The organism is Methylomonas sp. 2F7, from assembly GCF_057126975.1.
The window spans coordinates 2,247,013-2,477,698 of the sequence record NZ_CP195203.1 but is presented as its reverse complement, the minus strand read 5'-3'; the positions used below and the strand labels follow the sequence as shown (position 1 = coordinate 2,477,698).

Annotated in this window: 181 protein-coding genes, 1 tRNA gene, 6 pseudogenes and 1 other annotated feature (2 of these 189 running past the window's edge); of the genes and pseudogenes, 110 read left to right on the top strand and 78 right to left on the bottom strand. The window is 50.9% G+C overall.

What is annotated here, in order from left to right:
* From uca to ACR64Q_RS11105, 3 genes are all read left to right on the top strand, one after another.
* Window positions 1-525 carry the 3' portion of an urea carboxylase gene (gene uca / locus ACR64Q_RS11115; RefSeq protein ID WP_313734740.1) on the top strand. Its footprint begins 3,084 nt before the window's first position, so only the last 525 of its 3,609 coding nucleotides appear in the window; its start codon lies off the left edge, out of view; it ends in the stop codon at window positions 523-525.
* Window positions 522-2,330: an allophanate hydrolase gene (gene atzF, locus ACR64Q_RS11110; RefSeq protein ID WP_313734738.1), complete on the top strand. Its 1,809-nt coding sequence runs from the start codon at window positions 522-524 to the stop codon at window positions 2,328-2,330. The genes uca and atzF overlap by 4 nt, the downstream gene beginning before the upstream one ends.
* A gap of 120 nt (window positions 2,331-2,450) precedes the next feature.
* Window positions 2,451-3,752 carry a porin gene (locus tag ACR64Q_RS11105; protein ID WP_026600914.1) on the top strand — a complete coding sequence of 434 codons (1,302 nt, stop codon included), beginning with the start codon at window positions 2,451-2,453 and terminating at the stop codon, window positions 3,750-3,752.
* Window positions 3,753-3,928: 176 nt separating this feature from the next.
* Here the strand turns inward: ACR64Q_RS11105 and ACR64Q_RS11100 are convergent, their stop codons facing one another.
* The 7 genes from ACR64Q_RS11100 to ACR64Q_RS11070 form a co-directional block, all read right to left on the bottom strand.
* Window positions 3,929-4,639, bottom strand: coding sequence for a rhomboid family intramembrane serine protease (locus tag ACR64Q_RS11100; protein WP_026600913.1), 711 nt, complete (start codon window positions 4,637-4,639; stop codon window positions 3,929-3,931).
* Window positions 4,636-5,043 carry a hypothetical protein gene (locus ACR64Q_RS11095; RefSeq protein ID WP_026600912.1) on the bottom strand — a complete coding sequence of 136 codons (408 nt, stop codon included), beginning with the start codon at window positions 5,041-5,043 and terminating at the stop codon, window positions 4,636-4,638. The genes ACR64Q_RS11100 and ACR64Q_RS11095 overlap by 4 nt, the downstream gene beginning before the upstream one ends.
* 315 nt (window positions 5,044-5,358) lie before the next feature.
* Window positions 5,359-6,840 (bottom strand): efflux transporter outer membrane subunit, encoded by a 1,482-nt coding sequence (locus ACR64Q_RS11090; protein WP_313734734.1) that lies wholly within the window; start codon window positions 6,838-6,840, stop codon window positions 5,359-5,361.
* Window positions 6,841-6,854: 14 nt separating this feature from the next.
* Window positions 6,855-9,980, bottom strand: a complete 3,126-nt coding sequence (locus tag ACR64Q_RS11085) for an efflux RND transporter permease subunit (protein ID WP_313734732.1) — start codon at window positions 9,978-9,980, stop codon at window positions 6,855-6,857.
* Window positions 9,977-13,117 (bottom strand): MdtB/MuxB family multidrug efflux RND transporter permease subunit, encoded by a 3,141-nt coding sequence (locus tag ACR64Q_RS11080; protein WP_313734731.1) that lies wholly within the window; start codon window positions 13,115-13,117, stop codon window positions 9,977-9,979. The genes ACR64Q_RS11085 and ACR64Q_RS11080 overlap by 4 nt, the downstream gene beginning before the upstream one ends.
* A 3-nt stretch (window positions 13,118-13,120) precedes the next feature.
* A complete protein-coding gene (locus ACR64Q_RS11075; protein WP_313734730.1) occupies window positions 13,121-14,389 on the bottom strand; it encodes an MdtA/MuxA family multidrug efflux RND transporter periplasmic adaptor subunit in 1,269 nt (422 codons plus the stop codon).
* A 249-nt stretch (window positions 14,390-14,638) separates the two neighbouring features.
* On the bottom strand, window positions 14,639-16,111 hold the full coding sequence (locus tag ACR64Q_RS11070; protein WP_313734729.1) for an MBL fold metallo-hydrolase: 1,473 nt from the start codon (window positions 16,109-16,111) through the stop codon (window positions 14,639-14,641).
* Between the two features lie 504 nt (window positions 16,112-16,615).
* On the opposite strand from ACR64Q_RS11070, the gene ACR64Q_RS11065 reads away from it, so the two are divergent.
* The 7 genes from ACR64Q_RS11065 (at window position 16,616) to ACR64Q_RS11035 (ending at window position 23,275) form a co-directional block, all read left to right on the top strand.
* Complete coding sequence (locus ACR64Q_RS11065) at window positions 16,616-17,887, top strand: OmpP1/FadL family transporter (RefSeq protein WP_313734728.1); 1,272 nt, start codon at window positions 16,616-16,618, stop codon at window positions 17,885-17,887.
* 130 nt (window positions 17,888-18,017) lie between these two features.
* A complete protein-coding gene (locus ACR64Q_RS11060; RefSeq protein ID WP_313734726.1) occupies window positions 18,018-19,118 on the top strand; it encodes a pyridoxal phosphate-dependent aminotransferase in 1,101 nt (366 codons plus the stop codon).
* A gap of 201 nt (window positions 19,119-19,319) precedes the next feature.
* Window positions 19,320-19,976, top strand: coding sequence for a GTP cyclohydrolase II (gene ribA, locus ACR64Q_RS11055; RefSeq protein ID WP_313734724.1), 657 nt, complete (start codon window positions 19,320-19,322; stop codon window positions 19,974-19,976).
* Window positions 19,954-20,670, top strand: a complete 717-nt coding sequence (locus ACR64Q_RS11050; protein WP_313734722.1) for a RibD family protein — start codon at window positions 19,954-19,956, stop codon at window positions 20,668-20,670. Before ribA ends, ACR64Q_RS11050 begins: the two co-directional genes overlap by 23 nt.
* Complete coding sequence (locus tag ACR64Q_RS11045) at window positions 20,631-21,707, top strand: zinc-dependent alcohol dehydrogenase (RefSeq protein WP_483823326.1); 1,077 nt, start codon at window positions 20,631-20,633, stop codon at window positions 21,705-21,707. Before ACR64Q_RS11050 ends, ACR64Q_RS11045 begins: the two co-directional genes overlap by 40 nt.
* 76 nt (window positions 21,708-21,783) lie before the next feature.
* Window positions 21,784-22,161, top strand: a complete 378-nt coding sequence (locus ACR64Q_RS11040; protein ID WP_313734718.1) for a 6-pyruvoyl trahydropterin synthase family protein — start codon at window positions 21,784-21,786, stop codon at window positions 22,159-22,161.
* 13 nt (window positions 22,162-22,174) lie between these two features.
* On the top strand, window positions 22,175-23,275 hold the full coding sequence (locus tag ACR64Q_RS11035; protein WP_313734716.1) for a glycosyltransferase family 4 protein: 1,101 nt from the start codon (window positions 22,175-22,177) through the stop codon (window positions 23,273-23,275).
* A 4-nt stretch (window positions 23,276-23,279) separates the two neighbouring features.
* Here the strand turns inward: ACR64Q_RS11035 and ACR64Q_RS11030 are convergent, their stop codons facing one another.
* Complete coding sequence (locus ACR64Q_RS11030; RefSeq protein ID WP_313734715.1) at window positions 23,280-23,477, bottom strand: DUF6316 family protein; 198 nt, start codon at window positions 23,475-23,477, stop codon at window positions 23,280-23,282.
* A 54-nt stretch (window positions 23,478-23,531) separates the two neighbouring features.
* On the opposite strand from ACR64Q_RS11030, the gene ACR64Q_RS11025 reads away from it, so the two are divergent.
* The 3 genes from ACR64Q_RS11025 (at window position 23,532) to ACR64Q_RS11015 (ending at window position 25,582) form a co-directional block, all read left to right on the top strand.
* Window positions 23,532-23,756: a hypothetical protein gene (locus tag ACR64Q_RS11025; protein ID WP_313734714.1), complete on the top strand. Its 225-nt coding sequence runs from the start codon at window positions 23,532-23,534 to the stop codon at window positions 23,754-23,756.
* Between the two features lie 88 nt (window positions 23,757-23,844).
* Window positions 23,845-24,375, top strand: a complete 531-nt coding sequence (locus ACR64Q_RS11020; RefSeq protein WP_026600898.1) for an REP-associated tyrosine transposase — start codon at window positions 23,845-23,847, stop codon at window positions 24,373-24,375.
* 313 nt (window positions 24,376-24,688) lie between these two features.
* Window positions 24,689-25,582, top strand: a complete 894-nt coding sequence (locus ACR64Q_RS11015) for a DUF7946 domain-containing protein (RefSeq protein WP_313734713.1) — start codon at window positions 24,689-24,691, stop codon at window positions 25,580-25,582.
* Window positions 25,583-25,720: 138 nt separating this feature from the next.
* Here ACR64Q_RS11015 and ACR64Q_RS11010 read toward each other — a convergent pair whose 3' ends face one another.
* The 3 genes from ACR64Q_RS11010 to ACR64Q_RS11000 all read right to left on the bottom strand — a co-directional run bounded on the left by ACR64Q_RS11010 (window position 25,721) and on the right by ACR64Q_RS11000 (window position 28,698).
* Complete coding sequence (locus tag ACR64Q_RS11010) at window positions 25,721-26,410, bottom strand: hypothetical protein (protein ID WP_026600896.1); 690 nt, start codon at window positions 26,408-26,410, stop codon at window positions 25,721-25,723.
* A 186-nt stretch (window positions 26,411-26,596) separates the two neighbouring features.
* Window positions 26,597-27,580: a lysylphosphatidylglycerol synthase transmembrane domain-containing protein gene (locus ACR64Q_RS11005; protein ID WP_026600895.1), complete on the bottom strand. Its 984-nt coding sequence runs from the start codon at window positions 27,578-27,580 to the stop codon at window positions 26,597-26,599.
* Window positions 27,580-28,698 carry a CDP-alcohol phosphatidyltransferase family protein gene (locus ACR64Q_RS11000; protein WP_026600894.1) on the bottom strand — a complete coding sequence of 373 codons (1,119 nt, stop codon included), beginning with the start codon at window positions 28,696-28,698 and terminating at the stop codon, window positions 27,580-27,582. Before ACR64Q_RS11000 ends, ACR64Q_RS11005 begins: the two co-directional genes overlap by 1 nt.
* A gap of 251 nt (window positions 28,699-28,949) precedes the next feature.
* On the opposite strand from ACR64Q_RS11000, the gene ACR64Q_RS10995 reads away from it, so the two are divergent.
* The 10 genes and pseudogenes from ACR64Q_RS10995 to ACR64Q_RS10950 form a co-directional block, all read left to right on the top strand.
* Window positions 28,950-29,903, top strand: coding sequence for an IS110 family RNA-guided transposase (locus ACR64Q_RS10995; RefSeq protein ID WP_483823325.1), 954 nt, complete (start codon window positions 28,950-28,952; stop codon window positions 29,901-29,903).
* A 283-nt stretch (window positions 29,904-30,186) separates the two neighbouring features.
* Window positions 30,187-31,704 carry a sulfatase-like hydrolase/transferase gene (locus ACR64Q_RS10990; RefSeq protein ID WP_231499579.1) on the top strand — a complete coding sequence of 506 codons (1,518 nt, stop codon included), beginning with the start codon at window positions 30,187-30,189 and terminating at the stop codon, window positions 31,702-31,704.
* 382 nt (window positions 31,705-32,086) lie between these two features.
* Complete coding sequence (locus tag ACR64Q_RS10985; protein ID WP_313734711.1) at window positions 32,087-39,877, top strand: SpvB/TcaC N-terminal domain-containing protein; 7,791 nt, start codon at window positions 32,087-32,089, stop codon at window positions 39,875-39,877.
* Window positions 39,878-40,063: 186 nt separating this feature from the next.
* The gene (locus tag ACR64Q_RS10980; RefSeq protein WP_026600889.1) at window positions 40,064-40,651 is read left to right on the top strand and encodes an REP-associated tyrosine transposase; all 588 of its coding nucleotides are present in this window, start codon (window positions 40,064-40,066) and stop codon (window positions 40,649-40,651) included.
* Window positions 40,652-40,656: 5 nt separating this feature from the next.
* Window positions 40,657-41,547: a glycoside hydrolase family 75 protein gene (locus ACR64Q_RS10975; RefSeq protein ID WP_313734709.1), complete on the top strand. Its 891-nt coding sequence runs from the start codon at window positions 40,657-40,659 to the stop codon at window positions 41,545-41,547.
* A 175-nt stretch (window positions 41,548-41,722) separates the two neighbouring features.
* Window positions 41,723-42,682: an encapsulin gene (locus ACR64Q_RS10970; RefSeq protein WP_026600886.1), complete on the top strand. Its 960-nt coding sequence runs from the start codon at window positions 41,723-41,725 to the stop codon at window positions 42,680-42,682.
* Between the two features lie 18 nt (window positions 42,683-42,700).
* Entirely contained in the window at window positions 42,701-50,287 is a 7,587-nt protein-coding gene (locus ACR64Q_RS10965; RefSeq protein ID WP_313734706.1) for a neuraminidase-like domain-containing protein, read from the top strand.
* On the top strand, window positions 50,284-53,601 hold the full coding sequence (locus ACR64Q_RS10960; protein ID WP_313734704.1) for a Tc toxin subunit A-related protein: 3,318 nt from the start codon (window positions 50,284-50,286) through the stop codon (window positions 53,599-53,601). Before ACR64Q_RS10965 ends, ACR64Q_RS10960 begins: the two co-directional genes overlap by 4 nt.
* Window positions 53,602-54,371: 770 nt before the next feature.
* Window positions 54,372-54,533: a DUF1566 domain-containing protein gene (locus tag ACR64Q_RS10955; protein WP_231499577.1), complete on the top strand. Its 162-nt coding sequence runs from the start codon at window positions 54,372-54,374 to the stop codon at window positions 54,531-54,533.
* Window positions 54,534-54,628: 95 nt separating this feature from the next.
* Window positions 54,629-54,775 (top strand): annotated as a pseudogene (locus ACR64Q_RS10950) (transposase); the annotation flags it as partial.
* 276 nt (window positions 54,776-55,051) lie between these two features.
* Here ACR64Q_RS10950 and fae read toward each other — a convergent pair.
* Both fae and smbP read right to left on the bottom strand, forming a co-directional pair.
* The gene (gene fae, locus ACR64Q_RS10945) at window positions 55,052-55,567 is read right to left on the bottom strand and encodes a formaldehyde-activating enzyme (protein ID WP_313734701.1); all 516 of its coding nucleotides are present in this window, start codon (window positions 55,565-55,567) and stop codon (window positions 55,052-55,054) included.
* Between the two features lie 137 nt (window positions 55,568-55,704).
* Window positions 55,705-56,040 (bottom strand): small metal-binding protein SmbP, encoded by a 336-nt coding sequence (smbP, locus tag ACR64Q_RS10940; protein WP_313734699.1) that lies wholly within the window; start codon window positions 56,038-56,040, stop codon window positions 55,705-55,707.
* Between the two features lie 243 nt (window positions 56,041-56,283).
* Here smbP and istA point away from each other — a divergent pair, with 243 nt between their 5' ends.
* The 6 genes from istA to ACR64Q_RS10910 all read left to right on the top strand — a co-directional run bounded on the left by istA (window position 56,284) and on the right by ACR64Q_RS10910 (window position 63,416).
* The gene (istA, locus tag ACR64Q_RS10935) at window positions 56,284-57,759 is read left to right on the top strand and encodes an IS21 family transposase (RefSeq protein WP_409521147.1); all 1,476 of its coding nucleotides are present in this window, start codon (window positions 56,284-56,286) and stop codon (window positions 57,757-57,759) included.
* The gene (istB, locus tag ACR64Q_RS10930) at window positions 57,752-58,489 is read left to right on the top strand and encodes an IS21-like element helper ATPase IstB (RefSeq protein WP_313732341.1); all 738 of its coding nucleotides are present in this window, start codon (window positions 57,752-57,754) and stop codon (window positions 58,487-58,489) included. Before istA ends, istB begins: the two co-directional genes overlap by 8 nt.
* Window positions 58,490-58,951: 462 nt before the next feature.
* Window positions 58,952-59,425, top strand: a complete 474-nt coding sequence (locus ACR64Q_RS10925) for a (2Fe-2S)-binding protein (protein WP_313734697.1) — start codon at window positions 58,952-58,954, stop codon at window positions 59,423-59,425.
* Window positions 59,422-61,674 (top strand): xanthine dehydrogenase family protein molybdopterin-binding subunit, encoded by a 2,253-nt coding sequence (locus ACR64Q_RS10920; protein WP_313734696.1) that lies wholly within the window; start codon window positions 59,422-59,424, stop codon window positions 61,672-61,674. The genes ACR64Q_RS10925 and ACR64Q_RS10920 overlap by 4 nt, the downstream gene beginning before the upstream one ends.
* Window positions 61,675-61,717: 43 nt before the next feature.
* Window positions 61,718-62,836, top strand: coding sequence for an XdhC family protein (locus tag ACR64Q_RS10915; RefSeq protein ID WP_313734695.1), 1,119 nt, complete (start codon window positions 61,718-61,720; stop codon window positions 62,834-62,836).
* A complete protein-coding gene (locus ACR64Q_RS10910; RefSeq protein WP_313734694.1) occupies window positions 62,820-63,416 on the top strand; it encodes a nucleotidyltransferase family protein in 597 nt (198 codons plus the stop codon). The genes ACR64Q_RS10915 and ACR64Q_RS10910 overlap by 17 nt, the downstream gene beginning before the upstream one ends.
* Here the strand turns inward: ACR64Q_RS10910 and ACR64Q_RS10905 are convergent.
* The 4 genes from ACR64Q_RS10905 to ACR64Q_RS10890 form a co-directional block, all read right to left on the bottom strand.
* On the bottom strand, window positions 63,399-63,776 hold the full coding sequence (locus ACR64Q_RS10905; protein ID WP_313734692.1) for a cytochrome-c oxidase: 378 nt from the start codon (window positions 63,774-63,776) through the stop codon (window positions 63,399-63,401). The genes ACR64Q_RS10910 and ACR64Q_RS10905 overlap by 18 nt on opposite strands.
* 147 nt (window positions 63,777-63,923) lie before the next feature.
* The gene (locus tag ACR64Q_RS10900) at window positions 63,924-65,267 is read right to left on the bottom strand and encodes a GAF domain-containing protein (protein ID WP_313734691.1); all 1,344 of its coding nucleotides are present in this window, start codon (window positions 65,265-65,267) and stop codon (window positions 63,924-63,926) included.
* On the bottom strand, window positions 65,264-65,755 hold the full coding sequence (locus tag ACR64Q_RS10895; RefSeq protein WP_313734689.1) for a hypothetical protein: 492 nt from the start codon (window positions 65,753-65,755) through the stop codon (window positions 65,264-65,266). Before ACR64Q_RS10895 ends, ACR64Q_RS10900 begins: the two co-directional genes overlap by 4 nt.
* Window positions 65,756-65,894: 139 nt before the next feature.
* The gene (locus ACR64Q_RS10890) at window positions 65,895-66,326 is read right to left on the bottom strand and encodes a desulfoferrodoxin family protein (RefSeq protein ID WP_026600872.1); all 432 of its coding nucleotides are present in this window, start codon (window positions 66,324-66,326) and stop codon (window positions 65,895-65,897) included.
* Window positions 66,327-66,799: 473 nt separating this feature from the next.
* Between ACR64Q_RS10890 and ACR64Q_RS10885 the strand changes: the two genes are divergently transcribed.
* From ACR64Q_RS10885 to ACR64Q_RS10835, 11 genes are all read left to right on the top strand, one after another.
* Window positions 66,800-67,456: a thiopurine S-methyltransferase gene (locus tag ACR64Q_RS10885; protein ID WP_026146760.1), complete on the top strand. Its 657-nt coding sequence runs from the start codon at window positions 66,800-66,802 to the stop codon at window positions 67,454-67,456.
* 552 nt (window positions 67,457-68,008) lie between these two features.
* Window positions 68,009-68,248, top strand: a complete 240-nt coding sequence (gene cydP, locus ACR64Q_RS10880) for a cytochrome oxidase putative small subunit CydP (protein WP_313734686.1) — start codon at window positions 68,009-68,011, stop codon at window positions 68,246-68,248.
* Window positions 68,238-69,794 (top strand): cytochrome ubiquinol oxidase subunit I, encoded by a 1,557-nt coding sequence (locus ACR64Q_RS10875; protein ID WP_313734685.1) that lies wholly within the window; start codon window positions 68,238-68,240, stop codon window positions 69,792-69,794. Before cydP ends, ACR64Q_RS10875 begins: the two co-directional genes overlap by 11 nt.
* 24 nt (window positions 69,795-69,818) lie before the next feature.
* A complete protein-coding gene (cydB, locus tag ACR64Q_RS10870) occupies window positions 69,819-70,958 on the top strand; it encodes a cytochrome d ubiquinol oxidase subunit II (protein ID WP_313734683.1) in 1,140 nt (379 codons plus the stop codon).
* Between the two features lie 11 nt (window positions 70,959-70,969).
* A complete protein-coding gene (cydX, locus tag ACR64Q_RS10865) occupies window positions 70,970-71,122 on the top strand; it encodes a cytochrome bd-I oxidase subunit CydX (protein WP_313734682.1) in 153 nt (50 codons plus the stop codon).
* Entirely contained in the window at window positions 71,122-71,334 is a 213-nt protein-coding gene (locus ACR64Q_RS10860) for a YgaP family membrane protein (protein ID WP_313734680.1), read from the top strand. Before cydX ends, ACR64Q_RS10860 begins: the two co-directional genes overlap by 1 nt.
* A gap of 42 nt (window positions 71,335-71,376) precedes the next feature.
* On the top strand, window positions 71,377-72,648 hold the full coding sequence (locus ACR64Q_RS10855) for an NAD(P)/FAD-dependent oxidoreductase (RefSeq protein ID WP_313734679.1): 1,272 nt from the start codon (window positions 71,377-71,379) through the stop codon (window positions 72,646-72,648).
* A 123-nt stretch (window positions 72,649-72,771) separates the two neighbouring features.
* On the top strand, window positions 72,772-74,109 hold the full coding sequence (locus ACR64Q_RS10850; protein WP_313734678.1) for a TolC family protein: 1,338 nt from the start codon (window positions 72,772-72,774) through the stop codon (window positions 74,107-74,109).
* 7 nt (window positions 74,110-74,116) lie between these two features.
* Window positions 74,117-75,217 carry an efflux RND transporter periplasmic adaptor subunit gene (locus ACR64Q_RS10845; RefSeq protein ID WP_313734677.1) on the top strand — a complete coding sequence of 367 codons (1,101 nt, stop codon included), beginning with the start codon at window positions 74,117-74,119 and terminating at the stop codon, window positions 75,215-75,217.
* Window positions 75,214-78,489 carry an efflux RND transporter permease subunit gene (locus ACR64Q_RS10840; protein ID WP_313734675.1) on the top strand — a complete coding sequence of 1,092 codons (3,276 nt, stop codon included), beginning with the start codon at window positions 75,214-75,216 and terminating at the stop codon, window positions 78,487-78,489. The genes ACR64Q_RS10845 and ACR64Q_RS10840 overlap by 4 nt, the downstream gene beginning before the upstream one ends.
* A 98-nt stretch (window positions 78,490-78,587) precedes the next feature.
* Window positions 78,588-78,986, top strand: a complete 399-nt coding sequence (locus ACR64Q_RS10835) for a cupin domain-containing protein (protein WP_313734674.1) — start codon at window positions 78,588-78,590, stop codon at window positions 78,984-78,986.
* A gap of 584 nt (window positions 78,987-79,570) precedes the next feature.
* Here ACR64Q_RS10835 and ACR64Q_RS10830 read toward each other — a convergent pair.
* The 3 genes and pseudogenes from ACR64Q_RS10830 to ACR64Q_RS10820 all read right to left on the bottom strand — a co-directional run bounded on the left by ACR64Q_RS10830 (window position 79,571) and on the right by ACR64Q_RS10820 (window position 82,823).
* Window positions 79,571-81,010, bottom strand: a complete 1,440-nt coding sequence (locus ACR64Q_RS10830; protein ID WP_313734672.1) for a hypothetical protein — start codon at window positions 81,008-81,010, stop codon at window positions 79,571-79,573.
* A pseudogene (locus tag ACR64Q_RS10825) lies at window positions 81,007-81,592 on the bottom strand (REP-associated tyrosine transposase). The gene ACR64Q_RS10830 and the pseudogene ACR64Q_RS10825 overlap by 4 nt, the downstream one beginning before the upstream one ends.
* Before the next feature lie 355 nt (window positions 81,593-81,947).
* The gene (locus ACR64Q_RS10820) at window positions 81,948-82,823 is read right to left on the bottom strand and encodes a helix-turn-helix domain-containing protein (RefSeq protein WP_313734671.1); all 876 of its coding nucleotides are present in this window, start codon (window positions 82,821-82,823) and stop codon (window positions 81,948-81,950) included.
* A gap of 344 nt (window positions 82,824-83,167) precedes the next feature.
* On the opposite strand from ACR64Q_RS10820, the gene ACR64Q_RS10815 reads away from it, so the two are divergent.
* From ACR64Q_RS10815 to ACR64Q_RS10780, 8 genes are all read left to right on the top strand, one after another.
* Window positions 83,168-83,887 carry a response regulator transcription factor gene (locus tag ACR64Q_RS10815; protein WP_313734670.1) on the top strand — a complete coding sequence of 240 codons (720 nt, stop codon included), beginning with the start codon at window positions 83,168-83,170 and terminating at the stop codon, window positions 83,885-83,887.
* A gap of 73 nt (window positions 83,888-83,960) precedes the next feature.
* On the top strand, window positions 83,961-85,337 hold the full coding sequence (locus ACR64Q_RS10810) for a diguanylate cyclase (protein WP_483823324.1): 1,377 nt from the start codon (window positions 83,961-83,963) through the stop codon (window positions 85,335-85,337).
* Window positions 85,334-86,542 carry a methyl-accepting chemotaxis protein gene (locus ACR64Q_RS10805; RefSeq protein ID WP_313734668.1) on the top strand — a complete coding sequence of 403 codons (1,209 nt, stop codon included), beginning with the start codon at window positions 85,334-85,336 and terminating at the stop codon, window positions 86,540-86,542. The genes ACR64Q_RS10810 and ACR64Q_RS10805 overlap by 4 nt, the downstream gene beginning before the upstream one ends.
* A gap of 151 nt (window positions 86,543-86,693) precedes the next feature.
* Window positions 86,694-90,191, top strand: coding sequence for an exodeoxyribonuclease V subunit gamma (recC, locus tag ACR64Q_RS10800; RefSeq protein ID WP_313734667.1), 3,498 nt, complete (start codon window positions 86,694-86,696; stop codon window positions 90,189-90,191).
* Complete coding sequence (gene recB, locus ACR64Q_RS10795) at window positions 90,188-93,859, top strand: exodeoxyribonuclease V subunit beta (RefSeq protein ID WP_313734666.1); 3,672 nt, start codon at window positions 90,188-90,190, stop codon at window positions 93,857-93,859. The genes recC and recB overlap by 4 nt, the downstream gene beginning before the upstream one ends.
* Complete coding sequence (gene recD, locus ACR64Q_RS10790) at window positions 93,856-95,847, top strand: exodeoxyribonuclease V subunit alpha (RefSeq protein WP_313734665.1); 1,992 nt, start codon at window positions 93,856-93,858, stop codon at window positions 95,845-95,847. Before recB ends, recD begins: the two co-directional genes overlap by 4 nt.
* Before the next feature lie 314 nt (window positions 95,848-96,161).
* Entirely contained in the window at window positions 96,162-96,926 is a 765-nt protein-coding gene (locus ACR64Q_RS10785) for a hypothetical protein (protein ID WP_026600852.1), read from the top strand.
* Window positions 96,916-98,193 (top strand): PDDEXK family nuclease, encoded by a 1,278-nt coding sequence (locus tag ACR64Q_RS10780; RefSeq protein ID WP_026600851.1) that lies wholly within the window; start codon window positions 96,916-96,918, stop codon window positions 98,191-98,193. The genes ACR64Q_RS10785 and ACR64Q_RS10780 overlap by 11 nt, the downstream gene beginning before the upstream one ends.
* 644 nt (window positions 98,194-98,837) lie before the next feature.
* Here ACR64Q_RS10780 and ACR64Q_RS10775 read toward each other — a convergent pair.
* The 6 genes and pseudogenes from ACR64Q_RS10775 to ACR64Q_RS10750 all read right to left on the bottom strand — a co-directional run bounded on the left by ACR64Q_RS10775 (window position 98,838) and on the right by ACR64Q_RS10750 (window position 104,139).
* Window positions 98,838-100,067 (bottom strand): IS256 family transposase, encoded by a 1,230-nt coding sequence (locus ACR64Q_RS10775; RefSeq protein WP_026600850.1) that lies wholly within the window; start codon window positions 100,065-100,067, stop codon window positions 98,838-98,840.
* Between the two features lie 388 nt (window positions 100,068-100,455).
* Complete coding sequence (locus tag ACR64Q_RS10770) at window positions 100,456-101,775, bottom strand: TolC family outer membrane protein (protein ID WP_026600849.1); 1,320 nt, start codon at window positions 101,773-101,775, stop codon at window positions 100,456-100,458.
* Window positions 101,776-102,026: 251 nt separating this feature from the next.
* Entirely contained in the window at window positions 102,027-102,263 is a 237-nt protein-coding gene (locus ACR64Q_RS10765; RefSeq protein ID WP_442919028.1) for a transposase, read from the bottom strand.
* A gap of 65 nt (window positions 102,264-102,328) precedes the next feature.
* Window positions 102,329-102,436, bottom strand: a pseudogene (locus ACR64Q_RS10760) (transposase); the annotation flags it as partial.
* Between the two features lie 130 nt (window positions 102,437-102,566).
* Complete coding sequence (locus tag ACR64Q_RS10755) at window positions 102,567-103,796, bottom strand: IS256 family transposase (protein ID WP_026600850.1); 1,230 nt, start codon at window positions 103,794-103,796, stop codon at window positions 102,567-102,569.
* Window positions 103,797-103,866: 70 nt separating this feature from the next.
* Window positions 103,867-104,139: a hypothetical protein gene (locus ACR64Q_RS10750; protein WP_026600847.1), complete on the bottom strand. Its 273-nt coding sequence runs from the start codon at window positions 104,137-104,139 to the stop codon at window positions 103,867-103,869.
* 574 nt (window positions 104,140-104,713) lie between these two features.
* Here ACR64Q_RS10750 and ACR64Q_RS10745 point away from each other — a divergent pair.
* Together ACR64Q_RS10745 and ACR64Q_RS10740 are read left to right on the top strand one after the other, a co-directional pair.
* Complete coding sequence (locus ACR64Q_RS10745) at window positions 104,714-106,381, top strand: DUF4301 family protein (protein WP_313734663.1); 1,668 nt, start codon at window positions 104,714-104,716, stop codon at window positions 106,379-106,381.
* A gap of 17 nt (window positions 106,382-106,398) precedes the next feature.
* Window positions 106,399-106,644 (top strand): annotated as a pseudogene (locus tag ACR64Q_RS10740) (UTP--glucose-1-phosphate uridylyltransferase); the annotation flags it as partial.
* A gap of 24 nt (window positions 106,645-106,668) precedes the next feature.
* Here the strand turns inward: ACR64Q_RS10740 and ACR64Q_RS10735 are convergent.
* The 4 genes from ACR64Q_RS10735 to dksA are packed head-to-tail and all read right to left on the bottom strand — an operon-like array spanning window position 106,669 to window position 110,855.
* Window positions 106,669-107,559 (bottom strand): DMT family transporter, encoded by an 891-nt coding sequence (locus ACR64Q_RS10735; RefSeq protein WP_313734662.1) that lies wholly within the window; start codon window positions 107,557-107,559, stop codon window positions 106,669-106,671.
* 1 nt (window position 107,560) lies between these two features.
* Window positions 107,561-109,501, bottom strand: coding sequence for an acetate--CoA ligase (gene acs, locus ACR64Q_RS10730; protein WP_026600843.1), 1,941 nt, complete (start codon window positions 109,499-109,501; stop codon window positions 107,561-107,563).
* Window positions 109,502-109,527: 26 nt separating this feature from the next.
* Window positions 109,528-110,400, bottom strand: a complete 873-nt coding sequence (gene gluQRS, locus ACR64Q_RS10725; RefSeq protein ID WP_313735075.1) for a tRNA glutamyl-Q(34) synthetase GluQRS — start codon at window positions 110,398-110,400, stop codon at window positions 109,528-109,530.
* Between the two features lie 23 nt (window positions 110,401-110,423).
* The gene (gene dksA, locus ACR64Q_RS10720; protein WP_020481282.1) at window positions 110,424-110,855 is read right to left on the bottom strand and encodes an RNA polymerase-binding protein DksA; all 432 of its coding nucleotides are present in this window, start codon (window positions 110,853-110,855) and stop codon (window positions 110,424-110,426) included.
* 110 nt (window positions 110,856-110,965) lie between these two features.
* Here dksA and ACR64Q_RS10715 point away from each other — a divergent pair, with 110 nt between their 5' ends.
* From ACR64Q_RS10715 to ACR64Q_RS10705, 3 genes are read left to right on the top strand one after another with little or no spacing between them, the layout of a single operon-like run.
* Window positions 110,966-112,129: a pyridoxal phosphate-dependent aminotransferase gene (locus ACR64Q_RS10715; RefSeq protein ID WP_036275581.1), complete on the top strand. Its 1,164-nt coding sequence runs from the start codon at window positions 110,966-110,968 to the stop codon at window positions 112,127-112,129.
* On the top strand, window positions 112,120-112,443 hold the full coding sequence (locus ACR64Q_RS10710) for a rhodanese-like domain-containing protein (protein ID WP_026600840.1): 324 nt from the start codon (window positions 112,120-112,122) through the stop codon (window positions 112,441-112,443). Before ACR64Q_RS10715 ends, ACR64Q_RS10710 begins: the two co-directional genes overlap by 10 nt.
* A gap of 15 nt (window positions 112,444-112,458) precedes the next feature.
* Window positions 112,459-113,187 carry a DUF3581 domain-containing protein gene (locus ACR64Q_RS10705; RefSeq protein WP_026600839.1) on the top strand — a complete coding sequence of 243 codons (729 nt, stop codon included), beginning with the start codon at window positions 112,459-112,461 and terminating at the stop codon, window positions 113,185-113,187.
* Window positions 113,188-113,283: 96 nt separating this feature from the next.
* Here ACR64Q_RS10705 and moeA read toward each other — a convergent pair whose 3' ends face one another.
* Together moeA and mobB are read right to left on the bottom strand one after the other, a co-directional pair.
* Window positions 113,284-114,540 carry a molybdopterin molybdotransferase MoeA gene (gene moeA, locus ACR64Q_RS10700; protein ID WP_026600838.1) on the bottom strand — a complete coding sequence of 419 codons (1,257 nt, stop codon included), beginning with the start codon at window positions 114,538-114,540 and terminating at the stop codon, window positions 113,284-113,286.
* A complete protein-coding gene (mobB, locus tag ACR64Q_RS10695; RefSeq protein ID WP_026600837.1) occupies window positions 114,533-115,057 on the bottom strand; it encodes a molybdopterin-guanine dinucleotide biosynthesis protein B in 525 nt (174 codons plus the stop codon). Before mobB ends, moeA begins: the two co-directional genes overlap by 8 nt.
* Before the next feature lie 77 nt (window positions 115,058-115,134).
* Here mobB and ACR64Q_RS10690 point away from each other — a divergent pair, with 77 nt between their 5' ends.
* Together ACR64Q_RS10690 and rpoS are read left to right on the top strand one after the other, a co-directional pair.
* Entirely contained in the window at window positions 115,135-115,626 is a 492-nt protein-coding gene (locus ACR64Q_RS10690; RefSeq protein ID WP_036275579.1) for a DnaJ domain-containing protein, read from the top strand.
* Window positions 115,627-116,111: 485 nt separating this feature from the next.
* Complete coding sequence (rpoS, locus tag ACR64Q_RS10685) at window positions 116,112-117,092, top strand: RNA polymerase sigma factor RpoS (RefSeq protein WP_020481275.1); 981 nt, start codon at window positions 116,112-116,114, stop codon at window positions 117,090-117,092.
* A 79-nt stretch (window positions 117,093-117,171) separates the two neighbouring features.
* Here the strand turns inward: rpoS and ACR64Q_RS10680 are convergent, their stop codons facing one another.
* Complete coding sequence (locus ACR64Q_RS10680; protein WP_026600835.1) at window positions 117,172-118,407, bottom strand: hypothetical protein; 1,236 nt, start codon at window positions 118,405-118,407, stop codon at window positions 117,172-117,174.
* Window positions 118,401-119,903, bottom strand: a complete 1,503-nt coding sequence (gene ppx / locus ACR64Q_RS10675) for an exopolyphosphatase (RefSeq protein ID WP_026600834.1) — start codon at window positions 119,901-119,903, stop codon at window positions 118,401-118,403. Before ppx ends, ACR64Q_RS10680 begins: the two co-directional genes overlap by 7 nt.
* A 118-nt stretch (window positions 119,904-120,021) precedes the next feature.
* Here ppx and ACR64Q_RS10670 point away from each other — a divergent pair, with 118 nt between their 5' ends.
* Both ACR64Q_RS10670 and ACR64Q_RS10665 read left to right on the top strand, forming a co-directional pair.
* Window positions 120,022-120,927, top strand: coding sequence for an ABC transporter ATP-binding protein (locus ACR64Q_RS10670; protein WP_026600833.1), 906 nt, complete (start codon window positions 120,022-120,024; stop codon window positions 120,925-120,927).
* Window positions 120,924-121,688 (top strand): ABC transporter permease, encoded by a 765-nt coding sequence (locus tag ACR64Q_RS10665; RefSeq protein WP_026600832.1) that lies wholly within the window; start codon window positions 120,924-120,926, stop codon window positions 121,686-121,688. Before ACR64Q_RS10670 ends, ACR64Q_RS10665 begins: the two co-directional genes overlap by 4 nt.
* A 4-nt stretch (window positions 121,689-121,692) precedes the next feature.
* Here ACR64Q_RS10665 and ACR64Q_RS10660 read toward each other — a convergent pair whose 3' ends face one another.
* The 3 genes from ACR64Q_RS10660 to fliK all read right to left on the bottom strand — a co-directional run bounded on the left by ACR64Q_RS10660 (window position 121,693) and on the right by fliK (window position 125,152).
* Window positions 121,693-122,427 (bottom strand): helix-turn-helix domain-containing protein, encoded by a 735-nt coding sequence (locus ACR64Q_RS10660; protein ID WP_036275577.1) that lies wholly within the window; start codon window positions 122,425-122,427, stop codon window positions 121,693-121,695.
* Window positions 122,428-122,489: 62 nt separating this feature from the next.
* Window positions 122,490-123,494 carry a class 1 fructose-bisphosphatase gene (locus ACR64Q_RS10655; protein WP_026600830.1) on the bottom strand — a complete coding sequence of 335 codons (1,005 nt, stop codon included), beginning with the start codon at window positions 123,492-123,494 and terminating at the stop codon, window positions 122,490-122,492.
* Between the two features lie 152 nt (window positions 123,495-123,646).
* A complete protein-coding gene (gene fliK, locus ACR64Q_RS10650) occupies window positions 123,647-125,152 on the bottom strand; it encodes a flagellar hook-length control protein FliK (protein ID WP_313734659.1) in 1,506 nt (501 codons plus the stop codon).
* A gap of 288 nt (window positions 125,153-125,440) precedes the next feature.
* On the opposite strand from fliK, the gene ACR64Q_RS10645 reads away from it, so the two are divergent.
* Window positions 125,441-127,375, top strand: a complete 1,935-nt coding sequence (locus ACR64Q_RS10645) for a hypothetical protein (RefSeq protein ID WP_313734657.1) — start codon at window positions 125,441-125,443, stop codon at window positions 127,373-127,375.
* 698 nt (window positions 127,376-128,073) lie between these two features.
* On the opposite strand, the gene ACR64Q_RS10640 is transcribed toward ACR64Q_RS10645, so the two are convergent.
* Together ACR64Q_RS10640 and tmpT are read right to left on the bottom strand one after the other, a co-directional pair.
* A complete protein-coding gene (locus tag ACR64Q_RS10640; RefSeq protein WP_313734656.1) occupies window positions 128,074-128,877 on the bottom strand; it encodes a sulfite exporter TauE/SafE family protein in 804 nt (267 codons plus the stop codon).
* An 11-nt stretch (window positions 128,878-128,888) separates the two neighbouring features.
* On the bottom strand, window positions 128,889-129,533 hold the full coding sequence (tmpT, locus tag ACR64Q_RS10635) for a thiopurine S-methyltransferase (protein ID WP_313734655.1): 645 nt from the start codon (window positions 129,531-129,533) through the stop codon (window positions 128,889-128,891).
* 136 nt (window positions 129,534-129,669) lie between these two features.
* On the opposite strand from tmpT, the gene ACR64Q_RS10630 reads away from it, so the two are divergent.
* The 3 genes from ACR64Q_RS10630 to ACR64Q_RS10620 all read left to right on the top strand — a co-directional run bounded on the left by ACR64Q_RS10630 (window position 129,670) and on the right by ACR64Q_RS10620 (window position 131,262).
* Window positions 129,670-130,086: a helix-turn-helix domain-containing protein gene (locus ACR64Q_RS10630; RefSeq protein WP_313734654.1), complete on the top strand. Its 417-nt coding sequence runs from the start codon at window positions 129,670-129,672 to the stop codon at window positions 130,084-130,086.
* Window positions 130,087-130,247: 161 nt separating this feature from the next.
* Window positions 130,248-130,799, top strand: coding sequence for a cysteine hydrolase family protein (locus ACR64Q_RS10625; RefSeq protein WP_313734653.1), 552 nt, complete (start codon window positions 130,248-130,250; stop codon window positions 130,797-130,799).
* A gap of 25 nt (window positions 130,800-130,824) precedes the next feature.
* Window positions 130,825-131,262 carry an SRPBCC domain-containing protein gene (locus tag ACR64Q_RS10620; RefSeq protein WP_313734652.1) on the top strand — a complete coding sequence of 146 codons (438 nt, stop codon included), beginning with the start codon at window positions 130,825-130,827 and terminating at the stop codon, window positions 131,260-131,262.
* 32 nt (window positions 131,263-131,294) lie between these two features.
* On the opposite strand, the gene ACR64Q_RS10615 is transcribed toward ACR64Q_RS10620, so the two are convergent.
* The gene (locus tag ACR64Q_RS10615) at window positions 131,295-132,203 is read right to left on the bottom strand and encodes a LysR family transcriptional regulator (RefSeq protein WP_483823323.1); all 909 of its coding nucleotides are present in this window, start codon (window positions 132,201-132,203) and stop codon (window positions 131,295-131,297) included.
* Between the two features lie 109 nt (window positions 132,204-132,312).
* Here ACR64Q_RS10615 and ACR64Q_RS10610 point away from each other — a divergent pair, with 109 nt between their 5' ends.
* The 5 genes from ACR64Q_RS10610 (at window position 132,313) to cueR (ending at window position 137,580) form a co-directional block, all read left to right on the top strand.
* The gene (locus ACR64Q_RS10610) at window positions 132,313-132,741 is read left to right on the top strand and encodes a VOC family protein (RefSeq protein WP_313734648.1); all 429 of its coding nucleotides are present in this window, start codon (window positions 132,313-132,315) and stop codon (window positions 132,739-132,741) included.
* 6 nt (window positions 132,742-132,747) lie between these two features.
* Window positions 132,748-133,623 carry an EamA family transporter gene (locus ACR64Q_RS10605; protein ID WP_313734646.1) on the top strand — a complete coding sequence of 292 codons (876 nt, stop codon included), beginning with the start codon at window positions 132,748-132,750 and terminating at the stop codon, window positions 133,621-133,623.
* A gap of 315 nt (window positions 133,624-133,938) precedes the next feature.
* A complete protein-coding gene (locus tag ACR64Q_RS10600) occupies window positions 133,939-134,763 on the top strand; it encodes a class I SAM-dependent methyltransferase (RefSeq protein ID WP_313734645.1) in 825 nt (274 codons plus the stop codon).
* A gap of 132 nt (window positions 134,764-134,895) precedes the next feature.
* Window positions 134,896-137,109: a heavy metal translocating P-type ATPase gene (locus tag ACR64Q_RS10595; RefSeq protein WP_313734644.1), complete on the top strand. Its 2,214-nt coding sequence runs from the start codon at window positions 134,896-134,898 to the stop codon at window positions 137,107-137,109.
* A 69-nt stretch (window positions 137,110-137,178) separates the two neighbouring features.
* The gene (gene cueR / locus ACR64Q_RS10590; RefSeq protein ID WP_026600816.1) at window positions 137,179-137,580 is read left to right on the top strand and encodes a Cu(I)-responsive transcriptional regulator; all 402 of its coding nucleotides are present in this window, start codon (window positions 137,179-137,181) and stop codon (window positions 137,578-137,580) included.
* Window positions 137,581-137,882: 302 nt separating this feature from the next.
* Here the strand turns inward: cueR and ACR64Q_RS10585 are convergent.
* Window positions 137,883-139,032: pseudogene (locus ACR64Q_RS10585) on the bottom strand (IS3 family transposase).
* A gap of 499 nt (window positions 139,033-139,531) precedes the next feature.
* Here ACR64Q_RS10585 and ACR64Q_RS10580 point away from each other — a divergent pair.
* The 6 genes from ACR64Q_RS10580 to ACR64Q_RS10555 all read left to right on the top strand — a co-directional run bounded on the left by ACR64Q_RS10580 (window position 139,532) and on the right by ACR64Q_RS10555 (window position 148,941).
* A complete protein-coding gene (locus tag ACR64Q_RS10580; RefSeq protein ID WP_313734642.1) occupies window positions 139,532-141,298 on the top strand; it encodes a ShlB/FhaC/HecB family hemolysin secretion/activation protein in 1,767 nt (588 codons plus the stop codon).
* A 111-nt stretch (window positions 141,299-141,409) separates the two neighbouring features.
* Window positions 141,410-143,653, top strand: a complete 2,244-nt coding sequence (locus ACR64Q_RS10575) for a CHAT domain-containing protein (RefSeq protein ID WP_197026926.1) — start codon at window positions 141,410-141,412, stop codon at window positions 143,651-143,653.
* Window positions 143,650-146,589 carry a two-partner secretion domain-containing protein gene (locus ACR64Q_RS10570; RefSeq protein WP_313734640.1) on the top strand — a complete coding sequence of 980 codons (2,940 nt, stop codon included), beginning with the start codon at window positions 143,650-143,652 and terminating at the stop codon, window positions 146,587-146,589. Before ACR64Q_RS10575 ends, ACR64Q_RS10570 begins: the two co-directional genes overlap by 4 nt.
* Window positions 146,590-146,716: 127 nt before the next feature.
* Window positions 146,717-147,676 (top strand): hypothetical protein, encoded by a 960-nt coding sequence (locus ACR64Q_RS10565; RefSeq protein ID WP_026600809.1) that lies wholly within the window; start codon window positions 146,717-146,719, stop codon window positions 147,674-147,676.
* A gap of 96 nt (window positions 147,677-147,772) precedes the next feature.
* Window positions 147,773-148,336, top strand: a complete 564-nt coding sequence (locus ACR64Q_RS10560; RefSeq protein WP_313734639.1) for a hypothetical protein — start codon at window positions 147,773-147,775, stop codon at window positions 148,334-148,336.
* A 53-nt stretch (window positions 148,337-148,389) separates the two neighbouring features.
* The gene (locus ACR64Q_RS10555) at window positions 148,390-148,941 is read left to right on the top strand and encodes an OmpA family protein (protein WP_313734637.1); all 552 of its coding nucleotides are present in this window, start codon (window positions 148,390-148,392) and stop codon (window positions 148,939-148,941) included.
* Window positions 148,942-148,947: 6 nt separating this feature from the next.
* Here ACR64Q_RS10555 and ACR64Q_RS10550 read toward each other — a convergent pair whose 3' ends face one another.
* From ACR64Q_RS10550 to ACR64Q_RS10540, 3 genes are all read right to left on the bottom strand, one after another.
* Window positions 148,948-150,399 carry a serine/threonine-protein kinase gene (locus ACR64Q_RS10550; protein ID WP_026600806.1) on the bottom strand — a complete coding sequence of 484 codons (1,452 nt, stop codon included), beginning with the start codon at window positions 150,397-150,399 and terminating at the stop codon, window positions 148,948-148,950.
* A 610-nt stretch (window positions 150,400-151,009) separates the two neighbouring features.
* A complete protein-coding gene (locus tag ACR64Q_RS10545; RefSeq protein WP_020481260.1) occupies window positions 151,010-151,591 on the bottom strand; it encodes an ANTAR domain-containing response regulator in 582 nt (193 codons plus the stop codon).
* A gap of 2 nt (window positions 151,592-151,593) precedes the next feature.
* Window positions 151,594-153,072: an MFS transporter gene (locus ACR64Q_RS10540; protein WP_313734634.1), complete on the bottom strand. Its 1,479-nt coding sequence runs from the start codon at window positions 153,070-153,072 to the stop codon at window positions 151,594-151,596.
* 431 nt (window positions 153,073-153,503) lie between these two features.
* On the opposite strand from ACR64Q_RS10540, the gene nirB reads away from it, so the two are divergent.
* Genes nirB through ACR64Q_RS10525 form a run of 3 tightly spaced genes read left to right on the top strand, consistent with a single transcriptional unit; the run spans window position 153,504 to window position 157,345 of the window.
* A complete protein-coding gene (gene nirB / locus ACR64Q_RS10535; RefSeq protein ID WP_313734633.1) occupies window positions 153,504-156,044 on the top strand; it encodes a nitrite reductase large subunit NirB in 2,541 nt (846 codons plus the stop codon).
* On the top strand, window positions 156,044-156,424 hold the full coding sequence (gene nirD, locus ACR64Q_RS10530) for a nitrite reductase small subunit NirD (RefSeq protein WP_020481256.1): 381 nt from the start codon (window positions 156,044-156,046) through the stop codon (window positions 156,422-156,424). The genes nirB and nirD overlap by 1 nt, the downstream gene beginning before the upstream one ends.
* Before the next feature lie 3 nt (window positions 156,425-156,427).
* On the top strand, window positions 156,428-157,345 hold the full coding sequence (locus ACR64Q_RS10525; RefSeq protein WP_313734632.1) for a PhzF family phenazine biosynthesis protein: 918 nt from the start codon (window positions 156,428-156,430) through the stop codon (window positions 157,343-157,345).
* Between the two features lie 3 nt (window positions 157,346-157,348).
* Here ACR64Q_RS10525 and ACR64Q_RS10520 read toward each other — a convergent pair whose 3' ends face one another.
* From ACR64Q_RS10520 to ACR64Q_RS10500, 5 genes are all read right to left on the bottom strand, one after another.
* Window positions 157,349-157,864 (bottom strand): metal-dependent hydrolase, encoded by a 516-nt coding sequence (locus ACR64Q_RS10520; protein WP_313734630.1) that lies wholly within the window; start codon window positions 157,862-157,864, stop codon window positions 157,349-157,351.
* 61 nt (window positions 157,865-157,925) lie between these two features.
* A complete protein-coding gene (gene creD, locus ACR64Q_RS10515) occupies window positions 157,926-159,290 on the bottom strand; it encodes a cell envelope integrity protein CreD (RefSeq protein WP_313734628.1) in 1,365 nt (454 codons plus the stop codon).
* A 160-nt stretch (window positions 159,291-159,450) separates the two neighbouring features.
* Window positions 159,451-160,698, bottom strand: coding sequence for a hypothetical protein (locus ACR64Q_RS10510; RefSeq protein WP_313734626.1), 1,248 nt, complete (start codon window positions 160,696-160,698; stop codon window positions 159,451-159,453).
* 207 nt (window positions 160,699-160,905) lie between these two features.
* Window positions 160,906-161,253 carry a hypothetical protein gene (locus tag ACR64Q_RS10505; protein WP_020481251.1) on the bottom strand — a complete coding sequence of 116 codons (348 nt, stop codon included), beginning with the start codon at window positions 161,251-161,253 and terminating at the stop codon, window positions 160,906-160,908.
* A 126-nt stretch (window positions 161,254-161,379) separates the two neighbouring features.
* Complete coding sequence (locus ACR64Q_RS10500) at window positions 161,380-162,258, bottom strand: HDOD domain-containing protein (RefSeq protein ID WP_313734624.1); 879 nt, start codon at window positions 162,256-162,258, stop codon at window positions 161,380-161,382.
* A gap of 88 nt (window positions 162,259-162,346) precedes the next feature.
* Here ACR64Q_RS10500 and prmB point away from each other — a divergent pair, with 88 nt between their 5' ends.
* From prmB to ACR64Q_RS10450, 10 genes are all read left to right on the top strand, one after another.
* A complete protein-coding gene (gene prmB / locus ACR64Q_RS10495; RefSeq protein ID WP_313734623.1) occupies window positions 162,347-163,276 on the top strand; it encodes a 50S ribosomal protein L3 N(5)-glutamine methyltransferase in 930 nt (309 codons plus the stop codon).
* A gap of 2 nt (window positions 163,277-163,278) precedes the next feature.
* Entirely contained in the window at window positions 163,279-164,367 is a 1,089-nt protein-coding gene (gene aroC, locus ACR64Q_RS10490) for a chorismate synthase (protein ID WP_313734622.1), read from the top strand.
* The gene (locus ACR64Q_RS10485; RefSeq protein WP_313734621.1) at window positions 164,368-165,522 is read left to right on the top strand and encodes an MFS transporter; all 1,155 of its coding nucleotides are present in this window, start codon (window positions 164,368-164,370) and stop codon (window positions 165,520-165,522) included.
* A gap of 34 nt (window positions 165,523-165,556) precedes the next feature.
* Window positions 165,557-166,171, top strand: a complete 615-nt coding sequence (locus ACR64Q_RS10480; protein WP_020481246.1) for a MotA/TolQ/ExbB proton channel family protein — start codon at window positions 165,557-165,559, stop codon at window positions 166,169-166,171.
* A complete protein-coding gene (locus tag ACR64Q_RS10475; protein ID WP_313734618.1) occupies window positions 166,171-166,605 on the top strand; it encodes an ExbD/TolR family protein in 435 nt (144 codons plus the stop codon). Before ACR64Q_RS10480 ends, ACR64Q_RS10475 begins: the two co-directional genes overlap by 1 nt.
* A 44-nt stretch (window positions 166,606-166,649) precedes the next feature.
* On the top strand, window positions 166,650-167,603 hold the full coding sequence (lpxK, locus tag ACR64Q_RS10470) for a tetraacyldisaccharide 4'-kinase (protein ID WP_409521213.1): 954 nt from the start codon (window positions 166,650-166,652) through the stop codon (window positions 167,601-167,603).
* The gene (locus tag ACR64Q_RS10465; RefSeq protein ID WP_020481243.1) at window positions 167,596-167,787 is read left to right on the top strand and encodes a Trm112 family protein; all 192 of its coding nucleotides are present in this window, start codon (window positions 167,596-167,598) and stop codon (window positions 167,785-167,787) included. The genes lpxK and ACR64Q_RS10465 overlap by 8 nt, the downstream gene beginning before the upstream one ends.
* Window positions 167,784-168,551 (top strand): 3-deoxy-manno-octulosonate cytidylyltransferase, encoded by a 768-nt coding sequence (gene kdsB, locus ACR64Q_RS10460; RefSeq protein WP_313734615.1) that lies wholly within the window; start codon window positions 167,784-167,786, stop codon window positions 168,549-168,551. The genes ACR64Q_RS10465 and kdsB overlap by 4 nt, the downstream gene beginning before the upstream one ends.
* Before the next feature lie 78 nt (window positions 168,552-168,629).
* The gene (locus tag ACR64Q_RS10455) at window positions 168,630-169,220 is read left to right on the top strand and encodes a hypothetical protein (RefSeq protein ID WP_313734613.1); all 591 of its coding nucleotides are present in this window, start codon (window positions 168,630-168,632) and stop codon (window positions 169,218-169,220) included.
* 716 nt (window positions 169,221-169,936) lie between these two features.
* A complete protein-coding gene (locus ACR64Q_RS10450; protein WP_313734612.1) occupies window positions 169,937-170,410 on the top strand; it encodes a GNAT family N-acetyltransferase in 474 nt (157 codons plus the stop codon).
* On the opposite strand, the gene ACR64Q_RS10445 is transcribed toward ACR64Q_RS10450, so the two are convergent.
* Window positions 170,407-170,871, bottom strand: a complete 465-nt coding sequence (locus tag ACR64Q_RS10445) for an EVE domain-containing protein (protein ID WP_313734610.1) — start codon at window positions 170,869-170,871, stop codon at window positions 170,407-170,409. The genes ACR64Q_RS10450 and ACR64Q_RS10445 overlap by 4 nt on opposite strands.
* 415 nt (window positions 170,872-171,286) lie before the next feature.
* On the opposite strand from ACR64Q_RS10445, the gene ACR64Q_RS10440 reads away from it, so the two are divergent.
* Window positions 171,287-175,102, top strand: coding sequence for a DUF1631 family protein (locus tag ACR64Q_RS10440; protein ID WP_313734608.1), 3,816 nt, complete (start codon window positions 171,287-171,289; stop codon window positions 175,100-175,102).
* A 28-nt stretch (window positions 175,103-175,130) separates the two neighbouring features.
* On the opposite strand, the gene dnaQ is transcribed toward ACR64Q_RS10440, so the two are convergent.
* Together dnaQ and ppk1 are read right to left on the bottom strand one after the other, a co-directional pair.
* Entirely contained in the window at window positions 175,131-175,850 is a 720-nt protein-coding gene (gene dnaQ, locus ACR64Q_RS10435) for a DNA polymerase III subunit epsilon (protein ID WP_313734607.1), read from the bottom strand.
* A gap of 8 nt (window positions 175,851-175,858) precedes the next feature.
* Window positions 175,859-177,928 (bottom strand): polyphosphate kinase 1, encoded by a 2,070-nt coding sequence (gene ppk1 / locus ACR64Q_RS10430; RefSeq protein ID WP_313734606.1) that lies wholly within the window; start codon window positions 177,926-177,928, stop codon window positions 175,859-175,861.
* A gap of 126 nt (window positions 177,929-178,054) precedes the next feature.
* Between ppk1 and cysM the strand changes: the two genes are divergently transcribed.
* Genes cysM through truA form a run of 4 tightly spaced genes read left to right on the top strand, consistent with a single transcriptional unit; the run spans window position 178,055 to window position 181,658 of the window.
* On the top strand, window positions 178,055-178,945 hold the full coding sequence (gene cysM / locus ACR64Q_RS10425; protein ID WP_313734605.1) for a cysteine synthase CysM: 891 nt from the start codon (window positions 178,055-178,057) through the stop codon (window positions 178,943-178,945).
* A 57-nt stretch (window positions 178,946-179,002) separates the two neighbouring features.
* On the top strand, window positions 179,003-180,325 hold the full coding sequence (gene rlmD / locus ACR64Q_RS10420) for a 23S rRNA (uracil(1939)-C(5))-methyltransferase RlmD (protein ID WP_313734604.1): 1,323 nt from the start codon (window positions 179,003-179,005) through the stop codon (window positions 180,323-180,325).
* Window positions 180,326-180,341: 16 nt separating this feature from the next.
* Window positions 180,342-180,842: a L,D-transpeptidase family protein gene (locus ACR64Q_RS10415; protein ID WP_313734603.1), complete on the top strand. Its 501-nt coding sequence runs from the start codon at window positions 180,342-180,344 to the stop codon at window positions 180,840-180,842.
* 12 nt (window positions 180,843-180,854) lie between these two features.
* Window positions 180,855-181,658, top strand: coding sequence for a tRNA pseudouridine(38-40) synthase TruA (gene truA, locus ACR64Q_RS10410; protein ID WP_313734602.1), 804 nt, complete (start codon window positions 180,855-180,857; stop codon window positions 181,656-181,658).
* A 544-nt stretch (window positions 181,659-182,202) separates the two neighbouring features.
* Here the strand turns inward: truA and ACR64Q_RS10405 are convergent.
* Together ACR64Q_RS10405 and ACR64Q_RS10400 are read right to left on the bottom strand one after the other, a co-directional pair.
* Complete coding sequence (locus tag ACR64Q_RS10405; protein ID WP_026600850.1) at window positions 182,203-183,432, bottom strand: IS256 family transposase; 1,230 nt, start codon at window positions 183,430-183,432, stop codon at window positions 182,203-182,205.
* A 327-nt stretch (window positions 183,433-183,759) separates the two neighbouring features.
* Window positions 183,760-184,236, bottom strand: coding sequence for a hypothetical protein (locus ACR64Q_RS10400; RefSeq protein ID WP_313734600.1), 477 nt, complete (start codon window positions 184,234-184,236; stop codon window positions 183,760-183,762).
* A 524-nt stretch (window positions 184,237-184,760) separates the two neighbouring features.
* On the opposite strand from ACR64Q_RS10400, the gene ACR64Q_RS10395 reads away from it, so the two are divergent.
* On the top strand, window positions 184,761-188,696 hold the full coding sequence (locus ACR64Q_RS10395; protein ID WP_483823322.1) for a HEAT repeat domain-containing protein: 3,936 nt from the start codon (window positions 184,761-184,763) through the stop codon (window positions 188,694-188,696).
* A 160-nt stretch (window positions 188,697-188,856) separates the two neighbouring features.
* On the opposite strand, the gene ACR64Q_RS10390 is transcribed toward ACR64Q_RS10395, so the two are convergent.
* Window positions 188,857-190,146, bottom strand: a complete 1,290-nt coding sequence (locus ACR64Q_RS10390) for an AMP-binding protein (protein WP_313734596.1) — start codon at window positions 190,144-190,146, stop codon at window positions 188,857-188,859.
* Window positions 190,147-190,420: 274 nt separating this feature from the next.
* Between ACR64Q_RS10390 and ACR64Q_RS10385 the strand changes: the two genes are divergently transcribed.
* The 13 genes from ACR64Q_RS10385 (at window position 190,421) to ACR64Q_RS10325 (ending at window position 200,302) form a co-directional block, all read left to right on the top strand.
* Window positions 190,421-191,647: an NAD(P)/FAD-dependent oxidoreductase gene (locus tag ACR64Q_RS10385; RefSeq protein WP_313734595.1), complete on the top strand. Its 1,227-nt coding sequence runs from the start codon at window positions 190,421-190,423 to the stop codon at window positions 191,645-191,647.
* 31 nt (window positions 191,648-191,678) lie between these two features.
* Entirely contained in the window at window positions 191,679-192,827 is a 1,149-nt protein-coding gene (locus tag ACR64Q_RS10380; RefSeq protein ID WP_313734594.1) for a beta-ketoacyl-ACP synthase, read from the top strand.
* Window positions 192,799-193,290: a hotdog family protein gene (locus ACR64Q_RS10375; protein WP_313734593.1), complete on the top strand. Its 492-nt coding sequence runs from the start codon at window positions 192,799-192,801 to the stop codon at window positions 193,288-193,290. Before ACR64Q_RS10380 ends, ACR64Q_RS10375 begins: the two co-directional genes overlap by 29 nt.
* Complete coding sequence (gene fabG, locus ACR64Q_RS10370) at window positions 193,287-194,015, top strand: 3-oxoacyl-ACP reductase FabG (protein WP_313734592.1); 729 nt, start codon at window positions 193,287-193,289, stop codon at window positions 194,013-194,015. Before ACR64Q_RS10375 ends, fabG begins: the two co-directional genes overlap by 4 nt.
* A complete protein-coding gene (locus tag ACR64Q_RS10365) occupies window positions 194,009-195,244 on the top strand; it encodes a beta-ketoacyl-ACP synthase (RefSeq protein ID WP_409521173.1) in 1,236 nt (411 codons plus the stop codon). The genes fabG and ACR64Q_RS10365 overlap by 7 nt, the downstream gene beginning before the upstream one ends.
* Before the next feature lies 1 nt (window position 195,245).
* Entirely contained in the window at window positions 195,246-196,001 is a 756-nt protein-coding gene (locus ACR64Q_RS10360; RefSeq protein WP_313734591.1) for a beta-ketoacyl synthase chain length factor, read from the top strand.
* 207 nt (window positions 196,002-196,208) lie between these two features.
* Window positions 196,209-196,457: an acyl carrier protein gene (locus ACR64Q_RS10355; RefSeq protein ID WP_020481223.1), complete on the top strand. Its 249-nt coding sequence runs from the start codon at window positions 196,209-196,211 to the stop codon at window positions 196,455-196,457.
* Window positions 196,458-196,463: 6 nt separating this feature from the next.
* On the top strand, window positions 196,464-197,111 hold the full coding sequence (locus ACR64Q_RS10350; RefSeq protein WP_313734589.1) for a COG4648 family protein: 648 nt from the start codon (window positions 196,464-196,466) through the stop codon (window positions 197,109-197,111).
* A gap of 2 nt (window positions 197,112-197,113) precedes the next feature.
* Window positions 197,114-197,491 carry an ApeI family dehydratase gene (locus ACR64Q_RS10345; protein WP_313734588.1) on the top strand — a complete coding sequence of 126 codons (378 nt, stop codon included), beginning with the start codon at window positions 197,114-197,116 and terminating at the stop codon, window positions 197,489-197,491.
* Entirely contained in the window at window positions 197,475-198,218 is a 744-nt protein-coding gene (locus tag ACR64Q_RS10340) for a glycosyltransferase family 2 protein (protein WP_026600764.1), read from the top strand. The genes ACR64Q_RS10345 and ACR64Q_RS10340 overlap by 17 nt, the downstream gene beginning before the upstream one ends.
* A complete protein-coding gene (locus ACR64Q_RS10335; protein ID WP_313734587.1) occupies window positions 198,215-199,192 on the top strand; it encodes a lysophospholipid acyltransferase family protein in 978 nt (325 codons plus the stop codon). Before ACR64Q_RS10340 ends, ACR64Q_RS10335 begins: the two co-directional genes overlap by 4 nt.
* Before the next feature lie 2 nt (window positions 199,193-199,194).
* Window positions 199,195-199,611, top strand: a complete 417-nt coding sequence (locus tag ACR64Q_RS10330) for an acyl-CoA thioesterase (protein ID WP_409521172.1) — start codon at window positions 199,195-199,197, stop codon at window positions 199,609-199,611.
* 124 nt (window positions 199,612-199,735) lie between these two features.
* Window positions 199,736-200,302, top strand: a complete 567-nt coding sequence (locus ACR64Q_RS10325; RefSeq protein WP_313734586.1) for a hypothetical protein — start codon at window positions 199,736-199,738, stop codon at window positions 200,300-200,302.
* Between the two features lie 81 nt (window positions 200,303-200,383).
* Here ACR64Q_RS10325 and ACR64Q_RS10320 read toward each other — a convergent pair whose 3' ends face one another.
* The 8 genes from ACR64Q_RS10320 to ACR64Q_RS10285 all read right to left on the bottom strand — a co-directional run bounded on the left by ACR64Q_RS10320 (window position 200,384) and on the right by ACR64Q_RS10285 (window position 209,412).
* Complete coding sequence (locus ACR64Q_RS10320) at window positions 200,384-200,893, bottom strand: DUF2628 domain-containing protein (protein ID WP_313734585.1); 510 nt, start codon at window positions 200,891-200,893, stop codon at window positions 200,384-200,386.
* A 37-nt stretch (window positions 200,894-200,930) separates the two neighbouring features.
* The gene (locus tag ACR64Q_RS10315) at window positions 200,931-201,308 is read right to left on the bottom strand and encodes a rhodanese-like domain-containing protein (RefSeq protein ID WP_313734584.1); all 378 of its coding nucleotides are present in this window, start codon (window positions 201,306-201,308) and stop codon (window positions 200,931-200,933) included.
* A gap of 30 nt (window positions 201,309-201,338) precedes the next feature.
* Complete coding sequence (locus tag ACR64Q_RS10310) at window positions 201,339-202,169, bottom strand: polysaccharide deacetylase family protein (protein ID WP_313734583.1); 831 nt, start codon at window positions 202,167-202,169, stop codon at window positions 201,339-201,341.
* Window positions 202,166-203,284 (bottom strand): acyl-CoA dehydrogenase family protein, encoded by a 1,119-nt coding sequence (locus ACR64Q_RS10305; protein WP_313734581.1) that lies wholly within the window; start codon window positions 203,282-203,284, stop codon window positions 202,166-202,168. The genes ACR64Q_RS10310 and ACR64Q_RS10305 overlap by 4 nt, the downstream gene beginning before the upstream one ends.
* A 528-nt stretch (window positions 203,285-203,812) precedes the next feature.
* Window positions 203,813-205,174, bottom strand: coding sequence for a transposase (locus ACR64Q_RS10300; RefSeq protein ID WP_313733591.1), 1,362 nt, complete (start codon window positions 205,172-205,174; stop codon window positions 203,813-203,815).
* 250 nt (window positions 205,175-205,424) lie between these two features.
* Window positions 205,425-207,263, bottom strand: coding sequence for an AAA family ATPase (locus tag ACR64Q_RS10295; RefSeq protein ID WP_313734580.1), 1,839 nt, complete (start codon window positions 207,261-207,263; stop codon window positions 205,425-205,427).
* 466 nt (window positions 207,264-207,729) lie between these two features.
* Window positions 207,730-208,958, bottom strand: a protein-coding gene (locus tag ACR64Q_RS10290) for an IS3 family transposase (RefSeq protein ID WP_313732336.1) whose coding sequence is annotated in 2 segments (ribosomal slippage) — window positions 207,730-208,667 and window positions 208,667-208,958 — 1,230 coding nt in all. Because the reading frame shifts where the segments join, the coding sequence is not laid out codon by codon here.
* Window positions 208,558-208,674: a sequence feature (AL1L pseudoknot), on the bottom strand. Its footprint overlaps the gene before it by 117 nt.
* A complete protein-coding gene (locus ACR64Q_RS10285; protein WP_313734579.1) occupies window positions 208,879-209,412 on the bottom strand; it encodes a hypothetical protein in 534 nt (177 codons plus the stop codon). The genes ACR64Q_RS10290 and ACR64Q_RS10285 overlap by 80 nt, the downstream gene beginning before the upstream one ends.
* 288 nt (window positions 209,413-209,700) lie before the next feature.
* Between ACR64Q_RS10285 and ACR64Q_RS10280 the strand changes: the two genes are divergently transcribed.
* Together ACR64Q_RS10280 and ACR64Q_RS10275 are read left to right on the top strand one after the other, a co-directional pair.
* A complete protein-coding gene (locus ACR64Q_RS10280) occupies window positions 209,701-209,934 on the top strand; it encodes a helix-turn-helix transcriptional regulator (protein WP_020481210.1) in 234 nt (77 codons plus the stop codon).
* Entirely contained in the window at window positions 209,931-211,193 is a 1,263-nt protein-coding gene (locus ACR64Q_RS10275) for a type II toxin-antitoxin system HipA family toxin (protein WP_313734578.1), read from the top strand. Before ACR64Q_RS10280 ends, ACR64Q_RS10275 begins: the two co-directional genes overlap by 4 nt.
* A 420-nt stretch (window positions 211,194-211,613) precedes the next feature.
* Here the strand turns inward: ACR64Q_RS10275 and ACR64Q_RS10270 are convergent.
* The 3 genes from ACR64Q_RS10270 to sbcB all read right to left on the bottom strand — a co-directional run bounded on the left by ACR64Q_RS10270 (window position 211,614) and on the right by sbcB (window position 214,543).
* A tRNA-Leu gene (locus ACR64Q_RS10270) sits at window positions 211,614-211,700 on the bottom strand.
* A 117-nt stretch (window positions 211,701-211,817) separates the two neighbouring features.
* The gene (locus ACR64Q_RS10265; RefSeq protein WP_020481208.1) at window positions 211,818-212,999 is read right to left on the bottom strand and encodes a pyridoxal phosphate-dependent aminotransferase; all 1,182 of its coding nucleotides are present in this window, start codon (window positions 212,997-212,999) and stop codon (window positions 211,818-211,820) included.
* Between the two features lie 104 nt (window positions 213,000-213,103).
* A complete protein-coding gene (sbcB, locus tag ACR64Q_RS10260) occupies window positions 213,104-214,543 on the bottom strand; it encodes an exodeoxyribonuclease I (protein ID WP_313734576.1) in 1,440 nt (479 codons plus the stop codon).
* A gap of 127 nt (window positions 214,544-214,670) precedes the next feature.
* On the opposite strand from sbcB, the gene ACR64Q_RS10255 reads away from it, so the two are divergent.
* The 3 genes from ACR64Q_RS10255 (at window position 214,671) to ACR64Q_RS10245 (ending at window position 216,647) form a co-directional block, all read left to right on the top strand.
* Window positions 214,671-215,264 (top strand): SRPBCC family protein, encoded by a 594-nt coding sequence (locus tag ACR64Q_RS10255; protein WP_026600750.1) that lies wholly within the window; start codon window positions 214,671-214,673, stop codon window positions 215,262-215,264.
* A gap of 88 nt (window positions 215,265-215,352) precedes the next feature.
* Window positions 215,353-216,285 (top strand): YVTN family beta-propeller repeat protein, encoded by a 933-nt coding sequence (locus ACR64Q_RS10250; RefSeq protein WP_483823321.1) that lies wholly within the window; start codon window positions 215,353-215,355, stop codon window positions 216,283-216,285.
* A gap of 71 nt (window positions 216,286-216,356) precedes the next feature.
* On the top strand, window positions 216,357-216,647 hold the full coding sequence (locus ACR64Q_RS10245; RefSeq protein ID WP_020481204.1) for a hypothetical protein: 291 nt from the start codon (window positions 216,357-216,359) through the stop codon (window positions 216,645-216,647).
* 39 nt (window positions 216,648-216,686) lie between these two features.
* Here the strand turns inward: ACR64Q_RS10245 and ACR64Q_RS10240 are convergent, their stop codons facing one another.
* The 3 genes from ACR64Q_RS10240 to ACR64Q_RS10230 are packed head-to-tail and all read right to left on the bottom strand — an operon-like array spanning window position 216,687 to window position 219,450.
* Window positions 216,687-216,908 (bottom strand): FeoC-like transcriptional regulator, encoded by a 222-nt coding sequence (locus tag ACR64Q_RS10240; RefSeq protein ID WP_020481203.1) that lies wholly within the window; start codon window positions 216,906-216,908, stop codon window positions 216,687-216,689.
* On the bottom strand, window positions 216,905-219,220 hold the full coding sequence (feoB, locus tag ACR64Q_RS10235) for a Fe(2+) transporter permease subunit FeoB (protein WP_313734574.1): 2,316 nt from the start codon (window positions 219,218-219,220) through the stop codon (window positions 216,905-216,907). The genes ACR64Q_RS10240 and feoB overlap by 4 nt, the downstream gene beginning before the upstream one ends.
* Window positions 219,217-219,450: a FeoA family protein gene (locus ACR64Q_RS10230; protein WP_020481201.1), complete on the bottom strand. Its 234-nt coding sequence runs from the start codon at window positions 219,448-219,450 to the stop codon at window positions 219,217-219,219. The genes feoB and ACR64Q_RS10230 overlap by 4 nt, the downstream gene beginning before the upstream one ends.
* 233 nt (window positions 219,451-219,683) lie before the next feature.
* Between ACR64Q_RS10230 and ACR64Q_RS10225 the strand changes: the two are divergent.
* Window positions 219,684-220,056: pseudogene (locus ACR64Q_RS10225) on the top strand (phosphoketolase family protein); the annotation flags it as partial.
* Here ACR64Q_RS10225 and ACR64Q_RS10220 read toward each other — a convergent pair.
* The 9 genes from ACR64Q_RS10220 to ACR64Q_RS10180 all read right to left on the bottom strand — a co-directional run.
* On the bottom strand, window positions 220,053-221,408 hold the full coding sequence (locus ACR64Q_RS10220) for a DUF4129 domain-containing protein (protein ID WP_313734573.1): 1,356 nt from the start codon (window positions 221,406-221,408) through the stop codon (window positions 220,053-220,055). The pseudogene ACR64Q_RS10225 and the gene ACR64Q_RS10220 sit on opposite strands and share 4 nt — an antisense overlap.
* Window positions 221,405-222,661 (bottom strand): DUF58 domain-containing protein, encoded by a 1,257-nt coding sequence (locus tag ACR64Q_RS10215; RefSeq protein ID WP_313734572.1) that lies wholly within the window; start codon window positions 222,659-222,661, stop codon window positions 221,405-221,407. Before ACR64Q_RS10215 ends, ACR64Q_RS10220 begins: the two co-directional genes overlap by 4 nt.
* A gap of 13 nt (window positions 222,662-222,674) precedes the next feature.
* Window positions 222,675-223,601 carry an AAA family ATPase gene (locus tag ACR64Q_RS10210; protein WP_026600743.1) on the bottom strand — a complete coding sequence of 309 codons (927 nt, stop codon included), beginning with the start codon at window positions 223,599-223,601 and terminating at the stop codon, window positions 222,675-222,677.
* A gap of 83 nt (window positions 223,602-223,684) precedes the next feature.
* Window positions 223,685-224,530 carry a S26 family signal peptidase gene (locus ACR64Q_RS10205; protein WP_313734570.1) on the bottom strand — a complete coding sequence of 282 codons (846 nt, stop codon included), beginning with the start codon at window positions 224,528-224,530 and terminating at the stop codon, window positions 223,685-223,687.
* Between the two features lie 228 nt (window positions 224,531-224,758).
* On the bottom strand, window positions 224,759-225,964 hold the full coding sequence (locus tag ACR64Q_RS10200) for an NAD(P)/FAD-dependent oxidoreductase (RefSeq protein WP_313734569.1): 1,206 nt from the start codon (window positions 225,962-225,964) through the stop codon (window positions 224,759-224,761).
* Window positions 225,965-225,981: 17 nt separating this feature from the next.
* The gene (gene bamE, locus ACR64Q_RS10195) at window positions 225,982-226,392 is read right to left on the bottom strand and encodes an outer membrane protein assembly factor BamE domain-containing protein (protein ID WP_026600740.1); all 411 of its coding nucleotides are present in this window, start codon (window positions 226,390-226,392) and stop codon (window positions 225,982-225,984) included.
* A gap of 93 nt (window positions 226,393-226,485) precedes the next feature.
* Window positions 226,486-227,235: a beta-ketoacyl synthase chain length factor gene (locus ACR64Q_RS10190; protein ID WP_313734567.1), complete on the bottom strand. Its 750-nt coding sequence runs from the start codon at window positions 227,233-227,235 to the stop codon at window positions 226,486-226,488.
* Entirely contained in the window at window positions 227,235-228,437 is a 1,203-nt protein-coding gene (locus ACR64Q_RS10185) for a beta-ketoacyl-ACP synthase (RefSeq protein ID WP_313734566.1), read from the bottom strand. The genes ACR64Q_RS10190 and ACR64Q_RS10185 overlap by 1 nt, the downstream gene beginning before the upstream one ends.
* A protein-coding gene (locus tag ACR64Q_RS10180) for an MMPL family transporter (RefSeq protein WP_313734565.1) crosses the window boundary here: on the bottom strand, window positions 228,437-230,686 show its 3' portion. It continues 81 nt past the right edge of the window; the window shows 2,250 of its 2,331 coding nt (coding positions 82-2,331); its start codon lies beyond the right edge, outside the window — the gene reads right to left on this strand; its stop codon occupies window positions 228,437-228,439. Before ACR64Q_RS10180 ends, ACR64Q_RS10185 begins: the two co-directional genes overlap by 1 nt.

Here is a 230,686-nt window from a genome sequence, read left to right as displayed (position 1 = left end):
CTGCGCTTTTTCGACCAAATTCGGTTTTATCCGGTATCCGCCGAGGAATTGCTGCGTTACCGACAAGATGTGCTCAGCGGCAAGCTCAAGCTGGATATTCGCGAGGAAACCTTCAGCCTGCGCCAATACAACGACTTTCTGCGCGAACACGCCGACGAGATTGCCGAATGCAAAAGCCGCCAACAAGCGGCCTTCGACGCAGAACGCGAACGCTGGGAGCAAGCCGGCCAGGTTTATGCCGACGACCAGACCGTCGCGGCGGCGGCCATCGATACCGAATTAGACTTGCCGCCCGGCGCCCGGGCCGTGGCCAGCCATATCGCCGGCAATGTCTGGCAGGTATTGGTTCAGGCCGGCGATAGCGTCAGGAAAGGCGACGCCTTGGTGGTGGTCGAATCGATGAAAATGGAGTTTCCGGTGCCGGCGCCGGAAGACGGCACGGTCTGGAAAGTATTTTGCAACGAAGGCGCCCAGATCAGCGCCGGCCAAGATTTGCTGGTGCTGCAGGCCGGGGAGGACGCATGACGGCTTGGACCGAATTGCCCGAGGTACTGAGCATCGCTAGCCTCAGCCAAGCTTACCGGGATGGAGAATTGACGCCGGCGTCGTTGGTGGACATGCTCTGGCAACGCCTGGAATCCGCGCCGGCGCGCGGCGTCTGGATCAGCCGTTTATCGCTGCCGCAGATGCGGGCTTATGCTGCGGCGTTGGCGGACAAATCGCCGGACGACTTGCCCTTGTACGGCATTCCGTTTGCGATCAAGGACAACATCGATCTGGCCAGTCTACCCACTACCGCAGGCTGTCCGGCTTACGCCTACCAGCCGCAGCAATCGGCTTTTGTGGTGCGGCAATTGATCGCCGCCGGGGCGATTCCGGTCGGCAAGACCAATCTGGACCAGTTCGCGACCGGTTTGGTCGGAACCCGCTCGCCGTATGGTGTGTGCCAAAACAGTTTCGATTCGGCTTACATCGCCGGCGGTTCCAGCTCGGGTTCGGCGGTCGCGGTAGCGACGGGGTTGGCCAGCTTTGCACTGGGCACCGACACCGCCGGTTCCGGCCGGGTACCGGCGGCGTTCAATAATCTGGTCGGCGTCAAGCCGACGCGGGGCTTGTTAAGCACTTCCGGCGTGGTGCCGGCTTGCCGCAGCCTGGATTGCGTATCGATCTTCACGTTGACGGCCGCCGACGCGGAACGGGTAATACGGGTCGCCAACGTTTACGACGATGCGGATGCTTACAACCGTCCCGACCAACCCTTGCCTGTGCCGCCAGGCTTCGCCGGCTGCTTCCGTTTCGGTGTACCTAAGCCGGAGCAACTGCAATTTTTCGGCGATGCTGCCGCCAGCGAATTATTCGCCGAGGCGGTTGCGGAACTAGTCCGGCAAGGCGGCAGCGCCGTCGAAGTGGACATCCAGCCCTTGCTGGACGCCGCCAGCCTGCTTTACGCCGGGCCTTGGCTGGCCGAGCGCTATTTGGTTGCCGGCGAGCTGTTGCAAAACTCCCCGGAAGCGCTATTCCCGGTTACCCGCGCCATTTTGGCCAACGGCGCGGACTTGTCGGCGGCCGATGCCTGGCAAGCATTTTACCGGTTGCAGGAATTGAAGGTGCGAAGCGATGCGATCTGGCGGCAAATTGATGTACTGGTCACGCCGACCACCGGCACCATCTACCGGATCGCGGCAGTCGAAGACAATCCGCTCGAATTGAACAGTCGATTAGGTTATTACACCAATTTCATGAACCTGCTCGACCTAAGCGCCATTGCGCTGCCGGCTGGTTTTCGCGCCAATGGCCTGCCGTTCGGCATCACCTTGTGCGCGCCGGCCTTTGCCGACCGGGCCTTGCTGGCTTTGGCGAAACGGCGCGAGCAATTGGCGCCGCATGCGCTGGGCGTCTCCGCAACCTTAAGCTCCGAATTACCCGACGCGAGCACTGAAGACACCTTCGGCTTCATCCGGGTCGCGGTGTGCGGCGCGCATCTGTCCGGCCTGCCGCTAAACCATCTTTTGACCGGCCGCGGCGGCGTCTTACTGCAACGCACGCACACCGCCTCGACCTACCGGCTATATGCGTTGCCGGACGGCAAGCGGCCCGGTATGGTCCGCGCCGAACCCGGCGCGGCAATTGCCGTCGAGGTCTGGGCCTTACCGGTCAGCCGTTACGGCGAATTCGTCGCCGAAATACCGCCGCCGTTGGGTATAGGCAGCGTGCAATTGCAGGACGGCACTAGCGTGCAGGGCTTCGTCTGCGAAACGGCCGCCGTGGGTGAGGCACTGGACATTACCGATTACGGCGGCTGGCGCGCCTATCTTGCCCGTCCCGACTAAACGGCTGCCGGCCGCGATCTGACTTTCCGCAACCTTAGCTATTTAAGCCGGATTTTCCGGCTGGCGGGCGCGCTTGCGTCCGAAAAACTTCGACGATTCATTTTTCGACAGGAGAACACCATGCCACACTCATCTTTACGAATCCGCGAATGGCTGTACGCCGCACCGTTATTGTTGGCGATGTCGCCATTGCCGGCCGAGGAACGCGCCGGTTTGTTAAATGGCTTATCCATGATCAACGATTTGCCCTGGATGAAAGCAGCCGGCTTGCGCGTCCATAGTTGGGCCGATGCCGGTATTGTTTACAACGCCAACGACCCCGGCGACGGTTACAACGGCACCGTGGTGTTTGCCGACCGGGCCAACGAATTCAATTTGCACCAGTTCGGCGGCGAATTGATCCGCGACGTCGATACCGGCGGCGACCATTGGGACGTCGGCGGCAAACTGACGCTGATGTACGGCAGCGACGCCCGTTTTAATACTATCAATCCCTACGGCGGCGGCCATTGGGATAACCGATTAATTGGTTCCGACGAGCGCTTTTACAAACTGGCGATCCCAAATGCCTATTTGGATATTTTTACGCCGATAGGCAAGGGCCTGACCACGCGTATTGGCCGGTTTTATACGATCATGGGTTACGAGACCGGCTTGTCGCCGGACAATTTTTTCTACACTCACCCCTATACCTTCCAGTACGGCGAGCCGTTTACCCATTTCGGCATGACCACGACTTATCCGGTCCATAAAAATCTCAGCGTGACACTGGGCGCGGTGACCGGTGGCCACACCAAACTAAACGGTGTACTGGACGGCAACGGCGCCTGGGACGGTTTCGACAAAAACATGGAAAACTGGAATTTTCTGGGCGGCGCAACCTGGACCAGCGACGATGCAGCAACCTCGTTTACCGCGACGCTGATTACCGGCGACGTCAACAGCAACAACAATCTACGCGAATTTCAGCGCCAGACCGGCATCAACAAGCGCGATAACCGCACCTTTTACAGTCTGGTATTCCAGCATAACTTTGCCGAACGCTGGCATTACGTGTTGCAGCACGACCACGGTATCGAACAACAACACCCGCTGAACAACTTCGCCGACGCCGAATGGTACGGCATCCATTCCCAATTGAAATACGACCTGTCGGATACGGTGGGCGTGGGCCTGCGCGGCGAATGGTTTAGGGATGACGACGGCGTCCGGGTGGGCCAAATGTGCCCGAGTTGTGCGGTACTGGCGACTGGGCCTGCCAATTACTATGCGGCGACAGTCGGCCTAAACTGGAAACCGGCGAAATGGTTGATGTTTAGACCTGAAGCCCGCTACGACTGGTCGCAAGGCGTCGATGCTTACGACGAACGCAATAAGGACAGCCAATTTATCTTTGGTGCCGATGTGGTTGTTACCTTTTAGGGGCTGTTGCCGTTTTTCAATCAACAGCTAATCAAATCATGCCGCGACGGTTGTTTACGGACGAATACCGGAATAAATTCAAAGCCATCCTGTTATTAACCCGGCCCTTAAATACCGTTCGCCCTGGGCTTAGGCGAGCTCAGTCCGAACGGAATGCCCGAGATAAATAGGGCCGGTCAATAGTTTGGCAAAGGCTTGTCGGCCGTTTTTCTAGGTCTAAAACGGCAGTAAACGATAGCCCCCAGCGCACCCAGGGCATGACCGTAATGATCGATTTTAAATTGCAGTTGACCGTTTGCTTTATATTCCATGCTGTTTCCGAAGGACAAAACCACCAAAAACACGCCACAGATAAGTACCGCATACAGCCACTCTTTGATGCTCAGACCCTCCTGGTCGGTGAAGTAAGCGGCAGCTAAACCGAATACGCCGCCGGAAATACCGCAGATCGCAATAGGCTCGGCATAGAACAGGATTGAGGGGATAGAGGACAAGCCGGCTACCAGCAACACCATTAAAAATCGGCCCGAGCCGACTTGCCGTTCGTACGCCGCAGCGATGCCCAGGCCGGCTACATTGGTCAGCACATGCGGAAAGTTAATGTGGATAAATAAATGCGTGATGGCTTGCAGCGGCCATAAAATCGCCGCTGCCGAAATATTGTTCAATGCAAATAAACGATAAAGCCGCTGATCGATCTCATTAAAGCCAAAGTCGCTGGTAACTAGAAAAATACTAAAAAGCAACAAACCGGAAAACAACGCCGCTTTAATTTGCTTAAAGTTTTCCAAGAAAGTCAGCGGGGCGTCTTTCAGGCTGCTCGGCGATGGTCTGTAAAACAGCAGCAGCGCGGTATAGGCTGCCGTCACAATAAAAAACAAGATCATTTAACGACGGCAATGTGTTGTTGAATATGTTTTTGCGTGGCTTCGTCAAGCTTGGCTACTTTTTCCACGCCTTTTAGCTGCGCTTTAATGTAGATATTTCGGCCGTTATTAAATGTAAATTTCATCGGCCTTTGCAGCATGCCCTTGCCGATTTTCACGGTGGCAATTTCATTGAAGGCAAAAAAGTCGTCGCTTGCAAATTTCCCCAATAAGTTTAAACGGTGAAAATGGATGCCTTTTTGAGTAACGGCAATGAAATATTGCTTCATGCTCAATACAGCCAGAGGGCCGATGATAAAAAACAACCAAAGTTTGAAAGGTTGCTGGGCGATGAAAAATCCGACTAGAGAATCTCCCGGCATTAAATTTTTCAGAATATGTGCCTTCGCCGCTTCTTTGTTCATTAAGATTCCTTATGGTCAATTATTTAATAGTGGCGTGAATTCAACTGATGCCCGCCTTGGCCGGTTGTTGAAAGCTTAACGGCTAAACCGAACTGCCGATAAATGTAGACCAACCACGAAGGGTGTCAACGGATGGGGGTGTTTGGATTAAGGTGGTGCGGGGGGATAAGCAGGTTTTTATCCCCCTTTAGAATTAACTTCTTGAGTCGGCAGGCAGAGATTTACCAAGCAAAACAGCCTTTGTAGGTTTACCCCGCCATTGTTGCAACTGCAAGTAGTGTGCAATGGTGGTCTTGCGTCTGATCTTCCCTGCGATTATTCCACCAGCGGCAAAATCAAATAATCCGTCCATTTTCGGTCGCCGTCGGCTTCGTCTTCGGTGGGCACCAGGGTTTCGTTCCAGCCGCCACCGAGAGCTTTTACCAGCATCACAGAAGCCGACAAACGTTGCCCCAACAATTGCGTAGCAGTTTGTTGATTGGCTAGAGCGGCGGTTTGTGCAGTCATCACGTTTATATAACTCACGGTACCAGCCTGGTACTGGTTATTGGTTAGCGCCAAGGCCTGTTTGGCCGCCGCCACGGCTTTGTCCTGCACCTGAGTTTCTTCCTCCAGTATCCGCAATGCGGCCAGGTTGTCTTCCACTTCCTGAAAGCCGGTAAGTACCGTTTGTCGATATCCGGCGACAGTAGCGTCGTAGGCGTCTATCGCCTGTTTATACTGGGCATTTTTGGCCCCGCCATCGAACAAGGTCAACGCCAGTCCGGCCGGCCCCAAGGACCAATAACGCCGTGCCATCGTAAACAAGGTGTCGGCGGTCGGCGACTGAAAACCGTTGGTCGAGGCCAGATTCAGCGTCGGAAAATAAGCGGCTTTGGCGACGCCGATCTGCGCATTCGCAGCGGCAATTTTGCGTTCGGCGGCGGCGATGTCCGGGCGGCGCTCCAGCAGTTCAGACGGTAGGCTGACCGGAATGCCCGGCGGCTGTGCGTCCAGAGGCGCGGGTGCCAACGCCAGTTCCGCCGGCGATTTGCCTATCAGTACCGCGATGGCATGTTCTAGCTTGGCACGCTGCACGCCCAGATCGATAGATTGGGCACGCACGGTTTCCAATTGAGTTTCCGCTTGCACCACATCGGCTTTGGCCACCACACCGACCGCATAGCGGTTTTTGGTAATCTCCAGGGTTTTCGCAAACGCCGTCACCGTTTCGTCTAAAAAGGCTTTCTGGGCGTCCAGGGTTTTCATTTGAAAGTAACTGTCCGCCAACGCCGATTGGCTGGACAGAATCAAGGCATGCAAGGTCGCGGCGCTGGCCTGCGCATTGCTGGTATTGGCTTCCACTTGGCGGCGTACGCTGCCCCATAAATCCGGCTCCCAGGCCACGCCGACCGCCTGAGCGAACAGGTTGCGCACCCCGCCCACCGCGACATTCTGGCCGGTGGCAGCGCGGAAGCGGTTGAAGGTGCCGGTCAGCGTCGCCACCGGGAGTAAGGACGATTGCACAGACTGCACTAGATGCTGGGCTTGCCGGTATTGGGCTTCGGCCTGGATGATGGACTGGTTGGCGGCGGCGACCTGTTCTTCCAGTTCGTTCAGTTTGGGGTCGTTAAAAATCTCCCACCATTTGCCGGGCAAGCCGGTATCGCGCGGCTGTGCCTGTTTCCAGCCTTTCACTTCCTTAAATTCCTCGGATATATTGGCTTGCGGGCGCACATAATCCGGGCCTACCGTACAGGCAGCCAACGGCAAGGTCAGTAAGGAAGCAAGCAACGGTGGGTTTATTCGTAAACGCATGACAATCGGTTTAGTTAGATGGAATGTGGCGCTGGGCTGGCGGCGCGGTTGGAAAAGCGGCCGTGCATCCACAGCCGGAACCGGTCGAGATACAAATAAACGACCGGCGTCGTGTACAAAGTTAACAGCTGGCTGAAAATCAGGCCGCCCACGATGGAAATCCCCAAAGGCTGGCGCAATTCGGCGCCGTAACCGCTACCTAAGGCCAGCGGTAATGCGCCGAACAGAGCGGCCAGCGTGGTCATCAGTATGGGTCTGAAGCGCAGCATGCAGGCTTGAAAGATCGCTTCCCGCGAATCCAAACCGCGCTCGCGCTCAGCCAGCAGTGCAAAGTCTATCATCATGATCGCATTTTTCTTGACGATGCCGATCAGCAAAATCACCCCGATCAGCGCAATGATGCTGAACTCCTTTTCGCAAGCCATCAAGGCCAGCAAGGCGCCGACGCCGGCCGAGGGCAGGGTGGACAGAATCGTCAATGGATGTATCAAGCTTTCGTAAAGTACGCCCAGCACGATGTAAATACTGATCAGCGCGGCCAAGACCAGCCAGGGTTGACTGCGCAAGGCTTCCTGAAACGCCTTACCCGAACCTTGAAAGCTGCCGGTGATGGCGGCCGGCAAGCCTATGTCGCGTAAGGCCTGGTTGATAGCGGCATCGGCAGTGGACATCGATATGCCGGGCTTTAAATTAAACGATAATTCGGTCACCGCAAACTGGCCTTGGTGATGAACCGACAACGGTGCGTTGCTGGGTGCAAAGCCGGCCAGCGCCGACAGAGGTACTTGCTTGGGCTGTGCCGGCGTGCCGTCGGAGCCGGCCCTGCCCGGTGCGCTGATATAGAGTTGTTTCAGGCTATCCGGTGATTGCCAGTATTGCGGCGCCAGTTCCATCACCACCCGGTATTGGTTCAACGGATTGTAAATCACCGACACCTGACGCTGCCCGAAGGCGCTGTTCAGGCTGTTGTCGATCAAGGCCTGACTGACGCCGTAACGCGCGGCCAGATCGCGGTTGACGGTCAGGCCGATTTGTTCGCCCTTGTCCTGTTGACTGGTGCTGACGTCGCTCAATTCCGGCAACCGAGCCAGCGCGGCTTGTACCTTGGGTGTCCACGCTCGCAATAAATCAAGGTCGTCGGCCTGCAGGGTGTAATCCAGCATGCCGAACGACATGCGTCCGCCTATGCGCAGTTCCTGGGCCGGAAACATATGCAAACTGGCGCCGGGAACCCGGCCTGCGGCCTTGCGCAAGCGCTCCATTACCACCTCGACGCCGTCGCGTTGTTCGTGCGGAATTAAAGTAATGAAAATCCGCGCGCTGTTACTGCTTTGCGAACTGCCGGCAAAGCCGGCGACATTGGCGACCGCTGGGTCTTTTTGCAAAATCTCGGAGATTTGCGCGAACTGTTTTTGCAGGGTTTGGAACGAGGTGTTTTGATCGGTTTGAATCTCGCCCAGTAAACGGCCGCCGTCTTGGGTTGGGAAGAAGCCCTTATCAATAGCGCCGTATAAGTAAATGTTTAAAGCAATGGTCGCCAGCAACAAGCTCAGCATGATGCGGCCATGGCGCAAGGCCCAGCCCAGGCTGATCCGGTAGATGTTTTGTATCCAATCGAAAGCTGCGCCTATGCCGTGATAGACGGCGCCGTGTTCCTTGGCTTCCTTACCCAGCCAGCGGGCGCACAGCATCGGGGTGGTGGTCAACGAGATCACCAGTGAGACCAGTACCGCCGCCGACAAGGTTACAGCGAATTCCCGAAATAGACGGCCCGGCACGCCGCCCATTAACAAAATCGGCAGGAACACCGCTACCAGCGACACGCTCATTGCCAGTACGGTAAATCCCACTTCCTTGGCAGCCAATAGCGCGGCGCGAAACGGTGCCACGCCCTCTTCGATGTGCCGGTTAGTGTTTTCCACCACCACAATCGCGTCGTCCACCACAAAGCCGGTGGAGATGGTCAAGGCCATCAACGTCAGGTTGTTGATACTAAATCCGCAGAAGTACATCACCGCACATGAACCCAGCAGGGAGGCCGGCACCGCGACGATGGGTACCGCCGCCGAGCGCGGGTTACGCAGGAACACCAGCACCACCAGAATCACCAACACCACCGCGACGAACAGGCCATGTTCGACTTCTGTAATCGAGGCACGGATGGATAAGGATCTGTCCACGACTACCGAAAGTTCGATATTGCTGGGCAAGGCCGCCCGCAACTGTGGCAGCACGGCCAATACCTGATCGACGGTCTGAATGACGTTGGCCAACGGTTGCTTGCGGATGATCAACAGCACCGAAGGTTTGCCGTTCTTTGAGCCGGTATTGCGCAAATCCTCCACCGAATCGATCGCTTCGCCCAAGTCGGCAATCGTCACCGGCGCGCCGTTGCGATACGCGACGATCAGCGGCAAATATTCCTCGGCCTTGCGGGCCTGGTCGTTCGCTTGAATCTGCCAGCGGGTGTTGGCGCTTTCCAATACGCCTTTGGGCCGGGTGACATTGGTTTGGGCGATGGTGTTGCGCACATCTTCCAAGCCAATGCCGTATTTGCTCAGGGCGTTGGGGTTCAGTTCCACGCGCACCGCGGGCAATGCCGCGCCGCCGATCTGCACTTGACCTATACCGGGGATTTGCGAAATTTTTTGTAGCAAAATCGTCGAGGCGGAGTCGTACATCTGGCCACGCGTGAAACTGTCCGAGGTCAGTGCCAGAATAAGTATTGGAGAATCCGACGGATTGTCGCGCCGATAACTGGGCCGGTTGGGCATAGTGCTGGGCAGCATACTGGCGGCGGCGTTGATTGCGGCCTGCACGTCGCGGCAGGCGCCGTCGATGTCGCGGTTTAAATCAAATTGCAATGTAATCTGCGTAGAGCCTTGGGAACTGCTGGAGGTCATTTCCGTAACCCCGGCGATTCGGCCTAGCGCACGTTCCAGCGGCGTGGCGACCGTCGCGGCCATCGTCTCGGCGCTGGCACCGGGTATCTGCGCCTGCACCGATACGGTTGGAAAGTCCACTTGCGGCAGCGAGGAGATAGGCAGATTCAAAAACGCCAGCACGCCGCATAAGGCAATGGCTATGGTCAATAAGGTAGTGGCGACCGGGCGGCGGATGAATAATTCGGACAGGTTCATGGTTGGCTTGGGTCCTTTGCCGCTTGTTCCACTTGATTCAGCCCCAGACCGGCGTTAACCCGCCGCGCCAACCTGTCCATGGTCAGATAAATCACCGGCGTGGTGTACAGCGTCAACAATTGGCTAAGCAGTAAGCCGCCGACCATCGTGATACCCAGCGGATGGCGCAACTCGGAGCCGACGCCGCTACCCAACATCAACGGCAAGGCACCCAATAGCGCGGCCAAGGTGGTCATCAAAATCGGCCGAAAGCGTAACAAGCAAGCCTGAAAAATGGCCTGCTCGGGCGGCAGATGTTGCTTGCGTTCCGCTTCCAGCGCAAAGTCTATCATCATGATCGCGTTCTTTTTGACGATGCCGATCAACAAAATAATGCCGATGATGCCGATGATGCCCAGGTCGCCGCCGGAGACTTGCAAAGCCAATAACGCGCCGACACCGGCCGAGGGCAGAGTGGACAGGATCGTGATCGGGTGGATATAGCTTTCATAGAGCACGCCCAGCACGATATACACGGTAACAATCGCCGCCAGGATCAGCCACAGCGTGTTGCCCAGCGAGGCCTTGAAGGCTTGCGCGGCGCCCTGGTATTCGCTGCGGATGGCTAACGGCAATTCGATCTCGTTTTTGGCGGCATCGACAGCTGCGACCGCATCGCCCAGCGCATAGCCGGGAGCCAGATTGAACGAGACGGTCGTCACCGGGAATTGATCCAGATGGCTGATCGCCAGCGTGGTCGGCCGTTCCGAGAGTTCGGCGATGGCCGACAACGGCACTTGCGTGCCGTTGGTGGAAGGTATGTGCAATTCGTTCAAGGCTTGCGGGCCGGTCTGCTCGGCCGGATCGACTTCCAATACCACCCTGTACTGATTGGCCTGCGTGAAGATGGTTGATACCAGACGTTGGCCGTAAGCGCTGTATAAGGCGTTATCGATTGCCGCCGTGCTGACGCCCAGGCGGCTGGCGGTGGCGCGGTCGATCTTCACAAACACCTGGCGGCCCTGGTCTTGCACGTCGCTGACTACATCGGCGAATTCCGGCCGACCTTCCAAGGCGTTTACCAGCTTGCCGGTCCAGCGGTTCAAATCGTCGATGTCGGCGCCTTCCAGGGTAAATTGGTATTGGGTGCGGCTGACCCGGTTTTCCATCGTTAAATCCTGCACCGGTTGCAGGTATAACACGGTGCCGGGCGATTCCGCCAAACGGGTTTTCAAGCGGGCGATAATCTCGTTAGCCGGCGGTCGCTGGTCGTGCGGTTTTAAATTGATCAAAAACCGGCCGCTATTGGGCGTGGCGTTGACGCCATCGACGCCGATGAATGAGGACAGGCTGTCCACGGCTGGATCTTCCAATATCAGCTTGGCCAGTTTTTGCTGTTGCTCGGCCATCGCCGGAAACGACACAGTTTGCGGCGCTTCGGAAAAGCCCTGAATGATGCCGGTGTCCTGGCTGGGGAAAAAGCCTTTCGGTATCCAGACGTACATCGCCGCGGTTAATGCCACGGTGACGAAAAACACCAGCAAGGTCGCCGCTTGCCGTTGCATTACCCAACTTAGGCTGCGGCCGTAGGTCTTGATCAACCGGCCGAACCAGTCGTCGCCGATTTCGTCTTCGCTATGGTTGCCGGTGCCGGGGCGCAGCAGTTTGGCGCACATCATCGGCGTCAGGGTCAACGACACCACCGCTGAAATCAAGATCGCTACCGCCAGCGTAATCGCAAATTCCCTAAACAGCCGGCCTACAACATCGGACATGAACAGCAGCGGAATCAATACCGCCACCAGCGAAAAAGTCAGCGAGATAATGGTAAAGCCGATCTGCGCCGAACCTTTCAATGCTGCTTGCAAGGGTGTTTCGCCGCGCTCGATATAGCGGGAGATGTTTTCGATGACGACGATGGCATCGTCCACCACGAAGCCGGTGGCGATGGTCAACGCCATCAGGGTTAAATTGTTGATGCTGAAATCGGCCAGATACATCGCCGCAAAGGTGCCCACTAAAGACAGCGGCACCGCAACCCCGGGGATGATGGTGGCTGGGATATTGCGCAGAAACAGGAAGATCACCATCACTACCAGCGCCACGGCCAGCAATAGCTCGAATTGCACATCGTGCACCGAGGCGCGAATGGTTACGGTACGGTCGGTTAAGGGCGTGACTTCTATGCCGGGCGGCAGCGAGGCTTGCAGTTTGGGCAGCAATTCCTGAATCCTATCCACCACCTCGATCACATTGGCGCCGGGTTGGCGCTGGATGTTGATGATGACGGCTGCATTGTCGTTGGCCCAGGCGGCTAGGCGCACGTTCTCGGCGCTGTCCACAACTTCGGCGACGTCCGCCAGTTTGACCGGCGCGGCGTTTTTGTAAGCCACCACCAGCTCGCGGTATTCGGCTGGCGAACGCAATTGATCGTTGCTGTCTATCGTCGCGGCGCGAGTTGGGCCGTTGATTGAGCCTTTGGGTTGATTGACGTTGGCGGCGGCAATCGCGCTGCGCACGTCTTCCAGGCTGATGCCGTATGCGGCCAGCGCTTTGTGATTTGCCTGAATCCGTACCGCTGGGCGCTGACCGCCGCTGATGCTGACCATGCCGACGCCGGGTAATTGGGCGATTTTTTGCGCCAGACGGGTATCGACCAGATCCTCTACCTTAAATAAGGGCAGCGATTTGGCGCTGACCGCCAGCGTCATGATCGGTGTGTCGGCCGGATTGACCTTGCTGTAAAGCGGCGCTTGCGGCAAATCGTCGGGTAGGAAGTTGGCGGCGGCGTTGATCGCGGCCTGCACGGTTTGCTCGGCAACGTCCAGATCCAAGTGCAAGTTAAACTGCAAGGTGATCACCGACGCGCCACCGGAACTGGTGGATCTCATTTGAGTCAAGCCCGGCATTTGTCCGAACTGCCGTTCCAGCGGCGCGGTGACGATGGAGGTCATCACTTCCGGGCTGGCGCCGGGATACAGGGTGGTGACCTGGATGGTTGGATAATCGACCTGCGGCAGCGCCGAGACCGGTAACAGCCGATAGGCCAGTATGCCGACCAACAACAAAGCCACCATCAACAGGGAGGTGGCTACGGGCCGTAGGATGAATAGGCGCGAAGGATTGAAGCCGGCCTTGCCCGGATCGCTAAGACTCATGACTTATCCGCGCCGCCTACGTTTGCCGGGTTCGTCTTCCGGCTTGGGATGCAATTCCGGTTTGGCGGCGACCGCTTGTCCGTCTTTCTCGGCCACATCCACCACGCCGCCGTCCTTGACCCGGTCTATGCCGGTGAGGATGAGTTGTTCGCCGGGGGCCAGGTTGTTTTGGATAGCCACCTTTTCGCCTTCGCTGGGGCCGGGTTCGACGCGGCGCAAATGGGCAATATTTTCGGCATCGACCACGTACACAAACGCGCCCTGGGTATCGTGTTGCAAGGCGCTGCTGGGTATCTGCGTGACGCCGTGCAAGGTATCCAGATGCATGCGCACGTTAACAAATTGATTAGCAAACAGGGTTTGCTCCTGATTGTCGAATTGCGCCTTTAGTTTGATGGTGCCGGTGGTCGGGTCGATCTGATTGTCCAGCGCGGTAAGCTTGCCTTCCGCCAGCTTCAGCTTGCCGCCTCGGTCGTAGGCCTCTATTTTAATAGCCTGACCGTCGCGATAGCGCTTTACTACCTCCGGCAATTTATCTTCCGGCAAGGTGAACACCACGCTGATCGGCTGTAATTGGGTGATTACCACCAAACCGTTGGCGTCGTTGGCGCGAACGATATTGCCTTGGTCGATCTGCCTTAGACCGGCGCGACCCGAGATCGGCGCGGTCAGCTTGGCGTAACCGATTTGCAACTTGGCGCTATCGACCAAGGCCTGATCCATTTCCACGTTGCCTTGATATTGCTTGACCTGCGACGCCTGGGTGACGGTTTGCTGGGCGGCGATGGAATCTTGAGCCAGCAAGGTTTCATAACGGGCATGATCCAGTTCGGCGTTTTTTAACAGTGCCTGGTCGCGCAGCAACTGGCCTTGGGCTTGTTGTAACTGCACCTGAAACGGCCGCGGGTCGATTTCTGCCAGCAGATCGCCAGCCTTGACCATTTGCCCTTCGCTGAACGCCACTTTCACCAGTTCGCCGTCCACTCGCGGCTTGACGGTCACGGTACGTAGTGCGGTGACGGTGCCCAGTGCATTCAGATAGACCGGAAAATCCCCGCTGCTAGCGGATTGGATGGCGACGACGGCCGGCGAGTCTTGCTGCTCGAAAAAGCGCCGGCCCTTGCCGCCGCGCTCCGCTTTAGCGTCCGGGGCGGCTTCTCTGTGATGAAAATAAACGCCGGTCCCGGCCAGGCTCACGGCTAATATCGCGCCGGTCCACAGCCAGGGCCGGCGCTTGCTCGACGACGGTATGTCGGAAATTTGTTGGTTCATACTTGGATGCGTTTAGGTAAGGTTTGCGAACGGATGGTATGGATGCCGGCCAGCGTAAGTCCTGGGCCTGTTCGGGGACTCACTCGGCCTGTGAGTTAAGGTGTCGACAAGCAATAACACCCGTGGCTTTAAATTCATCTCTGCCGGGAATAAGCGAATTTCCGACGCTGTTTCAGCGATTCAGCGTCGGAGAATTGCGAGCGGTCAGTCATTAGCCGCCGGAATGCAAGATACCTGGAATGGCTGGATTTATTTTGCCACTCTAGTTAGGCCAACCGCCGCTCGTAAATCCGCAAGGGTTACCACGCGCGGGCCATGCAATGCAGCTATTTGGCCAACATCCAATTTAAGCTTTTGAATGGTTTCATACAGGTTTAGTGAATAAGGATTCACCGAGGTGGGCGCTGGGGCGTTGGTGGCTTGCGGAGTATAAGCATCCGCTTCTATCAATATCTTTTCTTTGGGCAAATACACCGCGACAAAGGCGTCGTTATGGCTGTTGCCAGTCAAGGAATGAATCTCGATGTTACGTTTGCCATCAGAAATTACTTGCTTACCGGCAAAGTTAATGAAGCTTGGGGATTTTTTGGACTTCTCCAGATTATCTGGGCGAATGCTGTGGGGAGCAGACCAAATTTTTTCGTAATAGGCTTGATTGGGCTCATGGGTGACGATCGTGGCCCCTGTATCGACAAAGGTGCGCAACCCGCCGCTGTGATCAAAATGTGCATGGGTGTTAATCACATACTTGATCGGCTTATTGGGGATGGTTTCCTTCAGTTTTTCGATCAGAGCAAGTGAGCGCTCTTCGTTCTGCGGCGCCTCTACCAAGACAATATGGTTAACTTGTTCGATGGCCACGCTATGGTGCGTACCACCAGTCAAATAATAAACGCCATCGGCCATTTTATTGGCCGCAACGATGATGTTTGGTTTCTTGGCGGCCTCTGCGGGTACCGCGATGTCTACTGTCGGGTTGGCGTTTACCGTTGTGACGTTCAAATCCAATACCGGATAGCCGCCTTGCAGACGCACGATATGGCTGGGAAATACGCCACCGTCAAATACCTTGTAGTCGCTGTATTGAGTTTCTACCAAGGTATCGCCCAATACCGGGTTGTCAATCCAGGTTTTAACATTGGTCAATTGATGGTTGGCGTTCAGAGTGCCCTGGTAGCGATATTTGCCGTCCAAGGTAAAGGACACTTCGGTGTCGTTGCCTTTTTCTTCGATTGTGGCCTGATGGGTCTGCGCAGCTCTTAAAAATCCTTGTGGCGTGGCCCATATTTCCGCGGCGCGCTCTTCTGTTGTTGTCGGTTGCGAGGTGATGGTGGGAGTTGCGCTGCTGGCGCCTGCGGCAGGCGGGGCAACATTCCAGGCATACGGACCGCTGACGTACTGATCAGACTTCTGCTCGGTTGGTTGTGGCCGATTGCGTCCCGGCTCTATCTCTTGCAAGCGACTAATTTGCACGCGGGCGCTGGCGGTTTCGTAATTGATGTCGGCCGTGTAGTTTTTCAGCGCAAAGGGCGGCCAGGGTAAATCGGGACTCGGCGCTTGTCCGAACTGATACCAGCGGCCTGTTCCGCTAAATTGAATGCTTTTGACCTGGGTGGCACCGGTGGCGTCGCTGGCTAAATTGAGGCTATTTTGATGTAGCGAACTGCAACCGGCGATGATAAACGCTGTTAAACCAGCCGTTCGGTATAGCAATTTGTGCATGTTAACTCCTGTCGATTTGAAATAGATTCTGCCAAAGTGGGATTCGGTGTCGGTCAAGCTATGATTTATTTGATCAACACACGTTTTGCCCAAAGATTCTTGATCCATGCCGTTTTTCGATCAGTAGGCTCATAAGCAAGTAAATGACGATCATCGATGAGCTACTTGATCGTGGTTATTGGTCAATTGAGCAAATGTCGTGCCGCTTATTTTCAATCCTTAAAATTCATAAGGATCTGCTTGTGGGGGGGGCTGGAATCGACGGGCGATTGCTGCTGAGCTAGCAATGTTTGTTGTTCAGATGTTTGTGTAGAGGCAGGCCAAGACCTAAGTATTTGCGATGTGGGGTGTTAGCTAAACATGCGAAATTACGGGCTCGGCGGTTTGGGTGGGGCTTGTCGTCGTTATGCTAATTTCTGAAATACACATCGAAATATATCGTTTTTAAAGAGAGTCTAGCGCTGTATAGAATTTTCCTAAGCTTTTCACTGAGGGAAACCTTGTATGCCGTTCTCAAAAATTTCACTAGCTTTGTTGGGTTCCGTTACCGCGTTGGCGGCATACGCGCCTGCCGCGAATGCCACCAACGGCTATTTTGCGCACAGCTACGGCGCCAGGAGCAAAGCCTTGGCGGGGGCGAGTACAGCTTTTGCGCAGGATGCGATTGTTTCAGCGATCAATCCAGCCGGTCTGGCGTATGTCGGCGATCGTCTGGATTTGGAGCTTGAATTATTCAGTCCGCATCGCGAGTATCGCGTTAATGGCGGCGGCATGTTAGCGACCGGGTCGGTCGAAAGCGACAGCGAGTATTTCCCGGTGCCGACCTTGGGTTGGAGTTACAAATTAGACGCTGAGCAAACCCTCGGTTTGGCCATGTACGGCAATGGCGGCATGAACACCGATTACAAGCCACTGGTCAACGGCAATGGCTTGTTTACCGGCGCTAACGGTACCTTCGGCGCAGGCCGCACCGGTATCGATATGGCCCAGGCCTTTATCGTAGGCACCTACGCGCATTCGTTTGCCAAAGGCCGATATGCGTTGGGAATTTCGCCGATATTCGCGGCGCAGACTTTCAAGGCAAGAGGTTTGAGTACATTCGGTCAGTTCGGTTTTTCCAGTGAACCGGATCATTTATCGGATCAGGGGCGCGATTATTCTTTCGGCGCCGGTTTTCGGATAGGCGGTTTGGCTGAGTTGCTGCCAGGGCTGCGGCTGGGTGCGTCTTACAAAAGCCGCATCTACATGTCCAAGTTTGAACGCTATTCGGGCTTATTTGCCCAGGGCGGTGGTTTCGATATTCCGGACAGCTTTAATGTCGGTTTGTCCTGGGACGTTACCAAGGCGCTGACCACCAACTTTGATGTCGAGCATATCCGCTACAGCGAGATTAAATCGGTCGGCAATACCTTCCAGGGCAATTTGCTGGGGCACGCCGATGGCCGAGGTTTTGGCTGGAACGACATGACGATTTATAAAGCCGGGGTGCAATGGCAGCAAAGCCAGGATTGGATTTGGCGCGGCGGCCTAAGTTACGGGCAGCAACCCATAGAAGGCTCCGAGGTGCTGTTCAATATTCTGGCGCCTGGGGTGCAGGAATGGCACTTGACCGGCGGCTTAAGTCACGCGCTTAGCAAACAAGACGAACTCAGTTTTGCTTTCATGTATTCGCCGCAGAAAACCATCACCGGCCCCAATCCATTGAGTCCGGGACAATCAATCGATTTGTCGATGAGCCAGTTCTCCTTGCAATTCGGCTGGTCGCGGCGCTTTTAACTTATTCAGGGCGCTCCTCCCTTCAAGCGCCGATAAGGCGCTTCTTTTTTACTGACTTTTACAAAATTTGCCGATGACTTTTCCCGCTGCTAAACGAATCGCCAACTTATAGCCATCCGATATCCGTTTAATGACCCGCGAATGCGAACGCGTTGGCGGAATTAACCTGGGGCAGGGGCTGGGCGATTTGCCGGCTCCGGCGCTGGTACGCGACGGTGCTATCAAGGCTATTCAAGACGGCCTAAATACCTATACGCCTTCCGAAGGCGTGCCGCCATTACGGCAGGCGATTGCCGCCAAACTGAAGCGAGACAATGGTCTGGAAGTCGATGCGGATAGCCAGATTGTGATTAGCGGAGGTACGACGGGTGCATTCGCAGCCACCTTAACGGCGCTATTGAATCCGGGCGATGGCATTTTGCTGATGGAGCCTTACTACGGCTACCATCTGAATACGATTTTGCTCAACGGCCTGGAACCGCAATTTTTAACCTTGACGCCACCAACTTTCGCCCTCGACGAAGCAGAGTTGCGTGCCGCCTTAAAACCCAACACCCGGGCAATCGTGGTCTGCACGCCCAGCAATCCCAGCGGGAAGCTATTCAGTGCCGCCGAGTTGGCAATCATCGAGCGAGTGGCTGAACAGCATAATCTGTTGGTGATTTCCGATGAAATATACGAATACATCACCTATGACGGCGTGCCGCATATTTCCCCGGCCAGCGTCGGCAATCTGGCCAAGCGTACCGTCAGTATCATGGGCTTTTCCAAAACATTTAGTATTACCGGTTGGCGCCTGGGCTATGCGGTCGCCGAACCGGGATTGGCGCAGGCTATTAATCTGGTTAACGACCTGCTCTACGTGTGCGCGCCGTCGCCTTTGCAATATGGCGCAGCGGCGGGCTTGCAGGCGCCGCCGGACTATTTCCAGCAGTTGCGAGCACAGTATCAACGCAAGCGCGACATAATTTGCGCTGGCCTGCAGGATGCAGGGTTGACGCCGCTGGTGCCGCAAGGTGCTTACTACGTATTAGCCGACATCGCCCATTTAGGTTGTCCCACAGCCAAGGCCGCAGCATTAGCTATTTTGGAACAGACCGGTGTAGCCAGCATTCCGGGCAGTTCGTTTTATCAAAGCGCCGCCGGCGAGGGGTTGATTCGGTTTTGCTTCGCTAAGGATGACGCTACCTTGCATGAAGCGGTTAAGCGCTTGAGTAACTTCCACCCTTGATTAACTTGCTAAAGGCTTTCAACCAAAATATTGCCTGGCTTTTGCTTACTGTAAGTTGTTTAAACAACAGGCAGTCAACAATTGCTGCGCGTGAGGCAGCAGTAGGTCTTCGGCAAAAAATCTAAATACTTGGCTAAACAAAGGCTTGAGAGCTGGCACATAAATTGAGTTACGAAAGGAATTAAGCATTCATAAAACACCATGTCCAAACCTACCGTTTCCCGACTCGCCAGCACCCGTATCCCCACGGCGTATGGCGACTTTCAACTCTGCTATTACAGCAATACCCTGGATAACAAAGAGCATCTGGCCTTTGTGATGGGCAATGTCACCGATGCAGAAAATGTAATGGTGCGCATTCATTCAGAGTGTTTTACCGGCGATGTGCTGGGCTCCAGACGTTGCGACTGCGGTGAACAGCTGGACCGCTCGCTGCAATTGATCGCCAGCCAAGGCACTGGCGTTTTAGTGTACCTACGACAGGAAGGCCGTGGCATCGGTTTATTGCAAAAACTGCGCGCCTACAACCTACAAGACCAGGGCTACGACACGGTGGACGCCAATCTGTTGTTGGGCCACGGCGCCGACGAGAGAGACTATTCATTGGCGGCCCGCATTCTCGAAGAACTGGGTGTCCATTCGATACGCCTGATGACCAACAATCCCGCAAAGATTCATGCTCTCGAAAGCGAAGGTATCCGCGTCAACGCCCGTTTTCCGTTGGAAGCCACAATCAATTCGGACAACGAAGGCTATCTGCTCACGAAAGTTCGACGCATGGACCACTTATTAAAAGTCAAACCCGCCGCTGCTAGGGTAAGCGTGAGAACCGCGCATGATTGTGAACCAGCAGATTGAGCGCTGGCTGACCGCCCAAACCGCGTTTTTCGAATCAGCAGAACGGCCATTTGTTACGCTGAGTTATGCGCAAAGCTGGGATGGCAGCATCACTACTCGCGCCGGCGAAACTCTTGGCTTGAGCGGCTCTGAATCGCGGCGTTTAACCCACCAACTCCGCAGTCTGCACGACGGCATCCTGGTCGGTATCGGCACGGTGCTGACCGACGATCCGCAACTGACGGTGAGAGAATGCCGGGGCAAAAACCCGCAACCCATCGTCTTGGATAGCTGCTTACGCACACCGCCGACCGCTCGCCTGTGCCAACGCACCGACAAAGAGTGTTGGCTGTTAACCTGTTTAAAACCCGATGTCGAATTTGACGGCAACGCCGAAATCATCACCTTAGAGGGTGATGACGATGGGCGTGTTGATCTGTCGGCAGCCCTGCAACGACTTTGGGAAAAAGGCATCCGGACGCTGATGGTGGAGGGAGGCAGTCAGGTCATCACCGCATTTTTAAAAGCCCAGCTGGCCGATGCATTGGTATTGACCATTGCGCCGACTTTGGTCGGCGGATACAAGGGCGTCGGCAATCTGGATTTGGGCTGTAAAAGCCAGTTGCCGCAGATTCGTCCGCTGCATTCGCAGATGCTGGGACAGGATTTGATCATGTGGGGCAATCTGCATTATCGGGAGCCAGCTTTAGCGTGAAAGCCCATCAGCTTTGGTTTACCAGGCCCGGAGAAGTTGAAATCCGCGAGAACAACTCGCCGCCGCTGGAACCGGGGCAAATTCTGGTGAAGAGTGATTGCTCCGCAATCAGCGCCGGTACGGAAATGCTGGTTTACCGGGGTCAATTGCCCACGGATATCACGTTGGACGCCTCGCTGCCGACCTTACAGCAACAAACCGCTTATCCCTTGCAATATGGTTATGCTTGTGTCGGCCACGTCGAACAAATCGGCGCTGGCGTCGATGCTACTTGGTTAGATAAGCGCGTGTTTTCGTTTCAGCCACACGCTAGCCATTTTATCGCTGCACCCGATCACCTGATTGCTGTGCCGGAGGATATCGAAGCGGAAGCGGCGGTATTTTTAGCCAACATGGAAACGGCTGTTAATCTGGTGCTGGACGGTAGTCCGGCTCTAGGGGAAAAAGTCGCAGTGTTGGGGCAGGGCATCGTTGGCTTGTTGTTATCCAGTGTATTGGCCCGTTTTCCGTTGGCGAAGTTGCTGGCTGTGGATGACATCAGTAAACGTCGTAATTACGCTGAATGGTTGGGTGTACATCGAAGTTTTGATCCGAAGTCTGATGACCAAATAGCCGATTTGAAAGACGCCTTAAAATTGCCCGTGGAACTATCGGCAACCCCGAACTCCGGTGCGGATCTGATCTACGAAGTCAGCGGAGCGCCGGAAGCTTTGAATCTGGCTATCGACTTGTGCAGCTACTCCGGTCGTATTGTGGTCGGCAGCTGGTATGGCAACAAGTCCGCGCCAGTGCAATTAGGTGGTGTGGCCCATCGCAATCGAATCAAATTCATCAGCAGTCAGGTCAGTAGCATTGCGCCGGAATTGTCTGGACGTTGGGATAAAGCCCGCCGCTTCCAGCAGGCTTGGCAGATGATTCGACGGGTGAAGCCGCAAGCGCTGATCAGTCATCGCATGCCAATTGACCAAGCAGCAGACATTTACAAGCGGCTGGATCAGGAACCGCAGCAAGTCTTGCAAGCCATATTTACTTATTAAAACTCCAACGCTATTTACTTCCCCTATTTTTTCAAACAGGGGAGTAGTCACCAAAGAACCCAAGGAAAAAAATAATATGTACAGCGTAGCCGTCAGTCGAGATTTCATCGCCAACCATTACTTAATCGGCGGCGACTGGGGCACTGAAAATCAGCCCCACTCCCACCATTACATCGCGGAAGTACGCATCGACGGCGAGCAACTGGATCAGCACGGTTATCTGGTGGACATCGTCGCCATCGAAGCGGCTTTGAATGACATCGTGGCGGATTTTCGTGATCAAATGCTCAACGATAAGCCGGAGTTTGCCGGCTTAAACCCCAGCATCGAGCACTTTAGCCGCATCATCTGCGAAAAAATCGTCGCCGCCGTTAATCCACCGGGAACAGGCAGGTTGCGGGTAAAACTCTGGGAAAACGCGACGTGCTGGGCAGCTTACCGCTTGGCTTTCTAATCCGGTAAGCACCGTGCATGTAGTCTTGCTGGTCATTGGCGACATGAATAGCGTCAGCGGCGGCTATCTGTATAACCGCAAGCTGGTGTCTTACCTGCGAAGCCGAGGTGATCAGGTCAGCATCATCAGTCTGCCGCCGCACAATTATTGGTGGTTGTTGGCCGAGAATATTGTCGGCGATTTATTGGAAAACATCGCCGCTGCCAAGCCGGATATTCTGATTCAGGATGCCATGGTTCATCCAGCCGTGTTTTATTTGAATAGGCGCATCAGCAAGCAGCTCGGCATTCCGCTAATTGCCCTGGTGCACCTGCTGGCTAGCATAGACCAAGCTCCTTGGCACAGCGCCTGGCTTTACCGGATTGTTGAACGCCGTTATTTGCAAACGGTGGACGGCATCATCGCCAACAGCCAGACCACCCTAACTCAAATCCGTCAGCTGTTGGCCGGTGCGTTACCGCCACACTGCATCGCAGTGCCCGCCGGTGACAATTTTGCCGATAGCAACATAGACCCGGCAGCCGTTTTGAAGCGCGCGCTGGAGCCCGGACCGCTGAGAATATTGCTGGTGGGTAATGTCATCCGCCGCAAGGGCTTGCATGTCTTGCTGAAAGCCCTTAGCCAATTGCCTGTAAAGGACTACCAACTCAGCGTGGCCGGACGGCTGAATATGGAACCCTGCTATGTCGCGCAAATTAAAACCCTGATTCGAGATGCTGGATTAAACCAAAGCGCGTCCTTGCTCGGTCCCGTGCAAGGTGAAGCGTTAGCCGATTTATATCGGCAACATCATCTATTAGTCATGCCGTCCGCTTACGAAAGTTACGGCATTGTCTATGTGGAAGCCCAGCAATTTGGCTTGCCGGCGATCGGCACAAGGTCTGGCGCTGCGTGGGAGATTATTCGTGAGGGGGAAAACGGCTATTTGATCGAACCTGAAAGTCATGGCGCCTTAGCCAATTTACTGCACACCCTGCATCAGAATCGTCATCTACTGGCGCAATTAGGCGCCAATGCACTGCATGCATACGCCGCCCAGCCAAAATGGGAGACAAGTTGCGCCGACATCCGCGCTTTTTTATCCGATCAAGTCAGGGCCGGGCAAAGTCGATAAACGCTCAGCCGTTCGCCAACAGCCGCGTGCGCCGGCTGGCAAGTCCCTGTCGGGCGCAGCCATCGATGTAATGATGCAGCGCCACCTGGGCATTGGTTTTAGAGGAAAACGGCCCTCTCCGGCCTTCCCGAGTCAAAAAGTACCAGGCGGGCAGCCCGGTACCAGGATTAACCACGGACAAAAATCGTTCGGTACGAAACATAGTATTTTCTTTGTAAACTCTTGATATAAGAAAACTCCTACCATTATTTATGCCATGTTTTTTAGCCCTGCCAAGACTGACTTTAATACTCCAGATTGGCAAATAATTGTTGCTGGGGATACTGATACTGTTGATTGGGTGTTTGGAAAACAAAGTGTCATGGTTTTAAGTCATTTGATGGGTTTCGCTTTGCTCTACCCATCCTACGGTCCTGGTACTGTTGCTTGGGTGCTTGGAAAACAAAGTTTTGTCATTTCAAGACATGACTCACTGGGTTAGGCTTGGTCTAAACTCAATGGGCTTTGTAGGATGGGTAGAGCAAAGCGAAACCCATCGCTAACTTCAAACTTACCCCGAAAAAAGATAAATGACCGAATACCGTCGCCATCGAGTCCAAGGTGGCACTTACTTTTTTACGGTAAATCTGGCCGATAGAAGCCAAACACTACTGACGGAGCATATTGAGATTTTGCGAGAATCCTTCCGTACTGTTAAGCAAAAGCATCCATTTACAGTGGAAGCAATTGTAGTATTGCCGGAACATCTGCATGCCATTTGGACCCTACCTGAGGGTGACGATGATTTCAGTTTACGTTGGCGACAAATAAAATCAGAATTTTCCAGGCATATTGAAATTGGTGAGAAAATTTCCCATAGCCGTATTCGTAAAAATGAAAGAGGAATATGGCAAAGACGATTTTGGGAACACCGAATAAAAGACGAGAATGACTTTGCCAGACATGTGGATTACATTCATTTCAATCCAGTAAAACATGGTCATGTCACAACCGCTGCGGATTGGCCTTATTCATCGTTTCATCGATATGTTAAGCGAGGGATTATTCCCGCTAATTGGGGCGGAGTGGCGGGATTGGAAAATGATTTAAACTTGGGATAATGGTGGTTATGGGTTTATTTGATGGGTTTCGCGTTGCTCTACCCATCCTACGGTCCAGTTGCTTGGATGTTTGCAAAACAAAGTTTCGTGGTTTTATAGTGTGTCTAGTTCGAATAGGCTTTTTTGTTAAACTGGGTTTGTTTTCGTAGGATGGGTAGAGCGTCAGCGAAACCCATCACTATCCTCAAGCCATTTCCGTTTTATTCCATGCGGGCGACACACTATTTTGACTTACGATACGCACTACTCTATATTCTGGATCATTTTGTTCAGTTAGAACATTAATCATTATTATCAGAGCTTGGAAAGCAAAATGCATCATGATCCTCAAAAAAATATTCAATTTACATTGTCTTTCGAAGGTAACGACTCTGATCGAAACTTAATTGATTATTACGATGTAGCCCAGGCTTTGACGGGCTTTCAAAGGTCGATCGCTCTTACTACCCACTTGGTTCTTAATAGCGAAATTATTACACAGGCTCCTTCATTGAAGGGGGCAAAAATATATGCCTTTCCTGCTGAGCAAGGAAGTTGGAAATCCACTGCAGTTATCTCTTTTATTGGTATGGGCATTTATAATGTAGCAACGCTGGAAAACAACTCTCCTCTTGGGCATATTGTTTACTCACTATACGATTATGTCGTTTCAGAATCGCTTGGAGTTCATGTCGATTACAACAAATCTCTTGGTCAGTTATATGAAGAGGCAAAAAAATATAATATAAAAGTAAAGCCAGTAACACAAAGTCAAGCAGACTCCCTTCTTGAAAAGTGTTCTACAGCAATTGGGGAAATGCACAGACCAATTTATAAGAACAAAACTGCAGAATCTGCAAACATTTACTGCACTTTGCCTGACCGACCAAAACTCCAAATTAATACAAAGCTCACTTTAGAAAGTTATGATTTTCTATTCGAAACTAGAATCACAGAAGTTCCCGAACAATTCTTCGGCAGAGTTTCTAGTTATAACAGCAACACCTACAAAGGACGGGTTTTTATTCCTGAATTTGGACGGCCGGTAGTATTTGAATTGAATCAACATGCCAGAAATCAAAAATCAATATCTCTAATCACATCAAGCCTTAGTGCAAATGCTGTAAACGATTATGCTGACAGTAATAGCTCTATTAAAATATCTGCATTCCGTAATACTAGCCGCTCAGGACATCTTAAAAGTTTGATTATTATTACCGTAGGCTAGCTCAGTTGTATTTTGAGCAGAGCCGCTGAGCCGAACGGAGTGAAGCGTATCACTCGCGAACGATGGGCTTCCTTTCGTCAGCCCATCCAATAAGCTACACGGTGCACACGCTAATCGTGCCCACCCTCTCAAACCAACCTAATCCGCCGCAAAGCAATAAAAATAGCCCGCGCCGCCGGTGCTGACCAGGTTTTCCTGGCTGCAGCCTTTGCTGTCGTGGGTGGAGTTCCAGGAGACATTGCCGCCGGTGGCGCCGCGGTTGGTGCGGTCGGAGTGACCGACACGAACGCTGCCTTCACCACTGCTGGTGTAGTTTTTACAGGTGTGGTCGGCGGCATCGGTGTAGGCGCGACCGTCTGGTTTTGTACCTGTGATCAGGTCGTGTTGGTTTGGTGTGGCGCCCACGCCGTTGATTTGCGCGCCTTTTTCGGTGAGGTTTGTGGTGCGGTGTACGTTGTTACCCAACTGGCCCAGTTCCACGGTGTCGCCGTGTAGATGGGCGACATCATTGGCGACAATCGCGCCGTTGGCGTTAGCCCAAGGCCCGTTACCGATCCGGTCGCGGGCGTTGACGGCGGGTTGGTCGGCGGTGGCCTGGGTGCTCAAATAAGCGCGCCAGGTACGGTTGCCGGCTCCGGCATCAGTCGCCAGTTTTTGGCAATGCGCATCGGCGCCCGCCAAGCCGCCAAGATCAGCACCCTTGCCAGAACCGACACTGGTGACAAAAAAGCCTAACGGTGGCTTAGGGGCGTCGCTGGGGGCCTGTTGAGCGAGGGCTGCGTTAGCGCTCAGAATGAGCAGGCCGGCAACAAAGCTAGTTTTTTTCATGCATTTTCTCTCTAGTTATGGGTTATCAAAACGGATACCTTGAGCAAGGTTCCCGTCCCTAAAACTGCACTAATCGTGCCGTATTTATTCACCAGGAAATGCCGTCGTTGAGCAGCATGAATGCGTGCGAGCTGTTGCGATACAGACAGAGCTTGCTGATACCCTGCCTTTAGATAAGCACTTGCGCTACCTACTTGCCTGTAACAAGCGCAAGCAACCCAGGCCGCCTATGAGAATAATGGCATCGCGTAAGCGCATTAAGGCAATCAAGCCAATCGCCGCATCAGCCGGCAAACTCAAGTATTGAAACGCCCAAAACAGCGCCGCCTCCAAGGACCCAATCCCGCCCGGCAACGGTAATAAAAAAGACAGGCGCATGGCCACCAAAATGACCAGGAACGTAGACATATCCAAGGCAAGATCGAATACGCCGAGCAGTAGCCATAACTCCAATAGCAAACCAGCCCACCCGCACAGAGAGAGTAGAAAGGCTTTGCATAGTGCGGCCTTACCTGAAGCGACGGTTGCCTTTAAGTCGCTACCCAAGTGGTGCCAATGCGTTTCTATGTGTTGCAAGCGCGGATGATGCTGCCAGCGCCGGGCCAGGCGGTTTAGCCAGGCTAATACCCGTTCCGGCCGCTTTAAAATAAACCAGCCGAACAACGATAAAGCCAGCAAGATACCGGCAAGTACCAGCAGGATTTCCCGCCAGTTGGTGACAGCGCCGACCGGCGAAGCCAGCAACAAAAGCACCGCCAGGACCAGGATACTGAAGTTGATCCAAAGCTCGTAAAACCTATCCAGACCCAATGTCAGCAACGCGCCGTGCAGCGGCAGATGGCAGCGCTTGTGCAGCCAGAAAATCTGCAGTGGCTCGCCGCCGAATTGCGGGCCGGGCGTGATGAAACTGACGGCTTGGCCGGCTTGGCGAATCATCAGTAACTGACCAACACCGACCGGTAATTTCAGCACGTTACTCAACACCCACCAACGCTGGGCAGCGAGCAAAATAATGGCGAGATTCAGCCCTATCCAGGCCAGCCATTGGTTGAAAGAAAGTGTGCCAATGGTCAGGGTGATAGTGGCGAGCGGCAATTGGCTAAGCACCGCGCCAACCATCAGTAACGCTGGCACCCACAACAAAATTGGCAGCGCTCTATGCCAGGTCATCAGGCCCCGTCATAGCGTTGAATCCATGCGTCACCCCATGACCATAGGCTATAGTGGCCAGTGCCCAGCAACAAAATCCAGCTGGCAGTAAAAATCACCAGGTAAGAGCCAACTGGATGGCTAGCGGGCGGATAATGCCAGCCAAACCATATCAGCACGCTCAGCGCTCCTAAGCGTCCGGCCAAGCCAAGCACAACAAGGCTTGCGACCAGCAACAAACCATATGCCGTGACATTGCCTGCCGGATCGTTGGCATCCGCTATCAGCAAAAACAGCAGCAAGGCTAACAAGACACGCAAGCCCGGCTGAAAATACTGTTCGCTCCATTCTGCCAAGCGCCCATAAGCCAGCGGCGTTAACCCACCGCAAACCACCCACCAGTCCGTCGCAAACCCGAACAGCACCGGTAGCATGAAGGCAATACCGGCGATAACGGACAACTCAGGATCAAGTAGCGGCCAAAGCGCCACCGCGACGAAAGCCATTTGAAAGCCCGCCAAGGTGCGACGCAGCGGATTTTCCGGCAAGGGGTGTAGCGGCAAACCCCCTAAACAACGGCGTTGCAAGCCCCAGCGGTACACATAATAAGCCGCGCTTAACAGCAGATAAGAGAACTGCAATTTGCCCAAACCGATCGCCAATAGCGGCGCAATCACCAGTCCCAGCGCGTCGAAGCTAATGTCCAATTCATTGCCAAGCAAGCTTACCTGTCCGCTACGGCGCGCGGCGAACCCGTCCAAACGGTCCAGGATAGCAGCGAGGGTATAGCACAAGGCCGGTAGCCACATAGTCGCGGTGAGCGTTTGCGGCATAAACAAAAAGCCGCCGGTCAGCGCTATGCAACCGCCGCGCAAGATGGTTATACGATTTCCCCAGCCTAAAGTAACGTAGAGCGGTGCCTCTGCTTTGGCACGATTCAATGCTAAGCGCTGCCACACGCAACGGCAGACATAAGCCCAAATCAGACTCGCCAAAATCATCCATTGGCCAGCGAGCATCCAGTTCTCCTCAAGACCGAAAAAACCAAAGCCGATCAGCAGCACACCGACGCCCAATATGGCGATGGTGCGCACTTCGTGTTGCAGTAAATTTAAGGCGGTGTTTTCGGTTGCTTGCATGTTTTTCAATTACTGAATCAGATCATTCGACAAGCTTGTATGGTAAAGGTTAAGAGAATCGGGGAGACTTTGGTTGTCGGGATGGAGGGACATCGACAAGCATCTGCTAAGACAGACCTCACTGAGAAATCATCCCATCGCGTCTTCCAGAGTCGATGAAGAATCTAGCGGTTAGGCCGCCGATTTGTGCACAAGCTTACTCGGCAGACGCACCACCCCGACTCTCTTATTTTTCAACAGGTGGAGGACGTATGACAAGCGAAATGTTGATCGGTATCGATGTAGCAAAAGATGAACTGGTGATAGATTCAGAGCAGGGTTTGTTGACGCTTGCCAATACGGCAGAGGCCATCAATGCCTGGCTGAAGACGTTACCGACCGGGAGTTATATTGGCCTGGAAGCCACCAGCGATTATCATCAACTCATGGCAGAGCAAGCGGTATTGATGGGCATGGTCGTCTATGTGCTGAACCCACGGGATATGCGCCATTATGCCCTGGGTTTGGGCAGACGGGGCAAGACGGATCGAGTGGGCGCCCAAATGATCCGGCGATTTATCACCGCTGAACGGGGTCATTTACGTCCCTATCAACCTGCTTCGGCGATGCAGCACCAAGTGACTTTACTGCAACGGCGCCGTGCGACGGTCGTCAAGCATCGTCAAGCTCTGCAAAAAGCCTTGCGAAGCGTGAAGGAACTTGAAGCGCCACTCATTGATACCGTGGCCGCCTTGGACGGATTGCTCAAGCATATCGATCAGCAACTGGATGACTTATTAACTTTGCAGCCTGCACTGAAAGCCGAGGCCCGACGTCTTGAGAGCATACCGGGTATTGGCCGGCAAACCTCAACACAGCTGGCTGTCTTGTTTGATCGGGTCCCGTTAAGCCGCAGCGATGCCGTAGTAGCCTTTGTCGGGCTGGATCCCCGAGCCTGTGACTCAGGCCAAAAGCGGGGCCGCCGACGCGTATCCAAACGGGGACCGGGTGAACTGAGACGGCTGTTATACAACTGCGCCCAGGCAGCCGTCAAAACGGCTGTGTGGAAACCCTATTACCAAGAGTTAAGAGCCAGAGAGTTCTCGGCAACTCAGGCGCTGGTGATTATCGCCAGAAAATTATTACGCATCGCATTCTCGCTTTGGCAACAAGCCGATGCCCGATTTGACCCTCAGAAAATTGCTTGCCTCAACAATGCAGCTTGACGAAAACCATAGAATCTCCAGCAGAAGCCATGCCAGTTTGGCGTTGTTTTTGCTTTCAAGCATTTTCAATCTCAAACAATAATCCTGACTTTTCACTAAACATGCCCGTCTCCATAAACTCAAGTTCTCTTTCTCGACACCTGTTTTGCCGCCCAGACCTAAACGCGTCGCAGTGGGAGTCTAAATGCTAGGTGATCACAAGGTTTTTAATCATCAGCGGACAGCTCACTTTGCAACCGGTATCAATAGCTGCGCCTTACTTTATGTAATGGTGGCTTTACTTATGCCCAATCGCCTCAGCGCGATTACCCCCGCGGCTTTTGCTTACTTACCGTTGGAAGCGATAGTGCTCGGCCTGGCCTTATTGGTCCGGGGCAGGGGAGCCGTATTGATTCGCTGGCTTGCCGTCGGCCTGCTCGGCACCGGGATCATCATGAAATTGGCCGACATCGCGGCATATCAGGTTTTCGATCGGCCATTCAACCCGGTGCTAGATTCCCGCTTTCCAGCAGACGGCATGCATTTGCTGCAAGGGGCCATCGGTAAAAGCGGCGCAATCGTTGTTGCTGGTTTGATAGTTGCGCTATTGATTGGGATCTTTTTGCTGACGAATACGCTCCTGCGTCGGGTGCAGAGGCTGCTGCAGGGTTCGGCGAGAATCAGTGGGTTTGTCTTATGCGCTAGTCTATTAGTTTGGAGTACTTGCGTTTTTTCTGGCTGGCCTTATGCCGGCAAGCCGTTTTACGATCTACTGGCCCAGCACGTTGCCAGCATCCGGACCGGCATGGCCGATTTGGAAAGTTTCAACAATGTCGTTGATAGCGATCCTTATGCCGCCGTGCCGGACAGCGCATTGTTCGAGAAGCTGAAGGGCAAGGATGTGCTGGTGGTGTTTGTCGAATCGTATGGCCGAACGGTGCTCGACAAAGCCGATTATGCTGCCCATATTCGTCCGCTGTTACAGCAAAGCAGCGCCGCTTTGGCCGCAAGCGGCTTAACCGCTCGCAGTGCTTATCTAAGTTCGCCGACTTACGGCGGTATCAGCTGGCTGGCGCATGGCACCCTGATGTCCGGTTTATGGATCAATAGTCAGACCCGCTACGACCGCTTGGTAATGAGCCAGCGCCCATCGTTGAATCGCCTGTTCCAACGGGCCGGCTGGCGCACCGTGGCGGTACAGCCAGCGCATACGATGGATTGGCCGCAAGGTGAGTATTTTGGTTACGATCGCATCTATGCGGCTCAAGACCTGAGCTACAAAGGCCAAACCTTCAACTGGATCACCATGCCCGACCAATACACACTATCGTCCCTGCAAGCCTTGGAGCGCAAACCCGGTGCCCGGCAACCATTGATGGCCGAATTGGCCTTGATCTCGTCGCACGCGCCTTGGACACCGTTGCCGGAATTAGTGGATTGGGACCAGGTTGGCGACGGCAGTGTTTTCAATCAAGCCCGAGTTGGCGATACCCCGGAAGAAGTCTGGCAAAACACCGAGCGCATCCGCGAGCAATATCGCAAATCCATCGAATATGCGCTGGCGAATATCGTCTCTTACGCCATTACCTACGGCGACGATAATCTGGTGATTCTGGTGTTGGGCGACCACCAACCGGCGCCGTTCGTTACTGGTGAATCGGATAGTCACGACGTGCTGGTGCATTTGATCAGCCGCGACTCCAAGTTGATGGCTGCGGTAGATGCTTGGCATTGGACAGACGGCATGCTGCCAGCCGACAATGCGCCCGTGTTGGGTATGGATAAGTTACGGGAGCGCTTTATCAGGGCGTTTTCGCAGTAAATATTGATGTTCGTTTAATAGTCTTGGCTGCGCGTTCGCGTAGTGCTAAATACGCCCGGATAGGATCTATGAAGGTCTAACAGATTATGGAGGTTGAAAGTAAAAAAACGACCCAAAAGAGCCGGTCGCGTTTCTCCAAAGCGGCCAGTCAGCCAAATCCAGATTCTGCGACGGGAGGTCTACAAAGCCGCCGTTGGCGACCTCACCCAACCGGCCATTAGCCGACATTCCACTTAGCCAAGACCAGTCATTCAAATCTGCAAAAGCAGCCATTCAGTAAGAATGAAAACGTAACATCAAGACTGAGTAGAATTAATCTGGACGTTATCATAGAAATTTGATAAAAAGAGTTTAAGCAACATTTATCGTCATTGAGGGATAGATGGAAGAGCAACAAGGCAATAATAACAATAAGCCTTCAGAGAAGAGTTCTTCTGCTGCGCCTACGATTTCCTTGCCCAAAGGTGGTGGCGCAATTCGCGGCATGGGTGAGAAGTTTACCGCCAATCCGGTCACCGGCGGCGGTTCAATGAGTGTTCCGATTGCTACATCTCCTGGTCGTTCAGGCTTTGGTCCTCAACTTTCTCTATCCTACGATTCCGGTGCAGGCAACGGTCCTTTCGGGCTTGGATGGAGTCTCGCACTTCCCTCTATTACCCGCAAAACAGATAAAGGCCTTCCGCGTTATTGTGACGATACCGAGTCTGACGTCTTTATACTCTCGGGAGCGGAAGATCTGGTTCCTGAGCTTCAAGCCGATGGCACGCATTTCGTAAATATAGAGTCTGATCCCACTTATTCCATCTTTAGATACCGCCCCCGAATTGAAGGGCTTTTTGCACGAATAGAACGTTGGACTAATAAATCCGATCCAACAGATACGTTTTGGCGATCCATCAGCAAAGACAATATTGTCACTTTTTACGGTAGGACCGACGAGTCTCGTATTTTCGATCCACAAGTTAAATCAAATCAGCAAGCGCGAATTTTCACATGGTTAATTTGCGAGTCCTACGATGATAAAGGCAACGGAATTTTATACAGGTACCAGAAAGAAGATGGTCGGGGAATTGATGCTTCGCAAGCCCATGAACTAAACCGTGGTGAAGTGGACGATCAGAGCCGCACTGTTAATAGATATCTTAAAAAGATTCTTTACGGCAATCGCAAAACATTTCTGGATGAAAACGGACAATGCCCGCTATTTCCTAAGGATGAAATTAGGGAAAATGCCGATTGGATGTTCGAAGCCATCTTCGACTACGAGGAAGGCCACTATCAAGCCTTCTCCACAGACAATGAAGCTCACGAGTTCGTTGTTGCTTCGATAAATAGTTCTGAAGCATGGCCAGCCAGATTAGACCCATTTTCGTCCTACCGGTCAGGTTTTGAAGTTCGAACCTACCGGATATGCCGACGGGTATTGATGTTTCATCATTTCCCTGATGAATTAGGGATCGCCGATTGCCTAATACGCTCCACCACATTCACTTACAAACAAAATCCAGTCGCCTCAGTTATGACGGAAGTCACTCAATCGGCATACCGTCGTCAAGGCACATCCGACATACCGAATCGCTACCTCAGAAAGTCGCTTCCTTCACTCACCTTTACCTACAGCTCGGTTCCAGACGAAGCATCAATTGCCGAACACCCAGTTCAAGCGATAGACAACCCATGTCTTGAGAATTTACCCTTCGGGCTTGATGGGTCCCAATACCAATGGGTTGATTTGGATGGTGAAGGCCTTTCCGGCATACTGACCGAACAGGCAGGAGCTTGGTACTACAAACGAAACCTTAGCCCTATTCATCAGGAAACTGGCGAGAATGGTCAGCCACAGATCAAAGCCTGCTTCGCTCCGATAGAGCTAGTAGCCTCCAAGCCATCGTTGTCATTGGCAAGCGGCGCCCAATTAATGGATTTAGCTGGCGACGGTCAGGTAGATGTTGTTGAAATGGAGGGACCGGTCAAAGGCTTTTATGAGCGAACTGAGGGTGCCGACTGGGAAAGCTTTCGTCCATTCAGCTCATGGCCCAATATCAATACTCGTGACCCCAATCTCCGCTTCATTGATCTTGATGGTGACGGTCATGCCGACATTCTGGTCACTGAAGATCATGCGTTCACATGGTATCCATCGCTCGCGGAAGACGGTTTTGGGCCAGCACAACAGGTAACGAACTCATTTGACGAAGAAAAAAGCCCTCATCTAGTTTTTGCTGACGACACCCATTCCATCTTTGTGGCTGATTTATCCGGCGATGGGCTTGCTGATTTGGTGCGTATTCGCAATGGCGAAGTGTGTTACTGGCCCAACCTCGGCTACGGGTTATTCGGCCCCAAAGTGACTATGGACGCGTCGCCCTGTTTCGATCATTGCGACCAATTCGACCCACGGCGGATTCGACTAGCTGATATTGATGGCACTGGCCCCACGGACATCCTCTACCTGCACAAAGACGGCGTCCACGTGTACTTCAACCAGTCCGGCAACCGCTGGAGCAATGCTGTCGAATTGCCGCAACTCCCGGCCATCGAAAACCTGTCTTCCGTTCAGGCAATGGATTTGCTTGGCAACGGTACTGCCTGCCTGGTCTGGTCATCGCCGCTGCCCGCAAATGCCCGCCAGCCCATGCGCTACATCGATTTGATGGGCGGCCAAAAGCCACATCTGCTCATCAAATCCGAAAACAACCTGGGCGCCGAAACCCGCGTCCACTACGCACCATCTACCAAGTTCTACCTCCTGGACAAAATGGAAGGCCGGCCCTGGATTAGCAAGCTGCCATTTCCGGTACACGTGGTCGAAAAGGTCGAGACCTACGACCACATCAGCCGTAACCGCTTTGTCACGCGCTATGCCTATCACCACGGCTATTTCGATGGGGCGGAACGTGAGTTCCGTGGCTTTGGCATGGTCGAGCAGTGGGATACGGAAGAATTTGCCGCTCTCTCCCAAGCCGGTACGCTGAATCAAACCACAAATCTGGCCGAAGACTCCCACGTTCCACCGGTTTTAACAAAAACCTGGTTTCACACCGGCATTTATTTGGGGCGCGATCGCGTTTCGAATTTCTTCGCCGGCCTCCTCGATAGCGTCGATAAAGGTGAATATTACCGGACACCCGGACTATCCGACGGCGAAGCCAAGGCCCTATTACTGGATGACACGATCCTGCCGGAAGACCTGACGCTGGAAGAAGAACGCGAGGCCTGCCGTTCGCTCAAAGGCGCCATGTTGCGGCAGGAAGTCTACGCCCTGGACGGCACAGAAAAGCAGATTCATCCCTACACCATCACCGAACAGAATTTCACCATCGAATGCCTACAGCATCGGCGAAGCAACCGCCATGGCGTTTTTTTCACCCATCCGCGGGAAGCACTCAGCTATCACTACGAACGCAACCCCAAAGATCCCAGAATCAGCCACTCCCTCACACTCGAAGTCGACAAATTTGGCAACGTCCTCAAGTCGGTGGCGATCGGATATGGCCGCAAATCATCGGATTTGACGGAAACCTTCGATAAGGAGCGTCAGACCACGACGCTGGTGACCTATACGGAAAACAGAGTCACCCAAAACATCGATGAACCCGACAGCTATCGCACGTCGCTTCCTTGTGAGGTGCGCACTTACGAGCTGACGGGTTACAAACCCAAGGACGAAAACAACGGCCGCTTCACCCTCACTGACTTCGTCACCGAGACGCCAGAGGGACTCAAGCACCGCTTCGATGAGGAAACGAGCTACGAATTGCTTCCCGGCGCAGGCCGGCAGCGCCGGCTCATCGAACACGTCAGAACGCTCTATCGCAAGGATGACCTATCCGCGCTTCTGCCGCTGGGTTCCATCTCGGCCAAAGCCTTACCCGGCGAAAGCTACAAGCTAGCGTTTACGCCAGGCTTGTTGCAACAGGTCTATCAACGCGGCCAGGAAAATTTGCTGCCCAACGCTAACGAAGTGCTGATCAGTCAGGGCGGCGATGGTGGCGGATATGTCAGCAGCCAAATGCTGCGTTCTCAGAGTGTGTTCCCAGCAGCAAACGATGCCAACGCCACCCGCAGCGACAGCGACAGCAATTGGTGGATACCGGCAGGGCGAGTCTTTTTTCATCCCAATGCAGACGTCGCCAAACCCGCCAACACAGCCGCGCAGGAACGGGCCGAAGCACAACGGCATTTCTATTCCCCAAGGAAATTCGCCGATCCTTTCGGCCAAGGGGCTATAGCAAGCTATGACAAACACGATCTTCTGGTCGTCGAAACCCACGACGCCGTCGGCAATACCGTAGCTGCCCACCACGACTATCGCGTTTTGCAGCCGGATTTAATCGTCGATCCCAACGGCAACCGTTCTCAAGCTGCCTTCGATACGCTCGGTATGGTGGTGGGTACTGCCGTGATGGGTAAGACCAATGAAACCGTTGGCGACAACTTAACCGGCTTCGAAGCAGATCTGACAGATGAACAGATCAACAACTTTCACGACGCCACCGATCCTCACGATCCAGCTTCTAACCTGTTAAAAGGAGCGACGACGCGCATCCTTTACGATCTCCATCGCTTCCAGAAAACCCGCGAGGCCCATCCCGACGATCCTTCGCAATGGCTGCCGGTCTATGCCGCCACCCTAGCCCGCGAGACCCACGCCAGTGACCCGCTGCCGCAAAGGGGGCTCAAGATTCAAATCAGCTTCAGCTATTCCGACGGCTTTGGTCGCGAGATTCAGAAGAAAATCCAGGCCGAACCAGGCCCGTTGATCGATAGCGGCCCGGTCGTCAGTCCGCGTTGGGTGGGCAGCGGCTGGACAGTCTTTAACAATAAGGGCAAACCTGTTCGTCAGTACGAACCCTTCTTCAGCCAGCTTCCGGAACAGCGCCATCATTTCGAATTCGGCGTCAAGGTCGGCGTCAGCCCGATTCTGTTCTACGACCCGCTGGAACGCGTGGTCGCCACCCTGCATCCCAACCACACCTACGAAAAGGTCGTTTTCGATCCCTGGCAGCAGACCACTTTTGATGTCAACGATACCTTAGCCGCCAACGGCAGCGAAACCGGCGATCCCCGCACCGATGCGGATATCCAGGGCTATGTGCAGCCTTACTTCGCCACCCAGCCGAATACCTGGAAAACCTGGCATCAGCAGCGTATCGGCGATGAGAGGGGTGCCGAGGAGCGCCGTGCGGCGGAACAAGCATCCCAACACGCAAACACACCCACCGTGGCCCATTTCGATACCTTGGGCAGACCCTTCCTGACCGTGGTCCATAACCGTTACCAGCGCAACGGCGCGATCAAGGATGAAAAATACGCTACCCGCGTCGTCCTGGATATCGAAGGCAACCAGCGCAAGGTGCGCGATGCCATCGTGCAGGCGGACGACAAGCTCGGCCGTATCGTCATGCAATATGACTACGACCTGCTTGGCAACCGCATCCACCAGGCGAGCTTGGAGGCGGGCGAGCGCTGGATGCTGAACGATGTCACCGGCAAGCCTATCCGCGCCTGGAACAGCCGCCGCTACAACTTCCGCACTAAATACGATGCTCTGCGCCGCCCCGTCAAATCCTTTGTGCAAGGGGGCGATCATCCCGAAGAGCAGCCCCCCCGGACCTATTTCAGCCAACCGCTGCTATTCGAAAAAACGGTCTACGGCGACGATGCCGGTAGTGGCCTGAGTGAAACGCAACGCACGCAAGCCAACCAGCGCGGCAAAGTCCATAAACACTTCGACACCGCCGGGGTCGTGACCAATGAAAGCTACGACTTCAAAGGCAATTTGCTGCGCAGCAGCCGTCAATTCGCCAGCGACTACCAGAACACACCAAACTGGTCGTTCAATCCGGCCCTGGAATCCGAAATTTTCGTTAGCAGCACCCGCTTCGATGCGTTGAACCGACCCGTCGAAATGCTGTCGCCGCACACCAGCCAGATACCGCCGAGCACTCTCCGTCCGGTTTACAACGAAGCCAATCTGTTGAATGAAATTCGCGTCAACCTGCGCGGCGCAGCGCAAGCCACCGTATTTGTCAGCAATATCGACTACAACGCCAAGGGCCAGCGCACGCGCATCGATTACGGCAATGGAGCGCAAACTACTTACGACTACGACGAACAAACCTTCCGCTTGACCCGCTTGCACACCACGCGCACGCCTGGCCAAAGCGGCATGGCTTCGCAGATTTTCGAAGACCCGGCGGTGGTGCAGGACTTGCATTACACCTACGACCCCGCCGGCAACATCACCCAGATCAACGATCGGGCGCTGAAAACCGTTTTCCACGCCAACCAAAAAGTGGAAGCGGAATGCCGTTACCGCTACGACGCGCTGTATCGTTTGCTCGAAGCCAGCGGACGAGAACACATCGGCCAATCGGCATTTCAGTTCACCCCGGTCAACGGCAATTACCGCGACTATCCCTTCGTGGGCGCGGCGCAAACCAACGACCTGCAAGCCCTACGCAACTATACCGAGCTTTACGAATACGATGCGGTCGGCAATTTCGAGCGGATGATTCACCAGGCAGTGAATGGCGGCTGGACTCGCGTTTACGAATACGACCAAGCTAGTTTTATCGAAGACGGCGTTCATATCAAACCGCGCAAAGCCAGCAATCAGTTAAGCCTGACTACGGTGCAAACCAGCGGCGGTCAGCCTATTAAGGAACCTTATAGCTACGATGCCCACGGCAATATGAGCTCGATGTCGCATCTGTCGAAGATGCAATGGGATTTCAAGGATCAGTTGAGCGCCAGTGCAAAACAGGTGGTCAACGGCGTCAATGCGGAAACGACTTTTTATGTGTATGACGCAGGCGGGCAGCGGGTACGCAAAATTACTGCTCTAGCCAATGGCTCGCGCAAGAATGAGCGTTTATACCTGGGTGGATTTGAAATCTATCGGGAATATGGCGGTAATGGAGCGAATGTAATTCTGGAGCGCGAGACGCAGCATGTGATGGATGACAAGCAGCGCATTGCGCTGGTAGAGACACAGACAGTGGGCAATGGAGAGGTTATAGGAAATTCAGTTTTAGTTCTTCGTTATCAGCTTAATAACCATCTTGGTTCAGCATCCCTGGAAATGGATCGCAATGGAGGTTTGATTTCGTATGAGGAATATTTGCCTTATGGCTCTACTTCTTATCAGGCGGGTCGAACTCCTGCAGAGTTGAGTTTGAAGCGGTATCGGTATACCGGAAAGGAACGGGATGAGGAGACTGGGTTTAGTTATCATGGGGCAAGGTATTATGCGGTTTGGTTGGGGAGGTGGGCGAATTGCGACCCGGGCGGAAACAAAGATGGCGCAAATCTCTTTTTATATTGCGGAAATAACTCGATTAGTTATTTAGATAGAAATGGTAAAGAAAAAACACATGCTGATCAGAAAAAAAAGAATCAAGATGCGGGTACAAAAAAAGACCTAAAGCAAAATCGAACTACTCCAAAGAATGATTGGGACATTTATTGGAGAGATACTTCATTTGAAGATGCTTTTAAATATGGTCTTGAGCATCCTGACGTAGTTGAGATGTGGGGAGGGTTACCGCCTGTACATCTAAGAACAATTTTGGAAACCCCAACAAAGGAAGAGATCGAACAAGCAGAACTCAAAAAAAAAATATCTGTTTTCGTTGCTATAAACGTCAGCGATGTAGATCCGTTTACAGGCGAAGTTCAAACGAGTTCTGATAAAAATCCAGGTCATGTCGTACTGTACGTCAAGAACGATGCCGGGCAAGTTTTAAGCACTGTTAGTTACGGACCAATAAATCGTCCAGGGGCTGCGGATGCTTTGTCAGGGGGAGCGAAAGGAAATGTAGAGCATCCAATTAAAGAAGACGATATATATTTAGTTTACGAATGGAAAATCGATAAAGCGACCGCCGAAAAAATCAAGGTTGAGATTGACAAATTGAAGGCAGACCCAGGAACTTATACCCCGAAACATCAATGTTCTTCTGTTGTAGTTGAGATTCTTAAATCCGCAGGAGTAAAAGATGTTCCTGAAGGTAAAGGCAGCATTGATTTAGTTGGCACAACATCGGTTAAAGATGTGTCAACTCCGTATCATTTGAATAAGGAGTTAGAAAAAAAGAAAATGCCACATGTTGAAGTAAAAGGATCTCAATTAGTATCACAAGGAGTGAAATTACCAACAAAAAAATAGAGAAAGAGCTGGGTTGTTTCCTCCCGGCGTGAATACGGGTGTTGTGGTTCGGCGCTGGTTGTTTCGAGCCCGCGTAGGTTGGGGTGAATGTAATGAACCCCAACACTCTCTCGGTATTGAATATTGCGTTGGGGTTCCTTCGTCACCCCAACCTACGTTGAGGTGGTTTTGTATGGATGGTCATACATGCGATATCGGCGCGCGGATATTAAAGGTGGAACGTATTTCGTTACGGTGAATCTGGCGGGACGAAAGCGAACCTTACTGGTGGATTATATGGACCAATTACGCATGGTAATCAACAAGGTGAAAACGACACATCCGTTTCACATCGATGCGATGGTCATTCTGCCGGATCATCTGCATGCCATTTTTACCTTTCCACAAGACGATTGCGATTATCCGACCCGATGGATGTTGATCAAAGCGGGGTTTTCCCGGCAAATCCCAAAAAACGAACGCATCAATACCAGTCGATTAGCCAAAGGCGAACGGGGGATTTGGCAACGTCGATATTGGGAACATCTGATTCGCGATGAAACGGATTATCCACGGCACATGGATTACGTGCATTGGAACCCGGTAAAGCACGGGTTTCTATCACGAGTCATCGATTGGCCGCATTCGACTTTTCACCGGTACGTCAAAAATGGTGTTTATCAGCCGAATTGGGCAGGCACAGCGGCTAGTGGTAACGGTGAGGATTTTGGCGAGCGGTACGGCAAGGCCACTATCGGACCAGACGGAATAATGAGCAACAATGACCAGGGGTAAAGACGATGAAGAACTTATCTTATAGGAGCGTGCTGACGGGAATCTTTACCTTATGGGCTGGCTGCTTTGCAACCGGCGCGGCACTGGCTGATTGCTCGCTTAGCCCCAAATTCACCTTTACCCACGAAGAAATCGGCGAGCTTAAGGTATTCAGCGACCCCGATACCAAAGCCATCGCCTTCGCCTCGCAAATGCAGGTTAATACCGACGGCGCACCGGATTCCTACCACCCGGACGACATCGGCATTACCCATATCTGCAACGGCGTCAGCGTCGGCGCCAACTGCACCTGGAAGCCCAAGTGCCTGACCGACTTCAATCAAGCCAAAGCCGAACACTTCAAGGGACCGACCAAAATCTGCTTTTTCGCGATGGCCACCGATGCCAAAGGCATTCCCATCATTCAAGGCCCAACCGACCCCAAGGCCGGTTACTTCGTCTCGACCACCGCATTGCACCAGCCCGGCGAAAATCTGCGCACCCCGCAGGCGCAACTGGATTCCAACACCGTCAACTTCGCGGTTATCCCCGGTAACTGGCAACGTTCCGGTAACCCCGGGCCGAAGCTGGGCGACTTCGGCGTGGCCTACCGGCGCTCCAATGGTAAATCGGCCTTTTTCGTCATCGGCGACACCGGCCCCAAAAACAAACTCGGCGAAGGCTCCGTCGCCCTGCACCAGGCGCTCGGGAATGATCCCTTCATGGACCGCTTCGGCGTCCGCCGCGCCCGCAAAGGCATCGGCAACCGCGACGTGGTCTACCTGCTGTTCCCCAACACCGCCCAACCCGGTCAGAAATTCGATACCGCCAATATCGACCGGATTGGAGGAGAGCAACTGCAGAAATTCGGCGGTATTGAGCGATTGCAGGAATGTTCTGGGCTACTGGCAAAGTAAGGATAGGTATCCGGTAATCTTACTAATACTGAGAGGTGAATTTGTAAATCTATGCCGAAAGACTTCTTTCACATACTAATGAGGAAAACACTATTGAACGAATCGAGCAGATGGGGATGACCGCAGATGTAAAGACTGTAGAAACTTTGATCTAGACACTAAATAGGAGATGAACATGGACATGACGATTAATTGGGACCAAGAACATATGAATCTGGCGATGAAAATCGTTCGAGAACGATTCGCGATGAATTCCATAGCGGGTCATTTTGCGCCGCACACAATGATCGATCAGATGACCCGAACGATTCCCAGTAATCGATTCGACTACGGTGAGCGAATTGTCATCGACAATGAAACCCTAAACTTATTCGAGCCCTTTGCAATTTGTAACTTCACCCTGGCCCAGATGAATGAGTTCGGTAACCTAAGCGGCGAAATGCTAACGGGCGAAACGGCCATGCAAAATCGCATCGTTACTACCATTACGCGTGCCGCCAGTGCACTGGCTCGTTGGCACGATTTCCTGTTTTTCGTCGGTTTAGAACAGAATGACGACCCTAGTAAATTAAAACCACCAGGTGTTGATCCCGGTAAAGCTGTTACGAACCCAGTGCCGGTAAGTCTCCGCCAAGCCGCTATACAAGCGGAAAAGGATTTAAACAACGGTAATGAGAACCCAATCTTAGTGAAAGGCCCCGCGCTTAACGAGGGTTTAGTGGCTGCCGTATACCAAGCGGTCTTGCAGCTTGAGACGCGGGGTTATTACACCACTTACCATCTTGTTCTGGGTGAAGGGCTTTGGGAGGAGTTATATCGGCCCACCCAAGGCTCGCTGGTTCTACCCAAGGATCGGATCGAACCCACTCTAATCGGTGGTCATATTCATCGGACTACCACCTTACCAAGAGACGAAGCGCTCATCGCCTCACTGGATGGTCCCACCATTGATTGCGTAACGGCTGGCAGTGGGGATCAACATCCGAACTTCGCCTTATTACCGGCAGTAACGACAACGGAGACTATCTATAAGGCTAGGATTGTTGAGGCATTCGTGCCGAGGATACGGGAAAACCAAGCCATCGTGCGGCTCAAGATAGATACTACACAGGCTGCTGGTAAAGGTAACTCATAACAATAGCTGGAGAGCGGCATGGCTGAAAAAATCATAAAAGTTGGCATGATGGGGAACGATGTTTCCGCTTTACATCAAACCCTTCTGTCTCAGGGATTGACGATTCCCCAATCTGAAGCAGGACGCGGTTTTTTCGGCCCAGCCACTCGCAATGCAGTTTTAGAAATTCAAACGCGCAATCAATTGCCAACAACTGGGCAGGTAGATGCGGCGACGGCGGCCGCTATTGCCAAGCAACCAAGCACAGTGGCAATAGCCGAGTCTGCTGTTACCACTAATACTATGCCTTCCGGAATCGCTGCTGGCAATGTCGGCATTGGTTCGACATTAGTCACTGGTATCTCAGCGGCAAATTCTGCAGCAGCCTTAGGTTCTGTGCGGATTCCTGATGTCATGATTCCCAATTCACCACCAACGAATCCGTCGCCGGGCGGTGGTGTTTCATCTTCGCCTACCCAAGTCGTGAGCGGCAGTATTGTCCTCGAGCATGGTCTTCCAGCCAGCAAGGTGAAACTCAATTTCTATCAACGAGGGCTGGGCGGGGAGTTGACATTGGTCGCTGGAAATATCGAAACGACAGAATCGGGGGAATACAGCACTGTCTTATCTGGCGCTTCGAACCTGGAAATTCATGCGATCGATAGCAATAATCGCGAGGTACAACTTTCCGCAACCAAGTTTGATTTGGCGGCGGATGAAAGAATCGACTTGATTGCGCCGAGCGCCGTTCAGCCACTAGCCGCTGAATTCAAGCGGTTAACGGAAGCAGTTGCCCCGCATGCGGGTGAGAAGATGATCGGCTTCAAAAATGCGATTGAGCGAGACGGCCGAACGGATTTCAGTTTCCTTGCCGGCAAGACTGGCTGGGACCCTGGGGCGCTAGCCCTCGCGTCAACGGCTTTTAGCCTATCCGATCATATTAATGTTCCAGCCGAAGGTTTGTATGCGATGGCTCGTTCAGGTCTTCCGATGGATCCACGCAAATTGGCCCAATTGCGGACGGAGACCGTAGCAAATGTATTGAGACGAGCATCCGCAGCCGGAATGGTGGACGCCGCAAGCATCGACAGCAACATTGCTGCATTTCGAGAGTTTGCGGGGAACTTCAAATTCAACAATCGAATATCTGGTGCGGTATCGGCACCAAAGGATTTTGTCAGCTCCGCGCAATTATCCGATGCTGACAAGGCTTTATTCACAAGTGTCATTAAAGAAGAGGCAACTAAAAATATCTGGGAACGAGCCAAAGCTGTCGGTGTATCGGATGCCGGTTTAGAACGGCTACAAATTCAGGGAAAACTCGCCTATTTGACGTTCAATAATGCGGAGCTATCTGCGAACCTCAATACAAAGATCTCGGCAAGCATTCTAGAATTGATTGAGCTTGGCTACTACGAAGAAAGCAAATGGAAGGATCTATTGAACGAACTATCTTCGGGGGATGAGAATAAGCTCAGTGGGCTTGTGCCATCCGTAATCATCGGACAGTCATTAGAACAGAGGGTCGATGCCTATGCCTCCGAACTGTCTCGGCGGGTACGACAAATGGATACGCACGCAGTGACTGTGGATCGTATCGCGACCGCAAAAATGGATGCAGTTCCTGACGCAGACAATGTTGGTCGGTTTTTGAAAAACGCGACCAACCTGGGATTTCGTTTGGGCAAGACGCCATTAAGCAATTTTATCGCGAGCAATAGTTCGGCAGTATGGAAAGAGATTGCTCCGGAAATGCAGGAAAGTGCGCTTGCCACGGTTCGCAAATTATCTTCCTTGTATAGCGTTAGCCCAGACGATGAGTCCATGAATGCCCTCATGGCGGCCGGTTTTTCGTCGGCAACAGAAATTGCGAGACACGATTTTGATGCCTTCCATGAACGGATCCGAATTTTTTTCCGTACCCAACCTAAAGCGGGCGATTTGGACATCAGAAAAAGTATCTATTGGAAGGCAAAACAGCAGGCCGCAACGATATTCAACGTGTTTGACGGGCTGAAACGCCTCAATACCGTTTCTTATGCACCCGGATCAAGCCCGGATGACACTAGTAAGCGGGACGATCAAATAGTTGCTACACGGAAGAAGCTTGCAGGGCTTTTCCCAACACTCGAGACGTTATTTGGCTCCGTCGACTACTGCGAATGCAATCAGTGTCAATCCGTGTTGAGCCCTGCTGCCTATCTTGTCGATTTGCTCGCTTTCATCGACCCGGATGAAGAGGCTTGGGCAACCATTAAAGGTGCTTATAAAGTACGTATTGGCGTCGATTACACCAAAAGCAAGCCGTTCGACGCTTTGAACGCGCGTCGTCCGGATATCAAAAATATCGCACTGACTTGTGAAAACACCAACGTTGCGCTCCCGCACATCGACCTTATTAATGAAATACTCGAGCAGTTGATGATGGCCGATCAGTCGGCGCCTGAAATAGAGGCTTACGATGTCGGGGAAGCTTCAAGTCAGGACTTGTTAGCAGAACCGCAAAATATTCTTTGGAGTGCATACGTTGGGGATAAGGGCAAGCCCGGTCTTCGCGATCTGGTATATCCGATTACGCTTCCATTTGATTTACCGATTGAAATGGTCCGTACGTTTTTGAATCAGCTTGGCATCCCGTTGTGGCGGTTACGCGAACTTTTAGTTCGTCCATCTTCGCTCTCCGCCTCTGCGGCGGCACGCGCTGACGGCTGGATGGATGTCTGGTTCGAGCGGCTCGGGTTTTCGCCGGCGGATATTTCAGCGCTAACCAAAAGCGATGAATGGTATTTGCTGTTTGGCTACACGTCCGCGGCTGATGCACTTGTTGCAACGGAGACAGTCGACGGTGTTACTCGGCCCTCCGAAAAAGGGCTTCGCAACGCGAAGACGCTGGCCAGACGCTTGGGTGTGAGCTACGAGGAGCTAGTCGAGTTGATCCGAACACGTTTCATCAATCCCGAAATCGAGGTCCTGATCTCGTTAAATAGGCTGGGTGTTGATGCTCATTTGCTCGATCGATATTTCGGCGAAGGCACACCGTTGAGCCCCGCCAGCCGAAGCGAGCTGGAAGCATCGTTATCTGCTCAAGGCATTCAGGTCGATGAACTTCGATTTATGCGAACAGGCGATATTCGGCGCTCAACCTTACTCTTGCAATCACCGAGCGTCGGTTGCGACTTTTCTTTAACAAGTTTGGCCTTCGATCAGGAACCCAGCTATGTTGAAGGGGAGTTATCACTCAGGTTTCTTAAACTGAATGCTTTCGTGCGCTTATATAAAAAGCTGGGTTGGGATATCCACGAACTAGATCGTGCTTTGATGGCGGTAATGCCCTCGGTGTCTTCGTTAACCGTCAAAACTTGGCCGGATGCGATAAAAACGGCGCTCTGCTATCTCGCGCATGTCGAGGAAATTAGGGAAAGCTTTGAAGATCGGGTGACGCGGGAAGAGATCCTGGTTTTTTGGAGCGATATACCAACGACTGGGATCTCGTGCCTATATGAGCGCTTGTTCATGGGGCGGGCTGTTTTGGATCACGAGGTATTCAAGAAACGCTTGGGACATGTGCTGACTGAAACCGTTCCAATTGCTGATCATGTGGATGGAATTCGCCAAGCCCTTCAACTTTCAGAAGACGAGATTGAGCCGATTTTGAATGCGGCAGGCGTAAACAATAGAAATCTGTCGATCGCAAACCTTTCAATACTGATGCGTCATGCAATTTTGGCGCGTGGACTTGAGGTTTCAATTACTGAACTCTTAGCATTGTTGAGCCTCTCGGAACGAAAGCCATTGTCTGCCATTGACACGGCTCCATTGACCGAAGTTACCAAAGACATTCCCTGGAACGAAACTCTGGCATTTGTAAAGGAGTTGGATCTTATACGGGAAACGGGTGTTGAAATTGCGTTCATTGAGCGAGTTTGCCGTTACCGTGGCATTGCCGATGAACCCAGTCCTGATAACGACCCTGCTCGTATTGCAATTCTAGCCTTGTCGCATGAAGGTTCTCCTGACCCGCAGCAACAAAAGATCCTGGTCGATAAACAAAACCTGTTACTCGTCCAGACATTGGCGGCTCAGCTCACGGCACCGGATGGGCTCATCAGCAACCTACTCAGCAATACGTTATTGGATGAAACCGGAAAACCACTTATAGAAAATGGTTTTAGTGAGCCTGGTCGAATCACGGCTTCCCTGCGGCGTCTTCGAGCGACACTTGATCTCCTGAAGTCACTAGAAATCACAGACACTGAACTTTCTTACCTCAGAGGTGTTTCGCAGGCGCTGAATTTGAATGATTTGCCGATTGAAGAGGTTACATCCGATGCTAAAGCCCGAGAAATCAGAAGTAGATTATCTGTTTGGCTCGAACTTGCCGCCGTGCGGAAAGAATTTGGCCGAAGCGAACGAATCTTGGCGGTTCTTTCGGCCGCTAGGCCGCCGTTGGACACCGATCACCCCATTGCTGACAGAGAGAAGGTATTACACGAAGCGGTGGCCGCGCTAACAGGTCTTAAAGTGGCTTGGTTAGAACCCGCACTCTATGCGATCGGCGCAAAAACAATTAGGTCGGAAACTTTTGAGGTTCCGGCTCTAGCTGATCCAGCCGCTTTACGCAGGACGATCGAGTCGCTCAAGTGCTTTACCCGCATCGGTCTAAAACCCGCCGATGTCGTTCAGTTCGCGAGTGCACCTATCGACGATGTGGTAGCGCGCAAGGTTCGCTCGTCCCTTAAAGGACGGTATAGCCCTTCAGCTTGGCGGCGATTGGTTAAACCGATCTACGACTCTTTAAGAAAGAAGCAGCGCGACGCTTTGGTCTCACATCTCACACACGTGATGGAGGGTGAAAAACCGAAGTATGGCGACACGCCCGAAAAGCTATTTGAATATCTGTTGCTTGATCCAGGCATGGAGCCAGTTGTAGTGGCATCTCGAATTCAGGCGGCAATTTCGTCAGTGCAGCTTTTCGTTCAACGCTGCTTAATGAATCTCGAGCCTGAAGGCGTTGATCCACAAATAATCGATGCCAAGCGATGGGAATGGGTGCGTCGATACCGCGTTTGGGAAGTCAACCGTAAAATGTTTATTTGGCCAGAGAATTGGCTCGATCCGGAATTTCGGGATGATAAAAGCCACATCTTTAGGGAGCTGGAAGGCAAACTTTTGGAGGGAGACGTCAATGATGACCTCGTTCGAACCGCTTTGTTCGACTATCTGAAAGGTCTCGAACAGATTGCGCGGCTTGAAATGCTGACCATGTATTTTGAGCCAGGCCCCAGTGCCGACAGTTCAATCATACACGTACTAGGACGTACGCCACATGGGCCGCACAAGTATTTTTATCGTCAGGTCAGCCACGGTATGTGGACGCCATGGGAGCCCATTGATGTCGGAATTGAAGGCGCGCATCTGGTGCTTACTTTGTGGCGGGGGAGGATGTATTTATTTTGGACTGCGTTTTTTGAGGAGACTAAAGAGAATCCAAATACCCCGACAACATTCAAACCGAGCGCAGATTCGGTTGAAGCCAGCAAGTTGCGCTCGACAACTAAGGTTAAAGTTCAACTTCACTGGGTTGAAAAAATTAGTGGTAAGTGGGTGAACCGATCGTCGATTTCTGGGTTCGTAGAGACGGATTTCGACGGATTAAAAGCCACGACTGATAGCGATAAGGAAGCTTTTTTCGTACGTGCAGTGTTAATACAAAACGCTAAAGGTATAGAGGATGACGACCTCGAAATTCATATTAAACACAACGAAGGCAAGGGGCATCGTTTCCGGTTCTACAGCAAGCTGGCCCCTCCAGCCTCAATTCTATCGGCAGACGCTCCTCCCTCGCCGCCATTTGCCAATATTAAAAAAACTGGCTCGAAATGGAAAGGTTCTAATTCCTTACAAGCCCAGTTCGTTTCCGCGGTGGAGCAGAACTCGCAAACCGGGAGTAATGACGTCAAAAGTGGCAGCTACACCATTCTGGAACGAGGCGGCGACTTTAAACTACTTGTGCCTAGCAACGATACTCTCCCCGTTCCATCTCAAATTCCGCCGTCTGGAGTAGGAAGGCCGAGCGGCTTTATTTTTGGACCGCAGAACGCCCAGCATGTGGTATATCGCTCCAGTGATGGCAGCATCTACGATCTCTTCTGGACAAGAAATGGATGGTTTTATCAGACACCAAGTGCAGATGCTGAAAGGGCTGATCCAACTGTCGACATCGAGCCCGCAGTAAGCGACCCCTACGGCTACGCCATCGATGATCGTGGCATGATTTGCATTGCATATGCTGGAGCCACGAAGGTATACGAGCTAGTTTGGTCTCAACTTGATTCAATCATGGACGACAATGAACAGATGGGAACAGGCTGGCAAGCGGAAACTGTTTATCAAGCGTCAAATCCAGACGGGCATCCAGAGGGTAAACCTTACGGAGGAGTATTTCTCCCTCAGCGTGGAATAGTGTTTAGAACCAAGGACGAAAGATTGCTTGTCACGCTTAGGTCACCCTTGGGTAACTGGGATACGAAAGAGCTGTTACCAGGGATTCCCAAGATAAACAGTGATCCGACTGGGTTTGTTGTAACGAAAACCGAGTCCGGTATCACAACCATTTTGAGTCGCCATATAATTTATCTTGGTGATGACGGTGACATTCACGAGCTTCAAAGTGATTTTTATGGACAAAATTGGTCACATAAAAACATTACCGAATCAATAGTCGGCGTCGTCAAACCAGCGCCCCGTTCTAATCCAGCAGCCTATACATTTCAAAGTCACGGGACACATCATGTGGTCTATCGTGGGATCGACGACCGAATTCACGAGTTGTGGGGAAATTCAGATTTGTGGAATTACAATCCCATTGGTGCGAACTCGACGAAGGCAAAGGGTGATCCTGTCGGTTACGCTACAGAGGGATTTTCAGAACATCATGTTGTTTATCGAGGTGAAAACGATCAAGTAGTTGAGCTTTGGTGGCTGAACGGCTGGCATGAGCATATTCTAACTAATACCGTTACTTCAGCCCCAAAGGCAGGCTCCAATCTGGCGGGCTATTCATTTGAAGCAATGCAAACGCAACATGTGGTGTATTTCGATGAAAATGGTAATCCCCAGGAGTTATATTGGAATGACGGCAGCTGGCATCACGGAGTGTATTGGCTACAGAATCCATTTCCACCCAACTCGCTTGCAGCATTAGCCGCGCCCTTCTTCTATGAATCCTCAACGAGAGACCACACATTTTTCGTAGAGCCCTATGTTGTTGAAACTACTGTCCATGAATGGACTGATTGGATCGTTACCACTAGCGAATACGTCGAACCGAAAATTTATATTCCATTGCATATCATCATTCCCAATGCGGTTGATATTGCGCCGAGCACCGCCAGTATTATTAAGATACCTCTTAATGTAAGTAAATTTTTATTCGATGCGCGTACGGTCATTCGGACACCAAAAGGAACGATTAGTCCATTAGCTCACTCAGAAGCGTTTGATGCAAATTCCCTTCAGTTAGCAAAGACAATATCCCCGTCGATGGTAGCCAACGTGAGTGAAGGACTTCAGCCTGCTCTTGTTCGCACCATCAGGGAATTCAATTTAAAAGGGGTACTCAGATGAAAAGTCGCTATTTCCACGGGTATATCGATTCCTACAAAGCATCTTTGGGTTACTGGACAAAAATAAAAAGCGAACACGAATATCAACACACTGTACACCATGCTCGGCGTGTACTGTACAAATTTACCGGCCACACACACCCTTACGCCCAGAAACTCATGGCTGAGCTGATTTTGAACGACATTGATGGACTCGAAAAGCTCGACACCGATGTTGACTTGAGGCGTACCTATTTCATGAGGGATTACGGTGCCAGTAGTCCCATCCCTGAAATTGATCCGGCCCTCCTTCAAAATTCACCCGTTGCTGTCTTGGCACTACGCAAGGCGGACTCGGCCCTGGAAGATGAAGGTTTACCCGTCGACGACCTCGATTTCGACTACCAAGCTGGTGCCTATGCGGTATACAACTGGGAGGTTTTTTATCACTTGCCTTTCACAATTGCACTTAATCTTGGCAAGAACGGCAGGTACGCAGAAGCGCAACGGTGGTTTCATCATATATTCGATCCACTCGATAATTCTAATCCGGCGCTTGGACCAAAGCGTTTTTGGAAATTCAAGCCTTTCAGAATTGATGAAGTCGAACATATAGAAGAAGTGATGTTTAATTTGGCCACCGGTGACAATGCCGTGGCACGCGATGCAACAGTTAGAGCAATCGGTGCCTGGCGCGATAAACCCTTTCGACCTCACCTTGTGGCTCGAACAAGACCCACAGCCTATATGTATGCCACGGTAATGGCGTATCTCGATAATCTGATTGCCTGGGGAGATTCCCTCTTTCGTCAGGATACGCGCGAAAGCATTAATGAAGCGATGCAGATCTACGTTCTCGCCGCGAATATTTTGGGGCCGCGTCCGCAAGCCATACCCCGGCGCGGTTCCGTAAAAAAACAAACCTATGCAAGCCTCAGGAATCAACTCGATGAATTTGGCAACGCGGCGGTTGCGTTGGAAGCGGAAATTGCTTTCGATTTGTTCCCCCCAGCAGAAGCTACTGAAACTAAGCCGGAACATGCTGTTCTGGAAAGCGTGGGACGCAGCCTGTATTTCTGTATTCCTAGAAACGAGAAATATATCGGTTACTGGGACACGGTGGGTGACCGGCTGTTCAAAATCCGAAACAGCCTCAATTTGCAAGGCGTGTTTCGTCAACTGCCATTATTTGCTCCGCCCATTGATCCCGCCATGCTTGCTCGGGCGATTGCAGCCGGCGTGGACATCGGGGCAATCATTGACGGCTCTGCGGGCGCCTTATCTCCAGTTCGTTTCCAATTTCTTCTCCAGAAAGCGCTTGAAATGGCCCAGGAGGTCAAATCGCTCGGTGGCCAAATATTATCGGCCCTGGAGAAAAAAGATGGCGAAACTCTGAGTGTGCTTCGTGCCCGGCATGAGGTAGGGATGCTCGGGTTAGTTGAAGCGGTCAAATACGCTCAATGGCAAGAAGCAATAAAAAACCGAGAAGGAATCGAAGCCAACCTTCAGACGGCTTTCCAACGCTTCCGGCATTACGACAGGCTGCTTGGCACTGATAATAATCAAATTAAACTACCCGATTATCCGTTATTTGATCGTAAACTGTTTGAGCAGCGTGCCTCAACATTGGTTGAACCAGACGTTGCGGCAGATGATCCCAATGTTCAGATTGGCTCAAGCTTTCGCGATGGCGGACATAAAGTTTCTGATGAGGAGGCGCATGAGATCGATCTCCTCGAAGCGACCGAAATCGTTCGAGAAGTAGCTATGGCTATTCAGGCGACCGGAGCATTTTTGAGTATGATCCCCGACGCAGAAGCGGCAGCAAAACCTTTAGGTCTTGGAGTTGGAATCAATTTTGGAGGAACGCAGCTAGGAGCATTCATGCGAGGATTAACCGACGTTGCGAATGGCGTTGCTGGGCGTCTGAGCCATGAAGCAAATTTGGCCGGAAAAATGGGCTCCTACTCGCGTCGTGAACAAGATTGGGCGTTTCAACGAAAACTCGCAGCTTGCGAACTAACACAAATTTATAAGCAGTACCGATCTGCCGAACTACGAGAATACATTGCCAAGCGCGAACATGAACACCATCTCACTCAAATTCAACAATCTAAGGATGTTTTGGAATTTCTGACGAATGAACAAAATCTAATGTCGGGCGACCGGCGTAAAACAACCACTGAAGAGTTTTACCTTTGGATGAAGCGCGAGGCGCAAAGCCTGCATGCGAAGTGCTTTCAGTTTGCTTTTGATGTGGCCAAGAAAGCTGAAAATGCGCTTCAGTATGAGGTCGGAAACTCGGATTTGAGGTTCGTTCAAAATAGCTATCTTGCCGGAAGAGAAGGTCTGTTTGCTGGTGAAAAACTCTATTTCGATCTGAAGCGACTCGAGATGGCCTATGCCGAGGCCAACACACGTGAATATGAGATCACGAAACACATAAGCCTCAGAGATTGGTTCCCTCTAAAACTCATCGAGCTGCGGCAGTCAGGCCGCAGTGAATTCGAAATAGCAGAAGCCCTTTTTGATCTGGACTGCCCGGGCCACAGCTTTCGTCGCATCAAGTCGGTGGCGGTCTCTATACCCTGCGTCGTAGGGTCCTATGCCAGCGTGAATTGTGCATTGGTACTCACTCAGAGTTATGTGCGCAAAGGGTCGGGCGGATATGGTAATAACCCTCAGGATGACACAACTAACTTCATACCATACGCAGCTGCTGTAAAGACGATCATTACCAGCGGAGCCCAGAGCGATAGCGGGCTGTTCGAAACTAATCTGCGAGATGAGCGATATCTACCATTTGAAAATGCAGGGGCTATCAGTTCCTGGTCACTCGAACTTCTCGGGAAACCACGACCGTTCGACTACGACACTATAGCGGATGTCATTATCACAGTTCGTTACACCGCTAGGCCGGAAGGAAGCAGAGCGAGCGCCGAACAAGCAGCTGAAAATTGGCTTAAGAATAGTTCAGCGAGAGTTTTTTCGATGCGGCATGAATTCGGTAGTGAATGGGCAAAATTCAAACAACGTGTAGTCTCTGAAGATGGTAAAGCGCATTTGAAGTTTAACCTTGGGAAAGAGCATTTTCCTTATCGTTTAGAAAAGATGACTCAACCGGCGAAACGAATCCACATTTTCTTCACCGGCGACGCATCGGGTGATGTTGAGCTCATACACAACAACAAGGCTATTGGAAATAGCCAACTTGTTAACGGAGCAGCCTTTGACCAGTCGCCGTTTCAACCCTTTGGTACATTCGAGATCCGATCTGATTCGAATGCGCTTGATGACCTTTGGTTAGTCGTTGACTGGTCGGAAGGCGCGCAATAGCTTTGTCGTTATGAATTTGAATGTCGGCTTTGAAGAGAATTTAGATTTACCGCTGATCGTCGCCTTAGGGTTGGGTGTTGACGGTCCACTCTTCAGATTCATCGCCGGAAAGCTGGCATTGAATTCCGATTTCTGAAAACTGCCATTCTTCACCGAGTTTACTAGCACCACAGCTGATAGTTAAGATTTAATTTGCTGTGACAGTATCGCTAGACACTTCGATACATTTCGTTGACTCTAAACTCAGGCAAACCATGTTCAACATCCATCTCCAATTGCCCACTTTGTAGTCTGGGGCAGGCAAGTCATCTGGCCTTTCACTATGATAGCCAATACCAGGAACTAATAAATACCCTCGCTAATCTAGGCTGTGAACTTAATAACTTGCGTAAAGCGCCGCATCAGCGACAGTGAACCACTAACAGCCAAACAGAAATAAGGAGCATTGCCATGATTGATCTCAAAGAAATAGCAAAAGTGGTTTTATTGGCTGTGGGTTTATTATTGGGGCATGCTGTTCAAGCGGAAAGCACTGTTAGTCCGGCCATTCCATATAGCGAGAAGAGCTAAGACTGCTGCAATAAATGGGCTCGGCGACAGTGGCCCCCAAGGTGGCAAAGTCTATTATGTCGATGATATGGGTGAGCATGGCCTGGAAGCGAAAGCAGCCGATGAGATCAATTCACTAAGTTGGAGTGACGCTGTTACAGTTGCAGGCGCTTATGGCTCCGGCTGGCATTTGCCGACAAAGACTGAGTTAAAAGTCTTATATGAACACAGAAAACGTGGTGGGCGGTTTTGCTAAAGACGACTATTGGAGCGCTACGGAGCAAGACATCAACAGCGCCTGGATCCAGGGCTTCGGCAATGGCGACCAGGATCGCTACAATAAATACAGTAAGCTTAGCGTGCGTGCTGTCCGGTCTTTTTAATTTGTTAGAGCTGGCCCCGAAAAATTGAACAGCCGGTTAAGTGAAAATCCCTGCTACTTTTGAACGTCCGTAAGGACAAAACAATGGAGCAGAAGATGTCCAAAAAACCGAGAAGAAAACATTCGCCGGCCTTCAAGGCCAAAGTCGCCTTGGCCGCTTTGACGGGTGATAAAACCCTGGCGCAGTTGACCCAGGAGTTTGAGATTCATCAAAACCAGATTGTCGACTGGAAGAAACAGCTGACTGTATCGTGATAGCCGTAATTGACGACCGGACCCAGTACGATTTTGCTGGGTGTAGGCCATTGGATCTCACCCACCGACCAGCCAGACGGTAGTTGGTATTGAATTTTGGTTGGGAGACGGCTTGGCTACGCACAGTCTGATCCTTGTTATCAGTGTTTTGCCGCTTAGATAAATGCTTGCGCCAAATCGAAGAAACCCGCAAAGGCGGGTTTCAAACGGCTGTGTGTTGCTATTGCAAACATCAAAACGGCTCTGATCTGGCACACTAAAAAGTTAAACGTTATTAGTTGCGAAAGGATGTTTGGCCTCCTTCTTCGCGGCAATTACTTCTTGAGCGCTTGGAAAGCCAGCGACAGCGCGAGCAATCGCTTCCTTGGTGGCTTTGTAGTTGTATTCTTCGATTTTGGCGTCGTCTTCGGCCAGCCAATGAATGAACACGCCCACGGAAATAAACAAATCGTCGGCTTCGTCGGCGGGAATGATGCCTTCTTCAACCGATTCCGCTACTGCAATGGCGACTGCGCGTTGCGCCGGTCCAAAGATTTGCACAGCTTGTTTCGAGCCTTTGATCGTGACTTTGTTGAACAAGATCGTGGCGGGTTTCACCAGCAAGTTAGGCGCTACCACTGCCAATAAAGTGGAAAAGCCGTCTTTATTATTGGTCAACGCATTTGCAAAAGCAGTTTCCGCTGCGGAGCCGCGTGGACCAATGATTAAATCGATATGGGCTATTTCATTGCCTTCACCGACTAATGATTCGCCAACCCGCAAATTGGTTATTTTTGCCATTTTAAATAGTCCCTTTTTTATAGAAAAATGTAATTAATATTATTGACATGTTCATTATCTATAATTGCCTGGTCCGGGAGTTATCCGGGCCAGGCAATCAAGTGCGTTCTGTCTGTTTTGTATTACGTTACAGTATTTTAAATATTACCTGCCTTGAAGTGGCCTACGGCTTCTTCGGCATGTTTGGTCGCTACTTCAGCGTGGTTTTGTTTGCCATGTGCAATGGTTTCTTCCAGTGATTTTTTACCGGCGCTAATGTGTGCTTTTGCTTCGCCAGTAGCGGCGCTCTCCGCTTTATCGACGTGAGCTAAGGATTTTTCGGCGTGCTCTACCAATTGATCCGCATGGCCCGCTTTGCCATGGGTTACGGCATGCTCAGCATGTTTTAACGATTCGGCGGCATGTTCTTCGGCAAATACGCCGCTGCTGGCAATTAATAAGGCACTGGCAAATAGCGCTACAGTAGTTTTCATAATATCCCCCTGGGAAATGTTTAGTTAAAGTCACTATTTAAAACCGCTATATTCCTAAGTTAATTTAGGATTTGTAGGCCTGAATTAACTTGGGAATATTGTTCGGCGACAATTACCCTGTCCGGTTTGACGACAACTATCTTGACCGGTTGACTGATACCAAGGACAACGGTGAGTTTCACTTTGATAGGGAGCTCACTCTTGCCTGGAAAACGTATCACTCGACATCAAGAGAGTTTATATATGAGCAAACGTCAACGAGGCCAAAGCCAGCAAACCGCGGCGGCGCAGGCAGCTATTTCTGAACGGTCTGGCCGCAGGATAGAAAAAGGGGAGCGCGTATCAATTCCGGGTGAACGCCATTGGCGAACGCGTGAAGATCCTTTGGAATCTATTTGGCAAAAGGAATTGGTGCCTCTGTTAGAAAAAGAATCGCAGCTCACCGGCTTGACGCTTTGGGAATATCTGGAAGATGAGCATGCTGGGCAATTTCCCTTCAGTGTCTTGCGTACTCTGCAGCGCCGCGTCAAACACTGGAAAGCCACCCAAGGCCCTGAGAAAGTGGTGATCTTTCGCCAGTCAGTGCCTGCCGGTCAGCAAGGCTTATCGGACTTCAGTCATCCGAACACGACCATCACCCTCCAGGGCAAAGTCTTTACGCATCTGTTGTACCAGTTCCGCTTTGCCTACAGTGGCTGGCGGTATGTGCAGATTGTGTTGGGCGGTGAAAGTTATTCGGCCTTGGCCGATGGCCTGCAGTCAGCATTAATGCTGGCCGGCGGCAGTCCACTTGAGCATCGTACTGACAGTTTAAGTGCGGCGTTTAATAACCATCGAGATGAGCAGACACTCACCCAGTCTTATGAGGCGCTCTGTACGCATTATCGATTACGGGCCACCCGCAATAACTGCGGCGTCAGCCATGAGAATGGCGCTATTGAATGTGCTCATGGGTCCTTCAAGCATCGCCTGGATCAAGCCTTAAAGCTCAGAGGGAGTAGCGATTTTGCTGACATCAAAGCCTATCAAGCCTTTCTTGATCACGTGTCTGAACGGTTAAATAGACGGTGCCAAGCCCGGTTTAGAGAAGAGCAATTAGCCTTACAGCCCTTGCCGGGTGGGCGATTTATGGATTATAGCGAGCTCAGCCTGAAGGTGACGAGAAGCAGTACCGTAGAAATTAAACGCGTGTTGTATACCGTGCCTTCACGGCTGATTGGCGAGCACGTCCGGGTGCATGTATACCATGATCGCTTGGTCATGTTTGTCGGCCAAGCCTTAACCGCAACACTCCCGCGTATTTATCCGAAAGCCGGTCAAGAACGTGCGCGACGCATTGATTACCGGCATCTTATCCATAGTTTGTCTGCCAAACCACAGGCCTTCCGGTTTTTACAATTCCGTGATGATTTGTTACCCACCGACATTTATCGCCAGTTATGGCTGCATAGTGACCGACAATTAGATGCCCGAGAGGCCTGTAAATGGATGGTGGGCGTACTGAGAATCGCTATGGATCATGATTGCGAAGAACGTTTGGGCCATGAGTTGCTGACGACTATCGAACAACATCAGCCACTGCCCAGCCTTAAGGCCTTACAGGAACGTTATTTAGGTCAGCACCCTGTGCCTTCGATACCCGCGCGGCAACATGACTTAGGCAGCTATGATCATCTGTTACAGGGTAGTTGGCATCAACCGGAGGTCGGTTATGCCTGAAACCATCGAGTTATTGCTCAAGCAGCTCAGACTGCCTACCTTTATCCGCCATTATCAAAGTCATCAAGAACAGGCGCTTGCCAAAGGCTATGGCCATGTCCGCTATTTGTCGGGGTTGTGTGAACAGGAAGCGGCTGATCGTTATCAAAAACGCGTGCAAAAATGGACTCGAGAAGCGGGTTTACCGGCGGGGAAAAGCTTCGCTAACTTGAATCAGGCAGAACTCAGCACCGCCGTGCAGCAACAGATTGCCGCCTTGAAAGATCATACGGACTGGGCTCATCGTGCCGGTAACGTCTTATTGATCGGCCCGTCGGGTGTCGGTAAATCGCACATTGCCGCCGCTATTGCCCATCAACTCATCGAACAAAACGTCCGTGTGAAATGGTTCTCAGCGGTGGCACTGGTGCAAAGCTTGCAGCAAGCCAAGCGGGACCTGGACTTAATGACCGCGATGACACGCCTGGATAAATATCAAGTGCTGATTGTGGATGATATTGGCTATGTCAAAAAGACCGATGCAGAAACCCAAGTGCTCTTTGAATTCATTGCCCATCGGTATGAAAGTGGCAGCTTGATCATCACGTCAAACCAGCCCTTCAGTCAATGGGATCACATCTTTCCAGACACCATGATGACGGTTGCAGCGATTGACCGCATTATCCACCACGCCACCATTATTGAAATCGAAGGAGAAAGCTATCGGAAAAAACAGCGTGTAAAAAAATAACCCATTATTTTTAACAAAAACCGGCCAGGGTAATTGACGTTAAACCGGAAAAGATAATTGACGCCGGACAGAATATAGCGGTTTTAACAATACGAGATAATCCTTAATATCTGCTATATCGCCAAATTACTTAGTCAATTTATATGCCAGTTTTCAACTAGTTGTTTGCAAAGAAATTTATAGATTTAACGGTGATTGATGTGTTGGCGGGTCAGCAAAAGTTGCTGAATTGGTGTTGATACAGCAACTGCTTAGCGGCTGATGACGCCGAAGTAAGCTTGCAATAAGCGGGTTGTTTTCTTCTGGAGAGTCAATTTGCCGGATAAACATCTTGATATTCAATCGTTTATAGGGCACAGATCTGAAAGGTATCTGCCGAGCATATCCGGTGTGATTATTGCTTTACAGTGGACTGCTACGAGCGTGCTCCACATAATTACAACCATCAAATAATCGATTCTTATGAGCAAATACACAGTCAACGTCAACGGTACGCAAAAGACCGTGGATGTTAATCCCGACACGCCCTTGTTGTGGGTGCTGCGCGATCATCTCAATCTGGTCGGTACCAAATTCGGCTGCGGAGTTGGGCAGTGTGGTGCCTGTACCGTGCATATCGACGGTCAGCCGACCCGGGCTTGTCTGACGCCGATTGCCAAAGTCGGCTCCAGTCAGGTCACCACTATCGAAGGCTTGCATCCCAACGGTGAACATCCTTTACAGAAAGTCTGGCAGGAACTGGATGTGCCGCAATGCGGTTATTGCCAGGCCGGGCAGATCATGACGGCGGCTGCACTTTTGAAAAAAAATCCCCGTCCGACCGACGCCGAGATCGATGTCGAACTGGCCGGCAATCTATGTCGTTGCGGGACTTATTTAAGGATACGTGCCGGCATACACCGTGCTGCTGAACTCGCTGTCAAGGAGTCGATATGAACGAATACGAATTGGAAAATGCCAGCCGCCGCGATTTTTTGCGCAAGTCCACGTTGGCCGGCGGCGGCTTGGTGTTGGGTTTTTATCTGAATGTGGCCGATAGTGCCGCCAAGCGGGTTGCCAAGCCGTCCACCATTGCGGAAAGCAGCGTGTTTAAACCCAATGCCTTTATCCACATCGCGCCGACCGGCAAGGTGACCTTGATCAGCAAGCAGCCGGAGATAGGCCAGGGCATCAAAACCTCGCTGCCGATGGTGATCGCCGAGGAACTGGAAGTGAATTGGCTGGATGTGCAAATTGTGCAGGGCGACTTGGATCCGATTTACGGTAGCCAAAGCGCCGGCGGTTCGCGCTCCACGCCGACCAATTACCAGGAGTTTCATAAGCTGGGTGCGACGGCCAGAACCATGCTGATCCTGGCAGCCGCGGAACTCTTGCGGGTGCCTGCCGCTGAACTGGTTGCCAAGGATAGTGCAGTGCATCATCCGGCCAGCGGTAAACAGCTTAGTTATGGTCAATTGGTGGAAAAGGCGGTGTCGATTCCGGTGCCTGCGCCGGAATCGGTGAAGTTGAAAGACCCTAAAGACTATAAATTACTGGGTACACGAATTGGTGGCGTGGATAATCCGGCCGTTGTCACCGGTAAGCCTTTGTTTGGGATCGACGTGCAATTGCCCGGTATGTTGTATGCGACCTATCAAAAATGTCCGGCGTTTGGCGGTAAAGTCGTCAGCGCCAATCTGGACAAAATCAAAACACTCCCCGGCGTAAAACATGTCTTTGTCGTGGAAGGCGGAACCAGCTTAAAAGGCTTGTTGCCGGGTGTGGCGATCGTCGCCGACTCCACCTGGGCGGCGTTCACGGCCCGCAAGCAATTGGAAGTAGTTTGGGACGAAGGCCCAGCGGCCACGCAAAGTTGGGCTGGCTTTAGTGCCAAAGCCAAGGAGTTATCAGAACAGGCCGGCAGCGAAGTGTTGCGTAACGACGGCAACACGAAGCAAGCTTTGGAGGATGCGGACAAAACCGTTGAAGCGGCCTACGTCTATCCTTTCATTTCTCACGCTAGTATCGAGCCGCAAAATTGCACGGCCTGGTTCAAGGACGGCGGCATCGAGATTTGGGCGCCCACTCAAAACCCGGAAGCGGGGCAGAAAATCGTCACGGAAACCTTGGGGATTCCCAAGGAGAAAATCACACTGCATATCACCCGCAGCGGCGGCGGCTTTGGCCGGCGCTTGATCCCGGATTACCTCATCGAATCGGCGGCGATTGCCAAGCAAATCGGTGTGCCGGTCAAACTGACCTGGACCCGCGAAGACGATCTGCAACACGATCAATTCCGCGCCGGCGGCTTTCACTTTTTAAAGGGTGGCCTGGACGACAATGGCAAACTGATCGCCTGGCATAACCACTTTGTGACCTTTGCCCATAAAGTAGTGAAGGATGGCAAGGAAACCCTGGAACTGGGCAGCGGTGCCAATCTGTCCGGCGACGAATTTCCGGGTCGGTGGGTGGAAAACTGCCTATTGGAGCAAACCCCCCTGGAGTGCAATATCCCCATGGGGCCATGGCGAGCGCCGCGTAGTAATGTTTTCGCTTGGGTGTTTCATAGTTTTATCGACGAACTGGCGCACGCCGCCGGCCGAGATCCGCTCGAGTTTCGCTTAGAAATCTTGGGCGACAAAGGCTTCATTCCCGGCACTGGCCAGCAAGGTATCCCATACGATGTTAATCGAATGAAGCATGTATTGCAGCACGTCGCGGAAAATGCCGAGTGGGGCAAGAAAAACTTCCCGCGCGGCCAAGGGCAGGGCATCGCTTTTCATTTCAGCCATCTGGGTTACATCGCCCAGGTCGCGGAAGTTACGGTCTCCAAAGACGGCAAGCTCAAGGTCGATAGAGTGGTCGTCGTCACCGACATCGGCGCGCAAATCGTCAATCTCAGCGGCGCGGAAAATCAGGTGCAGGGTTCGGTGGTCGATGGTCTGGGGGCCTTGATGTTTCAGGAGTTGAACATCGAAAAAGGGCGCATCGTGCAAAGCAACTTTGGGGATTATCCGATGATCCGCATTGCCGATGCGCCGACCCAGGTGGAGGTGCATTTTCTGAAGACCGATTATCCGGTCACCGGCCTCGGCGAACCGGCGCTGCCGCCATTGGCGCCGGCAGTGTGCAATGCGATCTTCGCCGCCACGGGTGTGCGGGTAAGGCAATTGCCCTTACTGCGCACCGATTTGAGCTGGAGTTGATATGGCTAGTACAATCGCAGGTATACCCGCAAGCGAGTAAACCATGGCCAATCACATCAATCATCTGCAAGAAGCCTATCGGCGACTGCAACGCGACCAGGAAGACAGCGTGCTGGCGACCATTGTCGAAACCTTTGGCTCGACATATCAAAAGGCCGGCGCGCGGATGCTGATTACCCAGACCGGCGAGTTGGTCGGTTTGCTGGGCGGCGGATGCTTTGAAAGGGATCTGGTGGAGCAGGCCGCTTCGGTGTTTGCAACCGGCGAAGCCAAAACGCTGTTTTACGACATGCGTTCCGGGGAAGACGCAATCTGGGGTTTGGGGCTGGGTTGTAACGGTGCGGTTAGGGTGTTGCTGCAATTATTAACAGCCGAGCAGGATTTTAGTCCTTTGAGTCAGTTGGTCGAAGCCGCCGAAGTCCAAGCTCATGGGGTATTGGTGACAGTGTTCGATTCCGGGCACTCGGATTTTCCGGCCGGCCGCAGCCAGTTCCTGCCGGCCGCCATCGTCGGCGAGCAACCGATCTTGCCCAGCGCGCCGTTTCCCTTTGCCACAGCGGCAGTGCAAACGGCCTTGCAACAAAAACCGCGTATCGAAACCCATCTGCTTGACGGCCAGGAGATCAAAGCCTTTTACGACCCAGTGCAGCCGCCTTGGCAGTTGCTGATATTCGGCGCCGGTGCCGACGCGATACCGCTGCTGAACTGCGCCAAATCCGTAGGGTGGCGAGTGACCTTGGTCGATCACCGGCCCGCACACATCAAACCCGAGCGTTTTCCATTGGCTGATCAGTTATTGCATCTGGTACCGGAACAGGTCGCGGCGCAACTGGATTTGCATCGCTTCAATGCCATCATGATGATGACCCACAACATCGAATACGACCAACGCTACCTGCACGCCATCGTCCATTGCCGGGTACCGTTTATCGGTTTGCTGGGGCCGGCGCATCGCAAGCAACGGTTACTGCAAAGCCTGGGCGACGATGCCGCGCTAATCAACGAGCGGGTATTCGGCCCGGTGGGTTTGGACATCGGCGCGCAAACCCCGGAAGAGATCGCGCTGTCTATCGTGGCTGGTATTCACGCCCAGCTCAATGGTCGTAGCGGCTTGCAACTAGGCAATGAAGTCGTCACCATCAAGCATGCTTGCAGCCATTGAAAATGTGTATGCCGTCATCCTGGCGGCAGGTGCGTCCAGCCGGATGGGTAGCCCAAAGCAATTACTGATTTGGCAAGACCGTCCATTACTGGCCCATGCAATTGACAGTGCGCGGGCCGCGTTAGCGGAGCGGAGCGTGGTGGTGTTGGGAGCTAATGCCGAGGCGATAACCACCGCTATCGACCTAAGCGGCATTAGCGTAGCACTGAATCCTGACTGGGCGGACGGCATGGCCGGTTCGATTCGAGCAGGTATCGAAGCCTTGCCGGCCACGGCCAGCGCGGTGTTATTGATGCTGTGCGATCAACCCCTGATTAACGCCTCGCATCTGCAAAACCTGCTGCGGGCTTGGCAGCAGGCGCCGGAGTGCATTGTGGCGAGTCAGTACGCGGAGTCGTTTGGCGTGCCGGCCGTGTTTCCGGCCGAATTTTTTCAACAGCTCGCAAGCTTGACTGGCGATCGCGGGGCCAAGTCGCTATTGGCTAAGCTCGATAGCCACTTGGTAAAAATCCCGTTGCCGGAGGCGGAACTGGACATCGATAACAGCGAGGATTACTCGTACTTAAACCTGATCCGATAACGGTGTTCTAAATACATTGATCAGCAAGGCCAGAAATCCCAAAGCAACCACGCTGGAACCGATGCCGGCCAGCGGTTCGCCTACGGCCGGGTTGCCATCGTACAACAATGCTATCCCGACGATGGTGACAGGCAAGCCGAGGTTATGCAGCCAGAAATGCGCTTTGGCTAGAACATGGTTGCCTAGGGCCGGGAAGACTTGGTAGATCAGTCCCGATAGTGCCAAGGACACCCAGCCCAGCAGATTGGCGTGCGCGTGAGTGTCGCGTTGTAGAAAAGAATGGCTGGCAGCCATGTAAATGCCGATGCCTATACCAATGATCGCGTAAACCACGGCGATGCGGATAAAGTTGATTGCCATAAAATTATTATCTGTGGAATTGAAAACGGCGCCAGTTTAGCTAGAAAACCGGCCGAACACTGTTAAGAAAACCGGCATGAAATCTTAAAAAATCACTAATTTGCTAATGCCGGGGTAGCTATTTTACGGCGGCTGGGCGCAAAGCAATTAACTGGCGTCATCTAAGGACAAGCGATTATCCACTTGGAGACCGAACTGCCCGCGCCCGGTCTTTTTCAGGCGAATACCGCATTGGCGTTCATCCAATCGGCGTTTTAACAACACTAAGCGGGTCTCCAGATTATCCGCGATCTCAGGCAAGCCCAACTCAGCTTGTAAACGCAACTCCCGGTTGCTGAATTGGCTGCGGCCGGTTTCTTGATGACACCGCAGCAAGTGCCACAGAATCGCGCCGGCCACGCCTTTGATCAGATATAAATCGTCCACAAACACGCTGTGATCGCGCGGAAAATGGCGAACTTGCAATAGCGAGTCTTGCGGCACCGGAGGTGGCGGCGAGTCGATAGCTACATCCGCATCAAGGCATGACTCTGCGCCCGCGAGTACTTGCATCGACGCGGCCAAATGGTCGGCCAGTACTGTCAGCGCATCTTCCTCGTCATAGCCAAAAGCCAGGTCTTCAGGGCTTTCGACATAAATTACCCCCAACAGCCGTTGAGCCCAAAGCACTGGAATCGCCATTTGGCTGCGGCTTTCAGCGATGCCCGGCATCGGGATGGCCGTTTCCAGCTGGCCGGTTAGGCCGATACGCTCCATTTGTTCGCGCACCGCCTTGCCGTAGCCGTATTCCTGAGTCATGTGGGCGATCCGGATCGCAGTGCGCTCGCGAGCGGCAATGCCGATCACGCCGTGGCCCAGCGCAATTTCCGAACCTATCCCGGCGACGTCGTAACCGCTGCTGGCGACGGTATACAGACAGGCGCGGGATTCGTCGTGCAGCAATAGCATCACGTGAGCGATCCCGAAATCCTCGGTCAGCGTGTTTAGCGTCGCGCCGAGTAGGCTGTCCAGATCGACACAGCGATTGAGTTGCGCGGTCGCTCGGCGTAATAACGGCACCAGTTTGGGCCTGGGCAGTGCCGGTAGCGGCGTCGGCCCGACCAGCGTTTCTATGTCCAATACCTGATAAACATCCGCGCCCAGTAAGCGAAACACGTCGGTCATCCCGGTGTGTGCGGCGATACCCGATAGCTTCGCGCGCATGACTTCGAACAAGGGGCCGGCTGTTTCGGTGCGTAAATACCGGATTGCCAGCCGGTAACTGGTAGCCGTGAATGGATCGGTCACGCACAAGCTGGCATGGGGATTTGCCAGGATGTTGGCGCGGGTTTTATTAAAAAATTGAAAAGTCAGCGCCAGATGCGTGGCATCGACATATTGCACTTGAGACAAATATGCCACGTTGGGGGTGCCGTCAGTCGCGCAAGTGGCCAGCGCCGCCGGTATCGCGCCATCAAAACAAGGGCGTAATGCTTCTAGCGTCGGGCTCATGAAACGGGTCGAATCAGGCGGCTGCCGGCTAACGGGCCAGGCGTTTGTTCGTAAATGTCGTGGGGCGTGATGATTAAGGACACGCAGTCCGCGGCATATCGATAATTGGCGCTGAATTCGGCGCTATAACCCAGCCCGGCTATTGCGGCGGCAAAGCCGTGTTGGCAGGCGGATAGCGTTTCTTGTTCCGCGGCGGTCAAAGGTCTGATGTCGGTAATTAAACCTTTAATTTGGATCGCTTGTTCGGTGGACGGTAAACAAAATACCGCCGCGATCCGCGAGCCAATTTGCAACGTATCAAGTAAAGCCTTGGACCTAGGCTGCGACACGAAAACGCATAATTGCCGGCCTTCATCCAAAACCCGGCAGCCTAATCCGCGAGTCAGCAAGGGGCGATTGCTCGGGCTGGCGCCGGCTACATCGATGGCTACCGGCGCGTGCAGGAAATCGGCGATAGGGTTGAGGTTGATGGCCTGATCGGGGCGCATGGTTTTTTGAAGGCGATTAAATTAGCGGATATTTAATCGTCCCAATTTGCAGATGACAACCGCTTAGTGAATAGGATAGGCAAATAGTGCTATCAGCCGGAAATTCGCGATAACTTCCCTGTCATCGCTGGTGAACTTTTTAGACTTCGGCGCTGCTCAACCAAAGATCGTGCTTGTTGCACTGGCTTAATGCGTAGACCGTGCCTGAGTATCCCGCCAGACTGAATTCGGAAATGGCTGCCGGATCTTTGCTGGGATCAAACATCCGCTCGTTCAGGAATTTGTAGTCTTTATCCAGCAGTACATGTTTGATAATGTAATGTTCATAGCCTTTCATTTCGTGCGGCGTCGTGATTTTGACGGTGGCTTTGCCGTCGGCTTTAACGACTTCAATTACCGGCAGGTGCGTCGCGGCTTTGCCGGCCCAGCGGCCTTGCGCATCCTTGGTGTAAAACACATCGCCCGGCGGTGTAGGTTGTTTACCGGCTTCCGCGGCTTGGGCCAGGCTTGGCGCAATGGCGCTAATCGCCGCACCGGCGGCACTCAATCGAATAAAATCGCGACGTTCCATAAAAATTCCTTGTGATGGGTTAAAAATTGTCTACTGCTGAGTTAAGCCGGCATGACTTGCTCGGCAGCGTGTGCTGAACCGGTTTTTCTTATCCTGCCAATGCAGAAGAAACGTTCGCAACGGCTCCGGTTCGCCTGACCGCGCGACGCATCGAAATGTATCACGATTTGTTAGATCTACGTCCATGGGTTCTTGCGTCGGCTTATAGTTATTAAGGGCGAGTTAATAACGTCCACGAATAAATCCGAATGGCTGGCGACCAAGGTATTGGCGGGTCAAGGTGGCTTTTTAACCGGTGAAACGCTATACGAAACTCAGTATCGACAAGCAGCGCCAGCGGACATGAAGGGCTGATTGCTATCAGCTTCGCCATTGCCGAAAAATACGCTTTTTCGCTACTAATAATGCCGAGCAGCAAACCGGCAAGTCAAATAGAATGGCTATTCGTGCAAAATCAAATGAGAGGGCAGGCTATGGATCATGATTTCTGGCATCAGCGTTGGCAGCAGAACCAAATCGGTTTTCATAAGCATGAGTTCAACCCCATTCTTCAAACGCATTGGCCGCGCTTGTCTATCCCAGAAAAAGCGCGGGTGTTTGTACCGCTGTGCGGGAAGAGTAAGGACTTACTTTGGCTATTAGCCATGGGTTATCAGGTGGTGGGTGTGGAATTAAGTCCGCTGGCTGTCGAGTCGTTTTTCGCCGATAACAATTTGCAACCGACCGTGCGGCGCCAAGGCGATTTTTGGGTCAGCGAGGTGGACGGTTTGCAGATTTTCTGCGGAGATTTTTTTGCATTGCAAACTGCCGACGTCGGCGAGTTTGACGCGGTTTACGATAGGGCGGCGCTGGTGGCCTTGCCGCCGGATATGCGCATCGATTACGTCATGAAACTGTCCTCGCTGTTGCCGACCAACGTGCAAATGTTGCTGATAGCGTTCGATTATCCCCAGCACGAAATGCCGGGACCGCCGTTTAGCGTGCAAGCCGACGAAGTTGAGCGTTTATATAGCCACTGGTGTGAAGTGGAATTGCTGACCAGCGACGATGCCTTGGCGACCGAGCTGCATTTTAAAGAGCGCGGCTTAACTAAAATGGTAGAGCAAACCTATAAACTTTTGGTTCGGTGATAGAAGAATTACCGAATTGCCAGTCACAGATTATCAAGCCGGCCCGTAAGTACTCTTTGCCGTATCGAAGGGAGCACCCGCTTGGGCTTCGATGGGCTCAGCCCGAACGGAATAGCAGTGACAAATAGGGCCGGCTTGATAACCGCTAAATTTCCTGGATTCGTCGTTCCCGCGACGGCCTGAATCCCTTTAAACCCGGCAGACTCCGGCGCACCTGGGGGCGGCGGCATTTAGGGAGTCGGGTTAAATAAGCGGGAGGCTGTTGCAGAATCGGCGCGCCACGTTTCATTTTCGTTTCAATTTCCTAAATAGTGTTTCAATGTTTCATTGTGAAACATCTTTTTGCGCCTGTCGATAGTGATCGGCTCTTATCTACCTTGATTAATGGGAGAAATTACGCTTGGCACGCAAATTGATATAAAAATATTATTGATTAATTATATTTGTGAGCCGCGTATGTTTTTCGGTCAATTCTCAGAAACTGATACCTCGAGCGCTGGAATGACGACTCCTGTGAATTTAAGGGGCCGGCCAATAAATCAGGAGGCGGCTATGAAAGATACCGCCCATTCGGCTTTACCGAAATCCAGCTTGCTGCGCTGGGAAATAGCCGTAGCACTGCTGATAAAAGTCATCCTGCTCACCGGCCTGTGGTTTCTGATCTTCCGCTGGCAAGAGCGCCCCGCAATTAAACCTGACATCGCCGCGCACTTTGCCTTGCCTGCCGCGCCAGTCCACATAAATACTGATTTTTCTTCACAACCCACCCAGGAGTCTCGCCATGTTCGGTGACGATATAGTCATGCTGTCACGCATGCAGTTCGGGCTAACCGCGCTGTATCATTTCCTCTTTGTGCCCTTGACCCTGGGCATGACCTTTATCCTCGGCATCATGGAGTCGGTCTACGTAATGACCGGTAAAGAGGTGTACAAGGATATGGTCAAGTTTTGGGGCAAGTTGTTTGGCATCAACTTTGCCATGGGCGTCACCACCGGTTTGACGCTAGAGTTTCAGTTCGGCACCAACTGGGCTTACTACTCGCATTACGTCGGCGACATTTTTGGGCCTTTGTTGGCTGCGGAAGGCTGGATGGCGTTCTTCCTGGAATCGACCTTTGTAGGTTTGTTCTTTTTCGGTTGGGATAGACTCAGCAAAGTCCAGCATCTCACTGTGACTTGGTTGCTAGCGGTTGGAACCAGCTTATCGGCATTATGGATTCTGATTGCCAACGGTTGGATGCAGCATCCGGTGGGTGCTGAGTTTAACTACGAAACCCTGCGTATGGAGATGACCAGCTTTGCTGACGTGTTCTTCAACCCGGTCGCTCAGGTCAAGTTCGTGCATACGGTCGCGGCGGGCTATGTCACGGGTTCCATGTTTGTGCTGGGGATTAGTTCCTGGTACTTGCTGAACAAACGCGATATCGGTTTTGCCAGACGATCTTTCTCAATTGCCTCAGCCTTTGGTTTGGCCTCTATCTTATCGGTCATCGTCTTGGGCGATGAAAGCGGCTACACCTCCGGCGAAACCCAAAAAATGAAGTTGGCAGCTATTGAAGCAGAATGGGATACCCACCCGGCCCCCGCAGGTTTTACCGTGTTTGGTTTGCCCGATCAAGACAATCAGAAAACCGATATGGCGCTTAAAGTCCCTTACGTGCTGGGCCTGATCGCTACCCGCTCCATCAACGAGGAGGTCAAAGGTCTTAAAGATTTGCGCGAAGATAGTGTACTGCGTGTCGAAAGCGGCATGGTGGCTTACGACAATCTGCAAAAGCTGCGCGCCGGCGACAACAGTCCCAGCGTCAAACAGCACTTTGCCGACCACAAAGCCGACCTGGGCTACGGCTTATTGCTGAAAAAATACACTGACAAGGTAATCGATGCCGACGCAGCGACCATCCAAAAAGCCGCCAACGACACCATTCCCAAAGTAGCGCCGCTATTCTGGACCTTCCGCATCATGGTGGCCTGCGGTTTTATCATGCTGTTCATCTTTGCGATGACGTTTTACTACTGCGCCACCCGGGTTGCCGACCAGAAACGTTGGCTGTTGCGCATGGCGGTCTGGTGCATCCCCTTACCCTGGATCGCCGCCGAGACCGGTTGGTTCGTCGCCGAAGTCGGTCGCCAACCCTGGACCATCTCCGGTGTATTGCCCACCCACATGAGCGTATCCAGCCTCAGCGCCGGGCAGCTCTGGTTCAGTATCGGCGGCTTTGCTTTGTTCTATACGATATTGCTGATCATCGAGATGTATCTGATGTTGAAGTATGTCCGCCTCGGGCCCAGCAGTTTGCATACCGGGCGTTATTGCTTCGAACCCCAACCTGCCTAATCCATTCGTCAACAGGAGTTCATTATGTTTGATTATGAAACCATCCGCCTGATTTGGTGGGTTTTTATCGGTGTCGTCGGCATTGCGTTCGCATTGACCGAAGGCTTTGATTTCGGAGTTGGCACCTTGCTGCCTTTTATCGGTAAATCCGACGTGGAGCGCAGGGTGATTATCAACACCGTCGGCGCCACATGGGAAGGTAATCAGGTTTGGCTGGTGCTGTTGGGCGGTGCGATATTTGCGATTTGGCCGGCAGTGTATGCCACGTTGTTCTCCGGGTTATACGTGGCGATGCTATTGGTGTTGTTTTCCTTGTTCTTTCGTCCGGCCGCGTTCGATTACCGTAGCAAGATCGAAGATCCGCGCTGGCGCAACAGTTGGGATTGGAGCCTGTTCATCGGCAGCACCTTGCCGCCGGTTCTGCTCGGCGTATTAGTAGGCAATTTGATTCTAGGCCTGCCATTTCATTTCGACCAAGATCTGCGCTCGTTTTACGACGGTTCGTTTTGGGGGTTGCTGAGTCCGTTTGCCTTGTTATGCGGCGTGACCGGGCTGTTGCTCACGACCTTTCATGGCGCATTGTTTCTGAAGTGGCGTAGTGAGAGCGTGATTCACGACCGCGCCGTGAACACGGTCAAAGCCTTGGGGCCTATGTTATTAGTCGCGTTAACAGCGGTAACACTTTGGGTCTTTGTTGGTATTGATCGTCCGGAAATTACCCAAATGGCGGCTACCGACGCGCCATCCAACCCGCTGCATAAAACCGTGATTGCTCATGGCGCAAACTGGTTGCAGCATTTCATGACTTATCCCTGGATGTGGCTGGCACCGCTGACCGCATTTGCGGGTATAGCGCTGGCTTGGTTGTTAGGCAAGGGTGAATCCAGGATGGGGGCATTTGTACTCAGTAGCCTGGGCATCACCGGTGTGGCGCTGACGGTCGGGTTTGGTTTGTTTCCCTTCCTGCTGATCTCGTCTACCGCGCCCGGTTCCAGTCTGACTTTGTGGGACGGTACTTCCAGTCATAACACTTTGTTGCTGGGGTTTTGGATCACCATCATCTTTCTGCCTATCGTCCTGCTCTACACCCGTTTTGTGTACCGGGTGATGTGGGGTAGCGTCACCGAAGCCGCTGTTCTTAAAGACAGCCACACACTTTATTAAGGAGACACATCATGTGGTATTTCGCTTGGATACTCGGCGTCGGTTTCGCGGCGTCCTTTGCCATCATCAACGCTATGTGGCTGGAATCGGTGTGTGACATCGATCATCACGGCATCGATCAATCTTGCGAGACTCTGGCGCAACGCAGTAAGGAGAGATTGTGATGACTACAGACCGTATTGTCCGAATCGTCGCCGGCTTATTTGTGCTGCTGTCGCTGAGTCTGGGCGTTGAAGGCAGTCCGTTGTTTCAATCCGGCAATTGGCTTTGGTTTACCGCATTCGTCGGGGCCAATTTGTTTCAAAGCGGTTTTACCCGATTCTGCCCGCTGGAAATGATTCTTAAAAAATTGGGCATCAAAGAAAGCTGCCAATAACAGCGGCAAAAAAATAATTATCTTTCAATTAGGAGTAGTCTCATGGCAAAAATCGTAATCGTAGGTGCGGGCATCGGCGGTATCCCGATGGCATTGGAAATGAAGGAAAACGCTCGGAAGGAAGACGAGGTAGTGGTGATCGCCGATACGCCGACTTTTCACTTTGTGCCCTCCAATCCCTGGGTAGCGGTCAACTGGCGCAAGCCGGAAGACATCAAGGTGGAATTGGCACCCATGTTCAAGAAAAAGAAGATCGGCTTTATCCAACAAAAAGTCACCTGTTTTCACCCGGAAAACAATCAAGTGGAATTGGCCGATGGCTCGCAAGTCGATTACGATTTTTTAGTGATCGCCACCGGTCCGAAACTGGCCTTTGACGAAGTGCCGGGCTTGGGGCCCAACGGCCACACCCAATCGGTGTGCCATGTCGATCATGCCGGCGAATCCGGTGAATTTTGGGACAAGTTTGTCGAAGATCCGGGTCCGATTATTGTCGGTGCCGCCCAAGGAGCGTCTTGCTTCGGCCCGGCTTACGAATACATGTTCATCGCCGAAACCGACCTGCGTCAACGTAAAATCCGCGATAAAGTGAAAATGACATATGTCACCTCCGAGCCTTATGTCGGCCATTTGGGCTTGGGCGGCGTGGGCGACACCAAGGGCATGTTAGAAGCCGAGATGCGCAGTAAACACATTAACTGGATCTGCAATGCCAAAATCGACAAGATCGAAGCCGGCATGATGTATGTCACCGAAGTCGATGAAAACGGTCAGGAGAAAAAGAAACACGAGTTGCCGTTCAAGCACAGTATGATTCTGCCGGCCTTTAAAGGTGTCGATGCCTTGACCGGTATTGACAAGCTCGTTAATCCACGCGGTTTTGTGATTGTTGACGAGAATCAACGCAACCCCACCTTCAAAAATATATATTCCATTGGTGTTTGCATTGCTATTCCGCCGCTGGAGCAAACCCCGGTGCCGACCGGCACGCCCAAGACCGGTTACATGATCGAGTCGATGGTCACCGCTACCGCGCACAATATTCGTGCGGAACTGGATGGCAAGCAACCTAAAGAAAAAGGTACCTGGAATGCACTTTGTTTGGCGGACTTTGGCGATTCGGGCGTGGCATTCCTGGCCATGCCGCAAATTCCGCCGCGTAACGTGCAGTGGGCTTCAAGCGGTAAATGGGTGCATTTAGCTAAAATTGGTTATGAAAAATACTTTATGCGCAAAGTTCGCAAGGGTATCAGCGAGCCTTACTACGAAAAATTGACCTTAAAAATGTTTGGCATTATGCGTCTGAAAGGCTGACACTGGTTTATGCAGCGCTGGTATGGAATGACAAACAGTGTTGTTTCGTTGGTCTACCAATGGAACGACGTGTCCAAACTTCCATACCACCCCAATTTGCCCTAACTGAATGCAGATTACTCAATGACATATCGAACTTTTTGGCGGCAGGTCTTCGTGCTGATGCTGGTTATAGATACGGCCTTCGCCGACGCTGAACCCAGTCAGTACAGCCTAGAGCAGGCCATTGACACCGCCCTGGCAAATAATCCGGAGCTCGGCATCATGCAAGCTCGCATCGAGCAGGCCAATGCGCAATTGGGTGAGTCTTTGGCCAGTTTTTACCCGCAGATTAAAGCCAGCTTGTCTTATCAACACAGCGACAATCCGGCCCAGGCCTTTGCGATGATCATTGCCCAGCGCCGGCTCAGCTTTACGGGCAACGACTTCAATCATCCCGGCGGCGTGGATAACTATCGGCCACAAGTGACAGCGACGTACTCGTTGTTTCGCGGTGGTCAGGATTACTACCGCAAACAGGCGGCGGAACTGGGTATCGAAACCTCGGAATTGGAAAAGGCCGCGACCCGCAATCAGTTGGTGAATAACGTCACCGCGGCCTATTACGGGGAGTTGGCGGCAATGGAAGCGCATGAGATTAGTCGGCGCTCCATCACAGCAGTGCAAAGCGAGCTGGATCAGTCGCGGATTCGCTTCGATGCCGGCACCGTATTGAAGTCCGACGTACTGTCCTTGGAAGTGCAGTTAGCGGAAGCCAAGGATGCGGAAATCCAAGCCGCTAATGCTATTGAGTTGGCGCAGAGTATGTTGAAAACCTTGTTGGGTTTGCCCGCTAACGAACCCTTTGTTATTAATTCAACTCAACAAGCCGCGTTACCCGCTAGTCCGGCGGTGTTCGACGAATTACTGAATCAGGCGCTCAGCAGTCATCCTGAACTACAAGCTGCCCAGAAGCGCGTGGCGATGGCCGAACGTCAGCTTGATGTCGCGCAAGCCGCCCACTTACCCCGCGCCGACGCCTTTGTCAGCTATGGTTCTGACAGCAAAGATCTGGCCTTCAGCAGCAATCGCGATAACGTCACCGCCGGCGTGATGGTGGAAGTGGATGTGTTTTCCGGCTTTGCGACACAAGAAAAAATCAAGAAAGCGGAGCACGAATTAACCGCCGCGCAAGAGGCTGCCAGGCAGACCCGGTTACGCATTGAACATCAGCTGAAATCGGCGCAAGTCAAACTACAGGACGCTCTGAGTCGCGCCGAAGTTAGCGCTGTGGCGGTTAAGGCTGCGGAAGAAGCGCTGCGTTTAGTCAATGAGCAGCGCCAAGCCGGGGTGGTAACCGTGACTCGCTACATCGAAGCCGAAGTAGCGCGCGACAAGGCGTATACCCGACAAATCACCGCACGTTTCGATGCCTTGCGGGCCGAAGCGGAACTGAAACAAGCCACCGGTTACTGGCAATAAAGGAGTCATGATGACCGAACATTTTTCTGAATCAAATTTGCCGAGATGGCTTATTCCTGCGGCAGCGATCACGGCGTTGTTGCTGGTGATTTTATTTGCCCTGGGTATCTTGGGCGGCGGGGAAAAGACCGAACCCGGTAACACGGATCTGCCTGAGAGCAGCTTACCCGCCGGTGCACAAACCTTAAAAGTAGGCACACAGACTGCGGAGAACAATTTGTCTTGGCAGGGCGTTGTCAAATCCCGCTTGGCCGCCAAAATTGCCCCAAAATTAAATGCGCGCATTCTGGAAATAGCCGTCAATCCGGGTGACAAAGTTAAACAAGGCCAAGTAATCGCCCGTCTCGATGATCGCGATCTGCGGGCGGCTTACAATGCTGCCAGCGCGGGGCAGGCGGCGGCCCAAGCCCAGGCGGCCCAGGCCAATGCCGAAGAAAAACGTATTATCGACCTTTTTAACAAGCAAGCGGCCACCCGCCAAAATTATGAAGCAGTGCTGGCGCAAGCGCAAAGTGCCAGAGCCACGGCCAATCAAGCGGCCAGTTCCGCGCAACAAAGCAAAGTGATGCTCGGTGAAAACGTACTCTATGCACCGTTCGACGGAGTAGTGGGCGAGCGTTTGCAAGAGCCGGGCGACATGGGCTTGCCCAATCAAGCCATTGTCACCTTGCACAAACCCGATGACTTGCGTCTGGAAGCATCGATTGCCAGTCACTGCGCCGCAGCCATTAAGTTAGGCATGGAAGTAAAAGTGCGCTTCGACACGCCGCAGCAAACGCTGGCGGCGACGGTCGATGAAATAGCGCCGGAAATCGATCCGCAAACCCGCACCCTGGCAGTAAAAGTTAAATTACCCAACATGCCTGGTTTGCAACACGGCCAATTCGGCTGGCTGGAACTGGCTTGTGCCAGCGCGCAGCAGGCCGTGATGATCCCGTCAGCAGCTATTTTGCATTACGGGCAGTTGCAAGCCGTCAAAGTGTTGGACGGACAAAGACTGCTTACCCGACATATTCGCACCGGTAAGCAGTATGGCGATCAGGTCGAAATACTCTCCGGACTGCGCGCTGGCGAAACTATCTTGAGTAACGCTGGGTTGGGGCAATGAGCGAGTTGAACAAAACCACGGAAGCGAAAAAAGACAGCCTAACGGTTGCCATCGTCCGCTTATTCACCACCTCGCATTTATCGCTGCTGTTTTTATTGATTTCCCTTTTGGCGGGAGCGGCGGCGCTGACTTTGACGCCACGCGAGGAAGATCCGCAAATCATCGTGCCGGTGATGGATGTGTTCGTGCATTATCCGGGAGCCAGCAGCGAAGAAGTGGAAAAGCGCGTGACCACGCCGCTGGAAGTATTACTAAAGCAGATCCAGGGGGTGGAATACGTCTATTCGGCCTCCCGGCCCGGCGAGTCGCTGGTGACGGTGCGCTATCGGGTGGGCGAGAGTATCGAAGACAGTTTGATCAAAACCCGCGATAAGCTGCAAGCCAATCTGGACGTCATCCCGCCCGGTGTCAGCGATTGGGTAGTCAAACCGGTGGAAATTGATGACGTGCCGATCTTGCTATTGAGCCTGTCTATGCCTAAGGGGAACGAAGACATCATGGCGGTGCGCCGCATCGCCGAGGAACTGATCGAGCGGTTGCGCGCCATCGACGACGTCGGCAAAAGTTGGGTCATCGGCGCGGCGCCGCGCCAGATTTCGGTATATCCCGATCCCGCCAAGTTGCAAGGCAGCGGCCTCAGCCTGCCGCAAATACAACAAGCTTTGGTGCAGAGTAATGTCAATCTGCCGGCTGGGCGTTTGAATCAAAATAACAGCGAAATCCTGCTGGAAGCCGGGCCGCACTATGAAACGCCGGAGCAGATCGGGGCGACGGTCTTGAAAAACGTCGCCGGCCGTCTGGTGTATTTGCGCGATGTGGCGCAGATAGTCGATGGCCCGCAAGACACCGACTATTACACCCGCATTGGCTTCGGTCCCGGTGTGGAGCAAATGCAGACGGTAGGGCACAAAGGCGGTTCTCTACCGATGGTCGGTGAAGAGCGGCAAATGGCTACCATCGCCATCGCCAAACGCCGCGGCAGCAACGCCGTCGGCGTGGCCGAACAGGTGTTGGAACTGACCGAACAATTGCACGGCACGCTGATTCCGGATGGAGTGCTGGTGACAGTCACCCGCAACTACGGCGAAACCGCCGATCACAAAGTCAATGAGTTAGTGATGCATCTGAGCATCGCGATTCTGACCATTATTGTTCTATTGGCGCTGGCGCTGGGTTTCAAGGAATCGCTGATCGTCTCGTTGGCGGTGCCGATGACGTTTGCGATTACTTTGCTGTGCGATTTGATCTTTGGTTACACCATCAACCGCGTAACGCTGTTTGCGCTGATTTTATCCTTGGGTTTGCTGGTCGATGACCCGATTGTCGATGTTGAGAACATTCATCGCCACTACAAAATGCGCAAAGAGCCACCGTTACAAGCCTTGCTGACAGCGGTCGACGAAATTCGTCCACCGACCATCCTGGCAACCTTCGCGGTGATCATGTCCTTCGTACCGATGTTTTTTATAACCGGGATGATGGGACCGTATATGGCACCCATGGCCTTTAACGTGCCGATAGCCATGTTAATGTCCTTGCTGATCGCCTTCACGGTGACGCCCTGGGCCAGCTACAAATTATTGAAAGGCGATTACGGTAAAGATCACGGACCGGAATTTCGGCTACAGGAATCCCGAGGTTTCAAATTGTATCAAGCCATCATGGGGCCGCTACTGAGCCACAAATCCAAAGCCTTGTGGTTTTTGCTGGCGGTGTTTGTGGCATTTGTACTGTCCACGCTGATGGCGGTGACGCGAGTGGTGCCATTGAAATTGCTGCCGTTTGATAATAAAAACGAGCTGCAATTGGTGATTGATATGCCGCGCGGTTCGTCCTTGGAAGCCACCAATGAAGTCGCCACGGCCCTGGGTCAATATCTGGCCACGGTAAACGAAGTTAGTAGTTATCAAACCTATGTCGGTTTGGCATCGCCCATGGATTTTAATGGCTTGGTGCGGCATTACTATTTACGCCAGGGTGCCTATGTCGGCGACCTGCGCATCATTCTGGTGGATAAAGCTCGCCGCGCGCAACAATCCCACGCGATTGCCTTGCGGATGCGTCCCGACATCGAACGGATCGGCCAAAAATACGGCGCCAACCTAAAGATTGTGGAAATGCCGCCGGGGCCGCCGGTGCTTTCCAGTGTGGTTGCGGAAATCTACGGGCCGCCGGAAGCCGGTTATCAGGATTTGGTGAGCGTGTCCAAACTGGTCCGTGAACATTTGCAAACGACCGAGGGCGTGGTGGATGTGGACGATTACGTGCAAGCGCCGCAAGACCAATGGCAATTTGTGTTGAACCAGGACAAAGCTGCGCTATTGGGTATTACTAATCAGCAGGTGGCCAGCAGTTTGAAACTGGCGGTAGAAGGTGGTGTAGCCGGTACTTTGCATATCGCCAGCGAACGGCAACCCTTGCTGATCACGTTGCAATATCCCAGAGCGGCGCGTTCCTCGGAACCCGATTTATTAAACCTGTCGGTGAAATCGGCGAAAGGCGATTTGATCCGCTTAAGCGAGATCGGGCGGTTCAGCCACGAAATAGCCGATCAAACCATCTATCACAAAAACTTACGCCAGGTGTCGTATGTGCTAGCTGAAATGGCCGGACGCAGCCCGGTGGAAGCGGTGTGGGACTTGCAGGACGCTTTGGAGCAACAGCCACTGCCGCCCGGTTACAGCGCGGAAATGGCCGGGGAGGGCGAATGGAAAATCACTGTCGATGTATTCCGCGACCTGGGCTTGGCATTCGCGGCGGCGATGGTGATGATCTATATCCTGTTGGTGGGACAGACCGGCTCTTTGGGTGTGCCGCTGATCATGATGATTGCCATTCCCCTGACGGTGATCGGCATCATGCCGGGCTTTTGGTTTATCAACCTATTTGCGTCCGATGTCGGGCAATATGCGGATCCCGTGTATTTCACCGCCACGGCCATGATCGGCATGATTGCTTTGGCCGGCATCGTGGTGCGCAACTCCATCATCTTGATCGATTTTATCGAGAACATTTATCGCGGTAATCCGGATATCAGTTTGGCCGACGCCATCATCGAAGCCGGCGCCACTCGTTTAAATCCGATCTTTTTGACAGCGGCTTCGGCGGTATTAGGCTCGGTGATGATCGTCCTCGATCCCATCTTTTCGGGTCTGGCCTGGAGCTTCATCTTCGGGATTATTGCGTCCACCTTATTTTCGTTGGTGGTGATTCCTTTGGTGTATTTCTTGATCAACCGCGAAATGCCCAAGCAAGTACAAGCCGAAGACTAGCTTCTTAGCGCCCGCCACGCCAATTCAGCGGGCGCGGTAACTAGCGTTTTTGTATACTCGTTACCTATCACCCATCCCTTAGCTTTGAGGCCACCCTTATGAAACAATCAAACCGCGTTTGCTACTTACTTTCTGTGTTGGGATTATTGACGTGCCTGTCGCCGCTAGTGCAAGCCGACGAGTCCGCCAGCAAATTCTCCCGGGAATTGTTAATGACCAAGCCGGTGACTTTACCCAGTAAAGAAGTCGAGAGCCATGTACTGCGGGTGCGCTTCCCCAAAGGCTATAAAACCCCAACGCATACTCACGAAGGGCCCGGCCCCAGATATGTGGTAATGGGGAAGCTGAAAGTTGTCGATGACGGCCAAACCAAAGTCTATAGCCAAGGCGAAGTGTTCTGGGAAACCGGCGCGGAAATGACCGTGGAAAACGTCGGCAAAGGCGAGGCGGAAATTATTATATTTGAGCTTGCGGCGGGAAAGCCTGCTAAGCATTAAAGCCTCAACGAATTAAGCTCACTTTGTTTGCTGGCTGATGGTTTTTCTTTTTTCATCAGCCAGCAACGTTTTTCTAAGCCGTTAGAAAAGAAAAACTAACACCACCATGTGGCATTTTCGGCAAGTTGCGGACGAATGGTTTTTATGACGAAGGTCTGTTGAATGACCTATAGCCGTTAGCGGTAATCTCAAATTGGTGCGACCACCTTATAGGTTGTGCCGAGCTATGCGAGGCGCAACGATCGCGAACGGTGCGCCTAACGGCAGCACCCTATAGTCAGCGCACCTTATGGCCTTGAGGCCTTAACGAATTAAGCGGACTTTGTTTGCTGCCTGATGATTCTTCCTCTACTATCAGCCGGCAACGTTTTTTCTGAGTTGCTAAAAAATCCGAACAATCAGGTAGTATTTCCGGCCAAAGAGCTGTCAATCGTTATCATTGAGCGAGAATAGCAGGTAAGCATCGAAAAGCCGCTGCAAACGCCTAGCTATAACCCTGCACTCTTTGGCAAACTACGCCTTCTCGCGCAAGGTTGGGACTCATAGCCACGTCAACCTCAAGTGCATGCCCTTCTACAGTTAAATTATTGTTTTGCTTGCCATAAAAAGTAAAAATCATTTGAGCGAGCCTCTTCTTTCTCCTTCAGAGTTTTGTTGTAATCCATCATGGCTCCAACAACAGCAGTACCTCCACCGATTGCAGCTATGATTTGACCAATGTTTGGAGGTAATAATCCAGCGTAAAGACCTACAGAGATTGCACCTGAACCAAATATCACTTTCTCTTTAAGTGATTCTCTAGATTTAGATTTCCAATCTTTAACTTTTTTTTCTATTATATTTATTTCAGGCAGCACCTGATCTCGAAACATCTCAGAGACTTCTACCTCACTCCAGTTTTTTTGTTTCTTTATCATAGAATTGATTTTATCTCTGTAAACGGCAAATGCTTCACTTTCGCGCTCTCGAAGTTTAACTATTGCGTTATAGTCTTTGCTATGAATAGTTGGAAGGTAGTGTTTCATTGCTTTTTCAAATGAAGAAGAGTTAGCTTTATAAACTGGGTTATTTAGCTGCGAAGCTATTTTCATTTGGGCTTCGTTGTCACAAAGGTAGGATGTTCCGTGAAAAGCAGAATGCCACTCTTGATTAGATAGGTCTCTTAAGATTGGACTAATAATTAAAGATAATATGTTGTAATCTGCAATCTCTTTTTGCGATAGTTTATATGGCAACTTCTTTGCCTTAAGGCTTTCGACAAAATCTGGCAATGGCTCATATAGGTGGAAATACATAACTCCATGATCAATTAGGCTTTTAGGGCCTTCTATTTTAAAAAAAGGACCAGCGCCTTTTCCTATGTCAAAATATATTGCACACTTATTAATTAAATACTCATGAAGAAGCTCATACAGCTTATCTTCTTTTTGCTCAATATTTTTTGAAATAGGGTTTGCTAATGTATCCTTATGGTGCTGGCATAAGGATACCGTGTTTTGTGCATATTTAATGATTCCCTTTTCTATTAATGGCTTTAAGCGAAAGAAATTAAGGATGCCATGGGTAAGCTCTTGTCTGGATACTTCGTTTATATTTTCTGAACTTTTAAGCATCACTTGTTCAAAAGGGTTTTGAATATAAACCTCATCTGCGTAAAGCGATGCAAATGATACGAGCTGATCGAGTTTTCTTAATCTGCATTCTGGGTATGAGCAAGGATGGCGGCCACCACTTAATGAAGAATTAGCAATAAATGAAAAGTTTTCGTTAGGCTGTTGGTTTTTATTAAAATGATATCTGGTTATCAGAGCCATTGTTTCAGCAAATTCAAAGACATCATCTGCTTCAGAAGATGATAAAGACTCAATAATATCTCCATCACCCCACAGTTTTATTGATGTTTCAAATTCTTCAATGAAATCCATTCGATTCTCTTTGGATTTAACGCCAGCCGTAATCGGCGCAATTGTAGTGAGGGCCGTAGGGCGGATAAGCGAAGCGTCATCCGCCGATAAAACCGTCAATTATCCGCCTCACCAACTTCCGACAATGCCAAGCCCAACCCCGCCCAATTTAACGGATAAACGCCCATTCTAACTAAGTGATGAAAACTTGAATATGGCCTTTATGCCCTCGGGTAAATCCTTAACCGCGATTGCCCAGCTATGCTTCACAGGATTGTAATGGATGTAATCCATATGTACCGCATAGTCGGCATCATTGATAATAGTGTGCTCCCAAAAACGACGTTGCCACTTGTGCCCTTTGGGTATAACCCTCGCTCGTGGCGTTTTATTCTGATTGCAGAGCGATATTCGGTTTTAGGTATCGCTTTCGAAAAGGCTTTTTTTATCGCCCGCCATCGGTTGGAATATTGATCATCACCAGCCGGTAATGTCCAGATTGCATGCATGTGATCGGGCAAAACCACCTAAGCATCGATATACCCAAGGGCACAAGTGAAATGGCTGCTTTTCCCGGACCACTCGCACCGCTTCACGTAACTCCGCAATATGCTCGATCAGCAGCGTCGATTTCCGTTCGAGCAGGTTGACGGTGAAAAAATAGGTGCCACCAGGAATGCGATTGCGTCTATAGTTCGGCATGAAAAGAGTTTAACCGATTTGGCGGATGACGCTACGCTTATCCGCCCTACAGCCACTTTGAAATTGTGATCAAACTGCTAGGATTCATGGGCTGCGATAAGGGTTAGAGTCGATAACACCAGTTCGCAAATTCAATAGTTAAAGATTTACCTGGAATTCGAAATTTGTAGCTAAAGCTGTCATTAGCTAACATTACGAAACCAAACAAGTCTACTCAGACTCATCCGCTCGCTCTAGCCAGTAGGCTGGGTAAAGCAACGCGAAACCCAGCAAATACTTTGAAACAACAGAAAATCTTTACATTGCAACTGTTCGCCGGCTGAGAAAACTCATCAGCTTCACGAAATATTCAAAATCAATACGCCTGCACCCCAAACTTCAACAACAATCTCGGCAAAATATCGTCCAGATTCAACACGTCCTTGTCGGTCAGTTCAATCAAATTGAAATTGTACTTCTGATAAATGGCGAGTTTTTCCTGTTTTCTGGCTTGGTATTTGGCGTCGTTTTCGTAGCCCCAGAATTCAATATAAACTTTGCCGGTGGGGATATAAAAGTCGCAGTACATTTCTTCTTCGATAGGCAGTTTGCGTTCGTAGGCGTGGACGATTTCCGCCATGTATAACCAATTGTCGATCAGCATTTCCGCCTTGGAACGAACGAAATGGCCGTCGGTGGTGCGGTGGGTGGCTTCGAATTTGTGACGGAAGCTATCCATTTTGTCGGTGTCTGTTTTAGGTTTATCGACGCCCTTCATATTATCGACGTTGTCTTTCAACGCCCGGTTCCGGGTGATTTTTTCCGGCCAGCGCACGTAGGGAATGCCGGAACGGCTGTCTTCGCCTTGTTCGGCACCCATTGCCAATCCCTGTTCGGTCACCAGCCAGCCTTTCAAGCCTTTTTTGATCCAGCCCAATTCGGACAAGATGTAGTTCATTTTGTTGGCCGGCAGTTCAAACTGTTGCCCGAGCACAGTGGCAGTCAATAGTTTCGGCGCATCCGCTTTGCTTGGCGCGCTCGGCAACTGAAATTCTTCCGGCCAGGCAACATATTGGCCATATTTGCCGGTCAAATAGACCCCGCCGGCGGCACTGCCGGCGTCGGTTAACTGCCATTTATCCGCTTGTTTCTCGATTAGGCCCAGCGCAGTCAGTTGCCCGAACATTTGCTCCTGGGATATGCCGCGCAATTTGGCCAGTTGGGTGGTGGATACGTGTTTTTCGTCACTCATCGCTGTAGTTCTCTAGTTTGACCGCACAGAGTGTAGACCATCGTTTTGCGTGGGCGGGAGCTAGGAAACCAATTGGCATTCACTTTGCAGACCAAAGGCCAGTCTGTTGCGCAAAAAAATGACCGTTTGAGTTGATACGCCCCAGCTGGGCTTCGATAGATCAAGCTCAGCTCAAACGGAATACCAGTGATAAATAGGGCCGGGTTAATAAAGGCATAAAAGTAGCCTGAAAAGCGGGGAAGCGAATAACGCATCTAAGACCTTAGCCCAATAGACAAAACTTAAGACTTACGTACACTTGACAGAGTTTGGAGCACGAACTTTGGTATCAACTTTTACAGACTATGGCACTACAGGTTTTGGAACTCGATAGATTAATCTTGGTTGCTGACCGCGAAGTCTCGTCCTTTAAAGGTATCAATCGGGTCAGGGAAAGTCTGCAAACAAATGTGGATTATGTTGCCAGCCGGGACGAGTTGTCTCGCTGGATCGTTGACAACAAGGCGAATTTAACCAGCAAAAATATTGCGTTTGTGATGGTGTTTGACCCGGAAGTGGTCGAAATATCGCCGTCCGGTTCCGAGTTTGGTTTATTACTGGAATATCCGCGGATTTGTATCACCCGATCAAGTGATCTGTCGACTACCTTGCGTTCGATAAAAACCGGTTTGTTTGATTTTATTGAAAAGCCCTTTAGTCTGGAACAGATACGCAAATGCCTTGAACTGGCTTTTTTCGAATATGAATTCGCTGCCACTATCAACAATCAATTCCGTAATCTGACGAAACGCGAAATTGAAACCTGCGAGTTGGTGGTGCTGGGCCACACCAATAAGGAAATATCCGAAAAACTGGATATTTCGATAAAAACCGTCAAAGTGCATCGCGCTAATTTAATGCGTAAAACCAACGCCAAAACGGTTACGGATCTTCTGAGGTTGCACGATACCTTCAAGTCAAATACTCGCCAAGGACCAACTGATTTGCCCACTATTCCCCCGCTAAAAATATTGAACACTCAACAAACTAACAAGCGTGAAAAACGCCAAAAATCTCTGGCTTAACCCCCCTTGCTACCCAACAAAACTACTTTTCGGCAAGCAATAGCCGCAAGGCATAGCCATATTTGAGACGCTCGTGACTGAATTTACAATTTTTCCAACGGTCGGGTCGATTGCGCAAAAACAACTTTTGCGAGCGACTTTAGATATGACTATTCGTTCGGTGTCGCAGCTAATAGACCACCACAACGTCAGCAGCGTAGTGCTTGAAATTGGCGAAGACTATTTTGTATTTTCCGTTGAAGATTTGCTGAAGCATCTGCACGCTGGCGGCAGCAGTGATGCCACCTTGGCTGAATTGACATTACGCAAGATTACCTGCGTTTTCGAAAATGAACGGGTGCTGACCGCATTTGAAATCCTTGAAAGCAATGGCGACCGGTATTTAGGTGTCGTCGATTCCACTGAGAGTCTGGTCGGCATATTGACCGATACCGACATTCTATCTGCGGTGGATCCTACCGTATTGGTGCAAAAAAAAACCATCGGCGATTTGGTGACCAGAATAGAGCCCATCACTTTTACTGCGGACTGGATTTTGGACGATGTGCTTAACCATCTGCAGAAAATGGAGGACTCCATTATTGTGGTCGAATCCAAAATACCGATAGGCATTATCACCACCAAGGATATTTTTAAACTTATCTCTGCCGCGGATACCACCGATAGGCCACTCCGGGAGTACATGAGTAGTCCGGTCATTACCACCCAGGTCAGTTCAACCATTGAAGACGCGCTCGCTCAGTTAAAAACCTGTCACATCAAACGGTCCATCGTGGTGAATCAGGAAAACCAATTGGTAGGCGTCGTCACGCAGAGCGAACTGGTGGGTTTTGCCTATGGTACCTGGATCGATCTAATCAAACATCATGCCGGTGAGCTCAAAGAGCTTGTGGCTATTCTGGACGCCAAAGCCAAGGGTTTTGAAAAATCCTCGTTGACCGACCCTCTCACCGGACTTGGCAATAGACGGATGCTGGATAAAAGACTGGCCGATGAAATTGGCCGCATGCGGCGTTATGACGCCCCGGCGTTTTCGCTGTTGTTACTGGACATCGATCTTTTCAAGCAAATTAATGACGCACACGGCCACTTGATTGGCGACGAAATCTTGAAAGCCATCAGCTTGAAACTAATGAGCTTGGTCAGGTGCAGTGATGATGCGATTCGTTGGGGTGGCGAAGAATTTGCGATTTTGCTGCCGCATACACTTCTTGAGGATGCCGTCGAGTTTGCAAACCGCTTGCGCACCACGATAGAAGACTATTCCTTCGTCGAACGGATAAACGTCACTATCAGCATAGGTGTTGGACAGTTTTCAATTACCGAGCACGAAAGCCAATTCATTGATCGCGTCGACAAGGCGCTATACCTTGCCAAACATCAAGGTCGCAATCGGGTCGTCGCCGATACCTCAGCCGTGCCGATCCAACACCTTGTCATGCCAACATGAAACGCGTCGATACTGTTTTGCTGTGTCTGGCTATTGTCATCAATAGCGTTTGCTGGATTTGGAGTCGGCAAGCGCAGCAAACGCCGGTTGACTTTAATTTTCTATCAGTAGTGTTATTGGTGGGCTCGTTAGTTTTTTCCTATCGCGGCCGTAAACATTGGCAAGACCGGCAACAGGCTCGGGTGGTCGAACTTGAATCGGTGATGGCGGAGTACCAATTTTTGTCTGATCGCGCCATGGACTACGCAGAATCTCGTTTCAATATTCTGGAACAAGACCTGGCTTTGGCTCGTAATACCATCCAAAGCTCTGCGCATAAACTATCCAATAGCTTGACGGGTCTGGAACAGCAATCGACCGACCAACGCAAGGTGTTGACCGCCCTAGTTGATGAAATATTGCAAATGACCGGCGCCGATGACGAGCAACAACGGCAGCAGGCCGGTTTACATAAGTTTTTCGACGAAACGCATGCGCTGATTGATGAATTCGTTAAAAAAATCCAGGAAGTCAATGACTCCAGCGTGGGCATAGCTGTCAGTTTTAATCAGATGCAGAGCAAGTTTTTACGCATCGAAGATTCACTTGATGGGGTCACCAAGCTGACCAGGCAAACCGACACACTGGCATTGAATGCAGCTATTGAGGCGGCGCGGGCCAGCCACGCCGGACGCGGTTTTGGTATTGTCGCCGATGAAGTTCGAAAACTTGCTGCCCAGACCCGGCAATTCAGCGATGAAATCCGCGCCACTCTCGATGACATAATCCAGTCGTTGCAAGAAGTGGATCAGCAGGTATCGCAAGCGGCGCAGACTGACCTAAGCCTGGCGGAACGGTCACGCGAAAACCTCGGCAGCTTGGGTCAGGAGCTTATGCACATGACATCCAAGGCGAATGGGCACTCAACTAACATCACTGTGGCAAGCAACGAAATACAAAGGCTGGCTCAGGAAGGAGTGATGGCTATGCAGTTTGAAGACATCGTCACGCAAATGATGGCTAAAATAGCCGTGGATGCCAAAAATGTCGGTAATTACTTGCACGCACTCTTGAGATTGCATCACGACCAGGAAGAGCGCGACGGTTTAGCGCGCTTCAAACAGCGCATTGCCGCTTTAAAATTACTGTTGTCGGAAACGGAAAAACAGCCACAAGGCGAAAATCCTAAACCCGACCAGCGTACCCCCGAGATTGAATTGTTCTAGCTTTCACAATCGGGCTGCTATTTCCGCCACAGGGAATACAAAGGTAGACGAATAGCTAAGACTGTACTGCGACTAATTTGCAAGGTCTCGATGCTCCAGTCAAAAGCGGCGATAATAGGCGCACCGCTCCCCTAAACTATTTCAGCCTATCATGCCCGCAGCAGGTCACGCCCACTCCCTCGACAACGGCATTGCCGTGATTCACTCCAATCAACTGGAAGAACTCCGCGATGTGGTTGAGTACTGGCTCAGACAGCATCCCTTGCTGCCCTTGGAAAACGAGATTTTTCTGGTGCAGAGCAACGGCATGGGGCATTGGTTAAAGCAAAGTTTGGCGCAAAACTCTTCGCTGGGCATTGCCGCCGCGCTGAAAATGCAGTTGCCGTCTTTGTTTATCTGGAGCATTTATCGGGCGGTATTGGGCGAGCAGATTCCCACCGAGCAACCATTAGCCAAGGACCCGCTGATCTGGCGCTTATATCGATTATTGCCAGGTTTGTTACAACAACCCGGTTTTGAAACGTTGGCCAGTTTTTTGACCGAGGACAGCCAATGCCGCAAACGTCACCAACTCGCCGAACAACTAGCGGATCTGTTCGACCAATATCAGGTTTATCGTTCCGATTGGGTGTCGGACTGGGCGGCAGGACAGGATGTGTTGCGCAACGGGCATGGCGAAAGCAAACCGCTACCCAGCGCGCAGCTTTGGCAAGCCGCCTTGTGGCGCGCGGTGCTCGAAGATTTGGGCGAGGAGGCCTCGCCGTTTGCCAGTAGGGCAGCAGTACATGCGCAGTTCATGGCCAAGATTGATACGTTAACAGTTCGCCCGGCCAGCATGCCGCGCCGCGTCGTGTTATTCGGCCTATCGTCCCTACCGCAGCAATCGCTGGAAGTGCTGGCCAAATTGGGCCGGTTTTGTCAGATCGTGTTGTTCGTGCATAACCCTTGTCAGCATTATTGGGCCGACATCATCGAAGATAAAGAGCTGCTGAAAGCCGAACGCCGCCGTCAGTCGTATAAATCGGGTATGAGCGCGGCATTAAGCGATGCGGAGTTGCATTTACAGGCGCCGCCTTTGTTGGCCGCCTGGGGCAAACAGGGCCGGGATTATATTCGTTTGCTGGATCATTTCGATGAAACCCAAGCCTATGCCAACTGGCATTGGCCGGACAGTAAAATCGATATGTTCAAAGAATACGGAGAAGCGGGTCAGCGTAGCTTGCTGCAACATCTGCAGCAGTCCATCTTGGACTTGGACCCCTTGCCCGAGCAACCGGTATGTCTGGCCAGCGCCGATACGTCTATCCAATTTCATATCGCGCATAGTCCGCAACGTGAAGTCGAAATTCTGCACGATCAACTATTGGCGCGTTTCGATAACGCCCAGCAAATCGGCGACCCGTTATATCCGCGCAATATTATTGTCATGGTGCCGGATATCAATACTTACGCGCCGCATATCCATGCGGTATTCGGGCAAATTCAAAGCGACGATCCGCGTTATATTCCCTACAGTCTGGCCGATCAGCAGCAGCGCGGGCAAAACCCGCTGCTGCTTGCCGTGGAAGCCTTGTTGAATTTACCCGAGTCGCGGTTTGCGGTCAGCGAATTTCTGGGCTTGCTGGAAGTACCGGCCTTGCGGACGCGCTTTGATATTCATGAAACCGCCATCCCCAAGCTGCATCAGTGGATTGAAGAATCCGGCATCCGCTGGGGCTTGAATGCTCGGCAGCGCGCGGAACGAGTCAATATGCCCGCAAACTTGCAGGCCAATACCTGGCAGTTCGGGCTGAGGCGGATGTTGTTGGGGTACGCGGTCGGTGCCGGGGTGGCTTTTGATGAGATTCAGCCTTACGAAGAAATCGGCGGCCTGGATGCGCAATGGCTAGGTGGTCTGGCGTTTCTGTTGGAAACGCTGGAAAAATACGCTGAGCGATTGCGGCTGGAATACCCGCCGGCCAAATGGCAGCAACTATTGTCCGAGCTGCTGAACGATTTTTTTCAAGTAAGCGACGAGCGCGAGCGAAAAACCCTGGAATCCCTAACAAGTTCACTAACGAGTTGGTCCGGACACTGCGAACAAGCTGGTTTAAGCGAAACAGATTTACTGCCCATCCCTGTGGTACGCGAGGCTTGGCTGGCTGGCGTTGACGAACCGTCCTTGCATCAGCGCTTTCTCAGCGGCCGGGTTAATTTCTGTACCTTGATGCCGATGCGCGCCATCCCGTTTCGGTTGATTTGCTTGTTGGGTATGAACGACGGCGACTATCCGCGCAATCAACAAGCGCATAGTTTCGATTTAATGAGCCAACGCGGTCAATATCGGCCCGGCGACCGCTCGCGCCGGCAAGACGATCAATACCTGTTCCTGGAAGCGTTGCTGTCGGCGCGCGAACAGCTATATATAAGCTGGGTAGGGCGCAGCATTCGCGATAACAGCGAGCGGCCGCCTTCGGTGCTGATCAGTCAATTGCGCGATGTGCTGGCCCAGGGCTGGGCGTTTGCCGACCAGCCCACCTTGTTGCCAAGCATTACCGTAGCCCATCCCTTGCAGCCGTTTAGCGAAGCGTATGTCCGCAAAAAGCGTGATCCGAATCTTTTTACCTATGCACGGGAATGGTTTGCACCTGCAGTGGCTCAGCCGCTTAGCGGTCAGATCGCCTCTGGCCCGGACGATAAAACCTATTTATTGACCTTGGAATCGCTTGCGCGATTTTTGCGAGCCCCGGTCAAAAGCTTTTGCAATCAAACCCTTAAGTTTGGCTTCGATGGCCAAACGGTCACCAGTGAAGACTGCGAACCGTTTGGAATCGATAGTCTGCAGGCCTATTTATTCAGCGATGAACTGCTGCAAGGCTTAACCGCCGAGCAGCCGGATGAGACAGAAGAATTCCTGTCTCGGCAGCAGGCCGTGATGATGCAGAAAGGACAACTGCCTTTGGGTGGTTTTGCCCAAACAAGTTTCGCAGTGCTGGCCGAGCCGGTCAAAGCGGCTTGGGAACGTTATCGGGTGTTGGTGTCGGAGTGGCCCGAAGCTTTAGAGCCGCATGTATTGCAGCTTGCCCCTTTTGCATTGTCCGGCGGCGTGACGCTGCAATTAGCCGGCGATCTCAGTCAATTGCGTTGCCAAGGTCAGCAAGGGCAAGTGAGTCTGTTGCATTTGACCGCGCAAACTCTGCTGAATAAGGATAAATCCATCAAATATCCGAATGTATTGTTGCAGTGGCTACAGCATTTGGCGGCTTGCGCCGATGGTTTGCCGGTAAAGACCTTGGTTGTCGGTGCCGACACGGTGATTGAAATGCCCGTTGTTGAATCAGACGACGCTTACCAACAACTGCAAGACCTGGTTGCCGCTTATCACGACGGCATGCTAGCGCCGCTGCCGGTGGCTTGCCGAACGGCATTTTGCTGGCTTGCCGCCCCTCCGGAAATCGCGTCGGAAAAAGCCCAAGCCAGATATGAGGGCGACGACTGGAATGCCGGCGAAGTGCATTGCGACGCTTATCTGGCCCGCTTCTTTCCCAACTTTGCCAGCTTGACTGCGTTTGACGCTAATAAGGATTTTGAATATTGGGCGGATAGCTTATACCGACCGGTGTTTACGAGTATCCGGGAATTACCTGAGGCAGGGGAGGCGACGATATGACCAGCGCAATCCCGCTCAACCCCATCGAATTTCCGTTATCGGCTACCCGACTGATCGAAGCCAGCGCCGGTACCGGCAAGACCTACACCATAGCCGCCTTATATGTGCGGTTAATCCTGGGACACCATCCCGATAGTGTTGAACCCAGCCGGTATCTTTTGCCACCTGATATTTTGGTAGTGACTTTCACCGAGGCTGCCACCAAGGAATTACGCGAGCGAATTCGCGAGCGCTTGAGTCAGGCGGCGCGGTTTTTTCGTCAGCAATTGGCAACTACGGATACGTTCTTGCAAGACATCCGCGCCAGTTACATAGAACAAGACTGGCCGGCCTGCGCCCGCCGGTTGGAATTGGCGGCCAACTGGATGGACGAGGCGGCCGTTTATACCATTCACAGTTGGTGTAACCGCATGTTGCAACAGCATGCGTTCGACAGCGGCAGTTTGTTCCGGCAGGAGGTCAACACCGACGATACTGAATTGTTGAACGAGGTGGTGCGGGACTATTGGCGTAGTTTTTATTACGACATGTCCAACGATGCCGATTTTCCAAGCCTGTATGCGCTGTTTAAGCACCCGGACGAATTATTACTGGCGGTGCGTTCGCTGCTGGGCAACGCCGAGCCGATAGCGTTTAGCGTGGCCGACGGTCAGCCCATCAAAGAATTGATGGCTGCGGTGTCATCCATCAGGCAGTCGGCGTTAAAGGAGTTGAAGGTGCCTTGGCTAACTTGGCTGCCTGAAGTACGCGAACTAGTGGAGGCTGCGATAGAAACCAAAGTGCTGCCGGCAAAAAATTACAACTCCGCTAACCGCCGCAACTGGCTGGACAAAATCGAGGCATGGAGTTTGGACCCTTTGCAGGACACGCTGGACATTGGCAAGGGTTTTGAGAATCTATCGCCGGCCGGCATGGCACAATTAGCCAATCCCGGACAAACCCCGCCGGACCATCCCGGTTTTGCCGCGATAGGCAGATTACCGCCGCAACTGGCGGCGCTGCCCAGTTTAAAAGTCGAGCTGATCAAACACGCCGTGCATTGGATAAGGCAGCGTTACGATTTTGAAAAACAGCGCATCGCCAGGATGACCTTCGATGACATCCTGATTCGGTTGGATAATGCGTTGCAAGGCCGCAATGGCGACAGGCTGGCTGAGGTGATTCGCCAGCAGTATCCCATCGCGTTGATAGACGAGTTTCAGGATACCGATCCGGTGCAATACCGGATTTTTTCGACGCTTTACGCCACGCCGGCCGGCGCTGATTATGCGTGTTTGATGATAGGCGATCCGAAACAGGCTATCTACTCATTCCGCGGCGCGGATATTTATACCTATCTTAAGGCGCACCGCGATACCCAAGGCCGGCATTACACCCTAGGTACCAATTACCGTTCGACCCAGGCTCTAGTCGATGCAGTCAATCAGCTTTTTTTCCAAGCCGATCAGCAAGAGCGGGGCGCATTCAGATTTAAAACAGCACAAGATAATCCGTTACCTTTTTTGCCGGTCAAGGCCCAAGGCCGCAATGAAACCTGGGTTATCGAAAATCAAGCCGCTCCGGCGCTGACCCTGTGGCATTGGGATAGTGAGGACGCGGTCGGCATGCCGGCTTATCGGGAAACACTGGCGGAGGTGACGGCCAGCCAGATTGTCAAATTACTGAACTCAGCTGATGCGGGGCAAACCGGCTTTAGCGCGCCATCCGGCATGCAGGCTTTGCAGCCTGGGGACATCGCCATCCTCGTTCGCAGCGGTACCGAAGCAGCGACGATACGCAATGCCTTGGCGCGCCGACGCTTGCGCTGTGTCTATCTGTCCGAGCGCGATTCCATCTTCGCCAGCGGCGAAGCGGTCGATATGTTGCTTTGGTTAAATGCCCTGGCTGAGCCGCGTAATGAGCGCAAAGTGCGTGCGGCCTTAAGCTCGGCGACCTTCGCTTGGTCCTATCAAGCTCTGCACGCACTGGCCTTGGACGAACCCGGCTGGGAACTGCATCTGGAACACTTTCTGACGTATCAACAACGCTGGCAACAGGACGGCATTCTGCCGGCTTTGCGGCAATTGATTAACGATTACGGCTTACACGCGCGTCTGGCTGACGACAGCGAAGGCGAACGGTCGATTACCAATTTGCTACATCTGGCCGAATTGTTACAACGCGCCAGCACCCAGTTGGAAGGCGAGCAAGCACTAATCAGGTATCTTGCCGAAGCTATCGAGGCGGGCGGCAGCCAAGCCGGCGACGACGGTATCATCAGGCTGGAAAGCGATGCCAATCTGATTAAAGTTGTCACGATTCATAAATCCAAAGGCTTGGAATACCCGCTGGTTTTTTTGCCGTTTTTTTGCAGTTTCCGGGAAGTCGGCGGTCGCTTCAACACCTATTACCGTTATCACGATGAGAACCAGGATTTGCAAATCGACTTGCATAAACAAGAGCGCATCAAAGCCATCAGTGAGGAAGAAAGATTACAGGAAGATTTACGTTTGCTGTATGTGGCAATGACCCGAGCCCGCCATGCTTGTTGGCTGGGCATTGCGCCGGTCAAATCCGGCAGTACCAAGGATTGCCAGTTGGAAAAATCGGCGATGGGCAGCTTACTGAATTGGCAGGCCAAAATGCCCAACAGCGCCTTGGCCGAGCAACTGCGTGAACTGAAAGGCAGCTGTGCAGCGATTTCGATAACGCCTCTACCGAAAATTGACGACGCGCGCTACAGCCCGGTTTTGGCCGACGAGAGCAGGGACGAGGCACGGGTGCCGCTCAGCAAAGTATCCAGTAATTGGTGGATAGCCAGTTATAGTGCCTTGCACATCGCGGATCGCCTGACGCCTAGGGAAGATTCGTCTCAGCCGTTGCCGGAGTTTGAAACGGCCCATGACGATAAGCAAAACGACGAAGCCGAAATCGCTGCGGCGCCTAGTAAACCTTTGTCCGGTGTCCACGCTTTGCCCAGAGGCGCCGGTCCCGGCGTGTTGATTCATGATCTGCTGGAGGAGTGCGCGCAATGGGGGTTTTCCAAGGTCTCGGAAAACCCAGCCTTAAGACAAGAATTGATTCAAAAGCGATTTATCGGCGGCGAATGGGAGAACAAACATGCCGTCATCGCTTCGGCCTTGGCGCACTGGTTGAACATGCCCTTGCTGCAGGACGCTAAGCTTAGTTTGGCTGCGCTCGAAACCAATGCCTATCAAGCCGAGCTGGAGTTTTTACTGGGCGCGGATACCGTGGACACTGAGGAACTGGACCGCTTGGTCAGTCGCCACACCTTCGGCGGACAAGCCCGTCCAAGTTTGTTACCCGGCCAAGTAAACGGTCTTTTAAAAGGTTTTATCGACTTGGTATTCGTGCACGATCAGCAGTATTACGTGGTCGATTATAAATTCAACAGTTTAGGTGCCGACGAGGCGGCGTATACGCAGGAAGCCTTGACGGCGGCCATGTTGGCTAAGCGTTACGATTTGCAAGCCAGCTTGTATTTATTGGCCTTGCATCGTTTGCTGAAAGTCAGATTGGCTGCTGCTTACGATTACGAAACGCACGTCGGCGGGGGCCTGTATTTGTTTTTAAGAGGCGCGCCAGGGCCAACGGCGGGACGTGTGTTCGATAAGCCACCCAGGGCATTGATCGAGCGCTTGGATGCCTTGTTTGGAGCATCGTCATGATTCGGCAAGCGGCGGTAATCGACAGCATGCAGCACTGGGTAGCAAAAGGCTGGTTGAGTCATTTGAATCGCGCCTTCGTGGGCTTTATGTTGGATCTTGAACCAAATGCGACCGACGCGGTGCTGTGGGCAGGGGCCTTGGTCAGTCATCAGCTGGATAGAGGCGAAGTTTATTTGGATTTGGAAAAGCTTTGCGAGCAGCCGGGGATGACGCTGGCTATTCCGGCCGATGATGCTTGGGCTGTGGAGCAGGACGCGGCGGCGGCCGAATTGGCGCGCTTAAAAGTGTATAGCCTTGATGCCTGGCAAGCGGCGTTATCGCAATCCAGGCTTGTGTCATCAGGAGAAGGCGATACGCCGCTGGTTTTGGCGGGCAATCGATTGTATTTGCGGCGTTATTGGCGCTATGAACAGATCACGCAAGCCTGCATTATGCAACGTTTGCAACCGGCGCGAGATAACTTGCCGGCGTCGTTGGCGGAACGCTTGCAAACGCTGTTTCCCACCAGCCCGGAAAGCCCGGATTGGCAAAAAATCGCTTGTGTCCTGGCGTTGCGGGCGCGATTTGCCATCATCACCGGCGGGCCGGGTACCGGCAAGACCACTACCCTGACCAAACTGTTGGCGCTATTGATTGAACTGGCGCAACAAAATAGCGAGCACTCCAAGCCGCTAAATATTTTACTGGCGGCACCCACGGGTAAAGCGGCGGCCAGAGTCAGCGACTCGATTGCCAAAGCGCTCGACAGCTTGACTATCGACGACAGTATCAAACAATGTATCCCTAGAAAAGCCAGCACCTTGCACCGTTTGCTGGGCAGCCGGCATGATTCGCGGCGCTTTCTGCATAATCGCCATAATCCTATCGTAGCCGACGTCGTGATCGTCGATGAGGCGTCGATGATCGATCTGGAAATGATGGCGTCGCTATTGGAAGCCTTACCGGTAAACACCCAATTAATTTTATTGGGCGACAAGGACCAATTGGCATCCGTCGAAGCCGGTTCGGTGATGGGGGATTTATGTCGCGGTGCCGAACACGCGGCCTATGAGCCGGAAACGCTGGCGTGGATAAGCCGCTATGCCGGCGAACAGCCCAAACCCGCCGCAGTGCCCGGCTCTGCCATCAATCAACAAACTGTTATGTTGCGGCACAGTCATCGTTTTGATGCACACAGCGGCATCGGCCAGTTGGCAAAAGCCGTGAATCAGGGCGATGCCTTGCAGGCTCAGGCGATCTTAACCGACACGGACCGCTACCCGGATTTGCGACCCGAACCGCATGCGGAATACATCGCCTTACGGCAACACCCAAACCCGGACGCCGCCAATAGCTTGTTAAGAAAGTTGGTGATTAATAGCGGGGACTCTGCTGAGTCGTCACGCCCCCGCCGCGGTTATGGCTATTATCTGGCGCAAATCCAGAATGGTCGGCCGGATAGCGCGGAACGATACGACGCATGGGCCATGCAAGTATTGACCGCCTTCGATGCGTTTCAGGTGTTGTCGGCATTGCGGAAAGGGCCGTGGGGCGTAGAAGGCCTTAATCAGCGCATTGAAGAATGGTTGTTTGCCAACGCCAAGCAGGCGTTGTGGTATGAAGGCCGGCCGGTGATGATCACCCGCAACGATTACAATCTGGGACTAATGAACGGCGATATTGGCATTGCCCTGCGAGATAGTAGCGGCAAACTTAGAGTGGCATTTCCCAGTGCCGATGCCGGTGGCGAGTTGTCGGCCAATCTGAAAATACGCTGGATCTCGCCAATGCGCCTGCCGGATGTGGAAACTGCTTTCGCCATTACCGTGCATAAATCACAAGGCTCGGAGTTTAATCACGTGGCTTTAGTCTTGCCGGAAAACATCAGCCCGGTACTCACGCGCGAATTAATTTACACCGGCATCACCCGCGCGAAGGACAGTTTTACCTTGCTGGAAACCAGTGACGGCGGGGTGTTTGCTAAAGCTATTTTGACCTGCCGTAAATAGCGGTAAAGCAACAACCCATTTTGTTGGATTTGATAGGTAACACTTTGGGCCATGGGTTCAGAGAGACATACGCCAATGGCGAAAGATAGTTCTTGGAAATGGGAAATTGTTGAAGCCGGCCCAAAAGAGCCATTCGTCATACAAGGGAATGTTTGTCAGTTATGTGAATTCAAGCTGACTCTCGGCAAGCCCGAGTGGGCTTGCCAGTCTTGGTCAAACCGGTCATTGCCGATTAGCCTAAAATGTTTCTCTGCCCTGAATTATATAAAATGTCATAAAATCATTTCATCAGCAGACTTTATGAGAATCAAAAGGTGCCCGATATAAACTCAGGCTTGAGAAGGGCAGCGAATGCGCTGAAATCTGTTGATTGGGTTGTTCCTGCCTACGTTTCGGTCGGGGTTATAAGTAATCTTGGATGCCGAATAGAAAACGCCGATCCAGTAGAAAAGCAAGCAATTCTTAAATCATTCCTTCCTCAAATATACTCAGACGATAATTTGGCTGCTAAGTTGGTTGGGCTTTACAGCGTAACCATCTTTGTTCGAGATTTCAGGAAGCCGATTGCTGAAGCGATCGAAGCCGGGCTTACCGGCCTTCCCCACGCTGCGGTTTGCACTCTGATCCCCGTACTTGAAGGCGTATTCAAAAAAATTTCCGTTGAACGTGATGGTCTTTCAAAAAAAGGCAACACGCCTTGGCTGCGTGCCGAACTCGACGAACTGCTCGCGAAAGAGGAACGCTCTCCTTCCCGATATGAAGAGCGGATCGTTATGCTTGAATCGTTCCGGGAATTCTATGTCAACCGCTTTACTAGCTCTACGAATTGTTACGAAGGGTTAGATCAGTTGAATCGGCACGGCATCCTGCACGGCATATTTGAAGGATACGGCGATAACGTTAATTTTTTTCGATTAGTGTCTCTTCTCGACCTCTTATGCTTTGCGTTGGCCCTCTCGCACGGCGGTTCGTGCTTTTCGCCGGAATACACAAATGAATCTAGGGCTCTAGCAAGTTTTTTCCGTGCAGCGCGAGAACAATCGGCCCTACGGCCTGAATGGGATACCAATGACATCTGATAGCAATGTCTCTAGCATTACTATCAAACTGCATAGCTCTGAGCTTGTTAGACAAATGTTACTTGACCTGCGTACTGCGGGTGTGACACCTGTTATGGCCGTAGAACGCGCACTTGAAACGCATCTCTTCAAACAATTTCGTGATGAGCTTAGCGGTCGGTTAGTCAAGTCACCGGTGGTGCTTTTTTACCCAATGTATTTCAAGGAAAGATACGCTACTCTGCATGCTTTATCATCAACCGGGTACGATACCTGGTATACCAATATTAATTTTGCGACTCGACAGGGAGACAAAATTGATAATCTAAAAATATCTTCAGATAGTATTACCATGCTCCCTATTGATTACGGATTTGGGGTATATCGCAGCACACAAATTAAAACCCGCCATCTCAAACGCCAGACCAATCACGAGTTTCGAATAAACCACCTATTAGTCACCGGCCAGGTTTTCCAAGAGGTGACAAACCGGCTTATTAGCGAAGGAGATCTAAAGCAACCACTGGTGGCTAATTTTACGCCAACAAGAGAAATCGTTGGTTTCCGCACGGTATCGTTCGTTCACATGATCACCGGGTCGCAGCTCTTTTGCGTTTGTGCCAAGCCTTTCCATATGACCATATTATCCCAAGCAACTTCTTTGGTCCCACAATATGTGGAAGGATCTTGGCCCCAAGAGGTTGTAGCGTTGCTAAAAGACGCCACATATGCTGAAGATATATGTCATCTTTGCCTTGCTCGGAAGTTATCCCCAGAGGAGCCGGCGAGTCGTTACGGCCCGAGTATCGAAACAGGATTCGAGGCATTCGTAGATCAAATGCGGTTTGACCTTGGTGTGGACGAAAAAACCGCTAGGGCAGAATTGAAGCTCGTTTTAGGATTGAGCCGTTGGGTACGCGAAGCAGAACTTTATGGTGTCATCCGAGAACTTTTTCCTGACCAGCTAGTTTTGCGAGAGGCATCACCAGCGTGGTTAGGGCGAATGAGGATCGACATTTATTTGCCAGACCTTAAGTTAGCTATTGAGCACCAAGGCGAGCAACACTACCGGCCGCTCTCCGTATTTGGGGGCGAAGATGCTCACGAACGTGTATTGAAGCGCGACATATTAAAGAGGGCATTGTGTAAGGAGAACGGAATTGCCGTGATTGATGTGCGGTACGACGAGCCAATCACTAAGGCCTCAATACGCCAACGTGTCCGTCGATTTCTCGCTGATGAGTTCCTGCCGCCAATTGATTCACGGTTTGACTCTGATCGGCAATGATTGGTCAGGCCGGGCTCAAAATAAGAGCGGCATTCACAAGAACGACAGCTACCAAGATAGTGCGGACGTTCAACTCGTCAATTTTAAGGCCATAAGGTGCGCAGATTATAGGGTGCTGCCGTCAGGCGCACCGTTCGCGATTGTTGCGCCTCGCATAGCTCGGCACAACCTATAGGTGGTCGCACCTTTTTGGGATTACGGCTGGCGGTTCTATATTTATCAGCAGACCTTCGTCAGAAAAACCATCTGTCTGCTCTTGGCCGATTGCCGTCTAATTCCACCACCAATACCATGATCGATTACATCCAATTCCCAAATCAAGGGACATTGCTGGGCCTCATTTTCGCGTGGGCGGTTGGTTGTTTCCCGTTCGCAATCACTGGAGCCGAGCGATGATTGCATTTTGCTAGTCGCGAAAGCCTAATTCTCTTGGACGCAAACCAAAACGCCTTGCGTGCAAGGCCTTTTGCCGGGCTCGCAAAGCAATTTGCTTTGCCTGCAAGGTTTTTTGGGCTTAAGGACCACCTAAAAGCGTTGCGAGGATAGCAAAATACCTTGTGCGTAAGCCTAATAGCCGGGAGAGTGTCGGGAGTGTCCCAAAATTTTGGGGAGTGTCCCAAATTTTGTGTAAACGGTAGTTTGGTTTAATGGCTAGGGAAGCGATCTTCGAACTGAATACTAAACCGATTCAAAGCGGCTTTCCAATCGTAGACGGGCATGGTCCAATTTTGGCTGATATTGCGCAACGCCAAATAGAGCAGTTTGGACAAGGCGTCATCACTGGGGAAGACCGCGCGGTTTTTCATGATTTTTCTCAGACTTCGATTCACCGATTCGATGGTATTGGTGGTGTAGATCACCTTGCGAATCTCGGGCGGATAGTCAAAAAAAGGGATGATGTGCCCCCAGTTTCGTCGCCAGATGGGGGCGATCGTGGGATAGGTCTCCAGCCAGTTGGCCTCGAATTCGGTCAGCTTTTGCTCGGCTTCCCTCGCCGTTGCGGCTCGATAAATCTGCTTGAGGTCGTCGGCAACCGACTGGCGCCTTTTGTAGCTGACATAGTTGAGGCTATGACGGACCAAGTGGACAATACACAGTTGAACGGCCGCTTTGGGAAACACGGTTTCGATAGCCTCCGGAAATCCCTTCAGACCATCGACACAGGCGATAAAGATGTCGTTGACGCCACGGTTCTTGAGCTCGGTGACCACTTGCAACCAAAATTTGGCGCCTTCGCTTTGGGCAATCCACAGCCCCAGCACTTCTTTGTGGCCGTCCAGATTGACACCGATGGCCAGATAGACGGCCTTGACCCGCACGCTGCCACTATCGCGCACTTTGGTATGCAGACAGTCGAGGTACACAATCGGGTAAATCGGATCCAGCGGGCGGCTTTGCCAGACGCCCACCTCTTCGAGTACCGCGTCGGTCACCGAGGAAATCAAGGTGGGGGATACCTCGGTGCCGTAAAGCTCGAATAAATGGGCTTGGATTTCCCGTACCGTCAGTCCTCGGGCATATAACGAAATGATCTTATCGTCGAAACCGGTCCAGCGCCGTTGATGCTTAGGAATGATCTGCGGTTCGAATTCGCCATGACGGTCGCGGGGAATCTCGATAGGCAAGTCGCCGAAGTCACCTTTCAGCGTTTTCCGGCTTTTGCCGTTTCGGGCATTGCTGCTGGCGTTGGTCACCGCCTCATGCTTACCGTGGCCCAAGTGCGCGGTCATTTCCGCTTCCAGGGCCCGTTCGACTATCGCTTTGGTCAACTGCTTCAGCAGACCATTGGCACCGATCAGGTCCTCGGGTTTTTGATAGTGCGACATCAAGGCGTCGAGTAGGTCATCCGGTATGGCTTTTGATGATACGGTCATGGTTTCCTCCTTGTCAGGATCGGTAGTTTCCTACCTCAGGGCCGTTTACACAAAAATTCTTACACCCTCCGCCCAAGGCTAAAGCGATAACCGAATGGCTGCGAGGGTAGAAAGAATCGATTAAGTCTGGCCGGGCTGTTTGCCGCCCGATATAGGCGGCATGCGGCTTTAGCCGTTGAGGATGCGGTAAACGAAGTAAAAGCTATGTTTCCCGCAAATAGCAAAGGTTTGGAAACTCACTATATCCTAAGCCTGCTTTCGGCTGCACATTTACCGGTTATAGTCGAAACCTAAATGATAAGAACATGGCTGAGCTAATAACGCCCGGCATTGGGGAGCGGCAAAACCGGCGATGTTAACGAGCGGCGTCGAGCACTCCACGGGTGAGCTAGTTCTTACTCAGCGTTCCCTGCAAATATTGATTGATCTGCTCCAAGTCCTGTTCATTCAGGCTGCCGGCCGCTTCTTTGAGTTTGATGCCGTTAATCAGATAGTCGTAACGGCTTCTGGCGTGATCGCTTTTGGCTCTAAAAAGGTTGCGTTGTTCAGCGAGCACATCCACCATGGTGCGGGTGCCCACTTCAAAACCGGCTTCGGCGGCTTCCACTGCCATTGCAGCGGATTTGCTGGTGGCTTCCAGCGCTTTGACTCTGCTGATGCTGGAAACTACGCCCCGAAACGCGTCTTTAACGCCACGATTGATGCTGCGTTTTACTTTAGTCAAATCTTCCTTGGCGGCTTCATACTCGTAAGCTGCCTGGCGGCTGCGGGAAGAGGTGCCGCCGCCTTCGTATAAAGGCAGGTTGAGTTGCAATCCGAAGCTTTCATTGTCGCCGCGTAAACCGTATTGGTTGCCTGTGTCCATTTCGCTGTATTGAGCAACGATGTCAAGGGTTGGCAGATGCTTGGATTGTTGCAACTCGACGTTTTTGCGGACATATTCGGCTTGATTGATCTGAGCGACAATAGAGAAATTGTTGTTCTCGGCGGTATTCGCCCAGGACGACAGATCTTCCGGTGCCGGCGGGCTGAGTGGGATTTGCGGTTGCAAACTGTTCAGTTCGGCGGCGTTTTCGCCTATGATTTCCCGCAGCGCTTCCTTGCTGTTATCCAAAAGGTTTCCCGCTTCGATCTCGCTTGCCAGGGCCCTGTCATAGCCGGCTTGGGCTTCATAAACGTCAGTAATAGCAATGATACCGACGTCGAAACGCTGTTTGGCCTGCTCTAATTGCTTTTCGATGGATTTTTTTTCCGAGTTGGCAAATTCCAGATTGTCTTGCGCGGCCAATATGTTGAAATAAGCCTCGGCGGTTCTGCGCATCAAGCTTTGTTGTTTGGCTTGGAATTGTGCTTCCGCCTGAGCAATTTTGTTATCAGCCTGATCGAGCTGTACCCAATGGTCCCAATGAAACACCGGTTGTTTCAAATTGATGCCCAATTTGCTGTCCCAATAATGCTGCAATGTGGTTCCCAAAAAGCTGGTACTTTCCAGACGATTGCGGCTGCTGTTGGCACTAAAGGAAAGATTCGGCAACATCTGTGCGATGCTTTGCGACTTGATTTCGGCGGTGGCTAATTTATTGATGTCCGAACTTTTAAACTCCGGGTCATTTGCTTTCGCCAGCTGATAGGTTTCCAGCAAATCCTGGCAAAAAGCGGGGCTTCCCCATATCAGAGCTACCAAAAACGTGAGTAACAGTTTTGTCATTGAGAAATCTTGCGAGGAGAGTTGAAAATAAACTTTAATTATCGCCTAAAATAACTAGCGTGCCGCGATAATTTAAGACTGACGTCAGCTTGTGTGTGCAGACTTGATTAGCTAACAGTCAATTTTAACCTTAGGGTACCTCTAATAATAATCCAATAATAATTGTTTGCGAGGTTTAAAACGGCCTCAAAAGCCAACTTTTCCAAACAATCATCTTCCCATAGGAGCCTTTTCGGCCCCTAGGGGCGGCATCAAGACGCAGCTACCCTGCGAATAGCGCAAAAACGCCTCATGTTGTAAACCAAGTTCATGAAACCGATACGCACTTCGGAGCGAGCCAGGCCGATGCAACGGACTGACTTTCCGCTCCATTGCACCATCCAGGCAAACACGTGTTCGACCCGGCAACGGGTTTTGGAGCGGATGCTGTGACGAAGCTGCCGACGATCAGTTGACCTTTGCGGGCGATCAGACCGGCGCGATCCAATTGGCGGTTGAATTCGTTGAATAAGGCCTCGGTGAGTTTCAGATCTTTGAGTGACTCAAGAAACTGCCAGAAACTGTTGCGATTCGGGGCATGCTTGGCATCCGACAAACCGATAAAACGCTGGAAACTGCGCCGGTCTTCGATTTGAAATTCCAGGTGCTCGTCGCTACAGATTGTAGAGGCTGGCGATGACCAACGCTTTGAACATCAACACCCCATCCCAAGGCTTACCAGGTTGGTGAAAAACCATATTCTGGACACTAATTCGGGAGTGTCCCAAATTTTGTGTAAACGGTAGTTTGGTTTAATGGCTAGGGAAGCGATCTTCGAACTGAATACTAAACCGATTCAAAGCGGCTTTCCAATCGTAGACGGGCATGGTCCAATTTTGGCTGATATTGCGCAACGCCAAATAGAGCAGTTTGGACAAGGCGTCATCACTGGGGAAGACCGCGCGGTTTTTCATGATTTTTCTCAGACTTCGATTCACCGATTCGATGGTATTGGTGGTGTAGATCACCTTGCGAATCTCGGGCGGATAGTCAAAAAAAGGGATGATGTGCCCCCAGTTTCGTCGCCAGATAGGGGCGATCGTGGGATAGGTCTCCAGCCAGTTGGCCTCGAATTCGGTCAGCTTTTGCTCGGCTTCCCTCGCCGTTGCGGCTCGATAAATCTGCTTGAGGTCGTCGGCAACCGACTGGCGCCTTTTGTAGCTGACATAGTTGAGGCTATGACGGACCAAGTGGACAATACACAGTTGAACGGCCGCTTTGGGAAACACGGTTTCGATAGCCTCCGGAAATCCCTTCAGACCATCGACACAGGCGATAAAGATGTCGTTGACGCCACGGTTCTTGAGCTCGGTGACCACTTGCAACCAAAATTTGGCGCCTTCGCTTTGGGCAATCCACAGCCCCAGCACTTCTTTGTGGCCGTCCAGATTGACACCGATGGCCAGATAGACGGCCTTGACCCGCACGCTGCCACTATCGCGCACTTTGGTATGCAGACAGTCGAGGTACACAATCGGGTAAATCGGATCCAGCGGGCGGCTTTGCCAGACGCCCACCTCTTCGAGTACCGCGTCGGTCACCGAGGAAATCAAGGTGGGGGATACCTCGGTGCCGTAAAGCTCGAATAAATGGGCTTGGATTTCCCGTACCGTCAGTCCTCGGGCATATAACGAAATGATCTTATCGTCGAAACCGGTCCAGCGCCGTTGATGCTTAGGAATGATCTGCGGTTCGAATTCGCCATGACGGTCGCGGGGAATCTCGATAGGCAAGTCGCCGAAGTCACCTTTCAGCGTTTTCCGGCTTTTGCCGTTTCGGGCATTGCTGCTGGCGTTGGTCACCGCCTCATGCTTACCGTGGCCCAAGTGCGCGGTCATTTCCGCTTCCAGGGCCCGTTCGACTATCGCTTTGGTCAACTGCTTCAGCAGACCATTGGCACCGATCAGGTCCTCGGGTTTTTGATAGTGCGACATCAAGGCGTCGAGTAGGTCATCCGGTATGGCTTTTGATGATACGGTCATGGTTTCCTCCTTGTCAGGATCGGTAGTTTCCTACCTCAGGGCCGTTTACACAAAAATTCTTACACCCTCACTAATTCAGCTGGAAGAGATCTTTATTTCGTATCAAAGCCAACCTGGTGGTGCTAAATATAGGCTCGATTTGTTGTAAAAAAGAGTTTTTCACCAACCTGTTACGCCCGGCGGACGATTTGCGGAACTTGTAGTGGACTTGATCCAGCAGCGGCCGGAACGCGTCCCAATCCACATGGGCTTCAAATTCCAACAACGGATTGCCCAGCCGATCGATCCGACGATCTCGGTGCTCGAACAGGGAACCGAAAAGGTCGTCTTGTGCTGTCCTCATCTTTGTTCTCCAAAGGACTTGAGTCCAGTCTGATTTTACTCGCAGGGCGCAATTTTTAGAGATTCACAAATGCCAATAAAAACAATAGCCTATGATTTTTTGTAACAAAAGCATATTGTGTTACTTAGTGTCCTGGTGTCGTTGCATATGCATTCTTGAGAAAAGTCAGCATTAGATTGGCAGGAACTGGCTGATTGTGTTGAAAATGGCTATTGTTGGAAAATTGGGTTAAAGCAGAAAAGTAATTAAGAAGAAAAGCAATAACTTACAATTTGCTTAAACTGCAAAATTAGTTGGAATTCGAGAAAAGTAGGTTTTTTCAACACAATCGACCATAAGCAGTCATTTATGATATAGAATTTTTGTGTAGCTCCAAAGCCGATGCATTGTTGCCATATGAATCTAATGATGAATTATGCCGAACGCTACTCATACGGGAATCAATCGGATATCAGTGTTTTTCTAAAGTGGGGATGATTTTGGTAAAGACTACGGAGTAGCTCGGATATCACACCACAATCCCCACTGTGGGCAGATCAATGCCCTTTTCGGCGGCAAGAAGCTTTCTATGATCATGGCGGGTATCAGTAGCATTGGGTTGCCGCTTTTTTCCCATCGGATGGTTTTTTCGAGGTGGCCAAATGTAGCCGTACTTTTGGCGTTTAATTGTATAGATACATATAACAAAATTTACAACATCAAAAATTATAACATGATGCTATCAAACAACGATTTACAGCAAATTAGCGAAAAATGTATTTCAGAATCACAAATTGTTCATCAGCTTAAAAGTTTTGAAACTGGTTTCCCGTTTTTGAAAATTATTAATGCGGCATCACCAGGGCAGGGTATTACCATTGCTTCGGATGCACAAATTAATGATTTGTTGGAAACATGGGATGCTTATTTGAAAAGCAATGCTTCAATACTCAAATTTGTTCCGGCATCGGGTGCGGCCAGTCGTATGTTTAAAGATTTATATGAGTTTTTGGATGCCGATTATGCCGAACCAACAAAACCTGCTGAAATTAAATTTATTACTGAAATTAAAAACTTCGCTTTTTACAATGCTTTGAACGAATGTTGTTTGAAAAATAATAATAAAAGTATTGATGATTTGATTAAAAATGGAGAAACAAAAGCTATTGTATCCAATTTATTAAATAGTGATGGCTTGAATTATGGTGCGTTGCCCAAAGGCTTGCTTTTATTTCACACATATAACAATGAAAAACGTACTTCGCTACAGGAGCATTTGGTGGAAGGGGGATTGTATGCTTCTAATGCATCGAATGAAGTAAATATTCATTTCACAGTTTCAACTGAACACCGTCAGCTGTTTGAAAATCATGTAAATGATACACTTTCTGAATACGAAAATGTACTGGGCAAAAAATTCAACATCAGTTTCTCAGAACAAAAAACATCGACTGACACTATAGCTGTCGACGAACAAAATCAACCATTTCGCGAAAATGGAAAATTAGTTTTTCGCCCCGGAGGACATGGTGCTCTTATTGAAAATCTGAACGATTTGAATGCAGATGTTATTTTTATTAAAAATATTGATAACGTGGTTCCTGATTCACTTAAAAATCAAACAGTTAAATACAAGAAAGCTATTGCGGGTTTATTGATTAAGCTTCAACAAAAAGCGTTTGAAAATCTTCAATTATTGGAGAAAGATAATATCTCTATTTCAAGCTTACATGAAATTGCTCTGTTTTGCGAAAAGGAACTTAATAACATTCATCCTGAAATTAATAAATTGAATGAAAGTGAATTAAAACAGTATCTTAAATCAAAACTAGATCGTCCGATTAGGGTTTGTGGTATGGTTAAAAACACCGGAGAGCCTGGTGGCGGTCCTTTTCTTACTGTAAATGCAGACGGAACCGTGTCTACTCAAATTCTCGAAAGTTCGCAAATTGATTTATCAAATCCGACAGAAAAAGCAAAAATGATGAATTCAACACATTTTAATCCTGTGGATTTGGTATGTGGAGTGAAGAACTATAAAGGCGAAAAATTTAATCTTTTACAATACGTTGATAAGCAAACCGGATTTATTTCATCGAAATCGAAGGGTGGTAAAGAATTGAAAGCTTTAGAGTTGCCCGGACTTTGGAATGGCGCCATGAGCGATTGGAATACAATTTTTGTTGAAGTTCCTATGGAAACATTCAATCCGGTAAAAACAGTGAACGATTTGCTTCGTCCTGAGCATCAGCAAATAAGATAATTTGTTTATAATTAAAGACAGCTGCTATTTTTGAAAAAATCGAAAACACCGGGAGCGGCGCAGGCGGTGAAATTCAGTTGACCGATGCGATTGCCGCATTGATGAAAGACGAAGAAGTGTTGTCTTACGAATTTGCAGGCAACCGTTACGACTGCGGATCAAAATTCGGTTTCTTGTTGGCTAACGTTGAGTACGGTTTGCTGCATCCGGAAATTAAAGCCGATTTCGCCGCGTATTTGCAGCAACGCGTCAGCAAAATTTAGTTCTCAGACGGCGCGGAATGGCGATTACCCGCCATTCCGTTGTTGCCGGCGATTGACGATTTCGTAAATCAACAGCGCGCACATAATCAGCGCGTTGCCCGCCATGGTTTTCAGCGTCAATGGCTCATGATTTACCGTGTAGCCAAGCAGCAACGACATGATCGGCGTCATCAGATTCATCATCGCCACGTTGGTGGCTTGCATATTGTTCAATATAAAATAATACAAAGCAAAACCCAACGTTGTCGCAACGATGCCAAGGTAGGCTATCGAATACAGGGTTTGCTCCGGAATGGTTTCAGGCAATATGCCGTCATCCAGCCAATACCAAGTGCCGAAATACAATGGGACCGAGATTAACAATCCCCCCGTGACTAATTGTAAAGCCGACAAGCGCGCGTCAATTTGTTTGACCCACACCGCACTGGCCGCGTGTATAAAGGTTGCCACCAGTACGCCGATCACGCCTTGTAGAGCCAACTCATCCAATTCCAGCGCCGAGCTGAACATCACCACTAAACCGCCCACCCCCAAGCTATAAGCGAATAACTTACCCCAGCCCAGGCTGCGTTCTTTCAGATAGGCGGCGGCCATGAAGGCGGTCATAAAAGGGCTTAAACCGAAAATCACCGAAATCCAGCCGGACGGTACGAATTGCGCCGACCAATAGGTAATCAGCATACTGCCGTAAAGCTGTACCGCCACCGCCAGGTAAGTCATCAAAGCGGGGCGGTTGAGCGGCAAACGCCGGCGCAACAGTAACAATAACAACAGCAGGCAGGCCAAGCCCGTGGTCATCCGTGCCATGGCGCCGAATACGTAACTGACGCCAATACTGCTCCATTTTATTGCCAGCGGTGTCGTGGTCCAGACCAACACTACGCCAAGGTATGCTAAGGCAAGTCGAATTTTCACCTTAAGGCAGTTTGAGACGGTTGGCGATCAATTGCTCGACCACCGAAGGATCAGCAAGCGTTGAGGTATCGCCGAGATCGTGGAATTCGTTGGCGGCGATTTTACGCAAGATGCGGCGCATGATCTTGCCGGAGCGAGTTTTCGGCAGGCCCGGCGCCCATTGAATCAGGTCGGGCAGGGCGATGGCGCTGATTTCTTCGCGCACCAAGTCCTTCAATTCGCCTTTCAGGCTGCTGTTACCTTCAATGCCGACGTTTAAAGTCACATAAGCATAAATCCCCTGGCCTTTAATCGGATGCGGAAAACCGACTACCGCAGCCTCGGCAACCAGGTCGTGCAATACCAATGCGCTTTCGATTTCTGCGGTACCCAAACGGTGGCCGCAAACGTTCAATACATCGTCGATGCGCCCGGTAATCCAGTAATAGCCGTCTTTGTCGCGGCGGGCACCGTCGCCGGCGAAATAATAGCCGGGGAATTTGGCGAAATAGGTATCGATAAAACGCGCATGGTCGCCATAAACCGTGCGGGCCTGGCCAGGCCATGGGTAAGTTAGTACCAAGACGCCTTCAGCTTCACCTTCCAAAACATTGCCATCCGGGTCGAGTATCGCCGGTTTTACCCCGAAAAACGGCAGCGTCGCCGAACCGGGTTTTAACGGCGTTGCGCCAGGTAAGGGCGTAATTAGAATGCCGCCGGTTTCGGTTTGCCACCAAGTATCCACAATAGGGCAGCGTTTGTTGCCGACCACCTCGTAATACCATTCCCAGGCTTCCGGATTAATCGGTTCGCCGACGCTGCCCAGAATGCGTAACGAGCTGCGCTTGGTGCGGGTAACAAAATCGTCGCCTTGCGCCATCAGTGCGCGGATTGCAGTCGGCGCTGTGTAAAAAATATTGACCTGATGTTTGTCGATTACTTGCCAGAAGCGGTCTGGATGCGGATAAGTCGGCACCCCTTCGAACATCAAGCTCGTGGCACCATTGCACAGCGGGCCGTAAAGTACGTAGGAATGGCCGGTGATCCAACCAATGTCGGCGGTACACCAGTAAACATCGCCTTCCTGGTAATCGAACACATATTTGTGGGTCATTGCCGCGTACAGCAAATAACCGCCTGTAGTGTGCAGCACGCCTTTGGGTTGTCCGGTGGATCCGGAGGTGTAGAGGATAAACAAGGGATCTTCGGCATCCATCATCACCGGCTCGCAGTCGGTCGATGCGGTTTGCATGGCTTCGTGGTAGCAAATGTCGCGGCCCGCGGTCCAGGGGATGTCGTGACCGGTGTGTTTGATCACTATCACGGTATTCAAATTAGGACATTGATTGGCGGCCTTATCGACATTCAATTTCGAATGCACAATTTTGCCGCCACGATAGCTTTCGTCCGCACAGATCAACACTTTGCAATCGGCATCGATGACCCGATCGCGCAATGCGTCTGCGGAAAAACCGCCGAATACGATGGAATGCACCGCACCGATCCGTGCGCAGGCCAAAATTACCACCGCCGCTTCCGCGATCATAGGCAGATAGATGCAGACTCTGTCGCCTTTTTGCACGCCATTGGCTTTCAGGACATTCGCGAATTGGCAGACTTGGGCGTGCAGTTCGCGGTAGGTCAGTTTACGATCATGCGCCGGGTCGTCGCCTTCCCAAATAATCGCCACCTGGTCAGCGCGCTTTTCCAGGTGTCTGTCCAGGCAGTTGACGGTGACATTGAGTTTGCCGCCCAGAAACCATTGTATTTCGCCCTTGGGGTAGTCGTATTGCAGTACTTGTTGCCAAGGCTGGTGCCAGTCCAAAAATTCGGCGGCCTGTTCAGCCCAAAAAGCTTCCGGTTCGGTTATCGATTGTTGGTAGAGACGCTGATAAGCAGCGCTATCGATATGGGCGCTGGCGGCAATCTGCGGATTAACCGGATAAATTTTTTGGTCTGACATAACGTAACCTCCTTCTTTGAACGTTATTAATTGTGTTGTAAGGCTGAGACGGCCTGGGTGTTTGTCAAGCGTTCGGCTTGCCAATGTTCGACGGCCCATTCCAGAATACTGTCGATTGCAGCCAGCCGCAAATCGGGCGGTGGATTTTGCTTGAGTAAGGTTAGCAGCTGAAACAAGGTTGGTCCGGCTTGATGTGAATTGACGGCTTCGGCGCGGGTTTGCTTACTGAGCTTATTGCCTCTGTGATCGACAATCAACGGAATATGCATGTATTGCAGTGATGGGTAACCCAGCAAATACTGTAAATACTGCTGTTTGGGGGTCGAATCCAATAAATCGTAACCTCTTACCACCCGATTGACCTTTTGCCGCTGGTCGTCGACAACACACGCCAGTTGGTAAGCGACGATGCCGTCCTTTCGTTTGACGATAAAATCGCCGTGCTCAGTAGCCAGGTTTTGGCTGACATCACCCTGCAGTTCGTCAACAAAGCGCATGGATACATCCGCGGTTTTTACGCGCAGCGCATGTGGCGATTGAATTGATTGTTCCTTGATGCGGCAATAGCCTGGATAAATCAAAGGAGAGTTTGCCAATAAACTGCGGCTACAGGTGCAAGGATATAGCTCATGCCGGTTTTGCAGTTTGACAATGGCTTCTTCATACTGATTGAGTTGTTGGCTTTGGTAATACACCTCGCCGTCCCAATGCAAACCAAAGCTTTGCAGGCAATTCAGGATTTCCTCGCTGGCTCCAGGCATATTGCGCGGCGTATCGAGATCGTCGATGCGCAATAGCCATAGACCTTTATGCTGACGGGCATCCAGATAGCTGGCGAGAGCGGTGTATAAAGAACCAAGATGAAGCGGGCCGGTAGGCGAGGGCGCAAACCGGCCGATATACGGTGCGGAATTGGGCAGAATTAACCCAATTGCTTTTCCCTGATTTCATCGAGCGTTTTGCAATCGATGCACAGGTTGGCGGTGGGACGTGCTTCCAGACGGCGAATGCCAATCTCGATACCGCACGTTTCGCAATAGCCGTAATTGCCCGACTCAATTTCCTTCAAGGATTCGTCGATCTTCTTGATCAATTTGCGTTCGCGGTCGCGGGTGCGCAGTTCCAGGCTGAACTCTGATTCCTGCGTGGCCCGGTCGTTCGGATCGGGAAAGTTGGCCGCTTCGTCCTGCATGTGGTGGACGGTACGATCCACTTCCATCATTAGTTCGGATTTCCATTTATTTAAGATGGCGGAAAAATGGCTCAACTGCGCCTCGTTCATGTACTCTTCGCCTTCTTTTTCCTCATAAGGCTTAAAAGTAAATTCCGATGCGGCAGGGTTTGTATTGTTCATCCAATGACTCCTGGCGGTCTATAAAAAAATCGGGGCTTTTTAACAGAATAGCCGGGGCCAAGCAAGAAGTTTGTTATGATGAAGTCGCTTTTGACTAACGGAATTTGCACATGAAACACCACGTCGCCGAGCGAATGCGCGGCATCAGCTCATTTTATGTGATGGAATTATTACAGCGCGCGAAGCAGCTTGAACAGCAAGGTCGCGACATCATTCACATGGAAATTGGCGAGCCGGATTTCGAGACACCACCGGCAATATTGGCCGCTGGAAATGCGTTCATGCAAGGTAGGGAGGTCAAATACACCGCTGCGGCCGGATTGCCGGAATTGCGACGCAGCATTGCCGATTATTACCAGGCGCAATACGGCGTAGATCTGGACCCAAAACGGGTTTTCATTACACCCGGCGCGTCCGGCGCGTTTTTGCTGGCGTTTGGGATTAGTTTAAATCCGGGCGAGCAAATCTTGATGGCTGATCCGTGTTATCCCTGTAACGACAACTTCGTGCAGCTTTTCGACGGTAAAACTCGTTTTGTGAATGTAGGTGCCGAAACGGCGTATCAACTCAACGCCGAGTTGATACGCCAGCACTGGCAGCCGGCCAGCAAAGGCGTATTAATTGCTTCGCCGTCCAACCCTACCGGTACCATCATTGGCAACGATGCGCTGCGCGATGCGATTCAACAGACGCATGCCTTAGGGGGCTGCTTTTATTCGGACGAGATTTACCATGGTCTGGTTTACGGCGAAACAGTCAGCAGTGCTTTGGAGTTCAGCGACGATGTATTTGTCATCAACAGTTTTTCCAAATTCTTTGGCATGACCGGTTGGCGTATCGGCTGGTTGATCGTGCCGGAAGATTTTATCGACGCCGTGGAAAAACTGGCGCAAAACATTTTTATTTCTACGCCTACCCACTCTCAATACGCTGCGTTGGCCTGTTTCAGCACTGAAAATATGGCCGAATTGTATCGACGCCGCGACGAATTTGAAAAGCGGCGGGATTTTCTTTACGACAACTTGTTAAGGTTGGGATTTAAAATAGCCTGTAAACCCCAAGGGGCGTTTTATATTTATGCCGATTGCAGTGCGTTTACCGACGACAGTTTTGAGTTTGCCAAACAGCTACTCGAACAAGAAGGCGTAGCGGTAACACCCGGCAAAGACTTTGGTCAATACTTGGCCAATCAACACATTCGATTTGCATATACCGCTTCAACCGATAGAATGGCCGCCGCGCTTCAGAGACTGGAAAGATTCATATGCCAATAAATCAATACACGCCACAACAGCTACAACAACATTTACAGGACGACCCATCGGTATTTTTACTGGACGTCAGGGAGCCCCACGAGTTTGCCTACGCCAAGATTGCCGGTAGCGTATTGATACCGCTGCAGCAAATCCCCGCGCGCTTCGCCGAAGTGCCTGCAGACCGTGACGTGGTGGTGATTTGTCATCATGGTATGCGTAGCCAGCAAGCTTGCAATTTTTTGCAGCATTCCGGTCTGCAAAGATTGTTCAATTTGAAGGGCGGCATCGACGCCTGGTCTCAGGTTTGCGATCCGTCCGTCCCACGTTACTAAATAATTAATAAAGCTATGTTTTTAAAAGAATACTATGACATTCAGGAGGGCAGTGTCGCTATCAGCGCCGCGCAGGCCAGCATGTTTGCCAAAGAAGTTGCCCATGACTTCAACCCCTTGCATGACGAAGACGCAAAACGTTTTTGCGTACCGGGCGATTTATTATTCTCGCTAGTGTTGGACAAATACGGTCTTAGCCAGAATATGCACTTCATCTTTTCCGGAATGGTTGGTCACGGTGTATTGCTGAACTTTCCTGATGATGATGCCGAAAAAATCGATGTCACCGACAATCAAGGTAAAACCTATTTGCAGATCGAACGTTCCGGCGATGTGATTCGCGACCCTGCCTTAATCGAGGCGTTGATTCGCGATTATGTGGCTTTTTCCGGGCAGAACTTTCCGTATGTGTTGGTGCCTTTGTTGGCCAAAGAGCAAGTCATGTTCAATATAGACCGGCCTTTGGTGATCTATGAGAGCATGACCTTGACATTGAACCGGATGGATTTTCACGAACCGCGGCTGGAAATGCTGGAACCGAAAATGGAAGTCAACGGCAAGCGCGCCACCGCTTATCTTTATTTCCAAATCAAATGCGGTGAAGACGTGGTTGGTTCCGGCTTTAAAAAGCTGGCGGTCAGCGGGTTGCGTGATTATGAAGCCGAACCGATGCAAGCATTTGTAGACGAATATCTGGCCAGAAAACATGGATATCTAGGGAATCTTGCGGAAGCAGCTGCGTAATTAGACATTCTGCCGTTCGTTTGCAGGGACTGGCAGCCTGTTTGTGTTTCGTGTTTTCCAACCGGTTGGCCAAGAATACACCGGTTGGTGAGAAGGCTAGTAAGCTGTCTGTAACGTCGAAGAGAAGGGCTCTACTGTCACCATTTCCCCAACATCTACACCTGTACTGTCTGCATCCAGCACAATAAAACAATTGGACTGACTGGCCACTTTCAGTTGATGAGAATCTTGTTGACCGGCGAGACGGACGGCTAATTCGCCGTCGTCCTGCTGGTACAGAATGCCACGTTGATATTCCTGCCGCCCGGGTGATTTTTTTAGCCTGCTGTCGCAACGAACACGTAACCGCAATGCTTGCGTGGGTGGCGCGCCGGCGAGCTGTTCCAAAGCTGGTTTTACGAATTTCTCGTAAGTGACCAGGACGGCAACCGGATTGCCGGGTAAACCGAAAAACCAGCACTTGCCGATCTTGCCAAAAGCCAGGGGTTTACCGGGTTTGATCGCCAGTTTCCAGAAGTTCACCTGTCCGCATTTTTCCAGCGTTTGTTTGACAAAATCCGCATCACCAACCGACGCACCGCCGGTGGAAATGAGGACGTCATGTTGCTGGGCTGCGTTCTTGAAAGTTTGTTCGAGTTTCAGTTGATCGTCTGCGACGATGCCCAAGTCCGAGACCGTGTGATTAGGGTCGGATAATAGCCCGGCTAATAGGTAGCGGTTGCTGTCATAGATTTGGCCGATAGCTAGCGGTTCTCCCAGTGGTACCAATTCGTCGCCAGTCGAGAAAAAGCCAATTCTAAGTTTGCGTTTCACGCTGATTTGTTCGACACCTGCCGCAGCCAGTAGGCTGAGGTCGCGAGCGGAGAGCTTTTTCGATGCGGTAACTAACTCATCATGCTGTTTAACATCGCTACCAGCCGCGCGAATATTTTTATACGGTTGCCAGTCCTGGGGAAGTGATACAGTGTCTCCATTTAGTTCGGTTTGTTCTTGGGCGATAACGCTGTCCGCAAACTCAGGGACCACAGCCCCTGTAAATATTCTGACGCATTGGCCGGGCGACTGTAGCTCTGAAAATGGTTTTCCGGCCCAAGAGGTGCCGATTGCTCGTAGTTTAGCCTGCTGCCCCGCAGCTATATCGCCAGCAGCAAACGCGTAACCATCCATTGCTGCCGTACGTTGCGGAGGGACGTCGATGGGTGAGCTCACGCTATCGGCTAGTGTTCTACCAAGGGCCTGGGTCAACGCGATTAGCTCTTGTTCGGGGATGGCCTTGATGGCTTTGCGGATTTCCGATAGAGCCTGTTCGACGCTTAATAAATCGTGTTTGTTGGGGTAGCAGATGTTAGTCACGTTGGCGCTTCAAAAAGATTTCGATAACGAATTTGGCTATGGCCTCTGCATCGTTTAGATCAAGGCAAGGTAAGCCGGGTGGTGTTAAGACGGTTTCATCGCTTGCTATCGCGATAATAGACGGGTCTTCAGGGTAAAGCAGCGGTTTGCCTAGGCTTGGTCTGCACAGCTCTATTTTGGGGTAGCTCTCGTGCCTGAATCCTTCCACTAAAATCAAATCCAGGCCTGCATTGGGAAACAAGGCTAGTTGTTCAGTCAGCGAAATATCGTTATCTGCGGACAATTCGCTGATTACCGCACGCCGGTGTCGGGAAACCAGCATAACCGGTGTGGCGCCCGCTTCGCGCAGCCGAAAGCTATCTTTACCGGGTTGATCAATCTCGAAGTCGTGATGACTGTGTTTGATAACACCTATTTCCAGATTATGTGCTTTCAGCATCGGGATAAGTTTTGTCAGTAAACTGGTTTTACCGGTGCCGCTGGCGGCCGCGAAGCCGAGGACTGATGGGCTGAACATGGACTTCTCTACATTTGTCGAACTGACCGTATTCTAAGTTATTATGACGTTCGTAGGTTGAAGCGTTTGGAGTCTGGGTGATACGAATAGTGATATTGTTGGCATTGGTATTGGCAATTTTGATGCTATCGGGATTTATGAAGGTACCAGCCGAATTGCGCAGCAAGCGACTTAAACAACTAGTCTGGGTTGCGGTTGCGCTGATTTTGCTTGTACTGATGCTGAGTGGAAAACTTAGCGGTCTGCTGGCGATATTCGGCGTAATATTTGCGTTTCTAGTACGCTCGATGCCTCTGATATTAAGATACGCGCCACAACTTCATGGTATTTGGTTGCGATTCAAAGCCGGCAATCCGCAATATGGTAAGCCGGGTCCTGGTTCATCTCGACAAGCCGGCATGACAACAACGGAGGCTTTTGAAGTTTTGGGGCTTATGCCTGGCGCAACGGAAGAAGAAATTATTCAGGCCCACCGTAAACTCATTTCGCGCTTTCATCCTGATCGAGGAGGGTCGGATTATTTGGCGGCCCAAATTAATCAAGCAAAAAAAACATTGCTGGGCCGTTGAAAAAACACATCCAGAAAATTCCTTTCAGAATTGTCTGTTTTTGCAGTTCTTTTGAATATATGTGATACGCATCACTTTCTTATTTTCATAATTTAGAAGTGGTTCGAATTTTAGTTTGATCTTGCTGATTTTAGTTACCAAAAAGGCCTAAGAGGCTGCTGTGAATAAAAATCAAAAAAGAGATGTGGACCACAAAAATATCAGTAAATTCAATTTATAAGACAAATCTTTTAAAGTTATACTGGCACTCGCCGTTAAGGTTAGTGCCTTCGATTAGATCAGATCGGAAATACAAGAAGAGGCGTGATGTCGTTAAGATTGGCCTATTGACTTAAGTGGTTTTGACAGTGAGCAATATCGGTTCCGTTGTTGGGTTTCAATCTTATCTGCATTTAAATAGTTTTAAGGGATTAATAGTTATCTGGCGAGACACGTACCAATAAAAATAAACGATTCAGCAAGCCAAAATACCTGGGAGATTAATCATGATGGAAGAAACGATAGATGTAATTAAAGATATGGATATTCCAGATTTCATTTCTTTTGATGATGTCGATGAAGAAGTTGTCGAAATCGATCCGAACGAAACGTTTAAGCTAGCCGAGATAGAAAGTAATGAATCGCAAAATGAGAGTACTTTCGATGCCACCCGAGCGTATCTGAATGAACTTAGTAAATCCCAGCTGCTAACTGCCGATGAAGAAAAAATCTACGGCAGACGTACTCAGCAGGGCGATCCAAAAGCCCGAAAAATTATGATCGAAAGCAATTTACGTCTCGTTGTCAAAATTTCCAGGCGCTATTTAAACCGCGGGCTCCCTTTACTCGATTTAATCGAAGAAGGTAATTTGGGGTTGATCCGAGCAGTTGAAAAATTCGACCCGGATCGAGGCTTCAGATTTTCCACCTATGCAACGTGGTGGATCAGACAGACCATCGAACGCGCAATCATGAATCAGACCCGAACTATTCGCCTGCCTATTCATATTGTTAAGGAAATGAACATTTATTTGAAAGCGCAGCGGAATTTAGCGCAACAGCTTGATCACGAGCCCACTGTCGACGAGATAGCGCGGCATCTTGATAAACCCGCTAAAACCGTCAGTAAAATGCTGAAACTCAACGAACGCGTCACATCCGTTGATGTGTCTTTCGGTAAGGATTTTGACAAACCTCTACTTGAGACAATTTCCGAAGAAGAAAGCCGTAATCCTGCTGAAATTTTGCAAGACGACTTTATTCAACATAACGTCACCTACTGGGTCTATCAGCTTGCCGAAAAACAGCGCGAAGTCATTTGTCGTAGATATGGTCTTTGCGGCTTCGAAAACGCAACTTTGGAACAGGTAGCCTTAGAATTGGGCGTAACTCGCGAAAGAGTCAGACAAATACAGATGGACGGCTTGAAGCGTCTGAAAGAGATTCTTGAAAGTAGCGGCTATTCGTTCGAATCGATTTTTAGCTAATAGTAAAATTTAACCGGCGGCAAACCAGAGTAGTGTGACTTTTTGTCAGATCTGGTTTGGGTGTCTTTTCTGAGGAACCTCATAATTGATACAACGGCAAGCCTTTAATTCTGTCGTCGATTAGTTGGATCAGTTCGTTGTATGCAGAACTTCCTACAGAATGAAATTTGCTAACAAACGTTGCCTCGTCCATATGTTCAGGTAAGTCCTGCAATTCCGGGATAATAGAAGAATAATCTTTAGTGCTAGACATTATTCTTTGTAATTTCCTCGCTTTCTCGGTTGATGCTACTGCTATTTGACCGAATCTAGTCCCGGCTCGATCGGCTGTCAGATCAATGAAACTGAAGCCGCTGCCTTTTTGCGCATCTCCCAATTCTTTATCGATGCCAATTTGCTCGCCGAGTAATGAGGAATCAAGAATTGCCAATAGTGCCGAAGCAATAAAATGTTGAGGTATATCCACTCGCTTATAAGCAAATACAGGATATTCCTTGCTGTAGACCAAACCAAGCGGCAAATAGCGGCGTAAGTCCTGTTTATAGATGTAGCTGCCGACAGCAATGATGATCGCGCGATTTTCCTGAACGGCGTCCTCCGTCGGTGTTTGTTGATACGCCGTCAAAAATAAAGGTTGCAACAAATCTGTGATAGATAAGCGCCAGCTTGGATCATGTTGGCTGACGATTTCGTTAATTTGCTGTTGATAGCGATGCAGGTTTGGGTAATCCCGATGTTTTTGGATAGCCAATTGCTTCGCCGCGTCAACTATGGACCCTAGATAACTAATTTCCAAAGCTTGCGGACTAATGCGGACTTTCTTGACGTATTGACTCAATAATTGCCAATGCTGCTCTAGCGGCGTGTTATGCACGATAGCGGGAATTAGGAGGTTAGCAGCTGGATCGGGAATGGAAATTTCTCCAATTTTCAACGACTTGATAACAATGGCATCATCTTGTTCTCGTAAGTTAAAACTAAAGTCCAGATATCTACCCCAGGGGCTTTTGGGAACAAATATCGCTATCTGAATCATTAATCTGTCATCGACAATCTGAATTTGCGTCGTATTTTCCGCAAAATGGTTTAGCAGATAACTTACCGCAATATTCAAGTCCTTCTGGTCCAAACTAACTGTTTTAATTTGGCCTCTTTCCTCCGGTGCCACATGCAATAACTGCTTCGCTCGCTGTATGTCTTCGCGGTTCAAACCCTGATGGATTTTTATCAACGGCGTATCGTCGATTGCGAAAAACAGTAAGCCTACGAACAATATTCCCAGTGAAAGTAGGATATACAGCAGGAATTTCAGCATTGATCGAAGATCAGATTAAAACGGGCCTCCTTGAGGTAGTACATTTCTTGTTTGAGATCGGCATGTGTCAGAGGCGCTTGTTCCAGCCAATTTTCCGGAAAATCAATTTTTATATCGTGGCGATTAATGGTGATGCTAAAGTCCGGACGTTTGCTATTACGGTTGCGGTGCAGCAAAGCGGCCAGCCGAAATACGACTGCCATGATCGGCGCATGTTGCCGCCAAGGAAATGGTAAATCCTCAAAACGGCTTAAATTAAGCTTTTTGCGGTGACTGCGCACCAGCTTGGACAGCAACAGCTGATCTTGTTTGGAAAAACCCGCCAAATCGCCATTTTCGATAATATAGGCGCTGTGCTTGTGATACTGACTGTGGGCGATCTCAAAGCCGATTTCATGGAGTTCCGCAGCCCATTCTAAAAACTGTAAACTGGCGGGATTGTCGTTAAAGCAAGGGTGATTGTCTAATTGCTGAACGATGTAACGTAGGGTTTCTTTGAGCTGTTGACTGTGTGAAGTGTCGGTGTGGTAACGCGCGGCAATGGTTTGACTGGTCTGCGAACGAACGTCATCGTTGTAAATTCTGCCCAGCAGATCCTGTACCAATCCTTCGCGCAATGCACCATCCGAAACCGTCATTTGCTGAATATTCAAGGTCTTGAACGTCGCATAAACAATAGCGACCGCGCCGATAAACACTGGCCGCCGCTCGATACTCAAGGCCGGAAAGCTGATTTCGTCGATTCGATTAAGTTTCAAGAGATGTGCTACCAACTGTTCCAACCCTTCATTGGTGATGCCGTTATTACTCCACCCCATGGTTTGCAGCACGTTGCTGATGGCTTTCAGGCTGCCGGAAGCGCCGATGGCTTCCTCCCAGTTTTGGGAATTGAACGCATTTTGAAAGGGTTCGAGATGTTGCTCGGCAAACAGCATTGCCTTGCGAAAGGCCTTTTTGGTCAGTTCGCCGTTTTTGAAAAAGTTCTGGCTGACGGTGACGCAGCCCATGTTCAGGCTTTCTTTGGTGTGGGCGATATCATCACGGCCAATAATATACTCTGTGCTACTGCCGCCGATGTCCATCACAAAGCGGTTGTTGGCATTGCTGCCCAGACTGTGGGCTACGCCTTGGTAGATTAACCGCGCTTCTTCGATACCCGAAATGATATGAATCGGATGCCCCAGGGCTTTTTCGGCCTTGTTGATGAATTGTTGCGAGTTTCTGGCGATGCGTAGCGTGTTGGTGCCAACTATTGCGACGCTGTTGGGTGCGAAATCCCGGATGCGCTGACCGAAGCGTTCCAGGCAGGCTAGGGCGCGCTCTTGCGTGATCTGGTCGAGATTTTTATGTTGATCCAGTCCCGCAGCCAGACGCACCATTTCTTTCAAGCGGTCGATGGTTTGCAATTTGCCGTTATGCAAGCTGCATATGATCATGTGAAAACTGTTGGAACCCAGATCGACGGCAGCAACACTGGTCGGTATTTGATGTGGCAAGAGTCTATTCCTGTTCAGGCTGCTGAGGGTTGGCGAATTCTGATAGAATCGGAAAGCTTTATTGACGCATTTTTAAAGATCGCGTCAATTCCTTTGCCCGAGATTATAACATTAGAGCATGACGGCTTTATCCATCCAAAACCTAAAAAAGACCTACAACAATGGCTTTGTAGCCTTGAAAGGCGTGGATCTCGATGTCCAGCGCGGCGACTTTTTCGCGTTGTTGGGTCCCAATGGCGCCGGCAAATCGACCTTGATCGGCATCATCAGTTCGCTGGTCAACAAAACCAGCGGATCGGTCAGCATCTTCGGTCACGACTTGGATAAAGACAATGTCGCCGCCAAAACCTGCATTGGCGTGGTACCGCAGGAAGTGAACTTCAATCAATTCGAAACCAGCATGAGCGTGGTGATGAACCAGGCCGGCTATTACGGCATTCCGCGGAAGCAAGCCTTGCAGCGCACCGAACAATGCTTGCGGCAAATGGAACTGTGGGATAAGCGCGACGTAGTGTCCCGGCGCTTGTCCGGCGGCATGAAGCGGCGGTTGATGATAGCCAGAGCAATGGTGCATTCTCCACGCTTGTTAATATTGGACGAACCCACCGCCGGCGTGGACATCGAAATCCGCCGCTCGATGTGGGAGATGATGCAGGACGTCAACAAACAAGGCACCACCATCATTTTGACTACCCATTATCTGGAAGAAGCCGAAAGCCTATGCCGGAATATCGCCATCATCAATAACGGACAAATCATCGAGAAATCGGCGATGAGCAGTTTGTTGAGTCGCTTGCATACCGATCATTTTGTATTGGATATATCTCGCCCATTAACTCAAGCACCGGCAATCGATGGCTGTGAAATTGTGTTGAGCGCCGATACCGTATTGGATGTGGCGGTGCCGAAAAGCCACGGTCTAAACCGTTTATTTCAGGCCCTATCTGAGCAACATATCGAGGTTCTAAGCCTGCGCAACAAGTCTAATCGTCTGGAACAATTATTTTTGGATTTGGTGCAATGAACTACTCGGTCGCTTTTTTTACGATTTTATTCAAAGAAATCCGCCGTTTCACCCGGATTTGGCCGCAAACGCTATTGCCACCGGCCATTACCACGGCGCTGTATTTCCTTATCTTCGGCAAGTTGATCGGTGACCGCATAGGCTTGGTACATGGCGTCAGCTATATGGACTACATCGTGCCCGGCATTATTCTGATGTCGGTGATCAGCCATTCTTACTCCAATGTGGTGTCCTCGTTTTATTCCACCAAATTCCAGCGTCATATCGAAGAGCTTTTGGTGGCGCCGGTGCCGAATTATGTGATTTTGGCCGGTTACGTCTGCGGCGGCATCGCCCGCGGAGTGTTGGTCGGCATAGTGGTGGCGGGGATTTCAATGATGTTTACCCACACTACGATCCTGCATTGGGACATCGCGGTTACAGTGTTTGTGCTGACGGCGACCTTGTTCGCACTGGCCGGTTTCATCAACGCGGTGTTTGCCGATAGCTTTGATGATATTTCCATCATTCCGAACTTTGTCTTGACGCCGTTGAGTTATCTGGGCGGCGTGTTCTATTCGGTAGCGATGTTGCCGGGAATCTGGCAAAAAATCGCCCAAGCCAATCCGATTTTATACATGATCAACGCTTTTCGTTACGGCATGATCGGGGTCAGTGATGTAGAGATTGAACTGGCTTTCGCGATGACGGGCGGCTTTATCGTGTTTTTAACCGCACTAAGCTTGTTGCTGTTGCATAAAGGTATCGGTATTAAAAATTAGTCCATTACTCCAACGGCACTAACATATTGCGCAAGGCGTTAAGATCTTTGATCGCGATAAAGCGGTTCTGCACCACAATCAAATTATCATCCTGAAATTTTTTCAGCAGCCGGCTCACCGTTTCCAAAGCCAGACCCAGATGATTGCCGATTTCCTGGCGGGTGAGCGACAGCTTGAATTCCGACGACGAAAATCCGCGCCGCTTCAACCTTTCGGATAAGCTGATCAAAAAGTAAGCCAAGCGCTCCTCCGCTGGCCTCTTGCTTAGCACCAGCTGATTTTTATCCTCCAGCATTTTCTCGCCGGTATGCCGAAACAATTCGCGCGTCAGGCTGGGCATGTTCTTGAACAAATCTTCCATATTGTCGGCGGGCAGGATGCAAAAACTCATGGTTTCCAAAGCAATAGCCGCGCAGCCGTGCTTTTCGGCGGATAGTCCGTCGAAGCCCAGTAATTCGCCGGGCAACAGAATATTCAGAATATGCTCGTTGCCGTAGCTATCGTTAGCCACCAGCTTGGCGCTACCGGACTTTATCGCCAGAATGCCTCGGAAATTGTCGCCTTCGCGGTAGATAAAATCGCCGCGCTGCAAAGTTTTGCGGGCCTTGACGACTTGGCTGATGTTATTAATTTCGGCTTGCGACAGGCCGCGCGGTAAACAAATATTATCCAGACTGCAATTAACGCAACTGACTTGATTTTTAAGCGGCTCAGTGGCTTGGGGTTTTGATGAAAGCATAGTTTTGGGCTTGATAGTTTGCCGCTTCACCAGGAAACGGCGAGTTTACGACGGTTTGTTGGTTAATCCTGTTGGTGATAAGCAACTATGCGTTCTACTTCGGATTTGGAACCCAAAATCAATGGAACCCGTTGATGAATACTGCTGGGTTTCAAGTCCAAAATCCGTTCACGGCCGGTCGAACATAGTCCGCCAGCTTGTTCGATAATGAATGCCATCGGGTTGGCCTCGTACATCAGCCGTAGTTTGCCGGGCTTGGACGGATCGCGTAAGTCGTGCGGATACAGGAATACGCCGCCGCGCGTGAGGATGCGATAGACTTCAGCCACCAGCGAAGCCACCCAACGCATATTGAAATCTTTGCCGCGCGGCCCGTCGACGCCGGCGACACATTCGTCAATATAACGCTTCACCGGCTGCTCCCAGAAACGTTGGTTTGACATGTTGATGGCAAACTCGCTGCTTTCCTCGGGAATTTTCATATTGCAATGGGTCAGAATGAACTCGCCGATATCCTGATCCAGCGTAAAAGCATTCACCCCGTTGCCTGTGGTTAGCACCAACATGGTGGATGGGCCATACAACACAAAACCGGCGCAGACTTGCTCGGTGCCTTTGCGCAAAAAATCCTCGGTTTCCGGTTCGACGCCTTCCCGGCAGCGCAGAATCGAAAAAATCGTACCCACAGTCAGATTAATATCGATATTCGACGAGCCATCCAGCGGATCGAACAACACCAGATATTTGCCCTTTGGATATTGTTTTGGGATTTTGATCGGATCGTTGATTTCCTCCGATGCCATGCCGCCCAGAGAACCACTCCAGTCCAAAGCTTTGACCATGATGTCATTGGTAATAATATCCAACTTTTTTTGTACTTCGCCCTGCACGTTTTCGGATTCCGCACTGCCCAACACCCCAATCAGGGCGCCGCAATTGACCCGGTGAGAGATCTGTTTGCACGCAGTCACGATGTTATTCAGCAGCAGCGTGAACGTACCGGAAGCATCCGGCAACCCGCGCTGCTGCTCGATGATGAACTGGGTCAGAGTAACTTGGTGGGACATGCGTTAATTCTCCATAGCGTCGGCTAGAGTAAGAAAATGTTTCGGCAACCACGGTAGCGTAATCCCTGGTTGGGCGAATAAATTGTTGTGGTTAAATTGTTGGCCCGTTCGCGGCAGATTTGTTTATCCAATTGCTGTATTCCGTCCCGGTATCAGACTTTTTCGCTCAACAGGCTTTGCGGCGGGAGCGTTTGCAGATTGGTTTGCGAGGGTTTCCCTTGTTGAACATCCATAAATCCGGGTTTTAATCCTTTTTGTTCGAACTGTTGTCTTAAATAGTCCAGACGTGCATTAATTTTATCCACGGTGCTGGTGGACTCGCTCCAGAAACGGGTATTAATAGTGCCGTCGTAACAGGAGACCTTGCAATGTATTGTAGCAAGTTCGGGAGGGGTAATGGTAATGCTCACTACCCAGTTCTTTTGGCCGTTTTCGCTGTTGGCTTGTTTGTCTTGTTCCACGATCAGTTGCAGCGTTTCAGGTTCGGCTTTGTTAAAGAACGGTAACTCCAATATCCAGACCTGTTTGGGCGAATCGTCCCTGGGCAACGAATTGAGTTGATCTAACGTCAATTTGGCCAGATTGCCTTGGGCTTTTTGCAAGGTTTCTTTCAGTAATTCGCTTGCAGTCTGCTGCGCCGAACTTTCGTCCTTAGGCACCGCCAGTTCCAAGCCTAGCTGTGCAATCAGCTTGCTCAGTTTTAATTTAAAGTCGTCTTGCAACATTTGCGATTGCGGATTTGCCTCCGCGTCGACTAAATTGCGCTCCATAAACAAACCGGACTGGGCGATGGTTTGCTTGAGGGTGGCCGGTTCGAACAACTTTGTTTTGTCCGGTACATGCTGCAATATTTCGCGGGCCAGTTGCTTGAGTAATTCGCCTACGGTTTTATCGCTTTCGGCAGGCTGTATCAAAGGCGCCAGATGCTCCAGCAATTGCTGTGACGGCACTTGAATGGGCAGTAACTGTTTAAACACCGTCGCGATGTGTTCGTCAATAAAAGGCGTAGGTAAAGACGCGCTAAGCATTGGGGTCTCGCCACTCTTCAGGATTTGTAAATCGATGCGGCTGCCGACGGTTAGCGCGGATTTGGCCAGCGGATCGCTCCATTGCAATTGTTTGTTATCCAGCACCACTCGATTTTCTCCGCCAGGCAACGCGGTGCTTTGGGTTTGCTTGGCATCACTCGGCACCGGCATCAGTTGTACCGTTAGCGTATGTTTGCCGATATTCAAAATCTGCGCCTGCACATGGTCACCGGGGTTTAATGTCGCCAGCGGATTGCTGAGTAGAGGTGGTGTTGCAGTCGCTGGAGTGGTCGGGGAGGGCAGTAATTTAAATAGTTGTGCTTCGGGCGCTGCTAAGCTTGACGTATTCGGCGCTTGCGATAGTGGCGGAGCGATAATTTTTAACTCCGGTGTCGGCAAAAGTTTCACCACTTGCAACTGCAAGGTCTGGCCGGGTTGCAAAGCCAATGCCTGTTGGCTCTGCAAAGTCATGGTTTTATCGGCAACGCTGACCGTCAAGGTATTCAGCATGAATTGATTGGTGATGATTTTGGCGTCCAGCACTTGATTCAGTTTTAGCTCTGTAATCGAAGCGCTCGATTTGCTCAAGGCCATGACCAGTTTGGCATCTAAAGGCAGCTTTATATCCATGACATTCTCACCTCGCCGTAATCGGGATTTACGCGTTGAAACTAGATTACTACAAAAACTTGCCTAGGCGCTTAACAGCTATTGGGCAGGTTTTGGCTGAGAGCGCCGGTTAGTCACTTAGCAAAACCCTACGTTAGTCATTCATCCACCAAGCGGGCGGTGAGTTAATTGCTTGAGGAACAGTAAATCATCAAGCCAAAACCGTTAAATACCTTATTTATAAAGGGCTTGACAACATCCTTGCTCTGGCTCTAGGCTCAGTTGACATTCAACTGGGGAGAGCGAGCCATGAAATTGCTGCAATTGGGTTTTATCTGTACGGTTTTTTGGATTAATACCGCGCTCGCGGTTAGCGTGACACAACGCGCCGGCAATAATTTTCGTACCGCAGCCAACAATCAAGAGCTCACGCTTAATAAGACTAACGTGAATTCGGAGCAGTTCGGTCTGCTGCGTACTTACGATTTCAACGCCAAAGTCGAAACCCAGCCCTTGGTAATCGAAAATGGCGCTGGCGCCGATGATTTAGTGATCATCACCACGATGAAGAACGAAGTGATCGGTATCAACGCCCGCACCAACGACACAGTCTATAAAGTTAAACTCGGCCCCGAGATCAGCTCGCAAGACATGGACATGTGGAAGCACACGCCAACCTGGGGTATTTCCGCCACGCCGATTATCGATCCGGCCAGCAACACGTTGTTTGTCGCGTCCTGGCAAAAGAAAAACAACGACAACCGGTTCCGCGATTACTGGGTGTATGCCTTAAATCCGCTAAACGGCAGTCAAAAAAGTAAACCAGTGCGTATCTTCGGTAAGTCGCAGGAAGGCAACGGCTGCTGGTTTAACGACGCCGGCGCGACATATAAGCAAAACAATCAAACCAGGCAATATGTCTATCCCAAGCTGCGCGCCGGACTGGCATTGACAGAGAACAACGGCTTGGTCATGGCATTTGCCGCCAACGGCGAATCTCTGATGGGCGGCAGGAAAAATCCGCATGGTTTCGTGGTGGCTTACGACACTAGAGCCTTGCTCGGCCAAGCCGGTTTTTCCAAACAAGCCGCGATATTTTGCGCCACCTCATTCAATTCCTGGGGTGCCGGCATCTGGCATGCCGGCGGTGCGCCGGTCACTGAAGACGACATGATTTATGTCGCCACCTCCAACGGCACTTCAAATAACGGCGATGTCGATCTGGCTGAAAGCATGATCAAACTCCGCTTCAAACCCAGCGTTAGCGGGGCCCGGCCCGAACTGGAAAAGGTGGATTTTTACAAAGCGTTTTTGGATGAGCGCGTTCCCGCTGATAAGTGTCTCTGGGGCGACAATAACTCCGAAGTTTCTTGCGGCAGGGCAGAAGCCCATGCTGCTGGCGCCGACTGGGATTTCGGCGCGGCCGGGCCGATGCTGGTGCCTGGCTCAAGGCTGCTGTTGCAAGGTACCAAAGACGGCATCATTTATTCCTTGGACAAACTTAATTTGGGCCGGAACGACCGCTTTAATCAATTGATGTCCAAACCGCCGTTGGTGGCAACCTACTTTGCGGGCGGCGTTCAGGAAAACTGGGACCGGGCTCAGCATCTGAATCGTAGCCTACCGTGCCCGGCATCCGGGCATAGCGATCACGGCTGGTTTGTGCCATGCGGCGATCCGGAAAACAACAAAATGCACCATATCCACTCGCTGGCCTTGGCGCAACGCGATCAGAGCGGCGGCATCGTCTATGTCTGGGGTGAAAACTCGCGTTTGAAAACCTATAATTTTTCCACCGTGGACGGTAATTTACCAAGCTTCCGTGCCGAAGCTGAGGATCTGGCCTCGGTGGGCGTCGAATCGCCCGGCGGCATGCCCGGCGGTCTGTTGATGGTCTCCGGCAAGCCGTCCGCAAGCACTAATTTTGCACCCGCCATCGATTTTGATTCGGCTATCGTCTGGGCGGTATTTTCCAAATTCGGCGATGCCAACAAGGAATTCGCCGAAGGTCAGCTGATTGCCTACGACGCGACCACGATAGAGCCGGGTAATAAGTTGAAACGCTTATTTCGCACCGGCGACGACAATAACGGCGGCTTAGGCAAGATGTCGCGGATGATTCCACCAGTCGTGGCAAATGGCCGGGTGTATGTGATGATTTATCGGGTCGGTACTTCCGACTGCACCGCGCCGGACAATCAATTACCGGTTTGCAGTCAGTTGAAGGTATACGGCTTGAAATAGTCGGGAAACCCGGCGATTTGCAAGCAATCCCAAGAAAATTTCAGCATCATTGTTTCTCGGAACTGAATCGCCGGCCTTATTTTCGCCGGCGTTTTAGCGCCGAGCCGCAACTACCAAGCAATTTACCGAAACGGCCTTTTACGCCGCCGCTCGACAAAATTTCTTCAATAATTCGGTTCAACGATCAAATCGTTGCAGCTTTTTGCGCGAACGATATCGCTCGGAACAGCAACCTTTCAGTCAGGCGCTAAAATCTTCTGGTTATTTTGGAAAACGAGCCGGAAAAAAGCCTGGTTGCTGGGAAAATAAGCGCAACCGTCAACCCTGGAGCTCGATAAATGGGCCGCACCGGCTTTTAGCGCTGATTCGCCGCAACTGTGGATGCGCATGCCTATCGTACGACCGACCATTTTAGCCCTAGACCTGGAAGGCACGCTGATCTCGACCCATTCAGGTCCGTCACGTTTCTCCAAACCGGCCAGTCAGAAATATCTTGATTCTGAGAATTTGAGGGCCACAAAGCAGCCGTTGGTGATCTCATCCAATCGGCCATCAACAAACGATTAGGAGTTTCTGTAAAATAGCAAATGTGCGCTAAAGCCACCAACCGATAACGTTCGTCATAACCAAGAAATCCTTTATCGGACCAATTTTCGCCCCTGGTTATGGCAATGTTGAGCATAATATCTATCCCCATATTAAACGAGCGAAACTAGCATCGTTATACTCAAAATCAGCGAAATAATAGCGAATACCTTTTTCAAATAATTTACTGGCAGTCTATGGGAGCAGGCAACGCCGCAGGGGGTGACAATAGCGCTAGCGGTAGAGATCGCTAAAAATGCTGGCACATTTATAAACCCAATGACATAGGGGTTGCTTAATGTCTCATACCAGCCGCTAATAATGTAACCAATTGTGCCCGTGACAGCGATAGGTAATCCAATTGCCGCCGAGGAACCAATGGCTTTTTTTATAGCCACATTCCTATATACCAAGTAGCCAATAGTCAGAAAACCTCCACCCACTGCAGCAAGTGTTGATACTGATCCGATACACACTCCAGCCGTAGCCAGTCCGCGGAAGCTCATCGACATTTGACGGGGGTTGGGCTGCCAATTCATAAACATTTGCACCGCTACAATCGCCATAAACAGCGCAAAAAACAGGGCAATATAGGCTGCGCTAAAGTTAGCGGCCAACTGGGTAGTCAGAATAGAACCAAGGATGATTCCCGGAGACATTCCGCGAACGATCTGCCAGTCAACCGCGTTTCGTGAAACATGTGCGTGGACGCTTGCGGCTGAAGAAATAATCATGCAAGCCAATGACGTTCCCAATGCCACATGAACTACTTTTTCTACGCTAGTACCTTGGTAAAGAAAAATGGATGACAGAAAAGGAACCAGAATTCCGCCGCCACCAAGTCCCAGTAAGCCCGCGATAAAGCCCGCCAAAGCACCCAGCACAAGATACAACGATATCCATTCAACACCCGGCATGATAAACCAACCTATTTATTAGCGTTTTGGAGTAACCAGACGGTCTCCGTTGCTGCAACTTCGCCCTTCAATCCACCTTCAATATTCTTGCTTTCAACAGACTTCAGCCGGTAAGCAGCCTCATAATGTTGCTTTACTTCGTTTTCGGTCACTGAAAACGGAGGCCCATCCATCTGCAATTGGTCGTATTCATAAGTAATCAGCAACTGCGCTGCCGTGCCACTTATGTTCATCAGATGCGACGTATAGCGGTCCCGTAAGCCGGATGGCAGGGCAACTAAGGCTGCCCTATCATATATCGCGTTAATTGCACCAAGAAGCTCGGTAGACACGTCGAAAATATCACCGACGAATATGTCTATGTCTTTAGCACTGTATTGGGTCAATTTTCCAGCCTTAAAGGTTTTTGGCTCTAAGCCAAGTTCATTGAACAACTCGCTAACGGCGAGTTTGCTCAATTCCGCGCCAGCCACTCGATAACCTCTGCTAAGCAACCACGCTATATCCCGGGTCTTACCGCACAACGGCAGAAACACGCGACTGCCTTTTTTCAGATGTAATTCTTTAAAATGCGCGACCAGATGTGGGTTTGCCTCGCTTTCATGAAATGCAATTTCACCGCGTTCCCATTTTTGATGCCAGAAACTTGCTTCCATCTCGACTCCTTAAATCATTAGCCTATTAAAATTCAATATTATTTGGTGTTTCAGTCTTGAAAAACCGTTATTTTCGAGCCTAGGATAAAAGTTCAAGTCAACTTGAGGTCAAGCATTAATTTCAACAGGAAAATGTATGGATATTACTGAGGTTACTAAGGCATCGGGATTACCGGCCTCCACGTTGCGTTTTTATGAAGAGAAAGGATTGATTCGGTCTACAGGGCGAATAGGGTTACGCCGTATATTCAGTGGCGATGTGTTGGAGCGTCTGGCATTAATTGCTTTGGCGCGCGGTGCCGGTTTCTCGCTTGATGAGATCGGCGAGATGTTTACCCCTGAAGGGCCTGACATCGATAGAACGTTGCTTTTGGCCAAGGCGGATGACTTGGATAGAAAAATTAATGAACTGACGGCTATGCGTGATGGACTTCGCCATGCAGCGGTCTGCAATGCGCCGAGCCATTTTGAATGTCCAAAATTTCGTCGCCTCCTCCGAGTTGCGGGTAAACATCGGTTCCGGCAGCCAAATAAATTGAAGGACAAAATTTAAGTGATGAGTGCGATTATCTCAGCTCGGCTTTACTGATTGTTTAGGGTATTAACATGTGCCATATGTGATCGCTTCTAAATCGGTGCTTACTCTCGGATTAGAAAATCGTAACCCGAGGTTCTATATCACGGTTTTTTTAATGCTAAATAACTGAGTATCCTATGAAACGAACGGCTTTAATTTTAATTGATGTGCAGCAGGGTTTTGATCACCCGAAATGGGGCATCAGAAATAACCCCGATGCAGAACGGAACATTGCCCGGCTGCTGGCGCGTTGGCGAACATTGTCGTTACCGATAATCCATATTCAACACCTTTCCACCACCGCAGATTCGCCGTTAGCGCCGGATCAACCTGGCTGCGATTTCAAACCGGAAGCCAAACCCACGGACGGCGAACCGGTCTTCGGCAAGCAGGTGAATAGTGCTTTCATTGGAACGGGTCTGGATCAGTTTCTTAAAGAACACGGCATACATAACCTTATCATCGCGGGTTTCACCACCGACCATTGCGTCTCCACCACAACCCGCATGGCGGGCAATCTCGGCTATGACACCATACTTGTGTCCGACGCGACCGCCACTTTTAATCGCCGTGGGCTCGACGGCGTCAATATCTCCGCTGACGCCATCCATAACGTGCATTTGGCCAGCCTTGACGGCGAGTTCTGCAAGGTTAGAGGCACGGACGAAATATTGACCGATTTTACTTAAACCACGTTAACTTCAGAGAAAGCCCATGAATACCTATCGGTTACATACTGAAATCGAAATAGCTGCCGAGCCGGAACACGTCTGGTCCATTCTTACCGAGTTCCCGGCTTATCCGGAATGGAATCCGTTTATTCTCAACATAGAAGGTGAAGTAAAACTGGATGCGAGGCTTAAAGTGCGGATTCAGCCCAGCAACGGAAAAGCCATGACGTTTCGGCCGCGCGTTTTTGCTGTCGAACCGGGAAAGGAACTACGCTGGCTGGGACATTTCTTATTTCCCAATCTCTTCTATGGCGAACATCGGTTTGTCATTGAGCCTATCGCCGATGGACGCATCCGCTTTACGCAGAGCGAGCGTTTCAGCGGCCTGCTGGTGCCGTTATTCAAAAAGAGCCTTGAGAAAGATACCAAAATGGGCTTTGAAGCGATGAATCTGGCCATCAAGGCCCGCGCTGAGGCCTGACGATGCAAGTCTTTTGCTTTCTACAGCGTGCCTCACAACCCGATAGCCCTGATGCTTGAGCGCAGCCAGGTCAGTTCGAGATTCCGGTCGGCTCCCGCACGCCAGATCGATACGAAGTCGAAGCCGGGTATTGCGAACGGCGGCTCCAAGACAACTAAGTCGGGGGTGATTTTTTCCATATTGATGGCGCGCGCGGCAATGGTTAGCAACAAATCCGTTCCGACCAATAAGTCGGCGGCAACCGTAAAATGCGGCACCAGCACCGCTATGCGGCGTTGCGCTCCGAGCGCGGCCAGAGCCTTATCGACATGGCTGTGGTGCATGGCTTGCACCGAAACATGGATATGCGGGGCCTCAAGGTAATGGCTAAGCGATAGGCCGTTTTGCTCCGTTAGATTGCGGCGATCCGTTACCAACACAAAGCGTTCTTGAAAAAGAGTATCGCTTTCCAGTTCCTCCGGCATCATCGGAAACACACCAATTGCACCGTCCAATTCGCTTTCCGTCACTTGTCGCAACATCTCCAGTCGCGATGATTGGGTCACAACCAGATTAACACCCGGAGCCTCGGCGCGAAGACGCTGCAACAGCCCTGGCAGGACAACTGCAGAGCCATAATCAGACATGCCCAGGCGAAAGGTTCTCTGGCAATTTTCAGGCGAAAACGGTTCTGACATGACGACATTGCGGACATGAGTCAGGGCATCGGCTAACGGCCTTAGCAAGGCTGCTGCTTTAGCCGTTAAGCGCATTTCATTGCCGACCCGCACTAATAATGGATCGCCTATGAGATCGCGCAGGCGATTGAGTGCATGGCTAACCGCCGGCTGCGTCATTGCTAATCGAGTTGCCGCGCGCGAGATGTGCCGCTCTTCTAAAAGTGCGTCCAGAACCACCAGCAGGTTCAAATCTATACGCCTCAAGTCATGCACTGTATTCATAAGCCACGTACAATTTCTTCATTTCTATTCATCTTGATAATAACTGAAACTGTACGCCACTGGTTTAGCGGTAACCGTGGTGGTATCGGGCCAGTGTCAGGAGATTAAAATGTCTAATTCAAAATTATCCATCGAATTTCCCAACGGTATCAAGTTTGCTCAAATTAGGGTTGCCAGACCCACCAATCAATTGGCTGCCGTTGTTCGTTTTTACCGCGACGGTCTGGGTTTGCCGGTGATCGGTTCATTTAAAAACCATTCCGGCTATGACGGCGTCATGCTCGGCTTACCCGGGCGTGACTATCACCTGGAATTTACCCAGCATGCATCCGGAGCTCCATGCTCAATGCCTTCCGCCGAAAACCTTCTGGTGTTATACGTCACCAATGCTGATCAGCGACAAACACTTTTTGAAAATCTTGCCTCGGTCGGTGCTGAAGAAGTAGCGCCGGAAAATCCTTATTGGTTAGATAAAAGCCGAACCTATGCAGATCCGGATGGTTGGCGCGTGGTGATTTGTTCGGTCGTTGGAGTCTGACCGGCGATGGCACCACGACACATTGCGCTCGTCTTATTGTGTGTGCTGGTTTGGGGCGGCAGTTTTTCGGTAATCCGCTGGGGGTTGCAGGATTTACCGCCGCTGGCTTTTGCCAGTCTCCGCTTCGGATTGGTGGCATTGCTGATACCGTTTGTTCCACGACCAAACACTAGCTGGCGAACGATAGTTGTTTACGGACTAGGCTGGGGCGCAGTTCAGTTCAGCGGCCTGTTTCTGGCAATTCATCACGGGATGCCTACGAGCCTTAGCTCCGTCTTGGCGCAATCGCAGGTATTTTTCACGATGTTGTTCGGCATGGTATTACGATTGGAGTCGCTCAATGCACGTAAAGGTTTGTCTCTGGGATTGGCACTAACAGGCTTAAGCATTATCGCGAGTGATGAATCCGCCGAGGTGCCGTTGATTGCCATGGCGTTGAGTTTAATGGGCGCTGCCGGCTGGGCATCGGGAAATATCGTCGTCAGAATAGTAGCAACTGCCGGACAACGCTCAGACTCCCCGGCTTTTATCGTCTGGGCATCTTTGATGCCAGCTTTAACATTGGCGGCTCTGAGCGCCGCGTTTGAAAACCATCAGACGATTTTTAATTTGACTACGGCTTCCGCAGTCCCGGCGGCAATAGCAGTGCTTTACCAGTCGCTAGGCGCATTATTGATAGGCACTTTGGCCTGGAATCGGTTGCTGCGGCATTATCCCGCGACCACCGTTGCATCATTTTCCTTATTGACGCCGATTATAGGCCTATCGATCGGTTGCCTGTTTTGGGGAGAAACGCTTTCCATATCGGCATTCGTCGGCTCGACATTTTTATTGTTCGGCCTGATAAGCAATCTATCCGTTACAACAGTTCATGCTAAATAGTCATCTAGCCGGCACATCGGTTTAGTGAATCATCAGTTATTCAACACTTTGCGCGAATGGCCTCCTTCCGATAACGCTTGTCGATTTCCAAGAAGTAAAAGGGGACAGAGATGAATGTTGGAAGTGCTGGCAATGGAGCTCGGATGCCTTCGGCAGTAACAGCGCCGCTGGTCGATGTCATCTGACGATCATCATGTCCCCTAATTCTGCTTGACCTTCCAATAATGTAAACCTTTATATTGATGCCATCCGGATGGCCACTGATGTAAGGCAGCTATCCATGATTAAAATTTGAATAATTTTTCAGGAGTTGAAATGGAATCACATTTGGTAGCCAGTAAGAAAACCGCGCATGCCTATAACACCGCCGCCGATTTATTCGATCACCCGGCCAATACGTTTTGGAGCCGATTCGGCAATAACACCATCGAGCGATTGGGGTTAAGAGAAGGAAACAGGGTATTGGATGTTTGTTCCGGAACCGGCGCTTCAGCCCTGCCGGCGGCGCGAAAGGTTGGCGTAGCCGGCCGAGTGGTTGCCGTCGATCTGGCGGAAAAATTGTTGGCGATGGCGGCTGAAAAAGCCAAAGCCGATGGTCTTGAGAACCTGGAGTTTCGGGTTAGTGACATGCTCGCGTTAGCTTATCCCGATGGTTATTTTGATGCCGTCGTTTGCGTGTTTGGGATCTTTTTCGTGCCTGATATGGCCACCGCGGTCAGGGAATTGTGGCGCCAAGTCCGGCCTGGCGGGCGCCTGGCAATTACAACCTGGGGGCCTGAGTTATTCGAGCCAGCCAACACCTCGCTTTGGCAAGCCATTCGCCATCAACGCCCTGATCTGTATAAAGACTTCAACCCTTGGGATCGCATTTCCACACCGGAAGGATTGTTGGAGATGCTGGCCTCGGCCGGTTTAACCAAAGTGGACATTTTTGCCGAAGACGCGACTCACGCTCTGTCTGAGCCTGAAGATTGGTGGATATTGGCGATGGGTAGCGGATATCGGGGCACCTTGGAGCAATTGAATGGGGAACAGTTACAGAAAGTGAAGCAGGCCAATCTCCACCAATTGGCAAGTCAATCGGTTACCGAGATTTCAGCCAATGTGATTTATGCCATCGTCGATAAACCAGTTGGATAGAGCCTTGCATCTTTCCCTCTATCAATTTTTTTAATAAATGCCAGTAACTAAAAAAGCAAAAAAACTATTGACCTTCCCATCGTGGTAAGCCGAACACTTTGAACACAGTCAATTACAACAGGAGACTTGATCATGAAAACCTTCAATTCCAACCACCTGGCAGACCGCACGGTTTACTTGTCGATAGAGGGCATGACCTGCGCGTCCTGCGCAGGGCGTGTCGAAAAGGCGCTGAATAAGATTCCCGGCGTACAGCAAGCCAGCGTAAATTTAGCCACGGAAAGCGCCTTAGTCCAAACCGATACGGCAGTCGATGCCAGCGTGCTGATAAACGCAGTTAGCGCTCTCGGTTATCGCGCATCGGCCAAACCGGAGCGACTGGTAAGCAAACCAAAGCCGCGAGATGGATTGGCCGTATTGGTGTCGGCGTTATTGTCGCTACCGTTACTGGCACCCATGCTACTCGAGCCTTTCGGTACTCAAGTTTCACTGCCGGGCTGGTTGCAACTGACTTTGGCGACGTTGGTCCAGTTTGTATTGGGGGCGCGTTTTTATCGGGCGGGCTGGAAAGCACTCAAAGCCGGTGCCGGTAATATGGATTTGCTGGTGGCTCTGGGTACAAGTGCGGCGTATGGCTTGAGCGTTTACCAACTGACAAGCCGGACTGACGGTATGGCACCGCATCTGTATTTCGAGGCGTCAGCCGTGGTGATTAGCTTGGTGTTGACCGGTAAATGGCTGGAGGCGTGGGCTAAGCGGCAAACGGTTTCGGCGATCACTGCTTTACAAGCGCTACAACCGCAAGTCGCTCGTGTCAATCGCGGCAAGCGAGAGTTGGAAATTGCGATTGAAACCGTCAACGTCGGCGACTTGGTCGTCGTCCGCCCCGGCGAGCGTATCCCGGTCGATGGCACCATCGCCGATGGCCGCAGCCATATCGACGAATCGATGGTTACCGGCGAAAGTATGCCGATCGCCAAACAATCCGGCGATAAAGTGACTGGCGGCGCCATCAACGGCGAAGGCTTGTTGGTGGTGCATACCGATGCGGTCGGCGCAGAGACTTCCTTAGCAAAAATGATTCGCTTGATCGAGAACGCACAGTTGGCCAAGGCGCCGATTCAACATTTGGTGGATAAGGTCAGTGCATGGTTCATGCCGGTGGTACTAGCCATTGCCTTGATGACCTGGCTGGGTTGGTGGTTGCAGGGTGCCGCCATGGAAACCGCGATTATCAACGCCGTGTCGGTATTGGTAATCGCCTGTCCCTGTGCGCTGGGTTTGGCAACGCCTGCCGCGCTGATGGCTGGCACCGGTATTGCCGCCCGCCACGGAATTCTGATCAAAAACCCCGAAGTGCTGGAAATTGCCCATCGTATTACCACCGTTATTTTCGACAAGACCGGAACCTTGACGCAGGGAAAAGCTTACCTGGTCGAAGCCCTACCGTTGAGTGTCGACCGCGAACGCTTGTTGCGGCTTGCCGCTTCGCTGCAAACTGGTAGCGAGCATCCGGTGGCAAAGGCGGTGCTCAAAGCCGCAAATGAGTTACAGATTCAAACCTTGCCGGTAGATGCCGTTACGGCCTTGCCTGGACGTGGGCTATCCGGAACAGTGGGGAATCTCGATTTGCGTCTGGGCAATAGCCGCTTGATGTCTGAATTGGGCATTGATATGGGTGGGCTGGCGGAACGCGCCCGTGCCTTGGAGCTTGCCGGCAGTACGGTGTCCTGGCTGGCGATGGCCGCGCCGCAAAAACGGTTGTTAGGCATGTTGGCCTTTGGCGACCGACTCAAATCCACTGCATATCCTGCCATCAAACAATTACAGGCATTGAATATCCAAATCGTATTGTTGAGCGGTGATAATCGCGGCAGCGTCAAAGCGGTCGGCCACGCTTTAGGCATCAGCGACATAGTCGCCGAAGTATTACCGGCGGATAAGGCCTATCAAGTGGAATTGCTGAAACAGCAGAACCACCATGTGGCAATGGTTGGAGACGGCATCAACGATGCGCCGGCACTGGCGGCCGCCGACGTCGGCATTGCCATGGCGACCGGCACCGATGTCGCGATGCAGTCTGCCGGCATTACGCTGATGCACGGCGACCCGATACTGGTAGGTGCCGCGCTCGATATTGCACGGCGAACCTACCGCAAAATCCGGCAAAATTTGTTTTGGGCATTTAGTTACAACCTCGCGGCCATCCCATTAGCGGCGCTAGGTTTACTCAACCCGCAACTGGCCGGTGCGGCGATGGCATTCAGTTCGCTGAGCGTAATTGGCAACGCCTTATTGCTGAGGACTTGGAAACCCGCCGGCTCCTTACAATCCGTCAGGCATTAACCGAACCTGCTTGCGGGCGGCAAGTTCGCCGCCCGCAACGCTGTGTCCACCCATGTTGGAGAGTGATCGATGAATATCAGCCAAGCTTCGAAAAAGACCGGCCTATCCGCCAAAATGATTCGCCACTACGAAAGTATCGGACTAATCAGAAAAAGCGTACGCACTGTATCGGGCTACAGGACCTACAACGACACCGATTTGCAGGTGTTGCGAATGATCAAACGAGCTCGGGGTCTGGGGTTTTCGCTGGACCAAATCCGCGATCTGGTTTCGCTATGGCAAGACCCGGCGAGAGCCAGCGCTGATGTCAAAGCGCTGGCCCAATCCCATGTCGACGATTTGAACCGACGAATTGCCGAATTGACTGAAATGCGCGACATTCTGGCCCGGTTGGCGCAAACTTGTAGCGGGGACAATAAACCAGATTGTCCGATTATCGATACATTGGTACTCGGCCAGCAGCTGGTTTAAAGCTAAAAGCTATTCGAACTCGGGATTCTTGTTCTGTTAGGTAAAACTATCGAGTAATTCACAATTACTAAACCAACTTAAATTATGCCCCCTATTACATATGACGAAGTAATTGAACGGTGGTTGTAAACTCTACACCTGTCATTGCTGTAAAAAACTGATTGTCTCTTAATGGCCATAGTGACGCAGCGATAATTTCTATTTGCTCGCCTAAATCCGGACGCTCAAACGGGTGTCGGAAGAGGTGGCCCCAAACCTTTAAACAGCAATTCCCAAAATTAAAGTGAAATCCCTGCTGTTGGTTAGGCTGCCATTTTGACCGGTGGCAGCAAATCGGTATAGGCCTGATGAGGCTTTTTTCGGTTCAAGCTGGAATGGGGTCGCTTGTGGTTATACCACTCGAAATAATCCAGAATCGAGGCTCTGGCTTGGCCGACGGAACCGTACGCATGTAGGTAAACCCGCTCGTATTTGACCGATCGCCACAATCGCTCGACGAAAACATTATCTCGCCAGGCGCCCCGTCCGTCCATGCTCAACTGGCAACCCTGATTTTTCACGGCATCGACAAACGCCTTGGCGGTGAATTGGCTACCCTGGTCGGTATTAACGATCTCCGGTTTACCATACAGCCGAAACGCCTGTTCCAGCACATCGACGGCATGACAGGCTTCCAGTGTAATCGCGACCTTGGCTGCCAAGACCTTCCGACTGGCCCAATCCACAACCGCAGTCAGGTAAACAAAGCCTTTTGCCATCGGAATATAGGTCGTATCCAGGGCCCAAACCTGATTGGCTCGGTTGATGGTCATGCCGCGCAGCAAGTAGGGAAAGATTTCGTGCCCTGGCGTTTTCTTGCTCGTATTAGGCTTGCAATACACGGCTTCGATGCCCATCCGCTTCACTTGTGCCCTGTGGGTATCAAGGTTTTCACATGCTTACGGCCAGTGGTGATCCCTTGTTCATTCAACTGATCTCGCAATTGCCGGGCGCCCATGAAGGGATGTTTCATGTGCAATCGATCCAGGCGTTTCATGATGTCCAGATCGCGCGCTGATAACGGCTTGGGCAGGTAGTAAACGCTACCTCGACTGATCCCCAACAGGTGCGCTTGCTGGCCAATCGACAGTTTGGATTCACGGTCTATCATCGTTTTGCGCTCAGTAATCCCGCCTTGGTGAGCGCGTTCCCTAAAAAATCGTTTTCCAAGGTCAGTTGGCCGATTTTCGCATGCAGGGCTAGCAGGTCGACTGGCGGTGATTCGGGCTCCGCGGGTTTCCCAAACACCTCGGCAGCCCGTTCGGTCAGCTGTTTCTTCCAGTCGACAATCTGGTTTTGATGAATCTCAAATTCCTGGGTCAACTGCGCCAGGGTTTTATCACCCGTCAAAGCGGCCAAGGCGACTTTGGCCTTGAAGGCCGGCGAATGTTTTCTTCTCGGTTTTTTGGACATCTTCTGCTCCATTGTTTTGTCCTTACGGACGATCAAAAGTAGCAGGGATTTTCACTTAACCGGCTGTTCAATTTTTCGGGGCCAGCTCTCAGGGTGCTGTCCGCGCACTTGTTCGATAACACTTCTTGCCACGCTATTTAAGACGACTAAAAAACCGATAAATCTACTCAGTTGAAATATTAAATGAATTGTGCGACAAGGATCACACATATTTCATAGGAAAAATTCCAGGCGAAGAAAAAATTCTGGGCGGATTCAATTCGTTCCCTATCTTTTAATCCAACAGTACATTTACGGAAGAGCAGACTCATACAAGTCATTGAATTTTAAATATTTAAATAGATTTCAATTTTAAAAATAACTGTTCCATAGTCCAAGGATAAAGTCATAGACCCCATGGGGTCGTAGTGTCTGGCGGAGTCCCTGAAGCTTTCCGTAAAAGACCATAGTGCTTTTTTTAAGCATTATCGATATCAACGGTTTAATTGATAGTTTAAATATGACATTTCATTTTCAGCTAACTCATCGCCGTCCGCTAGGAAAATGGGCTTTGGTCAGCTTACAGCTGTTTCTGACTGGCTTAAGTTGGATCTGTTTCCTATCATCAGCTTGGGCAATTGACGTCACCGGTTCGATGAACCGACCCGGAGCCGAACCGCTACCGCCGCCGGAATTCCAAAACGAAAAGCCCGTCGATCAATTTGTTTTACCCAAGATTCCCGATTCTGGGGCCAACTCGCTTGATCATCGTTTGTTATATATTAAGCAAATCGTTTTGGAAGGTAATCAAGTCTTTCCCGCAGAAGAGCTAAACGTTCTAGTGCAGCCTTACGAAGGCAGGAATGTATCCGTCGCAGAACTGGAACAATTGCGGCTTAAGCTGACCCATTATTATATGGATCACGGCTATGTCAATTCCGGCGCGGTGATCGCCAAAGACGCCTACCGGGATGGCGAGCTGCGTATCAAGATCATTGAAGGCCGCATAGAAGAAGTCCGCATCAAAGGGATGGACGGCTTACGTGACGGTTACGTGGCGAATCGCCTGGTTGACGACCAGGATAAAGCCTTTAATCTGCAGAACCTGCAAGATAACTATCAACTATTGTTATCCGATCCATTGATCAGCAGGATCAATGGCCGGATTATCCCCGGCACCTCGCCGGGCACCAGCATTCTAGACCTCGATGTCACCCGAGCTCAGCCCTACAAGCTCAGCGTTTTCGGCAACAACCAGCGTCCACCGTCTATTGGCGCGGAAGCTTTTGGCGTTTATGGACAACTTCGAAACCTGACGGGTCTTGGCGACAGCCTGGATTTTACCTATATCACCAGCGCCGGTTCTAACCGCTATTCGGGCGGTATAAGCTTGCCGATTAACGACGCAGGTACCTTGGCATTTTTTCGCTTCGACGAGGGCGATTCAATGGTGATGGAACAGCCTATCAACGTATTGAATATTACCAGCCTGGTGCATAGCTTTGAGGGCGGCATTAGCCACCCCGTCATCAACACGCCCCGTCAACGCTTGAGTTTAGGCGTATTACTGGCCGTCCGCGAAAATGAAACGTCTCTGTTGGGCATGCCGTTTTCCTTCGTTCCCGGCGAACCGACCGGCCGCAATCAGGCCACCGTCTGGCGCATCTTTCTGGATTTCAGCCAACGCTGGGATAATCACGCCCTGGCATTGCATTCCGGCTTTAACGTCGGTATGAATGCCCTAGGCGCTACCCGTTCACGGCCGGTGCCCGCCTATTATCAAAGCTATTTTTCACGATATCCCAGCAGCGATTTTTTTTCCTGGCTGGGGCAGGCTCAATACGCCTGGCGATTTATGGATAACGGCGCGCAACTGGTGTTGCGAGGCAACGCTCAATTCAGCGACAGCCCCTTGCTACCCCTGGAGCGGATTGCCATTGGCGGTTTTAACACGGTACGCGGCTATCGGGAAAATCAACTGGTGCGTGACGATGGTTACAACATTTCCGCTGAAGTGCATTATCCCCTGATCGGCGGTGATGCAGACGCCAAGCACAAGCTAACCCTGGTTCCTTTTGTTGACTATGGCAAAGCCTGGTATGTGGATCAGCCGACCAATTCCGCCGCTACCACACTTTTTTCGCTGGGAGTAGGCCTTGAATGGCAATTCAAACCAATGTTTGCTCAGCTGTATTACGGTTATGCCCTAAATACGTCTAAACCACAACAAACGAGCGATCTTCAAGATAGCGGGATTCATTTCAGTGCCCGCTGGGATATGTTCTAGGTTTCTCAGTTGATATGGGACTTAATGCTTTTATAAAGACATCCGGTGATTCATGACATGTGCATCAATTACAAAAACCTTAGGTTAGCACTCGCTCTCGGACTTTTTTTCATGTCCGGACTAGTGCAGGCTGCGGACAGCGACCTGACAGACTTACTCAGTCAAGCTGAAAAGCATTATCAACAAGGTCAATACTTTTTGGCTTTGGACGCACTGCGCAGCGCGCAAAAATCGGCTTCCAGCGACGAACAAAATGCAAAAATCAACGGCCTGTATGGTCAAACCCACTACCAAATGCGGCATTACGTGGCCGCCGAAGAATTTCTCCGCCAAGCCATCGATTCAAATGCCGGTTCTGCCTCGGACCGCGCCCGTTGGCTTGTCACTTTAGCCAATATCCAGAACAGTCGCGATCAAACCGATGCCGCGCGTCAACAATACCAGCAGGCGCTAACCATTGCCGGCGGCAATCCGGAACTGGTGATCGGCATTCGGCTGGGCCTTGCGTCCCTGCTGCCGACCGAGCAACGTCTCGCTGAATTGACAGCCATTAATCCCACGCTTGACGGTATCGCCGATCCCATCATTCGCAGCCGTTATCTATTGCAGCTTGGCGCGCAAGCACAACGCCTAGGCTCGCCGGGGCTGAAACTGGCCTATGACAGCTTCCAGCAGGCGCGGCAAAATTTAGGCGATCAACAGCCGAGACTTCAGGCTGAAAGCCTTGACGGTCTGGCCCAATTGTATGAAGACCAAAACCGCCAGGAAGAAGCGATGCGCCTGAATACGCAAGCCATTCAATTAGCGCAAGGCATTGAAGCCCATGATTTGCTGATTAACCTGGAATGGCGGCAAGGCCGTTTATACCGCTTCAAACAACAATTGCCGGAAGCCACGGTTTATTATCAAAACGCCATCGATGAGATCGAAGAAATTCGTCACGACATACCAGTCGAATATCATAACGGTCGCTCTTCGTTTCGAGAGGTGTTGGAACCAGTCTATCTCGGCCTGGCCGATGTGCTGCTGGCGCAAGCTGCCAAACTGAGCGAAGATCAAAAGTCCCCTCTGTTGCGCAGAGCTCGCGATGCCGTGGAATTGATCAAAAAGTCCGAATTGGAGGATTTTCTGGGTGGGCGCTGCGCAGTGCAAAGCTATAAAAATGTACTGCTGGATAACGTTGAAAGCACCACCGCCATTATCTACCCGATCATCTTGCCGGACCGCCTGGAGCTGCTGATTAGCAGCGGTAGCGAGATTAAGCAGTTTACCCAAGCCGTCCCGGCCGACGGGATCGAAAACCAGATACAACAACTGGCGCACAGGCTACGCAATGCTCAGAAGGACGCCAAGATTTTATCCAAACAGCTTTATGACTGGCTGATCGCCCCTGCCGAACCCTGGTTGCGCGAGCAGGGTATTCAAACCCTGGTGATGTTGCCCGACGGGGCATTGAGGATGATCCCGGTGGCTGCCTTGTACGATGGCGAACGCTATCTGGTCGAACGCTATGCCATTGCCACCTCGCCCGGCCTCAGCATCATCGAATCGACCGCCTCGCTAAATCATAGCCAAAAGGCGCTGCTGGTCGGTCTGAGCGAACCCGGCCCGGTAATCTCACATTTACCACCTGCCTTTATGGAAGCATTAGTCGCGGCCAGCGAACGCGGCGTCGATCTTGCCAAAAAGCCCTTTAGCCGTGCCTTACCGGTTGGCTTAAACAGCAAACCGGACAAGTCGCGCGAAGTGGATATTGCCCGACTGGTAACGGACGCGGATTTTCAAAGAAACATGAAACAAGCCCTCAGCCTGCCCGGTGTCTCGGAGGAAATTAATACTTTACGCAGGGAAATGCCCAACACCGTGTTGATGAATCAGGACTTCACCGTGGAAGGTTTTAATCAGCAAGTGCTGCAGGAGCCCTATTCAATGGTGCACATAGCCTCTCACGCAGTGTTCGGCAATTCCGCCGACACCACTTTTTTGATGGCTTATGACAATGTCATCAACATAGACGACCTGGAACGGCTGCTGAAATCGGATAAATTCGTTAAGCAGCCGGTGGAGTTGCTTACCTTAAGCGCCTGCCAGACCGCCGAAGGCGATGACCGCGCACCGCTGGGTATCAGCGGCATTGCTCTAAAAGCCAAAGTCCGTAGCGCCTTGGGCAGTTTATGGCCAGTCTCCGATGAAGCAGCTTCGCAGTTGATGGCCGAATTTTATAAAGCCCTTGCCGTTTCCGGCACCAGCAAGGCGCAAGCGTTAAGGCAAGCGCAAATTAGTTTGATTAAACAGGACAGACTGGAAAATCCGTTTTATTGGTCACCGTTTATATTGGTGGGTAATTGGTTATGAAAATAATATTTCTAGTTAGATTTATCGATTTTGTATTGGGGGCTTCAATTATGTCTAGCTATATACAAACTTTCGCTTGGCTGCGCATTTTGGCCTACTGCATTTTTGGGATGATGTTTCCAGTTTCGTTTTCCTTGGCTGTTGATGTTAATAATATTGCTATTGACCCTAGGGTGCCAGTGGCAAATTATATTTTAACAAACGGTCAAAACAACACTATTGTTGAACAAAATTCTGGAAATCTAGCCGGTCACAATTTATTTTTCAGTTTTTCAAAATTTAATATAGGCTCTGGTAATACAGTCACCTTTTCAGGAAATTCTAGCGATACGATCAGCAATGTTATTTCGCGCGTAACCGGAGGCACACAAAGTAGTATCGATGGCACGCTTCGCTCCAATATCGGACATGCTTCGTTTTACTTTATTAATCCCAACGGCATCGCTTTAGGCCCAAATGCGCAGTTGAATGTACCCGGCGCTTTTCATGTCAGTACTGCGGATAAAATTGAATTCAAAAACGGCGGAATATTCTATGCCGATCCAAATTTGCAGGGCGGTATTTCTCTTCCCAATGACGATCCTGTCTCCTTGGGTTTTCTGGCGACAAATTCCGCTAATAATGGTTTGATTGATATTCATCATGCCCGATTGAATCTCAATCTTAATCCCTCACAAAATAACCCTAAGCTTGACATCGTGGCAGGAGAGATTCAAGTTACAGATCAGGCAATCCTAACAGCCGAGGCAGGTGAAATACGCATGGTAGCCATGCAAGAACAGGGCTCGGTTAGTCTTGTACCAAACAACCCAGGATATTTGCCTTTGCCGGAGCCCCCTCCATTAGCAAGCAACGCTGGAGTTATTAATATCGATCAAAGTGCAATCATTACTAGCGGCGATGGCGGCGGGAGAATATCGATTTATGGCGATAATGTCTCATTCGCCAATGGTGGAACTGGGCGGGTTGATAATACTGGTAGCATAGCGTCGACATCAGCAAAAGGTATTCAGGTAGTAAGTAATGTCTTGTCTTTAAACGGAGGCAGTTCCAATATTTCTACAGGAATTCATTCGGAAGCTAGATCTTCAGTTAAATCCGGTGATATTTCCGTCTGGGCAAATACGCTTGAAATTTTAAATCGTGGACAAATAGAAACTGTTTCTAGAAATGCAGGCAAATCCGGCGATATTCTGGTCAATGTCAACAATACCCTGACCATCAACCGCGGGGATTATACGAGTGATTCCGCAACGGGGATTCGTGCAGATTCCATGTCTTCAGGTAACTCGGGTGATATAACTGTCAATGCGGGAACAATGAATATACTTAATGGCGGATCGATAGCCAATGTCGCCTTCTCGAGTGGCGATGCAGGTTTTATCAAAATAACTTCGAATAATTTGACCATAGATTCTCTGAGTAATACAAAGTTTGGTACCGGCATTTATTCATCCGCGCTTAAGCTAAGTACTGGCAATGCCGGTAATATAAATGTTACCACCAATACTTTGACTATAGATTCCCTAAGTAATACAGAGCATGTTGCCGGCATTGATTCGTCTGCATTCGAGCTAAGTACTGGTAACGCCGGCCTTATAAAGGTTAACGCCAATACACTGGACATTTTTAATGCCGGTATTATTAGAACCTCTACTGCCGGAACTGGCGATGCAGGTACTATAAACATCAATGCGTCCTATGCTTTGAACATAGGCAGCCAAGGCACGTCCCATCAAAGAGGCGGTATTTTATCGGAATCATCCGCCCTTGGATCAGGAAATGCCGGTGAGATCAATGTGCAGGCCGGTACCCTTAATATACTCAGTGGCGGCCAAATATCGACTAGTACCCACAGTCGAGGCAATGCCGGCGAAGTGAATGTGTCGCACGTCAGAGGTTTGACAATCGATCAAGGAGGCTCCTCCTTGGCTACAGGGATTATGTCTATTACTGGACCCGATCAGAACATAGTGTCGAATAATCTCGTCACCGGCAATGCTGGGATTGTCAATGTGCAAGCTGACAATATGGATATACGAAATGGCGGGACAATATCCAGCTTTTCGCAGTCGCTAGGTCAGGCTGGTGTAGTGAATATTGCAGCAAATACGCTACTTGTCCATGGCGGTGGTTACATCTCATCCGCATCGTTGGGTTCCGGTTCAAGCGGAGAAACCGGCAATATATCGATTGTAGCCAACGATTGGCTTCATCTTACCGATGGCGGATATATCAGCGTTCAAAACGATGCTATCGTTCCTGAAAACCGAGCTTCTACAATTCATCCCGGCAACATAGCAATCCGCGCTCCAGATATTCTTATGCGGAATAGTTCAATCACTAGTGCGTCCACTGGGAATATTGCGGCTGGCAATATTTCTCTTATTTTTTCCCACTGGTTGACATTAGATCCATCTTACATAAGCACCATGGCCAACACTGGCAATGGGGGATCTATTTTTATAAGTGGCGGCGAACTGGTTAGCCTGCAAAATTCCGGCTTCCTGACCAGCGTCAACGGGGCCAACAGCAATGGCGGTGATATTTCGGTGACTGCAAACTTGCTAATTATGGATACGGGTGTGATACAAGCAAACGCCATAGGCGGCTCGGGGGGCAACATCCTACTTAATTTAGGTGGACTAATTCCTAGCAACGACACCCTGATTATGGGGGGCTCGCCGACTGCCTGGCAGCCTTTTATTTCCGGTTTGAATGTCATACAGGCCGTGTCAGAAACCGGTGTCAGTGGAACGCTAAACGTGACGGCACCGCAGTTAAATCTGAGTGGCGTACTTGCCAATCTTGGTGGTCCGCAATTCGATACCAGCATCTTCAGTCAGGATTATTGCGGTCTTAGTTCCGGTAGTACCCTTACGCGTATTGGAAGAGGAGGTTTATTGCCTAAAGGTGGCGATTTGCAAATCTATTGATGGTTTTTGTTGATCGATTGCGACAAAGATTATGCGGATAAAGGCAAGGTTAAGCCTTGTGAGCTTTGGCTGACAAATTTGTTAATGAGATAAGCGATTAATCTCTTCAAAATATTGGGATATAATTATGAAAATTAATTCAAGAAACAATAATATAAGGTTAGCTCTTACCATTGCACTCAGCTTCGCCTTGGGGAACGCATCGGCAGCAACGGTGGCGATAGACTTCAGCACGACTGAAGCGAATCTCTCGAAGTGGCATTTTAGCGACGGCTTGCAAGATAATAATTTGGATAAATGGATCACCATGGACATGTCTGGTGATAGTCCGAAGGATAGCACTTATGTTGGCGATAGTCTTGACTACTCCGACCCTAACTACAATGGCTATTGGACTGCCATTTTTAAGTTTCCGATTCCCGAATTGAATCCGTACGAGATCAATATTTCCTTGTTTGCCGCAGACGATAGGGCGCAAGTTTTCTTAGACAATACTCTCCTAGCTTCAGCAGGGCTATTCGCGACGAGCGCGGGTTCTGAAGGTTATTTTCAAAGTTCATACACTCCGTCCATCCCTCCTGATGTTGTCACGTACTATTGGAAGGATTCACTTTACGATTTTGGCACAAGCAAAAATTTAACTGAATGGTTGGATACAGGCGATCATATTCTTAAAGTAATTATTAATAACACCGATTACGGCATAAAAAGGAACCCAACACCTAAAGACCCAACACTTGACCGCCTAACAGAAATTGGCCCAACACATTTTACCCTGCAAGGTAAGGTCGAATTTTATGATGCACCTGAGCCACCGTCAATCTTCCTAATCCTGGCCGGCTTTTTAGCTTTTGTAATGTTTAATGGCAAAAGAAGAATTATCAACAGGCGACTTTTCATTTGCCACCCTCTGGAATGTGCTCTAAGGTCGTTTTTCTCGATCTTTATAAAAAGTAAGGAGTTTCGCATAGCCTACATCTCCAAGATAACGGATAACCGGGCGGAATGCCTGAGTTCGAATTCAAAGACTGGTGGACCAGTCGGCAAACAGACGCCAATGACTTTCGAATTAGCCAGATACTTCTGACAAAGTAAAAATAATAATGGTAAAAATTTATTTCTTGGCACTACAATTTCGAATGGATTACCAGAAAATACTAACTAATACCTTGGGAGTAGGATAATGAGTAATGCACTAAATGACATCTGCTTTGTTCAACCGCATTGGCAGTTAATAGCTAAAGGCATTAGTCCCGAGGAATGGTTTAATGAACACAATATTATCAGTAGCGGGGGTATTAATAATCCAACCAGGGTGCATTTGAATCAGGGGCATCGCTATTATCGATTTTTCAGTAATCCGTCTAAACCTGAAAAAGTCTTGGATGGCGGATGGTGGCTGAGTTTCGATACCATCAATACTATTTGGCACTATTCAATTCGAATGGAGTTGCAATTCACCTATGCAGCCCGTCTATTTCTTGCGCTTCCCTATGATTGGACGCGTGTCGATAGAATAGTCAGTGCAATATTGACTTCACCGCTAGACGCATACGCTGGGGAGGGTAATGTTGCAAAAACTATTACCGAGAAATGGACGCCGGTTCAGAACATTAAAGTTACACAACTCTACATACCCGGCTTATATGTAAAGAGGGATGTGCGGAATGAGTCTATGCCCCAATTATACGAAAGTGTATGGAAAGACGTTCGCTATGAATACGCTAACAACAGGGCTCCTCTTTAACAAAGCCTATTAATTTTTTAACTTAAAGCTGTAAACGTTATAAAGGATTAAATATGTGGTTCTCTAAAATAATTTATTTATTTACCCTTTTACTTTCGCTGGTGTTTACTGAAAGTGCTGCCGCTGAAGAGATAAATCTTAAAAGCCGAGCGCCTACAAAAGATGAAATCATTGAAGCGCTTAAACCAGGAATGGAAAGTGGGGAAAAAGGTCTTACACGTGGCATCAGTATCCGGCCTAAGGATAAAACGGCCAACACTGGTTCTAAAGCAATATCCTTAGAAATTCAATTTGCTTTCAATTCCGCACAATTAACGGATGAAGCTGTCAAACAACTCACCCCTGTTGCGGAAGCTTTGGTGTCCGGTGACCTGGAAAACCTGAAGTTTCTTGTAGAAGGATATACGGATGCCAAAGGGACCGATGAATATAATAAAGATTTATCCTTGCGACGCGCAGCTACCGTACGGGACTTTTTCGTTGCAGAACATGGTCTGGCAGCTTCAAGAATTCAATTTTCTGGTCACGGAGAACAAGGCTTACTCGATCCAGCTAATCCCTACAGCGCTGCTAATCGACGAGTTAGAATTGCCGCTATGCCGTAACCGACTTTAATAAACTTTTACAGTTACTGCTGTTCTTGATATTAGGAGAGAATTAATTTTTGCGTTAATTTTTCCGCTTCCATCGATAATATTTTCTGTAATTGGTAGCGGCTCAGAGCTTCCTAGAGCTTCTATTCTATCTATCCCTGATGGACCCGACACAGTAAATTCATAGTCGGCATTTTCTCTTGGAATTCGTACCCTATCGCCTGCCGATATTATTTGATAGGTTTCATAGCTATTCGGATAAATAGTAGAAACTTCCCCTTTTGAGTTAGTATGTATTAAAGTGATATACATGGGTTTTTCCGTTTCCACGAATATAATCATTGGATCGCCTATATTGTAACTTGATGCGGATAGCTGCAGATTTATTGGGTTTTTCGAAATTGAGTCAGCCTTTTGGTTGTCCCGATAACTTGTTGGTGCTTCCGCTGGAATGGAAGTCATTTCCGTTTTCTTGGGCTCGTTTATATTCGCATTTATTTGCGCTGACGAATCAATGCTCTGTTCCTGGCTCTTCTGAAATGACCAATAGGAAGCCAATACCACGCAACTAGCAAATGTTATTGATGCCACAAAATACAGCTTTGCTTTGCTACTTTGTGAAGGTGAAATTTCGGCTATGAATTTATCAACAGTTTTAGTACGGTGTTCGCGCTTTAACTGGAGGCCATGCAACAATCCTTTCCACTGTTTATTCGAGATAGAAGTAATCTGGCTCGGTTGTGCTTTTAAATCGTACGCCTGTTGAGCATTTGATCTTGAAAACGGGTGCTTGCCTGATAAAAGTTCATATGTCACGCAAGCAAGCGCATAGATATCGTCTCGTGGATCCGGTTCCACATTGTTTAGCATCTCAAGGCTGGCATAGGGAGGTGATAGCGCATTTAGTGACCGTGAGTCAAAAACAGTCGTCTCGTCATTGCCTCGTGCAGTTCTTTCAAACTGGCAGGCAATGCCAAAGTCCAGAACCGTAACATGGCCTTGATCGTCTACAAACACATTCCCCGGCTTAAAATCCGAATGGACGATACCGTTTTTGTGCGCGTGAGCCAAAGCGGACGCCATGTCTTTTACTATAGGTAAAGCTTTGTCGAGTGCAATGCCCGAAGAGTGCTGTTTGATAAAGGCGCTAAGAGGGCTGCCTTTGAGTAACTGCATGCTCAAATAAACATTGCTACCATCACGATCAAAATCATATATGGCAATAATATTCGGGTGCGCCAGTGACTTAGCCTTTTTAGCTTCTCGTTGCATAGCAATGAAAAACCTAGGGTCACCAAGAAGTTCCGAGTTTAATAGTTTTATTGCTAAATATGGTTCTTTATCGCGTGCTTCAACCGCCAATAAATCCAATGCTTTATAAACTGTTCCCATCCCGCCGTGACCAAGAATTTCTTCCAACACAAAGCGGCCTTTCAGTATTATTTTACCCTCGGCAGTTATGTTATTCATTTTGTACTAGTGATTTGCCCCATGATCTCTTAAGCGGCAAATTTTTGTTGGTGCCCGGAGAAAATTGACCACCCGTACCGGTTAAAATTTCACCTGGGTGATGGAGCCAGCTTTTTGAGTGGCCGGCTGTGGATAAGTGTAACGGAAACGTATAATCGGAAGGTGGTTTCATTATCCGTTACCATGCATTATTTAGAAGGCATGATAATTATCTATAGTTGGATTAGCCAAGTTATTTTACGACAAATCTAGGGGGAGCATGGACGCCTTTTTAAAACTCGTGTCTAATTGTCGCCCCGTTTACGATCATGGGAATTCAGGCTCAGCTCTCTTGACAGTCAGGTATTCATCCAACTACTGTCAGTCACGATCAAAACGCAGTGGTCGGCAATTCGATTTACTGACGCGGTCATGAAGTTGATTTGCTTGCCGAATACCTGTCATTCGGCTGAGTCACCGTATACCTGAACTATTGAAATTGGATAGTTACCCCAACCGGCCGGTAATGGCCGGCAGGAGCCAAATTTAAGGTTCAATCACAAATCAAAATTCGAATGCAGCAGAGCTTACGATAGCGTCAGAACCCTCCAAGCCTTGTCACCCAAAGCCTCTACTTATTAAACAACTCCGCCATCGAAATCACGTTCTTGGCCATTTCACCGATGGCGATGTTGCGGTCCATCGCTAGTTTGCGCAAGGCGTGATAAGCCTGGTCTTCCGTGTAGCCTTGGGATTTGATTAAAATCGCCTTGGCGCGATCTACTAGTTTGCGGTCTTCCAGTTGAGTCTTGGTTTTTTTCAATTCGTCTTTTAAGGCTTGTTGCTCCTTGAAACGCGCTATGGCGATGTCGATGATGGCCTTGATGCGTTTCGGATCCAGGCCATCGACTATATAGGCGCTGACGCCGGCTTTGATAACCTTGTTGATGGTCTCGGTTTGCTGATCCTCGGCGAAGATGACGACCGGCAGTGAGCAGTTTTGGTTGATATCGACGATGGTCCGCAAGACAGCCTCGTTAGGGGCGTACAAATTCAAGACCACCACGTCGGGGTTCAGGGTCTGGACAATTTGCATCATGTCCAGTTCTTTAAGTTTCAAGGTTACCACCTCACAGCCGTGCTGGCGCAAGCTGTTTTCCAGCAAGGGTTCGCTGTCGAATTCATCGACGACCAAGACATTAAGCGCTGCCATGTTCAATCCAGGGCGATTTTCAGCAAAGAGCCGTCAGGCATGATTTCGGTGATGTAGTTTTTCGGCTCTTCCAGATAGTAAATCAAACCCAATAACAGGAAACAGGACAGGCCCAAGATTAAGAAAAATTGTCCGGTGGAGACGAAGGTCAGCAAAATCAAATAGACGATGGCGCCGGCGTTGCCGTAAGCGCCGACGATGCCGGCCACTTCGCCGGTGATGGCGCGTTTGATCAAGGGGACGAACGCGAATATCGCGCCTTCCGCCGCTTGCATGAATATCGAACAAAGCAAGGTAACCGCCACTGTGGCGAGGATAGTCCATTGCGCGGAAATCATCGCCATCAAACAATATCCGCCGGCCAGGCCGGCCACGAATAAATATAGGGACAGTTTGCGGCCAATCTTGTCGCTAAGCCAGCCCCCGGCCGGCCGGGCGATGACATTGGTCACCACGAAACTGGAAGCCAGGAACCCGGCATCCAACATACTGGTGCCTTGGGTTTCGTTGAATGTCTTAAAGAAAAACATCGGCAGCATCGATAAAACGGCCAGTTTGGAGCCGAAGGTAACCAGATAGGCTATCGCCAGAATGAATACCTGACGGTACTGATAATGATGGATGCTGGCAATCGGTTGGCTGAGGCGGTCGGCGTTGTTGTTGACCAATTGAAAGACGTGGATTAGGAACAGTAGCCAGACAACGGCATGAATAGCCAGATTCCAGCCTTCGGTGAGGACGGGTGTGGCCGGCGTAGACAGTTTCCACGCCAACAAGGAGATGGTCGCGTACAAGGGTACCAGACTCAGCATATATAAAAACAAATCGCGGATGCTGGTGACTTCCATTGCCATTGGCCGGCGGGTTTTTAGTGCGGCAATTTCCGGCGGCAGGTTTTCCACGCTGAAGTAATAGATGACTGAATAAATCAGCGCGATCACACCGGTCAAGGCAATCGCCGAACGCCAGCCGTGTTCGGCGCCGAAATAAAACGCCAGGCCCGGCAGGAAAATCGCTGCAACGGCCGAACCGAAATTGCCCCAGCCGGCGTAAATACCCTCGGCGGTACCGACCTGGCTGGCCGGAAACCAGTCGCCGATGATGCGTACGCCCACTACGAAGCCGGCGCCGATAAAGCCCAGTAAAAATCGCGACCAGGCCAGTTCGGTAAAATTTTCTGCCATCGCGAACATGAAGCAGGGGATGCTGCATACCGCCAGTAACACGCTGTAGCTGATTTTTGCACCGAATCTATCCACCAGCATACCGGTAATGACCCGAGCCGGAATGGTTAGGGCCACGTTCAGCAATAACAGAATTTCGATTTGGGTTTCGCTGATTCCCAGATCTTGCTGGATCAGTACTAATAAAGACGCATGATTGAACCAAATAACAAAGCTGATGAAAAACGCGATCCAGCTCATGTGTAGCACTTTGGACTTGCCGCGCATGGATAGTAATTTAAAAGGCGTAAAAGACATGGATGATCCGTGGTTGCCGTTCCTTGGTTTTTATAAGCAGTTTATATGCCAACGATTCAGTAGCGGCAAATCCGTCAATTCGCGGCTACATGGCTCCATAGTGGTGCAACAGACCGGTTTCTTTGCCTTATTTGGGTGCGAATTTTGCGGGAAAAAATGTTACCTAGCAGCGGGAGCCGGCATTTTTAAAGGCTTTTGAATGTTGGCATCAATTTTGTTAGAGATTTGTCAAGTCTTGTCGTTAGACTTGCCCCCGTATTAAACCTGGACAAAGGCGTCCTGCTTGAATGAGTCATTCATTCGAACAGGATGCCTTTTTTTTTGGCTGCGAAAAAGGGCGGTAGCGACCAGACAGTAGCTCCTTGAATCGCCTTACCGCCACTAGGCCAGGTAGCGCGTTTGCATAAATTCTGAGTAAACAGAGGCCCCTGATGAATATGAAACAAACCCTGGTTGTTATCGGCAACGGTATGGTAGGCCAGAATTTTCTGGCTGGATTGGTCGCCAGCAGCGCGAAAGACCGCTATCGGATTGTCACATTCTGCGAAGAGCCCAGAGCCGCTTACGACAGGGTGCATTTATCCGAATATTTTTCCGGGAAAACTGCGGCCGATTTGTCCTTGGTGGAAGACGGTTTCTTCGCTGAGCACGGCATAGAGATTTATTTAGGCGACAAGGCGGCCAGTATCGACCGGGAGCGCAAGCAAGTCACCTCTGCCAAAGGTGTAATAGTCGATTATGACAAACTGGTATTGGCAACCGGCTCTTATCCTTTCGTACCGCCGGTGCCAGGGCATGAAAGACCGCAATGTCTGGTGTATCGGACCATCGAAGATTTGGAAGCGATGAAAACTGCGGCAGCGAAATCCAAAGTCGGTGTGGTCATCGGCGGCGGTTTGCTGGGCCTGGAAGCTGCCAAAGCGTTAAAGGATTTAGGGCTTGATACCCATGTGGTCGAATTCGCGCCGCGTTTGATGGCCGTGCAACTCGACGATGGCGGCGGGGCGATGTTGAAGCGCAAGATTGAAGCGTTGGACGTTAAGGTACATTTAAACAAAAACACCACGCTGATCGACAACGGCGCGGAGTGCCTGCACAAAATGAATTTTGCGGACGGCGAAACCTTGGAAACCGACATTGTGTTGTTCTCCGCCGGCATCCGGCCACGCGACGACATTGCCCGCGGCTGCGGCTTGGATGTCGGGCCGCGCGGCGGCATCGTCATCGACAATCAATGCCGCACCTCCGATGCGGATATATACGCGATAGGCGAATGTGCATTATGGAACGGACAGATCTTCGGTTTGGTTGCGCCCGGTTATGCGATGGCGCGCACCGTGGTCGCCGATTTGGCCGGCGAGGCCGGCAGTTTTACCGGTGCCGACATGAGCACCAAACTTAAACTGATGGGTGTCGATGTGGCCAGTATCGGCGATGCGCATGCCAAGACCCAAGGCGCCATGGTGTATACCTATCAAAACGGTGCCAGCGAAATCTATAAACGCCTGGTGGTCAGCCCAGACCAGAAACGCCTGTTGGGTGCGGTTTTGGTTGGGGAAGCTTCCGCTTACAGTACTTTGTTGCAATATTGTTTGAACGGCATAGAACTACCGGAGCATCCGGATTCTTTGATTCTGCCCCAACTCTCCGGCGAATCAGTTGGTCTGGGGCCGGATGCCTTACCTGCCTCGGCGCAGATTTGCTCTTGCTACGATGTCAGCAAAGGTCAAATTTGCGGTGCAATTGAAGCCGGTTGCACTACGCTGGGCGGCCTGAAAGCCGAGACCAAGGCCGGCACCGGTTGCGGCGGCTGTTCTGCACTATTGAAGTCAGTATTGGATTGCGAATTAACCAAGCTGGGCGTGGAAGTCAGCACCGATATTTGCGAGCATTTTCCGCATACTCGCCAGGATTTGTACAACCTGGTGATGGTCGAGGAAATCAAAACTTTCGACGAATTGCTGGATAAGCACGGCAAGGGCCTGGGCTGCGAAGTGTGCAAGCAGGCGGTCGGTTCTATCCTGGCTTCACATTGGAACGACTACATCCTGAAAACAGAACATATCGGTTTGCAGGATACCAACGACATCTTCCTGGCCAATATGCAAAAAGACGGTACTTATTCGGTGGTACCGCGGGTCGCCGGCGGGGAAATCACCCCGGATATGCTGATCGCTATAGGCCAAGTCGGCAAAAAATATCAGCTGTACACCAAAATCACTGGCGGCCAGCGCGTGGATTTGTTCGGTGCTCGCGTCGAGCAATTACCGGCGATATGGCAAGAGTTGATCGACGCCGGTTTCGAATCCGGCCATGCTTACGGCAAATCCTTGCGCACGGTGAAATCCTGTGTCGGCAGCACCTGGTGCCGGTACGGTGTCGATGACAGCGTCGGTTTGGCAATAGAACTGGAAAATCGCTACAAAGGCTTGCGCGCCCCGCATAAAATCAAGTTCGGCGTGTCCGGCTGCACCCGCGAATGTGCGGAAGCGCAAGGCAAAGACATCGGCGTGATTGCTACCGAGAACGGCTGGAATTTATATGTGTGCGGCAACGGCGGTATGAAACCGCGTCACGCCGATTTGTTTGCCACCAATCTGGATAAAGAGACATTAATCAAGTACATCGACCGGGTGTTGATTTTTTATGTCCGCACCGCCAACCGGATGCAGCGCACCTCGGTATGGATGGACAATATGGAAGGCGGCTTGGACTATTTGAAATCGGTAGTCATAGAAGATCGGCTGGGTATAGGCGCGCAATTGGAAGGTCAGATGCAGCATGTTATCGATACCTATCAGTGTGAATGGAAAACTACCTTGGCCGACGAGCAACGGCTGAAACGCTTCCGTCATTTCGTCAACAGCGATCAAGCCGACGACAACGTGGTGTTTGTCGAGGAGCGCGGCCAAGTTAGGCCCGCCAACCCGCAAGAACGTAAACATTTCAAATTGATCGAGGAGGCGGCATAATGAGTACGTGGATAGATGTGTGCGGCATCGACGATTTGCAAGCCGATTCCGGGGTGTGTGCCTTAGTAAAAGGCAAACAAATCGCGATTTTTTACCTGCAACGCCGGCAGGAAGTCTATGCAATCGGTAACTTCGATCCGTTTAGCGAGGCCAATGTCCTATCGCGAGGTATGATAGGCGATATCGGTGGCGAACCGATGGTCGCATCGCCGATGTATAAGCAACATTTCCATCTAGGTACCGGTGTGTGCTTTGAAGATGCCGGCGTTAGCGTACCGGCCTATCCGGTACGCTTGGAAAACGGCAGAGTCGCCGTCATGCTGGCCTCGCCGCCGCTGCAACAAAAATCGCCGTCTTTGGCTGTCTGTGAAATGGAGTAACGTGTGAACTACCAATATTACATCGCTGATGTCTTTACCGACCAGATTTTCAACGGTGCGCAAATAGCGGTATTGCCGAAGGCAGACGGCTTGAATGCCGAAAAAATGGCTAAAATCGCCAAGGAATTGAATCTGTCGGAAACGGTATTTCTGTTTCACAAGACCGATGACAACAAGCATCGGCGGATGCGAATATTTTCGCCTTTAGGCGAAATCAATTTTGCCGGCCATCCGATTATTGCCGCAGCCTACGTGTTGGCTATCTCCGGCGATGTGGTATTAACCGAACCGCTCACTAAACTTGAGTTCGAACAAAATATCGGCATTATTCAAGTCAATCTGTCCAGTCAGGATGGTCAGCCGGGCTTGGTGCAATTTAGCCGTAGCGTTGATTCGATAGTCGACCGCTTCGCGCCCAGTGACGATGAAATATGCAGTTTTTTGGGCTTGCAGTTGTCGGAGCTGGATCATAAAAAATACTCACCACGCTTGGTGTCTTGTGGGTTTCCTTATTTAGTGGTCCCGGTTTGGAATGTCGAATCGGTACGCAAGGCCCGTTTTAACTATGCGGCCTGGGCGCAATCGGCTGCCCCACAAACTGCGGCGCAGGAAATCTTGTTGTTTTGCCCAAAATCGTCAAGCCCGGAAGCGGATTTCAATGCGCGATTGCTGGGGCCCAATATCGGCATCCATGCCGATCCACCGGTCGGTAGCGCGATACCGGCATTTTGTTGTTATTTGTGCTCGTTCGAACACACCCAAAAAGGTACCCACACTTTCGCGGTCGAACGCGGCGATCAAAGCACTCGCCGCAGCTTGATTCAATTGGAAATGGACAACAAAGGCCTGGAGAACTTGACCATCAGAGTCGGTGGGCAAGCCGTGTTGTTTGCCGAGGGAACGATCCATCTTCCGGATTAACGTTTATTCGACTAATTTGTGTCTAGCTAACCGACGTCTACACCATAAACAGGTTGCCCAAATCACAATCAAAATTTCCAGCACAAAGGATCTGTGCAGTAGAAAGTTTAGCCACCAATCCTGGTAGACACTGGGCACCGTAATTAAAGCAAAAGGCCTGTTTACGAATGGGGCCAGCCAGTAGATATTGGTCGAGATGTAATCCAGCAACATATGCAACATACCGTTGCCGGTAAATATTAGCGCCAACAACGCCAGTTTCTTCTGCTTACAATGCTGAAAACCAAGTATGGCCAATGTTAATAACAGCAGCCAAACGCTGGGAAAGTGACTGAAATAGCTATGGTGCGGGTGCGCGCGGTGGTCGAAACCATAAAAATAAATCATATCCAGATCAGGGGCGATACTGCCCAATAAGCCGGCACGCAGAAAAATTAGCCTGGACGCCCCATATTTCTCGAATCTGTGAAACAGCAGTGTCGATACTATATAGCCGGCTGGGAGATGAGCAACAATCATAATTACCTCGATGTTGTTGCTCGGAACGATGCTTACAGCCAGCGCCCCGAGCCGATGGGATTTAAATGATTGCCGAGTTATCGGCATCGGATTGACTGAGTCCGTACCAATCCAGACGCCGCGTGGTGACCATCGCCAGAGCCAACAATGCAAACATCAGTAAAGACCCGAGCATCAACGCGTTATCCTCTGATTCCAACAAGCCATACAAACTACCGAACAAGCCCCCGAGTAAGGCGCCGGCGGCAATACCGCGTTTTGCGCTGCGCAACACCGCGCTGAGGTAGAAGCCGATCAATGCCACGCAAGCGGCGCTGGCGAATAGATAAGCCAGTAAAAAATCCAAGTGTTCCGATAAGCTCAACAGCAGCAAGAAAAACATCGCTAAAGCCAAACCGACCAATGCGTATTGGGCGGGATGAATCGCCAGGTTTTTCAGGATTTCGAACAGAAATATCGCCGCAAAGGTCAGGCAGACGAACAGGAAGCCATATTTGCTAGCTCTATCAGACAAGGAATAGACATTGATAGGCTCCATCAAGCGGATCCCGAAGCTATCGTAACAACTGAAAGCCTGACACTTGTATAGGTTTTCGGCGACATTTGATGCCAGTGCATCGACCGACCATAGCGCATGAAAACCGCTCTCGCCAACTTGCTGGGTTTGTGGATCCGGCAGAAATCGGCCGTAAAAGCTGGGATGCTGCCAGGCGGAGGATAGCTCCACGCGGGTTTGCTTGCCGGCCGGAATAAAATCCAGCGATTCGATGCCGCGTATTTTTAGCGTAAACGCAAACGGTATATTGATAGCGCCAAACTCGACCGGTGGCGCATCCAGTGTTACGTGCATGCCGTTGGCTTGGGGTATGGGTAATTCCGCGCCTTGTTCGAATGCATACTGCTTGCCGCCCCATTCCACACCGGGCGCTTCCAATACGCCGCGCATATCCGCCAATACGACGCTGGCATAAGGTGTGCCGAAACTGATCTGGCCGTTATGCAGCGGCTTGGGGTTACCGTAACCGCCAGGCAACTTCATATCACCCTTGATACTGACATTCAGCACGTAGGAACGCACTTTGAACAGTCCGCGTTGCTTGGTTTCCGTGGCAAGCTCGCCGGTTATGTTCAAGTGCTCGGGTAGAAAATACAGCAGGCGATTATCGACGCGTTCAATTTGTTCGCGTGTGGGTTGGCCGTCCTGTTTGGTTTCGATAATCTCGGTCCAGCGCTCAGTGTAAGGTACTGTCAGTAAGGGGCCGAATAACTGTTGCGGCCCGGCAGAGCTTGCAGCAATATCGCTTACAGTTTGTTGTTGGCGGTCAGCGCGTTCGCCAACCAGATTTTTTATCATGCCGATTGGGATCAGCAGTACCAAAGTCAAACCGAACATTATGCAGATCTTTTGCCAGAGTTTTTTTTGCATCGCGTTTATTCCGTAGAGTTAAAAGACGATGGTTAGCATGCTCCGGCAAGGTGAGCGGACGATGTGGGGGAAGTGAAGCGAGGGTGAAGTTGGCAGGATTGCCGTGTGCGTAACCGGAGAGGAGGAGTATGGCTAAGTTTTTAGCCATACCCTAAAAAGCTTAATCTATGGTTTCCACCCAATGACAACGCTCCTTGACGATGGGGGCTGTGTGCTCGTTGGCGATGCCTTTGGCGATCAAGGCAATCACCCGGTCGTCGGTGTCGTAGCCGATATGGGCATCCATCGGATTAGCCAGCTTACCTAAGCCAAACGCATCATAGACTCTGGCGACGTTGATATTGATGTTGGTGACATTAACGCATAATCGTGAATCCAGATACTTGTTCACAAAGTCGTGCGGGATGGCATAGCTCAGCAAATCGTTGGGATCGCTAAACGCAATCACCGAGGTTTTCGCCATGATCCGTTCGTTGTATTTGGCTCCTTCCGCTCGGCAATAGGTATCGGCATGATTGGCGACTTCCGGCAGCGCCCTACCTAATTGCAACATGGGCAATTGGTTGGACATCATGTAAATGGGTATCTCTTTATTCTTTAAAACATTGGTCAATGCTGCGTAATAGCTGGCTGTTTCACCGTTGCTCAACTTCGCGGCGATCTGCTGCAAACCGTCAATAGTAATGCGACTACCCAGACTGTGTGAGACGAAGGCGTAACTATCGTTATAAAACGGCGTGACGTTCTTGGTGGAGCAGTTTTGCTTGACATCATCCGGTAAACTATCCCAGTCGCCGTGGATCATCCAACAGAACGATTGCGCGAACGCCGAGAGAATGTCTTCGCGCTTCTCTCCCAGATAAATGATGGGGTCCGGTCCGGTATCGTTGGAGAATTTTTTTAACAGATCGTTGACTTCGGCGCGGCGAAACGATTGCTCTCCGGAGTTATCGTAGGACAGTACTTCTTTTTCTTTGGCGCTAATCTCCGACCAGGTCAGCTCGTAAAACAGCATTTCCTGATATTTGTTGGCGTCCAGATAACGGTGGATACGCAAATTTCCCAGCGGCCGCTCAAGGTTTTTTGCATCGGAGAGGCGGATATTTTTGACATTTCTGCTGGTGACGGTCAGATCAAGTTCCTTGGCCAGCTTTTCCATGAACTGCGTAGAGTAACCCGGTAAGTGGTTGCCAACCCCGTGCACCATCAGCAGCTTCATTTTCCGATCATGCACTTCCAGTTGCGGTTTGATTCCTTCGAATTTATCGCCTTTGATTTCGCAAATACGGGTGTCTTCCGCTTCCTGCTTTTCCAGAATGGCTTCGGTAATACCTTTGCCGAGACTGGCGCAACCGTTTAACAGCACGCTGATCGCCAGTATCAGCAGCTTGATGTCGACTTTTTTCATGTCTTGGATAGTGTTTATTGCTAGAGAGTGGTGATCTTGGAGCGCAGCCCCCGCATTACGCGAATGGCTGCTTCATGTCATGCGGAGATTTTATGATAAATCCCAGTTGCTCGGGAGGCTTAATCGGTGCGCGAATTGTAAACTCAGGTAAAAATGGCGTCTTGGCCGCATAAATTGCAGTTCGTGCCTCGCGCCAGCGTTGCAAGCTTATTCCTTATCCAGTTTTTTCTTGGCTGCCTCGGCTTGGGCGCCGATTTTTTCCACTGTTTCCCTATATTTGGCCTGAGCCTGATTCGCATGGTCAGCGATGATGCCGTTGTCGGTGTTGGCTTCTTTGATCAAGCATTCGAAATAATCACGCGATTTTTGTTGCCAGGCGTTGATCGCCGCAATGCTTTTATTGTAGGCATCGATATTGCCGCCATCGATAGTAGGTGACTCAGGCACTACGCCGCAGCCGCTGGGTTGCCAACTGCCATTGGTCAGGCTGCCGGCTTGCGCGGGGAGTGCGAACATGATGGGTAGCAAGGCGGCGATTGTTAATGTGTGTTTCATCTAGCTAACTCCTACAGTAAGAAAATACCAAGAATAATCAAGGTTACGAATTGCAAGTTGTGGAAACCGATTAGGGCCAAATTATTCCGCAACTTGCGCAGATTGCCAACGCTGGCCCTGTGCGGTTTAGCTCAGCATCTGCCGGATATGCTCGATCTCGTCCTTGGCCTGGTCGAGTATATTGATGCTCAAATCCGCGTCCAGATTACCTTTGGCCAATTTTTTATACGCCGGCAATTCGTCCAGTTTGGGCATTTGTTTGATGTCTATCTTGCCAATGAAGCTGTGCAATTGCGAAATCATGACTATATCGCTGTAACTGGCAGTTTCGCCGCTGTCGCGGTGCCAGTTTTCGGCGTGAATGATCACGTCTTCAAAGTCGCTGGGAAAATCCCATTTACGTATGATTTGCACGCCAATCGGGCTGCGCAATTCGCGTACCGCCTCAGCCAGGTCGCCTGGATTAGTCAAAATCTCCGGTTGCCGGTCAGCATAGGCCAAAATCGGCACCACGCCTATGTCGTGAATCAAGCCGGCCAACATGGCTCGGTCGGGATCGAAACCGGGGGTTTTATGGGCAAATACCGCACTGATCGCCGCGACATAACTGCTATGCGCCCAAAGTTCTTGCATCTTGCGGCGTATCACCGGGGATTTGGCGTTAAACACTGCCTTTAACGCGAAGGCGGTAATGATGTCCTGCGCGGCTTTCAAACCCAAACGGGTCAAGGCCTCCGGGCAGCTCTCAATCTTGCGCCGGCCTCGGTATAGCGGACTATTGGAGATTTTTACCAAGCGCGCGGTAATGCTGGGGTCGATTTGCACGACTCTGGCGATTTTGTTGCTGTTGGCGTTGGGTTCGTTGATCGCCCGGCGGATTTTTACCGAGACATCCGGGATGGTCGGCAGCGCCAAGGAATCGGATTGCATATATTTAAAGCAATCTTGATACAGACGATTTTTTGCCAGTTTGGCGGATAGCGCTTGAGAATGGGCCTCGGTCATTTACTTTGCTTTATTCGGGCAAGCGGCGGGGGATTGGTTTAAAATCCGCTGCTGCATTTTTAAACGTATTTTTAAGTATAGACACGCTATGAATTTAACAGGCCCGGATGTTATCACAACCCTCAGCAGCATCAGAGACTATATTCGCTGGGCTGCCAGCCGCTTTGCCGAACATCGGGTTTTTCTAGGTCACGGCACTGTCACACCTTTGGATGAAGCCGCGGCGATTGTGTTGCATACCTTGCATCAGCCTTACGATCTGGATCATGGCTATTTGGATTCGGTGCTGACTTTGGCAGAACGCCAAGCGGTGGTCGCATTGATCGAACGCCGCATCGTCGAACGTAAACCGTCCGCCTATTTAACCCACGAAGCGATATTTGCCGGCCTATCGTTTTATGTCGATGAACGGGTCTTGGTGCCGCGCTCGCCCATCGCCGAACTCATCGCCGAACGCTTCGAGCCTTGGGTGGAAGAAACTCAGGTGTTCAACATCCTGGATTTATGCACCGGCAGCGCCTGCATTGCTATTGCCTGCGCCTACGCTTTTCCGGATGCGCAAGTGGATGCGGTGGAATTGTCGGACGATGCTTTGGCAGTGGCCCAGATCAACATTGAAAAACATGAACTGGAAGAGCAGGTCCAACTCTATCAATCCGATTTATTCAAGGACTTGCCGGCCAAGCCTTACGACATCATCGTCAGCAATCCGCCTTATGTCGCCATCGCCGAATGGGAGAGCCTGCCCGCGGAATTTCACGCCGAACCCGAGATGGGTTTTACCGGCGGCGAACATGGTCTGGATTTGGTGTTGCGGATTTTGGTTGATGCCAAGCGTTATCTGGCGGAGCAGGGCATCTTGATCATCGAAGTGGGCAGCAGCGCCGAAACCTTGCAGGAAATGTTTCCCGACGTGCCGTTCCAATGGCTGGAATTCGAACGCGGCGGCGACGGCGTGTTTTTACTGACCGCCGCACAAGTCACTCTTTATCACTCACACTTTGTCAGCGCGTTATAAAAATGTCCGGAAACAGCATAGGAAAATTATTTACCGTCACCACCTCCGGCGAAAGCCACGGCCCGGCCTTATTGGCTATTGTCGATGGTTGCCCTCCCGGACTGGAGTTGTCCGAAGCCGATTTGCAAATCGATCTGGACCGGCGTAAACCCGGAACTTCCAGACACACCACGCAACGCCGGGAAGCCGATGAAGTGAAAATTCTATCCGGCGTGTTCGAAGGTAAAACCACCGGTTGCCCGATTGGGCTGATGATCGAAAACACCGACCAGCGCTCCAAGGATTATTCGAAAATTGCCGAGAGCTTCCGGCCTGGTCATGCCGATTACACCTACCAGCATAAATACGGGTTTAGAGATTATCGCGGCGGCGGTCGCTCGTCGGCGCGAGAAACCGCGATGCGCGTGGCCGCTGGCGCGATTGCCAAGAAATATCTATTCCAAGAACATGGCGTCCTGGTGCGCGGCTACTTGTCGCAACTGGGTCCGATCAAAATCGACGCATTCGACTGGAACGAAATTCCCAATAATCCTTTCTTCTGCCCGGATGCCGGTAAAGTTGAAGAAATGGAAAAATACATGGACGCCTTGCGTAAGGAAGGCGAATCCATCGGCGCGAAGATCGAAGTAATTGCCAGCAACGTCCCGCCCGGACTCGGCGAACCGATTTTTGATCGGCTGGATGCCGAACTGGCTTATGCTTTGATGAGCATCAACGCGGTAAAAGGTGTGGAGATTGGCGACGGTTTTGAGTGTATCGATACCAAAGGCACGAAATTTCGTGACGAAATCACCCCGGAAGGCTTTTTAAGCAACCATGCCGGCGGCATTATAGGTGGGATTTCCAGTGGCCAGGACATCGTGGCCCGGATTGCCTTGAAGCCCACCTCCAGCCTACGTTTGCCGGGCCGTAGCATCAACAGCAAAGGTGAAGTGATTGAAGTGGTCACCGAAGGCCGCCACGATCCTTGCGTCGGCATCCGCGCCACGCCGATTGCCGAAGCGATGGTGGCTATCGTATTGATGGATCATCTGTTACGGCATCGCGCGCAAAACCTGCATGTAAATTCAGGATTGCCGATTCTGCGCTGAATGAGCGTACCTTACTGGCGCTTATCCGGCTTTTACTTTTGCTATTTCGCCACGCTGGGTGCGTTCCTGCCGTTTTGGAGTTTATACCTAAAGCAAGTCGGCTTCGCCGCTACCGAAATCGGCGAACTGACTGCGTTTTTGGTGGCTACCAAGATCATCGCACCGAACTACTGGGGTTGGTTGGCCGACAAAACCGGCCGTAATTTACGCCTGATTCGCATCACCTCTTTGCTGTCCGTACTGTGTTTTGCCGGATTTTTATACCGTAGCGATTACCTATGGTTTGCGGCGGTGACAGTGATTTTCAGTTTTTTCTGGAACGCCACCTTGCCGCAGTTCGAAGCCGCGACCTTGTTTCATCTACAAGCCGAACCGCAGCGTTATAGCCAAATCCGGCTGTGGGGGTCTATCGGCTTTATTGCCGCGGTATTGGGCATCGGTCGGTTTCTGGATCAGTTTAGCATTGCCTATTTGCCGTGGATTATCGGTAGCTTGATGCTGTTGAATTGGTTGATGGCGCTGATTACGCCGGAAGCGAAGCCGCGTCTAACCCATACCGAAACGGGCGGGATTCGGCAGATTTTAATGAAACCGGAGCTGCTGGCATTTTTGTTGGTTTACATGCTGTTGCAAGTCGCGCACGGTCCTTATTACGTGTTTTATTCGGTTTACCTGAAACAACACGGCTATTCGGCCACCGAAACCGGTCTGTTGTGGGCCAGCGGCGTAGCGGCAGAGGTATTGCTGTTCATGGCGATGCGCCAGTTGTTGAAATGGCTCTCGCCGCGCACATTGTTGCTTGCCTCGGTATTGCTGAGCGTACTGCGTTGGCTGTTAATCGCCGAAGGGGTGGATTCGCTGGCATTGACCATCTGCGCGCAAATTCTGCATGCGGCTACCTTCGGTGTCGCGCATGTGGTGGCGATGCAATTGCTGTATCACTATTTCGGCGAACGCCATCAAAGCAAAGGCCAGGCACTGTACAGCAGTATCAGTTTTGGCTTGGGCGGGATGATAGGCAGTCTGTACAGCGGCTATTTCTGGGATATGCTGGGTGGGCGCTTGGTTTATATCATCGCCGCCTTGGTCTGTTGCGTGGCCTTGCTGATTACCTATATCGGCGTTGCCCGGCAATCTCGCCCCGGATTGGGTTAAAATTGATCAGTTTCATGAAAGAGGGATAGACAACGTGTTTGAAGTAATCAAAAACGGCGGCTGGATGATGGCGCCGATCATCTTGTGTTCCATCGTGGCTATGGCGATTATCGGCGAACGCTTTTGGTCTTTGCAGCGCAAACGCATCATTCCCGTCGATTTGGTGCCGTACATCTGGCAATTGCATCGGGACAAGAAGCTAGACGAACCGACCATTCGGCGCATCAAACTCAGCTCGCCTTTAGGCAGAATTCTGGCAGCCGGCTTGCTGAATCGCAAACATGGCCGGGAAATCATGAAATCCAGTATCGAAGAAGTAGGTCGGCAGGTGACTCACGAACTGGAGCGTTATTTAAACGCGCTAGGCAGCATCGCTTCGATTACGCCCTTACTCGGATTGCTGGGTACCGTGGACGGCATTATCCGGGTGTTTTCCGACATTGCGATTGGCGGCATGGGCGATCCGGCGGTGTTGAGCGGCGGTATTTCCGAAGCCTTGATTTGTACCGCCTCGGGCTTAACCGTGGCGATTCCCAGCCTGTTTTTTCACCGTTATTTCGAACGACTGGTGGACGATCACGTAGTGCGCATGGAAGAAGAGTCGCTGCGCCTGATCGACATCATGCAAGGCGCGCGCGAGGATATTTAATGCAATTCCGCCGCAAACGCCGCACGCAGGTAGATATCGGTTTAATCCCGATGATAGACGTGTTGCTGGTTTTACTGTTTTTCTTCATGGTGGCCACCACTTTTCGCCATCATTCCGAATTGAAGATCAACTTGCCGGAAGCCCAAGGCAGCGATGCCACTGAGCAGGGTAAGAGCATCAATTTATACGTTGACGTGAAAGGCACCTACGCCTTGGCCGGCGACGACAATCAATTTCATGAGCTGGTGAATCAAAATCTGGAGGGTTTGAAAGCGGCTTTAGCACAAACCGCCGGTGAGTCCAGACTGTTGCCGTTCATCATCAGCGCCGACGGCAAGGCCCCGCATCAAGCCGTAGTCAGCGCCTTGGATGTAGCAAATCAATTGGGCTTTCACCACATTACTTTCGCTATCAACAGACCGGAAAAACCGTGAACAAAAAATTGATCAAATGGTTTGAGGACGCCTGGTACAAGGAGATGTATATCTCCGCCTGGCTGATGCCGTGGTCCATGCTCTATGTCGATGCCATCCGTTTGCGGCGCTTTTTGTATCGCATTGGCGTACTGAAAAAGACCAGACTGCCGGTGCCGGTGATTATCGTTGGCAATATCACCGTCGGCGGTACCGGCAAAACGCCGTTGGTGATCTGGATGGTCGAGTTTTTGAAACAACATGGCTACAAAACCGGTGTGATCAGTCGCGGTTATGCCGGTGCGGCCAGCACCAGCCCGCAAGCCGTGACCGCGATCAGCGATCCGGCTCAAGTGGGTGACGAAGCGGTGTTGTTAGCCAAACGTTGCGCTTGCCCGATTGTGGTAGGGGCGGACCGGGTCGCGGCGGGCCGGCAATTGTTGTCTAGCAATGCGTGCGATGTGCTGATCTCCGATGACGGTTTACAGCACTATGCGCTGGAACGCGACATCGAGATCGTCGTGATCGACGGTCAGCGTCGTTTCGGTAATGGTTATTGTCTGCCGGTTGGCCCGTTACGCGAGCCGCAGGAACGCGTCAAACAGGTCGATCTGGTGGTCGTCAACGGCCCGGACGAATTGTTGGAAGGTGAAATGCCGATGCATTGCAAAGGCCAGCAATTAATTAATTTGCAAACCGGCGAACGAAAACCGCTTGGCGAATTCAAGGGTGTGGCGTGTCACGCAGTCGCTGCGATAGGTAACCCGGCCCGCTTCTTTGCGCAATTGGCCGCCGCCGGTCTGAATTGTCAAACCCACGCCTTGCCGGATCATCACCCGTTTACTGCCGAAGACTTGCAATTTAAAGAGCCGCGCCCGGTACTTATGACCGAAAAGGACGCGGTGAAATGCGCCCGCTTCGCTACCGACCAGTACTGGTATTTACCTATCGATGCCGAACTGCCCGAGGCATTTTCCCAACAACTTTTAAAACTACTTAAAGACAAAGCTCATGGATAAAAAACTGCTCGAGATTCTGGCCTGCCCGCTGTGCAAAAGCTCCCTGATTTACGACAAAGACAAGCAGGAGTTGATTTGCAAAGCCGACAATTTAGCCTTCCCAATCCGCGACGATATTCCGGTGATGCTGGAAGACGAAGCCCGCGAACTGAGTTTCGAAGAATCGGACGCTCTACGTAAATGAGCGCCGGTTTTAAAGTCGTCATTCCGGCTCGCTACGGTTCTACCCGCTTGCCGGGTAAACCCATGCTGGACATCGCCGGCAAGCCGATGATCGTCCATGTCTGCGAGCGCGCATTGGAAGCCGATGCCGAGCAAGTGGTGGTGGCGACCGACGATCAACGTATCTTCGACGCGGTCGGCGATTTAGGTTTGCTGGCGGTCATGACTGATCCCAATCACCAGTCCGGCACCGAACGGATTGCCGAAGTGGCCCGGATTATGGGCTGGGCCGACGAGCAAATCGTGGTCAATCTGCAAGGCGATGAACCGTTGATTCCACCGGCTTATATTCGCGATGCTGCTCTGGCGCTGGCGGGTCAAGACCAAGCTGGCATTGCTACCTTGGCTGCGAAAATTTTGGATGTGGAGGAAATCTTCAATCCGAATGCGGTGAAGGTGGTCTTGGATAAAGATGGCTATGCCTTATATTTCAGCCGGGCGGCGATTCCTTGGAATCGGGCGACGTTTCCTAATAAGCACGATCCAGCTTCATCTGGTTTGCCGCATCTCAGGCATATTGGTATGTATGCTTATACGGTTGGGTTTTTGAATCGTTATTGCAGTTGGGCTGCGTCGCCGTTAGAGGGTGTTGAGTCTTTGGAGCAGCTTCGGATTCTTTGGCATGGGGAGCGGGTGTTGGTGAAGATTGTTGATCGGACGCCCGAGGCGGGGGTGGATACGGAGGAGGATTTGGTGAGGGTTTCTAGGCGACTGAGGCAGCTCTAGTTCAGTCAATAGCTATATAGGTGCAAGTGGGTATTTTCATGCCCCATATTCAATTGTTATGTTTGTTCTTTACAAACTATGGATGAAAAGGTTAAAGCTTCTTGGGAAAGAGTTCTGAATCCAGTAACTCTAAAGTCAAATATCATCAATGCTTCAATATTTAACATGGCTTTTGAAATGCTCAAGAGTAGCATTGTTGAGAAAATTGAAAGTTTTTTTGTCGAAGGCTTTGATGAAAATGGCCTTATTCTAAGTCCTGCATACAAATCTGAGGTACTTAGCTTAAATAGAAGTCCAATATATGCCTCGTTAAAATGGCTTCAGAACATGAAGGCCATTGATCAAAATGATTTTGAATTATTTGAGTATATAAAAAGGTGTCGAAATACACTCATTCATGAGATGCTTCAATTCGCTTCACAAGGCGTTGATTTTGATGTAAATATCGTATTTGATCAAATGGTTTCTCTGTTAAGAAAGATAGAAATGTGGTGGTTCGAGAATTTCGAAATGGAAATTGATCCAGATGCATACCCAGACGACTTGGATTTGAGGCAAGTAATTCCCGGCCCAGTTTGGAGTTTGCAAATGTTAATTGATATAGCGTTGGGGCCGGAAGAAGAGGCCCAAAAATACTATGAACAGTTTGTCTCGAATTTAGCGCGGTAGCGGTTTTAGGGATTGAAAATTAATGTGTCGCTATCGCGACCGCTTGATTTAATCGGGTTTTCGCACCCGAAAGCGAGATACTTTCTTTTGCTCCGCCAAAAGAAAGTATCCAAAGAAAAGGCGGCCCGGATGCCGCTTGCTTCCTGCGCGCCGAAGCTTTTATCGAGGGTCGGCAGAAGGGGCTTCCCAGCCCCTCCGCCGACGCGCCGCATCCTTGCGGCGCCCCTTCGGGCTGTTCTCGATAAAAGCTCCGGTGCTCGGTGCGGCATACGGGGGAACACCGTCGCTGTGTATTAGGGGTATATACGCTCCCTCTCCTCACGGGAGAGGCCTGGGGTGAGGGAATACATGGTTATTACAACGTTTATTTGAGTTTCCCTCATCCTAACCTTCTCCCTGGGGGAGAAGGGACTTTTATCTTTGGAGTCGGTTTTGATCCCGTGTTTCGACCCCGAGCATCGCAGTTTTTTGCAGGATTAGCCCTTTCGCCAACCCCTGCAAAAAACGAGAAGCGCAGGATCAGGGCGAAATCCGGGTGTCCTTTCTTTTGGATACTTTTCTTTGGACAAGCACAAATTCGCTTGGAGCGAATTTGAACAGCCGATAGGCTGGCCCGAAGGGCGAAAACCAAGGATGGTTTTCGTAGCGAAAAGTATCTCGGCTGTCGGGCCGAGACCCGACTTCAAAACAGTCCGTCGCGATAGCGACATCAAATTATGACCATCATCAACCTCTCCCAAGAACCCCACCAAATCCCCACCCTAGCCCAATGGCACCAAGCCGAATGGGCAAATCTCAATCCCGGCCAAACCCTGGAACACCGCATCGAAAGAATGCAAGCTTATTTATGCGATAAATTAGTTCCGAGCACCTTCATTTACAAACATGAAGGACAACTGGCTGGCTCCGCAGCCATCATTGAAAGCGACATGGATACCCGTCCCGAACTGACGCCATGGTTAGCCAGCGTTTACGTGGCGCCCGAATACCGCCGGCAGGGTATAGGTGCGAAACTGGTACAACATGTCATGCTGCAAGCTCAGGCCGCCGGTTTTGCCAAACTCTATCTGTTTACACCGGATCAGGCGAATTTCTACGCAAAATTTGGCTGGACTGCGATGGCCGAAGAATATTATCGTGGTCACCGCGTCACGCTGATGAGCGTGACGCTAAATCTTTCGGAAGACTAGGCGTTCTCCAAACCGAGAATAAAGTCCCATTGCTCGGCATTCACCGGCATGATGGACAGCCGGTTCCCGCGGCGAAGCAAAGCCAGATCGGCCAGTTCGGTTTTCAGTTTCAATTCGCGCAGACTGATATTACGTGATAGCTTTCTGACAAACTTTACATCGACCATATACCAGGTAGGTTTGTCCGGATTACTTTTCGGATCGAAGTGCTTGTCGTCCGGGTCAAACGCGGTAAAGTCCGGATAAGATTCGCGCACAACTTGCATGATGCCGACGATGCCTGGTTCGTCGCAGTTGGAATGGTAAAAAAACACCTTATCGCCGATTTTCATGTCGTCGCGCATCATGTTTCGGGCTTGGTAGTTGCGGACACCGTCCCAATGCTCGGTTTGTTCGGGTCGGTTAAACAAGTCGTCAATGCCGAAGGTGTCGGGTTCTGATTTCATCAGCCAGTAATTCATAGATTTCCAGTTTGGGATTTGTTGTCAGGTTTTTTCATTTATCCCAAACTCAGACACAATCGGCAAGCAAAATCGCGCAAAACAGTGGCCGAAAACACCAGCAGTGTCGTGGACTCTGAATAGGGGTGGGGTTTTGAAGCCTAGCGATAGCCAGTAGCCATTGAAACCGGGCTTTGTGTGAGCTAAATATTCGCCCGAAGTGGTCTAAACTTGACAGCCAGCGGGGCAGCACTCAGGCCTGTCGTGGTATAGTATCCACACCAGTATTGTCGTTAGATAGATAGTGCTTAAATAAATACATTTCCGCTTCGTTAAATAATTTCAATTAGTCTATTTACGGAGTTTACAACGGCCTTTTTTAAAGAATACGGTCGGTGTCTATTACTACGGTAGTTTTTACTATTTCATCTGATTTATGTCTGCTAGTATTAAAAAAAGCAAAAGACGTCGCTATATCAGGTATGCGATTGATCTAAACGCTTTATTGATAATCGACCAAACCGATACACTGGAATGCCGTATTCTGGATTTTTGTAGCGGTGGATTTTATCTGGTTTTTGATAAAACTCATCCGCAGATTGTTTTGCATAAAAATATAAAAATCCGCTTTTCTATTCAATTAGAGTTTGAACTAAAAGCTTTTGAAGTAGATGCACAAATAACGCATATCGGCTCGACGGGAGTAGGCCTTGTCACTGAACAGATGCCCGCCGCCACGTTTAATGCTTTAAGAAAAATAGCAAGTGTTGGATCGCTGGCCTCAACGCATGACAATTTAGACACTTCACCAGATAATTTAAATCAAGAAAATTATAAAAACACATTTAAACAATTTCTAATAGAAAGTTTGCCTTCATTAGTCGATAGATTTTTTGACTCGCTCGGCGATTGTATGGAAGCTGCGAACGCGCATTCTGAGTTTTTTTCAAGTCCGTCGGCTTTTGATGATTTAATTACTACGCTAAAGCTGAATAGAGAGATTATTAGTAGCGAGTTTTGTTGTTCTGTTATATATCAGGTTGATTATATTTCTAGTGACAGCGAAAAAAACTCAGATGCTTTATATCATGATTCGCTTTCATTAGTAGAAAAAGACGACTTTGAAGACTGGTTGAATATGTCGGCCGCTATCAGAAAGCTTAAAAACTATTTTGACGATGAGCTTAGTCTTTTAGTTAGAGAATTATGCAGAGTGTTTGGTGTATTTGACAATACGGTCAATAATCCGATTGGTCCGGCGGTTTTATGTGACAGCTTTAGGGAAATATTCTTACAGCTAGAGCTGGGGAGTAATATAAAAAAGGCGATTTATAATTGCTTCGAAAAAACCTTAATTATCGAATTACCTAATTTTTACAAGCAAGCAGCTGCGACTTTATCTAAATTTGAATCGGCACGATTGAAAATGCCGGTTCATAGCAAGCAGAGCGGCCCTGCTTTTGATGCTAAAAATAGCGAAAAGCATCAAGTTTATTTCAATGATTATTTGGATGCGGAACCGATTGCCGTTCACAAAGCCATTCAACCTTTAAGCCAGGTTACAGGCAAATTACTTAACCTGTTAAGTGAAACAATGGGTGTATCCACCGATACCAGGCAGGAGCAAAGCAGTCAGCTGATCAGCAACGCCCAACAGGTATTTGACCCTTCGGAAGTATTATCTGCGATTGCTAAAATTCAAAAGGATATTGCCGCTAAATCGGGTCTTCATTTAGATACTACAACACTACAAAAAAGCCTTACTGATAAATTACAAGCTGATAATCCGGAGGCAAAATCGTTGGCCGCAAACGATGTTCAGCGTCTTGAGCTGTATGGCAGGTTTTTTGATGCCTTGTTTGGTGAGCTTGAGTTTTCTAAAGACATTAAAGATTACTTGGAAAGTATTCATTTGCCTTTATTGTCATTACCTATGCAAGGTAATGATTTTCTGGATTCCGAATCGCATCCTGCCCGCAAGATACTTAACCAGCTAGCCGTTCTGGAGCCGGCGATTAAAAGTAATCGGGTAATCAAAAATACTAATATAAAAAATACCGTAGAAAAGGCCATCGCGCGGATTTCCGCTGAGTCCATTAGCAATCCTAACGTCTTCACGGAAGTCGAACATGAATTGGAAAGCGTCGCTAAACAGTTGACCAAATCCAATGAAACCAATGTCAAACGTATTATAGAGCCCTACGAAGGCCAACAAAAATTGGAGGCGGCCAGGCTGACTATTCAGCAGGAAGTCGATAAGCGCATAGCCGGCCGCTCCGTGCCATCGATTATTCCCACGCTGCTTGGGGCGGGATGGCAAGACCTGTTAGTGATTGCCGAGTTAAATAAGGAAGCTAATCCCGAAGAAAAAGCCTCCTATCTGAAAGTTATTGACGATTTACTATTTTGGCTTTACGAACAGGATTCGTTTCTAAATATGCAATCGGTCAGCATTCATACCACACTCAAATTTATCGAAGATAATTTAGGCACGGTTTGTCCTAACTTATTCAAACGCGATAATGTTATTGAGGAGTTATTTGCTTTGCTGGTAGGCAGCGGGGTGCCAAAAGTTAGGAAACCGATGGACACCATCAGAATTCCGGCCTCGAAATCCACGAAGGATGTTATTGAATCTGAATGGGCGGTACAGGTTGCACAACTACAGGTAGGAGAATGGCTGATAATTTATAGAGGTTCGGAAGGTTTTGAGCCGATGAAACTGGTCTGGATAGGGGATGTTTTACCGATTTGCGTTTTTGTTAACCGAGATGGACTAACTAAGTTAGAACTGAGTAAGAGCGAATTAGCATTACTTTTAGAAAACGGCGGGGCTAATAGAATCGAAAGTCTGGACGTGCCCTTAATGGATCGCGCGACCAATCAAATGTTGCAAAACATGCATAGCAAGCTGATTTATAACGCAACGCACGATGCGGAAACCGACCTGCTCACCAAAGACGAGTTTATTAAACAGCTAAAAGTAGAGCTAGTTAAACTCGATAGCACCGGGCATATACTGTGTCATATAGAGGTGTTGGATTTTCGAGTCATTACCAATGTTTGCGGTGTAAATGGCGGTAAACAATTCTTAAAAACTCTCACGCATTTAATTGGCGATCAGTTGCGCGATTGCGATTTATTCGCGCGAATCGGCGATAAATCGTTTGCGGTGCTGTTAAAAGATTGCACTGCGCAAACCGCTTATGATTTAAGCAAAAAACTGTTAAAAGTCATCAGCGAATCGCGATTTCAATGGCAAGATAAAAGCTATACCATCGGTGTAAGTATTGGTTTGGTGCCGTTCGAACAGAATAATTTCGATGTTAACGAGTTGTTGCAAAATGCCGATACTGCCAGTATGTCGGCGGAGCGTTCCGGTCCGAATAATGTATTGCTTTTTACGAACGATGACGAGAATTTAAAACGTCAAAATAAAATATACGAATGGATAGGCAATATTGACAAGGTGTTTTCCGAGAATAGATTGTTTTTACGTTGCCAAATGATTGCCGCTGTCGATGAAACCAGTGCTAGCCATCAACATTACGAAATTCTGCTGGGTATTAAAGACGAAAACGATAATATTATTCCGCCCGATCATTTTATACCCGCCGTGGAACGCTGTAAGCGTATGCCGGAAATTGATCAATGGGTAATTACCAATGTGTTGTTGTGGATTGAGAATAATAGAAATTATTTTGATCATATCGATGGATTCGCTATCAATCTATCCGGCCAATCCATTAATAGCGAAGAGTTTTTAGGGTTTCTTAAAGGGATATTAGACTCGACTAGCGTGCCGACAAACAAACTTACTTTCGAAGTCACGGAGACAGTTGCAGCGGAAAGTTTTTACTTAACAAATAGTTTCATCAAAGCAATCAAACAGTTTAATTGTAAGTTTTCATTGGATGATTTCGGGTCAGGTTACTCTTCCTACTCGTATCTGAAAAATTTAAATATCGATTACCTGAAAATAGATGGGGCTTTTGTTAAAGATATTTTAAATAGTAAAGCCGATATTGCGATAGTGAAATCCATGAACGAAATCGCCCATTCTCTGGGCTTGGCAACCATCGCTGAATACGTTGAAAACGCTGAAATTAGAGAGGTTTTAAAAACCATAGGTGTCGATTTTGCACAAGGCTACGGCGTGCATAAACCGATGCCGCTTAACGAGTTGGTCATAGAACCACCACCGAGTGCACCGCTTTTTTCATTTGAAGACACTGAGTTCTGGGGGTTTTGAAAGCAGGGTGTCTAAAAAATTAGCCACATTACTGTTGCCACAAACAATTGCCGCTGACTTTGGCTATTTTTGCCAGGCGCTGTTGGTGCGCCAGTTCTTCCTCACTACTACAAGCAATTATTTTTAATGGCGCTCTGTCGGCCGATAGTCGCACGATAGCTTGTTCGCTACCATTGCCGGTGTGATCGCCTTCATCCAGCAAGGAGGCCTGGCCACCGGTCATCAATAAATAGACATCCGCGAGGATTTCGGCGTCGAGTAAAGCGCCATGCAATTCGCGGTGACTGTTGTCTATGCCGTAGCGTTTACATAACGCATCCAAACTGTTTCGCGCGCCGGGGTGTTTTTTCCGGGCGTAAGCCAGGGTGTCGAACACAGTGCTGTTGGTTTCAACGCGGCGTTTTTCGCCGGCTAACAGAGCCAATTCGTGATTCAAGAAGCCGACGTCAAACGGTGCGTTGTGAATAATCAGCTCCGCGCCTTGGGTAAAACGCAGAAAGTCTTCGACCACATTGGCGAAGCGAGGCTTATCTTTTAAAAACTCGTTGGTGATGCCATGCACTTCGATAGCGCCGGCATCGATTTCCCGGTCCGGATTCAGATAGACGTGAAAATGATTACGGGTCAAACGGCGGTTAATCAGTTCCACGCAGCCGATTTCGATAATCTTATGGCCTTCCTTGGGGTTGATGCCGGTGGTTTCAGTATCCAGCACCACTTGGCGGATTTGGCGGGGTTGTTGACTCATGGCGTATCCTATCCGCAAAACGCTTTGAGCAATTCGCTTTGCACTTGATAAATGGGTTGATCGCCGGCGCGCAAATGCCGGTATTGGCCGTCGCTTTGCAGTTGCCAGGCTTGGGCGTTATCTCTGAGATACGCATCCAGGTCGTTTAGAATTCGTTCCGCAATACGTTTATCGGCGATAGGGAAACAGACCTCGACGCGGCGGAACATATTGCGGTTCATTAAATCGGCGCTGGATGCGTATACCGCCCAGTCGCCGCCGTTGCAAAACGCATAGATGCGGGTATGTTCCAGGAAGCGGCCGACGATGGAGCGTACTTCGATATTCTCTGAAACACCTGGCACGCCGGGGCGTATACAGCAAACCCCGCGCACGATCATTTTGATTTCCACGCCGGCTTGCGATGCGCGGTACAGGGCTTGTATGGCCTGCTCCTCAACCACGGCATTGACCTTGATGATAATCTTGGCCGGCTTGCCTTTTTTGGCGTTCTCGATTTCCCTGTCAATCATCTTCATGATGCCGTGATGCAAAGTGAACGGCGATTGCAGCAGCTTATTTAGCTTGCTGACCTTGCCTAAACTGGTCAATTGCATGAATACCCGGCGCACGTCTTCGCCTAGTTCTTTTTCGCAGGTAAACAACCCATAGTCGGTATAAAGCCGGGCGGTTTTTGGATGGTAGTTGCCGGTGCCCAGATGCACATAATTACGTAATGTGCTGCCTTCCTTGCGCAAGACCATGCACATTTTGGCGTGGGTTTTATACCCAACCACGCCATATACCACGTGCGCGGCGGCTTCTTGCAGTTTCGCGGCCAGACCGATATTGTCTTTTTCATCGAAGCGCGCCCGCAGTTCTATGACCACCGTGACTTCCTTACCGGCGCGGGCAGCCTTGATCAACGCTGCAACGATAGGCGAGTCCACGCCGGTCCGATACAAGGTTTGTTTGATGGCTAATACATCCGGATCCGCAGCGGCTTGACGAATGAAATCCACTACCGGCGAGAAAGACTCGTACGGATGGTGTAACAAAATATCCTGCTTACGGATACTGGCAAAAATGTCCTTATTGCGACCTAGCGCTGACGGCGTGCTGGATTTAAACGGCGTAAATTTCAGATCGGGCCTTTCGACCATGTTCAATATAGTTTGGATACGGCTCAGATTGACCGGACCGTTGGCTAAGAATAGTCGGTCAGGTTTTAAATCAAAACGCGCCAACAAGAAATTCACGGTTTCTTCGGGACAATTGCCGTCGATTTCCAGGCGCACTTCATCGCCGTAATTGCGCATAGCCAATTCGCCTTCCACGGCCAACATCAAGTCGTCGATCGCGTCGTCGTCGACAAAAAAATCGCTGTTGCGCGTGACCCGGAATTGATAGCAGCCCTTAACCATCATGCCGTTGAACAACTCGTTGACGAAAGCATGAATAATGGAGGACAGAAACACAAAATCGTAAGGCCCACTATCGGTCTCGCTGACAGGTAATTGCACAATACGGGGCAGGGCACGCGGCGCCTGCAAAATCGCCCGGCCGCTGTTACGCCCGAACGCATCCTTGCCGGTCAGCGAGATGATGAAATTTAAACTCTTGTTCAGAATGCGAGGGAAAGGATGGGCGGAATCCAGTCCGACCGGGGTCAGAATCGGCAGCAGCTCTTCGTTGAAATATTTTTCCAACCAGACTTTTTGCGCCGGGCTCCAGCGGTCACGCCGCAGGAAACGAATATTTTCGGTCTCCAGGCAGGGGATCAGCACCTCGTTTAGTACCCGGTATTGCTCGGCGACCAGTTCGTGGGCTTTGATCGAGATTTTTTCGAATTGCTCGTTAATGGTTAAGCCGTCGGAACTGACCAGATTAGGATCCATTTCCGCCATTTGTATCAAGCTGGCGACGCGTACTTCGTAAAACTCGTCCAGGTTGGAACAAGAAATGCATAAGTAATTCAGCCGTTCCAATAGGGGCAGCGTTTCGTCCAGGGCTTGAGCGAGCACCCGAAAATTGAACTCCAATAAGCTGTGTTCGCGGTTGATATAAAGCTCGGGACTAGTTAGATCGATTGATTCCATGTCGGCTGCTGGTTGGATTGGGGTCAGTCGATTATAAATGAAATTTTTTAGCCTTGGGTTACAGCGGCGCTTGAGGTCTGGAACTTGCTATAATCGCCGCCGTAACCTTAACCGGACGTTAAAGTCATGAACTTCCCAACCATAGAATCTTTTGTCGGAAATACGCCATTGGTGCGATTGCAACGCTTGCCGGTCGCCGGCGGCAATACTATTTTGGTGAAGCTGGAAGGTAACAATCCGGCTGGTTCGGTTAAAGACCGCCCAGCCTTAAGTATGATTCAACATGCCGAAGCGCGCGGCGAGATCAAGCCCGGCGACCGCCTGATCGAAGCCACCAGCGGCAATACCGGCATTGCATTAGCGATGGCGGCGGCGATCAAGGGTTATAAAATGACTTTGATCATGCCGGACAATATGAGCTCGGAACGCATCGCGTCAATGAAAGCCTACGGCGCGGAGATCATCCTAACGCCGGCCAAAGGCAGCATGGAAGGTGCTATCGATCTGGCGCGGGCTATGGAAGCGCGCGGCGAGGGGCGGATTCTGGATCAATTCGCCAACCCCGACAATCCGTTGGCGCATTACGAAGGTACCGGTCCGGAAATCTGGCGCGACACGCACGGCAAAATTACGCATTTCGTCAGCTCTATGGGCACTACTGGTACCATTATGGGCACTTCCAGATATTTGAAAGAGCAAAATCAAGATATTCAAATCGTCGGCGTGCAGCCGGAAGGTGACTCAAAAATCCCCGGCATTCGCCGTTGGCCTAAGGAATATTTACCCAAAATATTTGAATCGGTAAGGGTGGATAGCATCATCGAAGTCAATCAGCTGAACGCGGAAAACACCACGCGAGCCTTGGCGGCGGAAGAGGGCATTTTTGCCGGCGTTTCGTCCGGCGGCGCAGTTTACGCGGCTTTGCAATTGTCTCAACAAGTTGAAAATGCCTTGATCGTGGCGATAGTCTGCGATAGGGGCGACCGCTATTTATCCACCGGCATTTTTCCAACCTAAACAACACAGCTTTATATTGGGTTACACCACGTTAACCCAAGCTACCCAATCGAGCAAATGGCCCACAAGAAAAAACTCCCGTTAGACCCCATCACCGTTACCATAGAATCTTTGTCTCACGATGGCCGTGGTGTCAGCCACGTCAACGGCAAAGTCGTGTTCATCGATGAAGCCTTGCCTGGCGAAACCCTGGAATTTGTCTACACCGACAGCCGCAAGGACTATGCGGAAGGCAAAGTGGTCAATCTGATAAGCCGGTCTGAACACCGGGTCGATCCAGCTTGTCCGCATTTCGGCAGTTGCGGCGGTTGCAGTTTTCAACATGTCGATGACGCCGAACAGATCAACTTCAAAGAAGATTTGCTGCGCGATCAGTTCCGCCGCATCGGCAAAGTTGAAATTCCGCAAATCTGGGAAGCGTTAACCGGGCCGCATTGGGGATACCGCAGCAAGGCCCGGATGGGCGTGAAATGGGTGGCAAAAAAGAATAGAGTGTTGGTGGGTTTTCGCGAGCGGCGCAACCCGTTTTTAGCGGAAATCGATAGCTGCAAAGTGATGAATCCCATCGTCGGCGAAAAGCTGGTTGCTTTGGGGGAGATGATCGCTGGTCTAACAGTGAAAGATAAAATTCCGCAAATCGAAGTCGCTATAGGCGATAAGGAATGCGTACTGGCGTTTCGGGTACTGGAGCCGCCTACCGATGCCGATAAACAGCGGCTGCGCGAATTTGCCCATCAAAATCAGGTCAGCATTTGTTTGCAGCCGAAAGGTCCGGATACCATCGTGCCTTTGGACGGCGAGCCGGAAGTCATTCCGAGTTATGCGCTAGCCGAACAAGGCGTTAAGTTCAATTTCCGCCCGGCGATGTTTACCCAGGTCAATTATCAGATCAATCAAAAAATGGTGACACGGGCCTTGGCAGCGCTGGAGTTGACCAAGGACGACAGGGTGCTGGATTTGTTTTGCGGACTGGGCAATTTCACCTTGCCGCTGGCGACCCAGGCGGGTCAGGTCGTCGGTGTGGAAGGCGACTTGCCGCTGGTCAAGCACGCCCGCGAAAATGCCAAGTTGAATAATCTCGACAATGTCGAGTTTCATGTAGCCGATTTGACCAAGGACCTGAAAGACCAACCCTGGTCCAAGCAAAAATTTACCAAGGTGTTGCTGGACCCTTCTCGGGCCGGTGCGTCGGAAGTGTTACACAACTTAAAACACTGGCGGCCGGAGCGCATTGTTTACGTATCCTGCAATCCCTCCACTTTGGCACGCGATGCCGGAATTTTGGTCAACGAGCTGGGTTACAAGCTGGTCAAGGCCGGAGTGATGGATATGTTTCCGCAAACCGCGCATGTCGAATCGATAGCCCTGTTTGTAAAATGATCCCTGGTTCTTGGCAATGAACGCATTTACCGGCATCTCTCGCTATCTGGATGTTTCAATTACCGAGCAACACCTACGTTTATTAGACAACGGCGCCGTGCTGGCCGAGTATCCGGTCTCAACGGCTAAAAACGGCCCCGGCGAAAAAAAAGGCAGCTACTGCACGCCGACCGGCTGGCATAAAATCCGCGCCAAAATCGGCGCTGGCCTGCCGATTAACAGCGTCCTTGCCGGCCGCCGGCCCACCGGGGAAATCTACACACCCGAATTAGGCTTACAGCATCCGCAACGCGACTGGATACTCAGCCGTATTCTCTGGCTGGGCGGCCTGGAACCAGGTAAAAACCGCTACGGCGATGTCGATTCCACTTGGCGCTACATCTACATTCACGGCACCCCGGATGGGCTGATGCAAGGCAAGCCGGAATCGCATGGGTGCCTGCGCATGCTTAACGCCGACGTCATTACCTTATTCGACTACGTCGCGGTTGGTTGCCGGGTATGGATTCATGAATAGTTACCTAATTTTATGCCGCGCATCGTTTTAGGCATCGAATACGACGGCAGTGCCTATGCCGGCTGGCAATGGCAAAACGGTAAAGCCACTGTGCAAGGCCAACTGGAACAGGCCTTGAGTAAAATTGCCAATCAGCCGATTACTGTTCTTTGCGCGGGCCGCACCGATGCCGGCGTGCATGCTTTAGAACAGGTGGTACATTTCGATTGTGAGGTCGAGCGCGACATGCATGCTTGGCTGATGGGCGGTAACAGCCAATTGCCCGACGATATTCGCATCACGTGGGCGCAATTGGCGCTCGGTGATTTTCATGCGCGTTACAGCGCCATCGCCCGTGCTTATCGCTATGTGATTCTGAATCGACCCATGAAGTCGGCCTTGTTAAGAACCCAGGCTACCTGGTGTTACCAGTCGTTGGACGAACAGGCCATGCATCAGGCGGCGCAAGCACTGCTAGGTGAACACGATTTTTCCTCGTTCCGCGCGCAAAGTTGTCAGTCGGTCAGTCCCAATCGTTTAATGCATTTTATCGATGTCTACCGAGACGAGCAGCGAGTGATCATTGACTTATGCGCCAACGCTTTTCTGCATCATATGGTGAGAAATATCGCCGGGGTACTGATGGAAATCGGCATGGGGCGAAGGCCCGGCGCTTGGACCAGCGAGTTGTTGGCCATTAAAGACCGCTCGCAAGCGGCAGTCACCGCGCCGCCTCATGGCTTGCACCTGGCAGCCGTGTATTATCCTGAATGTTATGGCATAAGCAAAAATGTGCTATTTGATAAATTACCGGCCGGCGTGAAACGCTATGATTGAAAGCTAGCTTGCAGGGAAAATTATTGTTCTCAAGACCCTGCGCTGTTGGGGAATATTCGGCCCGGCCGCGTAGCGGAACAATGCGCCTGATTGCGTCACCCCAACCGCATCGCCATGAACGAAGGCCTATTCATGCCCGGAATCGACTCCAACAAGGCCCATACCCCCCAATGCCGTTAAGTTAAGTTTAGGCGTTGTTAATTCCCCTCTTTGAAAAAGAGGGGTGCAGGGGAGATTTTCGGAATAAATCCCCCTCGATCCCCCTTTTTCAAAGGGGGGAAGAGCCTTAACTTAACGGCATTGCCACACCCCCCCGGTGCCAAATAGCAGGCTACTGGTTGGGTAAATCACCATCAGTTAACCACTTATCCGAACTAAGCAAGTTTTTTGCTTTAAAGATTTGGCAATTCGCCACGGCCGTATGCTTGGCAGAATGGCGCGCAAGCCATTTTACAAGGCTCTAAAACTAATGAGGCATTCAGGCAAGTAATGTTAACTTGCGCGTTCGGGAGTGTCCCAAATTTTGTGTAAACGGTAGTTTGGTTTAATGGCTAGGGAAGCGATCTTCGAACTGAATACTAAACCGATTCAAAGCGGCTTTCCAATCGTAGACGGGCATGGTCCAATTTTGGCTGATATTGCGCAACGCCAAATAGAGCAGTTTGGACAAGGCGTCATCACTGGGGAAGACCGCGCGGTTTTTCATGATTTTTCTCAGACTTCGATTCACCGATTCGATGGTATTGGTGGTGTAGATCACCTTGCGAATCTCGGGCGGATAGTCAAAAAAAGGGATGATGTGCCCCCAGTTTCGTCGCCAGATAGGGGCGATCGTGGGATAGGTCTCCAGCCAGTTGGCCTCGAATTCGGTCAGCTTTTGCTCGGCTTCCCTCGCCGTTGCGGCTCGATAAATCTGCTTGAGGTCGTCGGCAACCGACTGGCGCCTTTTGTAGCTGACATAGTTGAGGCTATGACGGACCAAGTGGACAATACACAGTTGAACGGCCGCTTTGGGAAACACGGTTTCGATAGCCTCCGGAAATCCCTTCAGACCATCGACACAGGCGATAAAGATGTCGTTGACGCCACGGTTCTTGAGCTCGGTGACCACTTGCAACCAAAATTTGGCGCCTTCGCTTTGGGCAATCCACAGCCCCAGCACTTCTTTGTGGCCGTCCAGATTGACACCGATGGCCAGATAGACGGCCTTGACCCGCACGCTGCCACTATCGCGCACTTTGGTATGCAGACAGTCGAGGTACACAATCGGGTAAATCGGATCCAGCGGGCGGCTTTGCCAGACGCCCACCTCTTCGAGTACCGCGTCGGTCACCGAGGAAATCAAGGTGGGGGATACCTCGGTGCCGTAAAGCTCGAATAAATGGGCTTGGATTTCCCGTACCGTCAGTCCTCGGGCATATAACGAAATGATCTTATCGTCGAAACCGGTCCAGCGCCGTTGATGCTTAGGAATGATCTGCGGTTCGAATTCGCCATGACGGTCGCGGGGAATCTCGATAGGCAAGTCGCCGAAGTCACCTTTCAGCGTTTTCCGGCTTTTGCCGTTTCGGGCATTGCTGCTGGCGTTGGTCACCGCCTCATGCTTACCGTGGCCCAAGTGCGCGGTCATTTCCGCTTCCAGGGCCCGTTCGACTATCGCTTTGGTCAACTGCTTCAGCAGACCATTGGCACCGATCAGGTCCTCGGGTTTTTGATAGTGCGACATCAAGGCGTCGAGTAGGTCATCCGGTATGGCTTTTGATGATACGGTCATGGTTTCCTCCTTGTCAGGATCGGTAGTTTCCTACCTCAGGGCCGTTTACACAAAAATTCTTACACCCTCGCGCGTTCATAGTTGTGGCTTGCCCTTTGGCCTTTAGACTTAGCGCTTAAGCCATTTCAGCTAGTGGTTTTGGTAAAACGCCTTGCCCGCGAAGCAATTTACCTTGCGGGCAAGGCTTTGAGCATGGCGTTTGGCTCTAATAGGCTTGCGGCTTTAGTGCAAAGGCTTGCAAGCCATTCTTATTGCAATTTCGCTGGAGTGCGAAGGCTAGGCGGAAAGACAGAAAGCTTCACCGGCCAGCCAATTTGCTAATCGTGTTTAGCTCTCAGGATGAGTGGTTTGAGTTTTTGGCTTGGCGCCACGGTTAAATCGGATAGACATTGCTTGCCGTAACGTTTCCAAGCCCGCGCCTTTGCCGGCGATTTTCAACGAGGCATAAGCATCCAGGCTAAAACTATAAATATCGCTGCCCAGCGCCATGTCGGTATCTTCGCCTCTGCTCAATAAATCGCGCAAGCGATGCAGGCGAGGGCGGAGATTATCGAGAGTAGCTAGATCGGCTTGCGCTTCAAGCATATCGAGACCGGGCGGAATGGCTTGCGTATTTTGGGTGGCCACCGTCAGCGTCTGGCGACAGAACGCTTCGGTTTTATCACCCATCTTCAGGATGGTGCGGCGCTCTTCCGGGGTTAAAACCAGGAAGCCGGCGAAGCGTTCTTCCAAGGTCTTTAGAGCGGCGTCTATGTCGGTCAGATCATTATCGGAAAGGCTTAAAGAAATCAGATGTTGACTCATGTTTATCTCCTTTTGGTGTGGCTGATGCTGCGGATGAAAGGGGTGAAGTCCGCAGAAGGAAAGCGTAGGCTAGATTTAGAAAAGCGCGTGATATTATTTGCTAGGAATCGGTGTGATTTTGGTGGAATCTGATTCCCAAGCTCTGGTTTGCAATCGGCGGCAGGCGGCCAAAAGTTGCCAGACGAAACAAAAGTGCCAATATCAACAGTCCAGCCCAAAGCAGGCGTAGGGTGTGGGAAGTTTACGAACCGCACCAATCGCGAATGATGCGGTGCACGCTGATTACCACATCCTACAGGCTGCAACCTGCAAACAAAGTCCGTAGGGCGGAACACAATGGCGGTTCCGCCCGTATGTGGGTTATTTCCATTCGAAGGATCGCCTATCGGCATCCGACTTACGTGTTGCGATAGCAATCCGCCATGAAGATGTATCCGGCGTTTTGTATCGCGAAAACGCCCTACGGGCTATCTTGCTGTTAGAATTGAAAGCCTGCTTTTGGTTGCAAGGTCGAAATTTTTTATGTGAAAAACCATGAAGGAATCAAAGTGATAGAACTAACCGCATTAAAACCTTTTGCCAGTATTGCAGGAAAAATAGGAGGGAGCTTATTTACTTCAATATTAGCTAAAAAACTAACCGAGAAAGGCCAACAAAAACAACTACAACTTTGTGTTGATGGACTATGCGAAGAATGGTTGATGTCGGTTTTAAAAAGCCTGCAAAGTATGGATTATGAAGAAGCCGCCTTACAACAACTTTTTCCCCATTACAGCGACGATTTAGAGCAATTTGTTAAAGATGAGAAAGTTGCCGAAGAGCTGTTAAAACCTTTAACTGAAGACACCAGTAAATATCATATAAATGCTTCTTTTTTAGCTCAACGTTGGAAAGAATTGGAGCTGCAAGAATTGCCAGATGAGTTTGACATGGAGGATGTTTGTCGTTTGTATGTCCGGCGAGTGCAAAAACAAAGTGTTATCACGCCAGAATTGCGTCAGTTATACCTTGCCCAATTAGCACAAGAAAGCACCAATTACTTGCAAGCTATTCGCGGATATTGGCCGGATTTTGATTTAGAACGCTACAAAGAACGCCTTACTACCCGTTATAAAACTCTCGATTTATCTGCATTAACACCGCCAGCGCGTGATGACATTGATGATGTCAGGATTTTATTGCAAGACGTTTTTATTCCTCAGACTGTGCGCGAAAACTTGCCACCGCGTGAATTGCCGAAAGAGTTTTGGTTGCGTTTGCAATGCCAAGGTGAAGTTGATAAAGATTTGCCAGATTCATTTGAATCGAAAGAATTCAATTGGGCGCAGCAAACTGCCAAGCCGGTATTAAATATTTTTCATCAAGAAAAACTGGTTTTGTTGGGCGACCCTGGTTCGGGTAAGTCGAGTTTAGCGCGGTTTTTATTGCTGAGTTGTTTAACGCCTCCGAATAACCCGTCATTAGATTGGTTAGCGCCATTAAAAGGCCATTTGCCGTTGCTGATTGAGTTACGCGCTTACATTGCCGCTGTGGAAGCCGAACATGCGGAGAATTTTTTGGAGTATTTGCATTATTTAGGCAAGTCAGAAGGTTATGCTATCAATCATCAAGAATTACAAACACAATTAAAAACGCAACCTGCATTAGTGATGTTTGATGGTTTGGATGAGATTTTTGACTTAAGCAAACGCGGAAAAATCACCGAAGAAATTATCGGTTTTGCCCATGATTATAAAAGAGCACGAATTTTAGTCACCTCGCGGATTGTTGGTTATGACGGGCTGGCATTACGTTCGGCTGATTTTAAGGAATATACGTTACAGGATTTGGATAAAACCCAAATTCAAACCTTTGCCGATGGCTGGTTTAAGTTGGTGTTTAGGGATAAGCCGGATGAAGTCAACAGCCGTATTGAGCGTATTCAACAAGCCATCAGCCATTCGCCAGCCATTGCGCAATTGGCGGGTAATCCGTTGTTGTTGACTATTATTGCGATTATTGCCAAGCATCAAGAATTGCCGCGTGAGCGAGTGTTGCTGTATGACCATGCGGTACGGGTATTGTGCCATCACTGGGATGTAACGGGACATAAAATTAATGACGCGCCGGCTGATTTTATGCGGGAAGCCGATAAATTGGAGTTATTGCGCCGCGTGGCGGTGCGGATGTTAAAGTCTGATGGCGGCTTAAAAGGTAATGCGATTTATGCCGATGATTTACAGCAGGAAATTGAAGCGTATTTAACCCAGCGTTGGCAATTGCCGGTGACTGATTCGGCACGGATTGGACAAGCGATTATTGAACAGTTACGCGCCCGCAATTTTATTTTGTGTTTTTATGGCGTGGGTGTGTATGGTTTTGTGCATCGCACGTTTTTGGAATATTTCTGTGCGTTGGATATTGTGCAATCCTTTGAAAAGAAAAAGGAGTTGTCATTAGAGCAGTTAATTAAATTGTTTAAAGGCCATTATCAGGATGATGTGTGGCATGAAATTATGCGCTTAATTTGTGGCATGGTTGATGCCAAATTTGCCGGGAAATTGATTGAGTCTATTTTGCCTAAAAGAGAACAGGCTTTTGAAAACAGTGCAGAATTAACACTGGCGATACAATGCTTGGCTGAAATTGCTGATTTGCTTGAAACGCCTGAAACCGCTAAGCAAGTACTAGCTTGTTTATGTGGATGGTTTGAAAGAAATCATAGAAATAGAAAATCATTCGAACCAAATGTTGAAGAATTATTTGAAGAAAATGCCCTGCCTGCTATTGAGAGGATTGGAAAAAACTGGGTTGGAAGAGATGAATTTGTAGACTGGCTCAAATTACCTAACAAACAAACAAATGGTTTTTCTGGTTCATACTGTTTTGGGCGTATTGTTTTTGCGCTTTGGTCAAATCACATTGAAATTGAGCAATATTTAATAAATCTAACGCAAGAGGAAGAAATATCAATTAGGCACATGACTTTTGATGCTTTAGCACGTTGTTTTAAAGAGTCCACTGCAAATTTACTCAAGGAACAAATAACGACTGATATGGCTAATGTTTGTATCTGGACTTTAACTAAACATTACCAAGACTTGCCAGAAACTTTCCCGCTGATAAAACAGTGTTTGCAAGATGAGGATAGAGATGTACGTAGAGCTGCGGTTAGCGCTTTAACTGAACATTATCGAGACCAAGCAGAAACTTTCCCGCTGATAAAACAGTGTTTGCAAGCTGAACATAGCGATGTACGCCAAGCTGCGGTTAGCGCTTTAGCTGAACATTATCGAGACCAAGCAGAAACTTTCCCGCTGATAAAACAGTGTTTGCAAGCTGAACATAGCGATGTACGCCAAGCTGCGGTTAGCGCTTTGGCTGAACATTATCGAGACCAAGCAGAAACTTTCCCGCTGATAAAACAGTGTTTGCAAGCTGAACATAGCGATGTACGCAGAGCTGCGGTTAGCGCTTTAACTGAACATTATCGAGACCAAGCAGAAACTTTCCCGCTGATAAAACAGTGTTTGCAAGATGAGGATAGTGAGGTATGTCTAACTGCGGTTAGTGCTTTAACTGAACATTATCGAGACCAAGCAGAAACGTTCCCGCTGATAAAACAGTGTTTGCAAGATGAGGATAGTGAGGTACGCAGCGCTGCGGTTAGCACTTTAACTGAACACTATCGAGACCAAGCAGAAACTTTCCCGCTGATAAAACAGTGTTTGCAAGATGAGGATAGTGAGGTACGCCGAACTGCGGTTAGTGCTTTAGCTAAACATTATCGAGACCAAGCAGAAACTTTCCCGCTGATAAAACAGTGTTTGCAAGATGAGGATAGTGAGGTACGCCGAACTGCGGTTAGTGCTTTAGCTAAACATTATCGAGACCAAGCAGAAACTTTCCCGCTGATAAAACAGTGTTTGCAAGCTGAACATAGTGAGGTACGCAGCGCTGCGGTTAGCGCTTTAACTGAACATTATCGAGACCAAGCAGAAACTTTCCCGCTGATAAAACAGTGTTTGCAAGCTGAACATAGTGAGGTACGCAGCGCTGCGGTTAGCGCTTTAACTGAACATTATCGAGACCAAGCAGAAACTTTCCCGCTGATAAAACAGTGTTTGCAAGCTGAACATAGTGAAGTACGCAGCGCTGCGGTTAGCGCTTTAACTGAACATTATCGAGACCAAGCAGAAACTTTCCCGCTGATAAAACAGTGTCTGCAAGATGAGGATAGTGAGGTACGCCGAACTGCGGTTAGTGCTTTAGCTCAGAAAAATTATGCTGAGAGTATTAAGAGAAGATTATTGTCTAGGGATTTAGATAATTTGGATCCTTGGCTAGATATTTTAGAAGCGATTACTCAAGTGCGGATAGAAAAAGCCGCCAAACGGTTAAACCTTAGCGCAGAAGAAATTCGCCAACATTACGAAGAAATTTCTGTTGATATTCCGTTGATATTGGAATGGAAACAGTAATAACCAGCAAGGAGCCTGGATGGAGCGCAAGCGGAATCCGGGATTTGACGACTCGGAATCCGGCGCGGATTGATATCGTGCAACCCGGTTGGGTTTTGCTTTGATCCCGTATTCCGCACCGCCTCATGGTTTGCATTTAGCGGCTGTGTATTACCAAAATTCAATTGCGTTTACCTAAACCCGCCAACAGCTTTTCCAGTTCGATTTTTGCAAGTTTACCTGTCCCGTTGCGCGGAATCTCGGTAACGAAATGAATTTTTCGCGGCAGAAACACCTCGTCTAGATAAGGCTGTAAGCCCAGCCGAATGGCTTGTTTGCTTAGTCCGCTGACCACGACAGCGGCCAATCGCCCATTGTCCTGGGTAAAACAAAAGCCGTCTTCCACACCGTCTATATCTTGCAAGCGGCGATTCAGTTCGGTCAAGGAGGCGCGTTTGCCGCCGATTTTTACCATATCCCGATCCCGGCCCAATACAGCGAAGCGGCCGTCGGCTGCGATTTCCATATTGTCTTGCAACGACACCGCTTCCGACAAATGCGCTGATTCCAGGCGGGTCGATCCGCTTATATCTTGACTTAATCGGCTGCCAGCGTAAGGTCGCCACAGGTTTTCCCGTAAAGTCTCGCGGCTGGCAAACGACAGGGTTTCGGTGCTGCCATAGATTTCACGCGGGGATTGCCCTAAAATTGCCGCCGTTTCACCGGCCAGCTTTTCGGACAAAGTGTCGGTAGCAGAAATAATGCCGGCCAGATTGTCCCAGGCGGCGTTGGTTTTGATTAAGGATCGCAAATGGGTCGGCGTTGACGCCAACACCGTAGGCCACGGCGCGGTGTTAATCGTCTGCCGGATGTCTTCGGCGAAGAACGGCCGGCCGTCGTGCAGCACCAGTTGGGAAAACAACGGCCAAAATACCGAGGTTTCCAGGCCGTACATATGTTGCGGCGGCGTGGTGGATAGCATTAATAATTGCTGCTCCGCCAATCCCAGGCTGCTGACCGCCATTTCGGCGGAGGTTTTAAAGGTATGCAGGCTATGCGGACACGGCTTGGGTGTGCCGGTACTGCCGGAGGTGAAGGCGATTACGGCGGTGCGCTGCCAATCTAAATGCGGTGACGATGCTGCGGTTGCAGAGTTTGGCGCGATGACTTCGAACCAATCCAAACCTGTTTGCTGCGGAGCGTGTTCTCTGGCGATATACGCGCCGGGATAGTCGCGTAGAATTTCCAGGATAACCGCCATTTGCCCGGCGGGTGGCAGCAGGCAAATCTGCCCGCGTACCGTGGCCGCTAACAGGCAGAGACAGAATAGGTAGCGGTTTTCGCATAAATTAAATTGATAGGGCTGATCCGGTAATTGCGCGGCCAGGGCCTTCACGTCCGCCCATAAATTGCCGCGGCTTACCACTTGGCCGTTATAGAGGGCAAACGGCGCTGTTTGGCTGGAATCCATTGGTGTCTGTGGGGCGGGGATTTTGTGGGATTCCTGCATGGAATGGGCTTTATTCTATTCGGTGCAATGCCGTTAAGTTATGCTTTGGCGTTGTTAATGCCCCTCTTTGAAAAAGAGGGGCAGGGGAGATTTCATAAATAAATCCCCCTCGAGCCCCTTCATGCCCATATGGGTACTTTTCCAACGGGGGAAGAACGTTAACTTAGCGGCATTGCCGCTGTTTCTGAATTTTGTACTGGACGTATTTTAACCGGATAAGAGGGTTGGTAAGTAAATGGATGCAGATGTATTGATTATCGGGGCCGGCCCCTCCGGCAGCGTGGCTGCCAAGATGCTGAAACAACTCGGTCACCAAGTGGTGATTCTGGAAAAGGAACAGTTTCCGCGCTTTTCGATTGGCGAAAGCCTGCTGCCTCAGTGCATGGCTTTCATGGAAGCCGCTGACATGCTGCCGGCCGTGACGGCGGAAGGTTTTCAATTCAAAAACGGCGCGGCATTTTCCAGAGCCGGCAAACTCACCGAATTCGATTTCACCCAGAAATTCAGCCCAGGCTGGGGCACCACCTTTCAAGTACCTCGCGCCCATTTCGATAAGGTTTTGGCCGACAGCGCCGAAGCGGCGGGCGTGCCTATTCATTATCAACAAACCATCCTGGCCGCTGATTTTAGTGATCCCCAACAAGTCAGGCTGACCAGCATCGATGCCGATGGTGTACAAAAGGACTGGACTGCGGCGATGGTACTCGATGCCAGTGGTTTCGGTCGGGTGTTGCCGCGACTCTTGGATCTGGAAACGCCTTCTTCCTTGTCGCCGCGCCGGGCGCTGTTTACGCACATTGAGGATCGGATTACCGTGGCAGATTACGACCGCAATAAGATTCTGATCGCGATTCATCCGAAATTTCACGAGATATGGTATTGGCTGATTCCGTTCAGCAATGGCAGATGCTCATTGGGTGTGGTTACGCCCGCCGGCTTCCTGGACGAACGTAGCGGCGAGCCCTTGGAACTGTTGAGAGAAATTGCGTTTGAGGAGCCTAGACTGGCCGAGCTGCTGGCCGACAGCCGATTCGATACTCCTGCTAACACCATCGGCGGCTACTCGGCCAACGTCAAGCAACTCTATGGCCAGGGTTTTGCCTTACTTGGGAATGCCGGCGAGTTCTTGGATCCGGTGTTTTCATCCGGTGTGACAATTGCGATGAAATCAGCCGCGCTGGCCGTGCCCTTGGTTAACCGGCAATTACGCGGCGGGCCGGTGAACTGGTCTGTCGAATACGAACAGGCTTTGCGCAAGGGCATAGAAGTGTTTCGGGCCTATGTGGAGGCTTGGTACGATGGCCGTTTCCAACAAATTATCTTCGAAGAAAATCAGTTGGCCAGCGTCAAAGCTATGATCTGTTCCATCCTGGCCGGCTATGCCTGGGATGAAGAAAACCCGATGACGCAGCGCTCCGCCAAAAAAATCGAGGCCATCTTGGCAACTTATCAAACTGCCTGAGCGGTGTAATTTGTATTTACATGATTTAGGCATGGTCTGCGCCCTGGGCGGCAGCAATGCGGATATTTTAGCCGGGTGGCTTGCCGGTCGCTCTGTTCATCCGGTGCCGCCGGTCTGGCTGGACTCGATCATTCCCGCCTTCGGCGTAATAACCCAGCTACCTGCCATTCCGTCTAACCTCAAACAATATGATTGCCGCAACAACCGTTTGCTGCTGTCGGCGCTCCACCAGATTGAGGCTTCGGTCAACACAGCCATAGCCCGTTACGGCGCGGAACGGGTCGGCATAGTGGTCGGCACCAGTACCTCCGGGATTGCCGAGGGTGAAACCGCCGTGCAAGTGTTGCGGGAAACCGGAGGCATGCCAAGCCACTATCACTACAAGCAGCAGGAATTGGGCGGTGCGGCGGAGTTTTTGGCGGCTTACCTGGATATTCGCGGTCCGGCCTACACCGTGTCCACGACCTGTTCATCCAGCGCCAACGCCCTGGCCTCAGCGCGCCGCCTGTTACGTTTGGGTGTCTGCGATGCGGTCGTGGTCGGCGGAGCTGACAGTTTATGCCGCACCACGCTGGAAGGCTTTTTTGCGTTGGGTGCCCTTAGCAAAACCACTTGCAATCCGTTCAGTAAAAATCGCGACGGGACGATGATAGGCGAAGGAGCCGCTTTATTTCTAATGACGCGGGAACCCGGCGAAATCGCCTTGCTAGGTGTCGGCGCCAGTGCCGATGCCTATCATATTTCCGCGCCGCGCCCTGACGGTAGCTGCGCGTTACTGGCGATGCAGGCTGCGCTGGCTGATGCACAGCTAAAGCCTAAGCAAATCGATTACATCAATCTGCACGGCACGGCCACCTGGCAAAACGATGCGATGGAAAATCGGGCGGTCGGGCAGTTGTTCGGTAGCGATACATTTTGCAGTTCCAGCAAACCATCCACCGGCCATTGTTTGGGAGCGGCCGGTGCGCTCGAAGCGGGTTTGTGCTGGTTGCTACTGTCTGATTTACATCAAGAAACTCGTTTGCCGCCGCATCTGTGGGATGGCGAACCTGATCCCGACATGGTGCGGCTGCATTTGGTCGGGCTGGAAAACCAGGCGCTAAAGCCGCTACAATACTGCCTCAGCAACTCTTTTTCATTCGGCGGAAACAATGTGTCCTTGCTCATTGGACATCCCTGACAGCCCTGCGGTTTTTCCTTACCCCATCGAAACGCTAGTACCTCAGTCCGGGCGTATGGTATTGCTAGACCGGGTGCTGGAAGTAGGGGACAGCCATATCGTAGTCGAATTGGAGGTGCGCGAAGACGGCCTGTTTTCGTGTAGCGATCATAGCGTACCGGCTTGGGTGGGCTTGGAATATATGGCACAAGCCATTGCCGCCTACTCCGGGTATCACCGCAAGTGCCGAGGCGAAGCGATTGGTTTGGGGTTTTTATTAGGCACTCGCTACTTCGAATGCTCGGTCGGCAGTTTTCCCTGTGGTGCCAAACTGACCGTCAGTGCGGAAAAAATTATCGAGGCCGCCAACGATATGTCGGTGTTCGACTGCACGATAACAGGGCAAAATATCAAGGCCAGCTCCAAGTTAAATGTGTTGCTGCCACAGGATTCGCAAAAATTTCTCGCCGGAAAAGGAATATGAGCCAACCAACCATCCTGGTCACAGGATCCAGCCGAGGCATCGGCAAAGCCATCGCCCTGCGCCTTGCTCGCGAGGGCTACGACATTGTGCTACATTGCCGCAGTCGGCTGGATGAAGCCGAGCAAGTCAAACAGCAGATTGTCGAGATGGGCCGCCAAGCGCGCGTACTCAGTTTTGATTTAGCCGACCGGAATGCGGCCAAAGACAGTTTGGAAAACGATATTCATACCCATAGTGCCTACTACGGCGTGGTCTGCAATGCCGGCCTTTCACGAGATAATGCTTTTCCGGCCCTGAGCGGCGAAGATTGGGACCAAGTATTGCGCAGTAATCTCGATGGTTTTTACAACGTGCTTTATCCGCTAGTCATGCCGATGATACAACGCCGTAAACCGGGGCGCATCGTCACGCTGTCTTCCGTTTCCGGTTTAGTCGGTAACCGCGGCCAAGTCAATTACAGCGCGGCCAAAGCCGGCATTATCGGCGCGACTAAAGCGCTAGCGGTTGAGTTGGCGAAACGCAAAATCACCGTCAACTGCGTGGCTCCGGGTTTAATCGAGACCGATATGCTGGAAGGTTTGCCGCTTGAAGAGGCATTGGCCGCGGTGCCTGCCAAACGTTTGGGTACGCCAGAAGAAGTCGCCGCATTGGTGGCGTTTTTGATGTCGGAAGATGCCGGCTACATTACCCGCCAAGTAATTTCCGTGAACGGAGGTTTGTGTTGACGCGGCGTGTGGTCGTTACCGGTATGGCCGGCTTTTCACCGATTGGTAACGATTGGCAAGAAATCCGCAGCAGACTTCTGGCAAAGCAATCGGGCATTCGCTACATTCCGGAATGGGAGATTTATAACGGTCTGCTGACCCGCTTGGCCGGGCCGGTGGAAAACTTCACGCTGCCGGCGCATTACACCCGTAAAAACACCCGTAGTATGGGCCGAGTCTCGCTATTGGCGACCCGCGCCAGCGAACTTGCCATGATCGATGCCGGTTTGCTGGGCGATCCGGTGATCAGCGGCGGCCGCACCGGCGTAGCCTACGGCTCGTCGGTTGGATCGACGCCGGCCATCGCCGACTTCGGCAGAATGCTGATCAATCACGACATCGGCAATCTGAATGCCACCACCTATCTAAAAATGATGGGGCATACCACCTGCGCCAACGTCGCTTTGTTTTTTCAAGTGCGCGGCCGGGTCATTCCTTCAGTCAGTGCCTGTACCTCGGGTAGCCAGGGCATAGGTTACGCCTACGAGGCGATCAAATACGGTTTGCAGGATGTGATGCTGGCGGGCGGCGCGGAAGAACTTTGCCCGACAGAGGCGGCGTTGTTCGATGCTCTATATGCCACCAGTACCCGGAACTCAGAACCAGAGTTAACCCCCAGACCGTTCGACCGCGACCGCGATGGATTGGTGATAGGCGAGGGTGCTTGCACTTTGGTATTGGAGGAACGGGAACGCGCTTTGGCGCGCGGCGCGCGGATCTACGCCGAAGTTGCCGGGTTTGCCACCAATGCCGACGGTGTGCACGCCACGCAGCCCAATGCCGACACAATGCAGGTGGTGATGCGTCTGGCCATGCAGAATGCTCAGCTTGAGCCGCAGCAAATTGCTTATATCAGTGCGCACGGCACGGCCACCGAGCAGGGCGACATAGCCGAAAGTCATGCAACGGCCGCGGTGTTTGGCGGCAATACCCCGATTAGCAGTTTGAAAAGTTTCACCGGCCATACCTTGGGTGCTTGCGGGGCCTTGGAAGCCATGGTGGCGATTCAGATGATGCGGGAAGGCTGGTTTCATCCCAATTTGAATCTGGATAATCTCGACCCGCGTTGTGCCGAACTGGATTATCTGACCGGCGACGGGCGTCATATCCACGCCGACTACATCGTCAGCAATAATTTTGCGTTTGGCGGTATTAATACGTCCTTGGTTTTACAGCGTTGGGATAGCTGAGTTGACCGAAAGCTTGGCCGAATTTGGTATCGAAAGCCGTTTGGCCTTCACAGTAAAGCACTGGTGTTTCTGGCAATCCGCGCATCATCCCCAGACCAAGGTCTGGCCCAACGGTGAAATATTGCCGCATAACCAAGGCAAAGCCGATGTGGGGTTTTTACCGGCGATGCAAAGGCGCAGATTATCGCCTTTAGCCAGAGCCGCCTGCGCTGTGGCCTGGCGCTGTCGCGGCGAAAATGGCGACATGCCCTCGGTGTTTTTTTCAAACCATGGCGAAAGTCAGTATTATTTCGAGATGCTGGAAGAGTTGGCAGAGGGCGAACATGTCTCGCCTAGCCGCTTTAGTCAATGTGTACATAATGCCATCGCCGGCTTGGCGAGTTTTCATGGCTCCAGTTTTCTGCCTTATGTCGCGTTGGCCGGCGGTACGGAAGGGCTGTTTTCGGCTTTTCTGGAAGTCGGCGGCATGCTGCTGGATGCTCCCCAGGTTTTGCTTGTCTGCTATGAGCAGCCTCTCCCCGACGCTTATTTACCCTATCTGACCGGCAGTCAAACGACCTGGGCTTTGGCGATGACGCTGGCGAGGTCTGGCGACGTGGGGCCGCAATTGCAGTTGACGCGGGAGCCGGAAAATGGCCCGGCATCGCCGCAAAATGGCTTGCCGAAGTTAGTTCAATCAGTCATATCTGGCCAGCAAAGCGGCTATTGTCGGCAGGATAGGGCTATCTGGCATTGGCGTTTGGATGGTGTTTCGTGATTTCGATTGCCAGCAGCGTAAGCGATCTGCCGTAACCCAGGGTATAATCCACGCTTGGCGTAGTAATTTATCGCGCGGTTGGCGCAGATACTTTGGTGCTTGGAGTGATGCCAGAGGACAATACAATATCAACCGATACTCGCTAAATCGAGGCTTTAGAGCGATTGTCAGGCCGAGTCGAGTATCGCAATAGGAAACAACACCCGTATGAAGACCCAAGAAGACGTATTCGCCACCTTAAGAGAATTGATGTCGGAAATGTTCGAGTTAACGCCCGATGACATTACCTTGGAGGCTAATTTGCGGCAGGATTTGGACATCGACAGCATCGATGCGGTGGATTTGATGGTCAGGCTGCGCGAGATCACCGGTAAACGCATCAATCCCGAAGACTTCAAAAATGCCCGCACCATTCAGGACGTGGTGGATACTGTTTATCGGATCAGCGCTGAATAGGCCTGGATGTTTAAAGGTTTTCACAACAATCAGGTGCCGACAAAGATTCAGGCAAATCCCGATACCAGCGTTTGCCCAAAATCCCCAGCAGAACTTCGGCAAATTATCCTTAATGTGATTATCGGGGCAGCGACTGTCAGCTATCCCTTTCTGATTTGGTTTTCCGCCGATTATTTTCAGCCCCGCGCCATGGCTTTGGGGCTAGCCGGATTGTTCTTGCTGCGTTACTGGCTGCAAAAACATCGCAATTCGGCCGGGCTAGCCGAGTCTCGGCTGATATTGGCGTGCGCGCTGTTTCTGTTGCTTGGCGCACTGGTTAACGATGCAGGCTGGCTGCTGGCTTATCCGGTGTTCGTCAGTATGCTGTTTTTTGCGGTATTTTCCTTTAGTTTGATTCATCCGCCGACGGTGGTGGAACGGTTGGCCAGGCTGGAATTTCCGGATCTGCCTGCTCATGGCGTGCTGTATACCCGCAGAGTAACGCTGGTTTGGAGCTGTTTTTTTCTCGGCAATGCGGCAATTTCTTTGCTGACGATTTGCTATGGCGACCGCTGGTTGTGGAGTCTTTACAATGGTTGCATCTCCTACGTACTGATGGGTTTGTTGATGGCAGCGGAAATGGCGGTACGCCGCAAAGTGAAGGCCAGCTTTTGAGTATGGACAATCAGGGAAGCGAACCAGATGTTTTGTTTCCGGAAACGCTAAGCGAACACATTCAGCTCGATGGTATGGTGCTGGCGTTGCGCATCCCCAAAGATTTAACTTATTTCAACGGTCATTTCGACGAAATTTCGGTGGTGCCCGGGGTAGTGCAAATTCAATGGGCGGTGCATTATGCCCGGCAATACTTCGGTTTATCTCGCGACTTCAGTCATATGGAATCGGTAAAATTCAAAGAGCTGTTGTTACCTGGACAAGAGCTGGAATTGGCATTGCACTATCTGCAACAAGCCGGCAAACTCACTTTTTGTTACCGTTCGGCAGCCTGCGAATATAGCTCGGGTAGAATCTACTTTCATGACGACCTTATTTAAGCCCTGCATCCTGATTCCGGTTTATAACCATGAAAAGCCGCTCCCCGGCATTATTGAGCGTTTGGCGGCGCATGAACTGCCTTGTCTGTTGGTGGATGATGGTAGCGATGCGTCCTGCGCCCAGGTGATTCGCGGCCTAGCTGAGCAATATGACTGGGTGCAAAGTATCAGGCTAGAGGTAAACCAAGGTAAGGGCGCGGCGGTCAAGGTCGGCATTCTGGCGGCTCAAGCCCAAGCCTATTCGCACGCGCTGCAAGTCGATGCCGACGGCCAGCACGATTTAAACGATCTGGATAAATTTCTAAGCGCCGCCAGACTAGCGCCGGAAGCAGTGGTTATCGGCCGAGCCCTGTTCGACGCATCGATTCCTAAACTGCGCTACTACGCTCGCTACCTGACCCATATTTGGGTACATATCAACACCTTATCTTTTGCCATCCCCGACTCGATGTGCGGCTACCGGGTTTACCCGCTGGCATCCGCCGCAAATTTAATCCAAAGCATTGCCACGGAAGATCGCATGGGCTTTGATACGGAAATTTTGGTGCGGCTTTATTGGCAAGGGGTGTCTATCGTCTCCATTCCCACCCAGGTTCGCTATCCGCTGGATGGCTTATCGCATTTTCGGGCTTGGGAGGATAATCTGCTGCTCAGTCAAACCCATGCCCGTTTATTTTTCGGTATGTTGTTACGCTGGCCAAAACTGCTGCTGAGGCATTTGCAATGACACGCGCAACTGCCGCTACCCGGCATTGGGCCGCTGTAGAGGAAAACAGCCTGTTGTGGGGCATACAGGCTTTGGTATGGGTATATCGGCTGTTTGGCCGCTGGGTATTTCGTTTGGTTTTGCGACCGGTGGTGAGTTACTACTTTCTGGCCGGACGTCTTGCCCGCGAGTCATCAAGGGAATATCTGCGGCATCTGTCCCGGTTTTACCCGGAGTTGGGTTTAGGCGGCGGGCTCTGGCAAAGTTACCTGCATTTCTTAAGCTTCGGCGAAACCTTGCTGGACAAAATTGTGGTGTGGACCGGCAATATCACGCCGGAACACGTGGATTTTCCCAATCGCCAGCTGCTGCTGGATTTGATCGAACAAAAGCGCGGGGCTATGCTCCTGTCCGGGCATATCGGCAATCTGGAAATCTGTCAGGCCATCGCCACGATGCGCGGCCACATCCATCTCAACATCTTAGTGCATACCAAACATGCCGAGAAGTTCAACCGCCTGCTCGGCAGTCGCGGCAGCGCCACGATACAGTTGATTCAAGTAACGGAGCTAAGTCCGGCGATTGCGATCAGCTTGCAGGAAAAGATCGAGCGCGGCGAATTTCTGGTAATGGTGGGAGACAGAGTACCTGTGCAAGGCAGTCGCACCGTGCCGGCCAGCTTTCTGGGAGAGGACGCCGAATTTCCGCAAGGTCCGTATCTGTTGGCTTCCTTGTTACGTTGCCCGGTTTTTACCCTGTTCTGCTTCCCGGTAGATGGACGCTTCAAAATTCATCTTGAACCGTTCTCGGACAGCATTCGTATCCCGCGAGCCGAACCCAAACGACAAGACATGCTGCAATCTCTGGCTAGACAATATGCCGAACGGTTGGAAACGTATTGCCGCATCGCACCACTGCAATGGTTTAATTTTTACCCGTATTGGCGCAAGCCAGTCGCGGGTGACAGCGGTCAAATAGCCGCCGAGGACAAGTAAATATGTTGCGCGCCGAAGTGGAATTAACTGTGCCGTTTCACGACATTGATCTGCTAAACATCGCTTGGCACGGGCATTATTGCAAATATATCGAGATTGCCCGTTGCGCGATGCTGGACAAAATCGGCTACGGTTACATGGCCATGAAAGAAACCGGATACGTCTGGCCGATTGTGGATTTGCAGTTGCGTTACGTGCGTCCTGCGCAGTTCGAGCAGCGGATTCGGGTATCGGCGGAGCTGGTCGAGTGGGAATATCGGATGAAGATCAAGTATTTGGTCGCCGATGCCGAATCCGGCGAAGTCTTAGCCAAGGGCCATACCATCCAGGCGGCCGTCGATGCGGTCAGCCGCGAAATGTGCTTCGCTTCGCCAGCGGTGTTTTTGGAAAAACTCGGCATTAAAATCGATTCGCCCTAGACAGACGCTTGCTATGGCGCTTGTGTTCAGGACTTTCCTGGCTTGTTCTATCTGTTGTACTGTCGCGTCGCTGTTTTGCTCAGCGTCAGCATGTTCCTAACCTTTTGCTCGAGGAATTTTGACTATGTTCAGAAAAAACTGCATTTTGATGTGGCTATGCCTGGCTGTTTTGGCGGTAGGTTGCAAGAAGGACCTGAAACCCGGCGAAGGTGCGGCCGCGGCCGTGCAGCCCGCTCAGGTTTATTACACGCAGTTCAGCCTGTTCCAAGAACAAAACAAGTTTCGCACCACCAATTATCGTAAAGGCCAATTGATTCCGATCAATACGCCGGTCGCGTTGCTTAAGCTGAATTCCGACGAAGCGGTGCTGAGGATAGAATCCAGCGGCCAACTGATTACAGTCGAAAACGTGCAAAAGTTTACCAAGGACGATATGCCCATCGCCTTCAGTAAAATTGCCGGTACCAGTAAGGTCGACCTTAACCAATTTACTGCCGCTGAGCGTGAGAGCATTTTGGTGGGGCAGGTGAAGACAGGCATGAGCAAAAAAGCCGTACTAGCCGCCATCGGCTACCCGCCGCAGCATGTGACGCCTTCGCTGGATAGCGACAACTGGACTTACTGGTCCAATTTGTTCAACCGCTTTGTGGTGAAATTTAAAAACGGCAAGGTCGATAGCATTGTCGAATAATCTCTGAGCATTATGGTTTTAGGGTGTTCCCTCACACAAGTCTAGCCGCCAATAGCATCTGCTTGAGCGGCCAGTGATGGCTTAGGCAATGGGCACTCGAATGGATTTTAATATCAAAATAAGGAGCAGGATCACGACTATGGACAGGACATTGGCAGAAGTCCCGCCCTTTCTAGAAAGTACGTCCAATTGTTCCTGTAACGTTTGGGATGAAGTTTTTACTGCCAAAATTTTTTCCTTGCAATGAATGTAGTAAATAGCATTCGCATACATAGCTGGCAATACAAATACACCTAAAAAGTACAAAACACCATTTAGGTGTATTGTCATATCCACTGCAAAAACAAACAAAGACCAAAAACAATATAGGATGGCATCAACCCACAACTTTCTGTATATAAACCAGAAAAAGGTGAAAAAGAAAGCTGACCAATGCCAAGATATTTCGACTTTTCCTTGATTATGGAATTGAGAAAAATGCAACAAATAATACTGTTGCTTTTTGTCGCCAAGGATGGCCTTATAAAACTTCTCCTCGAGACCAAGGTTATCAGTTGTAGGATTTTGCGATATAGACTCATAACCACCCAAGCATCACCTCCAGCATAGTTGTAAACCACTGTAGCAACTATTCAAACCCAAATCCCGCTTTAGCCCAGGCTTTGGTTCCCCCCTCCAAATTGCTCAAATGTTCGTAACCCAGTTCGTGTAGCGTTTTGGCGGCGGCATTCCCCATCGGGCCACCTTCGCAATACAGATAAATCGGGGTGGCTTTATCCTTGGGTAGTTTATCCAGGTATTTTTCGATGTCGTTATAAGGAATAAACGCATCGGTGCCTTTGATATGCCGCTGCTCGGGGGTGTGCACGTCCACCAGAAAAATATCCTGACGTTGCATCAGCTGATTTAACTCCGGCGCCGTGACCATTTGTAAATAATTGGGTGCTTGAAACGCGCAACCGCTCAGAAACAGGGCCAACGCTGCACTGGCATAGGTTTTATTCATGGCTTAAATCTCCGAAATCAGATGGGTGCGTTAGGGATTTTGGCAACGATCCAAGCTTTCGCTTAACGTGACCGGTTGTAAATTCTCGGCGGTAATGGCGTCCAGCAGGGGCGGCAATACCTCCAGAATCACTGGCTGGCCGCTGCTGGTCCGCGCGACGTTACTGTCATGCAATAACAGAATGTCGCCAGCCTTCAGGTCTTTCAATAGTTTTGCCAGAACCACTTGCGGATTGCCGTCGATAGTATCGAAGCCGCGCCGGGTCCAACTCGCCAATTGCAGCCCCAAACGCTTGAGTACCGGGTCCAACAGAGGATTTCGCAAGCCTACCGGCGGCCGGAAAAATCTCGGACGGCTGCCGGTGACTTCCGTCAGAGCCTCCTGGGCGGCGTTGAGTTCCGCCATCCAGCCATTTAACAACAGAAACGGCAAATGGTATTGGTGGTGCATGCTGTGATTTTCCACCGCGTGCCCGCGTTTGACGATGTCCCGGCATAGGTCAGGGTAGCGTTGGGCTTTGGCGGCGATACAGAAAAATGTCGCCTTGGCACCGCGCTGCTCCAGAATATCGAGCACGGCCGGGGTGATGTCCGGGTCGGGGCCGTCGTCGATGGTAATGGCGATTTCGCCGTGCGCCACAGAAGCGGGCGGTAACGAGGTCCAGTTCGATCCCGTCCAATCGCAACGCGGCCAAAGGCCGGCAAAGGTTAACACCAAGTGGTCGACAATAATCGCAGTCAGGGCCCAGGGCCAGATACTAGGCTGCACGGCTACCGCCAACAGCGCAGCGGCGGTTAACCACAAGGAAGCCTTTATCAACGGCGTTGGTTGCCAATCTCGGTAAGCGGAAAAATTCATCATGAGTGGGATAGGGGGTTGGCCTTGTACGCGTCTCCAGTGCCGAGCAAGGCGGCGATCAGGTTTTTCTGCACTTCCGAACTGCCGGAAAACAAGCGGCCGGCCATGGCATCCTGCACCAATTCCGCCAGCGCACTACCCGATTCCAAGCCGGCCGCGCCCATGATCTGCACCGCATCCAGACTGGATTGCAAGAAAGCCTCTGCGGCGTATAACTTGGTTTGCGCCGACGCCAGGGTAAGGCGTTGACCGGCGTCGCAAAGCCGCGCGCATTCGTTTAACCATAACGCGATAGTATCCAGCCTTAGCTTCATCTCGGCAATCCGATGGCTGATGGCCTGATGCTTACCCAGATGCACACCGCCCGAGCGCCGCTCACGGCTGTAACGCACCACCTCCGTTAGCTGCCAGTCCATGATGCCGGCAATGCCGGCAAAGACAAAGGCCCGCTCGTATTCCAGCGCCTTCTGGATCATCTGCGTGCCGGCACCGATCTTTCCCAGCAGGCGATCAGCATCGAGCCGGCAATCCTGCAAAATCACACTACCGGTGGCGCTGCCCCGGCAAGCAGCCAGCGCGGCTTCATCACTAACACGGCAGCCGTCATCGTTACGGGAAACCAGAAACGCGCAAATCTTGCCGGTCAATTTGGCGTACACCACCAAGCAATCGGCCACGGGGGCGTTGGTGATATAACGCTTTTCGCCGTTCAACACATAACTGTCGCCGAGTAACGCCGCGTGGGTTGTCATCGCCTGTACGTCGGAGCCGCAAGAAGGCTCGGTGATCGCATGCCCGCCCAGCCATTGTCCGCTGATCAAGGGCGGCAGAAATTGTGCTTTCTGCGCCTGGCTGCCGTACAACAGAATAGGAAAAATCGATCCCCACAAATGCGCATTGACCGCCAGCATCAGGCCAGGGTCGCGGCAAGTTTCTCCGAGTCGGCGATGGCTTTTGACTAGTGCGGTAAAGTCGTCGCCAAAACCGCCGAAGTATTGGGGGAGGGCATGGCGGAACACACCCAACTCGGCGACGGTACGTAGCCTGGCTTTGATTTGGGCATCATTCGGTGGGCCGGCATATGCGGGTATGCTGGAGAAATCGGGGATTTTAGTCATGACGGAGCCGTTGACGAACCTAATAAAGCCCAATTGTATCGTTCCCACGCGGAGCTTGGAAACGCAGGAAAATCGCAGCCGTCATGCCGGCAGAAAAATGCAGAACAGTGGCAACTAATCTTGCCTCCTATTCCCAGGCACCCAGCTAAAGGTATCCAGTGGTGGGTGATCAAAACCTTCGCCCACCAATTTAGTTGCTCGTTGCTTTTTCGACATTCGGCCGTTCAGCACAAAAGGTGGCGGTAACTTGCTGTCCAACGCTAACAAAATAGCATCCAGATATTCGGTGCGCTCGTTTAGGACCAGTACTTTTCGTCCCAGATTAAAAGCTGTAATAATCTCCCGAGCAATCGCCGCCGTTCGATACAAACCCAGCCAAATTTTGAACGCCTTGGGTCGGCCGATTCTGTTGAAAAAGTCGGTTTTTTGAGTGTGAGTCGGAAGGGTGTTGATTGATTGCCTTGGTTTTTCAGAAGCCGTTAGGTGAGTTTTTCGCTTTCTGGCGCGTAAATACGGCTTATATTGCCGTTATGCGGGTATCAATTGGGTTACTGGTTCATTGATGGCCAACCTCTTTGCCATTCGCCTTAGATTTTGGGCCGTCGCCGCCAATAGAAACTCATCTTTGGCATTACTGAAGCCTCGTAACCGCAGCTTATCCATTTTCAAGATGCGTTTGAGATGGGCAAACAGCATTTCCACCTTCTTGCGCTCCTTGCGTGACTGCTTATAAGCATCGGTTTTGGTAATGGCACGAGCGACATCACGAGCCGATTCGTGGGGGCTTCGATCGATTTGACGATTTGCCATGTTAGGACAGCACTGCGCTTTGAGCGAACAGGCTTGGCAATCCAATTGGCTGGCGCGATAGCGATAAGGGTTTTTCTGTTTGCTGCGCCAAGCGATTTTCAGAGGCTTACCCGCAGGGCAGATATACCGATTATTCTCCGCGTCATAAGTAAAGTCAGAGCGACTGAAGGTGCCATCGCTGCGTTCTGACTTATCGAATACGGGTACATGTGGTGCTATATCTTTTTCATCGACTAACCATCCGAGCATGGCAGCTGAACCATAATTGGTATCGCCCACCAAACGTTCGGGCTTCAGACCAAACGTCTCTTCTACCCGATCAATCATGGTCCGAGTCGCCTCCACTTCGGCGGCTTTATTGACCGCTGAGGCTTCTACGTCGAGGATGATGCCGGCTTCCAAGTCGATCAAGTAATTGGTTGAATAGGCAAAGAATGCAGGGCCACCGGGTGCGGCCGTCCAGGTAGCCGCCGGATCAGTCAGTGAAAGCGTCCGGGTGGACTCTTTGGGGTCATTGGTTTCTTCTACTGCCGCGAGATATTCACGGACCGGACGTTCTGCTTGAGCGGGATCGCCCCAGTCAATGTCGTCACCATTTTCTACTCGACGTTGCCGTTGGGCATCGGCTTTGATGATGCTCGCGTCGGTGGCAAAACCCTCGCCACGCACCAGGCCTTCTGCCATGCATCGTTTCAGGACCGTTTCAAACACTAGCCGAAAAGCCTGGCTTTCCCGAAAACGGCCCAGGCGGTTCTTGGAAAAGGTGGAATGATCCGGCACAGGATCGTCTAAATCCAGTTTGCAAAACCAACGATAAGCCAAGTTGACATGCACTTCTTCACAGAGACGGCGTTCGGACCGAATGCCAAAACAATAACCGAGGATTAGCATCCGGATCATCAGTTCGGGAGCAATCGATGGTCGGCCGATAGGACTGTAAAACTCCGCCAATTGCTGACGAAAATCACCCAAGTCAAGAAAATGGTTAATGCCTCGCAGCAGATGATCTTTGGGAATGTGGTTTTCGAGACTGAAACAGAAAAACAACTGCTCCTGAATCCCTGATTGTTGTCCCATCATGGCGTCACCTCATGATTGAGTGGCTGTTAGCTGTATTTTACTACTTTAGGAACCCTATATCAGGGGACTTTTTCAACAGAATCGGCCAATTGCGGACGGATGGTTTTTCTGACGAACGTCAGTTGATTGTTCTAAAGCCGCCAGCCGTAAGCCCAAAAATGTGCGACTGCCTATAGGTTGTGCCGAGGTATGCGAGGCGCAACGATCGCGAACGGTGCGCCTGACGGCAGCACCCTATATTCTGCGCACGTTATGGCCTTAAAAGATTTCTGAAGACTTCGTACCTCACTGGTAGTTTTGTTGCCTCCACAAAGCGTTTTAAAATTTCCCGCCCCGGAAGATTTGTTCGCCATGTTCCGTCTGCAAAGCATTCCTCAAAATCAGCACGCATTTTTTGCTCCAGCTCTTTTAGCGCCTGCTCAGAAAGCTCCTCTTCCGCTGGTGTTAGTTCATCGTTTAGAGTCAAAGAATTAACCGTTTCGGAAATAATTTTGCTGTCGAGCAAGTAGTTTTCGATGTGATAAACATCCCAAGACATTCTGGTTATCGCATCAGCACCTCCCGGTCTTTCATCACTATCTTTGTCTGTTAATGCGTAAAACTTCGTTGGGAGGTCACCATTTTTGTAGGCCCGCTCGAGAATTTCATGCAAGGCGTTGACACGAGTCTTATTGGTGCCAGATAAGAGGTTAATGCCTCGTAACTCATTCCTAAATAGTGAGGCGACAATTGTTTTATCGAAGTCCGAGTCTCCGCCTCCTTCAAATATTATGGCTTTTCCTCCTGGTCGATATGCTGCCAAGTCTCCAACGAGGTCCGCAACAACGATCTCAAGATCGGCACTCACAGTGAGAGGTCTGAGCTGGGAAGTCTCAGGGTTTTGGGAGCCGCAAGGAATCATATGAAAAACATTGAACCCAGGCTTTCCAACAGCCTCACGGATTAACGCATCCGAGTGAGTTACAAGCCATAATTGGTTCTGCAAAGCCTCACCCAAATGCTTACGGTAGAACTCAGGGAGACCACGAATCAATCGTGGGTTTAGATGTAGTTCTGGCTCATCAAGGAGAATAATCGAGTCTCTCGGCGCTGAGCTTCTAATTCTCAAATAGCCATATAAGATTTCTTTTTCACCTGAGCTTAATTCATCTAGGTCATGCTCTGTTCCGTTTGGCGTGATTACAGGAAAGGAAAGACTGCCGTCAGGTGTCGGCTGCGGGCCTAAGAATTTCTTTTCAGGAAAGAACGACTCAAATAATTCTTTCAAAGTTTCTGAGAGGGAACCATTCGTCGAATCTATTGATCCGACTGACTTTTCTGCTAGTAGCTCCTTGACAAAGTTTCCAGCCATTTCGCTCTTAACGTTGGCGTATTTATTGTTGTAGTTATAAAGGGTATGTTGGCTATACTGCTGATTGGCCTGATCCAGACTTAGGTTGATGCCCTGCACATTTTCTCGACCGTAGTGTCTTTGAGCTCCGTGAAAGTCGATTACGCCAATCTCCCTTGGCTTGTAATTTGTAAATATGACAGTTAGAAGACGTGAGTCCGATATTTGGATGTGCCCATTCGGATTGATGATTATTTTCCCAATAATTTTCTCTGATGCGAGCTCGATGCGAAGTGATGGCAGTTCAGCTTGCACCCTTGAACTAACTTCAGGCTGTCTTTCGCGAAATTGATGTGCAAATAGCGCTTTCTGGTATCCTCCCCACTGAAACGCTTCAGGGAGAAGCATTTGCCAAATGGCCTCTTCTAGCAAGGCTTCAGCATTATTTGTTATATACGACTTCTCTGCGTCACGAAGTTTGAATATGCATTCAATTACAGCTGGTTTCGAGGAGTCATTGAAAAGACCTTTGAGATTCTTTGAGCCTCCGTGCAGTTGAATGGCGAACTCTCCGAAAAATTGTTGCCACTCATTTTGCTGATACCCTCCGTATGTACTCTTTAATAGCCTGATTGCATCAAAGAGGCATGATTTTCCTGAACCATTTTGGCCAGCAATAATTATGGTATCGCCAAGAGATGTTGCCTCAAGCTTCTGAATACCGCGAAAGTTTTCTATCGATACACTGTCTATCTTCATGATTTCCCTGTTTTGCCTAACAAGCTATTAACTGTTTATTTCCCAAGAGTAATCTTTTACACGCTATTTTTTTATTTGCTGAGCTGAGAATCTTTCCGTTTGTATATCACTGGGACAGTTAGTTACGGCCGATAATGATCTGATAGCGGACATTGAATCAGATTAGGCGATAGACCGCAAAGGGTCGATTGTGCATTTCCATACACCCAAAAGCCACCATTCATTACTTACCTAGTCGTATCGGAACCGGTGGCGGTACTCGTTGTTATGTGCTTCGAGCAAAGCAATCAGTCTTGCGTTTTCAGCTTGAAGATCGGATAAAAGCGCATTACTAGTCATCAATGTCTATTCGGATAACAATATTGCCATATCTTCGCCAACACCCCAGCCGACATTCGAGCCTTGCTTTGCAACTTGCTCGAGTCTGTGAACCGCCCCGGAAATCTCGGAGGCCTTAGGTTGTGAGTCATGCCGCTTTAGCAGACTCGGATAACTGTTGATAATAGATGGCCTCGGCTTCGGCAGGTGGGATATTACCAATAGGCCCCAGCAAACGTCGATGATTAAACCAATCGACCCAGGTTAGCGTGGCGAGCTCGACGGCTTCGCGGTTTTTCCAGGATTGCTTGTGAATCAGCTCGGCTTTATACAAACCATTGATAGTTTCGGCCAAGGCATTGTCATAAGAGTCGCCCACGCTGCCGACTGAAGCCTCAACGCCTGCCTCGGCCAATCGCTCGCTATAGCGGATCGAGACGTACTGTACGCCCCGATCACTATGGTGAATCAAGCCACCATCCCGCGCGGGTTGCCGGCCATTTAAAGCTTGTTCCAGTGCATCCAATACAAAACCCGTTTGCGCGGAAGACGACACTTTCCAGCCAACGATATAACGGGCAAACACGTCGATCACGAAGGCGACGTAGATAAAGCCTTGCCAGGTTTTGACATAGGTGAAGTCCGCCACCCACAAGGTATTCGGCCGCTCGGCTCTGAACTGCCGATTAACGCGATCCAAGGGGCAAGCCGCGTCGGCATCGCTGATCGTGGTCTTGATGGTTTTGCCACGCCTGACGCCTTTTAGCCCCAGACTGTGCATCAGGCGTTCCACGGTACAACGGGCCACGGCTAAGCCTTCACGCTGTAACTGAATCCAGACTTTACGAGCGCCATAGTTTTGGAAGCTTTCCTCCCAGACACGGCGAATCTGTTGACTCAACGCCTTGTCCTGCTTGGCTCGGGTAGAACGTAACTCGGGATTGGCTTTGCGCGCCGCATGCAGGTAATACGTCGACGGGGCAATCGGCAATACCTTGCAGATTGGCTCGACCCCATAGACGACGCGATGATCGTCAATGAACGCTTTCATCGTTTGGACGGGCGGTCGAGCTCCGCCTGTGCAAAATACGCCGACGCCTTACGCAGAATCTCGTTGGCCTGGCGTAACTCACGGACTTCGCGCTCCAACGCCTTGATCCGCTCCGATTCGCTGCTAGTCAGGTCCTTCGGCTTTACGGGGGCTGATTGCGACAACCTCAGCCAACGACGTAAGGTCTCAGCCGTACAGCCAAACTTGGCCGAAATCGATTGAATTGCTGCCCATTCCGACGGGTATTCATCTTGATGCTCCCGCACCATGCGAATCGCTCGTTCTCGAATTTCCGATGAATAATGCTTGGTAGTTTTCTCTTTCATTGCTCCATTCTCTCAAAGGTTGGAGCCTCCGAGAAAACCGGGGCGGTTCACTGTGTATAAAAGCTGGGCGTTTGGCTTCCGGCAAGGCCATGACATATTTCAATGCTTGTTCGAACATACGCACTAAGGCATCAAAATAGCCTTCATCGTCCATGCCGCAGTAACCCAGGAATACAAACACTTCCTCGCAATAAAAAACCGATAGTTCAGCCAGTCCTTCGGGTTGACCGAGCGCCTTTTTGTAATCGGTTATCGCTTTCTTCGCTTTGGCCACTGAAATAGGTTGATTGCGCATGACATCCGGGCAAATCCAGCGGGAAATCGTGTCTTTATAGGGTTTAAGAATATCCTCGCCCAACCCGAATCGTGCATGCAGAAACGTTTGATTATCTTTATTGGCTGCGTATAGATCCTGTATCAGCCCGATCAGACCAACTCGATCGACGTCAGCCAATTTGGATTTAACGTCGCCCCAGGATGCTTTGGATTTTTTCTGTTTGCTAGTGATTTGCTGTCGGTTGTTTTCTTTTAGTTCGTTTTTGCAATTACCCTAAGTTATATCATCAGCATTCAGCGCTAACCATCACAGTCAGATAGACTTGACACAGAATGGGGCTATTTTTCCCGAACGGGAACTTCGATACTTGTCTACCGTAAATTCTAAATTAATTTTCCCGTTCGGGAAATTAAACTTGCATATTGGTTGTTTTCGCCTAATAATTTCCCGAACGGGAAAAATCTGATGATCAACATTCACTCTACCCAACAACTTGGCCAAGCGCTGCGCGCCGCCCGCAAACAGCTCGAATTAACTCAATCCGAATTGGCGTTGGCGGCAGGTGTTGGCGTTCGCTTTATCGTCGACCTCGAAGCCGGCAAGCCGACCGTGCGCCTGGAAACGGTGATGCGCGTTATTGAAGCACTGGGTGGGCAGGTCATGCTCGATGGCCTGCCGGATATAAGCGAAGCACCATGAGTTATTTGCTTGCTGTCTATTTATTTGATCGTCGAGTGGGGGATTTGGCTCTGGTGGAAGGCAGACTGCAATTTTGCTACAGCGCCGACTGGCTGCAACAAGCCGACGCCGTCCCTCTGTCCTGTTCATTACCGTTGCAAGTAGAGGTTTTCAATGATCTGCAGGCGAGGCCGTTTTTTGCCGGCCTGTTACCGGAAGGCAAATTACGCCAACTGATCGCACGCCTGTTTCAGGTCTCGAAGCAGAACGACTTTGCCTTGCTCGATCATATTGGCGGTGAATGCGCCGGCGCCGTTTCGCTTTTGCCGCCAGACCGATTTCCCACTGTATCTGAACCAGCGAACGAGATAGACTGGCTATCCGACTCTGACGTACTGGCCTTACTCGATGAATTGCCGCAGCGGCCGATGCTGGCTGGTCAGGATGGTTTGCGCTTATCGTTGGCGGGCGCTCAGGATAAATTACCGGTGGTGTTTGATGGTCAACGAATCGGTCTGCCCCGCAATGGCACGCCCAGTAGTCATATTCTTAAACCGGCCATCTCAGCCGTTGAAGACAGTGTGATCAACGAAGGTTTCTGTCTGTCACTGGCAGATGCGATGCAATTCCAGGCCGCACAGTCGAGGATTTGTGCCGTTCGCGATCGTTCATTTCTGCTGGTTGAGCGATATGACAGAACTCAAGCTGCAAATGGCCAACGCGTGCGACTGCATCAGGAGGATTTCTGCCAAGCACTTGGCGTGGTACCGGAACTGAAATACCAGAACGAGGGTGGACCGGGTTTGGAACAGTGCTTTGACTTGGTCCGCCGCGTGACCCGACCGAGTGCGCCACAGGTACTACGTCTGCTGGATGCGGTCATTTTCAATGCCTTGATCGGCAACCACGACGCCCATGCCAAGAACTTTTCTATCTTGTATGCCGACAAGGGCGCAGTTCTGGCGCCGCTCTACGACGTATTGTCGACCGCCGTTTATCCCAGCCTGACGTCCAAGATGGCGATGCAGTTGGGCGGCAAATACAAATTCAGCGAAGTACAGGCAAGACACTGGGATCACTTTGCCCAAGCGGCGGGATTGTCGGTGGCACAAACCCGAAAACGTATCCTCGGCTTGTGCCAACGGCTACCAGTCGTCGCTCGCAGGTTGCAGACATCGGCGAATAAAGAATTCGCCGGAAACTCGGTGATTGAACAAATCGTACAGCTGATCGAGCAACGCGCGGCGCTGACAGTCAGGCGGTTCGCCGGGTTTGATTAAACTCCAAAGCTCTTGGATACGCGACACAGACTATAGCAAGGCCGGTGACTGTCACTTATTGAAATGCTTGGGGTGATCTAATTGATATTTGGAAAAATAGGATAGCTCGCTTTCCTCTGGTGATGCAGAGGGCAGATGAGAATAGAGCTTGTTGACCACATTTTTGAACCACAGTGGTCTGTAGATTAAGACAAATATCAGGATTGAGTCGGTGACCGGGACAGGGAGTATTTCCAAGCAGCCGATAGTGACTAAAACCAGAAACCACTTGAGGCGCCATAGCAGCGGCGGATTTCTGCGTTTAAAGTGAAATATTTTCTTCATGTTCAACCAGTTTTACCGAGGCGTTATTCAAAGGGAACGTGGCAATCATTAGGCATAAAAAAAGGACCAGGTGTAAACCAAAGTCCTTAATTTTTATGGTGCCTCAGACCGGAATCGAACCGGTACGACCTTTCGGTCGCGAGATTTTAAGTCTCGTGCGTCTACCTATTTCGCCACCGAGGCCTTCTTACTGATGAAGTGCGAAGGCCGCGAATTCTATAGCATTGATTAAATTTGTCAATTGAAAAATGGCAAATTAATGTCGGTTTATCCGTTCGCGATGGCAAATCCTAATAGGCCTTAAACCGCTTGTTTGATTCTGAGTAAGGCATTTTCCAGATTGGTCATGCTGGTGGCAATAGAGATTCTAATGTGGCCAGGGCAGCCGAATGCTGAGCCTGGCACTAGGGCCACGCCGGCTTTTTCGATTAAGAATTCGGCAAATTCCAGATCGTCGTTGATACCGTCCAGTCTGCTCAGCAGTTTTTCCACATTGGGGAACACGTAAAAGGTGCCGTCGGTGGGCAAGCATTCAATACCATCAATACTGTTCAGTTCGGCGACCACATAATCGTGACGCTTTTTAAATTCCACCATCATCGTGTCTATGCAGCCTTGATCACCATTCAGGGCTTCTTCGGCGGCTACTTGCGAGATCGATGTAGGGTTGGAGGTGCTTTGCGACTGTATGATACACATCGCTTCGATCAAGGGCGCAGGCCCTGCTGCATAGCCGATCCGCCAACCGGTCATGGAATAAGCTTTGGATACACCGTTTAAGACGATGGTGCGGTCGTAAAATTCTGGGTGAGCGTTAAGGATGTTGACGAATTCGCCTTTGTTCCAGAGGATCAACTCGTACATGTCGTCGGTAGCGATCAACACCTCGGGAAAATCCAATAATACGTCGCCCAGGGCTTTTAATTCATCCAGGCTGTAGGCCGCGCCAGTTGGGTTGGATGGACTGTTGATCACCAATAAGCGGGTCTTGGGGGTAATGGCAGCGCGCAGTTGTGCAGGAGTGATTTTAAAATTTTGCGCTTGACCGGCTTCTATTATCACGGGGACGCCATCCGCCAGCAGCACCATATCCGGGTAGGATACCCAGTATGGGGCAGGGATGATCACTTCGTCGCCGGGGTTCAGTAGTGCCTGTGCCAGATTGAAAAAACTTTGTTTGCCGCCGCAGGACACCAGGATTTGGTTGGCTTGGTAATCCAGGCCATTGTCGCGTTTGAACTTGGCGATAACGGCTTTTTTTAAGCCGGCGGTACCGTCTACTGCGGTGTATTTGGTAAAACCTGAGTTAATGGCTTTAATAGCGGCGGCTTTAATATGGTCCGGCGTATCAAAGTCCGGCTCGCCGGCACCCAGACCGATAATATCTTTGCCGGCAGCACGCATCGCGGCGGCGCGGGCGGTAATAGCCAGGGTAGGGGACGGTTTGACCGCTTTTACGCGGTTAGACAGGGTAATGCTCATGATGCCTCGGTCGAAATTCACTCAAATGGTTTGCATTATACGGCATAACGCTAAAAGCGCCTTATTCCTGAAACAATCTGCCGGCTTTTAAATCGGCAAAAACCTCAATTCGAAAATTTTAAGCGTCGATCTTCCGCGTAGGCCGCCAGCTCGTTCAGTATCGCTTGATTTGCATTGGGCTCCTCCCGCATCAGCGCAATTTTGGCAGTGAACTGTTCCAGCGTCAGCCCCCCGGTCGCCAGTGTACCGTTTAATTTGTCGCGACAATATTGTTGCCAGAGTTGGGCGTCTTCCTCAGATAAGGTATGCGGATAATTCCGGGCACGATAGCGAAACAGCATTTCCGGCAAACGGACATCATCGAAATCGGCAGCAAAGTCTGATAGTTTCTCGGGTTTTGCTTGCCTGATTCGCGTCATCATAGCTTTGTCGCTGTTGCTGAAAAATCCGCCGCTGTAAATCATCAAATCAGGATCGTTAGGTGAATCTTGATATTGACGGTTAAATACTTGCGACAGCTTTTCCGCTAAAGGTGGCGCAGTCTGAATCCGCTGCAAATTTGCTTCGCATCTGCCTAAATCCAGTTGCAACCGTTCGGCATCGGCTGGGCGTATCACCGACAAAGGCGCCAATACCGGGGCTTTGTTGATATGTACGGTTTTTAAGGGGATTCTGGCAACGCCTTCCGGCAGCGCGTCGCTGGCAACAAATAGCCGCTGCTGAATTTCTTCTGCACTTAATTCAAGCAAGGGGGCCGGATCGACCGAAAGGTCGTAAACGATGATTTCGTTGTTATTGCTTGGATGCTGCGCCAACGGCAGAATCACCGCCAAGCTATTATTCCGGGCCGAAAACCGACCGGAGACATGAACTAACGGCTTAAAGCTGCCGAGCTGTAATAGGTTTAGCGCAGCGTTTTTATATCGATTGATCAATAAGTAGTTGAATAGTTTTGGCTGCCGCTCATTGATTAATTTGGCCATTGCGATGGTCGCATAGACGTCCGATAACGCATCGTGCGCGGCTTCATGAACAATACCATTGGCTTTGGTGAGTTCTTCCAATTTAAAGCTGGCGACGCCGTCGGCATTGACCGGCCACTCGATACCTTCCGGCCTTAAGGCTTTGGCGGCCCGGACTACGTCGATAATGTCCCAGCGCGAGTTACCGTTTTGCCACTCGCGCGCATAGGGGTCGTAAAAATTACGGTAGAGCAGGGTTCGGGTGACTTCGTCGTCGAATCTGATACTGTTATAACCCACGCCGCAAGTGCCGGGCTCTGCGAGCTGCTGGTTAATCAAGGCGGCAAACTCCGCTTCGCAGACGCCTCTTTCCGCCGCCAATTGCGGGGTGATACCGGTAATCAGGCAGGCCTCTGGGTGTGGCAAGTAATCGTCGGCTGGTTGGCAGTAGGCCATGACGGGCTGGCCGACGATATTAAACTCGGCATCGGTACGGATACCGGCAAATTGACAAGGCCTGTCGCGTTGCGGATCGATGCCGAAGGTTTCGTAATCGTGCCAAAAAAAAGTTGCTGTAGTCATTAAATACGCGAGGATAGGCGGACAGAGTCGGGAAAATTTCCGCAAACATGCTTTTGCGAATACTTGCGGACAGATTTTATTTTATAATCGCCCGCTCCATTTTATGTGTCCATCATAGGAAAGTGTTATGAAAAAAACCTCGCTACTCGTTTCAACCGTTTTATTTTTGTTCGCCGGTTTAGCCAATGCGCATGGTCCGGTCAGAGCAAAAATGACTGCCACCATCACTGTCGATGCGCCAGCGGCAAAAGTGTGGGATTTGATCAAGAACTACGACGATATGTCTTGGCATCCAGGCATTAAAAGCGTGAAAGGCGACGGTACCAATAATAAAGGCGCTATCCGCGTTTTGACTTTGGCGAACGGCACTATCACCGAAGAGTTAAAAGCCTATGACGCCGCGAAATTTTCATACAAATATAAAATCACCGACATGAGCTCCACCGGCACCATCAAACATGCCGGCCAAGATGAACCGCTGCCTGTATTACCAGTCGGCAACTACGCAGCGGAGTTGTCCGTGAACGATAAAGGCGGTAAAGCCGAAATCGAATGGGTAGCTACTTACTACCGCGCTTATGTAAACAACAATCCACCAGCGGAATTGAACGAAGAAACTGCCGATAAAGCGGTTAGCAACGTTCTGAAAACCGGTCTGGAAGCGATTGCCAAAAAAGTAGGCTCAGGTTCCGCGACGGTTGAGATCGACATTAAACGCTAAGTTGTTGTTTCCGGTTCTCGGTAATTCGCGCCGAGAACCCTCGCTTCCCCTGCCTGTTATTCTCATCATGTGCATCAGATATTCGTTTTTGGTTTTTTCACTGCTGGCTGTATTCCTATCTAGCGCTAGCGCCGATTCGCGTGCCTTTATTACGAATCAGCTAGATAACTCGGTATCGGTAATCGATACAAAAAGCCAACAAGTAATAGAAACGATCAAAGTAGAGGGTAAGCCTGCCGGCGTTGCGCTGAATCAAGCGAAGAACCAAGTGTACATCAGCACCCCGGAAGGCGGCGGTTTTGCGGTTTTAGATGGCGAGAAACTAACTACTTTGACCAAGGTTAAGGTCGGAGGGGCGTCGCTGGGGATCACTGCGGATAGAAAGGGCGAGCTGGTATTTGTCGCCGATTGGTATGAAAACTCGGTGACGGTTTTCGATACCAAAAATTTTGCGAAGATCAAAACCATTACCGTCGGCAAATCGCCGTCTGGCATGACGGTCAGTCCGGACAATCGCTGGCTGTATGTCGCCAATCGCATCGACGATTCCATTTCGCAAGTCGATTTGAGTAAACTGACTATCCGCAATACCACCAAGGTTGGCGCGCATCCATTCGGCATTGCTGTGGACAGTCAAGGAAAACGACTGTACTCCGCTAACGTGGAAAGCGATAACGTGACCGTTTTGGACGCCCGTAGCATGAAGCGTCTAGCAACCATCAAGGTCGGCGCCAGACCGTATGCAGTTTCATTGGCATTGAACGACAGTCTATTGTTTGTTACGAACCAGGACGATAGCACGGTATCGGTAGTCGATACCGCCACATTGAAGCAGATTGAGGTCATCGCTGTGGGCGATAAGCCGGAAGGTATCAGCACGCATCCTGACGATCAAAAGGTCTACGTTGCCAACTGGTTTGACAACAACGTGTCCGTCATCGACGCAAAAACCCTGAAAGTGGTAAATACCATTAAAACAGGGGAGGGCAGCCGCGCTTTTGGCGAGTTCATCGCGCGCTAGGCGATTCGCCATTTTGATGGCCGCGCTTGTATGGTAGACTGCGCGCCGTTGCTAACCTCATTGAGAAATATATGGCTGAAACCGTTGAAGATTTAACCATTAGTTACGAAGACGGCGGCGTTGAAACTGTCAAGGAACTGGACAAAAAAATCCTGAGTAAGGGCGCGTGGGCCACGGTCATTTACCGTTATCAGGATTGGGAACCGGCTAAGAATCAATATAGCCAGGATAGATTTAGTATTCGCCGCTATCAAAAGCGCAACGGCGAATATCAACAAAAATCCAAATTTAATATTTCCAGCGAAAAACAAGCTCAAGAGTTAATCGACGCGCTACAAGGTTGGTTGGCGGAAGGCCAATAAACAAGCTTAGCTTGGCGAGGCCTAAACCGCCTCGCTACACTAATCCACCCATTCGTAAATCTCGGTCAGGGTCGGATCGCATTTGCAACAGCTGGTACCGCATGAAGAGCCAACTGGGCTTAATCGCACTTTGCCTTTGTTGATCCACTTGCCCAGCATGCCGCGCAAGGCATCGGCATCCATATGAAAATGCAAAACCAGATCGCTCAAGGTGGCCCGGCGTTTCTCCTGCAAATAGCTGCGTAAGTCGGACAGTATCATTGCGGGACTCCACTAGTTTGGCGCACGCCGTAAAATCTCAGCAGGAATAGTACCCCGGCAAAGATAAGCGTTAGTGCCAATATCCAGCCAATTGCCGAATTGGGGTGCTGGGCATAAGTCATGCCTTGGTAGAAGAGGGTGGCAGTCAGGTAAGCCACAAACGTAGTCCAGCACACCACGAATAAAGCCCAACTGCCGTTGGTTTCTTTATATATCGCCGCAGTGGCGGCTACGCACGGCGCATACAGCAAAATGAACAACAAATAGGCAAAGGCGCCGATTTGGCCGTCGAAATGCGCTTGCATGACGCCGAAGGTATCGAGTTTGACTTGCTGCTGTTCCGCTGCCGCAGCCTGGTCTGAGATATTAGCGATGCCCAACCCCAATGGGTCGAGCAGCTTGTCGGCAATGGCCGTCAGGTTGTCCGGTACCGTTTGGCAAGCCTCTAACAAGGCTTGGGTTAAATCAAAACTTTTCTCTTCTTCTGCATGATCAGATACAGCCATTTGACTGTACAACGCGTCCAGTGTACCGACTACCGCTTCCTTGGCCAGCACACCGGTAAAAATGCCGACAGTTGCAGGCCAGTTATCGTGAGCGATACCCATGGGCTGAAATACCGGCGTCAACGCACGGCCAATTTCGCTTAGTACCGATTTATCGCTATTTTCCTGGCCGAAACTGCCGTCGGTACCCAAAGAATTCAACACATTCAACACCAGTACCATAGGCACGATGACTTTGCCGGCGTTGAATATAAAGGTTTTTAAGCGTTCCCAAGTTTTGGTGTATACGCCTTGCAAAGTGGGTAAATGATAGGCGGGCAGCTCCATCAAAAAAGGCGTAGGGTTGCCGCGTAACAAGGTGTGGCGCATGATTAAACCGGTCAACACCGCCACTACAATGCCGAATAAGTACAAACCAAACACCAGATTCTGGCCGCCAACCGGGAAAAAGGCAGCGGCGAACAAGGCATAAACCGGCAGACGGGCGCCGCAAGACATGAACGGATTCATTAAATTGGTCAATACCCGGTCACGCTGATTATCCAGGGTTCGGGTCGCGATAATGGCGGGCACATTGCAGCCAAAACCGACGATCATAGGCACGAACGATTTGCCGGGCAGGCCGATGATGCACATGAACCGGTCCATCACAAAGGCGGCTCTGGACATGTAACCGGAGTCTTCCAGCATCGATAAAAAGATGAACAAAAAGCCGACGATGGGAATAAAAGTAGACACCACTTGAATGCCGCCGCCGATCCCGCTGCTGATTAACACAACCAGCCAAGCAGGCCAATTCATGCCAGTTAATAATTCGCTCAATCCGTCAACCAGCAAGGCGCCGACCGCTTTGTCGAAAAAGTCAACGAAAGCGCTGCCAATGTTGATGGTGAACATGAACATGGCGTACATCACCAACAAAAAGATGGGGATACCCAGGAAGCGGTTTAGAACAACGCTATCAATCTTGTCGGTGGTGCTTCGGGAAACTTCGTTGAGCTTACAGACGCTGGCTTGTACCAGCTGGTTTACCAATCCATAACGAGCGTCGGCAGCTAGGATGTCAATTTCATCTTGGGTTTCGACTTCGATGTCGGCACGCAATTGTTCAGCAACTTTTTGTAGTGCAGTACCAGCAAGTTGCTTTGCTAAAGTGTCGTTTTCGAGCAAACGCAGCGCAAGCCAGCGACTGTCGCAAACTAATTCTATGGATTGTTGCGAGAATTGCGGTTGCAATTGGCTTACCGCAGTTTCTATGGCCGGATTGTAATTGACTTGCAATGCGGGAATGGGCTTGCTGATGCAGGCTTTGTTGATAACGTCGCGTAATTCCTTAATACCGGCACCAGTTGCCGCGGTAACCGGCACTACCGGGCAAGCCATTTGTTTGGCGAGCAGTTCGATGTCGATCTTGATGCCGCGTTTTTTTACCGCATCCATCATGTTCAGGACCAATATCATCGGTACCCGCATTTCTATCAGCTGCGAGGTCAGGTAAAGATTTCGCTCTATATTGGAGGCATCAACAATATTAATGATTAAATCGGCTTGGCGGGAAGCCACGTAATCGCGGGCTACTTTTTCGTCTAGGGAGATGCTGTCGTCATCGGCCTCTAAAGAATAAGTGCCGGGTAGATCGACCAGACTTATATGCTTGCCTTGGTGCGTGTATTCGCCTGTTTTTTGTTCAACAGTCACGCCAGGCCAATTGCCGACATGCTGTTTGGAGCCGGTCAATGCATTGAACAGTGTGGTTTTTCCGCAATTTGGGTTACCAACCACGCCAACAGTAAAATCCATACTCATACTTTTTCTATAAGTAAGACCGACGCCTCGTTTTTACGCAGCGACAATGAAAAACCGCGAATTTTGATTTCAACCGGATCGCCCATCGGTGCAAAACGAGTAATGGTGAATTCGGTGCCAGGTGTTAGACCCATAGCCAACAACTTCTTGCGATAAACGCCACCCGATTGATCGAATCCAACTATACGGCCTGTATCGCCAGTCGCCAGCGTTTTAAGATATGTCGACATGCAAGCTAATTAATAATTGTTCTCATTAAGTTGCAATATAGCACATGATCCCAAAGGTACGACAGTATTAGTTTAAGGAATAGTTATAGAGAGCGCAAAATTCGCATAATGTATATTATGTCAAATTATACCTGGCATCCTTGTTGCGCTCTTTCGCTAATCGTTCATTTTCATAAACTTGTATCTGCTGGATATTGAGGGTTGATGAAACATTTCTGAATTGGTCAGACACAAGCTCTGGTTGCCTTATTCTGGAATGGGCCAGCAACGACGACGGTGCCGAACAGTACGGCGACATTCCGACCAAGGAAGCCTTGGCGGCGGTGGTATTGCTACGCGAGCACTTTCCACGACTGAAAATTCGCTTCGCACGTGCGCGGCTACAAGGAAAAAGGCAGTATTAACACCCCGCTGGAACTGGCGATTCAAAACGAAAATGACCGCTTTAGCCTGGCAATCGATGCGATAGATCGCATCCCGGCCTTGCAAGTGTCCGGCGCGCACGTCAAAGAAAAGCTGCGCGACCGGCAAATCGACTGCCGCAATTATGTCTACGAACAAGGCATAGACCGCTCGGAACACGATCAATGGCACTGGCTGCATTAAAGTTGACGATAAATAGCACGGTACAACTGCCGCATGCGCCGAATATGCGCGTCAGCTAACGGTTTGTCGCCGTAACGGGCCGCTTCGAACAAACCGGTAAATTCCGCGGCGCTGCGCCGCGCATCGCGATGCCTACGGCTGATTTGCGTCAGATATTCGCGGGTATTGGCGGTGTCGGCGCGAGGCACGTCGTGCAACGCAAACAAGCGCGACATCGCCCGGTAATACTGGCGGGCGGCGGTTTCGCCGCCGGCATGGTGGCCGATCACGCCCAAACGCAGGTAATCCCATTGGCTTATCAGCCAAATCACCCACGGAATTTCCCGCAACAAAGCCCCGAAAGCCAGCAAAATCGCCAGCAGAATTACAGCCAGTAATCCCAATATCGTCGCCAGCCAATGCTCGCGCAACCATTGTTTTAGCCATTCCCACCAATCGAAAAACACCGCAACGGCGGGTACCAAAGCCTGTTGTGCCGATTCGCTAAGGTCGGCAATGCGGTTGATCGCCGCCGCTTGCCAGACCGGCATATGAACTCGCTTAGCGGCGGCACGCATGTCCGCCGGGCTCGGCCAACGGCTGCTGCCCCCCTCGCCTCCACCCGACGCTTGTTGTTGCTCGCCACCCGCTTTTTCGGCTGGCTGACCGGAATCGGTTTGGCCGCCGCTGCCGGCTTGTTCGATATCGCCGCCGGGATTTTGCAAGCTGACCTGGCCGAAACGCCACTCCAGATAAGGCCAGTTGATTTGTGGCGTGATCAGATAAAGCCCGCCACCGATGAGCACGATGGCGGCGGTGGCCGCCAAAATGGCCGCGCCCTGCCCTTGGCTGCCGGGCCGGCCCAGACTCGACCGCTGCAAGTCCGCGTCGCGCCGCTGGACTTGCTCGGCAACCAGACAAAACACCACCGTCACAATATAAGGGGCCAGATAAAACAACATAGTCCAGTCGGCGCGGTAATGCGAGGCGGCGAACAACACGATCGCCAACGACACCAACAGACCAAGATTCATCTCGCGCCGGCCGGCGGTGACGCAATTGTAGGAAGCCTGCAACATCGCCAACAGATACAAACCGGCGCGCGGCATCCCCCAAATCGGCATAAATACCAATACGAACAGTAAAAAACCGATAAACAACACCGCCTTTTGCCACACCTTAGCCGCTCCCGAAAGCCAGTGGCTTTGCCGCCAACCGACAATGGACGTACCACCAAAGACGATAGCCCAGAACAGCATTTCCCGCGCAAAGCTGCCGTATTGGATATCCAAAAACGCATTGCAGGCGACGGCCAGCCATTGTGCTAGAAACAATCCTACATAGACTGGAAAACTCAGCGTCGATGCGGTCATCGGTTAAACAGCTCGGTTAAGTTGTCGCCTCGCCTTACCGTGACGCAATGCGCGCTCAATTCCAACAAACCGGCGCTCAATGTCCGGTTGCCGTTGTCGCGACGGGACACACTGGCGGCGTTTAGGAAACTGTCACGTTCAAAAAATACCGCGAACAAATACACGCCCTTGGCCCGCAGCAAAGCCAGCGCCTGCAGGGTTTCGGCATTGCGGTGTGGCGGCTCCGCCAATAACAGCAATACCGTTTCGCCGCGGATGCAATTCAACGCAATCTCGGTCAGCAATTTGGCATACGGCGTGTTGCCGTCTGCCTCTGCGACTGCCAGTGCGTCAAGAATGGTTTGATAATGAAAATCGCCCTTACCGGACAGAATCCGCAACGGCTGCGCGGCATTAGCCAACACGCGGCTGTGCATGTTCTGGCCACAGGCATAAGCCGCCACGGAGGCGGCAATGCGTATCGCGTATTCCAGGGTGCTGTGCTTGCCGCGGCCGATATTGGCATCCTTGGCTAAATCCAAGGCGATGCAGATGCAGGCTGACGCCAGGGGTTCGAACTCCTTGACCATCAACTCATTCACGCGTGCCGTGGTCGGCCAATGAATATGCCGAGGATTGTCGCCCCGCCGGTATTCGCGCAGGCCGGAAAACTCAGCAGCACCGGCGCCCTCCGGCAAACAATAACCACCTCGGTGAATCTGGCTGGGCGCGCCGAACAGCGGCAGCGATAGGATAGGAAATACCATCGGGTAAATGGTCAGGGTTTGCAGGGAACGATCAGCGCGGCTGCGCGACTCCGCCAAGCCCAACGGAAAGCTGGACGCCAAGCCCATCGGCCCCAGTTTATAAAAACCGCGCTTTTCGCACAGCAAGGGGACGTCGAAACTACGCACGCCGCGGCCCGGCACGTAAGCGACGCTGCCCAGCAATTTGTCACCGTCGTTGGCGCCTTGTTCTGCGGCACCGACGAACGGTAAGTGGTCGACCAACTCCACCATGAAGCGCGGCAGCCAGCCGCGATTTTGTACGTCGACCCGAAACACAATGGTTTCGCCTTCCAGCGCCCGTTGCGGCCCGATCCGCCGCACCGACAAGCGTTGAAGCAACCAACGCGGCCAGAGCATGCCGGTCAATAAGGCGGCGCTGAGCAATGCGGCGATCAGCCATGGCAGACTCTGCTCGCGGCTGATCGCTGCCAAATACGCGGCCAGCGTAAAGCCGCACAAGATTAAAAATTTCAGCCTCAGCGCCATTGCGGTCTAGCGATCAAACTACCGGCGGTGGCAGCCGGTCGAGAATTTCCGCGAGAATCTCGCCGGCATTGCGCCCCAGTACCGCAGCCTGTGGTTTGACGATCAGGCGGTGTTCCAAAATGGCTGGCGCGATGCTTTTCACCAAATCCGGCGACACGAAATCCCGGCCGCGCAAATAAGCCAAGCCTTGCGCACCGCGCGCCAGGGCCAAGGTGCCGCGCGGGCTGATACCCAAACGCAAATCGCTGTGCAGGCGGCTGGCGGCGCTGATGCCGACCATATACTTAGCCACGTCCATACTAATATGCACCGCCTTGACCTGAGCCCGCGCCGCCAGAATATCGGCTTCGGACGTGACGGCCGGCAAGCTGTCGATGGGATGAGTCTGGGTTTGTGCTGCCAATATCCGCATTTCTTGTTCGATACTGGGGTACTCCATCCGCAAGCGCATGAAAAATCTGTCCAGTTGGGCTTCCGGCAAGGCGTGGGTGCCGGCCATATCGATCGGGTTCTGGGTAGCCAGCACCATGAACAGTTTGGGAAGTTCATGTGTATGCCCGTCCACGCTGACATGAAACTCTTCCATGCATTCCAACAGTGCCGATTGAGCGCGCGGCGTGGCTCGGTTGATTTCGTCGGCCAGTAGTAAATGGGTAAATACCGGTCCCGGCCGGAATTCGAAATCGGCGGTTTTTTGATTGTAGATGGCGACGCCGGTAATGTCCGACGGTAATAAATCCGAGGTGCATTGCAGGCGTTTCATATCCACCGCCACGGAACGGGCTAGTGCCCTGGCCAACATCGTCTTACCGGTGCCGGGCACATCCTCCAGCAACACATGGCCGCGGCACAGCATCGCCACCACGGCCAATTCGATGACCGGCCGTTTGCCGATAATGACTTTTTCGACGTTTTCGATTAAAGAAAGCATGGCATCCATTAGCTCAGGATTGTCCTATTAAAGATATGGGCGGGAAATTAGAGAGCCAAGCTTAGCAGAGCCTGGCCGTTTGTCATTCCAGGCTATGGGTTAATGCGCTTGGCCGCGAATTCGGTATCGGAAAATAGCGCCAACACCGCGAATATCACAATCGCCACCAGTGTCGTGCCCGCTGCGGCAACAGATAAACCAAAAAACGTCAACCAGGAAACAAACGCATAATAAATGGCCGGCATGATGGCTTTATAACCAAAGGATATGCCTAAGACCCCGAGCAATAACCAGATGGCAAAATTCAAACCAACGCTTATCCGCGCCAGGTGATAAACCGGTTTAACAATACGGTCCTTACGCTTGCCCAATCCGAAAAATACCAGGCCATAGAGCACGATCAAAGCCGAACCGTAAACGAATAGTTCCGGGTGCTGGGCTGCCGACGTCGCTTGATCGAAGACATAAAGCACGCTTGCATTTATGTTGCTTTGCGCCAATAGATGATTTGCCAATGTCCCGGGATTCGTAGACTCAGCAACGTCTGGAATAAAATCCGGGAAATAGAAAACGGCTTGTTGCGGCACGATTAACGTCGCGTTGAGTAATGTATTCCGCGGATATTCAGCGGCCGGTTTGCCGTTAACCGACAATACGCCCGCCGTAAAACCGATTTCATCGCCGGGCATACCGACGATTCTGCTGATCTGCAGTTTGCCGGCAGCATCGTTAAAGCTGATCAAGCGTCCGGCTGCCAAATCGACTTTAGCGGACATTACCATAAAAGCGTTCTTGGACAATTCCTTGTATAAGGGATTGGGTGATGCCATGCGGCTGATTGGGTGGCACAAAACGGTATAAATGATCGGTAAGCCGAAAACGACCGCCGCCAGCAGGCTGAGTAGCGTTGGCCACAACGAAGATTGATTAACGCTCATAGTGATTCACCTCAGTTGAAAGCCCTAAAGACTAGCACAGCCTAAAAACCGTGCATGTCGGTGACGTGGACAGCTGGCTGTCCGGATTTGGATATGTCTAATTCTCCGCAATGTCTGGCACTTCATCAACAGCGCCGATTTAAATTCGCTGTTGTGACTGTTGACCAAAAAGGTTTGCAAAAGTAAAAACGCTGCTTGGCCGGCAAAGGTTGGAAATTTTTGAAAAAACTAACTTACGCTGTGGCGACCAGCGAGCAGGCTTTGTTGCAACTTGTTGTCGTCGACCCATAAGTCGCCAGCCAACAATTGGGCAATCTGAGCTTTCAGTTCGGGCGCGCGGTCAGCTTCGAAAAATAAGTTATGGACTATGTTGGAATGATAAAAGCGTTCTACGAACAGGCGCATGGTGTTGAAGCCTAGCAGGTAATGGTAGTCGTCCTCCGCGTGCAACTCGGGGTCGGCTTCCCATCCTTCGGTAAGCCCGAAATGGACGCGGTCGGCAACGCGGGCGGCGCTGGTGAGCGCCAAAAATACGCCGGACGAAAACACCGGATCGAGGAAGCCGGCCGCATCGCCGCAGCAGGCATAGCGAACACCGTAGCGGCTTTGGTTGGTGTAACTGAAATCCGCTTCGACCCTTACCGGCGCGAATTGCTCCGCTCTTGTTGTTAAACGACTCAGGAGCGGCGAGGCCGCCAGATAACGGCGCAACAATTCTTCCGCATCGCAGTCCTTGGGACGCGCTTTCTGTACTACCAAGCCCACACTGAGGCGCCGCTCGGCCAGCGGAATGATCCAGATCCAGCCGATGTCCACGACCGGCACGTATATATTACCGGAACGGAACAATTCATCGGCCTCCTCGCCCGGTTGAATGTTCTCGAAGTGGGTGTATACCGCAAACTTACCCAAATTTTCGATCCGTTTGATGCCTTTGTCTTTTCGGCCCATCAGCGCGCTACGTCCGGTGGCGTCGATCAGATAGCGGCAGCGGTATCGGCTTTTATCAGACACAATGCTGACGTCGTCCGCTTGACAGGAAACATCCAATACTTTTTCTTGCTGATGGGTTTCGACACCGTGTTTCGCGGCGTTTTCAAACAGCATTTGGTCAAACGGTGCGCGCTCTATTTGATAGGTTTTGCGGTGTACGCTCAGCGGGAAATACATACGTTGTTCGGTAGCTTCGTCCATAAATACCGCGCCGTTTTTCGATATATTGCCGGCACTCCAATCTACGCCCAAACGCTGAATAATGGGCTCACTGAACGGCAGCATGGATTCGCCAATATGAAAGCGCGGATGTTTGCCGCTCTCCAGCAGCAAAACCTTATGACCATATTGCGCCAGCAAGGTCGCTGCCGTCGAGCCGGCCGGGCCGCCACCGACGACCACCACATCATGGTCAAAACTGTTTTGCTTGTTGTTTATCATCTTTAAAGATTGATGGATTAGTCGTTTGGATAACCGTCTTCCGCAGCGTTGTAAATGGCGCGGTAAACAGTCCAGTGCACGCCACCGATACCGGCACCGGTGTAAGTAATGATGCCCACACCTTTGTAAAACTCATCGGTGCGCATCACGTCCGGACCAAAATAAAACGGAATCCAGGCTTTGCCGGTTTGGTAAGACTTGGTGTCGGTGGGTTGGCCGAGAATTTCATGAACCTGGCCCTGGGTCATGCCCAGTTTGAGTTTGGCGAACGGGCTATTGGCGGGGAAGTTGCCGTCAATTCGCGAGTCCGGCGCGGTACTGGACTGAGCCGCTGGCGCGCCTGCTTGCGCGGGTGCTTTATTGCTGGATGCGCAGCCAGCGCCCAGCGTTAAAGCGACGAAGAATGCTAATGTTTTATAGTGCTTCACAGAGATACCTTCCGGTTAATTTTGTTAGCGGTCAATAGTAGTTCAGTTACCGCGATTTTTCACCATCGTCTGTTTTCGTATAACAAGATGCCACTATTCATAACCACCCACATTAACTTGCCAACCCGGTGTATGCGAGGTTAGTGCGACGGCTTGCGGCATTCTTCCAGTTAAAGCCGCTTCAAGCAAAGGGATTGCAGCCAAAATTGGCATGCTATTTACCGAATTAGTCCAGGACGCCGGAAAAATGATTTCGCCAACTTGCGGTCTGCCAATGTGCATCAGACGTCCGTCTACTGTTCCGGCCGCCAATAGCAAGGCATAGGCAAAAGCCGGATTACCGGAACCGGGAGCCAGATAGCCCGGCCATACCTCATCGTAACAGACCAGCAATAGCTCGCCGCTCTCACAAGACAACTGGCACCAGGCCTCCAACAAAGCCATTGCCAAGGTATCTGATCCCGCCGCCAGAGCAGTGGCAGGCTGGATACATTGCTGAGCGATACTCCAATAACCCGCCGCAGTATTTTGTACGGAATTATGGAAAGCGCTGGGAGACATTACCCCGTCTGTTTTGACCAGTTCGTTACAAATCTGGTCCGTGGTGTTTATTTCTCCGGCCACGCTGGCAAATATCGCAGGTAAGCTTGATGGCGAACGCTGTGCTTGCTCGCAGGCAGTGATTGCCGCGCTGAAGGCCATTTGCATCGCCTGGCTGCTACGCCGGCGCAATAGCGGCGGAATAGTCTCGCGATTAATATCATAGGCCGGAAACGGCAGGCTGGCCCGAAATGCGGCGTCCGGCGCACAAACGCCCACGCCAAGCAGACTCATGCATTCCATTAAGCGGCCTCCAACAAGACACTGGCATTGTTGCCGCCAAAGCCAAATGCATTGCTCAAGATCAGTCGGGGGCTGACGTTCAATGCTGGCGCTGCGACAAGCGGAAACCGGCACTCGGGGTCTGGTACTTGCAAACCGCAGGTGCCTGGTAAAAAACAGCGCTCCAAGGCCAACAGACTGACCACGACCTCCACGGCACCGGCCGCACCCAAAGTGTGACCGAGCAAACCTTTAACACCGCTACAGGGCGGCGGATGAGGAAACAAGCTGGCCACCGCTCTGGCCTCGGCGAGATCGTTTAGGGTGCTGGCGGTAGCATGCAAATTGATGTAATCGACCTCGCTAACATCGTGTCCTGCGAATCGCAAGGCCTGCGCCATAGCGGTGGCGGCACCAAGCCCCTGCGGGTGCGGCGCGCTCATGTGGTGGGCGTCGGAAGACTCACCCACCGCCAAAAGGCGGGGCCTATTTGCATTCTCAGCGCCGGGCTTTTCCAGCAATAGCAAAGCCGCGCCCTCCCCTATGTTGATGCCTTGGCGCCCGGCATCCATGGGATGGCAAGCCTCCGCAGAGATAAGTTGCAAACTGTTGAAACCGCGCAGCGTCAATCGGCACAAACTGTCTACACCGGCGACCAACACCGCGTCGCAACAATCTGAATTAAGTAAGCGTTGCGCAGCAGCCAAGGCTTTGGCGCTGGAGGAGCAGGCAGTGGAGATGGCATAGCACGGCCCTTGCAAACCCAGTTCCAATTGCAAAAACTCGGCAGTCGCTTGGGCGGTCTGTACCTTGGTGAAATGGAAATCACTGGGCATTACGCCGTCCCGGTGCAACCGAGCATAAGCGTTCTCGGAATCGTAAATGCCGGAAGTACTGGTGCCCAATATCAAACCCACTCTTGCCGCCCCGTAGTTTGCTATCACCCGCTCTACATCGGCACGAAAACCACCTTGGTTCAGGGCCTTTAAAGCCAACCTGGCATTACGGGAGTCGTAGGCTTGCAAGCTAGCACTTATTTCCGGTAAAGGTGATATTACTTCGCCCACTAGGGTATCAAAAGGAATAGCAAATAATGTTAGCGGCTTCAGACAAGTTTGGTTAGCAAGCAGCCTGGCATACAAGGCTTCCACATCATCACCGGCAGTGCTGACGCACTGGTAGGTCGTAACGACGACGGGAGAGATCAGCGGTGTGATAGTCATTAATTCTTTGGCTTTTGGATCAGTAGAGGGCAAAGCAGAAAACCCAAGGTAACCCCCAAGCTTACCGAGAGCGCCAGAATTGGCAAGGTGGGTGTTTTACCCAAGCCCAGCGCACCGAAGGACGCAATGGTTGTTAGGGTGGACGAGGCAATGGCGTGATAAGTCACATCAGCATCCTTGCCGCGATTCTCGATAAAAAAGATGCCGTAATCCACGCACAAGGATACCGATAACAGCAGGCCGATGACGTGTAAGAAACTGACTTCCTCACCCATCAGCGCCCAGGTGGCAAAAATGAACAGCACGGAGGCCATGGAAGGCAGCAAAGTCAGCAACACCTTACGCAGATCGCGTTGTTGTAGCCATATAAACAAAGCCATTACGCCGATCCCGATACCCAGCATCACTAAAGAGCGATCGCGATATTTGCTCGCCAAGTGATCGAGTTGATCCTTTTGACTGAAGTAACGCGTGCCTTCCAAGCCAGCCAAACCGGCTATCAATTTTTCGGGATCGTGCTCACCCAGCCACAGCGTCAACATTACCCCAGTTTGGCCGTTCACTATTTGCCCGGACAGAATGTGCCTTACCGATGATTCCATAACTTGCGCGGGTAACAATGGCTCAGGTGCCGCAGATGACAAACTTCCCAATTTTTCAACTGACAGGCCCGCCTTGGCTAAACCCGCTTGCCAGGCTTGCTGAAACTCCGGCGTCAAACCCTGTTGATAAACCTTATGGTTCTGGGTTTGCAATTGTGCAGATACCAGCCACGGAAACAGACCATGATATTCGCCAAGCACACCGTCCTGCCGCAAGGACTGCAAGCGCCGCTCGGCGGCTTCTGAACGTTGTAGCGCCGTTTCCCAGTCGTCAGCTTGGATCAATACAAAACGGCCCGGTTCGATACTGGAAAAGTGCGAGCGCACCGCCGCATCCTGCTGTTTCAACACATCCATGTCTACCGCCAACTTCTGCATGTCGTCCATCCAGCGGATTTGCGGCAGGCATAGCCCCGCTAAAACGACGCTAAGGGCGAAAAGACCCAGCAAGACCTTTCGGTAACGCCCGCAAAAATCCACCCAAGCCGCGATGCCGGGCAAATGCGCAGAGTGCAGTGCAGAATTCGTCAGTAAGGCCGGCAACACCCAGCGGGTCAAACCCAATGAAGCGGCGATGCTGGCCACGGCAAACACCGCAATTTGCTCGAAGCCGGGAAACCCGGTAAAGCCCAAGGCACCGTAGCCGATCACAGTGGTCAAGCCGCCCATTAACAGGCTGGGCCACAATAAGCGGACCGCTGAGAGTGGCGTGTTGCGGTGCTTGGCGCAATGTACCATCACATGTATCGGATAATCGGATGAGATGCCGATCAAACTGGCGCCCAAAGCCAACGTCAAACTATGGACTTGCGGGAAGACCAACGCTGTCGCCAAGGTGCCGATCACAAACGAAGCGCCCTGCACCATCATTACCCAGTGCAAGGCCGAAAACGAATGAAACAGGAATAGAAACACCAAGGCCACGGCCAGGCTGGATACCACCGAAACCAGCGTCACATCCTGACTAATCTCGCTTTGCGCGGCCACGCTGAACACCGGCACCCCAGCCATCGATAACTTAAATATGCCACCGGCTTCTGCATTCAAACTAGCAAAATTGGCGCGGATCGCCGTTTGCAAGCGGGTTTGCGCCTCGGAATCCAGCGCAGCCGGACGGCTTTGCAGGATTAAAGCACCGCCGCTGCCGAGCTTGGCTTGCTGCTGAAATTGGCCCTGCAAAGCCTTGAAGCCGTTCAGAGACAGCAGCAAAGGATCCTGTTTGGCGATGGTTTTCACAAAGCCGCCTTGCGGCGACAGCAGGGCTTGTTTCAATCCGTCGGCCTTGGCCTCCAACTGGGTCGGTTCAAACAATTCCGGCGCTTCTGCTTCCGGATTAAGGCTGAATATGCGGGCGTGGTGTGGCGCATACGAGGCAACGGCATCGACCCAATCTCGGGGCGGCTGATCGGCCGGCCAAATCTGTTCCACCTCATCAAGTTTGGCCAGCTGATTCACCAGTCGAGTGCTGAATGTGGCGACGGAAATGGGGGGGTCGCCGGTGTTACTCAGACTGGCCGCTGTGGCTGGATCGGTCTTTTCGATGACTAGTAAGTAGCGCCGCGATAATTCACCAGACTTCAACAAGCCAGCCAATAGCCGGGAATCCTCGTCGTCCGTGGCGGTAAAAAACGCGTTCAGGTCCGTCTC

Excerpts from the sequence above, each read along its gene's own strand:
- ACR64Q_RS10450 (WP_313734612.1), top strand. The coding sequence starts at position 169,937 with ATGACCATCATCAACCTCTCCCAAGAACCCCACCAAATCCCCACCCTA.
- ACR64Q_RS10855 (WP_313734679.1), top strand. The coding sequence starts at position 71,377 with ATGGCAAAAATCGTAATCGTAGGTGCGGGCATCGGCGGTATCCCGATG.
- istA (WP_409521147.1), top strand. The coding sequence starts at position 56,284 with ATGAGCAAACGTCAACGAGGCCAAAGCCAGCAAACCGCGGCGGCGCAG.
- cysM (WP_313734605.1), top strand. The coding sequence starts at position 178,055 with ATGAACTTCCCAACCATAGAATCTTTTGTCGGAAATACGCCATTGGTG.
- ACR64Q_RS10575 (WP_197026926.1), top strand. The coding sequence starts at position 141,410 with ATGTCCGGACTAGTGCAGGCTGCGGACAGCGACCTGACAGACTTACTC.
- ACR64Q_RS10780 (WP_026600851.1), top strand. The coding sequence starts at position 96,916 with ATGACATCTGATAGCAATGTCTCTAGCATTACTATCAAACTGCATAGC.
- ACR64Q_RS10995 (WP_483823325.1), top strand. The coding sequence starts at position 28,950 with ATGACAAGCGAAATGTTGATCGGTATCGATGTAGCAAAAGATGAACTG.
- ACR64Q_RS10230 (WP_020481201.1), bottom strand. The coding sequence starts at position 219,450 with ATGTCGACATATCTTAAAACGCTGGCGACTGGCGATACAGGCCGTATA.
- ACR64Q_RS10775 (WP_026600850.1), bottom strand. The coding sequence starts at position 100,067 with ATGACCGTATCATCAAAAGCCATACCGGATGACCTACTCGACGCCTTG.
- sbcB (WP_313734576.1), bottom strand. The coding sequence starts at position 214,543 with ATGACTACAGCAACTTTTTTTTGGCACGATTACGAAACCTTCGGCATC.
- dnaQ (WP_313734607.1), bottom strand. The coding sequence starts at position 175,850 with ATGAGTCAACAACCCCGCCAAATCCGCCAAGTGGTGCTGGATACTGAA.
- ACR64Q_RS10440 (WP_313734608.1), top strand. The coding sequence starts at position 171,287 with ATGTCTGCTAGTATTAAAAAAAGCAAAAGACGTCGCTATATCAGGTAT.
- ACR64Q_RS11090 (WP_313734734.1), bottom strand. The coding sequence starts at position 6,840 with ATGCGTTTACGAATAAACCCACCGTTGCTTGCTTCCTTACTGACCTTG.
- ACR64Q_RS10500 (WP_313734624.1), bottom strand. The coding sequence starts at position 162,258 with ATGACCGAGGCCCATTCTCAAGCGCTATCCGCCAAACTGGCAAAAAAT.
- ACR64Q_RS11040 (WP_313734718.1), top strand. The coding sequence starts at position 21,784 with ATGTACAGCGTAGCCGTCAGTCGAGATTTCATCGCCAACCATTACTTA.
- creD (WP_313734628.1), bottom strand. The coding sequence starts at position 159,290 with ATGCAAAAAAAACTCTGGCAAAAGATCTGCATAATGTTCGGTTTGACT.
- nirD (WP_020481256.1), top strand. The coding sequence starts at position 156,044 with ATGAGTACGTGGATAGATGTGTGCGGCATCGACGATTTGCAAGCCGAT.
- ACR64Q_RS10330 (WP_409521172.1), top strand. The coding sequence starts at position 199,195 with ATGTTGCGCGCCGAAGTGGAATTAACTGTGCCGTTTCACGACATTGAT.
- prmB (WP_313734623.1), top strand. The coding sequence starts at position 162,347 with ATGAATTTAACAGGCCCGGATGTTATCACAACCCTCAGCAGCATCAGA.
- ACR64Q_RS10215 (WP_313734572.1), bottom strand. The coding sequence starts at position 222,661 with ATGGCGCTGAGGCTGAAATTTTTAATCTTGTGCGGCTTTACGCTGGCC.
- ACR64Q_RS10905 (WP_313734692.1), bottom strand. The coding sequence starts at position 63,776 with ATGGCAATCAACTTTATCCGCATCGCCGTGGTTTACGCGATCATTGGT.
- fabG (WP_313734592.1), top strand. The coding sequence starts at position 193,287 with ATGAGCCAACCAACCATCCTGGTCACAGGATCCAGCCGAGGCATCGGC.
- ACR64Q_RS10310 (WP_313734583.1), bottom strand. The coding sequence starts at position 202,169 with ATGATGAATTTTTCCGCTTACCGAGATTGGCAACCAACGCCGTTGATA.
- ACR64Q_RS11025 (WP_313734714.1), top strand. The coding sequence starts at position 23,532 with ATGTTTTTTAGCCCTGCCAAGACTGACTTTAATACTCCAGATTGGCAA.
- ACR64Q_RS10340 (WP_026600764.1), top strand. The coding sequence starts at position 197,475 with ATGACGACCTTATTTAAGCCCTGCATCCTGATTCCGGTTTATAACCAT.
- kdsB (WP_313734615.1), top strand. The coding sequence starts at position 167,784 with ATGAGCGCCGGTTTTAAAGTCGTCATTCCGGCTCGCTACGGTTCTACC.
- ACR64Q_RS10630 (WP_313734654.1), top strand. The coding sequence starts at position 129,670 with ATGGATATTACTGAGGTTACTAAGGCATCGGGATTACCGGCCTCCACG.
- cydP (WP_313734686.1), top strand. The coding sequence starts at position 68,009 with ATGAAAGATACCGCCCATTCGGCTTTACCGAAATCCAGCTTGCTGCGC.
- ACR64Q_RS10770 (WP_026600849.1), bottom strand. The coding sequence starts at position 101,775 with ATGACAAAACTGTTACTCACGTTTTTGGTAGCTCTGATATGGGGAAGC.
- ACR64Q_RS10975 (WP_313734709.1), top strand. The coding sequence starts at position 40,657 with ATGAAGAACTTATCTTATAGGAGCGTGCTGACGGGAATCTTTACCTTA.
- ACR64Q_RS10465 (WP_020481243.1), top strand. The coding sequence starts at position 167,596 with ATGGATAAAAAACTGCTCGAGATTCTGGCCTGCCCGCTGTGCAAAAGC.
- ACR64Q_RS10540 (WP_313734634.1), bottom strand. The coding sequence starts at position 153,072 with ATGTCTTTTACGCCTTTTAAATTACTATCCATGCGCGGCAAGTCCAAA.
- ACR64Q_RS10665 (WP_026600832.1), top strand. The coding sequence starts at position 120,924 with ATGAACTACTCGGTCGCTTTTTTTACGATTTTATTCAAAGAAATCCGC.
- ACR64Q_RS10415 (WP_313734603.1), top strand. The coding sequence starts at position 180,342 with ATGAACGCATTTACCGGCATCTCTCGCTATCTGGATGTTTCAATTACC.
- ACR64Q_RS10955 (WP_231499577.1), top strand. The coding sequence starts at position 54,372 with ATGAACACAGAAAACGTGGTGGGCGGTTTTGCTAAAGACGACTATTGG.
- ACR64Q_RS10550 (WP_026600806.1), bottom strand. The coding sequence starts at position 150,399 with ATGAATAACATAACTGCCGAGGGTAAAATAATACTGAAAGGCCGCTTT.
- ACR64Q_RS10745 (WP_313734663.1), top strand. The coding sequence starts at position 104,714 with ATGGCGGGTATCAGTAGCATTGGGTTGCCGCTTTTTTCCCATCGGATG.
- ACR64Q_RS10705 (WP_026600839.1), top strand. The coding sequence starts at position 112,459 with ATGTTTTTAAAAGAATACTATGACATTCAGGAGGGCAGTGTCGCTATC.
- ACR64Q_RS10475 (WP_313734618.1), top strand. The coding sequence starts at position 166,171 with ATGCAATTCCGCCGCAAACGCCGCACGCAGGTAGATATCGGTTTAATC.
- cueR (WP_026600816.1), top strand. The coding sequence starts at position 137,179 with ATGAATATCAGCCAAGCTTCGAAAAAGACCGGCCTATCCGCCAAAATG.
- ACR64Q_RS10985 (WP_313734711.1), top strand. The coding sequence starts at position 32,087 with ATGGAAGAGCAACAAGGCAATAATAACAATAAGCCTTCAGAGAAGAGT.
- fliK (WP_313734659.1), bottom strand. The coding sequence starts at position 125,152 with ATGGATATAAAGCTGCCTTTAGATGCCAAACTGGTCATGGCCTTGAGC.
- atzF (WP_313734738.1), top strand. The coding sequence starts at position 522 with ATGACGGCTTGGACCGAATTGCCCGAGGTACTGAGCATCGCTAGCCTC.
- ACR64Q_RS10390 (WP_313734596.1), bottom strand. The coding sequence starts at position 190,146 with ATGGATTCCAGCCAAACAGCGCCGTTTGCCCTCTATAACGGCCAAGTG.
- ACR64Q_RS10255 (WP_026600750.1), top strand. The coding sequence starts at position 214,671 with ATGAAAAAAACCTCGCTACTCGTTTCAACCGTTTTATTTTTGTTCGCC.
- cydB (WP_313734683.1), top strand. The coding sequence starts at position 69,819 with ATGTTTGATTATGAAACCATCCGCCTGATTTGGTGGGTTTTTATCGGT.
- ACR64Q_RS10445 (WP_313734610.1), bottom strand. The coding sequence starts at position 170,871 with ATGAATTACTGGCTGATGAAATCAGAACCCGACACCTTCGGCATTGAC.
- ACR64Q_RS10375 (WP_313734593.1), top strand. The coding sequence starts at position 192,799 with ATGTGTCCTTGCTCATTGGACATCCCTGACAGCCCTGCGGTTTTTCCT.
- ACR64Q_RS10200 (WP_313734569.1), bottom strand. The coding sequence starts at position 225,964 with ATGATAAACAACAAGCAAAACAGTTTTGACCATGATGTGGTGGTCGTC.
- ACR64Q_RS10605 (WP_313734646.1), top strand. The coding sequence starts at position 132,748 with ATGGCACCACGACACATTGCGCTCGTCTTATTGTGTGTGCTGGTTTGG.
- ACR64Q_RS10710 (WP_026600840.1), top strand. The coding sequence starts at position 112,120 with ATGCCAATAAATCAATACACGCCACAACAGCTACAACAACATTTACAG.
- ACR64Q_RS10920 (WP_313734696.1), top strand. The coding sequence starts at position 59,422 with ATGAACGAATACGAATTGGAAAATGCCAGCCGCCGCGATTTTTTGCGC.
- ACR64Q_RS11100 (WP_026600913.1), bottom strand. The coding sequence starts at position 4,639 with ATGATCTTGTTTTTTATTGTGACGGCAGCCTATACCGCGCTGCTGCTG.
- ACR64Q_RS10345 (WP_313734588.1), top strand. The coding sequence starts at position 197,114 with ATGGACAATCAGGGAAGCGAACCAGATGTTTTGTTTCCGGAAACGCTA.
- ACR64Q_RS10820 (WP_313734671.1), bottom strand. The coding sequence starts at position 82,823 with ATGAGTGACGAAAAACACGTATCCACCACCCAACTGGCCAAATTGCGC.
- ACR64Q_RS10350 (WP_313734589.1), top strand. The coding sequence starts at position 196,464 with ATGTTTAAAGGTTTTCACAACAATCAGGTGCCGACAAAGATTCAGGCA.
- ACR64Q_RS10845 (WP_313734677.1), top strand. The coding sequence starts at position 74,117 with ATGATGACCGAACATTTTTCTGAATCAAATTTGCCGAGATGGCTTATT.
- ACR64Q_RS10755 (WP_026600850.1), bottom strand. The coding sequence starts at position 103,796 with ATGACCGTATCATCAAAAGCCATACCGGATGACCTACTCGACGCCTTG.
- cydX (WP_313734682.1), top strand. The coding sequence starts at position 70,970 with ATGTGGTATTTCGCTTGGATACTCGGCGTCGGTTTCGCGGCGTCCTTT.
- dksA (WP_020481282.1), bottom strand. The coding sequence starts at position 110,855 with ATGAACAATACAAACCCTGCCGCATCGGAATTTACTTTTAAGCCTTAT.
- ACR64Q_RS11020 (WP_026600898.1), top strand. The coding sequence starts at position 23,845 with ATGACCGAATACCGTCGCCATCGAGTCCAAGGTGGCACTTACTTTTTT.
- ACR64Q_RS10660 (WP_036275577.1), bottom strand. The coding sequence starts at position 122,427 with ATGCTTTCATCAAAACCCCAAGCCACTGAGCCGCTTAAAAATCAAGTC.
- ACR64Q_RS10835 (WP_313734674.1), top strand. The coding sequence starts at position 78,588 with ATGAAACAATCAAACCGCGTTTGCTACTTACTTTCTGTGTTGGGATTA.
- ACR64Q_RS11075 (WP_313734730.1), bottom strand. The coding sequence starts at position 14,389 with ATGAACCAACAAATTTCCGACATACCGTCGTCGAGCAAGCGCCGGCCC.
- ACR64Q_RS10890 (WP_026600872.1), bottom strand. The coding sequence starts at position 66,326 with ATGGAACGTCGCGATTTTATTCGATTGAGTGCCGCCGGTGCGGCGATT.
- ACR64Q_RS10510 (WP_313734626.1), bottom strand. The coding sequence starts at position 160,698 with ATGAAAAAAGTCGACATCAAGCTGCTGATACTGGCGATCAGCGTGCTG.
- ACR64Q_RS11070 (WP_313734729.1), bottom strand. The coding sequence starts at position 16,111 with ATGCACAAATTGCTATACCGAACGGCTGGTTTAACAGCGTTTATCATC.
- ACR64Q_RS11000 (WP_026600894.1), bottom strand. The coding sequence starts at position 28,698 with ATGCAAGCAACCGAAAACACCGCCTTAAATTTACTGCAACACGAAGTG.
- ACR64Q_RS10715 (WP_036275581.1), top strand. The coding sequence starts at position 110,966 with ATGAAACACCACGTCGCCGAGCGAATGCGCGGCATCAGCTCATTTTAT.
- ACR64Q_RS10925 (WP_313734697.1), top strand. The coding sequence starts at position 58,952 with ATGAGCAAATACACAGTCAACGTCAACGGTACGCAAAAGACCGTGGAT.
- ACR64Q_RS11095 (WP_026600912.1), bottom strand. The coding sequence starts at position 5,043 with ATGAACAAAGAAGCGGCGAAGGCACATATTCTGAAAAATTTAATGCCG.
- ACR64Q_RS10850 (WP_313734678.1), top strand. The coding sequence starts at position 72,772 with ATGACATATCGAACTTTTTGGCGGCAGGTCTTCGTGCTGATGCTGGTT.
- ACR64Q_RS10580 (WP_313734642.1), top strand. The coding sequence starts at position 139,532 with ATGACATTTCATTTTCAGCTAACTCATCGCCGTCCGCTAGGAAAATGG.
- ACR64Q_RS10915 (WP_313734695.1), top strand. The coding sequence starts at position 61,718 with ATGGCCAATCACATCAATCATCTGCAAGAAGCCTATCGGCGACTGCAA.
- fae (WP_313734701.1), bottom strand. The coding sequence starts at position 55,567 with ATGGCAAAAATAACCAATTTGCGGGTTGGCGAATCATTAGTCGGTGAA.
- ACR64Q_RS10315 (WP_313734584.1), bottom strand. The coding sequence starts at position 201,308 with ATGAATAAAACCTATGCCAGTGCAGCGTTGGCCCTGTTTCTGAGCGGT.
- tmpT (WP_313734655.1), bottom strand. The coding sequence starts at position 129,533 with ATGGAAGCAAGTTTCTGGCATCAAAAATGGGAACGCGGTGAAATTGCA.
- ACR64Q_RS10245 (WP_020481204.1), top strand. The coding sequence starts at position 216,357 with ATGGCTGAAACCGTTGAAGATTTAACCATTAGTTACGAAGACGGCGGC.
- rlmD (WP_313734604.1), top strand. The coding sequence starts at position 179,003 with ATGGCCCACAAGAAAAAACTCCCGTTAGACCCCATCACCGTTACCATA.
- ACR64Q_RS10505 (WP_020481251.1), bottom strand. The coding sequence starts at position 161,253 with ATGAAACACACATTAACAATCGCCGCCTTGCTACCCATCATGTTCGCA.
- ACR64Q_RS10960 (WP_313734704.1), top strand. The coding sequence starts at position 50,284 with ATGAAAAGTCGCTATTTCCACGGGTATATCGATTCCTACAAAGCATCT.
- ACR64Q_RS11005 (WP_026600895.1), bottom strand. The coding sequence starts at position 27,580 with ATGACCTGGCATAGAGCGCTGCCAATTTTGTTGTGGGTGCCAGCGTTA.
- ACR64Q_RS10640 (WP_313734656.1), bottom strand. The coding sequence starts at position 128,877 with ATGCCGGGTGTTGAATGGATATCGTTGTATCTTGTGCTGGGTGCTTTG.
- ACR64Q_RS10990 (WP_231499579.1), top strand. The coding sequence starts at position 30,187 with ATGCCCAATCGCCTCAGCGCGATTACCCCCGCGGCTTTTGCTTACTTA.
- rpoS (WP_020481275.1), top strand. The coding sequence starts at position 116,112 with ATGATGGAAGAAACGATAGATGTAATTAAAGATATGGATATTCCAGAT.
- ACR64Q_RS10220 (WP_313734573.1), bottom strand. The coding sequence starts at position 221,408 with ATGACCGCATCGACGCTGAGTTTTCCAGTCTATGTAGGATTGTTTCTA.
- ACR64Q_RS10860 (WP_313734680.1), top strand. The coding sequence starts at position 71,122 with ATGACTACAGACCGTATTGTCCGAATCGTCGCCGGCTTATTTGTGCTG.
- ACR64Q_RS10520 (WP_313734630.1), bottom strand. The coding sequence starts at position 157,864 with ATGATTGTTGCTCATCTCCCAGCCGGCTATATAGTATCGACACTGCTG.
- ACR64Q_RS10210 (WP_026600743.1), bottom strand. The coding sequence starts at position 223,601 with ATGGATGCCATGCTTTCTTTAATCGAAAACGTCGAAAAAGTCATTATC.
- recB (WP_313734666.1), top strand. The coding sequence starts at position 90,188 with ATGACCAGCGCAATCCCGCTCAACCCCATCGAATTTCCGTTATCGGCT.
- istB (WP_313732341.1), top strand. The coding sequence starts at position 57,752 with ATGCCTGAAACCATCGAGTTATTGCTCAAGCAGCTCAGACTGCCTACC.
- ppk1 (WP_313734606.1), bottom strand. The coding sequence starts at position 177,928 with ATGGAATCAATCGATCTAACTAGTCCCGAGCTTTATATCAACCGCGAA.
- ACR64Q_RS10570 (WP_313734640.1), top strand. The coding sequence starts at position 143,650 with ATGAAAATAATATTTCTAGTTAGATTTATCGATTTTGTATTGGGGGCT.
- ACR64Q_RS10615 (WP_483823323.1), bottom strand. The coding sequence starts at position 132,203 with ATGAATACAGTGCATGACTTGAGGCGTATAGATTTGAACCTGCTGGTG.
- ACR64Q_RS10970 (WP_026600886.1), top strand. The coding sequence starts at position 41,723 with ATGGACATGACGATTAATTGGGACCAAGAACATATGAATCTGGCGATG.
- ACR64Q_RS10295 (WP_313734580.1), bottom strand. The coding sequence starts at position 207,263 with ATGAAGATAGACAGTGTATCGATAGAAAACTTTCGCGGTATTCAGAAG.
- ACR64Q_RS10380 (WP_313734594.1), top strand. The coding sequence starts at position 191,679 with ATGGTCTGCGCCCTGGGCGGCAGCAATGCGGATATTTTAGCCGGGTGG.
- ACR64Q_RS10600 (WP_313734645.1), top strand. The coding sequence starts at position 133,939 with ATGGAATCACATTTGGTAGCCAGTAAGAAAACCGCGCATGCCTATAAC.
- ACR64Q_RS11080 (WP_313734731.1), bottom strand. The coding sequence starts at position 13,117 with ATGAGTCTTAGCGATCCGGGCAAGGCCGGCTTCAATCCTTCGCGCCTA.
- recC (WP_313734667.1), top strand. The coding sequence starts at position 86,694 with ATGCCCGCAGCAGGTCACGCCCACTCCCTCGACAACGGCATTGCCGTG.
- ACR64Q_RS10980 (WP_026600889.1), top strand. The coding sequence starts at position 40,064 with ATGCGATATCGGCGCGCGGATATTAAAGGTGGAACGTATTTCGTTACG.
- ACR64Q_RS10655 (WP_026600830.1), bottom strand. The coding sequence starts at position 123,494 with ATGTCCCACCAAGTTACTCTGACCCAGTTCATCATCGAGCAGCAGCGC.
- truA (WP_313734602.1), top strand. The coding sequence starts at position 180,855 with ATGCCGCGCATCGTTTTAGGCATCGAATACGACGGCAGTGCCTATGCC.
- ACR64Q_RS10240 (WP_020481203.1), bottom strand. The coding sequence starts at position 216,908 with ATGATACTGTCCGACTTACGCAGCTATTTGCAGGAGAAACGCCGGGCC.
- ACR64Q_RS10355 (WP_020481223.1), top strand. The coding sequence starts at position 196,209 with ATGAAGACCCAAGAAGACGTATTCGCCACCTTAAGAGAATTGATGTCG.
- ACR64Q_RS10885 (WP_026146760.1), top strand. The coding sequence starts at position 66,800 with ATGGATCATGATTTCTGGCATCAGCGTTGGCAGCAGAACCAAATCGGT.
- ribA (WP_313734724.1), top strand. The coding sequence starts at position 19,320 with ATGTCCAAACCTACCGTTTCCCGACTCGCCAGCACCCGTATCCCCACG.
- ACR64Q_RS10325 (WP_313734586.1), top strand. The coding sequence starts at position 199,736 with ATGTTCAGAAAAAACTGCATTTTGATGTGGCTATGCCTGGCTGTTTTG.
- ACR64Q_RS10610 (WP_313734648.1), top strand. The coding sequence starts at position 132,313 with ATGTCTAATTCAAAATTATCCATCGAATTTCCCAACGGTATCAAGTTT.
- ACR64Q_RS11030 (WP_313734715.1), bottom strand. The coding sequence starts at position 23,477 with ATGTTTCGTACCGAACGATTTTTGTCCGTGGTTAATCCTGGTACCGGG.
- mobB (WP_026600837.1), bottom strand. The coding sequence starts at position 115,057 with ATGTTCAGCCCATCAGTCCTCGGCTTCGCGGCCGCCAGCGGCACCGGT.
- ACR64Q_RS10750 (WP_026600847.1), bottom strand. The coding sequence starts at position 104,139 with ATGAGGACAGCACAAGACGACCTTTTCGGTTCCCTGTTCGAGCACCGA.
- ACR64Q_RS10875 (WP_313734685.1), top strand. The coding sequence starts at position 68,238 with ATGTTCGGTGACGATATAGTCATGCTGTCACGCATGCAGTTCGGGCTA.
- ACR64Q_RS11015 (WP_313734713.1), top strand. The coding sequence starts at position 24,689 with ATGCATCATGATCCTCAAAAAAATATTCAATTTACATTGTCTTTCGAA.
- ACR64Q_RS10670 (WP_026600833.1), top strand. The coding sequence starts at position 120,022 with ATGACGGCTTTATCCATCCAAAACCTAAAAAAGACCTACAACAATGGC.
- ACR64Q_RS10300 (WP_313733591.1), bottom strand. The coding sequence starts at position 205,174 with ATGATGGGACAACAATCAGGGATTCAGGAGCAGTTGTTTTTCTGTTTC.
- ACR64Q_RS10645 (WP_313734657.1), top strand. The coding sequence starts at position 125,441 with ATGAAATTGCTGCAATTGGGTTTTATCTGTACGGTTTTTTGGATTAAT.
- ACR64Q_RS10485 (WP_313734621.1), top strand. The coding sequence starts at position 164,368 with ATGAGCGTACCTTACTGGCGCTTATCCGGCTTTTACTTTTGCTATTTC.
- ACR64Q_RS10265 (WP_020481208.1), bottom strand. The coding sequence starts at position 212,999 with ATGAGCATTACCCTGTCTAACCGCGTAAAAGCGGTCAAACCGTCCCCT.
- ACR64Q_RS10405 (WP_026600850.1), bottom strand. The coding sequence starts at position 183,432 with ATGACCGTATCATCAAAAGCCATACCGGATGACCTACTCGACGCCTTG.
- nirB (WP_313734633.1), top strand. The coding sequence starts at position 153,504 with ATGAATATGAAACAAACCCTGGTTGTTATCGGCAACGGTATGGTAGGC.
- ACR64Q_RS10455 (WP_313734613.1), top strand. The coding sequence starts at position 168,630 with ATGGATGAAAAGGTTAAAGCTTCTTGGGAAAGAGTTCTGAATCCAGTA.
- ACR64Q_RS10190 (WP_313734567.1), bottom strand. The coding sequence starts at position 227,235 with ATGGAATGCATGAGTCTGCTTGGCGTGGGCGTTTGTGCGCCGGACGCC.
- ACR64Q_RS11085 (WP_313734732.1), bottom strand. The coding sequence starts at position 9,980 with ATGAACCTGTCCGAATTATTCATCCGCCGCCCGGTCGCCACTACCTTA.
- ACR64Q_RS10400 (WP_313734600.1), bottom strand. The coding sequence starts at position 184,236 with ATGAGTCAACATCTGATTTCTTTAAGCCTTTCCGATAATGATCTGACC.
- ACR64Q_RS11065 (WP_313734728.1), top strand. The coding sequence starts at position 16,616 with ATGCCGTTCTCAAAAATTTCACTAGCTTTGTTGGGTTCCGTTACCGCG.
- smbP (WP_313734699.1), bottom strand. The coding sequence starts at position 56,040 with ATGAAAACTACTGTAGCGCTATTTGCCAGTGCCTTATTAATTGCCAGC.
- ACR64Q_RS10185 (WP_313734566.1), bottom strand. The coding sequence starts at position 228,437 with ATGACTATCACACCGCTGATCTCTCCCGTCGTCGTTACGACCTACCAG.
- ACR64Q_RS10280 (WP_020481210.1), top strand. The coding sequence starts at position 209,701 with ATGATCAACATTCACTCTACCCAACAACTTGGCCAAGCGCTGCGCGCC.
- ACR64Q_RS10965 (WP_313734706.1), top strand. The coding sequence starts at position 42,701 with ATGGCTGAAAAAATCATAAAAGTTGGCATGATGGGGAACGATGTTTCC.
- ACR64Q_RS10205 (WP_313734570.1), bottom strand. The coding sequence starts at position 224,530 with ATGAGCGTTAATCAATCTTCGTTGTGGCCAACGCTACTCAGCCTGCTG.
- ACR64Q_RS10815 (WP_313734670.1), top strand. The coding sequence starts at position 83,168 with ATGGCACTACAGGTTTTGGAACTCGATAGATTAATCTTGGTTGCTGAC.
- aroC (WP_313734622.1), top strand. The coding sequence starts at position 163,279 with ATGTCCGGAAACAGCATAGGAAAATTATTTACCGTCACCACCTCCGGC.
- ACR64Q_RS10910 (WP_313734694.1), top strand. The coding sequence starts at position 62,820 with ATGCTTGCAGCCATTGAAAATGTGTATGCCGTCATCCTGGCGGCAGGT.
- ACR64Q_RS10275 (WP_313734578.1), top strand. The coding sequence starts at position 209,931 with ATGAGTTATTTGCTTGCTGTCTATTTATTTGATCGTCGAGTGGGGGAT.
- ACR64Q_RS10565 (WP_026600809.1), top strand. The coding sequence starts at position 146,717 with ATGAAAATTAATTCAAGAAACAATAATATAAGGTTAGCTCTTACCATT.
- acs (WP_026600843.1), bottom strand. The coding sequence starts at position 109,501 with ATGTCAGACCAAAAAATTTATCCGGTTAATCCGCAGATTGCCGCCAGC.
- ACR64Q_RS10620 (WP_313734652.1), top strand. The coding sequence starts at position 130,825 with ATGAATACCTATCGGTTACATACTGAAATCGAAATAGCTGCCGAGCCG.
- ACR64Q_RS10385 (WP_313734595.1), top strand. The coding sequence starts at position 190,421 with ATGGATGCAGATGTATTGATTATCGGGGCCGGCCCCTCCGGCAGCGTG.
- ACR64Q_RS11105 (WP_026600914.1), top strand. The coding sequence starts at position 2,451 with ATGCCACACTCATCTTTACGAATCCGCGAATGGCTGTACGCCGCACCG.
- ACR64Q_RS10680 (WP_026600835.1), bottom strand. The coding sequence starts at position 118,407 with ATGCTGAAATTCCTGCTGTATATCCTACTTTCACTGGGAATATTGTTC.
- ACR64Q_RS10305 (WP_313734581.1), bottom strand. The coding sequence starts at position 203,284 with ATGACTAAAATCCCCGATTTCTCCAGCATACCCGCATATGCCGGCCCA.
- recD (WP_313734665.1), top strand. The coding sequence starts at position 93,856 with ATGATTCGGCAAGCGGCGGTAATCGACAGCATGCAGCACTGGGTAGCA.
- ACR64Q_RS10545 (WP_020481260.1), bottom strand. The coding sequence starts at position 151,591 with ATGGCAGCGCTTAATGTCTTGGTCGTCGATGAATTCGACAGCGAACCC.
- ACR64Q_RS11060 (WP_313734726.1), top strand. The coding sequence starts at position 18,018 with ATGACCCGCGAATGCGAACGCGTTGGCGGAATTAACCTGGGGCAGGGG.
- ACR64Q_RS10625 (WP_313734653.1), top strand. The coding sequence starts at position 130,248 with ATGAAACGAACGGCTTTAATTTTAATTGATGTGCAGCAGGGTTTTGAT.
- feoB (WP_313734574.1), bottom strand. The coding sequence starts at position 219,220 with ATGAGTATGGATTTTACTGTTGGCGTGGTTGGTAACCCAAATTGCGGA.
- ACR64Q_RS10560 (WP_313734639.1), top strand. The coding sequence starts at position 147,773 with ATGAGTAATGCACTAAATGACATCTGCTTTGTTCAACCGCATTGGCAG.
- ACR64Q_RS11010 (WP_026600896.1), bottom strand. The coding sequence starts at position 26,410 with ATGAAAAAAACTAGCTTTGTTGCCGGCCTGCTCATTCTGAGCGCTAAC.
- ACR64Q_RS10595 (WP_313734644.1), top strand. The coding sequence starts at position 134,896 with ATGAAAACCTTCAATTCCAACCACCTGGCAGACCGCACGGTTTACTTG.
- ACR64Q_RS10555 (WP_313734637.1), top strand. The coding sequence starts at position 148,390 with ATGTGGTTCTCTAAAATAATTTATTTATTTACCCTTTTACTTTCGCTG.
- ACR64Q_RS10805 (WP_313734668.1), top strand. The coding sequence starts at position 85,334 with ATGAAACGCGTCGATACTGTTTTGCTGTGTCTGGCTATTGTCATCAAT.
- ACR64Q_RS10900 (WP_313734691.1), bottom strand. The coding sequence starts at position 65,267 with ATGAGCCCGACGCTAGAAGCATTACGCCCTTGTTTTGATGGCGCGATA.
- ACR64Q_RS10335 (WP_313734587.1), top strand. The coding sequence starts at position 198,215 with ATGACACGCGCAACTGCCGCTACCCGGCATTGGGCCGCTGTAGAGGAA.
- lpxK (WP_409521213.1), top strand. The coding sequence starts at position 166,650 with ATGTATATCTCCGCCTGGCTGATGCCGTGGTCCATGCTCTATGTCGAT.
- ACR64Q_RS11050 (WP_313734722.1), top strand. The coding sequence starts at position 19,954 with ATGATTGTGAACCAGCAGATTGAGCGCTGGCTGACCGCCCAAACCGCG.
- ACR64Q_RS10895 (WP_313734689.1), bottom strand. The coding sequence starts at position 65,755 with ATGCGCCCCGATCAGGCCATCAACCTCAACCCTATCGCCGATTTCCTG.
- ACR64Q_RS10840 (WP_313734675.1), top strand. The coding sequence starts at position 75,214 with ATGAGCGAGTTGAACAAAACCACGGAAGCGAAAAAAGACAGCCTAACG.